Here is a 224453-nt window from a genome sequence, read left to right on the forward strand (position 1 = left end):
CACGCAGCCAGAAGAACGCGATGGCGGTCCAGTAGGTGAGCGCGGTGAAGCCGTCCAGCCGGTCCACCAGCAAGACCAGCACCGCAAAGGGGATACCTTGTTCCAGCAGGTTCATATGTGCCCGATACGCCCGTTGCACCCATGGGCGGTGCAAGGTGGGGTTGGGTGGACGAATGAAACCATCGGGTGCGTCAGCGGGCAGAGAGCCTTCGGGGACGGTGTTCACACCCACGATATATGGGATCCACAATGAGGCTGCGAGGATCATCAGGCAGGTCAGGATGCCCAGTTCTGTCGGGAAAGTTTCCATGGTGTTGCTCCTTACTCCAACCGTTTAACCCGCAGCCTTGAGGCCGGTGCCGGTTTCCAGCCACGACTTGAGCGACGCGGCCAGCCGCGCCCAGCCTTCCGCCACCCCTTCATGGCCTGCGGGCAGATCGTAATGCTCAATCGTCAGTTTGCAGACCTCGCCTTGCGGCTCAATCAGATAGGCCATGCGGGAACCGGGGGCATCGGGGCCAAAGAAATGGGGTTGAAAGGTCGTCTCGATCCTCGATTTGGGGTCGATCTGAATGATCTCCTGCTCCAGCATCTTGCTGCCATCGGGCAGGATAAAGATGGCTTTGTCACCCGCCGCCCCCGCGCGCCCTTCGACCCGGTCACAGGCGAAATGGTAGGCGGCCATGCTGTCTGGATCGCTCAGCGCGTCCCACAGCGCGTCCTGGCTGCAACGGATGAAGGTTTGCATCATGAAATCTGGTTTTGACACGGTGGTTTTCCTTTCGAGGTCTTGTTTGAAGTTCAGTACCGCTCGTGCCGCTGGTTTCTGGCGCATAGGCTCAATCCAGCGGTCAATCGTCTCTTGGAGGGGCAGGGCGTTCAGATAGTGATGTTTGAAACGCCCCTTCTTGTGCGGGATGACGAGGCCTGCCTCTTCCAGCACGGCGAGATGTTTCATCACGCCAAATCGGGTCATGTCGAGCAATTCCGTCAGCTCTTGCAGCGTCTGCCCATCGCGCTGGCGCAAAGCGTCCAGCAAGGTGCGGCGGGCCGGATCGGCAAGGGCTTTGAAAATGACGTCCATGGAAATACTTATAGGTGACAAAATACTCACGTGACAAGATGGTCACTTATAAATTGATCCTTGCCCCCTCAGATGTGCAGGCGCATGATCAGCTTCAAAGCAGGGAGGTGGCATGGCTGATCCGTCATTTTTGCAAACAAAATCAGGGCGTAAGATCGCCTATCATCGCACCGGGGGGCGGGGGCCGTGGATCGTTTTCCTCGGCGGCTTGAAATCCGACATGATGGGCACCAAGGCGGTCTATCTGGAAGAATGGGCCCGCGCGCAGGGGCGAGCTTACCTGCGGTTTGACTATTCCGGCCATGGTGAGTCGTCAGGGGCATTCACCGACGGATGTATTGGCGACTGGGCCGAAGACACCCGCGATGCGGTGGCGGCATTGACCGAAGGCCCGATTGTCCCGGTGGGGTCATCGATGGGCGGCTGGCAGGCACTGCTGCTCAGCCGGGCGCAGCCGGAACGGATTGCCGGTCTGGTCACCATCGCCGCAGCACCGGATTTCACCGAAGACGGCTATTGGGCGACATTCTCGCCTGAGCAGAAGACGCAGCTTGAACGCGACGGGTCGGTTGAACTGCCCTCGGACTATATGGAGCCCTACATCATCACGAAACGCATGATCGAGGACGGGCGCGATCAACTGGTTCTGCGCGCGCCCCTGCCGCTGCCGTTTCCGGTGCGGTTTCTGCAAGGCACGGCCGATACAGCCGTCAGCCTGGATACGGCGGTGCGCCTTCTGGAGCATGCAACGGGGCCAGACATGCAGCTGAGCCTGATCAAGGATGCAGACCATCGATTCTCCGACGGCCCCTGTCTGGGGCTGATCACCGATGCCATTATCGATGCCCTGGGGGAGGGGGCATGAGATCTTTCCTCAAAACACTGCTTTATGTCGTCCTGGCGCTGATGGTGCTGGTTGTGGCGCTGTTCCTTTTCGGTCCTTACGAAAGCAGTGATCTGAGCACCGATTTTGACGACACGGGGATGCAGGCGGGCGTGTCGGCGTATCTCACCACGCAGGAGGCGCGCTTTGATGACATCACGCCGGGGACGGAGAAACGTGTGATCTGGTATGACGTGCCAGACGCGCGGACGGAAATCGCGGTGCTCTACCTACATGGCTTTTCCGCCACCGCGCAGGAAATCCGCCCGGTGCCCGATCTGGTTGCGGATGGGCTGGGGGCCAATCTGGTCTACACCCGGCTTGCAGGTCATGGCCGGACCGGAGAGGCGCTGGCCGAAGCAAGTGTTGCGGACTGGATGAAGGACGTCGCCGAAGGGTTGGCCGCCGCCCGGATGGTGGGGGAGCGGGTTGTGATCATTTCAACCTCCACCGGAGGCACGCTTGCCGCGGCGGTGGCGGTGGATGAAAGCCTCTCTCAGGACGTGGCCGGGATCGTCTTTGTCTCCCCCAATTTCGGGATCAACAACCCGCTTGCCCCGTTGCTGACCTTTCCTGCCGCGCGCTATTGGCTGCCGATGCTGGCGGGCCACGAACGCAGCTTTGAGCCGCACAATGCGCAGCAGGGGGTGTTCTGGACCACGCGCTACCCCAGTGTCGCGACCCTGCCGATGGCAGCCCTTGTGCGCGAAGTGGTCGGGCTGGATCTGAGCGTGACGGAAATCCCGGCGTTGTTCATGTTCTCAAAGGACGATACCGTGGTTTTGCCCCAGAAGACCGCAGAGGTTGCCGCGCGCTGGGGCGGAGAGGCCGTGATCCTGCACCCCGATCTGGGCCCGGAGGATGATCCGGACGCCCATGTGATTGCCGGAGACATCATGTCACCGGGACAAACGGAGAGCGCGGCAGAACGCATGCTTGAATGGATCAGGGGGTTGTGATGGATCAACGGATTTCGCTTGTGACATTGGGGGCAAAGGACGTGCCGGTGCTGGCCGCGTTCTATGACGCTTTGGGCTGGCAGCGGGTTGAAACGCAGGATGGTGTGGTGGCCTATGATCTGATCGGGCAGACGCTTGGCCTCTATCCGCTTGAAAAGCTGGCAGAAGACATCGGTGTGCCGGTCGACACTCTGGGACGGGGTGCGGTGACGCTGGGGTATAATGTGCGCGACAAGGCGGATGTGGCGGCCATTCTCGACCGCGTTGAGGCTGCTGGGGGCCGCGTGCTGAAACCGGCAGCGGATGTGTTCTGGGGCGGGCACCACGGGTATTTCGCCGACCCCGAAGGACATATTTGGGAAGTGGCGCATAACCCGTTCTCTCCGCTGAGCGACGCGGGTGCTTTCCGCTGGAACGGCTACGGCTGATGCGTGCTCCCCGCAGCATGTGGAGCCTTGAGACCTTCGGGCGCATCCGCCTGTCCAGACATTTCTTCATGCGCGACTTCATGTATTCGGAAATCTCGGGCTATCACGGGATACCGAACGTGCCGGAAAATCCTGATCTGGTGATCGAGAACGGTCGCGCGTTTTGCACTGCATTGATGGACCCGTTGGAGGAAACCTTTGGTCGCGTTGCGGTGCGCTCTGGCTATCGCTCTGCCACGTTGAACAGATACGGCAATGACAACCGGCTGAACTGCGCGCGCAATGACCATCCGCTGGAGTGTCACATCTGGGACCGGGGGACCGGCGCGGATGCCATTGCCGGGGCCAGTGTGGTGATCCCGTGGTTTGCCGATCAATACGATCAGGGACGCGACTGGCGCGATCTGGCGTGGTGGGTGCATGACCATCTGCCCTATTCGGAGATGTGGTTTTTCCCCAAACTGGCGGCGTTCAATCTGGTCTGGCGGCCCAATCCGCAGCGCACGATTTCAAGCTATATGGCGCCGCGCGGGATGCTCTTGCGTGCAGGAGAGACCCCGGAGGAGCCGCTGGCGGCGCGCCGGAAACGCTATGCGGACTTCCCGCCGCTAGGTGGCATTGATCTGCCGATGCGGCCTGTTGCAGCGCCCTGATGGCGCAGCTATAGGTGGCCCGATTTCGCACCCGCGGCATGAAGACCAAGGGGTGCCTGAGTGGAGAGCCGGATGATTGAACCGCTGGTATTGCTGCCCGGCATGATGTGTGATGCGCGCCTGTTTGGCCCGCAGATTGCTGAGTTGTCCTCCGAAATGCCAGTGATGGTCGCGCCTGTCTCTCAAGGAGAGCGGATTGAGGAAATCGCGTCAAACCTGCTGGGCGCCTTACCCGCGCGGTTCGCGCTGGCCGGGCTCAGCATGGGCGGGATCGTGGCGATGGAAATCCTGCGCCGCGCGCCCGATCGGGTCAGCCGTCTGGCGTTGATGGACACCAATCCGCTGGCCGAGACACCCGTGGTTGCAGCCAATCGGGAGCCGCAGATCGTCAAGGTGCGTTCGGGTCGGTTGATCGAAGTGATGCGCGATGAAATGAAGCCGAATTATCTGGCGCCGGGGCCGCAGCGCGCGGATGTGCTGGCGCTGGTGATGGACATGGCAGAGGTGTTGGGGCCGGAGGTGTTCATCCGGCAATCGCGCGCTTTGCAGCGGCGGCGCGATCAGCAGGTGACGTTGCGCAAATGCCGCGTGCCTACATTGGTGATGTGCGGCGCGCATGATGCGCTCTGCCCGGTCAAACGCCATAGTTTCATGGCCGAACTCATTCCGGGCGCGGAATTGCGGGTCATCGAAGGGGCGGGCCATCTGCCCACGCTTGAGACACCGGAAGAGGCAACTGCGGCCCTCCGCGACTGGATGCGCCAGCCTTTGGTGCTGCGTTAGGGGCGTGCTCTACTAGGGCAGGGGCACAGCGGCGCGGTCTTCCCGGCTGACCAGCCGGACCTCGCGGGAGGGTTTTCCCGTCTCTACGTCAAAGAACGGTGTCTGCTTCCAACGGCCTGAGATCAGGCAGGGCAACACGCGGGTGACCATTGTCATCAAGAGCTTCCCACCGCCCTTGTGACCCTGTTTGCCATCGGATTTCTTCACGAATGCCTGCGCCACGACGGGGCCAAGCGCGCTGTCATCTTCCAGATGGTCCGTGCGCAGGGAGGCAAAAGGCACCTTGGCCGTGCGCACCGTGTTGAACAACACCGCCCCGCAGCATTTGGCCTGCCAGCGCAGCAACCCTTTGGGAGAGAAGGAAAAGACCGCCAATTGATCTTCGCCCGCATCAATGCGGACCTTGTCAGGGGTGGTCTGATACAATTGCACGGCACCTGGGGCAGGGTCCGGCTGACCCGCATAGACTTCTGCGGCGCGACAATCGGTGCAGAAACATTCAATGCGGGTGCCGTTTGACCTGGAGACGCCGATCAGCCTCCCCCGAAGGGTGTTGCAGGTGCAGGCGAAGGGGAGATCGACGCCCGCCATGGCTTATGCCGCCGCGTTCTTGTTGGCCGGTTTCTTCTTGCGATAGCCGGGAGGTGTCGCCTGTTCATTATCATCGATGAAGTCGAGGACAAGCGGACGGATGTTGTTGCGCCAGCTTTTGCCCGCGAAGATACCATAGTGACCGGCACCTTCCTCAACGTGGCTTGCCTTCATGTTGTCAGGCAGGCCCGTCAGCAGATCAAGCGCTGCTATACACTGGCCGGGCGCGGAGATGTCATCCTTGGACCCTTCGACGGTCTTGACCGCGACATTGGTGATCTTGCCGATGTCGACCGGTTTGCCCTTCACCGTGAAGGCGTTCGAGGCGATCTCTCCGGTTTTGAAGATCCGTTCAACCGTAGACAGGTAGAATTCAGCGGGCATGTCCATCACAGCAAGGTATTCGTCATAGAACTTGTTGTGCTTGTCGTGCTCATGCGCTTCGCCGCGCATCACCCGGCTGATCTGGTTCTGGAAGGCATTTGTGTGGGTTTCGCTGTTCATGGAAATGAACGACGAAAGTTGCAGCAGACCGGGATATACTTTCCGGCCGACGCCTGCATATTTGAAGCCGACCCGCTGGATCATCAGTTCCTGAAGCTGGCCCATGGTCACGGAATGCCCGAAATCAGTCACTTCGGTCGGGGCCGCGTTGGGGTCAATCGGACCGCCGATCAGTGTCAGCGTGCTGGGCTGCGCGTCAGGATCTTCTTCCGCCAGATAGGCCGTTGCCGCCAGTGTCAGCGGGGCAGGTTGGCAGACTGCAATGACATGGGTGTCCGGCCCGAGGTGTTTCATGAAGTCGACAAGGTAGAGGGTATAATCCTCCACATCGAACTTGCCCGCGCTGACAGGAATATCGCGCGCGTTGTGCCAATCTGTAATGTAGACGTCGCAATCAGGCAGCAAACTGATCACCGTAGAGCGGAGCAGTGTGGCATAATGTCCCGACATCGGGGCGACCAGCAGCACTTTGCGTTTGGGAACGGTGCGGCCCTGGACGCGGAAGTGGATCAGATCGCCAAAGTCGCGTTTGATGACATGTTCCACGCTGACCAGACGGTCGGTGCCGTTGCTGCCAACAAATGAGGGGATGTTCCAGTCTGGCTTCATCACCATCCGCGAGAACGTGCGTTCCGTGACCTCCCCCCAAGCTGCCATCCAGCTTAAGGCAGGGTTTGGAAACATCGAAAAAGCGGGGTAAGATGCCATGGCGAGCGCTGACGCGCCGAGCCATTGATTTGTGTTCCTGACGGTTTCCATCAGGTCGTAAGTTACCATATAGCGCACGGGTGGGGTCTCCTTAATGTGGGCCCGAAACTGAGTACTCCGTCGCTCCCCTCCCGGCTCGGACGACGTAATGCTGCACCTGCGAAGATAAGAGGTAATTGTTAAGATGACAACTAGAACCACGGATGCAGAAGTCCCGACTGAGGCTTCTATGGCACGGATGGCTGAGAATCTTAAGAAAGTGGAGCAGCTTACGGAACGTCTCAGTCAGGTGATGGCGCACCGGACGACGCACCAGCCCGCACTTGATGGACCGAATCAACAATTATTCGCGAAAGCAGCGCAGGCCTACATGGCTGAAGCGATCCAGAACCCGGCAAAGCTGATGGAACATCAGATCGGATACTGGAGCCAGACCGTCACGCATTTCATGGAAGCCCAACAGGCACTGGCCAAGGGCAAGTTCGAAGCGCCGGAGGACCGCACCGGCAAAGATCGCCGCTTTGCCAATCCATTGTGGGAGAGCCACCCGTACTTCAATTACGTCAAGCAACAGTACCTCATCAACGCCAAGGCGCTGGAGCAGGCGGTTGACGCTGTCACCGACATGGAACCGCGCGAAAAGCAGCGTTTGGCCTACTTCAGCCGTCAGATCATTGACCTGATGAGCCCGACCAATTTCCTCGCCACCAACCCCGATGCGCTGGAACGCGCGATTGAGACGGAGGGCGAAAGCCTGATCCGGGGGGTCGAGAATCTGATCTCTGATCTGGAAGCGAACAACGGCGAACTCATCGTCCGGCTGGCAGATGAGAGCGCGTTCGAACTGGGCCACAACATCGCGACCACACCGGGCAAGGTGGTGTTTCGCAACCGCATGTTTGAGCTGATCCAGTACAGCCCGACAACCAAGAAAGTGCATGAAACGCCTTTGCTGATCTTCCCGCCGTGGATCAACAAGTTCTACATCCTTGATCTCAAGGCTCAGAATTCATTGGTGAAATGGGTCACGGATCAGGGATACACGCTGTTCATGGTGTCTTGGGTGAACCCCGATTCGTCCTACCGTGAGGTCGGCATGGAAGATTATGTCGACAGCGGCTATCTGACCGCCATCGAAAAGGTGAAAGAGATCTGCGGCGTCAAGCAGATCAATGCGGTTGGGTATTGTATTGCCGGCACGACCCTGTCGCTGACGCTGTCCCTGCTCAAGCAACGCGGCGATAAATCAATCAAATCCGCGACCTTCTTTACCGCACTCACCGATTTTTCTGATCAGGGGGAATTCCAGCCCTTCCTGACCGATGACTTCATTGACGGCATCGAAGCGGAGACGAAAGACAAGGGCATCCTGCCTTCCGTGATCATGGCGCGGACGTTTTCGTTCCTGCGGTCCAACGACCTTGTCTATGGCCCAGCGGTCAAAAGCTACATGTTGGGAGAGACCCCGCCGGCCTTTGATCTGCTTTATTGGAACGGGGACGGGGCCAATCTGCCCGCAAGAATGGCGATGCAGTACCTGCGCGGGCTGTGTCAGCGCAATGAGCTGGCAGAGCAGGGGTTTGATCTGATGGGCCACCATCTGGAACTGGGCGATGTTGATATACCGCTTTGCGCAATTGCCTGTGAGACCGATCATATCGCGCCTTGGAAAGACAGCTATCGCGGGATTCAGAAGATGGGGTCAGAGAACAAGACGTTCATTATGACCCAGTCCGGCCACATTGCCGGCATCGTCAACCCACCCAGCAAAAAGAAGTATGGTCACTATGCCAACACGGATCTGGATCTGGATCACACCGATTGGCTGAATGGGGCGGCCTTCCACGAAGGTTCCTGGTGGCCGCGGTGGGAAAAGTGGCTCAAGAAACGCTCCGGTCCGCAGGTTTCTGCACGTAAACCGGGAGAAAACGGTCAGGAAATTCTCGGCGATGCGCCGGGTACCTACGTCGCTGTGAAGGCAAATCGCTGATAAGAAAGAGCTTTTGGTGCTATCTCTTTTGTTATGCTGCGGTGCAGAAAGTTCTTGAAATGCTGCGATGCAGCATGTAAGTAACGTATCGTCAAGCAAAGCGGGATGGACCGCGAAATGGGCGGGTCTTCCCGCACCGCACTGAAAGGACGATACAATGGCTAAGACACCTGATATGACCGCAATGTTCAAAGACGTTATGGGTTCATTCCCTGTTGATACAGCGGCAATGGAAGACGCATTCAAGACAACCGCGACGCTGAACGAAAAGCTGTCCGGCGTGGCGCTGACCGCTGTTGAGAAATCCACCGAGATTTCCAGCAAGTGGACAAAAGAAACCGTCGCCAAGATGGCTGAGATGTCCAAGGCAAAAGCAGACCCGGCTGATTATGCAAAAGCGATGACCGACTTCGCTTCTGCCTCCGCCGAAACCGCTGCCGAGCATATGGCCGCTTTCGCTGAAATCGCGAAAAAAGTGCAGATGGACACCGTTGAGCTGATGATGGCGGCTGGCAAAGACATGCAGGAAGAAGCAACTGCTGCTGTCAAGAAAGCCACAGACGACGTTCAGACTGCGGCCAAGAAAGCCACAGCGAAGTAATCTGGTCCGGAATTGCTGTCGCCCGGGGGTGACAGCGGTGTAACCAGTGTGATGTTTCCGCCGCCTCTTTGTGGGGCTTCGCGGGGAAGGGCAGGCTGACAAAGCCTGCCCTTTCTTTTTGTGCTGCACTGCCCTAATCTGCACTGCAGCGTGCATTGGGAGGGCAGAAGTGGCCGATACGAAAAAGCCTTTGTTGATCAAACGGTATGCCTCACGGCGTCTCTACAACACGGAGACAAGCGATTATGTGACCCTCGATGATATTGCCGGGTTCATCCGTGATGGGCGCGAGGTGCAGATCGTTGATCTGAAATCGGGTGATGATCTGACCCGCCAGTATCTTCTTCAGATCATTGCAGAACATGAAAGCCGGGGCGAATCCATGCTGCCGGTTGAAGTGCTGAACGATCTCGTGCGCAGCTATATGTCCGGTGACGTTTCGGTGGTGCCGCAGTTCCTGCAAGCCTCCTTTGACATGCTGCGGGACGGGCAGGCGAAGATGATGGAAAACATGTCGTCGATGAACCCGATGAGCAAGATGCCCGGCATGGAAGTAATGCAGGCGCAGCAAGAAGCGTTCCTCAAGGCGATGACAGGCGGATGGCCTGGCGGCAGCACCATGCCAAGCCCGGAGCCCGAAGCCGAGGAGCCGGAACAGGGCGACGATCTGGACGCCATCAAGCAGCAGCTTGCGGACCTTCAGGCGAAGCTTTCCAAGATCAAGTAACGGACTGGATCGGTGGGCCAGACAGGAAGGCCGGGGCAAAACCCCGACCCGACCCGACCTGCGGCTGTTGGTTGACCGCGCTGTCAGGCGGCCTGCGCCGGTGCGACTTCTGACAACGCCGCCATCACCACATCACAGACCGCATCAAGCTGATCTGTCGTGAGCTGCACAGGCAGGCGCACATCACAGGCCCGCATCAGCATGGCGCGCGTCCGGGGCAAATCCGGCAGGTCCTTGATGAACTGCCAGTTCCAGAACGCCCGCGCGTTGTCGCTGCTTTGGCCAAAGACCTGAACTTTCACACCTGCCTGCGATGCAGCATCCGCGAACTGGCGGATCTGGGCGTCAGACAGCCCGCGCAGGTTGAACTGGATCGAATCCGGTGCCCGTGTCTCCCCCGGCAGAGGCGCCGGGACCTCGACCAGCGGAGAGCGGCTGAGCCGATCTGCGACGTAATCGTGATTGCGCAACCCATCTGCAATCCGGCGCGGCAGTTCCGGCAGTTGTGGCCGGATCACCGCCGCAGACAGGTTGGACATCCGCAGATTGTAAAGCGGCAGTTGGTTTTGCCAGCGCGCGCAGGCCGCGTGCAGTGCGGGATGTTTCTTCCAATTGTGCTCATAGGCGCCGGACATGATGACGGCGCGCGCCACCAGATCGGCGTCATCTGTGATCAGGATGCCGCCTTCGCCGGCGTTCACCATCTTGTAGGATTGGAAGGAGAAGCAACCGATCCTGCCAAGGGTGCCGATCTTGCGTCCGTGCCATAGGGTGCCAAGGGAATGGGCCGCGTCTTCCACCACGGGGGTGCCAGCGGCATCGCACATCGCCATGATCGCATCCATGTCGGAGGTATGGCCGCGCATGTGGCTGACAATGACGGCATCCACATCGGGCAGCTTGGCTGAAAAATTATCCAGATCAATGCGGTAGTTCTCTCCTACTTCGCAAAGTATGGGCTGGCAATCGGCGTGGATTACCGCTGACGGCACGGCGGCAAAGGTGAAGCCGGGGATCAACACCTTGGCATCCCGTGGCAAAACCAGCGCTTTGAGCGACAGGAACAACGCCGCAGAACAGCTTGAGACAGCCAGCGCATAGGTGCTGCCCATCATGCGGGCAAAGTCTTGCTCCAGCAGGCTGACGGGTGCGTCTTGCGGTGCCGTGTAGCGAAACAGATCAGCGGAGGTCAGCAGGGCGTCCACCTCGGCACGGGCAGCGGCGGGAATGGCTTCGGCTTGATGCAGGTCTGGTATGGGCATTTTGCAAAATCCAAATAATGGTTTTGCATTTTATAAAACAATTGCGCGCATGGACCAAGGGTTTCGTTCGTGTCACCTGTGAAGTTTTTGTAAAGGCCCCGCCGGGGAAGGTTCTAGATACCCAGCCGGTCGCGGGTGGCATACCAGCTCATCGCGAGGATCAGCAGCGGGTTGCGCAGGGCAGCGCCGCCGGGGAAGGAAGGTGTCGGAATGCGCGCCATCGTGTCAAAGCCATCACCGTCCCCTTGTACGGCCAATGCCATCAGTTTGCCTGCGTGGACCGCATTCCCGACCCCGTGACCGGAATAGCCCGACGCCGACAGCATGTTGGGGGCGACACGGGCCAGATAGGGCAGGCGCTTCATCGTGATGGCCAGCGTGCCGCCCCATGTGTAGTCGAACGTGACATCCGCGAGATGTGGAAAGACCTGCGCCATCGGTTTGCGCACCGTGGCGTCGATGTTGCGGGGAAAACGGTACCCATAGCTTTCGCCCCCCCCAAACAGCAGCCGTTTGTCATGGGACAGGCGGAAATAGTTGACCACAAAGCGGTCGTCGGCCACAGCCACGTCCCGTGGCAGGACATCGGCGACCCGGTCCCCCAAGGGCTCTGTCGCTGCGATGAAGTTGTTGATGGGCATCACGCGGGCAGCGACCTTGCGCTCCAGCCCGCCCAGATAGCCGTTGCAGGCAAGGATCACGTGATCCGCCATCACATGGCCTGCGTCGGTCTGCACCTTGGCCTTGGTGCCCTTGTCGATGTTGTGCACTGCCGCCCCTTCGTGGATCACCACACCGGCCGCGGCCGCCGCCCGCGACAATCCAAGCGCAAGGTTCAGCGGATGCAGATGCGCGGCCCCCATATCAAGAATACCACCCTTGTAGGCGGGTGAGGGGCACACGTCTTGCAACGCCGCCTTGTCCAGCACGTCGACCTGGTCATAGCCATAGGTCCGGGACAGATGATCGGCATAGTGGTGCAGCTCATCCACGTCCGCAGCAGCACGGGCGGTTTCCGCGACCCCCGGTTTCAGATGGCAGTCGATCTCATGTTCCGCGATCAGGGATTTCACCAGATCCTTGGTCTCTTCGGCCATGTCCCACAACTTGCGGGCGTGATCCGGGCCCAGCATCTTTTCCAGCGCCACCTGATCGGCCCGCTGACCGCTGCCCAATTGCCCGCCATTGCGACCTGACGCGCCAAAGCCGACGCGCTGTGCTTCCAGCAGGATCACCTTGCGCCCGGCCTGCGCCAGATGCAGCGCCGCAGACAGCCCCGTGTAGCCGCCGCCGATGACGCAGACGTCCGCCGTCTGCGCGCCTTTCAGCGGGGCAAACCGCTCCAGCGGTGTGGCGGTCGCGGCATACCAGCTTTCAGGGTAGCTGCCGCGTTTGTCGTTGGCATAAAGCAGGTTCATGTGCAGGCCAGCCTTCGCTCAGACGTTCAGCAACAGGTGTTCCCGCTCCCACGGGGAGATCACCTGAAGGAACTCGTCATACTCCGCCCGTTTCACGATGCCGTAGACGCGGGCAAAATCAGCACCCAGAACATCGTGCAATGCGCTGGCTTCTTCAAAGAGGGTCAGGGCCGAGCCGAGCACCTGCGGAATGTCCCCATCGCCGTCATACGCGTCGCCTTTGAATTCCTCGGCAGGCATCTTGCCTTCGGTCAGGCCCAGATATCCGCAGGCCAGTGAGGCGGCGATGCCCAGATAGGGGTTGCAGTCCATCCCGGCCAGACGGTTCTCCACCCGGCGGGCCTTGGGGCTGGACAGCGGCACGCGGATGCCCGTGGTGCGGTTGTCGCGGCCCCATTCGAGGTTGATGGGTGCTGCGTGGTCTTTGACGTAGCGGCGGTAGCTGTTCACATAGGGCGCGATCACCGCCAGTGCTTGTGGCATGTGGTTCTGAAGGCCGGCGATGAAGTGGTAAAACGCCTCCGTCTCTGCGCCGTCTGCGGTGGAGAAGATGTTGTCACCTGTTGTCGTGTCCAGGATCGAATGGTGGATGTGCATCGCGGATCCCGGCTCATCCGCGATAGGTTTCGCCATGAAGGTGGCATAGCAGTCGTGGCGCATCGCCGCTTCGCGGATCAGACGTTTGAAGTAGAACACCTCATCGGCCAGTTTGACCGGATCGCCGTGGCGCAGGTTGATCTCCAACTGGCCAGCGCCGCCTTCCTGGGTGATGCCGTCAATCTCAAACCCCTGAGCCTCGGCAAAATCGTAGATGTCGTCGATCACCGGGCCGAATTCGTCCACGGCGGTCATGGAGTAGGCTTGCCGCGCCGCTGCGGGACGCCCCGAACGGCCGATCATCGGCTTGATCTCATGGCCCGGATCGAGGTTGCGGGCGACCAGATAGAACTCCATCTCCGGGGCCACCACAGGCTCCCACCCTTTGGCACGGTAGAGGTCCACCACACGTTTCAGCACGTTACGCGGGCTGAATGGCACCGGGTTATGGTCGCGGTCATAGGCGTCGTGGATCACTTGCAAGGTCCAGTCGCCCGTCCATGGCGCGGCGGTGGCCGTGTCCATGTCGGGTTTGAGGATCATGTCCTTTTCGATGAACCCGTCAGCGCCCGCCGCTTCGCCCCAGCCGCCCGTGATGGTCTGGTAGAAGATGCTGTCGGGCAGGTGGAAGAAGTCCTGCCGGTTGAACTTGGACGCAGGCACCGCTTTGCCGCGCGCGATGCCGGGCAGGTCAGAGACGATACATTCGACTTCGTCCAGCCGCCGCCCTTCCAGATAGGTCTGTGCAGCCTCGGGGAGTTTTGTCATCCAATCGGCCATCAGGCCCTCTCTTTCTTGAAGAATGCGGTCATTTGTTCAGCAATACGGTCGGAATCGAGCGGCGCTGCAAGGTCTTTGCGCGCAGCCTCCATCAAGTGGTCTGGAACAAGCCCCTTGCCACGTGTGTCCATCAGACCTTCGATGAAGTCCGAGGGGTATTCGGGGTGCGGCTGGAGGGTCCAGAAGATGTCGTCATAGAGAAGGGCCGCATTGGCGCAGAAGTCCGTCGCGCCAATGACCTGCGCGCCTGCGGGCTTTTCCACCACCTGATCCTGGTGCCATGCGTTGATGGCGACCATCTCCCCCTCCAGATCATATTCGACCCGGCCCACGGACCAGCCGCCCTCGAACTTCTCAACCTTGCCGCCCATGGCTTGTGCAATGATCTGGTGGCCAAAGCAGATGCCCACCATTGGGCGGCGCGCGGCGTGGCAGGCGCGGATGAAATCCTCCAGCGGGGGGATCCAATCGTGATCTTCGTAGGCCCCGTGGCGCGACCCGGTGATCAGCCAGCCGTCAGCGTCGGTGACGCTGTCCGGGATCTCTCCATCCACCACGGCCCAACTGGCGTAGGTGAAGGTTTCCTCTCCCAGCAGCCGCTTGAAATAAGCGTCATAGCGCCCGTGCTGGCTGAGCGGTTCAGGCGGGTGGCCCGTGATGAGAATGCCGATTTTCATGCGCCGCTCCTTGGTCGGGTCAAACGGTGTCGAGGTAGATATCGCGTTGCGCCTGCACGGAAAGCTCCGCCATGACGCGCTGTTCCTGCCTTTTGGTCATCACGAAATTACGGATCAATTCGGCATCAAAGATGCGGGCGATCTGACTGTCGGTTTCGAACATGTCGATGGCGGTCTCCCAGCGGTCCGGGATCTTGGGCAGGTCGGATTGATAGGCGTTGCCGGTGATCGGGGCAGGCGGGGCTGTGCGGTCCTCGATCCCGTTCATGGCGGCCCCCAGAATGGCGGCCACGGTCAGATAAGGGTTCACATCACCCCCCGCGACCCGGTGTTCGATCCGGCGCGCTTTGGTGGGCCCTGACGGGATGCGCAGCGCGGAGGTGCGGTTTTCATAGGCCCAGCAGACGCTTGTGGGCGCATGGCTGCTGGGCACCAGACGGTCATAGCTGTTGGCATGGGGCGCAAACACAAGCGTTGAAGCGGGCAGGGCCGCAAGGCATCCGGCAACGGCGTGGTGCAGGGTGTCACTGCCGTCCTCCGCCCCGTTGTCAAAGACGTTTTGGCCCGCCGCATCCAGCACAGAGAAATGCATGTGCAGGCCGGAGCCCGCATAATCATCGTATGGCTTGGCCATGAAGGAAGCCGCAAACCCGTGCCGCCGCGCCATGCCTTTGACCAGCATCTTGAAGAGCCAGGCATCATCCGCCGCACGCAGGGCGTCATCGCCGTGCATCAGATTGATTTCAAACTGGCCCAGCCCGCCTTCGGAGATGGCGGTGTCTGCGGGAATATCCATCGCCTCGCAGGCGTCATAGAGATCGGAAAAGAAGCCATCGAACTGATCCAGTGTGCGCATGCTCAGAATGTCGCTGGCCACGCAGCGTTTGCCGGAACGCGGGGAATGCGGGACCTGAAAGGTCTCCCCGCTGTCATCAATCAGGAAAAATTCCAGCTCCACCGCGCAAACGGGCGTCAGGCCGCGGGCTGCGTATCGCTCCAGCACGGCGCGCAGGGCATGGCGCGGATCGCCCATGTAGGGCGCGCCATCCTCGTCAAACATCCAGATCGGCAGGAGGGCCGCAGGGGTATCCAGCCAGGGGACGGGCATGAACCCGCGTTCGGTCGGGCGCAGCACCGCGTCGCGGTCGCCGCTGGCCAGCACCAAGGGGCTGTCCTCAATATCATTGCCCCAGATGTCGAGGTTCAGCACTGAGAACGGAAAGCGCACGCCGTCGGTCGCCAGCTTGTCCGCCGCATGCACCGGCAGGCGTTTGCCACGGGGCTGCCCATTGAGATCAGGCGCCGCGACACGAATGTTGCGGACGTGAGGGTTGTTGGCAAGCCAGTCCTGCATGAAGCACCTGTGGCAGTCAGCGGCGATGGGTGCCGCGAAATAATTTGATCAAATTACGAATACTACCGGATCAGATTGGGACGCAAGCGCAATTTTGGCCGCTGGCCCTGTGGCAGATGGCGGTTCAGGCGGCGGTTGATCAGGCCGAAAAGGCTGATGACGATCAGCGTCAGCACGATGAAATAGCCCGCAAGGATCGGGTAGGGGATGAAGGGATTGAAGGTTTTATCCGCAAAATACTGCGCATAATAGAGCGCGTCACCCCGTTGTTGCCATGCTGGAAAACCAGTCAGGAAAACCAGTGTGGTGGAGTGGAAGAGGAAAATCGCCTCATTCGTGTAGGCGGGCCATGCAAGGCGCAGCATCGTGGGCCAGATCACCCGTTTGAAGCGTTTCCAGCCTGTCAGCCCGTAGGCATCGGCCGCTTCGGTATCGCCCTTTGGGATGGATTGCAGCGCGCCGTAGAAGATCTCTCCGGCGTAGGCGGAGGTGTTGAGGAACAGCACGATGAGCGCACCAAGCCATGCGGCGGTGAACGGATCAAAGAAGGCGTAGTTCGATTTGAGCGTGAGGAACAGGAAGTAGCCGAAGAAGAACTGGATAAACAACGGTGAGCCGCGAAAGACGAAGATGAACCAGCTGGCAGACTTGCGGATCAGGCGGTTGGAGCTGGCTTTGCCCACGCCCACTGCCGTGGCCAGAAAGAACCCGGCGAGCAGGGCAAAGAAGCCAAAATAGACGTTCCAGATCATGCCGGAGCCGATCAGGGTGAACTGCTCACAGAGGGTGAAATCCTCACGCGGGAGCAGGCGTTCGCCGTAGCCGACGGCGCGCAGGCCGTAGTCCTGGATGGTCTGCCAGCAACTCATGCCGCTTTCCTTTGTGCTTCACCTGCGGCAGTGGCCTGACCATGTGTCAGCCGCGCCATCAGGCGGTCCAGCACAACCTCGGACACCCGCGTGAACGCCAGATAGAACACCAGCAGCGCAAGGAAGTACCACATCCGCCAGTCGCCATGGGGATAGTCGGTGAAGCGCGGCGTTTTGGAGCCACCCAGTTCACGGGCCCAATACACCACGTCTTCCACGCCCAGCAGGAACAGCAGGGGTGTGGCCTTGATCAGCAACATCCACAGGTTCGACAGGCCTGGCAGGGCAAAGACCCACATCTGCGGGACCAGCACGCGCCAGAAGGTCTGGCGGGTGGACATGCCGTAGGCAGCGGCGGTCTCAAGCTGGGCATGGGGGACGGCACGCATGGCCCCGAACAGGACGTTGGCGGCGAAGGCCCCGTAAACAATGGCGAATGTCAGCACGGCGATGGAGAAACCGTAGGTTTCATGCACCCATTGCGGGGCTTCGCCCAAGGGCATCTTGGCGGCCTGGCAGACGACAAAATCGTTGCCCTGACGCACAGGTTCGGACCAGTCGGGACAAAGCGCGCGGTGGCGCAGGTATTCGATGGCCTGGTCCAGCGCGATCACGAAGAACAGGAAAAACGCGATGTCCGGCACGCCGCGCACAATCGCGATGTAGGTCTTGCCGATCCAGCGCAAGGGCGCAAAGGCCGACCGCGCCGCAGAGGCACCCGCAAAGCCGAAGGCCAGCGCGACGGGGGCTGTGATGCCCAGCAGCGTCAGCACCGTCAGCACCGACCAATAGAGGTTCATGTGCTTGCCGGTGGTCAGGTAGCAGGCGAACCAACGGAAGGTTTCAAGCTGCTCGGGATCGGCGCAGAACTGGAAAATGGGGCACCTTTGGGTGGTGAAAAATGTTTGGGATCAAGAAGAAAGGGGAAGGCGTGATGCCTTCCCCTTGTGGTTTGGATCAGAACAAGGCTGAGCCGGGCAGGTGCTGCTCGATCAGTTTGTTCAGGGTGCCATCGTCCTTCATGGACTGGATCGCCGCGTTGAACTTCTCGCGCAGCTCGCCATCGCTTTCGCGGATGCCAAGGCCAACGCCACCGCCCAGCAGGACGTCTTCACCGATGATGCTCAGATCAGGTTCGGCTTCGGCGATGGGCTCAAGGAAGGCCTTGTCGGCCAGAACCGCATCGGCTTCGCCGTTCTTCACAGCGGCGATGGTTTCTTCCGGTGTCGCGAATTCGACCAGTGTCGCGCCGTCCATGGAGGCGATGTGGCTGGCCTGAATGGTGCCGGACTGTGCCGCGATCACGGCAGAAGACATGTCGATGTCACCCATCGCCACAAAGGCCGAAGGGTCAGGCTGCGTGTAAGGGTCAGAGAAATCAATGACTTCGTCACGCTCATCGGTGATGGACATGCCTGCGATGATCACATCGTAGTTGCCGGACACGAGGTTGGGGATGATGCTGTCCCATTCGTTTGTGACCCACTCGCAGGTCAGCTCAGCGCGCGCGCAAAGCTCATCGCCCACGTCCCGCTCAAAGCCTGCAACTTCGCCATCGTCGTTGAGGAAGTTATACGGAGGGTAGGCGCCTTCGGTGCCCATGCGGATGGTCTTGGCGTGGCCGTCAGCCAGTGCGGCGCCGGTCATCAGCGCAAGCGCTGCGGTTGTTGTAAGGATGGATTTCATCTGATGCTCTCCCATACAGATTTTATTATTTACAGGTGATTTACGCTGCGTGTGTTGCCGAAAGGAACCCCCGCAGTCGTGTCGATTTGGGCGCGCCAAAGAGCGTCTCGGGCGGGCCTTCTTCTTCGATCAGCCCCTGATGCAGAAAGACCACGTGGTCGGACACATCATGGGCCAGCTTCATGTCGTGGGTTACGATGATCATGGTCCGGCCCTCGACGGCCAGGTCCTTGATCACCTTCACAACTTCTTGCTCCAACTCTGGATCAAGCGCGGAGGTGGGCTCATCAAACAAGAGCGCCTCCGGCTCCATGCAGAGCGCGCGGGCGATCGCGGCCCGCTGTTGTTGACCACCAGAAAGCTGCGCGGGATAGACGTCGCATTTATCGCCGATCCCCACTTTCTGAAGGTATCCGCGGGCGGCCTTTTCCACCTCCGCGCGGTCCCGGCCCAGTACGGTCAACGGGGCCTCCATTACGTTTTGCAGAATCGTCATATGCGCCCAGAGGTTGAACTGCTGGAACACCATGCTGAGGTTCGTGCGGATGCGCAGCACCTGTTTGGGATCAGCGGGACGGCGGGCGTGCCCGCCGCCTTTCCAGCGCACCGGTTCGCCCTTGAATTCGATCTCTCCCTGCTGGCTGTCTTCGAGCAGGTTGCAGCACCGCAGCAATGTGGATTTGCCGGAACCAGAGGACCCGATGAGCGAGATCACATGGCCTCTTGGTGCCGTGACATCCACGCCCTTGAGGACCTCCAAAGATCCATATGCCTTGTGCAAGCCTTTGATCTGAATGACCGGTGTGTGGTCGGACACTTTTCACCATGCGTTAACGATTCGATGGGTCATATGGCCGCAAAATGGCGGCAATCGCAATAAAAAGCCTGCTTTTTGGGCGGTTTCCAGTGATTGACCTAGGGGAAGCGTCTAGAGTTTCGCCACCCGCTGGCGTGCCATGGCGCTGTCGGTGTCGGTAATCCCCAGGAGGTTCGCGACCAGCCGCAGCAGCGCGTCTTCCTCCTTGGCACGGGTGCCATCGGCAAGCACGATCTTCCACAGGGCTTCAATCACAGCGAGGCGGTTGTCGTAGGGCACGGCGTCCTTGATGGCGCGGGTGAAGCGGACGGTGTCGGGGGCTTCGCTCTCCAATTCTTCGGCCTGCGCGCGCAGGTCGGCGGCCTCAAGGGCGGTCAGCCCGTAGCGGTCGATGGCGATGTCTTCGACCAGCTGCGCCTCTGCGGTGGTGTAGTCGTGGTCGGACCGCGCGACACGGACCAGCAGAGCGGTAAGCGCAAGACGCGCGTCGGCGTCGGGCAGTGGGGCGGGATCAGGCTGGGTCAGCCGTTTGAGGAAATCTGCAAACATATGAGCTATATAGGGGCCTTTGTTGTGCTGTCCAAATCTACAGTTTCCTGAGCGCGTCGGCGCGGGCTTTTTGGATGTCGTCGGTGGTCAGGCCGAGCGCAAGCTCGATGGCTTCAAGCTGGATTTCCTCGTCCTCGTGCCGGTGACCATCGGCCATGGCGACAGACCACATCGCATCGCCCAGTGCCTTGCGGTCTGCATAGTCGACCTCGTCGCGCAGAATGGCGGCAAACTCGGGTGTGCCGGGGGCGTCACGTTCAAGGGCTTCACAGGTGGCGCGCAGCTTGGCAGCCTCGATGGGACCAAGGTCAAAGGTGCGCGCCAGAATACGGTCGATCTGGCCCACTTCCTCGGCGCGGTAGGTGCGGTCGGCGAAGGCCACGCGGACCAGCAGCGCGCCAAGCGCAAGCTGCGCGTCAGGCTGGGGCAGTGGCTTGGGGTCCGGCGTGCGGGAGGGGAAGAGACGTGCAAACATGGAATGCGTTTAGCTGAGATCTGCGGGTTTGCCAAAGCGTAAAGTATCCAGCGCCAGACCTTGCGGATCGGTGTTGGTCATCACAAAGCCGGCGATGTCGCTTGCGCCATCCGAGCGGGTAAAGCCGACGGCGAATTCTCCTGTAGGATCAATGGGTACGCTGTGAATAACGGTGCCGTCGCGGCGGTGGAATGTGACGATGGCAACCCCTGCCTCGCCGCCGCGCAGATCAAAGGCGAGCGCGGACTGATCGTTGTCAAACAGCACCGCAATCGCGCCTTCGCCCTGCGCTTCGCGCTTGGGAAAGCCCGCGGTGCCGTAGCCGTTGATCACCGTATTGCCGGAAAACTGAACCACGGAGAGGTTCTGCCCGGCGTCCCCCGGCATCATGGTGAGCGGTGACAGCGCGTTGCCGGAAATCTGGTCGTGGGTGTCGTTGGTATCGACGAACTGGCCCGCAAAACGCTCTCCGAACACGGCACCGTCGAGGGGTAGGATGTCATCAATCACACGCCCCGGACCATAGCCGCTTTGCACATCCTCAAAGGTGATCACCCGGACCAGAGCGAGGCTGTCGGGATCAACAAGGCAGACCGGCGCGCCACAGGCCAATGCGCCGGTGGGCAGCAGGGTCAGGGCGAGAATGCGCAGCAGCTTCATGACGCCAGCCTAAAACGAGGCAGGCGCATGTGGCAAGAAAACCTTAGCCGTCGTAGCCTTCGATGATGATCAGGTCAGCGTCGGAGACGGGCAGGCGGATGGCTTTGGCGGCCCGGTAGGCGTCGCTTTCGTAGCAGGCTTTTGCGTCGGCGTAGCTGGGAAATTCGATGACCACAGTGCGGCTGCGCCAGTTGCCTTCCTGCACGGTTTGTTCGCCGCCGCGGACCACGAATTTTGCGCCATAGGCGGCAAAGGGTTCGGCGTTGGCAGCGCGGTAGCTGTCATAGGTCTGCGCGTCGCGGACGTCCATTTGGGCGATCCAGTATCCTTTCGGCATCGGGTGTCCTTTCAGAGGGTTTTATACTGCTTTGTCAGATGCTTGGTAGCATCCTCCAGCCCGTAGGGCGGGTTGAGAATGACCATGCCGGAGCCGACCATGCCATGCCCCGGACGGGCAGGCGGGAAGGAGACTTCGTGGCGCAGCGCCGCCGGGTGGGCCTGCATGATGCTGGCCAGCATGGGGGCATGGGCGCGGCTGGTCAGGATGGGATACCACAGGGCAATGATGCCCACGTTCCACGCCCTGTTGAGCTTGGCGATATGGCGGGGGATCTGGACGTAATCGTCCTTTATTTCATAGCTGGGATCAATCAGCAGCAGGCCCCGGCGGGGCATGGGCGGGGTCAGGGCGTGGGCCGTCTCAAACCCGTCGCGCAGGTGGCATTTGACCGGGTAGGGCGACATCGCAAGGGTCAGGGCCGCATGTTCGCGGGGGTGTAATTCGGCAAGGTGGATATGGTCCGTGGGGCGCAGCAGGGTGGCCGCGATCAGGGGGGAGCCGGGATAGCTGTGGGGGCCGTTTTCAGCGCGGGTTTGGGAGAGGACGCGGGCGTAGGGGTGGTCCGGCTCGAACCAATTGAAAACACGCGCAATTCCCTGCGCGGCTTCGGCCGTCTTGAGGGCTGCCGCATCGTTGAGATCATAGAGCGCGCGGCCTGCGTGGGTCTCAATATAGCTGAGCGGTTTGTCCTTGCGGGTCAGGTAGTCGAGCATCACGGCCAAGAGGCTGTGTTTGTGCACATCCGCGAGGTTGCCGGCGTGGTAGCTGTGTTGGTAGCTCAACATGGGGTTGGTGTACCGGATGGGGGGCTGCGCGCAACGGGCAAAATGGCGGTTTGGGCCAAATGCCGGGATATGCGGGTTAACGCCCTTGTTTCATGGGGTTTGCGGCGTGCACGGGGCGTACACAACCTGTACACAACCTGTACACCGTTTTTTTCGGCAGTCTCTGGTTAACAGGGCGTACGGTGGGGTTTGCTGCCAAAGTGTTAACGGAGAAACGGCAGGGCGGATGGCTGCGTCACGGTAGACGCATTCGTAGACGTGAGATTTCTGCGCTTCGTGGCTGGTCCAGATGCTGTGTGGCGGTGAAAGATGCTTCCCGGCGCTGGCTCATGGGGACAAAACGGTTATCGCAAAAACATCGAAAAATTGGAACCGCCGATGCTCAGACCAGAAAGCGGGCATTCTTGATTTCCTGCTCCGCCACCGCTTTTGACGCTTCGATAGAGGCGACCAGTGCATCCGCGCCAATTTCTGAGGCGCGCAGCGCGGCGTAATCCAGCATGGAACAAAGCGCATGAAGCTCGCATAATTTTTCATTCTCTTCCAAGGGCTTCAATAGCATTTATGGCTCCTGACCGATGTGCGCTTTCTGTCTCTTGAAAGTTTAAAGCGACTCGTTAGGTTGGATCAATCGATTAATAAGAGTTAATCCATGAAAAATTTCGATCATTTCCGCATTGACGGACACACCCTGCGGGTGTTCGTGTCTGTCTGTGAAACGGGGTCGGTCAGCCAGACGGCGGCGCTGTTTGCGCTGAACCAGTCCACGATCAGCCATACGTTGGAGAAGATGCGGGCCGCCGTGGGGGATCCGTTGTTCGTGAAATCGGGCCGGGGGATCACGCCCACGGTCAAGGCGATATCACTGCTGCCGCGCGTGCAGCAGATCCTTGTGGACATCGAAGGGTTGATTGCACCAGAGCATTACGAGGCGTCATTGGACAGCAAACCGGTGGTGGTGGCCATACCGACCCCGGCTTTGCTGAATGATATGAAGACCTTGCAGGCCAAGATCAGTGACGAGGCGAAACATGCCAAGCTGGAAATCCGCCGCCTTGCGCCGCGCAACCGGATTGTGGAGATGCTGAGCCATGATGAGGCGGAACTGGCGATAGCGGTGTCCGGGTTCAAGTATCCCGCGACGTTGAATCACTGCATCTATGGCAAGGATGCGTTCGTGGTGTTTTACGATCCCAACCATCGCGGGCCGATCACATCGCCCGAGGAATTTGCCGCAGCGCGCCATGGTTCGGTGAAATTCGGCGGCGGCGTGAAGAGTGAGGTTGAAAAGTCATTGGCCCGGCTGGGGCTGGAACGGGAGGTGACGCTGGTGGCGCCCACCGCGTCCATGCTGGGGGATTTGATCCGCGGCACTGATGTTGTCGCAACCATGCCCCGGCGCTTGATCACCAACGCCTATGCGGGGCTGGCCTATTGCGCCCCGCCGTTTGACTTGTCGCCGATCACCTATGACCTTGTCTGGCACCGGCGGTATGAACATTCCGGGCGGCACATGTGGCTGCGCAGGCTGGTGATGGAGTCGCGCGGGGAGCCGTTAGACGAGGCGTGAGTTCTCTTTGGCGGCGCGGACGAAGTCCTTGAACAGGGGATGGGGCGCGAAGGGTTTCGATTTCAGCTCAGGGTGGAACTGCACACCGATGAACCACGGGTGATCGGGCCATTCGACGATCTCTGGCAGTTTGCCGTCGGGGGACATGCCGGAAAAGGCGAGGCCTGCTTTTTCAAGCTGGTCCTTGTAGGCGATATCAACCTCGTAGCGGTGGCGGTGGCGTTCGTCGATGGTGGTGGTGCCGTAGGCTTCGGCCACGCGGGAGCCGGGCGTGAGGGTGGCGTCATAGGCGCCCAGACGCATGGTGCCGCCTTTGTCGTCGCCTACCTTGCGGGAGACTTTGGCATTGCCCTGCACCCATTCCTTGAGGTGATAGACCACGGGTTCAAAGCGTTTCTTGCCCGCCTCATGGTCGAACTCTTCGGACCCTGCGCTGGTCAGGCCTGCCACGTTGCGGGCGGCTTCGATGACGGCCATTTGCATGCCCAGACAGATGCCCAGATAGGGGACGTTGTGCATCCGCGCATATTGCGCGGCTTTGATCTTGCCTTCGGTGCCGCGTTCGCCAAAGCCGCCGGGCACGAGGATGGCGTGGTAGCCTTCGAGGTGGGGCGCGACGTCGTCGGCCTTGTCGAAGATTTCAGCGTCGACCCATTCCACGCGGACCTTGACGCGGTTGGCCATGCCGCCGTGGGTCAGCGCCTCCGCGATGGATTTGTAGGCGTCTTCAAGCTGGGTGTATTTGCCGACAATGGCCACGCGCACTTCGCCTTCGGGGTTGTGGATGCGGTCGGCCACATCGTGCCAGACGCTGAGGTCGGGACGCGGGGCGGGAGAGATGTCGAAGGCGTCGAGGACGGCCTGATCGAGGCCCTGGGCGTGGTAGGCAAGGGGCGCTTCATAGATGGATTTGAGGTCGTAGGCGGCCACCACGGCTTCCTTGCGGACGTTGCAGAAAAGCGCGATCTTCCCGCGTTCCTTTTCGGGGATCGGGTGTTCGGACCGGCACACAAGGATGTCGGGCGCGATGCCGATGGATTGCAGTTCCTTGACGGAGTGCTGGGTGGGTTTGGTTTTCAGCTCCCCTGAGGCGGCGAGGTAGGGCAGCAGCGTGAGGTGCATGAAGATGCACTGCCCGCGCGGTTTGTCGTGGGAGAACTGGCGGATGGCTTCGAAGAACGGCAGGCCTTCGATGTCACCCACGGTGCCGCCGATTTCACAGAGCATGAAGTCGACCTCATCGTCGCCGACCTTGAGGAATTCCTTGATTTCGTTGGTGACGTGGGGGACGACCTGAATGGTCTTGCCCAGGTAGTCGCCGCGGCGTTCTTTCTCCAGCACGGTGGAATAGATGCGCCCGGAAGAGACGCTGTCGGTCATGCGGGCGGGCACACCGGTGAAGCGTTCGTAGTGGCCCAGATCGAGGTCCGTTTCCGCGCCGTCATCGGTCACGAAGACTTCGCCATGTTCAAAGGGTGACATCGTGCCGGGGTCGACGTTCAGGTAGGGATCGAGTTTGCGCAGGCGGACGGAGAACCCGCGCGCTTGCAGCAATGCACCAAGGGCGGCGGAGGCAAGGCCCTTGCCGAGCGAAGAGACCACACCGCCGGTGATGAAGATGTAACGCGCCATAGATAGAGGTCTCCCGTGCCTTGGTCAGGCTGATGTCAGTGTCGATTTGGTTGGATAACACCCAGCCCAGAGCGCAGCGACATTTCGCTGCCCACGGGATTAAAGGGTATCAGGATTCGGGGGGGCTTGGCAAGGCTGCACCGCAAGATGATGTTGCGTTTTGCGGCCTTGCATCAAGGTCTTGTGTGGTCAGGATTATTCGCCTGCGGGGACAAGCGGTGCGTTGTCATCCGCTGTTGGGGGCAGCAGGCTTTCGCCCGAGGGTGTGCTGCTGTCGCCCACGGGGGCTGTCACAGGTGCGTCGCTGAGCCGGTCGATCACGGAGGCGCCCGCGGTGTTGCGCGCCACGATGATGGTGAGCGAGATGGAGGTGACGATGAACGCCGCACCCAGCAGCCACGTCAGTTTGCCCATTGCACTTTGCGGGGCACGGCCGGCGTTGCCGCCGCCCCCGCCGCCAATGCCCAGACCACCACCTTCAGAGCGCTGCAAGAGCACGGCCAGGATCAGGCCCATGGCCAGAAACAGGTGGATGATCAACAGGACATTTTCCATGGACGGGTGCTCGTGTGGTTGGCTTTGCGGCTATCTATGCGTCTTTGCCGGGTGGGGCAAGGGAGGAATGCGGTGGCTTGGGAGATGGACAAGGGCCGGGGCTTGGGGCAGGGTGCGGGCATGCCCCATGATCACCACGACCACGACGACCCGCACAGCCTTTTGCCCTCTGATCCAGCGTTGCGCGTGAAGGCGCTTGAGACGCTGTTGACCCGCAAGGGGCTGGTTGATCCGGCCGCGCTGGATGAGATCATTGACACCTATGAGAACCGCATCGGGCCGCGGAATGGTGCGCGGGTGGTGGCGCGGGCGTGGATGGACCCTGCGTTTCATGCAGCCTTGATGGAGGATGCCACGGCGGTGGTGTCGGACATGGGGTATTACGGGCGTCAGGGCGAGCATATGGTGGCGGTTCAGAACACCGATGCGGTGCACAACATGGTCGTGTGCACGCTGTGCAGTTGTTATCCGTGGCCGTTATTGGGCATCCCCCCCGGCTGGTACAAATCGGACGCCTACCGCGCGCGGGCGGTGAGGGAGCCGCGCAGGGTGCTGGCGGATTTTGGCGTGACCTTGCCGGAGGAAACGGCGGTGCGGGTGTGGGATTCGACGGCCGAGGTGCGCTATCTGGTGATCCCGAAACGGCCCGAGGGCACGGATGGGATGGAGGAGGCGGCGTTGATGGACCTTGTGAGCCGGGATTCCATGATCGGGACTGCATTGGCGGGGAAACCGTGATGGTGTGCAAAACACAAACGGGGGCCGAACGCGCTTGCGGTGCAAGCGCTGCCTCGGCCGCGCCGCGCCCGGGGGCGCGACGGAGATGACGCGCGTGCACGACATGGGCGGGCGGTTTGGTGACGGCCCGGTGATCCCGGAAGAGGAAGATGTGATCTTTCACGCCGATTGGCATCCGCGCGCCCTGGCGATCACGGTTGCGATGGGGCCGCTGGGGCAATGGAATCTTGATATGTCGCGCCACGCGCGCGAAGGGCTGCCGCCGAAGGATTACGCGCGGTTTTCCTATTACGAGAAGTGGCTGGCGGGGCTGGCCAATCTGCTGGTTGAGACGGGCGTGGTGACGCGCGATGAGTTGACGGGGGAGGTCGACCCCGCGCCGAGCCCGCTGGCCGAACGCGCGATGCCGGCTGAGAAGGTTGCGGGTATCCTTGCCGCCGGAGGGCCTGCGGATCGGCCAAGCAATGTCGACGCGGTCTTTGCGCCCGGTGATGCGGTGGTCACGCGGGCCTTTGCGGAGAATATGGCTGTTCCCGGTGGTCACACGCGCCTGCCTGCCTATGCGGCCGGGGCACGGGGCCGTATCCTGCGCCTGCATGGGGCGCATATCTTGCCCGACAGCAATGCCCACGGGGCAGGCGAAGCGCCCGAGCCGCTCTATGCGGTGGTGTTTGCGGCGTCCGAATTATGGGCGCATCCCGAGCATCCGGGTGACGAGGTGGTGCTGGATCTGTGGCAGAGCTATCTGGCGCCTGCATGAGCGCGCGTCCCGAGCCGGTGTTTGAAGCGCCCTGGCATGCGCAGGTCTTTGCGCTGACGGTGCATCTGAATGAAGCGGGGCATTTTGGCTGGAGCGACTGGGCGGCACGCTTTGGGGCCACGCTGAAGCGGCACGGCGTTGATCGGGACTTGAACGGAGGCGAGGATTATTTCGCCGCCTGGCTGGAGACGCTGGAGGGGTTTCTGGCAGAGATCGGGATGGCGGATGCGGCGGATGTCGAACGGTTGCGCGGGGCCTGGGAGGCGGCGTATCTGCGCACGCCGCATGGGGCGCCGGTGGCTTTGGGGGAGGATGTGTGAGCCTTTGGCGTGGTCGTCTGCGGCGTCTGACGGCATTGAGCAGCAAAGCTGCATTTGATTTAATTTTTTTGATGAGAGGGTTTTACCCTCTCAAACTCTCCCAGGTTTTTTTTGAACCATTTGGAAGGGGCGGCTGGCTTGGGTGGCTATTTTCGGGTGTAGAGGCCTGCTTTGCGAGCGAAGCGTTTCAGCGCGCCTTTGCGGGGGATCCATGAGGTGATTTCACGGGTGGTGCCTGCGAGGCGGTTGAATTCGTGATTGTCGATGATGCGTTCGGCGCAGCCGCAGCCTTCGCCGGTGGCGACTTTGTCGAAGTAGAATTTTTCGAAGTTCTGGGGTTTGGGGGGCTGGCGCATGTTTTATCTCCTAGTCGTCGACATCGTCCATGTCGGATTGGCCGGAAAGGGCGCGGCGTACGTGGCTCCAGCTGAGGCCGACGCCGAGCACGAGGCTGAGCGCGATGAGCGCGAGCCAGACATTGAAGCTGGAATTGTCGAGCCGCAGCACGCCCAGATCATAGAGCACCCAGAGGCCTGCGCCAACCAAGGCGAGCACCAGGAGCATGCCGAACGCGCCGATAGAGCGCAGGGTGGCGCGCAGGTAGATGATGTAGCCGATGAGCAGCAGCAGGCCCAGCAGGACGGCGATGGAGAGGTTCATGCCGCCGTAGTCTGCGGCCCAGTTGATGTAGTTGTACCGGGTGGGGTTGAAAGTGGCTGCCAGGAGCGCGAAGGCGCAGGGCCAGCGGAGGATGAAACCCATCTGTTTGGTCCTTGTTTTTGTGGTTTTGTAGCGGGGGAGCCGTGGCTTTGTCCATGTGGCAGGTGGTGGGCTGCGTTTTTCCAGTTTCGCCCCCGTCCCGGTGCCGCTATACGGACGCGGGTTTGCTCAGATAGGATACAGTCCATGGCCAATGTCGTTGTTGTCGGTGCTCAGTGGGGAGATGAGGGGAAAGGCAAGATCGTGGATTGGCTGTCTGAACGTGCGGATGTGATTGCGCGGTTTCAGGGCGGGCATAACGCGGGCCATACGCTGGTAATTGATGGGGCTGTGTTCAAGCTGCATGCGCTGCCGTCGGGTGTGGTGCGGGGCGGGAAGTTGTCGGTGATTGGCAACGGCGTGGTCTTGGACCCCTGGCATCTGATGAAAGAGATTGCGACCGTGCGCGCGCAGGGGGTGGAGATTTCACCCCAGACGCTGATGATTGCCGAAAACACGCCGCTTATTCTGCCCATTCACGGAGAGTTGGACCGGGCGCGCGAGGAAGCCGCCAGCAAGGGCACCAAGATTGGCACCACCGGGCGGGGCATTGGGCCTGCCTATGAGGATAAAGTGGGGCGTCGGTCTGTGCGGGTCGCTGATCTGGCCGATGACGCCACGCTGGAGGCGCGGGTGGACCGCGCGTTGCAGCACCATGATCCGCTGCGCAAGGGGCTGGGGATTGAACCGGTGGACCGGGATGCGCTGATCACGGCGCTGCGCGAGATCGCGGTGGAGATCCTGCCCTTTGCGGCGCCGGTTTGGAAGGTGCTGAACGAAAAGCGCAAAGCGGGCAAACGCATCCTGTTTGAAGGGGCGCAGGGCGCGCTGCTGGACATTGATTTTGGCACCTATCCCTTTGTGACCTCGTCGAATGTGATTGCGGGGCAGGCGGCGACAGGTACGGGCATTGGACCCGGTGGCATTGATTATGTGCTGGGCATTGTGAAAGCCTATACCACACGCGTGGGCGAAGGGCCGTTTCCAAGCGAATTGCTGGACGCGGATGGCCAGCGCTTGGGCGAGCGGGGGCATGAGTTTGGCACAACCACCGGGCGCAAGCGGCGTTGTGGGTGGTTTGATGCGGCCTTAGTGCGCCAGACCTGTGTGACCTCTGGTGTGACGGGGATTTCGCTGACAAAGCTCGACGTTTTGGACGGGTTTGAGACGCTGAAGATCTGCGTGGGCTACGACTTGGACGGGCAGCAGGTGGATTATCTGCCGACGGCGGCTGACCAGCAGGCGCGCTGCACACCGATTTATGAGGAAATGCCGGGGTGGTCGCAATCGACCGAAGGGGCACGGTCCTGGGCGGATTTGCCAGCCGAAGCAATCAAATATGTGCGCCGGGTGGAGGAGTTGATTGACTGTCCTGTGGCGCTACTTTCCACCTCACCGGAGCGGGAAGACACGATATTGGTGAAAGACCCGTTCTCTGACTAGGAGGAGGCCGTCATGGCGATGAGTTACAAGGCCCGCAGGCGCTGGTCGCTGGTGGTGCTGTTGGTGGCGCTGCCGCTCTATATTGTCGTGGCGCTGAACGTGATCCAGCTGTTTGACCGACCCCCGTTCTGGGTGGAACTGCTGGTCTATGTGGGGCTTGGCGTGATCTGGGTGTTTCCGTTGAAGGCCGTGTTCAAGGGCGTGGGGCAAGCGGACCCGGACGCGGAGGGGTGAGCCGGGCGCTGCTGGATCAGGGGCATTTGCCTGTCTCCGGCGGGCATGAGATTTACTGGGAAATGGCGGGCAATCCGCAGGGGATACCGGCAGTGGTGCTGCATGGCGGGCCGGGGTCGGGGTGCCGGGACGGGCATTATGATCTGTTCGATCTGACGCGCTACCGGGTGGTGCTGATGGACCAGCGCGGGGCCGGGCGGAGCATCCCGTCGGCGGCTGTGGATATCGCCGCGCTGGACATGAATACAACCGATCACTTGTTGAGCGATATCGAGACGTTGCGGGCGCATCTTGGTGTGGACAAGTGGCTGGTGTTTGGCGGCTCCTGGGGGTCTGCTTTGGGCTTGCTCTATGCGCAGGCGTATGGTGCGCATGTGACGGCTTTGGTGCTGGCGGGCGTGGCCACAACCGCGCGGCGGGATCTGGCGTGGTTGTACGACGATATTGGGAACATGTTTCCCGAAGCGCATGACGCCTTTTGCGCCTTTGTGCCGGAGGCGGGGATGTCTGGGCGCGGATTGCGGCCTATGGCGACGCGCTGCGTGATCCTGCGCGGGCGCAGGCGGCGGCGGATGCCTGGTGCACCTGGGAGTTGGCGATTTTCGGTGCGGATTTTGAGAGCGCAGGTGGGAACTGGGCGGATCCGGCGTACCGCGTGGGGTTTGCGCGGGTGTGTACGCATTACTTTCGCAACGGCTGCTTCCGGGAAGACAAGGCGATTGAGCGTGATATGCAGCGGATTGCCGATCTGCCGGGGGTGATGATCCACAGCCGGTTTGATCCGTCCTGCCCGCTGCGCGCACCCTGGGCATTGGCCAAGATGTGGCCTGCGGCACGGCTGGAGGTGCTGGGGGGCACTGCCCATTCGGCGCTGTCTGATGAGATCTCAGCCCGTATTCGCGTGGCGACGGATGGGTTTGCAGGCGCGTAAACAGCAAAAAGGCGACAGTTTCCTGCCGCCTTTTCTGTCGTGATGTGAAGGGCTTAGCCTGCGGCGCGTTCGTCCGGGCGGTAGCCGATGTCCTCTGAGACGGTGAAACGTCCGCCTTTGATTTTCTCAATCTTGCCGGAGCGCAGAAGCTGGCCGAAAGAGCGCAAACCATCTTCGCGGCTGAATTCGCCGCTGGGGCCTGCCTGACGGACTTTGGTCATCAGCTGCGGGCGGGAGAATTCCTCGCGGCCCTCAACGAATGACATGTAGGAGGCCGCGGCTTCGAGAAGCTCGGGCAGCTTGGTCGCACCGAGGTCGGAGGCATAATCGGCAAAGCTGTCGGCATCGCCCGGCTCCGGTGTGGCATCGGCCACGGCAGACACGCGGCGCGGGCGCACGGGGCCTGCATCGCTGGGCTGGTCGATATCAACACGCTGTTCTGCAACCAGTTTCAGAGGTGCCGGGCGGCCTTCGCCGGGGCGTGCGGTGCGGCGGCCATCGCCGGGGGCTTCGGGGCGACGGGGGCGAACCACGTCGGCCAGATCGCTGCGATAGGCGTTGGCGTCTTTCTTGGCGGCGTCATCGGCTTCCATGGTGCCGTCTGCCTTGCGGGCGGCAACGGCCGCGCGCAGATGGGCAAAGGCGTCGCGGCGCGTGGCGCTTTCGGGCTCGTCCATCTGGCTGTCGGTTTCCGCCATCAGGCGGTTCATGTCGCTGTTTTCGCTCTCATCCAGGCTGGGCAGGACGCTGCGAGCAGCGGCAGGCTGGTCTTCTTCTGCGGCCTCAACAGTGGCCTCATCAGCGCTGTCGTCAGGCTCGGCTTCAAGCTCCTGTACCTCTGCGGTGACGGGTTCCTCAAAGGTCGTGTCGACGTCTTCAGCAACCAGATCCTCGGCTTCTGGGATCGCCGCCTCATCTGGGTCTTCGCCTTTGATGTCGGCTTCAAGCTCTGCCAGTTCGCGCACCAGATCGGCTTCTTCCTCGGCAGAGAGGGAGGAGCTTGCGGTTTTCGCGGGGGCCACATCGTCCAGCGCGGGGATCGCGTCTGATGTCGTGTCCTCTTCTGCGCTGTCGGAATCGTATTCTTCCAGATCGCCTTTTTCGATGGCGGCTTCCAGATCGGCGCGTTTGACCTTGATGACGCGGGCACGTGTGCCTTCGGCATCTGCCTCCGGGGCCTCGGCGGTGTCGCCTTCGGCCTCAAAGAGGTTGTCGAGCGCGCTGCTGATTTCCGCATCCGTGGTATCCGCGGCGGCGTCCGCCTCCGTCTCTGCGGTGGTGTCTGCGGCGTCTTCATCGCTGGCGGAGCCGTCGAGGCGGCTCAGCATCGCGGTCAGTTCGTCTTCGGCACCGGCGTCATCCGCGTCGGCCTGTGCCGTTGCGGCGTCATCTGCCTCCAGCGCGTCTTCGATGTCGGCGCGGGCCTGGGCAATCACGCCGTCGTCGGGGTCTTCGCCCTCATCTTCAACCTCTGCGGCGACGGTGTCGTCTGTCAGGACTGCGTCGTCAGCCTCGGCTTCGACCTCGGCATGTTCGTCTTCGAGGTAATCGTCATCCTCCTCCGCATCGCTTTGACGGGCGACAACGGCGCGGATGCGCTCAAGCTTGGCGGCGATGCTGTCGGGTTCCGGCGCAGGCGCTGGTGGCACGTCTTCTGCTACGGGTGCATCGTCTTGCATTGCTTCGTTCGAGGACACGAGGGTCAGCGGGGTGACCGCACCCTCATCCTCATCCAGCATGTCGTTTTCCAGATCAGCGGTCGGGCTTTCGGCAAAGAAGGCCTCAACCTCGGCATCGGGCTGGCCGGGGACGATATCGTTTTCGTCTTCTTCAAAGCTGTCCTGACCGGCAATCGCGGCGGGTGCTTCGGGTGCGGCAGCGGGGGCGTCTTCGGCCACGGCTTCTTCTGCCACGGGCGCGTCCGGCTGGACGGCAGGAGCGGCGGGTTCTTCAGCCACGGTTGCCGGTGCCGCCTCAACAGGGGGTGGTGGGGCAGGGGCTTCAACAACCGGTTGCGCAGCAGCAGTGGTGGTCGCCACGGTCGCGGCCGCAAGGGCTGCTGTCGTGTCGGGCGCCGGGGCTGCTTCTGGGGCTGTGGCGGTCTGGTCTTCCAGCGCGCTCAACACGATTTTTCCATCGTGTTCACGGGCTTCGACACGGCGCGAAATCTCTTTCTGGGCGATCCGCGCCAGCATTTCCGCGTCAGGCTGCGGAGGCTCGGCACCGAAGTAGCGGTCATCCGCAGCCAGATCGCGGAAATACTCCGCAATCGCCTTCATCGTGCCAAAGGAATCGTCGAAACCTTCCAGGGTGCACGAGAAAGTACCGTAGGATACCGTTAAAATTTTATTGTTACTCATCATCGGATGCTCGTCCTCTGCGGTTTTGCAGCCTATCGTTTACCACGATGTCCAAGACCAAAGCGGCCCGAATCTGTGCCAGCTAGCGTATCATTTCAAGGCGAGATTGTGATCTGTTTCCAAAAGTCGAAGAATGCGGGATGATTCCAGTGATTGTTGAACGTGATGCGCCGGTGACCCTGATCGGTGGGGGAGAGGCTACGTCAGAAGACCTGCACAAAGCGTTAATGCTGGCCCCGCATTGCGTTGCAGCGGACGGGGGGGCGGTGCTTGCGCTCGCCGCCGGGCAGATGCCGGAAGCGGTGATTGGCGATTTTGACAGCTTGCCGCCGGAGGTGGCAGCGGCCATTCCGAAGGACCGGCTGCACAGGGTGGCAGAACAGGACAGCACGGATTTTGCCAAGTGCCTCATGCGGATACGGGCGCCGCTGATCCTGGGTGTCGGGTTTCTGGGGCAGCGGATTGATCACCAGTTGGCGGCGCTGAACACCTTGGTGGTGTTTGGGCATCAGCGGTGCGTCTTGCTGGGGGGGGATGAGATTGTTTTTCATGCACCGCCCCGGATGCGGCTGGAGATGGCGGCGGGGGATGTTGTCTCCCTCTTTCCGATGCAGGCGGTGACGGGGCGCAGCACGGGGCTGGAATGGCCGATTGACGGGCTTGATTTTGCGCCGGGTCACAGGGCAGGCACATCAAACCGCGCAACCGGGCCGGTGACGCTGGAGATGGACGGGCCGGGGATGCTGGTGATGCTGCCGCGGCGGCTTATTCAGCAGGTGTCGCGGCTGCCTGCTGACGCTCGGTGGCCCGCTCGCGCAGGATGATGTAGATGCCTGCGGCCATGGTGATCACCATGCCAAGGGCGGCAAGGGTATTGGGCAGGTCATCAAAGATTACCAGTCCCAGCAGGGCGGCAATGGGGATTTCGAGGTATTGCATCGGCGCCAGCGTGGCGGAGGGTGCATAGCGCAGCGACCATGTCATCAACAGATGCGCACCGGTGCCCAGCACGCCGATGGACAAGAGCAGCGCCCATTGCTCCGGGTCGGGAGAGATCATTTCGATCACCGGGATATTGGCGGTGGTGCCCCAGATGAGGAAAGGCGTGATCAGCACAACGGCCATGACACCGCTGACGGCTTGCAGGCTGATCGGGTCGGTTTCCTTGGCGATCTGGCGGGTGATCAGCATAAAGACGGAGAAATTGGCGGCGACAAAGACCGGCAGCAGGGCGGGCCAGCCGACTTCGGCAAAGCTGGGCTGGACCACAAGCAGGGTGCCGCCAAAGCCCGCGATGCAGGCCAGCAGGCGGCGATGGCCGACGGTTTCGTTCAGGATAAAGCGGCCCAGCAGCAGCATGAAGAACGGCATGACAAAGACAATCGCCACGGCATCGGCAAGGGGCAGGTAGCGCAATGCGGTGAACATCGCGCCAATGCCGAGGATGTGGAGGATGGTGCGCAGCAGCGTCAGCCAGAACACGCGCCCCTGCGTCCGCCAGATCCGCCCGGTCGCCCAGACCAGCGGAATGAGGACTATTGCCTGCAAGGCGAAGCGCAGCAGCACCACCTGACCCAGCGGGACGGAGTTGCCCAACAGCTTGGCCACCGCGTCCCCAATTGGCGCGACGATACAAAATCCCAGCATCAGGGCAATGCCAAGCAGAGGTTTGTCTTTGGTCATGGAAAGTGTCTAAAGCCTCGGCTGAGGGGGTGCAACGATAGGTTGCATAAATTGCGCTGGAGTCGCGTTTCCAAGCCGAAAGGCGGGCAGATCGTGGGCATGACGGCGGTTTATCGCCGGTTTTGGGGCGGGTCAAACGCGGGCCAACTCGGTTGGGGGAGGTCAGGGTGGCGGCACGGGGGGAAACCGGGCCGAAGGCGGCGCGAATCGTTTCCCTAGGCGGCGGGACGGCCGAGCGTGACCTGATTGCGCCCGCGTCCCTTGGCGGCATAGAGCGCCTTGTCCGCACGGTCGAGCAGGCTTTCCCCGGTCAGGGGGACGTTGTCGGAGGCCGGATTTGCGGGATCGGCGTAGGCCATGCCGATGCTGATGGTCACGTTGATCGGATCGGGATGGCCGGGCACCCGGATGGGGCGGGCCGCGACCACGTCGCAGATGCGCATCGCGGCACGGCGGGCTTCGTTGAGGGTGGTGGCGGGCATCACGACCATGAATTCCTCCCCCCCGATGCGGGAGACCATGTCGCTGCTGCGCAGCGCGGCGCGCAGCCGGGCCGCGACTTCAACCAGCACCGCATCACCGGAGGCATGACCATAGAGGTCGTTGACCCGTTTGAAGTGATCCAGATCAGCGGCCAGCACGGCAAAGGAGTGCCCGGTGTTGTCGGCGTGTTCGGCCATCTCATTGAGGTGGGGCATCGCATAGCGGCGGTTGTGCAAGCCGGTGAGCGGATCAAAGACCGCCGCCTGTAGCCCTGTGCGGACGGAAGCGCGCAATTGCGCCTGCATGCGTTTGGCCCGCAGCAGGGCCCGAAAACGCAGGGCCAGTTCGGCGGCATCGAAGCCTTCGCTCATCAGATCATCGGCGCCGAGGTCCAGCGCCTGCGCGCCCAGCGCCGGATCGGGCTGGGTTTGCAGCACCAGCACCCCGGCATGCCGGGTGGAGGCATGGGCGCGCAGTTCTGCAATCAGCCGCAGCTGGTTCAGCGCCATGGCGGGATCACGGGGCAGAGCGAGCACAAAAACGTCAACTTCGGATTGCGCGGCGGCATGGCGCGTCGCTTCCGCCGTGGAGACCAGGGTGAGGCGGGCGCGCAGCGTGGGGCGCAGTCTGGCCGCCCATTTCTGCAACAGCGCGCTGTCCTGTCCGACAAGGATGCAGTGGCCCTTGGGTTCAAACGCCTGTTCGGGTTCGGCAAGGCCAAGCACGCGGCTGGCGTCCCCGCGCACCTGCCATTCGGCTGCCGCGTTGTGGGCGCGGATCACGCTGCGGACCCGGCCCAGCAACAGCGTATCGTCCACCGGCTTGTGCAGCACATCCTGCACCCCCCGTTGCAGCGCAGAGAGCCGTGCGGCGTTGTCGGGGTGGGCGGCGATGGCGATGACCGGCACAACTTCGGTATCGGGGGCCGCGCGCAGGGCCGCGCTGAGCTTGCCCGCGCAGCCATCCGGCAGGCAGAGCGCGCTGAGGATCAGATCCGGGGTGCGGTCCCGGGCGATCTCAAGCGCGTCTGCCATCGTGCCGGCTTGCAGCACCTCGTAAAAGGCCGAAGCCAGTTTGACCTTCAGAACAATGCGATTGGTGGCAATCGCGTCGACGATCAGGATTTTGCCCTGCACGATGTTACCTTTCGCTGCTGCGCCCCCGCAGTATCCGCGAAGAAACCGGTGTCTGCCCTGAACCCGCACATCGCTGTGGCATTCGTTTCAGACAGCGCGTCCCTATGCTGAAGTCTGCATGCGCTAATTCTGTTTCCATGCCTCTGTTCTTGTGCGAATTGGTTAACAAAGCGTTTCCAACCTTCTTAAATGTGGACAGAGCAAATGACCTTTACGCAAGAATCCGCCGAGACGCTGGCGCTCAAAGCGCTGGGATGGCTGGCGGCCAATGATGATTTATTGCCTGTTTTCCTGGGCAATACCGGTGCCAGCGAGGCAGATGTGCGCAACCTGGCAGGGGATGCGACGTTTCTGGGGTCGGTTCTGGATTTCTTAATGATGGATGACGCCTGGGTGATCGGGTTCTGCGATGATGCGCAGTTGCCCTATGAGAGCGTAATGGGCGCACGGGCGGCCTTGCCGGGCGGGGAACAGGTGAACTGGACATGAGTGCTTTTCGCGGGATCGTGTTTGACAAGGACGGAACGCTCTTTGATTTCGCCTCGACCTGGGAAGTCTGGGCGCAGGGGTTTCTGGCGCGCTTGTGTGACGGTGACCGCGCGGCGGCAGCGGCGCTGGGGGCCAGCATCGGGTTTGACTATAACGCCCGGAGATTCGCGCCCGACAGCGTGGTGATTGCCGCCACGCCCGGTGACATCGTGAGCGCGATGCTGCCGCAGATGCCGGGCTGGGCGCCTGAGGCCTTGCTGGATGTGATCAACGATGAGGCGGCAAAGGCGGTGCAGGCCCCTGCGGTGCCGCTGGTGCCGTTTCTGCAAGGCTTGCGGGGTGCTGGGTATCATCTGGGCGTGGCGACCAATGATGCAGAGATGCCCGCGCGGGCGCATCTGGATCAGGCCGGGGTGACGGGGCTGTTTGATTTCATCGCAGGATTTGACAGTGGCCATGGGGGCAAACCCGCGCCGGGGCAATTGCTGGCGTTTACCGCCCATACCGGTCTTGCGCCGGAGGTCTGCGTGATGGTGGGTGACAGTGCCCATGACCTGCATGCAGGGCGCGCGGCGGGCATGGCCTGTGTCGGCGTGCTGACCGGGATTGCAGGGCATGATGATCTGGCCCCCCATGCGGATGTGGTCATGCCCGACATCGGCGGTCTGCCGGATTGGCTGGCCGGGCAGGGGGCCTGACCCCGCCAAGGTGCCTGCGCAACAAAAGCGACACAAGTCGTCGCGAATGGAAAGGCCCGCGCGCAGCGGCGCTGTCCTACTGACCGAAGAACCAGAAGGGGATCGGTCATGGCGGATGGAGCAGCACGCAAAACACGCGGCGGTGGGCGCGCAGGCGCACGGGCACGGCGCGGGGCGGCGGTGATTGAGCAGATGCCATGGGCACCGCCCGTGAACATTGATCGTCCGACGGAGCCCTTGAGCGAAGAGGGTGTGGAGGCGATCCACGACGGGGCGATGCGCATCCTCGAAGAGGTGGGGATCGAGATTCTCAATACCGAAGCCCATGCAATCCTGAAAAAGGCAGGCTGCACCGCAGATGGGGACAACATCCGCATGGGCCGTGATTTTGTCATGGAGTGGATCGGCAAGGCCCCTTCGGAGTTCGTGCTGACCCCGCGCAACCCGGACCGGGCGATCACGATTGGCGGGCGCAATCTGGTGTTCGGGAATGTGTCCTCTCCGCCGAACTACTGGGATATGAACCTGGGCAAGAAGGTGCCCGGCACGCGGGAGATGTGCCGCGATCTGCTGCGGCTGACGCAGTATTTCAACTGTATCCACTTTGCGGGGGGGTATCCGGTGGAACCGGTGGATGTGCATGCTTCTGTGCGGCATCTGGATGTGCTGTTCGACAAGCTGACGCTGACCGACAAGGTCATGCACGCCTATAGCCTCGGCACCGAGCGGGTGGAGGACGTGATGGAGATGGTCCGCATTGCAGGCGGGCTGAGCCATGACGAATTCGACGCCAAGCCGCATATGTACACCAACATCAATTCCACCTCGCCGCTGAAACACGATATTCCGATGCTGGACGGCTGGATGCGGCTGGCGCGGCGGGGGCAGGGGTTGGTGGTCACGCCTTTCACGCTGGCCGGCGCCATGGCCCCGGTGACGATGGCGGGCGCTGTCGCGCAGAGCATTGCGGAGGCGCTGATTGCGGTGGTGCTGGCGCAGATCATCCGACCGGGGTGTCCCTGCGCGATTGGCACGTTCACCTCCAACGTCGATATGAAATCCGGCGCGCCGGCCTTTGGCACGCCGGAATATATGCGCGCCACGCAGATGACCGGGCAGATGGCGCGGTATTACAACCTGCCGCTGCGGTCGTCGGGCGTTTGTGCGGCCAATGTGCCGGACGGGCAGGCGATGTGGGAGACGTCAAATTCCCTTTGGGCGGCAGTGCAGTCGGGGACCAACATGGTTTATCACGCGGCGGGATGGCTGGAGGGCGGGCTGATCGCCTCGCCCGAGAAGTTCATCATGGATTGTGAGGTGCTCCAGCAGATCCAGCGCTACATGGATCCGGCGATCTGCGCGACGGGGCCGGATGAAATTGCCTTGGATGCGATTAAATCTGTCGGTAATCAGGGGCATTTCTTTGGCATTGAGCACACGCAGGAACGCTACACCACGGCGTTCTACCAGCCGTTCCTGTCGGACTGGCGCAATTATGAGGGCTGGGAAGTGGCTGGCGGCATTTGGACGGCGGAGCGTGCGCATCATATGTTCAAGGAGATCGTGGCGAGTTTTGAGCCGCCAGAGATGGACATCGCCATCCGCGATGAACTGACGGAGTTTGTGGCGCGCCGCAAAGCCGAAGGCGGCGCGCCGACGGATTTCTGACCGGGGGCGCTGCTTCTGAACAACTTTTCAAAAATTCGAAGGTCAGCGACTTCTTAACTTCTGCGCGCCACAGTCCCCCATTGGGAAAGATGGGAGAGTGCGTTCATGCACGGTCTGATAAACCGCAGCATTCAGAATTTTGTCACGGACAGCTATGGCAGGCAGTCCTGGGTGGATGTTGCGTTGAACGCGCGGCTGGGGTTCATCGATTTCGAAGGCATGCTGATGTACAAGACGCCGCTGACACCGCGCATCGTGGATGCGATGTGCGCGGTGTTGATGCGCCCGCGTGGCGATATGCTGGAGGATCTGGGCACCTATCTGGTGTCCCATCCAAGGCTGGAAAGCGTGCGGCGGTTGCTGCGCTTTGGCGGTGTGGATTTCGAAGACTTCCTGCATTCGCTGGATGATCTGCCGGACCGCGCCCGTCTTGCGCTGCCGGATCTGGTGCTGCCGTCGGTTGAATTGCATGCCGAGGGGGAAGGGCATTTCAATCTGATCTGTGAAGCGTCACTGGTGGGGTACGGGCATGTGATGCTGGGTGTGCTGCGGGCGATGGCCGATGACTATGGCGCGCTGGTGGTGTTGGAGCACTGCGGGCACGCGCAGGGGGTCGAGACGATCACCATCAAGCTGGTCGAAACAGATTTTGCCGAAGGCCGGCAGTTTCAGCTGGGAGCAACCATCGCATGAACGCGCCCAGTGGATCGTCCCTTCACCACAACAAGAGCCGGCATGGCGGGCTGACCTCGCATGTGCTGGATGTGCTGTGTCCAATGCATCTGATCGTGGATGCCGAGGGCGATGTCATCCATCTGGGGCCGACATTGCGCAAGATGTTTGCAGGCCTGGGGGTCGTGGGGGAACCCTTTCTGGAGACATTTGATCTGCAACGCCCGCGCGGCGTCACCGCGATCACGGATCTGCGCCTTGCGGAAGGGACGAAGCTGCATCTTGTTGTGCGCCAGCCCCCGCAGACTGCGCTGAAAGGGGTTGTGGTGCCGATGGACGGTGCGGCGGGAAATCTGGTGGTGAACCTGTCCTTCGGCATTTCGATCATGGATGGCGTGCGGGACTTTGCCCTGTCGAACGCGGATTTCGCCGCAACCGATCTGGCGATCGAAATGCTCTATCTGATGGAGGCGAAAAGTGCTGCGATGGAAGCCTCCCGCAAGCTGAACCTGCGGTTGCAGGGGGCCAAGACGCTGGCGGAAGAGGCGGCGATGACCGACACGCTGACGGGGTTGAAGAACCGCCGGGCGATGGATCAGATCCTGACCGTGCTGGTGGAAGGGCGCACGCCTTTTGCGGTGATGCACATTGATCTGGATTTCTTCAAGGCGGTCAATGACACGCTGGGGCATGCGGCGGGCGATCATGTGTTGCAGGTCGCTGCCGGGATCATGATTGAGGAAACCCGCGAAAGCGATGTGGTTGCACGGGTTGGCGGGGATGAGTTCACCATTCTGCTGCCCAACGTCAGCAACGAAGACACCCTGCGGCGGGTCGGCCAACGGATCATCGACCGATTGTGCGAACCCATCCCGTTTGGCGAAGCCGTCTGCCGGGTATCGGCCAGCATCGGCACGGTCTGGATTGAGCATGGCGAACGGCCCAGCATACCCGACCTGCTGGAGAATGCAGATGTCGCGCTTTACGCTTCCAAACATGCAGGACGGGCGTGCCAGACGCTCTACACGCCGGAACTGCGGTCCAAACCGCATCTGAGACAACCGCCGCCTGGCCGGCGCGGAGGGTGAGGCAGGTTGCGATGGACATGACCCGCAGGCTGCGACCGCGCCCCCACATCCTGCGCGTCTTGCGAAAGGGAGCATCTGTCAAAGCGCTGAATGCACCAGCCTTCCGCGCGCCTGACACCCCAAGGTCGAAAACACCCTGCGCCGTTTCGCAGATGCGCTGACATCAAAGACGTGCCACAAGCGGGCAAGACAGTGGACGGACGTCCGGCACTGTCGTATCAGGCGCGCATGAAACGCCTTTCCCATCTTTGGCAACGTCTGAAATACCGCGTGACGGAACCTGTGAAAGAGGCGCGTTTCAGGCGGTCCATCACGCATATCCATGGGCCGCAGGTATTGGACGTGGCCCCCGATGATGTGGTGTTGCTCGCCCCTGTGCAGAACGGCAGCTATTACCTTGATACCTTCTTTGCCCATTACCGCGCGATGGGGGTGAAGCATTTTGTCTTTCTCGACAACGGTTCAACCGATGACACGCTGGACCGCATCCGGGCAGAGCCGGGCACGGTCATCGACCATTGTCCGCTGCCGCTGGGGGCTTATGAGCACATGATGCGCGGGTATCTGGCGCAGACCTATGGGCAGAACCGCTGGTGTCTCTATGTGGACATGGACGAAATCCTCGATTTCGAGGGGCGCGAAAGGCATGGCATTCAGGCGCTGACCCGGTACATGGCGGCACAGGGCCATACTGCCATGATGGCGCAGATGTTGGAGATGTTCCCCAAGGCGCCGCTGGCGGAGGTCGCTGATCTGGCTTTCGACCGGGTTCAGGAAGAATTCAGCTACTATGATATCAGCACGCTGACGCGCTACGGCTATCATGCGCCGGACAATCCGCTGGCGGATTTGCTGATAGAGAATGAGGTGACAAACCCGGACATCCCCTTCTGTTTTGGCGGGGTGCGGGGCAAGGTGTTTGGGGAGGATTGTTGTCTGACCAAGCATCCGCTGATCTTTAACGGTCCCGGCGTGACGCCGGCACCACATCCGCATCTGTCCAAGGGGGTGCGCTGTTCGGACCTGACGGTTGTTCTCAAGCACTACAAGTTTGCCAATGATCCGCGCGGGCGGGATGCCGCATCGCTGCAAGGGGGGGTATTGGGCCATGGGGAGGATGAGAAACGCGCGTCGCGGATGGGGGCGGATCCGGCGCTGACGCTGTTCTCTCTTGATGCGCGGCCATGGAACCGGGTGGCGTTGCTGCGCCGGGCCGGGTTCTTGCAGGGGTCGGCGGCCTATGACCGCTTTGTGGAGGAGGGCGCGCCGTGAGCATCGCGGCGGTGGTGATTGGCCGCAATGAGGGCGCGCGGCTGGTTGCGTGCCTTGAGGCGCTGGAGGGGCAGGTGGACCGGGTGGTCTATGTCGACAGCGGCTCGGACGATGGATCGGTGGCCCATGCGCGCCAGACCGGGGCAGAAGTGGTTGCGCTGGACATGACGCAGCCCTTTACCGCCGCCCGTGCGCGGAATGCAGGTGTGGCGGCGCTGGGCGCGGATGTGACCTATATCCAGTTTCTGGATGGCGATTGTGCCCTGCGCGCCGGGTGGATCGACGTGGCGCGCGCGCATCTTGATGCGCATCCGGAAGGTGCTGTGGTCTGTGGGCGCAGGCGCGAACGTGCGCCGGAGGCCTCTGTTTATAACGGGTTGATTGATGCGGAGTGGGATACGCCCGTGGGGGAGGCCAAAGCCTGCGGGGGCGATGCGCTGATGCGGGCCGAGGCCGTGCGGCAGGTCGGGGGGTATCGCGACAGCCTGATCGCCGGGGAAGAGCCGGAGCTTTGTGTGCGCCTGCGGCAGGCCGGTTGGCAGATCTGGCGGCTGGATGCGGAGATGACCTGGCATGACGCGGACATCCACCGATTCGGGCAGTGGTGGCGCCGCAGCAAGCGGGCAGGCCATGCCTTTGCCGAAGGGGCGGCCCTGCATGGTGCGCCGCCAGAACGGCATTGGGTGCAAGAAACCCGGCGCGCCGTGATCTGGGGCGGTGTTCTGCCTTTGGCGATCCTGCTGGCCGCACTGCTGACTGGACCTGCCGCCTTGCTTTTGCTGTTGATCTACCCCGCACAGGTGTTGCGGCTGGGGCGGCGCGACGGCTGGCGCCAAGGCCTGTTTTCGGTGGTTGGCAAATTCGCGGAATGCGCGGGGGTGCTGACCTTCCATTGGCGGCGGTTGCGGAACCGCGATGCGCAGCTGATCGAGTACAAGTAGCGTTACCTGCGCCGTTGCAGGGCCTCGAGGAACAATCCCGGCAGGATCGCGAAACACTTGGCATAACGCGGCACCATGCGTCTGGGGCTTTGCGCGGCACGCCACAGCCATTCCAGCGCCAGCATGCGCATCAGGCGCGGTGCGCGGACCTGATGGCCGGAGAGGAAATCCAGCCCCGCCCCGATGGAGGCAAAGCCGACGTTTGGTGCGATCTTGCGGCCTCGGGCGGCAAAGACCTCCTGTTTGGGGGCGCCAAGTGCGATGAAGCACAGGCCTGCACCGCTGTCTGCAAGCTCGGCAAGGATCGCATCCGCCACATCGCCGGAGGGATCAAACCCGTAGGGCGGCGCATGGGTGAACGCCACGCGCAGGTCAGCGACCCGGGCGCAGAGCGCTGTCGCGGCCCCGGCAAGAGCTTCGTCACTGCTGCCGATCAGGGCCACGGGCACGTTTGATCGGGCGGCCAGTTCGCACAAGGGCACGATCATGTCCGAGCCGGGCATCAGTTCCAGCGGCTGATGCGCCAGATGGGACAGCCAGACGATGGGCCGCCCGTCCGCCACCACCAGATCATGGGCTTTGTAGGCGTCGGCAAAGACGGGATCGACGGGCAGTTTGGTCAGGTGATCGAGGTTGAGCGTGGCAAGCGCGAATCCCTCGCCCGCCGTCAGGCGCCGCGTCACTTCGTGAAACAATGCCGCCTGTGTGGCGATATTTACCTCAATGCTGGCACTGCCCTTGCCAAAATTCATATGGCTATCCCCGTGCAGACCCGGCGTAGCCGGACCACATGTCACTAGGCATATTGGCAGAATATGTATTCATATTAATGGCTTGCTAAAAACTTGCTACACAGGAAACCGTTTGCCTGCCCAATCTACCGGGATGACAGGCATGAGGCCAGATGATAAAAACACGTTTTGACGAAAGGACGCCTGAAAGCCCCACCATGCCCAACGGACTTGCATATCTGATGCTGGCAATCTGGCCGTTCGTCTGTTTGTACCTGTTTCGCAGGTTCAAGCTGGAGCGGGCGCTGATCTGGTCGATCCTGGGCGGGTATCTGTTGTTGCCGCCCCTGGCCGAGTTCAACCTGCCGTTGGTGCCGGGGATGGACAAGGTCACCATCCCCAATGTCACCGTGCTGCTGATCCTGATTTTCGCGATGAAGCAAAAGGTGAACCTGTGGCCTGAATCGCGGGTGGCGCAGTGGCTTGTTGTAGGGCTGATCCTGTGTGCGATCCCCACGACGCTGACCAATGGCGATCCGATCATCTTTGAGATCCTGCGCGATGCGGATCCGATCCTGTTTCAGGTCGATGCGCTGCCGGGGCAGGGGGTGCGGGACATCGGATCGGTGCTGATCGGGCAAATCCTGATGATCGTTCCTTTCCTGCTGGCGCGGCAGTTCCTTGCGTCCGAAGAAGGGTTGCGGGAAATCCTGCTGGCGCTGATGGTGGGCGGGCTGATCTATTCGATCCCGTCCCTGATCGAGATCAGGCTCAGCCCGCAGATCAACACCTGGGTCTACGGATTTTTCCAGCACTCCTTTGCGCAGACCATGCGCGGGGGCGGGTTCCGCCCGATTGTGTTTTTGCCGCACAGCCTGTGGCTTGCGCTTTTCGTGTTTTGCGCTCTGGTTGCCACGGCGGCGCTGGCGCGGGTGGCGGATGCGCCGGACAAGAAACGGATGTATCTTTTTGCTGCCTACATCTTTGTGCTGCTGATCCTGTGCAAATCAGCGGCATCCATCCTGTATGGCATTGTCTTGACGCCGCTGGTCTTGTTTGCCTCGTTCCGGACGTTGATCCGGGTGTCGATGGTTTTTGCCGTGATCGCAGTGGTTTATCCGATGTTGCGTAAGTTCGAGCTGGTCCCGATCTGGGAGCTTGTCGACTACGCGGGCGCCTATTCCGCCGACCGCGCGCATTCGCTGGGCTTCCGGTTCTACAATGAGGAGAACCTGCTGGCGCGGGCGGCTGAAAAGCCGTGGTTCGGCTGGGGCGGCTGGGGGCGCAGTTTGATCCGTGATCCTGAAACCGGGGTGATTACCTCAATCCCGGATGGCCGCTGGATCATCGTTTTTGGCACCTTTGGCTGGCTGGGATATGTCTGCGAATTTGGCCTGCTGGCGTTGCCGCTGGTGCTGATGTGGTGGTTTGTGCGCAGAAACGCGGATGCGCCGTTGTCGCCCTATGTGGCACCCTTGTGTGTGATCCTTGGGGTGACGATGATCGATATGCTGCTAAACGCGACGCTCACGCCGATGACGTGGCTCTGCGCGGGCGCGGTGTTGGGCCATGCGGAGAAATGCATGCCACGCCTGGCCCGTCCGCCGCGCCATGACCTTAGAAAAGCGGTCATGGGGCATAAGGACACAGGCCGCGCGGGCGGCAGTGTGCTTTGACCTGAAACACCTGACAAACAGGGGATGTTTGCCGCATTGTCAGGCCGCTCGAAACAGTTCAGGATAAAAATGCGGATATTTGCGAATTTCCTCTAGGAATGGCACATTGTTGCCATGATTGGCCTGTTCAAGAAGGTCGCATACGTATGGTTGAATGAGTGGACGGAGCACACCGCAGGTATTGGCGCGGTTTGACCCGATTTGAGGACGATGGATAGGACAGAACACCACCGGGGCGCGGGTGAGGACATTGCGATTGTCGGCCTGGCCGTCAATGTGCCCGGCGCGCAGGACCTTGAGGCCTATTGGGCCAATCTCAAAGACGGCGTGGAGTCCATTCGGCGGTTGACCGAGGAAGAGCTGCTGGCCGCTGGCGAAAGCCCTGAGAACATCGCCCGCAGGAATTACGTGCCCGCCGCTGCCGTGCTGGACGGGTTTGAGACCTTCGACGCGGAGTTCTTTGGCTTTTCTCCCAAAGATGCCGCGATCCTTGATCCGCAACACCGCAAGTTTCTGGAAACCGCCTGGCAGGCGATGGAGCAGGCCGGGAGGCCGCCTGAGAGCGTTGCGGGGCCGATTGGTGTCTATGCGGGCTGCGGGATGGGCAGCTATTTCTATTTCAATATCTGCTCCAACCCCGATCTGGTGGACGATGTGGGCATGTTCCTGCTGCGCCATACGGGCAACGACAAGGATTTTCTGTCGACGCGGGTGAGCCATGTGTTCGATCTCAAAGGCCCGTCGATCAACATGCAGACGGCCTGTTCGACGTCTCTGGTCGCGATCCACTACGCTTGCGCGGCGCTCCGCGCGGGTGAGGTTGATATGGCGCTGGCGGGGGGCGTGACGATTGAGCTGCCGCAGGGCCGGGGGTATCTGTTCAAGGAGAACGAGATCCTGTCGCCGGATGGCCAATGCCATGCCTTTGATCACCGGGCGCAGGGGACGGTGTTCGGGTCCGGCGCGGGGGCCGTGGCCTTGCGTCGGCTGGAAGATGCGCTGGCGGACGGTGATCCGATCTGGGGCGTGATCAAGGGGTCAGCGGTCAACAACGATGGTGCGGCCAAGGCGGGGTATCTTGCGCCATCCGTGGACGGGCAGACGGCGGCGATTGCGGCGGCGTTGAAAGACGCGGATGTGCCTGCACGCTCCATCGGGATGGTGGAATGCCACGGCACGGGCACCTATCTGGGCGATCCGATTGAAGTGGCCGCGCTGACCGAAGCCTACCGGGCCGAGACGGCGGAGCGCGACTTTTGCCGCATCGGATCGGTGAAGACCAACATCGGGCATCTGGACACGGCCGCTGGCATTGCCGGGTTGGCCAAGGCGACGCTTGCCTTGCATCACAAGCAGATCCCCCCCTCGCTGGGCTATGAAGCGCCCAATCCCGCGATCCCGTTTGAAGGCAGCCCGTTCCGGGTGAATGACAGCCTGCACGATTGGTCAGCGGGCGGCACGCCCCGCCGCGCGGCAGTGAACGCGCTGGGTGTGGGCGGGACAAACGCGCATATGATCCTTGAAGAGGCCCCCGAACGGGCGGCGTCAGAGGAAAGCGATTGGCCGTTTCATGTGCTGTGCCTGTCTGGCCACAGCAAAGCGGCGCTGGATGCCAATGCCGCTGCGCTGGCGGCACATCTGCGCGCGCATCCAGAGCAGCCGCTGGCGGATGTGTCCTTTACGTTGAAGAACGGGCGGCGCGGTTTTGACAAGCGCCGGGTGGTTGTCGCTGAAAGCCACGCGGAAGCGGCGGAGTTGCTGGAGCAGGGCGACACCCGCCGGGTGTTCACCCATGAGGCCTTGGGCGAAAACCCGGAAGTTGTGTTCATGTTCCCCGGCGGCGGCGCGCAATTCGCGGGCATGGCGCGGGACCTTTATGAGACCGAGCCCGAGTTTGCGGAGTGGATGGACAAGGGGCTCGCCCATCTGGAGCCGCAGCTTGACTATGATATCCGTGCGATCTGGCTGCCCGAACCGGAGGCAGAAGCCGCAGCGGATGCGCGGTTGAAGCAACCATCGGTGCAATTGCCGCTGATTGCGATTGTGGAATACGCACTGGCGCGGTTGTGGATGTCATGGGGGGTGAAACCCGCCGCCATGGTCGGTCATTCGATGGGCGAGAACGTCGCTGCCTGTCTGGCCGGCGTGATGACGTTTGAGAACCTGATTGATCTGGTGCTGCTGCGCGGACGTCTGTTTGACGAAGTGCCAGCGGGCGGGATGCTGAGCATCTCTGCGCCGCTCAGCGCGATTGAGCCGCTCTTGGGCGATGATCTGGACATTGCCAGTGTGAACGCACCTGAGTTGATTGCTGTCTCTGGCCCGCAGGACGCGCTGGAAGCGATGGCAGCACGGCTGGACAGGGCAGAGATTGAATACCAGCGGGTGGCGATTGATATTGCCGCCCACAGCCGGATGCTTGCCCCCATTCTGGACAGGTATCGCAGCTTCCTTGCGGGGTTGAACCTGCAAGCGCCGCAGATGCCCTTTGTGTCAAACCGCAGTGGGGAGTTGATCACGGCGGCAGAGGCGACGGACCCGGATTACTGGGTGGGGCAGCTGCGCAATACCGTGCGGTTTGGCGATTGCATGGACACGCTGGCGGCGCCGCGCAAGCGGGTGTTTCTGGAAGTCGGGCCGGGGCGCGCGCTGAGTTCATTGGCGCAGATGGCTGAAGGTGTTGCGGCGGTGCAGGTGATCTCCACCCTGCGGCACCCGGAGCATAATGTGGCTGATGATGCCTATTTCATCGGTGTGATCGGGCGGCTTTGGGCCTGCGGCGTTGAGGCGGACTGGTCCCAGATCTGGGGCGAGGCGCGGCGCAACCGGGTGGTGCTGCCGACCTATGCCTTCCAGCGCAGTGCGTATTTCATCGAGCCGGGCACGCAAAAGGTGGCCACGGCAGAGACGCCCGCGCTGGTCCGGCAGGATGAGATGTCCGATTGGGGCGCGCAGCCGTTCTGGAAACCACGCTATGCGGATGTTGATCTGGACGTTGAGACGGATTTGGATCAGGTGCCGCTGAACTGGCTGGTGTTTGCCGATACGGCCGGCATGGCGGGCGCTGTCATCACGCGGTTGCGGGATGCGGGACACCGGGTTGTTGAAGTCATCGCGGGCGATGCCTTTGGGCAGACGGGGGCGGACAGATTCACCCTTGCGCCGGAACAGGGGCGCAGCGGATATGATCAGCTGATTGCAACACTTGGCGCAGAGGGCAGGGCCTTCCCCGACCGGATCGCGCATTTCTGGCTGACCGATGATGCGGCGGCGCCGCGTCCGGGCAGCAGCACCTTTGACCGCAATCTTGAGCAGGGGTTCTGGAGCCTGACGTGGCTCTCGCAGGCTTTGATCGAAGCGGGCAATGATGCGCCGCTGCACCTGAGCGTGTTCACCACCGGTGCGACGGCAGCGGATGGGGCGGCGCTGGTTCATCCTGAAAAGGCGTTGATCGCGGGGCCTGTGGGTGTTGTGGCGCGGGAATTGCCGGGGATGACGGCAGCGCAGGTTGATCTGGATGTGATTGAGACGCCGGAAGGGACGCAGGGCTGGTTTGCGACACCGCAACCCGAGGTGACGCCTGTGGACCGGACGGCGCTGGTGCTGGAGGAAATCCTTGCTGCACCGTCAAACGCCATTGCCGCGCATCGCGCAGGCAAGCGGTTTGAGCTGACTTATCGCAGCATGCCTTTGCCGCAGGCCGATGCGGCCGCCGGGTTCCGCGCAGGGGGGCGGTATCTGATCACGGGCGGCTTTGGCGGCATTGGACAGACACTGGCGGCGGATCTGATCGCGCAGCATAGGGCGGATGTTGTCTTGCTGAGCCGGAACGCGATGCCACCGCGCGCGCAATGGCAGGCCTATGTCGCGGCCCATGGCACGACGGACAGGATGGCCCGGCGGATGGGGGCAGTAATGCGGCTGGAAGCGGCGGCAAAAAGCGGTGGTGGTTCTGTCACGGTGCTGCATGGCGATGTGGCGAACCTGGCGCAGATGCGCCGGGTTGTGGATGATCTGCAGGCCCGCACGGGCGGGTTGACCGGGGTGATCCATGCGGCGGGCGTGCTGGATGATGCACCGATGCTGGCGAAATCCGACGCGGCGATTGATGCGGTGCTGGCTCCAAAAGTGCAGGGATTGCGGGTGCTGGATCAACTCCTGCCGGACGGGGCGGTTGAGGTGATGGTGCTGTTCTCCTCAACCTCCACCGCGACGCGGGGTGCGGGGCAGGTGGATTATGTGGCGGCAAATGCCTGGCTCAATGCCTTTGCACAGGCGCGGCGGGGCGGTCAGACGCGGGTTGTGGCAGTGAACTGGGGCATCTGGTCGGATGTCGGCATGGCGGCTGCGGCGCTGGGCGCGGCGGCAAGCGATGTGCTGCCGCCACGCAAGCTGGACAGCCCACTGCTGCGCGATATGGCGGGCGATGCGGGGGGCGAGACGGTGTTTTCCGCAGCGCTCAGCACGCAGGACTGGCTGCTGGATCAGCACCGGACCAAAGATGGGCAGGCCGTGATGCCGGGCACCGGGTATATCGAGGCGTTGGCAGAAGCGGCACAGGCGCAGGGGATGACATCCGGGTTCGAAATTGCGGATCTGTATTTCCTGCGGGCGATGCCGGTCGATGAGGGCGACGCGCGCAGCATGCAGGTGACCCTGCGTCCCGAGGGTGCGGGATATAGCGCAGAAATGCGCAGTGATTGCCTGCTGAACGGGGCAGCCGGCTGGCAGTTGCACGCGCAGGCGCAGATTGCGCCGCTGGGCGCTGCGGCACCGGGACCAGTTGATCTGGCTGCTGTTGCGGCGCGTTGTGGTGCAGTTGAAGCGGGGGCCGATGGCGGGCGCCTGAAATCTCCGCAAGAGGCGCATCTGAACTTCGGCCCACGCTGGCACGTATTGCGCGCACAGCAGTTCGGCGCGGGAGAAGGGCTGGCGAAGCTGGCCTTGCCCGCCGCAACACAGGGCGATCTGGACGCGGGGCACCTGTTGCACCCCGGTCTGATGGACCTTGCAACCGGCTGGGCGATTGGATTGGTGCCGGGGTATGAGGCGCGCAACCTCTGGGTGCCGGTGTCATATGGGACGATCCGCGTCCATGCGCCCCTGCCGGCAGAGGTGATGTCCTGGGTGCGATTGACCCCCGGTGACGCAAGCGATGGATTTGCCCAGTTCGAGGTGACCCTGTGCGATGCAGAGGGGCGCGTTCTGGTGGAAGTGCAGAACTTTGCGATGAAACGGCTTGAAGCCGGCTTTGCCGCCATCGCGCCGCTGACCGCGGCAGAAGTGCGGTTTGAGGACGCCCAGGGCGATACGGCCACGATGACACCGGCAGAAGAGCGGCTGGCCTATCTGGTCAGCCAGGGCATCCGGGCCGAGGAAGGGCCGGAGGCGCTCGCCCGCGCGCTGGCGCTGGATGTGCCGCAGGTCATGGTCTCTTCGCTTCCCTTGAAGGGGCTCATCGCGGATGCGGATCAGCCGCTGGTGGCCGCGTCCACGGGGCAGAGCTTTGAGCGGCCCGATCTGGATGGCTCCTTCGTGGCGCCGCGCAACGGGATCGAGGAACGGCTGGCGGCACTGTGGGAAAACCTGCTGGGGGTGCATCCGGTTGGGGTTGAGGACAGTTTCTTTGACCTTGGGGGGCATTCGCTGATTGCGGTGCGGCTCTTTGCCAGTGTGAAACGGGACTTCAAGGTGGAATTCCCGATTTCCGTCCTGTTCGAAGCGCCGACGATTGCGAAATGTGCGGCCTTGATTGCGGCACAGACCGGCGAAGTGGCCGGGCTTGGCGATGGCACTGAAGCGGCGGCGGATCAGCCTGCGCCGTTTGAGTTCCTTGTGCCGCTGAACCAGAGCGATCAGACGCAGGCGCCGCCCCTTTTCATTGTCGCAGGCATGTTTGGCAATGTGCTCAACCTGCGCCATCTGGCACTGCCGTTCAGTGCGGAGCGTCCGGTCTACGGCGTGCAGGCGCGCGGGTTGATCGGGGAGGCCATCCCGCATGAGGATGTGGCGGCAGCGGCAGCGGATTATCTGGTGGAGATCAAGCGGGTGCAGCCGGAAGGGCCATATCTGTTGTCCGGCTATTCCGGGGGCGGGATCACCGCTTATGAGATGGCGCAGCAATTGAAAGCGGCAGGGGAAGAGGTGGCGGTTCTGGCGCTGCTGGACACGCCACTGCCGGTGCGCCCATCGCTGAGTGCACCTGACAAGGCGTTGATCAAGCTGGCAGAGTTCCGCGCCAAGGGGCCGGGGTACCTGCTGGAGTGGTGGCGCGCGCGGCGGGCGTGGAAGACCGGGAATTTCCCCGATGCCATCCGCGCCGCAGAAGCCGCACCGGGGGCGGAATTCAACAACCTCAAGATTCAGGCCGCGTTCCTGAAAGCGGTGGGGGCCTATCAGACACAGGGTTGGGACGGGCCGCTGACGCTGTTCCGGCCACCGCTGGATCGGCACTGGAAAGTGTCCAAAGGCGCGTGGGTCAGTGCAGAGAAGGAATATGTTCTGCCCGACAATGACTGGACGCGCTATGCGCCACAGGTGCAGGTGGTCGAGGTGCCGGGCAACCATGAGAGCATGGTGCTGGCACCAAACGTCACCGTGCTGGCGCAGGAATTGAGTGAGATCATCGCCGCAGCGCTGGGCAGTGGTGATGCCACCCCGTGGTCACAGGCCGCAGAATGACCACGCCACCCCGCTTGTTGGTCATCGTGCTGAATTTCCGCACTGCGCAGATGACGTTGCGCGCCGCTGAAGCGGGGTTGGCGGATATGCCCGAAGGGGCGGAGATGGTGATCATTGACAATGCCTCCGGCGACGGATCGGACGAGGTGCTGGCGCAGGAGATCGCCGCGCGCGGCTGGGACAAGGACAGCCGGGTGCGGTTGATCTGTTCAGAGGTGAACGGCGGTTTTGGGGCTGGCAACAACATCGGGCTGCGCGCCAGGATGTCGGATGGCAGTGATCCTGCGTTCTTTTACCTTTTGAATTCAGACGCTTTTCCGGATCCCGGATGTATTCAGACCTTGCTTGCGCATTTGCAGCAGACGCCTGAAGCCGGGTTTGTTGGCAGCCATGTGCGCGGGGATGATGATGCGCCGCATGTTACGGCCTTTCGCTTCCCCTCTGTTCTGGGGGAATTTGAAGGCGCGGCGCGGACGGGTGTGTTTTCGCGGCTGTTCAGAGACGCAATTGTGGCACCACCACTGCCCACCACCGCCACGCGGATGGATTGGGTTGCAGGCGCAAGCGTGCTGATGCGCGCAGAAATGCTGGATGAGATCGGGCTTTTTGATGAGACGTTCTTTCTGTATTTCGAGGAAACCGATCTGTGCAAACGGGCCGCACGCGCGGGCTGGCAGGGGTGGTATCTGCCGGATGCGAAAGTTGTGCATATCGGGTCGGTGTCCACGGGCATGAAGGAGTGGCAGCGCATGCCGCCCTATTGGTATGCGTCGCGGCGTCATTACTTTGTGAAAAACCACGGACGGCTCTATGCTGCGGCGGCACTGGCAGCGCATGTGGCGGGGGGGATGATCCACCGCCTGCGCTGTGCGCTCAAGGGCCGTGCGCCGGATGATCCAGCGCATTTTCTGCGGGATCTTGTGGCCCATGGTCTGGGCCTGACCCCGCGACGTTCTGTATCGGAGGATACGCCATGACTGCGCCTTTCAACCCTGCTGCGTTCTCTGTCCTGTTGATGGGGCAGGAATCGCTGACGATTGCCTGTGGGGACATGCTGCTGGCGGGTGGCCATTCGATTGCGGCGGTGATCTCGGACGATGCGACGGTGCAGGGCTGGGCTGAAGGGCAGGGGCTGTCGGTGTATGAGACGCCGAAGGCGCTGGTGGCGGCGGGCGCGCAGGCGGATTGGTTCTTGAGCATTGCCAACCTTGCGATGGTGCCGGATGCGGCCTTGGCGCTGGCGGGCAAGGGGGCGGTGAATTTCCACGATGGCCCCCTGCCGCAGATGGCGGGTCTGAACACGCCCGCATGGGCGATCCTGCGCGGCCATCCCACCCACGGCATCAGCTGGCACATGATGGAAGGCGGCGTGGACGAAGGTGATCTGATCGCCACCCGCACCATTGAGATTGCGCAGGATGAGACGGCGTTCAGCCTCAACTCCAAATGTTATGCCGCCGGTATGGAGAGCTTTGCCGACGTGCTGGCTCAGCTTGAGCGCGGCACGGTGGAGCGCAGGCCGCAGGACCTGAACCAACGCAGCTATTTCGCGCGGGACGACCGGCCTGAGCGTGGGGGATTTCTGGATTTCAGCGCGCGGGCGGATGTCGTGTCTGCCACGGTGCGCGGGCTTGATTTCGGCGATTACTGGAACCCGCTGACCACTGCCAAGCTCACGGTGGGGGAGCAGGTTTTGCGCGTGGGCGGGATCACCGCGGCTGAGGGCGCTTTGAACGCGGGACAGGTGGGCGAGGTTGCGGCGGACCGGGTGACCATTGGCACGGGCAGCACGCCCGTGCGGTTGTCGCGGGTGACGGGGCTGGATGGATTGCCCGTTGATTTGTCGGAGGTCTTCACCAGCGGGATGCTCCTGTCCTCCGCCGGGCTTGAGATGCCGCGTGCGGGGGAAGAACCGCGTTGGCGGAAGATGTTGCGCAGCGCCGATCCTGTGCCCTGTCCGTTGATGTCTTCGGGTGATGAGGCGGGCCAGATCCCGTTGGAAAGCGCACCTGCGGCGCAGGACCGGGCTGTGGCGCTGGTCGCGCTGACGGTGTTGCAGGCGGCGGGGATGGATGAAGGGCGGATTGCCTTGGCCCATGAGGGTGCGGGGTTCACAGCGCCTTGGGTGCCTTTGCGTGTTGAAGCGACGGCTGACAAGGCTGTGGCGGCTGTTTGTGCCGCCATTGCCGGGCAACTGACAAAGGCGGCAGAGAGCACGGGGTTTGCGCTGGATCTGATGGTCCGCGATCCGGAAATTGACAATGCTGCACCGGATGTAGCGATCAGTTTGACGGATGCGCCGCTTGGCGGGGCGGCTTTGACTGTGTGTCTGACAGATCAGGGTGCGGTTCTGCATCATGACAGCCGGATGGATGCCGCCAGCGCTGGTTTGATTGCCGCGCGGTTGAATGCGGCGTTTGCAGCGGATGCGCAGACCTGCGGGGCGCTTTGGGCCGTGCCGGAGAACGAAGCTGCACTGATGGCCGGGTGGAACGGGACAGCCCGAGACTATGACCGCACGACCATCCACGCAGCGTTCGAGGCGAAGGTTGCCGCAACCCCGGATGCGGAGGCTTTGGTGTGTGAAGGCGACAGCCTGACCTATGCCGCGCTGAATGCGCGGGCCAACCAGTTGGCTCATGTGCTGCGCGGCAAGGGGGTGACGGCCGGCACGCCTGTGGGCCTCTATACGGCGCGGGGCATTGACCTGCTGATCGGGACGCTGGGCATCCTGAAGGCGGGCGGGGCCTATGTCCCGCTGGACCCGGCCTATCCGGCGGACCGCATTGCGCATTACATCAGCGACAGTACGGCCCCGGTGATTGTGACGCAGCGCGCTCTGGTGGGCGGATTGCCTGTGCATCAGGCACAGGTTGTGGCGCTTGGCAGCGCGGACCAGTCGGGCGCGCCGGACAGCAACCCCGATCCGGTCTCTGGCCCGGATGATCTGGCCTATCTGATCTATACGTCCGGCTCTACCGGGACGCCCAAGGGTGTGATGGTCAGCCACGGCAATGTGGCGAATTTCTTTGGCGGGATGGATGATCGGATTGATCACAAGACCGGTGATGTCTGGTTGGCCGTGACGTCTCTCAGCTTTGATATCTCCGTGCTGGAATTGTTCTGGACGCTGTCACGCGGGTTCAAACTGGTGCTGGCGGGGGATGAAAGCCGCACGCTGGTGTCGAACGGGCCGATTGTCGACAGCGGCAAGCACATGGATTTCAACCTGTTCTATTGGGGCAATGACGATGGGGTTGGTCCGAAGAAATACGAGTTGTTGCTGGAAGGCGCGAAGTTTGCCGATGCCCATGGGTTCAACGCGGTCTGGACGCCGGAGCGGCATTTCCACGCCTTTGGCGGGCCCTATCCGAATCCGTCGGTGACGGGTGCTGCTGTGGCGGCGGTCACGAAGAATCTGGCCGTCCGCGCGGGGTCTTGCGTCGCACCCCTGCATCATCCCGCGCGCATCGCGGAGGAATGGGCGGTCATCGACAATCTGACCAACGGGCGGGTGGGGCTGGCGATTGCCAGCGGCTGGCAGCCTGATGACTTTGTCCTGCGGCCCGAAAACACACCGCCCCACAACAAGCCTGCGATGTATGTAGCGATTGACCAGCTGCGCGCGCTGTGGCGCGGGGAAACGGTTGAATTCCCGCGTGCGGATGGAGAGATGCACGGCGTCGTGACGCAGCCGCGTCCGGTGTCCAAGGAACTGCCGGTCTGGGTCACCACCGCAGGCAACCCGCAGACCTGGAAAGAAGCGGGAGAGATTGGTGCGAATGTGCTGACCCACCTTCTGGGCCAGTCGATTGATGAGGTTGCCGACAAGATAAAGATCTACCGACAGGCCCTGCGGGATGCCGGTCACAACCCCTCGGATTTTACCGTGACGCTGATGCTGCACAGCTATCTGGCGGACACGCGGGCTGAGGCCGAGGAGGTCGCGCGCGGTCCGATGAAGGATTACCTCAACGCTGCCGCCGCGCTGATCAAGCAATATGCCTGGGCGTTTCCGGCGTTCAAACGGCCCGAAGGGACGACAAACGCCTTTGATCTGGACCTCGAAGGGCTGTCGCAGGAGGAATTGGACGCGATCCTTGAGTTCGCCTTCCAGCGGTACTTCAACGACAGCGGTCTCTTTGGCACTGTGGCAGATGGTGTGGCGCGGGTGGAGCAGCTCAAACGCATTGGCGTGGATGAGGTCGCTTGCCTGATTGACTATGGCATTGAACCGTCGGTGGTGTTGGAAGGTCTGAAACCACTGGCCGAAGTGCTGGCGCTGACCAACAAGGCGGGCGGTCTGGCGGAAAACGATCATTCGCTGGCCGCGCAGATTATCCGACATGGGGTGACGCACCTGCAATGCACCCCGTCGATGGCGCAGATGCTGGTGGCCAATGATGAAGCGCGCATGGCGCTTGGCCGGGTCAAACACCTGATGGTGGGGGGCGAAGCGCTGCCGGGGGCGCTGGTGGATGCGCTGCGGGCCTGTCTGGGGGGCGATATCCAGAACATGTATGGCCCGACGGAGACGACGATCTGGTCGACCACGCACAAAGTGCAGGGGGATGCGGGCAACACCGCCCCCATCGGCACAGCGATTGCGAACACGCAGGTTTATGTTCTGGACGCGAAGAAAGCTGTGCAACCCATTGGTGTTGCAGGCGAGTTGTGGATCGGTGGCGATGGCGTCACTCAAGGATACTGGCAGCGCCCCGAGATGACGGCGGAACGGTTCATCGACAATCCGTTTGGTCCGGGAAAACTCTATGGCACCGGAGACATGGTGGCGTTTGATGCGCAGGGGTGTCTGCATTTCCAGGGCCGCGCGGATGCACAGGTCAAGATCCGTGGCCACCGGATCGAGTTGGGAGAGATCGAGGCACGGCTTGCCAGCCTGCCGCAGGTGCGCGAAGCGGTGGTGATCGCGCGCGATGCGCCCGGTGGGGCGCAATTGGTGGGCTATGTCACCACAAGCGCTGCTGTGGCGGAGGCGGATGCCAAAGCGGCATTGGCAGCAGATCTGCCGGAGATCATGGTGCCTTCGGCGATTGTCATGCTGGATGCCATGCCCCTGACGCCCAACAAGAAAATCGACCGCAAGGCCTTGCCCGCGCCCACAGTCCGGGCAGCGGCGCGCAGCGAAGACGCGGCACCCGCCAGCGGCACGCAGGCGGTGATCGCGCAGGTCTGGTCAGGGCTGCTGGGTGTGGGGGATATCCGGGGGGAAGATAACTTCTTTGCCCTTGGCGGGCATTCGTTGCTGGCGGTGCAGGCGCACCGGGACATTCGCACGGCATTGGGCACAGACAGCCTGTCGATCACCGATATCTTCCGGTTTCCGACTCTGGCGGGGCTGGCCGGGCATCTGGACAAGGGCACTGGTGCACCACCACCGCCCGCGCCGGAGGCGGCACCGGATCCCGCGAAGTCCGAGACGATGTCCAAACGCCGGATGATGCGCCGCAGCCGCACAGGCGCGTGAGCGGTGCAGAGGCTCTGCGACACGATCACCGCGCTTTTTGATGCACCGGTCGCTGTGGCGGCGACGGACCCGACAGCACCGCAACCGGCGCCGCTGGCCGAGGAAGCCGCCCATCTGCACCGCGCGATCGAAAAGCGCCAGCGGGAGTTTGCCGCAGGTCGCGCCGCGGCGCGGCAGGCGATGTCGATGCTCACCAACGCGGAGGTGGCGCTGCCCATCCTTGCAGGAGAGGACCGCGCGCCGATCTGGCCGGAGGGCTGGCAGGGCAGCATCAGTCATAAATCAACGCTCTGTCTGGCGGTGGTGGGTCAAAGCGGTGCCCTGCTGGGGCTGGACGTGGAGGAAGACACGCCGCTGGCGCAGAACTTGATCCCGACGATCTGTTCGGACACGGAAATCGCGCGGATTGCGGGGGCGGCGGAAGGGCAATTGGCCAAATTGATCTTCTCGGCCAAGGAAGCGGCGTATAAGGCGCAATATCCGCTGACCCGTGAGGTCTTTGGCTTTCACCGGCTGGAGATGCGGCTGGACCTGCACGAGCAGGCGTTTGAGGCCTCTTTCACGCAGGACACGGGCCCATTTTCCAAGGGGGATACCCTGACTGGTCGGTTCTGCAAAGGGCAGGGTCATCTTGTCACGGGTGTCACGATTGGGCACTCTGAAATGCAGCAGATCTAGGCGGAGCGGACAGATGGCAAACAGACGGTTTCTCCTTGCAGGTCTGGGGCTTGTTGGCCTTTCGGCCCTCGGTGGAGGGATGTGGCTGTGGGCGCGGAATGCCGGCGCGCGGCGGGCGCAGAGCCTTTACGCCACACCGCTGGACGCGCCGGACGGGCCGCTCAGGGTCTATCATCTGGGGCACAGTCTGGTGGGGCAGGACATGCCCGCGATGCTGGCGCAACTGGCGGGCGAGGGGCATGGCTACGAAAGCCAGCTGGGCTGGGGTGCACCGCTCAAGGACCATTGGGAGCCGGACATCGAGGTTAACGGATTTGAGGCCTCCAACGATCACCCCCGCTACCGGGATGCGCGGGAAGCGGTGGGGTCGGGCGATTATGACGCGGTGGTGCTGACAGAGATGGTGGAGATCACCGATGCCATCGCCTATTTCGACAGTGCGGCCTACACGGCCCGGTGGGCGACGCTGGCGGCGGGTGCGCGGGAGGGGACGCGGGTCTACCTTTATGAGACCTGGCATCACACGGATGATCCCAAGGGGTGGCTGCGGCGGATTGATGAGGATCTGGAGGCGCAATGGCTGGGCAAGATCCTCTACCCCGCGCTTGGGTCCGATGGACCGGCGATCCATCTGATCCCGGCAGGGCAGGTCATGGCGGCATTTGTGCGGGCGGTGGAGGAGAGGGGCGGCGTTGATGGCATCTCAGCCGTGCAGGACCTGTTTGCAACGCAAGACGACGGAACCCCGGACACCATACATTTCAACGATATAGGTGCCTATCTCGTGGCGCTGACGCATTATGCGGTGCTCTATCACCGCTCTCCCGAAGGGTTGCCACAGGCGCTGATGCGTGCCGATGGCACGCCCGCAGTTGCGCCGGGGGCCGAGGCGGCCGCAGTGATGCAGCGGGTGGTCTGGGACGTGGTGCGCAGGATGCCGCAGACCGGGGTGGCAGGATGAACGCCGCAGCGCTTGCAACGACCGTGTTGATGGTGGGGCACAGCCTTTTTGGCAGTGACGGCCCGGACATGTTGCAAGAGGCGTTGCGGGCAGGCACGGGGGCCGGCGATGTGCGGGCGCAGATCATCAATGGCGCACCGCTCAAGTTCAATTGGGAGAATTCCGACACCGCCGAAGGTGTCGATGCGCGGGCCGTCCTGCCCGAAGGCGGGGTGGATCATCTGATCCTGACCGAAGCGATTCCGCTGCTGAATCACACGACCTGGTCAGACTCCGAAGTCTATGCGCAGGCGTTTTTCGGGCTGGCTGCTGCCGCCAATCCCGATGTGCAGGTCTATGTGCAGGAAACCTGGCACAGTATGAACAGTGGCACGGGCGTTGCCGTGGCCCATGACGACGGAGCCGATGTGCCCTGGCGCGCCCGGCTTGAGGCCGATTTGCCGGTGTGGGAAGGGATCGTGGCGGCGGTGGCCGCTGGCAATGCGCACAGCACTGCCGGGATCACCCTGATCCCGGCGGGGCAGGCGATGGCGCTTTTGCATGATGAGATCGCTGCGGGATCGGTGCCGGGGTTGAGCGATATCTCGGCGCTGTTCTCGGATGACATTCACCTCAATGACACCGGGCATTATTTTGTCACCATGGTGCAATACGCCGTGATCACCGGGCAGAACCCGCTGGGCCTGCCGCGTGACTTTTCTGATCGGTATGGGAATGGCTTTGATTTGCCGGAGGCTGATCTGGCACGGGACTTGCAGCGCTTGGCTTGGGCCGCCGTGGTGGCGTATCAGGCCCGCGTGCCTCGCGCGCCAGTGACGCCTGCGCGCAAGGCGCAGGCTGACCCTGCCACACCGCGTGCGCCACCGCTTGACATCGCTGCCCTGCCAGCATCGTCGGTGCCGGGGACGAACCGGTTGGCGATTGGTCTGGCCGGTGTCGCGGATTGGAGCGTGCAGCAACCCTTCCTCAACGTGCTCAAGAGTGCGCGTCCCTGGGTCGGGCACACCCCCGGCCAATGGGGCGGGATGGAGGAAGAGGCGTTGCGCGCAGGTGGCTATCTGGATGCCAATGGCGTGCCGGTCAAAAAGCCAACCACGGTGGGCAGCATCGGAACGCTGGTACTGACCGATTTGCCGGAGGCGGCGCAGACGCTCGCCGGGCGCTATGTGCTGCGCTACACGGGCAAGGGCGTGGTCGAGGTCACGGGCCGGGCGACGGCTGTGCGCTACGGTCCCGGCACGGTGACGTTTGATTATACCCCCGGACCGGGCAGCGTGGACATTCGCATCCAGCGCATGCACCAGAGCGATCCCTTGCGGCTGGTGTCGGTTGTGAAGCAGGACCATGAAGCGGCTTTCAACGACGGCGCGGTTTTCAATCCTGACTGGACCGCGCGGTTGCAAGGCTTTGACGGGCTGCGGTTCATGGACTGGATGGCGACCAATGATGCCACCCTTGCCCGCTGGGAGGACAGACCCTTGCCGGCTGACATGACCTATGCGCGCGGTGTGCCTGTGGAGGTGATGGTAGAGCTTGCGAATGAGCTACAGGCGGACCCGTGGTTCACGCTGCCGCATCTGGCCGATGATGCCTTCGTGCGCCGCTTTGCCACCACGGTGCGGGACAGGCTTGATCCGGGGCTGAAAGCGCATGTGGAGTATTCCAATGAGGTCTGGAACTGGCAGTTTGAACAGACCGTCTGGGCCGATGCGCAGGCGACGGCGCGGTGGGGGCGTAAGGACAGCGGGGTGCAGTTCTACGCCCTGCGTGCGGCTGAGGTGGCCCGGATCTGGACGGAGGTGTTCGGGGCGGAGGCAGAGGCGCGGCTGGTCAATGTGATCTCCTCCCAGACCGGCTGGCTGGGGTTGGAGCAGGACATTTTCGACGCGCCGCTGGTTGTGGCCGAGGGTGGCGCCGCGCCGCATACCGCCTTTGATGCCTATGCTATCACCGGATATTTTGGCGGTATTCTGGGCAGCGAGGGGCGCAGGTCGATGGTGGCCAGGTGGTTGGCGGACAGTCTGGCCAAGGCGGAAGAAGCCGCTGTCTCTGAAGGGTTAAGCGGAGAGGCGGCTGCGGCCTATGTGGCCAAGCACCGCTTTGACTATGCCAGTGCGCTTGCGGGGCGCGAGTTGCGCGATGGTGGCGTGACGGGCGATCCGACCGACACGGTTGCGGGGTTGATCACCAAGGTCTGGCCCTACCATGCCGCCAAGGCCGAGGAATACGGCCTTGATCTGATCATGTACGAAGGCGGCAGCCATGTGGTGGGGCTGGGCGCGTTGGTGGATGACGCAGCGCTGACAACCTTCTTTCAGCATTTCAACTACACCCCTGAGATGGGCGCGCTCTATGCGACCATGCTGGAGGGGTGGAAGGCGCAGGGTGGCCAGTTGTTCAACGCCTATCTGGATGTCTATGCCCCGACCAAATGGGGATCCTGGGGCGCGTTGCGGCATCCGGGGGATAAAAACCCGCGCTGGGATGCGCTCAGGGCGTTTCAATGACGGCGATCTCGGTCCTGATCCCTGCGCATGATGAGGCGGCCTATCTGCCTGCTTGCCTGACCGCGCTTTTGGGCTCTGACGATGTGCCGGGCGGGGTCGACGTTGTCGTGATGGCCAATGGGTGCAGCGATGACACTGCCGCAGTTGCCGAAGGGTTCCGGCCAGCGGCGGAGGCGAAGGGTTGGGCGTTGACGGTGCTGGACATCGCCCAAGGCGGGAAACTGAACGCGCTGAACAGGGGGGAGGCCGCAGCCCAAGGGGCGGCGCTGCTCTATCTTGATGCGGATGTGCATGTCAGCCCCCCTTTGGTGGCGCAGATCGCCGGGGTGCTGGCAACGGATGCGCCTGCCTATGCCAGCGGCAGGCCGAATGTCACTGTGGGCCCCGACCCGCTGACCCGCGCCTATACGCGCTTTTGGCTGACGACGCCTTTCATGGTGCATGGCGTGCCGGGTTTTGGCGTTTTTGCGATGAACCGGGCGGGGCGGGCGCGCTGGGGCGCATGGCCGGATATCATTTCCGACGATACCTTTGCGCGGCTGAACTTTGTGCCTGCGGAACGCCATTCCCTTCCGGCGACATATGACTGGCCGATGATCGAAGGCTTTGCCAATCTGGTGCGCGTCCGGCGACGGCAGGACATCGGCGTGGCTGAGGTCGAGACGCTGTTCCCGGCGCTGATGCAGAACGACGATCCGCATGATCAGACAGCGCCGGTGTGGAAACGCGCCCTGCGGGACCCGGTGGCCTTTATGGCTTTCGCGGCGGTGCGCGTGACAATCCGGTTGCCGGTGTTGCGATCCGCGGATCGCTGGGTGCGGGGGCGCTAATCTGCGCCCATGTAGCGGGCGAGTTTCGCGGCTTCGTTTGCCACATCGTGCCGCTCCAGCACCCGCGCGCGGCCTTGTGTGCCCATCTTTTGCAGATCGGCAAGCGGCGCTTGGGCGAGATGATCCATGGCCTGCGCCAGTGCATCGGTGTCGCCTGCCGGGACAAGCCATCCGGTGACGTCCTGCTGCACCAGCTCCGGCGTGCCTGCGATATAGGTCGCGATCACGGGGCGGGCGGCGGCCATGGCTTCCATGACCACCATCGGCAAGCCTTCGGCAAAGCTGGGCATGACCAGCGCATGCGCGCGGGCCAACTCATCGCGGATACGCTCTTCGCCCACCCAGCCGGTGAGGGTGATGCGGTCTTGGAGGCCGTGGGTGGCAATGGCGGCTTCGATCTGGCTGCGCATCTCACCATCCCCGATAAGAGTGAGGTGGATGCCGGACTGCGTCTTTGCCAGCGCCTGGACAAGCGCAAGCTGGCCTTTCTGTTCCACCAAGCGGCCAATGGCGACCACGCGGCGGGGGCCATCTGCAAGCGGGGCGGGGGCGTCGAAACGGGCGGGCTCAATGCCGCAATGCACCACCTTGATACGGTCCCAGTCCGCGCCATCCGCCCAGCGGCACAGCTGGCTGCGGCCAAAGCTGCTGATGGCAACGGTGAAATCCGAGGCCGCAATCTTGGCCCCAAGCGCCAGCGCGCGGGGGGCGTCGAATTCTTCGGGACCGTGTACGGTGAAGCTGAACTTCGGGCCGCCCAGCGTATGGGACATGAGGGCAACGGCGGCGGCGTTGGTGCCGAAATGCGCGTGGACATGGGCCACTCCGGCAGCATGACAGCGCGCGGCAACTTCTGCGGCTTCGGCAAGGTAGATCAGATGGCGCAGACGCCCGACCTCAGACACCTTACCAAGCGCCATGGCTTGCCGGAACGCGGTCCGGAACCGCGAGGGGCTGCTGGCAAACTGTTTCAGGCAGGCGCGCGCCAGTCCCATACCACCTGATTTGAGGATGTATGCAGTTCGCGTCGCTTCGCCCTGATCCAAGGGATCAACCAGCGGCGCATCCCCCGCCCGCATCGCCAGCCGCGTGACCTCATGCCCCTGCGCCTCCAGCGCGTGGATTTCGCGGCGGATGAAGCTCTGCGAGGGTTGGGGGTAGGTGTTGAGAACGTAGGCAATCTTCACGTCTGGTCCGTCCTTGAGCGCCGCAATTTTGGAACTTTTAACTTAGCATAGGCTAATGGTACACGAGATTTGCAGGCTCTACCCCTGGGGCTTGGCAAAAGTGAGGCGTGAACGAGTGCTGGCGCGGGCCAAACATATTTTCAGTGGCGGTGGGCTGATGGCGCGCGTGCTGCGGTCCACATCGTGGATCCTGATGGGATACGGTGCGTCACAGGCGCTGCGGTTGGCGTCGAACCTGATCCTGACGCGGTTGTTGTTTCCCGAGGCTTTTGGCCTGATGGCGTTGATCACAGTTGTGGTGGTCGGGTTGTCGCTGTTTTCCGATGTCGGCATTTCCCCTTCCATCGCGCAGAGCAAACGGGGCGATGACCCGGATTTTCTGAACACCGCCTGGACGATACAGGTCATGCGCGGCTTTATCCTGTGGCTCGTGGCGAGCGTTCTGGCCTATCCACTTGCGGCTTTCTATGACCAGCCTGATCTGGCGGTCTATCTGCCGATTGCAGCACTCTCGCTGCTGGTGGCGGGGTTCAACCCCACGCGGATTGAAACGGCGCACCGGCATTTGCTGATGGGGCGCCTGACGGCGCTGGATTTGCTGAGCCAGGTGCTGGAAATCGCGCTGCTCATTGGGCTGGCGCTGTGGTTGAATTCCGTGATGGCGCTGGTGATTGGCGGGGTGATCGGTGTGACGCTCAAGCTGCTGCTGACATGGCGCTTCCTGCCGGGCGACGCGAACCGCTTTCGCTGGGAATGGGCCGCGGCGCGGGAGCTTGTCACGTTTGGAAAGTGGATATTCCTGTCCACCATTTGCTATTTTTTTGCCAGTCAGGGTGACCGGGCGGTGCTGGGCAAATTCCTGTCGATGGAGACGCTGGGCATCTACAATATCGGTTATTTTCTGGCGAGCTTTCCCTTGCTGCTGGGGCTGAGTGTGACGGCGCGGGTGATGATTCCGGTTTACCGCGAAGGGGCCGCACCGGCGCGGATTTCACGGATGCGCTATGGGTTGTCGACGGGGGTGATCGGGTTGCTGACGCTGGCGGCATTGCTGGGACCCTGGGTGGTCGATCTGCTATATGATGACCGCTACTATGCGTCGGGTGCGATACTGGTGCTGGTGGCGCTGGCGTTGATCCCGCAGGCGGTTGGCATGACCTATGATCAGGCAGCACTCGCAGCCGGAGATTCGCGACGGTTCTTTGTCTATTCAGCCGCGCGCTCTGCCTTGCAGGTGGCACTGCTTTTGCTGGGTGTTACGCAGGCAGGCTTGATCGGCGGGATCATAGGGCTGGGTGTGGCCATGGCGCTGGCGCATCTGGTGCTGATCTGGCTCGCGCGGGCCCATCGGGTCTGGGACCCCGCCCATGACCTCATTTTCATGGTGGCAGGCAGTGCTGCAACTGCGGTGGCGATCCGCCTGCATTGGCCGCGGATCATGGAGCTGATGGCAGCGACCCCGGCGGGTTAAGAGCGATCAGGCTTTGCCAATCTCTGCTTTGCGCGCCATGCGCGCAGCACGGCCGCGTTTGCCTGCATCCCGGCGCCGCTTGCGTGCCACGGATTTGTCACGCCGGGCGTTTGTGCCCGGTGCCTGCGGGACGGAGGCGACAGGCATCAGACCTGTTTCCCGCTCCATCTGCCGCGCGGTGCGGATGATGGGGCGGCGCAGGTCCAGAAGAAAAGCCAGGATCAGCGCAATGCCGACCGAAGCAACACCCCCCATCGCAGCAAGACGCTTGCGACTGGCGGTGACGGGATAGTCGGGGATCTGCGCTTCTTCGAGGGTGATCAGACGCTCACCGCGCGCAGCTGATTCCAGCGTAAAGCCCACTTCGGCTTCATTGCGGCGGGTCGAAATCACATCAAGCTGCCCCTGCAACTGATCCAGCCGACGGTCATAATTGGCCAGCGCACGTTCAACTTCGGGTGTCGTCTTCAGGCTGTCGGCCAGTGTGTTGCGGCGTTCATCCAGCAATCGACGCTGGGTTTGCAGGCTGGTCAGCTCTGTCTCCAGATCTGCTTGCTGGCGCTGGACGGTCGGCGCGCGGTTGGACCGGTCAATCCGGCTGAGCGCCAGTTCCACGTCGATGATCTCCCGGTCAATCGTCAGGAGAGAAGCGTTCAGGCTGCCGATTTCTTCGCGGCGAAACTCAAGGCTGCCTGCGATGGAGAGGTCATTCTCGCCCCGAAATGCCGTCAGTTCTTCCTCAAGTGCAGCGATGTCGCGGATCAGGTTGTCTTCCTGCCGCTGAAAGAACTCCAGCGTTTCGCGGGCCTGTTCCTTGCGGCGGTCGCTTGACAGGGACCGGGTGCGGTCGGCAAATTCGTGGGCGACGGCCTGCGCAAGCTCGGGCGTCTCCATCTCTGCGCTGATGGTCAGCACTGCAATTGTGCCGTCATCTGCAAAGCCTTCGCGCACCGCAGCGACCCCATTGATAAAGACGGACCGCCGCAGCACATCGACCTTTTCCCACATGGCAAGATCAGCGGCATCTGCATAGAGGTCGTATTTCTCAATGATCTCCTGTAGGCTGTTGCGGGCCATCAACTGCTGTTCAATCAGTTGCAAACGGCGTGCGGAAGACCCCGCAACCGTGCTGGGGGCGAGTTCATCGTCAATCTTGGGCTGTTCGATCTGGATGACTTCGGACGCGCTGTACAGATGCGGCGTACTCAGCGCCCAAAGCACCGACGCCAGACAGCCCAGCATGGTGATCATGCTGATCATCCATGCGCGACGGCGTAGCATGTCGACAAAATCAGCGAGGGAATAGATCGTACCCATCGTTCAGGTCTTTCTCACACAGGTCAGGTTGCGGGCAGGCCGCGCGTTCAGGCTGGTCATTAAACAGAGTAATCGGGCAATTATAGGGCGATCACGGGCAAGCGGACAGGGGCCGCATGCGGCAGCCGACGTTCAGCTGTACCGCGTGATGGAATTGGCCCGCGCCCGGTTCAGGACAACACCCAGCAACGGGGCCTTGCCGTCGATCAAACGCTCACATTCCTTCAGCTCACGCCCCATGGTCTGTGTTCCATCAGATACCAGCAGTACCGCATCCAATTGCGGCAGAAAGGCCGTGGCATCATCATAGGTCAACATGCCCGGCAGGTCATAGAGCACCATCTCAGGCCGGATCGCCGCCCGCATCCGTTCCAGCGTGGTCGCGGTTGCTGCATCCTGAAGGATCTCGGCGGGGTTGTCTTCGACTTCGTCGTTCAGCCCCAGCGCCAGCGTTTCGCTGGGCCGCACAAGATGTGCGCCGATGGAGGTCTGACCGCTGAGGAAACCGGCGATCGGCCCGTCGACGGCCACATCGAAGGCATCCCCCAACGCAGGGCTGCGCATGTTCATGTCCATCAGCAGGGTGCGTGAGCCGGGAACCCGCGCAAGGCTGAGCGCGAGGTTCACAGCCGTGAAGGTCGTGCCGCACCCGGAGGTGGGCGCCATCACACCGATATTGGTCCAGCCGTGCTTCAGCGTCGTCTGGCGCAGACGGGTGCGCAGTTGGTCAAACGCGCGCCGGGTCGTCGGATCCCGGTCTGCCTTGGCCAGTGATTTCTGCATCGCCGAGGCTGACCGGCTTTTGGGGCCGGGCAGGGCAAGCGACAGGTCCTGCCAGCGCGGGGTCCGCAAATCGACGCTGAGCATCTGCTTGTCGACGAGGGCCGCATCGTGGGTCAGGCCACGCTGCTTGGCGCGCGCCAGGACCGTGCTGCGGGGGCGGATGCTGTGGCCGAGGATCAGCGACTTGAGGTGCTGTCCCGCGTCCAGACCTGCGTCGAGGTCGCTGTTCTGATATGTATCTCTCATTGCGTCCTCCTTTCAGCAGCGACGGCGTTTATGTGCAATTATGCGGCGGTCCGACAGCGCCGTCACGCGATCAGCAGCCTGTGCGGCGCAATACCACACCAACGGTTTTGACCAGGACCTTTACATCGGTGCCAAGGCTCAACGTGGTGTTGTACGTCGCATCTACTTCGTTGCGGTGGGAAAATCCGTTGCTGTTGCGGGCGGACACCTGCCAGAGGCCGGTGATGCCGGGACGCAATGCAAAGTAGGATACCGGATCGCCATACATCGGCAGTTGATCGGGCATCATGGGGCGGGGACCGACAATGCTCATATCGCCGCGCAGAACGTTGAAAAGCTGTGGCAGTTCATCAAGGGAAGTTGCGCGCAGGATGCGGCCAATGCGCGTGACCCGTGGATCGACCCGCAGTTTTTGCAGATGATCCCACTCTGTGCGGAGCTTGGGATCAGACGCGAGGTAGTTTTCCAGAACTTCATCGGCGTTCCTGACCATCGTGCGGAGCTTCAGGATGGAGAAGCGGCGTCCGCGACGGCCGAGCCGGTCTTGCGTGTAGAATGGTGATCCCCCTTCCAGATAGAGCGCCAGCGCACATAGCCCGATCAGGGGCAGGGCGATGGGCAGGCTCAGGAGGACAAGTGTCATGTCCATCAGGCGCTTGCCTGCATCGCGGTATAGCCGGAACGGCGATTCCCGCTCTGCCCGTGCGGCTTCCCATACGTATTCCCGCGCTTCCGGACCTGTGCCAGACAGATCTTCGTAGGGTACGGCAGCTTTCAGTGTATCACTGGCTACAGGCAAATCGAACAGACCGTAACCCGGCCTATTCGTTGAAAATTTCTTCATCACAACCCCCCAAGGGTCACTTTACATTTAACGCACCATCCCGGCTTGAAATCGCCGGTCCGGTCACTCACATACGCCGCGCAATGAGACCCGCAGCCTTGGCCAATACCCAAGGCTGCGACCCCCAAACGAAACCCACGGCACCCCTTATACCAATCAATTCGTCACAATTTAACCCTATTTCCGCCGCAGGCTGCAGGAGAAGCCCTTGGCATGTCGTGGATTGTGTTCACACCATACCAGTTTTCGGCCATTTTTCGCCTTATTTATGCGAAACACTCTGTTTCCTGGACCTCTGATCCAATGTCAGAATTGCCTTGGGATTGTTTCTGGAAATGGGTGTTTATTGACCACGATTGCGAAACAATCGCTGCATGGGCCGTACATTGTTGAAAAACAAGCCGATGCCACCGATTTCCGGTGGGCGGCAGCTTTCATCAATGAAAATGGAAAATGGCATCCCGTAGGGGAATCGAACCCCTCTTTCCAGGTTGAAAACCTGGCGTCCTAACCGATAGACGAACGGGACACTAAGGTCGTGAGCGGTTCATTAGGCAATCGCACCATGGGGCGCAAGTGAAAATTGCAGCCCCTTTGCCAAAAAGCGCATCAGGTCGTTCTAGGCGGGTGCTGCATCTTCCAACCGCAGCTGAACCCGGCGCCGGCCTTGCCAGTCATTCAGGTCTAGCCGCCCGGCCAGATGGAACCGCGCACCGCCATGCTGCTCAAGGGCGGGACCAAGGGCGGTGTCATAGGCGCCAAAAGCAATCGCATCCATCCGCGCGCCCAGCCCGTCGCCGAAACTGACCTTGAGGTGGTTTTCGCCCACACGCTTGGCAAAGCTGATCTGCATGTCGGCAAACACAAATCGCGGGGCAGGGGCTGCGGCACCGAAGGGGCCTGCGTGTTCGATCTGCTCTGTCAGTTCTACCGTTGCGGCACCGGGCATCAACACACCTGTCACCTGCAGATCTGAAGGCCCTGCCAGATGCGCGCCCTGTTTCTCCAGCAGCTCCTCAAGCCGCGCCATCGCCGCGTCCAGCTTGTCCTCTGCCACGGTCAGCCCGGCGGCCATCTTGTGTCCGCCGCCCTTGATCAACAGCCCCTCTGCGGCAAGCCGTTGAATGGGCGCGCCCAGATCAATGCCGCTCACGGACCGGCCCGACCCCTTGCCGATGCCGTTTTCCAATCCGATCACGATGGAGGGCCGGTTCGAGGCTTCTTTGAGCCGCGACGCAACGATCCCCACAACACCCGGATGCCAACCGGGGCCAGCGGCCCATGCCAATGGCGTGTCAAAGCCGCGCTCTTCGGCCTGTGCCATGGCGGAAGCGCGCACGCTGGCTTCAACCTCCCGCCGTTCGGTGTTGAGTGTATCAAGCCGCTCTGCCAGCGCTGCGGCCTCATGGGGATCTGCGGTTGATAACAGCCGCGCACCCAGATCGGCCTGGCCAATCCGTCCGCCCGCATTGATGCGCGGCCCGAGAACATATCCTAGATGATAGGCGGTTGGCGCTGTCTCCAACCGCGCCACATCTGCCAGTGCCGTCAGCCCCGCGCGGGCGCGCCGGGCCATCACCTTCAGCCCTTGCCGCACAAAGGCGCGGTTCACCCCGGTCAGGGGGGCCACATCCGCGACTGTGGCGAGGGCCACCAGATCCAGCATTGCCATCAGGTCCGGCCCCGTGCTGCCCGCCTCGCGCAACTGCCGTCCGGCTTCCACCAGCATCAGAAACACCACCGCAGCGGCGCAAAGATGCGCAGAGGCGCCATCTTCATCCTGACGGTTGGGGTTCACCACCGCGAGGGCATCAGGCAGCGTTTCCCCGCCAAGGTGATGGTCCAGCACCACCACATCCGCCCCCACGGCTGCTGCAACCGGCCCATGCGACAGCGTCCCGCAATCCACGCAGATGATCAGATCATGATCCCGCGCCAATGCGGCCATCGCTTCATCGTTGGGCCCATAGCCCTCATCAATCCGGTCCGGCACATAGAGCGTCGCCCCATGCCCCATGTCGCGCAACCACGTGAGCAACAATGCGGCAGAAGACCCGCCATCCACATCATAATCCGCAAAGACTGCAATCTTCTGACGCGCCTTCCAGGCCGCCAGAAACCGCGCCGCTGCCGCTGCCATGTCTTTGAGGGATCGTGGATCAGGCAGGAGATCCCGCAGGGCAGGGGCCAGAAACCCCTCTGCCTCCTGCGCTGTCACGCCACGCCGCGCCAGGATCTGACATACCGGTTGCGGCAGGCCAGCGCGCTGCACCAGGACCTCTGTGGCGCGCGCCACGTCAACACCGGGACCAACCCAGCGCCGCCCGGTCAAGGATGCCTCGACATTGAGAAAGCTCACATCCCGCCCCTTCCAAATGGTTCAAAAAACCCCCGCGGCGCGTCCCGTCCCCGCAGCCTGCGCTGTCGTTACTCGGAATCGACCGGGGTGCGGTAGTTGATCCGCCGCACGGACCCCGTCTTGGACCGCATGATCAGCGTCTCTGTCGTCATCCAGCCGGGTTCGCGCTGCACACCGGGCAATAGCGTGCCGCCGGTCACACCGGTGGCGGCAAAGATCACATCCTCAGTGACCATTTCATCGCGGGAATAGATCCGGTTGAGATCCTCAATACCCGCTTTGCGCGCACGGCTCTTCTCATCGTCGTTACGGAACAGGAGCCGCCCGTACATCTGCCCGCCCATGCACTTGAGCGCTGCTGCCGCCAGCACGCCTTCGGGTGCGCCGCCTTCGCCCATATACATGTCGATGCCGGTACCGGGTTCCGCGCAGTGCATGACGCCTGCCACATCGCCATCGGTGATCAGGCGGATGGCAGCGCCCGTCGCGCGCACTTCCGCAATCATCGCCTCATGGCGGGGGCGTTCCAGAATACAGACCGTGATGTCCGCAGGCGCACAGCCGCGCGCCTTGGCCAGCGCGGTCACCCGTTCGCCGGGGGACATGTCCAGCGTCACCACATCAGCTTCAAACCCCGGACCAATCGCCAGCTTGTCCATGTAGACATCCGGCGCATGCAACATGGAGCCGCGTGGGCCCATTGCAATCACCGTGAGCGCATTGGGCATGTCCTTGGCGGTGAGCGTGGTGCCTTCAAGCGGGTCCAGTGCGATGTCCACGCCCGGCCCGTTGCCGGTGCCGACCTCTTCGCCAATGAACAGCATCGGCGCTTCGTCCCGTTCGCCTTCGCCAATCACCACCACGCCTGCAATGTCCAGCATGTTGAGCTGCTCGCGCATGGCGTTGACCGCGACCTGATCTGCGGCTTTCTCATCGCCGTGCCCCACCAGCCGGGCAGAGGCGAGTGCTGCCGCCTCCGACACACGGGCAAGGCCCAGCGACAACATACGATCCTGAAAATCAGCGGTGGCAGTCATGGTTCAACTTCCTTGTTGGTATTTCTAATCAGTGCCTGCAACAGCAGGGCAATCATGGTCCCATTCAGCAGATGCCAAAACAGATGCGTACCATAGGGCCAGACATCGCAGAGCGCCATGTCAGTGGTGCGTAGGGTGAGCGACAGAATAAAGGTTGCGGTTGCCGCAACAAACCACCAGCGCACCCGGTGGCGCATCCACAGGGCAACCGCGCTCCAGATCAGCATGGCGATGACGGCTGGCAGATATTGCTCTGACCCGTTGAAACGGCTGGGGCTGTCGGCAGGTGCGGACGCGGCGGGATCCGCGGCAGGCCAGATGAGCCACAACGCGACACCCAAAGCGATGAGCCCCGCGAGCCCAGCCGCAATGCGCCGGGGCGCAACGCCGCCCAGATGCGCGATGGAGATCAGCGCGTAGCACAGCACAAAGAGCCAGATCGGCACAACATCGGTCAAGGCAGCCCACCGGGTCGCATGGGTGTGAAACAGGAACGATCCAATCCCGATCATCGCGGCAAGGCAGATCAGCAGCCAGATCGACGGCCAGTAGAGCGCGCGTCGCCGCGCCTCCACCCCCGCCCAAAGGGCTGCAAGGATAAAGGACAGGTTGGAGACGGCGTTCAGCGGCTCGGCCCAGAACGACGGGTCGGTGCGTTCGCAATAGATGTCAACGGGCGCGTGCCAGTCCATCGGTGGGGTCAGACCTCTTCGATGCGCAGTGCAACGGGCGCGCCTGCCATGACGCCGGTGCTGTCCATCGCGGCCAATGCGGTGGTCAGGGCAGCCTGCGTGGTTTTATGCGTCACGATCAGCACCGGGGCCGAGGCATCGGCATGTTCATACTGGCGCATGCGGTTGATGCTGACGCCTGCTTCACCCAGCACGGTGGCGATCTTGGCCAATGCGCCGGGTTTGTCGACCAGCGCCATGCGGAGGTAATAGGGCGCGGGCAATTGCGACTGCGCCGCTTTGGACGTTTTCAACGTGGTGGCGGGCTGGCCGAAGACCGGGCCATTCAAACCGCGCGCGATGTCGCAGACATCGGCCATCACGGCACTGGCCGTGGGGCCTTCGCCCGCACCGGCACCGCGCAGCACGATCTGACCCACAGCATCGCCTTCGAGCACGACCATGTTGGTGCCACCCTCAAGCTGGCCGAGTGGGGAGGTCTGCGGCACAAGGCAGGGCTGCATGCGCTGCTCCAGCCCGCGGCCGGTCATCTGGGTGACGCCCAGCAGTTTGATCTTGTAGCCCATGTCGGCGGCGGCGCGGATGTCCTCAATGGTGATATGTTCAATCCCTTCAAGGTCGATCCCGTCGAAATCCACCTTCGTGCCGAAAGCGATCGAACTGATCAGCGCGAGTTTATGCGCCGCATCAATGCCGCCCACGTCCAACTGTGGATCCGCTTCGAGGTATCCCAAACCATCGGCTTCGGCGAAAATCTCCTGATAGGTGGCGCCGGCGTTCTCCATCCGGGTGAGGATGTAGTTGCACGAACCGTTCATCACGCCCATCACGCGGGTGATTTCATTGCCTGCCAGCCCCTCCATGAGGGTCTTGATCACCGGGATACCGCCCGCAACCGCCGCTTCAAACCGCAGCGGGATGCCTTTGGCCTCCGCCGCTTCGGCCAGCGCTTGGCCGTGGATGGCGAGCATCGCCTTGTTGGCGGTGATCACGGCTTTGCCAGCGGCAATCGCGGCTTCGGTCGCGGCTTTGGCGGGGCCGTCTTCACCGCCCATCAATTCGACAAAGACATCCACATCGTCGCGGGTGGCGAGCGCCACAGGATCGTCTTCCCAGGCGTAACTGTCGATGTTCACCCCCCGGTCGCGGCCTCTGGAGCGGGCAGAGACCGCGGAGATGGTGATCTCCCGCCCTGTGCGCGCGCTCAACAGGGCGGCTTGCTGGCGGATGATGCGCACCACGCCCACACCCACGGTGCCCAGACCGGCAATTCCAAGGCGCAGCGGGCCGGTATTCGTCGGTGTCATGGCATCTTCCTTTTGACCTGAGGTGTTGCGCCGCGATGTAGCGGGTTCGGCCCGTTTGCGCAACGCAGCTTTGACGTGGAAACACTGTGTCAGGAACCGGCGGTGCGGTTATTGCAGGCCTTCGGCCAGCCGCTGGCGTTCGCGGCCTGTCAGCACCGATCCCCTGATCTGCGCGGCACGGGCGCGCAGATTGGCAACGCGGGCTTCCAGCACGGCTTGTGTCTGGGTGTTGTCGCGCGTTGCGGTGCGGGTGCCTGCGAGGATCGGGTCAAGCGGTATGAGGGCAGGAAAATCCGCGTTTTCCAGATCAGGCGATACTGTCTGGTCCAGTTCGGGGAACTGGGTGCAGGCGGTGAGTGCGCAGAGCGCAAGGGCTGAAAGGGCAAGCCGCATCATGCTCCCTTCCTGCACCACGATCTGGTTTCGCGCAAGCGGGCTTTGCTTTTGAACAATTGTTCATTAACCACTGTGACATGGCACGAACAACGGGATCCCATTCAGACATTACCGGCCCGCGGGTGCGGGCGGCGGCGCTCAAGCTTTTTGCGCAAGACGGCTATGCGGCGGTGTCGATGCGCGCGATTGCAGCGGAAGTCGGCGTGCAGGCGGGGGCGCTCTATAATTATACGCCGGACAAGCAGACGCTGCTCTTTGATCTGATGCAAGGCCATATGGATGTGCTGCTGGCCCAGATGCCCCAGGGGGATGGGCAGGAACCGCTGGAGGCGCTCAAGGCTTTTGTGACCTTTCACCTGCAATACCATGCCGGGCGTCCCGATGAGGTGTTCATCGCCTATATGGAATTGCGCAATCTGTCGGATGAGAATTTCGCCCGGATCGAGGCGCTGCGCCGGAGCTATGAGGATCGGCTGGAGCATATCCTGCAGGCGGGCAGGGCGGCGGGTCTGTTTCGCATTCACGATACCAAGATCGTGGCGCTGGCGATCATCGCGATGCTGACCGGGGTGAACACCTGGTTCCGCGCGGGCGGGCGGCTGTCGCTGGATGAGGTGGTTGCGCAGTATTGGGATATGGTGCGCAATGCTGTGGGTGCAGGTGAATTGCCGCGCTAAAGCGCGATTTCCATTCCGGGTGTTTGGGGCGGGGGTGAGCCCATCTGTCATTTGCCGGTGGGTGTTGTGAGGATGGTGGCCCGTTTTGCTGAGAGGTGCTTGAGGGATCAGGATGATCCTCAAGTCACCTGTGCGAGGGTGGGTGGCGATTCTCTTCGGCCTCAAGGACAAGCCGCGCAAGCGCGGTGCGTGCCGCATCCTTGACCCCGAAGAGAATCACCGTCTTGTGTCTCAATGCGCGGGTTTGATGAACTGGCCGTTGCGCAGGTCGGCAAAGGCCTGTTGCAGTTCGGCCTGGGTGTTCATCACGATGGGCCCGTGCCAGGCGACGGGTTCCTCGATGGGCGCGCCGGAGATCAGCAGGAAGCGGATGCCGCCCTCGCCTGCCTGAACGGTTACTTCATCCCCGGTGCCGAAACGGATCAGCGTGCGGTCGCCTGACAGGTCGCGGATGTTGAGTTCTTCGCCCGCGACTTCCTTTTCCAGCAGGACACCGGTGGGGTCGGAGGCATCGGCGAAGGCGCCGGCACCCTCAAAGACATAGGCAAAGGCGCGGCGGTAGGTGTCGATGCGGAAGGTCTTTTTCAGGCCAGCGGGCACGAAGATGTCGAGGTATTGCGGATCGGCGGCAATGCCATCGACCGGGCCTGTCTTGCCCCAGAATTCCCCTGTGATGACTTTCACGCGGGTGCCGTCGTCATCGGTGACCACGGGAATGTCGGCGCTGGTCACGTCCTGGTAACGCGGCGCGCACATCTTTTGCGCGGCAGGCAGGTTGCCCCACAATTGGAACCCATGCATCTGGCCACGGGTGTTTCCGGCGGGCATCTCCTGATGCAGAATGCCGGAACCGGCGGTCATCCATTGCACGTCGCCTGCGCCCAATGTTCCGGTGTTGCCCAGGCTGTCGCCATGATCCACCGTGCCTTCCAGCACATAGGTGATCGTCTCAATCCCCCGGTGGGGGTGCCAGGGGAAGCCTTTCTCAAAATCTTCGGGGTGGTCGTTGCGGAAGTCGTCAAACAGCAGGAACGGGTCCAGCTCACTGGGGTCCTGAAAGCCGAAGGCGCGGTGCAGTTTGACGCCGGCGCCTTCCATGGTGGGGGTGGCGCGGCGGGTTTCGAGTGTGGGTCTGAGGGACATCTGTGTTCTCCTTCAATCGGGGTGCCGCTGAGATGGGGCGGAACGTATTGCGCTGCAAGCACCACGCGCGAACGGGGGCTGTGCGTGCATGCGCAGGTCTCAGCCCTGGCGCGCCCACCATGCCGCGGGTTTCACCCGTCCGCCGCGTTTGCGGTCCATCCAGAGGGCGATCTTGCGGGCAGGCGACAGGGCCAGTTTCAGCCACATCCGATGCTGCCATTTGCGAAAGTCGCGGTTGAAGGGGCAGACCCGCATGCAGATCGCGCAGTCAGAGGAGAGTTTGGCCCAGAAGCCGAAGCATTTCGCGGCATCCGATGTCCATTTGCGCACGCCTTTGATTGACGACGGGCTGTCGTTGGTGACCTCCGGTGGGCCAAAGGGCAGGGCTTTGACCGGGCAGGCGTCGGCGCATTTTGTGCAGATGTCGCAAAAGGCGCGCACGCCTTGGGGTTTGGGCGCATCATGGGTCAGGGGCAGATTGGTGAAAATCTTGGAGAACCGCAGGCGGGGTCCGAATTCGGGCGTGATCACCATCTGGTTGCGCGCGTATTCGCCAAGACCTGCCTTGACCGCGAAGGGGATCACAAGGCCGGTGTCGTTCATCGAAGCTGTCGCTTCATAGCCGAGGTTGCGGATATAGGCGGCCAGTTGCATCACCACAGCGGCCTCATGGCTGTATTCGCGGCCTGTGGCGGCACCGGCAAGGGCAGACGGGTAGGTGGCAACCAGATCTTCTTCCATTTCATGGCCCAAGACGATCACATGGGTCAGTCCTTCGGGTAGATCATTGGGGGCGGCGGAGAGGTCGCGGGTGTCCACGCGGGATTCGTAGAGCCAGCGGGTGTCGAGATCGGTGATGCCGCAGAGATCCGCGCCAAAGAATTGCGCGATGCGTTTGACTTCCGCGCTCATGGCGGTCGGATCGTCGACGGGGACCTGTTCGGGGGCCACGGGGGTGTCATTGGCGATGGGGGCCTGAAAACCCTCCCGTTTGCCGTCCTCGGCGCCCCGGTTGGTGATCACATCACTGATCAGCCAGCTGGCGTTGCGCAGGGCAAAGTCGCGCTGGCCGAACCCATCGCCACGGCGGGGGGTGGCCTCCATGCGGTAGGAGGCGAAGAAGGCATCGGTTTTGGCGCTGCGGATGCTGTCGTCCCAGAAAGCGCGGGTGAAAATGTCATTGCGTTGGGTGAAACGCTCAAACTCCGGGGTGACTTCAATGCCTGCGGCGGCATCATCGGGATGGGTGGGATCATTGCGGATATTCATGGGCGTATCTGGCCGCGTCCGCCGTGATTTGTCAAAGGGTCGCAATCAAGCGCGACAGGTCGCAAGCGGGCAGGGCTGATGGGCAAAACGCGAAACAGGAGAGCGGTATGAGAGTTGGGTTCATTGGCTTGGGCAATGTGGGCGGCAAGCTGGCGGGGTCATTGCTGCGCAATGGGGTTGATCTGAGCGTCTATGATCTGAACGCTGGTTTTGTTGCGGATTTCGCAGCACGCGGCGCGCGGGCGGGCGGATCGGCGGCAGAGTTGATGCAAAGCTGTGATGCGGTGATCACCTGCCTGCCCAGCCCTGCGGCCTGTGCGGCGGTGGTGGCCGAGATGTTGCCCCATGTGGGTCCCGGCAAGATCTGGATGGAGATGTCGACGACCGATGCCGACCAGATCAAGAGCCACGCCGAAGCGGTGATTGCCGCGGGCGGGGAAGCGGTGGATTGTCCGGTGTCGGGGGGGTGCCACCGGGCGGATACGGGTAATATATCCATCTACGCAGGCTGCACGCGGCCGACCTTTGAGCGGGTCCTGCCGATCCTGACGCATATGGGGCGGCGGATCCTGCATGTGGGGGAGGTGGGGACATCATCGACGTTGAAGGTGATGACCAACTACTTGGCGACGATCAATCTGCTGTCCCTGTGTGAGGCGCTGACGGTGATGAAAGCGGCAGGTATGGATCTGGGCGTGACCTATGAGGCGATTGCGGCTTCCTCGGGCAATTCCTTTGTGCATGAGACGGAAAGCCAGCTGATCCTGTCAGGCGCGCGGGATGTGAATTTCACGCTTGATCTGGTGCAAAAGGATGTGGGGCTGTTTCAGAAGCTTGCGGATGATCACGGGGTGCCGCTGGAGCTGTCACCCAAGATGATCGAGATGCTGGGTGACGGGCAAGAGCGGTATGGGGTGCGGGCGCAGTCGGACCGGATGATTGAACGGCTGGAGGAGGCCACGGGGTTGAGCATTACGGCGCCGGGATTTCCGACCGAGCTGGTGGATGATGAACCCGAAGAGCGCGGGTATGAGGTGCCTATGCGCAGATAGGGGATGAATGCGTTTGCGTGATCTATCTTGGGCGTCGTGATTGGGGAGATGGCGTGCAGGGATACTTTTGGCCGAAAAGAGGGGCCAGGGCGGTGGTCGGGCAACGGCTGTTGCATGTTGGGGCTGAGACTGCGGGCACCGGTTGAGAAGGGGTGCGCGCGATCTTCGGGCTGAAGATCCGGGTCAGGGCAGGTGGGGCATGACGGCGGCGGATACGTCTGCGGCAACGTCGTTGATGTCGCGCGCGCCATTGATGGTCACGTAGCGGGCAGCGAATTCTTCGGCCAGGTTGAGAAAACCGGTGCGCATGGCGGCTTGCAGGCTCTCGCCAAAATCCTCGAACCGTTCTTCGCTGCCCTGGCGGCCCTTGGCGCGGCTCAGCCCTTCCTTGGGGTCCATGTCGATGAGCACGGTCAGGTCAGGCTCCACCCCGATCATCAGATCATGCAGGGCGTCCACCGTGCCGCGCAGATCGCCGCGCGACAGGCCCTGGTACATGCGGGTGCTGTCGGCGAAACGGTCGCAGATCACCACTTTTCCGGCGTTCAAAGCAGGCTGAATGGTCCGTTCCAGATGATCCCGGCGCGCCGCGGTGAAGAGCAAAATCTCCGTCTCTGCCGACCAGCGGTCAGGGTCGCCCTGCAAGACCAATGCGCGGATTTCCTCGGCCCCCGGTGAACCACCGGGTTCGCGGGTCAGGACCACATCGCGGCCCGCGTCGCGCAGGTGATCGGCCAACAGCCGGGCCTGTGTGGACTTGCCCGACCCGTCAATGCCTTCGAAGCTGATAAAGAGACCTTTGTCGCTCACGAAGCGTCCTGCGGTCCTGCGTTCAGACGCGCGAGCAGATGCGTGGCTGCGGCGGTCAGTTTGACCATGAAACCACCGGGTGCGACGCTGTCGGAGGCGACAAGGGGCACGCGGATTTCGGGCAGTTCATCGCGGTTGATCACCAGTTCGGCCAGTGTCTCTCCCTTGGTGATGGGGGCGTGGAAGGGGCCTTTGTAGATGACCTCTCCCTTTACGCCGCCGTCACCGGTGACAGGGGCGAGAACAGACAGGTCTTCGGCCAGTTCCAGTCCAACGCTCTGGACCATCCCCAAGGCGACGGGCGCTTCTGCCAATTGTTTGCCTGCGCGGCCCAGATCCCGCTGGGTGAACTGGCGAAAGGCCCAGTTGACGATCGATTCCGCTTCCTGCGCGCGGGCAGCGGCTGTTTCGAGCCCGGTGATGACAAAGATCACCCGCCGGTCGCCCTGTTTGGCTGATCCGACAAGGCCGTAGCCCGCCTCTTGTGTGTGCCCGGTCTTGAGGCCATCTGCCCCAATGCCAAGCGTCAGCAGCGGGTTGCGGTTGGACTTGTTCTGGGGCGCGCGGCCATCAAACAGGAATTCAGTCTCCGCAAACAGCGGATAGAATTGCGGATAATCGGAGATGATGCGGCCCGCGATCAATGCCAGATCGCGCACGGACATCAGGTGTCCGGCCTGCGGCCAGCCATTGGAATTGGCGAAGGTGGAATTGGTCATGCCCAATTGTTGCGCGCGTTGGGTCATCATCCGGGCAAAGCCATACTCCGTGCCGTCAGGGCTCAGCGCTTCGGCAATCACCGCGCAGGCGTCATTGCCACTGAGCACGATGATCCCGCGCAGGAGGTCCTCGACCTTGACCCGGTCGGTGGTGTCCAGAAACATGGTGGAGCCGCCGTAGGACATCGCGTGTTTGGAGACGGGCAGTTCCTCCACCAGATCCAACCCGCCAGCGGCCTTGCCGCGCTGCACCGCCTCAAACGCCATATAGAGCGTCATCAGCTTGGACATGGATGCAGGCGGCAGGGGCGTGTCGGCGTCCTTGGCCAGCAGCACCGTGCCGGTGGTCTGGTCAATCACGTAAGCCGCCGTCGCATTGGTCTCAAATGCGGAGGCGGGCACAGCCAGCAGGATCAACGCAAAGCTGGCAGAAAGCAGGCGCATCATCATCTGGGGCAGGCTCCTTTTCACAGGGGCGTGTGTCAGCTGGACACCGCATAGGCGTCGGAAAATCCTTCGCCCTTGATGGTTTTGAGGATCGTGTTCAACTCGGATTTGGTGTTGGCGGGACCGACGACAACGCGCCAGAAAGCCTTGCCGTTGATCTCGGACCGTTTGACGGTTGGCAGCAGGCCCGCGCTCTGCATTTGTTTGGCGGCGCGGTTGGCGTTGGCTTCCACACTGAAAATGCCAATCTGGATGAAGGGTTTGGCCAGACTGGAGGGTTTGGGCGCTGGTTTCGGCGCAGGGGCGGGCGCTGCGGCAGCCGTTTCGGTGGTGGTTGGTTCTGCGGCTTCGATTGCGGCGCCTGCGGAGGCAATGGGGTCGAGGGTGGTTTCAGCCACCTCAGCCGGGGCATCGACACCGGCCACGGTGGTGATGTCCTCAGGCGCTGTTTCGGCAGCAGGCACTTCCGCCTCTTCCCGGCGCAGGGCCGTCACGTTCAACGGGGCAGGTGCACCAGCAAGGATATCAAGAGACGCCGCCGCGTCAGAAGAGATCTGCAACCGTGGGCCGGGCAGATCACGCTCGCGCCGGAACAAAGCGCCGATCACGAATTTACCGTTTGCTTCGTTGCGGATGATCACCCGCTCAGGCTCTTTCACATCCGGGTGCGCGACCCAGACCCCGCCCAGAGAGGGCCGGCCATCCCAAAGCCCCTGATCGGAGACGTTGAAGACATCCGGTGCCTCAACATCACGCTCCACCGTCTGGCCGGAGGGGGCGGCACTGCCTGAGGCGCTTTCGGTGCTGTTGCCGCCGCCGAAACTGGGCATCGACAGGCTGAAGTTGCCCGCATCATCACATCCCGCCAGAAGGGCTGCGGTGGCCAGGCCAAGCGCACAGAGCCTTGCCCGCAGGAAAGGGCGGTGTGTCGCGTCCATGGTGCTGGTCGAGGTGCTGCTCATCTGTGGTTGTCCTTGCCTGCTGGCTCAAAGCAACGCTTTTGCGTCTGTCTGAGCGTGCCTGTTTGTCCCCTGACGAGGATCTTGTCGACAGCATAACCTGTGAAGGAAGGCCTGAAAAGACAAGCCTGCCGAGATAAGCAATTTTCCCCTCCGCGTTTGCCGGTGCGATTTGATGCTGTGATCGGTGCAAAGTGCATTTGCCGAATCGCGATTGGGCCAGTAGGAGGGGCGGGCTGCGGAGGTTTGGCAGAGTGGTCGAATGCACCGGTCTTGAAAACCGGCGGGCGTGAAAGCGTCCCCAGGGTTCGAATCCCTGAGCCTCCGCCAGCCCACCATTTATCTGAGTTCGGACGGATCGCCATTGGTGGCATTTTTCTATTGTTTATTTGGCTATAGCGCGCCGCATCACTTTCCTTGAGTTACTTTCGATGATCCCTATATTCGTTCCTTGAGTGGTATGGAGTGTGGTATTCTCAATGGCCCTAACTGGTAAGCTGACAAAGAATCTGGTCGAGAACCTTGGCGCTGGGCGGCATGGCGATGGGGGTGGGTTGTATCTGGTGGTTGATCCATCGGGAGCGCGGCGATGGATTGTGCGTGTGGTGGTCAAAGGTCAGAAAAATAGAAATGGCGCACCGCTTAGAACTGACTTTGGTTTGGGCGGTGCTGATGTTGTGACGCTCAACCAAGCGCGTGAGCGGGCGTTGGAGTATCGTAGGATGGCCAAGCAAGGTCTGAATCCGCGCTTCAATGCACGTCAAGAGGTGCCAACCTTTGAAGAGGTAGCGCAACAGGTCCACATCGACCGGATGCCTACATGGAAGAACGCCAAACATGGGCAACAGTGGATCAACACCCTGCGCGATTATGCTTTCCCCAAGATTGGGCGAATGCCAGTTGACAGCATAGGTCAGCCGGAAGTGATGATGTGTCTTGCGCCAATCTGGACCGAAAAGCACGAGACAGCCCGCCGTCTCGCCCAACGCATCAAAACGGTTCTGGACGTAGCGCGATCAAAGGGCTTTCGTTCAGGTGAAAACCCCGTAACCGCAATCAAAGACGCTCAGGCCTTGCCTAAGGTCAAAGCAAAGCCGAAGCACCACAAGGCTATGCGATGGCAAGATGTCCCCGATTTCTATGCTAGTTTGCGTGGGCGAAATGCGATGGCGGCAAAGGCATTGATGTTTACCTGCCTTACGGGTTCGAGGACAGGTGAGGTACTTGGTCTGCGTTGGGCAGAGATTGATGTTGAGGCGCGTCTTTGGACATGTCCTGCTGAACGGATGAAGACCGGTGAAGAGCATCGTGTTCCGCTCACGAATGAAATGCTGGGAATCATGGAGCCACTTCGCGCTTTGAATTCGGACTACGTTTTTGAAGGTCAGAAACGAAACAAGCCGCTGTCAAACATGTCGATGCTTATGCTGTTGCGCCGAATGAATGTTGCGGGTGTGACTGTACATGGCTTTCGTTCCACTTTCCGCGACTGGGCTTCTGAGGTAGCGAACGCGCCACGCGAAGTCGCCGAATTGAGCTTGTCACATCAAGTTGGCTCTGATGTTGAGCGCGCCTATGCGCGATCTGACTTGTTGGAAAAGCGGCGGATTTTGATGGATCGCTGGTCGAGGTATGTTTCGGAAGCGAACTGTGACGTGATTGAGTTGGTTCACGGCATAAGAGAGTAAATGCGGAAAGGCCCTTTGAGCGACACCTTTTCAGAAAAGCCGGGTTCGGTTCGGTTTGTTCTGGTTGGTATTGAAATGTGGTAAGGGGTTCGCCATCTCACCCTTTATGACAGACAAATCAACCGACGAATTGATAGAACTGGCTTTGGATGGCCTGATAGGGCAACCAGTAAAGAACGCTCTTGCGCCCGCCTTCTCTGGCGATAGCTTGCCGCGCTTGGATACCTCAAAGCCAAATTTCCATGACAATAAGCGTGAGTTCCAGTTGGAAAAGGACGTTGTTGCGGCTGTCATCCATCACCTGGAGGGCATAATTGACCAGTTTGTGTATGAAAATGATGATCATGAACGGTCGAAGATGCGCGACCGGTTAGAGACGGCTGTAGACGAGGCGGCCATTGTTGCTTCGAGAAGAACGAACGTTCAGACACCGAGGGATTTGGCTGTAAGAAACGTTGCCGAAACGGGTTTCTTCTTGTCGTCAATGTTTGTCATCATTAACACGATGGAATGCTACAAAATAAGGCTTAGAGACCTCGAGGATCAGGAAAAACAGTTCTGGAGTGTGCCTCATCGTCCGCCAAACTATTACGCTAGGACAATCGCGCTTCGTTTGGCGCGGCTATACGCAAAAACACATCAAGCAAAGCCCACGTTTGGGATTGCGAGAGATGGGAATCATCCCTCGACCGAATTTGGTCGTGCGCTGGAACAGATTTTTGCAGCTTTGGAAATCAAAGCGTCTGTCCGCGGGGCCGCGGAGTGGGCGATTGGGCAATTGACAGAGGACGAGATCAATCCGCCTCAGCGCGGGTTGCTGGGGGCTCTGCTGGGTTCTCCGGGCGATCCACCATTGCCAAAAAAGTCTTCGAATAATGCGACGTGTGATATCGTGGAGGCCTTGTTAAAAGGTCAGAGTACTTAGCCCTTTTCAAAGCTGTCATTCCGGCTTTCCCCGCTTGTTCTCAAGGCAAATCAACGGTGCTTAAACGGTTCCAGTCCCAACAAAGAGGATTGGATCAATGAAAGCACTTTTTGAACAAAACCGTAACTATGCTCTGGGCGACCCGGAACTGGACCTCATTGGCGACCGCGACAAGCTGGCGCAATGGCGTCACAAGGGCGTCGGGCCAGCTTTCTACAAGCTTGGTCGTAAGGTTATCTACAGCGGCGCTGATCTCAACGCATGGGCAGACGCACAACGTGTTGAGCCGGGCACCGAGCGCCAGTAATGGCGTCGCGCTTTAAAACGCAGAGCATCAAAGCCAACAAGACCTATGAGGTCGCAGAGCTGGCAGATGCGGCCTGTGTTTCGATTCCAACTGTCCGCAATTGGCTCAAGGCCGGAATGCAGAAAGTTGATGATCAGCGCCCTACTATGATCATGGGCTTTCAAGCACTCGAGTTTCTCAAGACCCGCAAGGTCAAAGGAAAGCGCCCCATGGCCAAAGGCGAGTTCTTTTGCATGCGCTGCAAGGACCGCAGAGAGCCTCTTGGAGCGATGGCCGACTACGAGCAGACAAGTGCGACAGGCGGGCGTTTGAAGGCCTTCTGCGCGGTTTGCGAGTGCCCTTGCAACCGGAACATAAGCGCACGTGATCTGCCCAACATCCTCAAAATTTTGGATGTCGCAATCAGGAGCAGTTCGTGACCCTAAAGGAACCCTTCAACTCCCTCTTAAACTAGCACTTCAGGAAGGACGCTGAGTCATGCGGAGATACAATGCAGCAAATGAGCGCTTGAAGCGCTGTTACGAACAATATCTTAGAGAAGCCAAAGGCCAGGATGACAAGTCAATCGACAAGGTCCGGGCCGCGTTGGTAAAGTTCGAAGAAAGCACCAAGTTCAAGCCCTTTAGAGCATTCCGTATTGATCAGGCGCGGCAATTCAAAGATGCATTGAGCCGTGCCAAAACCACCAAAGGCAAGCCTTTAAGCCTCACTACGACGGACGCTACCCTGCGGTTGGTTAAGGGGTTCTTTCACTGGCTGGCTGGCCAGCAAGGGTTCAAGAAGGTTCTGAGCTATGCGGACGTTGAATACTTCAACAACAACCGCAAAGACGCACGGGCAGCCCATGCCCAACGCCCGGTTCACTTCCCTTCTAAACAGGCGGCCTATCACGCGTTTCAGGCGATGGTTGACAGAACGGAACTGGAACGGCGTGACAAGGCCATGTTCGCCTTCGTGATGATCACAGGCGCGCGCGTTGCCGCTGTGGCTTCTCTGCGATTGAAGCATATCAATCTAGTTGATGGGTTGGTTCATCAGGATGGGCGGGAGGTTCAAACCAAAGGGGGAAAGACAATCACGACTTGGTTTTTTCCTATGCATCCTCAGTATTTGGTCTGCTTCACTAATTGGGTGACCTTTCTGCGGAATGACAAAATGTTTGGGCAGGAAGATGCATTGTTCCCACGACCGGAGCGGCGGCTCGTGAACGGCAAGTTCGCATTCGATACGCTTTCCCGCAGAAACTACGCTAACGGAGCAAAAGTGAATGAGGTGTTTCGGGGAGCCTTTGAGCAGGTCCAGATGCATCCTTACGGCGCACACTCTGCCCGCAAGACGCTGGGGCAAGAACTCAGCGACCGGAACCTTCCTCTAGCAACACAAAAGGCGTGGTCACAGAACTTAGGACATGAGAGATTTACAACGACTGTGTCCAACTACCTGCCGGTTTCTACGCAACAACAGGGTGAGCTAATCAAGGGGCTTGATCAAGGCAAGATTCCTCACAATTAACAGCAGGCTGAGCCTGTTCCTTCCCGACCCGTTCCATGACCGCAGTTCTGTCGGTGTTAATAGAGACTGCCGCAATTTTTGTTTCAGTCCTTGGGGCGCGCCCCGAGACTTCTGGCAAGCTACGACTGACCATGCCTACTAGCGACTTAGTGGTGATCCCAAACGTCGTTCGTACATAAGGTCGCGATAGTTCAGAAGCCCGCTTCGATCACAATGTCTCCGCGCGCACGTGTCGAGTAGTTGACGATCGTGAAGAAGAAACTGGCAGCCAAGTCTGGCAAAACAGCAATTCGACAAAAGGTGACGGATCAAATTCAGATCTGAAAGGTATGCGCGGTCAACAGCATGAAGACCGCAAATTCCAGCAACGGCGCATCACGCGGCCGCAATTGCTGAACCAATGTCCATCTTCCCGAATCTATCCCTTTGCATAGCCCCGCTAGACCAATCGCGCATCCGGTAGCCCTTTGGCCGTCTGTGTTCGACACCCCCTCAATCGTATTCAGGCACCAGAACTTTCAGTGTGAGGACTGTGGTGATGATAAAGAGTATTAGCAAAGCGTTCGCGTTAGTGAGCATCCTGGCGGTGGCAATCGCATTGGCCCCGCTCCCGGCGGATGCAGGCAGCAAGAAGGATAAGCCGCTGAGTGCGCCGTCCGTTTTCAATGCCGAAAAACGCAAATCGACGAGAAACAAATGGGGCCAGCGGCTTTCCTATAGCGGCTATGCGCAGTTCAAAGCACAGGGGGAAACGAACCTGGGCCGGGATGACGCGATCCTGGACAGGCGGGACGAGATGGCGCTCTACCTTGGTTTGGTGGGGCGGGTTGATCTGGGGCGCCGTGCCATTGGCTTTGCGCATGGCCAGTTGAAATGGACGCGCAAACAGTCTCACACCACAGATTATGACCCGACGCTGCAATGGATCACGAAAGAAGCGTTTGTGTCTTTCCAACTGTCTGCAAAGCAGCGGTTAACCGTCGGGCGAATGCGATTTTCAGACCTGACCCGCTGGGTCGTGGATGCATCCGTCGACGGTGTTCATTTTGCCCATCGCAGCCCGGATCAGGTTACCGAAGTTGCAGCCTTTGCCGCGACCGGCGACGACGAGGGTCGTTTTGTGATGGTCCATCATGGCCGGGTGCTGAACAAACTGCGGTACGGTGCAATTGCGCTGTTGGAAGACCTGCCGAATGACCGCCGCCTGAGGGTGTCGGGATATGCGCTTGGCCAAATGTCAAAGCAAACTTCCTTTGAAGCGAATGTCGCCGCCACGATGAGCGATGCGGCGGGCACCGGTTTGGCGTTCGATGTCCGGACCACACATAAATTCGGCGCCAGCCGCCTCAAGCCGCAAGTGTTGCTTGGGTTTGCCGCTGGCACCGCTGATTTTCGCCAATCCGGTGTGCATAGCAACAAGACCTACAATGGCGGGCAAACGCAGGTGCACCGCTATGGCTATGTGTTTCAACCGGACCTGACGAACCTTGCTGTCGGCACTGTTGCGGTGGGGCTGCGGCCCTCCAGAAACTTCTCTGTCGATCTTGGGCTGCATGTCTACGGCCAGGTCCAGAAATCACGGAGTGCGCCTGTGGCACGGTTCTCTGGCGCGATGACGGGGGACAGCCGTTTTGTGGGGACCGAAGTCAGCCTTGTCGGGGCATGGCGGCCCAACAAACGCTCTAAGGTCGATTTTAGGGTGGGGCGTTTCAAACCGGGCCGCGCGTTTGCCGACCGCTCTGACGTCACCCGGGTTTCCATCCGCCTGACTACAACTTTCTGAGGATAATCACATGACACGTTTTAGCTTTCTTACGACCCTGTTTCTTATTGCTGCCCCACAATGTGTTCTGGCTGATACCAGCCTCTATGCTGAGGCAGCGCCGGCGGATGCCAGCTTTGTGCGCTTTATCGGGTTCGATGGTGCCAACGAGGCGGAGTTTGACGGCTTTACTTTTGCGCTAAACGGCGATGTTGGGGAGGCATACATCCCCGTGTCCGCCGCCCTTTTGAAGGGCACAGAGCCGGGCCGCTATGTTTCTGTTTTCCGCCGCGCAGATGGTGAAATCCGGACGATCACCGAAGGGGCGCGCGCAAGTCGGTCCAAAGTGTCTCTGCTGATGGTGAACGCGGGCGATACGCCTGTGCATCTGCGGCTTGCCGATGGCAGCGTTCCAGTGGTCGAAGACGTGGGCCCCAACAGCGCCGCCCAGCGCGATGTCAATCCTGTTGCCATCTCGCTTGGGGTCTTTTCCGACAGTGCAGAGGCGCCTCTGGCGGTTTTCGATGTGGCGCTGCACCGTGGTCAGAACCTCAGCTTCGTCGTGGACGCAGGCAGCGTCCGTCTTATTGAAAATCAATTCGCGCCAGTTGCGAAGTAAGTCCAGACCTCCGGGATCAAGCAGATGATTTTTTCCAGTGTATTCTTCGTCTTCGGGTTTCTGCCTTTGTTTCTGACGCTCTATTATCTGGCGCCGCATCGGGCGCGTTCCTTGATGATCCTGCTGGGCAGCTACGCGTTTTATGGCTGGTGGCGGCTGGATTATCTGGCGGTGGTCTTTGGCATCTCGATGTTCAGCTTTCTCGCAGCGCATGTCGCGGCGAACGTTCAAAGCCAAACGGCGCGGATCTGGGCGGTACGGGTTGGGGTGACCGTCGATCTGCTGGTTTTGGGGTTTTTCAAATACACGATGTTTGTGCTCGGCGGGTTGAGCGATCTGTCGCAGGCTTTTGGCGGTGCTTCTATCGCTGTGCCTGCCATCATCCTGCCGATCGGGATTTCGTTCCACACATTCCAGTCTATCAGTTACATCATCGACGTGGCGCGAAAGGATGCGCCGCCTGCACGAAATCTGATAGATTTTCTGGCCTTCGGTGCGCTATTTCCACAGCTCATTGCGGGTCCGGTGTTGCGCTACAAGGATTTGGCGGAGCAATTCTCAGACCGCAGCCACACAGCCGCGAAATTTGTCGAAGGCATTGGCCGGTTCGCACAAGGCCTGGCGATGAAAGTCCTGATTGCGGACAACGTCGCACCCGTGGTGGACCGCGTGTTCGCAATGACGACCCCGACGGGCGGCGAGGCTTGGCTGGGGGCGCTGGCCTATACGATCCAGCTGTTTTTTGACTTTGCCGGATATTCCGCCATGGCCATTGGTCTGGGGCTGATGATTGGCTTTCGGTTTATCGAGAATTTCGACGCGCCCTACACCAGCCGATCCATCACGGAATTCTGGCGTCGCTGGCATATCAGCCTGTCATTGTGGCTGCGCGACTATCTCTATCTGCCGCTGGGGGGCAACCGGCGGGGGCCGCTGCGGACATATCTGAACCTGTCGCTGACGATGGTGCTGGGCGGGCTGTGGCACGGTGCAAACTGGACCTTCCTTTTGTGGGGGGCATGGCACGGGTTCTGGCTGGCCGTGGAGCGCGCACTGGGGTCAAAAACTAAGGGTACCGTTTGGCCGCATGTGATGGCTTGGCCCTTCACAATGGCACTGGTTGTTGTGGGATGGGTGATGTTCCGTGCCGCGACGGTGCGCGAAGCCTTTGCGCTCTATTCAGGCATGATTGGTCTGAATGGCTGGGTAATCGGCGAAGGTATGGCCTGGCAGTTTCAACCGACTGAGGGTGTTGCACTGTTGATCGGTGGTGTGATCGCCCTTGGCGGCAAACCGATGGCCGTCGCAATCCTACGGATCCCGCGCAGCTTCCGTCTTGCCGGAACTGCAAGCCTGATGGGTTTGGCCTGCACGGCGCTGATGGCGCAATCGCACTCCCCTTTTTTGTATTTCCAGTTTTAGGAGACGGACCATGACACCCGACCAAAACCGCAGTGACCTGATGGTCAGCCTGGGATTTGTCAGCGCCCTGGCCCTCATTGGAGCGTCCGCGCATCTGTCCATGAAGCAGCCTGACCCGAAGGTGGGCTTCACGGATGGGGCGTATCAAACGCTCTACGAAGAACGCTTTACCGACACCAATCCCGTGAACGACCTGGCGATCCATGCTTTCAGCGCGTTAAAACTGGCGGCCCTCGGACAGGTGTCGCAAGGGGCCGTTCGGGGCGTAGACAATTGGCTCTTCACCGCAGAAGAATTCGAGGTGCATGCCGGTTTCGAGGAAAACCTGATGGCGTCCGCGCAGGAGATTGCCCGCGTCAAAGATGTTTTGTCCCAGCGCGGTATCTCCCTGTTGCCTGTCATTGTGCCGGACAAGGCAGAGGTGGCTGCGCAATACGTGCAGACGCCCCGGCATGCCCGCGTCGCGTCCCGGCACAAGACCTTCTTGGCACATCTGGCAGCGCTGGATGTCTCTTATCTGGATGCAACAGCGGCGCTGGAGCAGGTTGGCGTTGCCAGTTTTGTGAAAGACGACACGCATTGGTCGCCAGCAGGCAGTCAAGCGGTGGCAGAGGCCGTGGCCGAACGGACCGGCACCATGCCTCTCAATCTCACGAAGGCGCAGGTCACAACAGAGCCGATGGGCGAAACCTCCTTTGACGGCGACCTCTTGCGATATGTGCCAACCGGCATGTTCCGCCCACTTGTCGGCCCGCCGCAACAGCGCCTAGCAAGATTCGAAACCACGCTCCAGTCAGATACGGGTCTGTTCGGGGATGCGCAGGTCGATGTGGCACTGGTCGGTACCAGTTTCAGCGCCAAAGACGAATGGCATTTCGCCGGTTTTTTGCGCCAAGGCCTTCAAGCCGATCTTCTCAATTTCGCCAGCGAAGGGCAGGGGCCCTTTGCGCCGATGCAGTCTTTTCTGGCGTCCGCCACCCTGCGGGACAAACCCCCCAAACTCGTCATCTGGGAAATCCCGGCCCGCTATACATCAAAGGAATTGTAACCATGACATCTATTCTCAAAACTCTGAGCGTTGCCCTATCTCTTGCAGTCGCCTTGCCGGTTGCGGCAGATCCGTATTGCGCTGCGCTGGGGGATGCAGATCAACTGCCCAAAAAGTACCAGAAAAAGGGACCATTCTATATTGATGCGACAAGTGGCTGGATTGTCGGGCGGGATCAATTGAAAAGCGATTTTGCCGTGACAGCAGAAACTAGCGCCCTGTGGCGGGACATCCGCGAGGCCTTTGCTGAAAGAGGGGCGCAGCTTGTTGTGCTGGCGGCACCACCACGTCCGCTTTTTGCACCTGAGCACATGGCTTTGCCTGCGACCTATGACCGATTGAAACAGCAGCAGGATTTCTCGGACTACATCGCGGCGTTGAATGCTGCGGGGATCGCGACACCCGATCTATCGGGTTTTCACAGCATGGTTGATGAATACTACTTTGCCCGCGACACCCATTGGACGCCCATGGGGGCCTTTCACTCCGTGGTGCACCTCAAACGGGCCATGGGAGAGCAAACAAACCGTGGGGCCGGTGATGATATCGAGGCGGAAGGCACCTACACCGAAAAAGGATCGCTCTCCGCTGTGGTGGAGGCGACATGTGGCGCGCGGCCTGTGGCAGAAACCGTCCCTGCGGCCACCTATGTACAGCAAGGCGGTGCCGCGGCCCTGCTTGGGGATGACATGTCGCAGGACAAAATCGCCCTTGTCGGCACAAGCTTTTCGGACCGCTATCAACGCGATGCCTATCAAGTGGCTGACGCGCTGTCCTTTGTTATGGATCGGCCAGTCGACAATTATGCAGTCACCGGCGGCGGATTGACCGGGGCGTTGGAAGCCTTCCTGAACACCGAAAGCCTTGCGACGGCAGAGTACAAAACCGTCGTCTGGGAGGTTCCCTACACGTCCCCTCTGACACAGGTTGACGGTCTGCGACAGGTGCTGGGCAATTTGCACCGCCCGGTCGGGGCAGCGATGGAAACCAGGACACTCACGTTGGATGACACGTGGACAACTGTGGACCATGAGTTTTCCTTGTCAGAGGTTTCGGTCATAGAAGTCGAGACTCCAGGTGTCGATACGGGTAAATTGGTGATCGAGTTGATTGACCGTGACGGCACCAAGATCCGAAACAGGCTGACAAAGTCGGATCGTATCGACAGCGCGTCAAGATCACCGAATTGGACCATGGCAACCGACCATATGCCGATCAAGGACATCGCGCGGATCAAAGTGCGCCTGACGGGTGTGAAGTCACAAAGCACTGCAACCATTAAGTTTTTCTACGATCAAACAAGCTGACCGAGGGGCGGGCTATACTTTGGTATAGTTCGCTATACCCTTACCCGTTATGTAATTGCGCCACGGCTTGCTAGGAGAAGCCAAACCCTCAAGCCTTGGAGCACATCATGAACGTTCTTACCCCGCTAAGCGCCCTGATCCTCGTCGGACTTTCCTACGGAAGTGCTGTTGCTGAGACGTTGACGGCACCCAAAGGTGAGGTACTGCTCAGCATCTCAGGGGCGATCACGCAGGACAATGGTAATGGCGTTGTCAGCCTCGATCTGGATCAGTTGCAGGCGATGGAGACCATGGAGTTCACAACCTCTACGATCTGGATGGAAGACGAGGTGACCTTCACCGGCGTCAGCCTGAGCGCGCTGCTCGATCTTGCGGGGGCCGAGGGCACGGCGATAAACGCTATTGCCTTGAACGATTATAAAGTTGAGATTCCAGTGGATGAGATCACGGAAGAGGCGCCCATCGTTGCCTACCTGATGAATGGTGAAGAAATGTCACCACGGGGCAAAGGCCCGCTTTGGGTTGTTTATCCATATGACGCGGATCCCGCCTACCGGTCAGAGGTTGTCTTTTCGCGATCCATCTGGCAGCTGGACCGGATCGAAGTAACCGACTGAGGCGCGTGCGGTGCGGCCTCTCGACGTAAGGATTGCGCCACGGGTGTTGGACCGTAGAACAAAGCTTCGCCAGTTTCTACCGCCTGCGGTGATGATCTTGGGCATTTGCCTGCTGGCGGGGCTGGCCTTTGTCATCACACAGCGCATGACCGAGCTGCGCGAAGCGCCCGGTGATAATCTGACCTGGACATTGTCGCAGGTTGAAGTGGACGTGCTGGTCCTGATGGATGAGACCTTGCTTGCCCAACAGCGCAACACGGTCGATCCCGCTGACATCCGGCGGCGGTTTAACAACCTCTACAGCCGGACCAGCACGTTGCGCGAAGCGCCGGTGTTTGCGCAGATGCGGCAGGATCCAACCTTCCTGTCACAGCTTGAAACGCTTGAGAGGTGCCTCGAAAAGCTCGCCGTGATCATCGACAGCCCGGATGATGTCCTTGTCCAGCGGCTGCCCGAGGTGGTGGAGGAGCTGTTGCGCATCCGCGAAGATGCCCATGCCATCGCGCTGACCGGGATCGGGTTACGGTCGCAGTACTCGGATGCCGAACGCGCCTCGCTCGCGGGCTTGTTGCTGACGGCGGCTTTTACCAGTCTGGCGCTGATCCTTTTTCTGGTGTTCGTCCTGCTGGTGATCCGGCGTCAGTATCATGAACACAAGGAAACAACTGAAGAGGTGAACCGAGCAAATGCTCGGATCAAATCCATCTTCGATGTCTCTCTCGACGCCATTGTGGTTGCCAATGATGACGGCGTTATTCTTGAGTTCAATTCTGCCGCCGAACAGGTGTTCGGGTTCACTTCCGAAGAAGCTATCGGGCAGGAGATGTCCGAGCTGATCATCCCCCATCATCTGCGGGATGCGCACAAGGCGGGGATGGAACGGTTCAACCGCACCAAAGAGCCGCATCTTGTAGGCAAGGGCAGGATTGAGGTGACAGCCCTGCGCAAATCGGGTGAGGAATTCCCCGTCGAGATCTCCATCGGCATGTCCACTGATCACCGCGGCACAATCTTTGTGTCCTACCTGCGCGACATCACCAAACGTCTGGCTGCGGAGGATTCCCTAAAAACCGCGCGTGACGAAGCCTTGGCGGCAGAACGGGCCAAATCGAATTTCCTGGCTGTCATGAGCCATGAGATGCGCACCCCGTTGAACGGAATCTTTGGCACGTTAGAGCTGTTGGGGAACTCTGACGTGGATGACAAACAGCGCGGTTATCTCGACATTGCCAAGCGGTCGGGCGACATCCTGTTGCACCACGTAAACGACGTGTTGGATCTGTCCCGGATCGACGCGGGCAAGATGGATCTGGTCGAAGACAGCATTGATCTGGAGGCTTTCTTTCGCGATGCCGTTGCCACCAACGAGGCGACAGCGGACGCCCAAAGCAACGTGCTTGAACTGCAACTGGGGGTCATGCCCGAGTCAAGGGTGATGATGGATGAACAACGTCTGCGCCAGATCGTCTACAACCTGATCAGCAATGCGCTGAAGTTCACCAAGGATGGAAAGGTAACAGTCCGCGCCGCCACCGATCAGACCGACACGGGGGAGAGGTGGTTGCGTTTTGATGTGGAAGACACCGGCGTCGGGATTCATCCAGACGAACAACAGCATGTTTTTGATCGCTTCTACACACAAGAACGCTCGTATGATCGCTTCGCCTCCGGCGCTGGGCTGGGCTTGTCCATTAGCAAACAGTTGGTGGAAATGATGGGGGGGCAAATCACCCTCAAGAGTATCCCGTCCAAGGGCAGCGTCTTTTCGGTTTCCGTTCCCTTCGAACCCGATCTTGCGCCCCATGACAGCCACAGCGTGACAGCGCCAAACCTCGATGCGTCCCCCTTGCGCGATGTTGAGATTTTGCTGGTGGAGGACAATGAGATCAACCGGCTGATCGTGCATGAAATGCTGCGCTCCAACGGGCTGGTGGTACATGAGGCCCACAATGGCCAGCAAGCGGTCGAACTGGCGTCGCAGCAAAGGTATGCGGCGATCTTGATGGATGTCAGCATGCCGGTGATGAACGGTGTGGATGCAACGCACGCCATACGCGGGTCCCAAGGTCCGAACCAGCATACCAGGATCATTGGTCTGACGGCGCATGCCTTGGCGGAGGAGCAGGCGCGTTTCCTTGATGCGGGGATGGACCGGTGCCTGAACAAGCCCGTGTCTCAGGAAATGCTGGTCGATGCCCTTCTAGATGTGGTTCAGGGGGCCGCTGCACCGCAAGCGCCTGATGCAGATGGGGTGCCGGTGGATCTGCTTGCAGAAGAAACGATCTTGGGTCTGGAAGACCTGCTACCGGCAGAGCGGCTGCACCGTGTGGTGGCCGACTACATGCGCGAAGTGGATGCTTTGATCGCGCATCTCCCGGCCTTGCTGGAACAGGACGATCTGGGCGAGGTTGCCGCATGTGTGCACAAATGCATTGGGTCTTCCGGCATGATCGGAGCGGAGATGTTTCAAAAGGACCTGCGCAATCTGGAAACGGCTGCAAAATCAGGACAGAAGCCGCAGTTGCCCGGGCTGGTGGCCGCCGTAGAAACCGCATGGCCACAGACGCAGGCCGCCTTGCGCGCAAGGGTGCTGACCCCCAGAAGCTGACCTATGCTTCCGCATAGGGTGCTCTATGCACAATAGCGCTGTTCTGCGCTGTCGCGCACCCGACAGAAAACACCATCCCAGATAGAAAACCCAGGTGAGAGTCGCCGATTTTCGGTAAAAAAATCTGGAGTATGTAATGAACATTCGTCACGAATGTCCGTTGCCCGATCTGTCTTTTTCAGTGACGGCACCGCTGTCCGTTACCAAAGCCAATGGGCGCAAGTTTGTTGCGCAGCGTTGGTCTTTGGCAGGGCTGTGGTGCGATGAAGACGCGGGCGACATGACAGGCGACGTTTTTCTGTCTGTGCCATTCCAAGGCGTTGATGTCTCTTTTCAGGTCACCCTCACATCCACCGATATGCCCGGATTTTTTGCTTTCCAAGACCTGACTGTGCGCCAGCGGGAGACATTGGGCCTTTTCCATCAAAGCCTGCTGGCCGGTCGCATGGTCTCTGCAGGGGAGATGATCACGGCACTGGACACGCCTGTGGATCTTGTTCCCATGGGAGAGACCGAAGAAGAGCAAATCGTAGGCGAGGCCAAGGCCAAACCACGCGGCGCACGCATCTTGTGGAACGCAGTCAGCTATGTGTTGATCGCCCTGTTTCTGGTGACCTTTCTTGGCACGCAAATCTGGCAGCGGCTATCCTATATCGCACTCGATCATGGCAGGTTCATCGCCCCCGTTGTGGCCTATGAGGCACCGCAGGCAGGGTATGTGGGCAAAGTCGCCGTCGCGGTTGGGGATCAGGTCAAAGCAGGCGATATCCTTGTGCGACTGGAAGACCCGGACCGGCAAAGCGACGTCGAAGAAGTCCGGGCCGAGATTTTGCTGGCCGAACAACAGTTGCGCATGGCACAGGACCGTTTGGCCCGCCACATCGCCCGCCGGGCCGCCGAAAAGGCGGCTTTGCAGCGCGCCTTTGATGTCCTGTGGGGGCCGTGGCAGCACAATGATCCGCATCTGCAGACCTATCCGGCTGAGATCGAAGCGGCACGCCTGACGCTCTACAACTTTGACCGAGGACGCGATGCGGAGGCGCTGATGCATCTCGACATGGTGCAGACCCTGCAGGATGCCGCGCACCAGCGCGAATTGGAACTGCGCCGCTGGAAACGCGAGCTGCGCCACCGCAAGGCCGCCGCGGATGAGCTGGTGGTGCGGGCAAAGTCCAACGGCACCGTGCATCATCTGCATACGGTCAAAGGCAGCTACGTTGCCCGCGGCGCTTTGGTTGTTGAAGTCGAAGACAATGCGCCGCGACTTGCCATGGGGTGGGTCGATGATGATTTGGCCGCATCGGTCTTTGTTGGCATGCAGGCTGAGGTTGCCTTTATGCATCGCGGCCAATCTAAACGCATGCTGGGCGTCGTGAGTGATCTTCAGGCGGGCACACATACCGCCCAGCCGGACCGGTTTGGCTTGGTTGTCACGATCAAGGCCCAGGACACGGGCGTTAAAAACAGCCGCAAGTGGTTCCGTCGCAATGCCCCGGCGCAGCTGCGCCTGAAACGCGACATGTTCGCGGGATGGTTTGGGGGCGCAGATGAAAGCCCCTGATACGGTCTACGGCTTTGAAAAACATCTGGACGGTTGGCTGTCTGATCTTGCTGGCCCCGCGCCAAAGGGGCTACAGAAATGGCGACCACACTTCATTGCACAAGCTGTAATCCTGTTTGCCCTTCTGGCTGCGGCCATGGTGTTCCTGCCCAACACCTTCTTTCATCCCGACTTGATGTTCATCACGTTCTCGCTGGGCGCATTGGGCTTCTGGCGCTTTGGCTGGTGGTTCACCCATGCAGTCCGAGCCGAGATTTTCGCCCGCGCTGTCTTTCCCAAGATGCGCCGCGAGGCCGATGCGGTCTGGCGAGCGGGCTGGCGTCCGGGGCGTTTGCACATCCAGATGACCACCTATTATGAAGAACCTGCCATCACCCGGCGGGTGATCGGCTCCATCCTTGGGCAGATCCGGCGCGAAGGCATTCCGACCACGCTGTGGATTGGGACAGGGTCGTCTTATGACGAGGAGATCATTACCGAATTCGTGCGCACCCATGGCGCGGATGTGGACGCGGATCTGGTGTTTTTGCGCCAGAACCAACCCGGCAAACGCATGGCCATTGGGATGATCCTGCGTGCGATGAACCGCGCAGGCGTGCGGCCGGATGATCTGGTGATCTTTATGGATGGCGATGCGGTTTACGGCATCGACGTGCTGGAAAAAACCTGTTCGATGTTTGGCGCAGATCCAGATCTGCATGCGCTAACCACCAATGAAGAGGTCATCTGCTATGGCCCTGATTGGATCCAAAGCTGGCTGTCCATGCGGTTCGCCCAGCGGCGGTTGGCGATGCAAAGCCACGCTTTGTCCAAGCGGGTGCTGACGCTAACCGGGCGCATGTCCGTCTTCCGAGCGCGTTTTATCACCGATGAGAAGTTCATCCGCACCATTGAAGCCGACCATCTGGATCACTGGCTCTGGGGGCGGTTCCGATTTCTGTCCGGCGATGACAAAAGCACCTGGTATTACCTTTTGTCCAAACGCGCCAAGATGACCTACGTGCCAGATGCCTGCGTCTATACGATTGAGCAGATCGAAGGCTCTGGCACGGGCCGGATGGTACAGAACTTCCGCCGCTGGTCTGGTAACATGCTGCGCAACGGATCGCGCGCCATCGCGCTTGGCCCTCGGGTCGCTGTTCCTTTCATTTGGTGGTGTTTGGTCGATCAGCGCATTGCGATGTGGACCATGCTGGTCAGCCCGACACTGGCCGTGCTGTCGGTCTTTGTAGCTCCGATCTATCTGCTGAATTGCCTGATCTGGATCGTGCTCAGCCGATTGATCCTGTGCCTGTTTCTGTTCCGCTATGCCCGAAAGCCGGACATGACATGGCCGTTCATTCTGTATTTCAACCAGATCATCAACGCGAGCGTGAAGGTCTATATGATCTTTCACCTGAGCAAGCAGAAATGGTCCAACCGGGGCAATCAAAGCGCGGGGGGCGGCACTGCGTTGATTGACCGGGTAAAAAACGCGGTGGCCCTGTCGCAGATGATCACTACGGTTGTGGCCTTTGTCACCGGCTTGGCTGTCTACATCGGTGTGCTGCATCTGCCTGCACCTCTTTTCTGATATTCACTCGAAAACAGCATCTTATGAGGTTTTCGCCCATCCTATCCTTCCGGATAGCCCCGCTCTGCGGATGCGCGATCTTCTGTCCTTGCGAGGCCGCGCAATTGAATCGGGCAGGGCGTACCACACTCCCATCAAGCGGGATTGGCCCGCGCTCTCTAAGTGTGTGAGTAAGAGGAGACGAACAATGATTTACCCAGTTATCCTATGCGGTGGGAGCGGCAGCCGGTTGTGGCCACTGTCGCGCAAAAGCTACCCAAAGCAGTTTGTGGCTTTGGACGCTGACCGCAGCCTGTTTCAACAAACCGTTGCGCGTGTTCAGCACGCAAACTTTGGCAAGCCGGTGATCGTCACCAATGCGGATTACCGCTTTATCGTGGCCGAACAATTGGGCGCTGAGGGCGTCGAGGGCGCGCGCATCATGATCGAACCCGAAGGTCGGAACACCGCGCCTGCCGTTCTGGTCGCGGCCCTGAGCCTGCAGCAGGAGCCGGACGCGATGATGCTGGTCATGCCATCAGATCATGCGATTGACGACACCGAAGCTTTCCTTGCCGCCGTTGCCACCGGCCAGCAGGCTGCGCAGGCGGGTGATCTGGTGACCTTTGGCATCACACCGACCCGCGCCGAAACGGGATATGGCTATCTCGAAACCGAAGTTAAGGTGGTGGCGCAGACAGATGGCGTGGTGCCGCTCAAAGCCTTCGTTGAAAAGCCAAACGCCGATCTGGCCTCTGTCTTTGCCCAGTCAGGTCACCATCTATGGAACGCAGGCATCTTCATGTTCCGCGTCAAGGACATCATCGCCGCATTTGAGGCCCATTGCCCAGGTCTGATGATGCCCTGTCGCCGTGCAGTTGATGGCGCACGCCACGATCTCGATTTCATCCGTCTCGATGAAACACCGTATCAGACGGCCCAGGACATCTCGATTGATTTTGCGGTGATGGAAAACAGCAGAAACCTCAGCGTCGTGCCGCTGGCCTGCGGCTGGTCTGACATGGGCAGCTGGTCTTCGGTCTGGGAGCGGGGCGAGGCGGACGCGCATGGCGTTGTTCAGACTGGAAACACCACGGCGATCGGGTGTGAAAACACGTTGCTGCGGTCTGACAGTGATGGTGTTGAACTGGTGGGTATTGGGCTGAACGGGATCAGCGCGATTGCGATGGGGGATGCGGTGCTCGTGGCGGATATGTCCTGCAGTGAGACGGTCAAAACTGCGGTGAAAACCCTCAAGGCGCGAGAGGTCAAACAGGCCGAGCAGTTCCCCAAAGATCACCGCCCGTGGGGGCATTTCGAAACGCTCTCTCTGGGCAAACGGTTTCAGGTAAAACAGATCGTGGTCCACCCCGGCGCGGCCCTGTCCCTGCAAAGCCACGTGCACCGCTCAGAGCATTGGGTCGTGGTGGCGGGTTCGGCCAGTGTGACTGTGGGCGAAGACGTGAAACTCTTGGGGGAGAACCAGTCTGTCTACATTCCCCTTGGTGAAATCCACCGTTTGGAAAATCCGGGCAAAGTGCCACTGCATCTCATTGAAGTGCAGACCGGCGCGTACCTCGGGGAAGACGATATCGTGCGCTACGAAGACATCTACGCGCGCGATGAAGCTGCATAAACCAAAAACAATAAGCACTCTCACACCACCTCAAACGGCGTCCCCCCCGGCGCCGTTTTTTTTTGTCTCCGATCAATTCTTTTTGGGCCGCTATCCCAAAGCATAGGCGGGGCATACCCAAGATGCTTCAAGTAGTCTTTGGCGAAATATATTTATATAAAACAGGTGGATACGGTGTCTTCAGAGATTGATTAGGAGACTGTAAATGTTTGATATCCACCCCCAATACGCCGCCCTTGCCACCGCAGTACCTTTGCGGGTGATCCAAGAGAAACCCTCCATCTCTGTTGTCGGGCTGGGCTATGTCGGCGCGGTGTCCACGGCTTGTTTGTCCAGCCTGGGACATCGCGTCATCGGGGTAGATATTGATCCCGCGAAGGTCGCCTGTATCGGGGAGGGGCGCTCGCCCATCCATGAACAGGATCTCGAAGAGATGCTGCAAGCGGGCGTCGCCGATGGCTTTGTCACGGCGTCAACGGATCTTGAGCAAGCGGTCGTGGACACCGATGTGACCTTCGTCTCCGTTGGCACCCCCACCAGCGCGGATGGCGGCTGTGATCATTCCTATATTGATGCAGCGGCACGCGCGATTGGGGCAGGGCTCCGGCGCAAGAACGCCTACCATGTGGTGGTGATGCGGTGCTCCATCCCGCCCGGGGTGACCATGGGGTTCATGGCCCCGATCATTGAAGAAGTCAGCGGCCTGAAACTGGGCGAGGACTTTGGTGTCTGTTTCAATCCTGAATTCCTGCGCGAAGGCGTGGCGATTGAAGACTTCTATGCGCCGCCCAAGACGGTTATTGGCGCCAATGATCAACGCAGTGCTGCCATCCTGACGCGCATCTTCGAAGCCGTTGATCCCACGCCCATCGTCACCTCCATTGAGACGGCTGAGATGGTCAAATACGTCGACAACATTTGGCACGCGACAAAAGTGTGTTTTGCCAATGAAGTGGGGCGTTTGTGCAAGCCATTGGGGGTCGACAGCCATGATGTGATGGATGTCTTTGTGCAAGACACCAAGCTCAACCTGTCACCCTATTACCTCAAACCCGGCTTTGCCTTTGGCGGCTCCTGCCTGCCCAAGGAAGTCCGTGCGGTGGCGCATATCGCCAAGGAACAAGGCGTCAGCCTGCCGCTGATCGAAAGCCTCACCACCTCCAATGAGACCCATGTCGAAGAGGCGATCCGCATGGTGCGGGCAACCGGAGCAAAGACCGTTGGCGTCTTTGGTCTGGCCTTCAAACCCGGCACGGATGATTTGCGCGAAAGCCCGATTCTGGAGGTGATTGCCGTCCTCAACGCAGAGGGCGTGAAGGTTGTGGTCCATGATCCGGCCATCACCGCCCAGACCCCGCTGGAGGGGCAGCTGGCCTATGTGCGCCACGGCAGCAGCGGGCTGCAGGCTTTGGCCGCTGATCTGCCCGGCATGTTGCGGTCGACCCCTGCGGAAGTGGCCAAAGATGCGGAGGCGTTGATCGTGACGCACGCCAACCCGCTCTACCTACAGGCCATTGCCGATGCTGGCCCGGTGCCAGTGATCGATTTGGTGCGCATCCAAGATGATGCGGCGGCCGCCCCCAACATCAATGGCATCGGCTGGTAGCCGGATGCCACAGCACTCCACCCCAACCCTGTATTTGAAAGAGTAAACACATGCCTACATCTACACAAAACCCAACTGTGCTTGGCACAGATTTTGCCGACACGCTCACCGGCTCTGACGGTAGTGACGCGATCTTTGGCCTGACCGGGGATGATACGATCACCTCCGGCGACGGTGATGACCGCACCTATGGTGACTTCTCGAATGAGAACTTGCTGGACGGCACACAGAACGCCACCAGCTTTGCCCAATATGGTGAAACCGGCGCTTGGGCGATTGACGCGCAAGGCGACGGCCACACCAGCATGACCCAATCCATTGAGACGCTGGCCGGGGAGACCTATGGCATTAGCTTTGATCTGGCCGCGAACTACGGCGCGCAATCGGTCAGCGGCGCGGTAGAGGTGCTGTGGAACGGCGTTGTCATCGACAGTTTTGACACCAACAGCGCTGAGTTCTCTGCCCATAGCGTGAATTTCACCGGCACCGGCGGCCCCGGCGCGCTGACCTTCCGGTCCATCGACAGCACGGCGGATCAGGGGCCGGTCATCGATACCGATGGCCCGATTTATCACTACGACCAAGACATGCAGATCGGCGGCGCTGATGTGACCGTTAAGGCCTTCGCCGAAGGGCAGTCCAACATCTATCAGGTCATCAACGGCACCCTGCAGGTCTTTGACCCGGTGGAGGGCACCTATACCCAGGCGGGCAGCGACGCGACCGTGACTGTTAACGCCATTGGCTTCAATGTTGAAGACAACCTGATCTACGGTCTGGCCGTCTCCAATGGGGTCGACAGTCAGGGCAATGCCGTCAGCAGCAGCGATCTGGTCATGCTGGATGCTGCAGGCGACAGCTATCTGGTGGGCCATACGCCCTATCGCTCATGGACGGGTGACTTTGATGCAGATGGCAATCTCTGGGCGTTCCAGTCCAGCATGGATCAGATCACAATGATTGATGTCGATGCCGTGGACGCCAATGGCAATATGGCTACCCAGACGTTCAAGTTCCCCAAGTCGATGATCACCGATCAGCTGTGGGATGTTGCTTACGACGCTGAAACGGAGTCCTTCTACGGCGTCACGCGGCCTTCCAGCGAAGGTGCGCCAAGCACGCTTTACCAGATCGATGTTTCTGCGGTGCCGTCCGGCGGCGCGCCTGTGTTTGAGACCTTCACCGTGACCGGAACGCTGATCGACGGCGTGATGCAGGCCGGAGTGCCCGCCATCACTTTCGGCGCGGCAATCCATGACGCGGATGGCAACCTCTATGTAGCGGGTAACAGCGGCGATCATGACATGAATGACGCCACGGGAAGCGCGGGCGGTATCTACAAGGTTGTGCGCGATCCTGACGTGGGCACTGTGACGCTTGAGTTGATGGCCTCCAGCCCGCGCTCTTACTCCAATGATGGCACCGCCGATCCGCGCGCGATGGACCCCTTTACAGAGGTGGACACGTCAGCCTCCGTGCTGATCCGCAACCTTGGTGTGGTGCAGACTGCAGACGCCGACCGCAGCTATGATGATGACATTGGCAACGGCGCAGGCGCGGATTTCGCGGACGGTGGCCTCGGGCAAGACACGCTGGCAGGACAAAGCGGCAATGACACGCTGATGGGCGGCAGCGGTGACGATGCGCTTTTCGGCGGCAACGCCAATCCAACCGGTCCCGTGGTGATCTACACATATGATGCCGACGGCAACCGCTACGATCCACTGGGCAATCTGATGCCCGAAGAGAACGACCGCCTTGAGGGTGGCGAAGGAAATGACAGTCTGCATGGCGGTTCAGGCCATGACTATCTTGACGGAGGCACAGGACATGACGATCTCAATGGCGGTTCGGGTTTTGACACGTTGGACGGTGGACAGGGCAATGATGTTCTGGCTTCTGGCGCTGGCGATGATGTTCTGTTTGGCGGGGACGGGGACGACCATCTTGTCGGCGGAACAGGCGATGATGACCTTGCAGGTGGAGATGGCGCAGACGCACTCCGCGGCGGCGAAGGGGCGGACCTTTTGCAAGGGGGGCAGGGCAACGATCTGCTGAACGGCGGGATCGGGGACGATACGCTGGAAGGCGGGACGGGCGACGACCTACTTGAAGGAAGCACCGGCAATGACACGCTCACCGACCTTTTTGGGGAAAACACGCTTGATGGCGGGTCCGGGGACGATGTCCTGACCGGCGGGGCCGATGTGGATCAGCTGATTGGCGGATCCGGGAACGACTGGCTGTCCGGCGGCGGCCAACGCGACATCCTCAAAGGCGGCACGGGGGATGACCACCTTCACGGCGGCGCGGACAAGGACAAGCTTTACGGCGGTGATGGGAATGACCTCATCGACGGTGGATCAGGCAGCGACTACATCAATGCGGGTCGGGGCGATGATACGATCATGGCGGGCGACGGCCGCGACAAGATCCTGATGGGCACAGGCGCGGATGAGGTCTGGGGCGGGGCGGATACCGACTGGTTCGTGTTCCGAACGTCTGACGTGGATGGCACCACCGACACGATCCGCGATTACACCCATTCCGGTGGTGAGAACGACCGTCTGGATCTGCGGGCCTTCGATGTGCTGAGCAACGGCGAGAGCCGCGAGACTTGGTTAGAGATGCACGTCACCCAGAACGCGGATTTCAGCGTGCGGATTGATCTGGGAAACCACTGGATTGATCTGGACGACCATTCCGGCCTGCAATCACAGTTCTACTATGACGTGCTGGATGGGATCGCCCTCTGACCCTGCGCAGGGGCCGGTCAGAACAGACCGGCCTCTTTCGCGATCATCGCCGCATGGGTGCGGTTCTTGGCGTCCAGCTTGCGACACAGCGTTTTGACATGCAGCTTGATCGTCACTTCCTGCAGGTCGATCTCGCGCGCGATCTCCTTGTTGGCCAAGCCACGGGTCAGGCAGGACAAGACCTGAAGCTCCCGGGCGGTCAGCAGCTCTTTCAACGGATGCGCCGTTTCTTCATCTTCCTTGGTCATAAAGTCGATTGGGGCGAACTGTTCACCCATGGCCATGAACTTGATGGCATTGACTAAAGACTTGGCGGCCATGGTTTTGGGCAGAAAGCCGCCCGCACCACGTTCCAACACTTCTTCGGCAATCGCCTTATTGGCAGAGCCAGAGATCAGGGCGACAGGTCTGGGGCGCGTGGCCTCCAGAATTTTGTCCAGCCCTTCAAGCCCGTTCATACCCGGCATCTCGTAATCGAGAAGGACCAGATCAAAGGGATCATGGGCAACCAATGCCTTTTCAACGCTCATCAAGTCGGCGCATTGCACAACCTTGAAACTGCCGTCGCTTTCCAGAAACGCCGCGATGGTTTCGCGCACAAGTTCATGGTCGTCCGCTATCAGAATTCTCACAACGCCCTCGTTTCAATCATTTGCCTACCCTAGCAGCTTGAAGCTGGCCGTTGAACCCGTGTCTGGCCTTTGATGGTTAGAATACCTTTGACGGTCTGTTTTCTACATACAGTTGTTCTGACGGTTGAGGAGCTCAGAATAGGGCAATGGGAACAACACTTTGAAACTACTGATTGAGTTTCCGCATTTCTTGATTTCAATTGCGTCGTTTGAAAGAAGCTGCGCAAATCTGGCTCGTCATCTCATCAGTGATCATCTAGGTTTCATAGCCCTTTAACAGGGTGATCGATTGTGCTGTCGTGCTCAAAACTCAAAGATTTGGACAAATCGAGCTCGACTGATGTGCCTGAGTTTGCTGATGTGCTGAGGTATTATTTGTGGTACATATAATAGATGCTTTTTCAGATATATTTAGATTTAGTAGCTTATGCAAATTATTCGGCGGACTGAGCCTCCGCCAGCAAGCTTTCCTTCCAATCAAGCGGCCTGCCACGTGTTTCGGGCAATGGGGGATCGCAATGCTGTTCCGGTGTGAAGAGGGCTACCACATCTGAGTTTTAACCCTTCGGGGAACCCGCTGAGACATCCGGCAGGATACGACCGACGACGCCGACCAGCAGCGCCGTGCTGATCCCGAACGTCAGCAGACCGTTGATCGCGCAAAACGTGGCGACAATACGGGAGTCGGCATCCAGAACAATGTCGCCGTAGCCAAGTGTCGTATAGGTAACGGTTGCAAAGTAGAAACTGGCCGCCAAGTCAGGCAAATCGGTGATCCAGAGGAAGGCGACCGACCAGGTCCAAACCTGTACCGTATGCGCAGATACCAGCACAAAAACGGCAAACGTCAGCAACAGGGCGGAACGCAATCTGGGGTGTCGGGCCATGTCAAGGAATTGCGCCAGCGTTGAGAAGTACGGGATGCTCCACGCAATCGCGCCGACATGGAACACTGCGCCGAAGGTCAGAAACGCGGTGCCAAGGAGAATTTGCTGAATGGCACCCATGGTGTGTCTTCCGCTTTGTGTTTAGGCTTTTGGTCATTGGGATAGAGACACAGAGAATAGTCAGGAGCAACCGCGATGGGTCGATGCAGCATTCTAGGTATCGTTGGGTTAATTGGTGTGTTGAGCGCTGCTGGAGCGACCGCGCAAGAGGGCACGCCGCGCCCGGCCAAGGTAACGCAGGTCACAGCGAGTGAGGAGACTGTGTCACGCCGGTATCCGGCTGTCGTTCTGCCATCCCGCGAGATTGAGCTGTCGTTCAAGGTTTCCGGTCAGGTCATTGACCTGCCCGTACGTGCCGCATCCGAAGTTGTCGCAGGCGATACGATTGCCCAGATTGATACCCGCGATTTTGAGAACCAGATCACCCAGCTTCAGAGCAGTCGGGAACAGGCGGTTGCCCAGCTTGACGCGTTGCGCGCAGGGGCACGGCCCGAAGAGATTGCAGCGTTGGAAGCGGCGGTGCAATCAGCTCAGGCACAGGTTGAGCAGGCCGATGAAGCACTTGTGCGGGCGGAGGCCCTGCTGGAGCGCGGCGTCGCGACCAGAGCGCAGGTCGAAAGCGCGCAGGCCAATGCCCGTGTCGCACAGGCCAATCTGCGCGCACAGGAAGAGCAGTTGCGGATCGGTGAGATCGGTGGCCGCCCGGAAGAGATTGCGGGCGCCGAGGCTGCGCTCAGGGGGATCGATGCGCAGATCAAGGTCGCGCAAGACAGCCTGTCGGATGCCACCCTAAAGGCCCCCTTCGATGGCATCATCGCGCGCCGCGACATTGAGAATTTCTCCAACGTCTCGGCGGGCCAGAGCATCGTCTTGCTACAGGCGCTCGACGTGGTCCATCTTGCCTTCGACATCCCCAGTCTTGATGTCACGGAACTGACCCGCAATGGTCGAGGCACGATAAAGAACCTTGCGTTTTTTGACTCCTTACCGGGGCAGGAATTCGAAACGGAATTGGTTGAATTCTCTGTGCAGGCCGACAGGGCGACGCAGACATACCGGGGCCGGGTCTCCGTGACAGTGCCGGAAGACGCCTTCATCTTGCCCGGAATGGTGGCAAGCGTGGTTTCCTCGGCGCCAGGAGCCGCGGTGCAGGTTACCGCACCGCTGTCCGCAATCGCATCGGAGGCTGATGGGTCCCCCTTTGTCTGGGTGGTTGATGATGCAGGCGTGGTCTCCGCTGCGATGGTGTCACTTGGCGAGGCGCGTGGCACAATGGTCGTGATCGAAGACGGGCTTTCCGATGGTGATACAATCGTCTCTGCCGGGGTCAGCGAAATCATCGAGGGCATGACCATACGTCCGATCACGCAAGTCGGGAACTAAACAATGGATCTGGCTCGTTTCGCGCTTGAAAAGCGCCTCATCTCCGCTGTTGCGACGGTTCTGATCCTTTTGGCGGGATACTTCGCCTACACGGCGTTGCCGCGTTTTGAAGACCCTGAATTCGTCATCCGCCAAGCGCAGATTGTAACACCCTATCCAGGTGCCTCAGCCGAAGAAGTAGCCGAGGAAGTCACCGACGTGGTGGAGAATGCCCTGCAACAGCTGCCGGGCATTGATGAGGTAAGATCGGTTTCGGCACCGGGATTAAGCACGGTCACGGTCGAATTCACCATTGCCGAGACGCCCACATATACCGAACTTGATCAGACGTTTTCCAAGATGCGGGCGAAGGTTTCTGACGCGCAGTCGCAGTTGCCGCCCAACGCGCTTGGGTCCCGGGTCTTTGACGATTTTGGTGACGTCTATGCGCAATACTACGCGATCACGGGGGAGGGGTTCACGATCTCCGACCTCTATGAATATGCCAAAGATCTGCAACGCGAACTGGTGACCGTCGATGGGGTGTCAAAGGTCGTTCTGAACGGTGTGCAGGAAGAGGTGATCTACGTCGAATACGCCCCTGCGCGCTTGACCGAACTGGGGCTGTCGCCGCAACAGATCCAGCAACTTCTTGAAGGTCAGAACCTTGTGACACCTGCGGGGTCTGTGGTGGCAGGCATGTCGCGTCTGACAGTGAGGCCGGAAACTGCGGTCGGGTCTATTGACGCGATCAAGAACCTGTTGATCAGCAATGGGCAGTCGGGAACATCCTTCCGGCTGGGTGACATCGCTACGGTCTCAAGAGGGCTCAAGGAACCTGCAAGCACGCTGCTTTTCCGCAATGGGGAGCCCGCCATCGGGCTGGGCATTTCCAACACGCGTGGCGGCAATGTGGTGAACATGAGCAACGCGGTCAAAGAACGGATCGCGGAACTGCTGGATGAACGACCCATTGGGATCAACGTGCTGCCGATTTCGGATCAGGGGGCGGCCGTGAAGGTTTCCGTGGATGATTTCGTCGTGAATGTCGGGCTGGCTTTGGCCATTGTTGTGGGGACCCTGCTGATCTTCATGGGATTGCGCTCCGGGATTCTGATGGGGGGCATTCTACTGGTCACGATCGCCGGGACGCTCTTTGGGATGTACATGTACGGTTTGGACATGCAACGCATTTCTCTTGGGGCATTGATCATCGCGCTGGGGATGTTGGTGGACAACGCCATTGTCGTCGTCGAAGGCACTCTGGTGCGTGTTCAACGCGGAGAGGATGCGGGCAAAGCGTCACGCGCCGTGGTCAAGCAAACCATGTGGCCCTTGTTGGGCGGGACGGTTGTGGGCATCCTTGCGTTTTCTCCCATCGGCTTTTCACCCGACAACACGGGTGAATACGCAGGCAGCCTTTTCTGGACCATCGGCATTGCGCTCTTGTTCTCATGGCTCGTCGCGATCTGGCTGACGCCATACTACTGCACGGTTCTGCTCAAGCAGGGCAAGACGGATGGTAAGGCCGGGGAGAACCCGGTCCTCAAAGCATATCGATCCTTGCTGTCGCTTGCGATCCGGGTCCGCTGGATCACAGTTGGGATTACTGTGGCGCTTTTCGTATCCGCCGTTGCGATGTTCAGCGCTGTGCCGCCGGGCTTCTTCCCGTCTTCGACTCGCGATCAATTCGTGATCGACTATTTCCTGCCGCAAGGCGCAGACATCACCCGCACCGAAGCGGACCTCAAAGAGATCGCAGAGTACGCGCGTGGTCTTGAGGGTGTGACAGGGACAAATACGGTTGTCGGCGGCGGTCACCTGCGTTTCATGCTGATCTACGAGGCTGAAAACGGCAATGCAGCCTACGGGCAGGTTCTGGTCGATGTGGAAGATTATTCCATCATCGATGACCTGCGTACGGATCTGCAAACGCATATCGATGAGACATATCCGGAATCCAACACCAAGGTATGGAAGTTCGTGCTTGGGCCGGGCGGCGGGTCGAAGGTTGAGGCGCGTTTCTTCGGCGCTGACCCCGCCGTTCTGCGCGGTCTTGCTGGGCAGGCCAAAACGATCATGTCTGAGGCCGGTGCGGTCGCCGTGAAAGACGACTGGCGCGAACAGGTGCAGGTGGTGCGTCCGGTGATTGATACCGAAAACGCCCGCCGTCTGGGGCTGACACAGGGTGAGATTTCCAACGCCATCTACAGTCATCTCACAGGCACAACACTGGGCGTGTATCGCGAACAGGATGAATTGCGCGATATCGTGATGCGCCCCGTGGAAGAGGCCAGAGACGACATTGCTCAGCTGCGCGACATCCAAGTGTATAGTTCCGCGATCGGCGGCTACATCCCGATTTCTCAGGTTGTGGACAGCTTCGACATTGTTTTCGAAGCAGGCAACCTGCGCCGCATTGACCGTGCTTTGGCCATCACCGCGCAGTCGGACAATGCGCCGGGTGTCCTGTCAGGTGATCTGTTCGACAAGGTCAAGGAACCGATTGAGAACATTACACTGCCGCCCGGCTACAGCCTTGAATGGAAAGGTGAGTACGGCAGCAGTCAGGAAGCCAACGCCGGGCTTGCATCCACCATGCCGCTGGGATTTGGGGCGATGTTCATCGTGGTTCTGTTCCTGTTCAACGCATGGCGGCAGACGATCATCATCTGTCTGGTGGTGCCATTGGCGTTGATCGGGGTGATCTACGGTCTGGCCGGGACACAGACGCCGCTGGAGTTTATGGCCATCCTCGGCATTCTGTCGCTGACGGGGATGCTGATCAAGAACGCCATCGTTCTGATTGATGAGACAGATTCCCAGATCAAGGATGGGAAGGCACGCATGTCCGCCGTGGTGGATGCGGCCGTGAGCCGTGTGCGCCCTGTCTCTTTGGGTGTCTTGACCACGGTGCTTGGCGTTGTGCCGCTGCTTTGGGACCCGTTCTTCAAATCCCTTGCTGTGGTGATCATCTGCGGGCTGAGCTTTGCAACCATCCTGACCCTGATCGTTGTACCCGCGCTCTACACGATGTTCTTCAAAGTGAACCAGTCGGAAACGGCGGAAGGGTAGACCCTATGGATCGAGGCTGAGGGAGAGGCGTCATGCCGGAGATCATCGTACCCGCATTTGTCTCGGTCACACTTGGTTTCGTCGTGTTCTTTCTTGGGGTCTTCCTGACCCGCAAGATTGCGTTTTTGGGAGACTATAACATCCCCGAGCCTGTCTCAGGGGGTCTTGCCGTTGCGGTTCTGACTTGGGTGTTCTTTGCAGTCACAGGCCGGCAGATCACCTTTGATCTTGAAGTGCGGGATTATCTTCTGGTGGTGTTCTTTGCCACCATCGGGTTGAACGCGCGCATATCTGATCTGTTCAGAGGCGGGCGTCTGTTGGTGCTCCTGCTGGCATTGACGCTCACGTTCATGGTGTTGCAAAACGTCATTGGTCTGGTTGGGGTGAGCCTCTTTGGATTGCCGGCGGCCACATCCGTTTTGGCCGGCTCTGCGTCGCTGATCGGCGGGCATGGCACGGCGATCGCGTGGGGTCCGCAGATCGAAGAGCTGACCGGGTTCGGTGCCGCACCCGAGATGGGGGTTGCCGCTGCCACGCTGGGGCTGATCCTTGCAGCGGTGCTGGGCGGCCCGACTGCGAAACGGCTGATCGGCCGCAATGACCTCAAGGCCGAACAGATGGAGGCACCGATTGTCGGGCTTGAGTTTGAGGACAAGGAAAACCCTGACGACCTGATCAACCACGTCAGTCTGATGCGCGGGATGCTTGCGGTCCATGTGGCGATCTAATTGGGGTACATGCTGCATCTTTGGATCATCGCGGCGGGTGTGAAACTGCCGCTGTTTGTGCCCTGTCTGTTGGTGGGGATCGCGATGTCCAATACGGTGCCCTTCCTGCTCCCCAGGATCACATGGCCTGCGCGCACCAAATCGCTCGCGGTCATCTCGGACTATTGCCTCTCGGTCTTTCTCGCGATGTCGTTGATGAGCCTTCAACTCTGGACGTTGGTCGAACTGGGCGGGCCAATTCTGGCCGTCCTTGTGCTGCAAATGGTGATGACCGTTGCCTTCATTCTGGTGATCTTTTTCCGCCTCATGGGGCGCAACTATCAAGGGGCCGTCCTCAGCGCGGGTTTCGCTGGTTTCACGCTTGGGGCGACCCCCACGGCAATCGCCAACATGTCCTCGGTCACAAAGCGCTATGGCCCGGCACCGCTGGCATTCATTCTCCTGCCGCTCGTTTCAGCGTTTTCGTCGATCTTGCAAATGCGGTCATAATTCAGTTCTTCGTCAGTCTCTGATTGCCCTGTGCTTGAAGGACTGACGGGTCGAGTTGAGCGTTCTTCGATGTTGAGGTGGTATGAAGGTTCTGCTTTCGGAATTTATACAGCAGAAACAGAATGCTGCGCGGGAAATTTTGCGCATTGAGCCTCCGCCAGTATCGACCATCCTAACCGTATGATCCCGCAGCTCAAAATGGTCCTGCTTTTCAAGTCCCATCGTGATCGGCCTTGTCGGACTAGCGCTGCCATCGCCGGGATCACTTTGACCCCTCCAACCGCTTCGCTTAAGAGTTGAACGCGCCCTGGCCGGATGAGGGGCCTCATCTGACGATCCCGAAAGCGGAGCGGAATGGCACCAATGGATGACAGCGATCTGATAAGGGACGTGGCGTCGGGCGACAAACGTGCCATGCGGGCGCTCTATCTTCGCTATAACAACGCGGTCTATGCCTTTGCCGTGTCGCGCTGCGGAAATGAGGAACTGGCGTCCGATTGTGTGCATGACACCATGCTGGATGTGTGGCGCACAGCGGACCGTTTTGCGGGAAAATCCAGTGTCAAAACCTGGCTCTTCTCGATTGCGCGGAACAAGCTGGTTGATGCGATTCGCAGGCGGAGCAAGGTGTCTTATGTGGAGAAGGTCCCGGAAGTGGAGGATTCCGCACCCAACCCCGAAGCCGCGGCTATTGCGGCGGCCGAGAAGGCGCAACTGCACGCCTGCCTTCAGAAGTTGAGCGAAACGCATCTTTCTGCGGTGCGTCTGGCCTTTCTGGAGGACATGACCTACCCGGAGATCGCGGAAGTCGAGGCGGTTCCCCTAGGCACCATCAAGACCCGGATTTTCCACGCGAAACAGGCATTGATGCGCTGTCTGGAAAATAGTCTGAGACGCTGAATTACTGCGCCTGAACCAGTTCGACCAACTCCGGGCGGGTGCGCAGCAGTGCCAGCGCTTCCTGCATAAGCTGCGCGTCGGGAAAGGACACCTGCACCAACCCCAATGCGCTTGGACCATCGGTAATCCTGCCGTCCAACGAAGTCAGCAGAGCCGTGATGTCGCCCAGTGTTGCCGTATCGACAAAGCGGATTTGAAGGGCCGGGAGGGCGGATTGCTCACTCGCGGCCTCGAACTCACCGGGTTGATCGGTGATCTGGGGAACGATGGCGAAATGCCAACCCATCACCGCGACAAGGGCAACGGCTGCGTATTGCAGAACCTGTCGCCAGGGGCTGCGGTTGTCGTTGGCGGGCAGGGGGGCTGCTTCCATCGCGGAGGACAACCGATCCCAGACCGCATCAGCCTTCTTGTGAACGGGCCCGTTTTCAAGGTCCATACGCACCGCGCGCATCAGCTCGACTTCAGCAGCCAGCGCCGGTTCCTTTGCCATGGATTGCTCAAACTGCGCCCGCTCCGCAGGAGAGAGGCGGTTCTGCATGTAGTCCATTATCCTGTCGTCGCGGTCCATGATTGCCTGCCTTCGGTTTGCAAGGTCCTGACCTTTGTCGCATACTTCGGGCAGAAGGTTCAAAATGATTGCGGACACGCTATTTTGACTGCGTTCTCCTGATCTGAAAATTTGTACAAACGAATGGGGTACCGCGTGCCTCTGCCTTATCCGCGCCAATCCTGACAGGAGACCTCTTGTGCCCGACGTTGCCCGTTTTTTGCGCAGTTTTTTCGTGATCAGCCTTTCGCTGGCGGTGCTGAGTTGCGCGCCGGTGTCGCACACGGCTTTGACAGGAGGGAGCAGGGCTGCTGATGTTGTGGGCCCGCGCAAGGTTATTGCGTTGCTGCCGGATGCGCGCAGCGTGACGCAGATCCGTGCGGCAGCGCGGGCGGAAGGGTACCGGGAGCTTGATGTGACCCGTTTGCGCGCCCTTGATCTGACAATGGTGACCTTTCGGATGGCCGATGGGGTGACAGGGCCAGAGGCAATTGCCGCGCTGGAGGGTGCTGTGCCGGCCTCAACAGTGGGTATCAACCATGCCTACCGGTTCCAGCAACAGGCCAGCGCGGCCAGATCGCTGGACTATGCCGCCGAGATGATGAGTTGGACACCGGGCGGCTGCCGGGCTCTGGCGCCCATCGGGGTGATTGATGCGGCCATTGATGCGTCGTCGCCTGCATTGGCGGGCGCTCAGATCCGGACACGCAGCTTTTTTGACGGGCCTGCTGCCGCCACGTCACATGGTACGGACGTCGCGCACATCCTTGTGGGTCCGGACCGGCTGCGGGATGCGCGGATTTATGGCGCGAACGTCTTTGGGCAAAGCGACGGACGTGGCCCGAAGGCAGGTGCCGACGCGCTTGTGCGTGCGCTGGACTGGTTGGCCGAGGAGGATGTGCATTTTGTAAACCTCGCGCTTGCGGGGCCTTACAACAAGCTGCTCGATCTGGCGGTGGAGCGCGCGACGTCCCGTGGGCTGATCCTTGTGGCGGCAGTCGGCAATGAGGGGCCGGAGGTCGATCCGCTCTATCCCGCGGGGTTCGAGCGGGTCATTGCGGTGACGGCTGTGGATGTCAGCGGGCGTCTTTACCGGAATGCGGTGCGGGGTCCGCATGTGGACGTTGCGGCCCCCGGTGTGGAGGTCCTTGTGCCGTCAGGCAGCGGCGCGCGGTTTGTGACAGGCACGTCCATCGCGACACCCTTTGTCACGGCACGCCTGGCGGCTGATCCATCGCTGCGCAATACCCGCGATGTTGCCGCCGTGCGCAGGCAGCTTTCCCGCACCAGTGCAGAGCTTGGGCCAGCAGGCCGCGATCCAATGTTCGGATATGGTCTGGCGCTGGCGGACGGGTTGTGCGGGGATTGAGAGCTGAATTTGGCCGCTGGGTCCTCTGCGCAGCGCCATGACGGCAAAGTACAGGCCGCATCACCCCGGATCAAACGGACTGACCCCGCCAGCCACATGCAGGCGGGGCCCAACGCCTTTGCTAAAATGCAGATTACATGATCAGAAAATCATCGGCGCTGAAATCGGCAATCGACGTGTTTTCGAAGGTGACCACCTTGTTGTTCAGGGTCATATCCACGTGGTCCCCGTTTTGGGTCATGTTGCCCAACAGGTTCTCTGTGGTGACGTCCGGGTCAGTTGTGAAGAAGGCGAGGCTGTCGACCCCCAACTCGAAATCGAGGATGACATCGACGCCCTGGTCTTCTTCAAAGAACACGAAGGTATCGGCCCCTTCGCCGCCCTGCATCACGTCGTTTCCAGCACCGCCGCGGATGACGTTATCCTGATCGTCACCGGTGATGGTATCGTCAAATGCAGTGCCTTCGATGTTCTCGAAATTGACGGCGGTTGAGGTTTTTGTGCCGCCCGCGCTGGCCATCGTGCCCGCAGCCAGATCGACCTCCACGGCGGAGGACAGCTGACTGAAGTCCAGCGTATCAATGCCGGCACCGCCATCCAGATCCAGAACGATCTTGTCGAGAATGTTATCCACCAGCACGGCCGTGTCCTCACCGCCGCCAAAGTTGGTCTCCAGCGTCTCGGTGTTGCGCACATCCAGGTTGAACAGCCCGCGCTCAGTCTGGTCGTTGACCTCGATGCGGGCAAATGCCACGCCTTTGTCGGTGACGGAGAATTCAGCGACGTCCTTGTTTTGCAGATCATCATTCACAAGGTCCGTGTCAAAGTTCACCTGAACCAGATCGTTGCCCTTGCCACCATCCATCAGGTCAGAGCCATCGCCGTTGTTCCAGACAAGGTCATCATCGCCCTGTCCGCCTTTGACAATGTCATCGCCTTTGCCGCCCACAAGAGTGTCATCGCCCGAGCGACCAAAGATCTTGTCCGCGCCATCAAGACCGGAGATTTCGTTGTCCTGATTGTCCCCCTTGATGGTGTCATCATACGCGGTGCCGATGACGTTCTCGAAGTTCTGCGCGGTGGAACCGTCCAGCTTGCCGGCCTTGAGGTTGACGTTAACACCGTCTGCAACCTGCGATAGGTCCAGCGTGTCCACACCTTTGCCGCCATCCAGATCCAGATAGATGTCGTTCAGCACATCCCCTTTGAGAACGGCCGTATCATCGCCACCGCCGAAATTCGTCTCCAGCGTTTCGGTGTTGCGGATGTCGAGCTGGAAGAGGCCACGTTCGGTCTGGTCGTTCACTTCAATGCGCGCGAACTGCACGCCGTATTCCGTGGACGAGAATTCCGCGACGTCCTTGTTCTGCAAATCGTCGTTCACAAGGTCCGTGTTGAAATTGACCTGAACCGCATCATAGCCCTTGCCGCCGTCCATCAGGTCTGACCCGTCGCCGTTGTTCCACACCAGCAGGTCGTTGCCGTGCCCGCCAAACATCTTGTCGTTGCCCTTGTTGCCGACAATGACGTCGTTGCCGGAGCCACCATCAAGATGATCTTCGCCGTCACCACCTGAAATCTTGTCATCGCCGAACAGACCAAAGATCAGGTCGTCGCCTCCGTTCCCGTTGAGGTGATCCTTGCCGAAGGTGCCGATGATCAGATCGCTCTTGTCTGAGCCATTGACGTTGTTGCCGAAGAGGAAATTGTAAAAGTTGAAAAAAGGCATTTGGTTTCTCCAGTTGTAACTTGATTTCACTCGTTTTCTCCCCGCTGCCCGGTTGGCGATTGCCGTGGCTTTCAAAGCACCCGGCACCCGCACCTTTGATCAACGAGATGCCCTTGGTCGCACCCGGTTCGAAAACGGTTCAAAAAAAGATTCTGGCGTGGACAGGCGGGCAAAGAGCCGTCTCTGCCCGTGCTCAATCAGTGTGCATCGCACGGCTGCGGGGACCGCAGCACGCGGGCGTCAAAGCTCTGGTTTGGGCAGGGTGTCACGGAGGGGCGTCCCGCAGGACGGCGGCTCTATTCGGCCAGATGACAGGCCACGCGGGACGCATTCAGTTTGCGCATCACGGGCCGTTCCATCTTGCAGATGTCGGTCGCAATCGGGCAACGCGGATGGAAGGCGCAGCCGGTCGGTGGATTGATGGGATCGGGGATCTCCCCCTCCGGCAATTCCGCTTCGCGGCCAAACCCGTCCATGCGCGGGGCGGCTTCCAGCAGCATCTTGGTGTAGGGGTGTTTGGTGTTGGCAAACAGATCCTCGGGGCTGGCTTCTTCAACCAACCGGCCCAGATAGAGAACGCCAATGCGGTCCGCCATATGCTGTACGACGGTCAGGTCATGGCTGATCAACACATAGGTCAGGCCGAAGTTGTCCTTCAGGTCGCTCATCAGGTTAAGCACCTGCGCCTGTACCGATACGTCGAGCGCCGATGTCGGCTCATCGCAGACAATCAGCTTTGGCTCCGACGACAGCGCGCGGGCGATACAAATCCGCTGACGCTGCCCGCCTGAGAACTCATGCGGGAACTTGCCTGCATCAAGGGCGGACAGGCCGACCTGTTCCAGCAGTTTTTCCGCCAGACCCGTGGCATCCCCACCCCGCGCGACAACGGGTTCGACGATGATATCCCGCACCCGCCAGCGCGGGTTGAGAGAGGCAAAGGGGTCCTGAAAGATCATCTGGATGTCAGAGCGGATCAGATCCACCTTGCTGGCGTCTGTTTCACTGGCAAGGTTCACGCCGTTGATCTCAACCGTGCCGGATGTCGGTGTCAGCAACCCGACCAGCATGCGCCCGATGGTGGATTTGCCGGAACCGCTTTCCCCCACAAGCGCGTAGGTGCTGCGTTCCTCCACCTCGAAATCCACATCTGACACCGCTGTCAGGAATGCCTTCGCCCGCCGCTCGATCACGCGGTTCAGCCAGGGTTTGGACACGTCAAAGACGCGGGTGAGAGATTTGACGGAAATCAGAGTCATTACGATGCCTTTGCTGCGACCATCGGGAACCAGCAGGCGGCATGGCCTTCCGCGATTTGCGGGGCAGGGGCGCCCTTGCACTTGGCCTGCGCGTAGGCGCAGCGGGGGTGGAAAGCGCAGCCTTCGGGCACCTTGTTGAGCCGGGGCATCGCACCTTCGATCTGGTGGAGCCGTTCCTTGCCCTGGGACGCCAGCGGGGTAGAGGCCATCAGACCGTGTGTATAGGGATGGCGTGGCGCAGTCAGCACATCGCGCACCGCGCCCAGTTCTGCCAGTCGTCCCGCGTACATCACCGCCACGCGGTCCGCCGCTTCGGCAATCACGCCCATGTCGTGGGTGATCAGCATCACTGCCGTGCCCCGGTCGCGGCAGAGCCGCTTCAGCAGCGCAATGATCTGCGCCTGAACGGAGACATCCAGCGCCGTCGTGGGTTCATCCGCGATGATCAGCGAGGGTTCAGCGCAGAGGGCAAGGGCGATCACCACACGCTGCCGCATGCCGCCGCTGAACTCATGCGGGTAGCTGTCGATCCGTTCGGCCGCACCCGGAATGCCAACTTCTTCGAGGGCTGCGATAGCGCGTTTGTCCGCCTCCGCGCGGCTGATGTCGAGGTGGGTCAGCATCGTTTCGGTCAGTTGATCTCCGACGGTCAGCAGCGGGTTGAGCGAAGTCAGCGGGTCCTGAAACACCATCCCGATGTGCTTGCCACGCAAGCGGCGCATGTCTTCGCCCTTGAGCGCGTCGATGCGCGCGCCATTGAGCCAGATTTCCCCCGCCGCAATATGGGCGGGCGGGCTGAGCAGGCCGATCACGGCATTGCCCGCCATGGATTTGCCCGCGCCGCTTTCGCCCACAACGCCCAGAATTTCGCCCGCGCGGATGTCATAGCTCACCCCGTCGACGGGTTTGACAATGCCCGCACGGGTGGGGATTTCGACGGACAGCCCGCGGATCGACAGAACAACCTCAGACATCAGCGCAACCTCGGGTTCAGCGCATCGCGCAGCCAGTCGCCCAGCAGGTTGACGCTGAGCGCCAGCAGCAAAAGCGTGCAGGCGGGGAAAAGCAGGATCCACCATTCGCCGGAGAACAGGAACCCTTGCCCGATGCGGATCAAAGTGCCAAGCGACGGCTGCGTGGCCGGCGCCCCCACGCCCAGAAAGCTGAGCGTGGCTTCGGCAATGATCGCCAGCGCGAGCGAGATTGTCGCGATCACCAGCACCGGGGAAAGCACGTTGGGCAGGATGTGGCGCAGCATGATCGCATAAGGCGTGCGGCCAATCAGGCGGGCCGCTTCGACGTATTCCTTGCGTTTCTCAACCAGTGTGGCCCCGCGCACGACACGCGCGAACTGCACCCAATCGCTGAGGCCAATGGCGAGGATCAGCACCCAGATCGCCATCTGGTCGCGGTATTCAACGGGGGTAAACCCTTTGGCGACGCCAAAGATCAACATCGCCACAAGGATCGAAGGGAAAGTCAGCTGCACGTCTGCCGTGCGCATGATGATCGTTTCCGTCCAGCCCCCCACATAGCCGGAGATCAGCCCCAGCGTGATGCCCAGTACCATCGCAAAGAGCACCGCCGCCACCCCGACAAAGAGCGAGACCCGCATGCCGTAGAGGATGGTCGAATAGACATCGCGTCCCTGATCATCGGTGCCCAGCCAGAAGCTGTCTCCGGTAAAGGCGTTGGGTGCCATGGGTGGCGTGAAGCCGTTCATCAGGTTCAGCGACGCGGGATCGAACGGATTGGTTGGGGCAATCAGCGGGGCAAAGACCGCAGACAGCACAAGGATCAGCACCACGACGGTCGAGGCGACCGCCACAGGCGAGCGTTTGAACATGTAGAAGATGTCACTGTCGAGAAACACGCGCAGGCGTGATTGCTCCACCGGTTTTGCAGGCATTTCTTTTGCAGGCATATCGGTCATCAGTGCCCTCCCGCACGGTCAACGCGCAGACGCGGGTCGATGAAGAAGTAAAGAATATCAACGATCAGGTTGATGCCCACGAACATCACCGAAATCAGCATCAGATAGGCGGCCATCACCGGGATATCGACAAATTGCACTGCGTTGATGAACAGCAATCCAACGCCCGGCCATTGGAACACCGTCTCTGTGATGATCGCGAAGGCGATGATCGCGCCCAGTTGCAGGCCAATGACGGTGATCACCGGCACCATCGTGTTCTTGAGCGCATGGCGGAAGTTGATCGCGCGCTCCTGCAAGCCGCGCGCGCGGGCGAAGCGGATGTAGTCCTGCCGGAGCACCTCCAGCATCTCGGACCGGACCAGCCGCATGATCAGGGTCATCTGGTACAGGCCCAGCGTGATGGACGGCAGGATCAGCGCCTTGAGGCCGGATGCCGTCAGCAATCCCGTCGACCAATTGCCCACCTGCACCGTATCGCCGCGCCCGAAACTGGGCAGCCAGCCCAGCTCAACCGAGAAGATGTAGATCAACAGGATCCCGATCAGGAAGGTCGGCAGCGATACGCCAATGAGAGAGGCGGACATGATGAAATTCGCCACAAAACCGTCGCGCCGGATCGCGGTAAAGACGCCAAAGGCGATGCCAAACACAATGGCGAGGATGCCTGAGACAGCAGCCAGTTCCAGTGTCGCGGGGGCACGTTCCAGCAGGATTTCCGCCACAGGACGTCCCTGCCGGTAACTGACCCCGAAGTTGCCCTGCACGGCTTCCTGCAGGAACTTGTAGTATTGCACAGGGAAAGACCGGTCGAGGCCAAGCTGCGCGCGCAACCGGTCGATGTCCTCCTGCGTGCGTTCCTGCCCCAGCATATTGTCGATGGGATCGCCGACAAAATGGAACATCGCAAAGGCCACCAGCCCGACAATCAGCAGGACAAGTGCTGACTGCACAATGCGACGAATGATATAGGCCAGCATGATGGTGAACTTCCCAAGGGTCGGCGGGCTGACGCGCCCTCCGGATGGACTTAGTTAACAGTGACCCAGCGCAGGATAAAGAAGTTATCCGGGCGTTGTACCAAATCAATATTGGCGCGTGTCCCCCAGACCAGTGGCTGGACGTATAGCGGCACGTAGGCCGTCTCATCCTGCAAGGTCTGTGCGACCTCATCCAGCATCGCCTGACGTTTGGGTTCATCAATTTCCGACTGGATCATGGGCAGCAGCTCATCCACGCGCGCGTTTGAATAGCCACCGAAGTTCCAGCTGCCCAGACGTTTTTCCTCATTCGGGGTCGAGGCGAGGAAACGGATGGGGTGTTCGGCGTCAAAGGTGCCGGGGGACCAGCCCAGAAGATACATGTCGAAGTTGTCAGCCCGCAGTTCCGGCCAGTAGTTCTGCACCGGCATCGCATCCAGCGTGGCGCGTATGCCGACCTGTGCCAGCATCCCGGTGATCGCCTGACAGACCGCCTCGTCGTTGAGGTAACGATCGTTGGGGCATTTGAGGCCGAAGGAGAACCCATCAGCATACCCAGCTTCGGCCAGCAGGGCGCGGGCGGCGTCCGGATCATAGGCGGCATCATTGCTGAGCGCCTTGGAATAGCCGCGCATCGCAGGGCTGACCAATTGGTTCACCGCTTTGGCATTGCCGCGCATCGTGGTTTGCAGGATCGCGGGCACGTTGATGGCATGGGCCACCGCGCGGCGCACGCGCGCATCGGCAAAGGGATTGGCATCCGTGGTTTCGGCAGAATACTTCAGCGCATCCACTTCATGCGGGAAGCCCAGCATGATCACGCGCGCCTCGATCCCCTGAATGACCTTCACGTTCGCGTCGCTTTTCAGGCGTGCGACGTCCTGTACCGGCACGGGGTTGATGAAATCCACATCCCCCGACAGCAATGCGGCCAAAGCGGTCGCCGGATTCTGGATCGGCGTCAGTTCGGCGCGGGTAATGTTATGTGTGGCGTCCCCCCACCATCCTGCATGTGGCTCCAGCACGGTGCGCAGGCCCGGTTCCCGGTTGGTGATGGCAAAAGCGCCCGTGCCGTTGGTGTTCAGCGTCGCGTAATTGCCGCTTTCCTTGTTCGGGCGCGTGGCATCGTTGGCCGCCGCCCAATCACTGTCCATGATCATCCAGTTCGCAATGCTGTCCGGGAAGATCGGGTTGGGGGAGGTGGTCATGATATCAACGGTGTAGTCATCCACCACGATCACGTCCGACACCGGAGAGAACCAGCTGCGGGTATCGGCTTCCTCGCTTGAGGCGCGCTGATACGAAAACAGAACGTCGGCGGCGGTGAAGGCCGCACCGTCTTGAAAGGTCACCCCCTCGCGCAGTTTGAAACGCCAGCCTGCGCCGGCACCTATCGGTTCCCAGCTTGTGGCAAGCGCGGGTTCAATTGCCATGTCCTGCCCGCGTCGGACCAACCCTTCGTAGACGTTGTTGAGAAAGCCCAGAACCGGGGCGGAGTTCACGGCATGGGGGTCCATCGTCTGCGGATCGGTCGTGACCGCCCATGTGAAGTCCGCTGCCTGCACGGCAGGGGCCATCGCGGCAATGAGGGCTGCATAGCTGAGGGTGCGTAACATCTGAGGTCCTTCCCTGGGCCCAGGCCCATGGCTTTGCGGGTGCGTGAAACAGAGAGCGGCGCGCCGGGATGTCCGGCGCGCCGCGTCTGAGGTTACTTCATGGTGAAGTATTTGACCTTTGGCTGATCCTCGGGATCAACTTCGATGCCGACTTTTTCCGACATGCCCCAGTTCAGAACCTGGTGGTGGATCGGGATGTACAGCTGCTCATCCTGCACGACCCGCCAGATCTTGGCGATGTCGGCATTGCGCGCCTCCAGATCGGTGTTGGAGGCCAGTGATTTGATCATGCCATCCACGTCGTCATTGTCAAAACCGGTACCGTTCCATGTGCCGATATCGGATTCACGGCCGTGCACGAGGAAGTTGAAGATATACTCGGAATCGTAGGTCGGCACGCCCCAGCCCAGCATGTAGAAGTCGGTCTTGCCATCGGTGATCTTGGGGAAGTGCTGCGCCTTGGGGATCGCATCAAGGTTCACGGTGATGCCGATCTGGCCCAGCATGCCAACGGCCGCCTGACAGATGCCTTCGTCGTTGATGTAACGATCGTTCGGGCAATCCAGCCGGATGGAGAACCCATCGCCGTAGCCCGCTTCGGCCATCAGCGCCTTGGCACCTTCGATGTCCGTGGAGGATTCACCGTCCATCGCAGCCGTCCATCCGTTGACGAAAGGCGGTGCGATCATGCCCGCAGGCTCACTTTGGCCGCGCATCACAACCTGACGGATCGCATCGCGGTTGATCGCCATGGACATCGCCTTGCGCACGCGCACGTCTGCCAATGGGTTTTTCCCATCGACGTTGTCGGCTTCGATGTCATCGGCCCCCTGGTTCATCCCAAAGAAGATCACCCGGTTCTGCGGGGCCTGTTTGACCACCAGACCGTCAGCGGCATTCACGCGCTCAAGGTCCTGCACCGGCATGTCCTGAAGGAAGTCGATCTCACCTGACAGCATCGCGGCCACGCGGGTCGCAGCGTTCTGAATGGGGGTGTAGACAATCTCGCTCACTTCCAGCGGGAACTGATCACGGCCCCAGTAGTTTTCATTCCGCGCCATGACGGTTTTGACGTCGGGCTCGCGGCTGACCAGCGTGTAAGGGCCGGTGCCGTTTACATTGGTGGTGGCAAAAGTGATCTCACCGCCTTCGAAATCCTGCACGTTGACGGTGTTGTTCGCCTCCGTCCAACCTTTGTCCATCATGTAGAGGTTTGTCAGGTTCGAGGGCAGGATCGGGTTCGGACCATCGGTCACGATCTCAACAGTATAATCGCCCACCGCGCGCACTTCGGCGATGGAGCCGATGAGCTCTTTCATATCCGAGTTGGGCTGCTTGGCGCGCTCAAAGCTGAACACCACGTCTTCGGCATTGAAATCCGCACCGTCGTGGAATTTCACGCCCTGACGCAGGTTGAACACCCAGACGTTCGGATCGTCGGCTTTTGGTGCCCAATCGGTCGCCAGTGCAGGTTCAAACGCGCCAGTCACGTCGCGGATGATCAGCGGCTCATACATCTGGTGCCGGATCGTGTGCGTCGGTCCTTCGTTCTGCGAATGCGGGTCAAGCGTCAGCGCGTCGCCAGAGCGCGCCCAGCGTAGCGTTTCCGCGCTCAGCGGTGCGGCTGTGGTCAGCAGCATCGCCGCGACTGTCAGTGCCGTTGTCGATTTCATTTTCAGATCCCCTGTGTTGTTGTTTTTTTACAGCCTGTAAACTTCGCTGATTTTCCGCCAATGGCAAGGGCTATGGGGCGTCTGCCTGACGGATTTCCCGATTTTTTTTGGCGCGGCCGAGGCTGATCTCTTCTGAAATCCGAAGGAGATGCCCTGCCGTGCAAAGGGGCTGGTCAAGGTGTGGCGGTTCTCACTACTGTGCGGAGCATGTCCGCATTCCCAATAGCATGGCTGGTCAGCGTCTCATTGTGTGTCGCTGCCTATGTGCTTGCTTGGAATACACGCATACCACGCCGGTCGCGGGTCTTTTTCTGCCTGTTCCTGCTGTGTCTGACCTGTGTCACGGTGTTTCTGGGCATGCGGGTTACGTTCGACTGGAACTGGCCTGCGCGGATGCAGCCCTATGCTGCGATCTTGGCGGCGCCTTTTGCCTATCTTGGGTTTGCGGGACTGATGGAGGACACGGCCGCAGGCTGGCGCCGGACGTTGGTGCGCCATGGTGGGGTTGTTCTGGTTGGGCTGGCAGGGCTGGCGGCACCGTTTCAGGTCTCCGCCGATGTGTTCATCCTTGCCATCAACTGCATCTATCTCGTCTGTCTTGCCCGGCTGCTGGGATATCGACCTGATGCGTTCATATCGGTGCCGCAGCATGCCGTTGGTCTGTGGCGCATGGCCATCTACGTGACCATTGCGCTGCTGGGTCTGATGGTGGCCGCAGATGCGCTGGTGTTTGCGATCAGCCTTGTGGCGCGGGATGCGCAGTTGATGACGCTGCTCACCGGAGTGTCGGGGCTTTTTGCCGGGTTTGTCCTTGTTGTGGCCTTGGCGGGTGTGCCGCTGATCTGGCAGACCGCGCAGGGTGTTGGCGCAGGTGTTGCCGCGCCGTCCGATGGGGACAAAGCTCTGGTGCAGGCCTTTGACGCGATCCTGAAGGACAAGGCCTTGTTCCGCGACAGCAACCTGACACTGGCCCGGAGCGCAAAGCGTCTGTCGGTCCCGGCGCGGGACCTTTCAGGTGCGATCAATCGGGTCACGTCACAGAATTTCTCGCGGTTTATCAACGGCTACCGTATCGAATACGCGACCTGCGCCTTGCGCGACACCGATCTGCCCGTCACGGAAATCATGTTCGAAGCCGGTTTTCTGTCGAAATCCAACTTCAACACAGAGTTTCGCCGCGTGACGGGGCAGACCCCCTCGGCCTTTCGAAAACAGACCGCAACCGAATAGGTCACCTGCGGTCTGCTTTCACGGCCAATCAAACGCTGTGGCAGGAAACGCGGTGGGTTCTGACGCCGAAGATGTCTCCCAGGATATTGCGACCGGGGTTGATGACAAACCCAAAGCTCTCCTCCAATCCGGACTGCATGAGGATATCGGTGTGCGGGGTCATCCGCGTGCTGACGTCGAAACTGTCGCTTACCACATCGCGGCCATGGGCCAGCGCCCGTGCGGCACGTCGGCTTTTGATCACCAGATGGATCGGCTCGGACAGATGGCCTGAAATCTGATCCCCGCTGAGATCGCCGGCAACAAAACGGACGGGAAAAGTCAGGCAAATGCCCGGCGCATCCGTGCGCAGGACAGCCCTGCCGCTGCCTGCGATGCCGCGCAGCTGCAACAGCGTGACTTCGCGGGGGCGCGGCACAATGAGAAAGCCGAACGCGCCGACCGGAATGCTATGCCCGGCGCTCGTCTGAACGGCATGCCGGGTCGCAATGGCGTCTGTCGGGTGGGGCACATCGGCTGTTGCCGGGCTGTTTGTTGATGCGCAAAAGGCAAAAACGGCGAGGGTTCGATTGATGAAGTTTGGGAAAGACATGGTGTAATCCTGTGTTGGTGTCATATCGGCCTCCCGGACGGGGCGGCGACCTCCAACAAAGCGGTCCGGCGCGCAATCTTCGCCCGGAGACGCGATTCAGAACGTCCTGAATCGCGATTCAGACATGTCTAGTCAGAAGCGGATGAACGGCTCAGCAGCAAGAGCCGTCCATAGTGTATGGCAAAACCCAGAAAGGCCGTGACCCAGAGAACCGCAGCGGCCCAGTAAAAAGGGGTCGCAAGGCCGGGCCAGACGCCCGCAAAGACGCGCAGGACAACGGCAAGGATCAGCGCGCCGTAGATCATGACCGTCCCGCCGGTCGCGGTGAGCGGCTGTCCAGTGTGACCCAGCGTTGCACGGGTCATAATCGCAAGTGTCATCAACCCAATCGCGCCCGCCATCCACAGGTGCTGCACCGTTCCACGACCTGCCGTGCCGGGGATCAGGATTTCCAAAGCAAGGGCCATCGCGCCGAGCGGGACAAAGGCATAGGCAACATGCAGCACCGCGATCAGCGGTTCGGCAAGCGTCCATCTGCCGGCCCAGCGCGCCAGCCGCAGGATATGCAGCACACCGGCCACCGCCAGCAGCGCAGCCACCCAACGGGCATCCGGCATCGCGACCCAACCGGTCAAAGCCACTAGCATCGCCAGCAAGGCGATCTTGTCGAAGCGCTGCATCGGCGGAACCGGCAGGGTTGTCGCGTTCTGCTTGGCCAGCCAGTTGCGTGTGAAGGAGGGGACGACCCGCCCGCCGATGACGCTGATCATCAAAATACCCGCGCCAAGGCCGATGCGCAGGCCATAGCCCTGAGCGGGATATGCGCCTGAGGCGGCTTCCCAGTGAAAGACTGCGTCGCCGATCATGATGAGCACCAGCATGCCCAGCACCATCAGGTTGCGCCAGTTGCGGCCCGCGATGATCTCTCGGGCGATGACTGCGGTCAGGGCCACGGGCATGGCCAGATCAATCAGGGCAGTGGCAAAGGGGGGCAGGTAAGATGACAGGGCAACCGCCGCGCGTCCGGCGATCCAGAGCGCAAACAGCAGCGCAAGCGGCCAGCCGACAATCGGCAGGCGCCCGGTCCAGTTGGGGACCGCTGTCAGCAAAAAGCCTGCCACGACAGCCAGCAGGTATCCAAACAAGAAGGCATGTGCGTGCCAGGACACCGGGTCAAACGCCGTGGGCAGGGTCACGCCACCGGTCATCATCGGCACCCACAAAAGCATCGCAATCACCGCCCACAGGGCCGCCCCAAGAAAGAAGGGTCGAAAGCCGTAGCTGAGCAATGCCGGACCATGCCAGTGGCGCATTTGTTCGACCGTGCGGGCCATATGTTGTCCTACCATTCCTGTACGCCCCAAGCATCCGGGCGCACCACACACTGCTTTATCCACCGAAGGGTCAGGGCAAGGCTTTGATCTCACTCAAATCGCGGCCCCTTTCTGTCCAGAGCTTCCGACGGTTTCGCGCCCGCGTTGCCTTGACTTTGGTTAAGGATAAAGACGCCCATTCCCTGAATAGTCGCGCGGAGGAGCCTCCGCATGTTTCCATTCAGGGTTGTTGTCGCAGTGTGCTGCGTTTTTCTGGTGAGCCTTTTGGCCACAGCGCGCAGCAGTGCTGCCGACACATTGGCAACCTTCCTGCCGAACCTCAGCGCGGCCGACTTCGCCGAGGGCGCTGATGGGTTCGGCGCGATTGACCCCGACACAAAAGTCGCCGCTGTTCTCAAGGGTGGCGCGACGGTTGGCTACGTTTTCCTGACCTCTGACTTCGTCGGCACAACGGGGTATTCCGGCAAGCCCATCCACGTGGTGGCGGGCATCGACCCGGATGCCAACCTGATGGCGGCGCATCTGGTCAAACACTCCGAACCCATCGTGCTGATCGGCATCCCGGATCGCAAGATCAAGGCGCTTACCGAAGGGTATCGGGGCCTCGACCTGAAAGTTGAGGCTGAGACGGGGGGCGCAGGGCATGAGCTGGACATCATCTCTGGTGCCACGGTCACGATCATGGTGATCGACGACAGCATCGTGCGCGCAGGCATCAAGGTGGCGCGGATGCTGGCACTTGGGGGCCTTGCCCCGTCAGTGGCCGTCCCCCGTCGGGAGATTGACCGCACCAGTGATGCAACGGCGGACTGGATGACGCTGACGGGCGATGGATCAGTGCGGCAGCTGGCCCTGGACATCGGTCAGGTCAACCGCGCGTTTGAACAGGGCGGGGATGAAAAAGCCATCGCGCGCCCCGAACCCGGCGCGGCAGAGGACACCTTTATCGAGATGACGGCAGCGATTGTCAGCATCCCCGAGATTGGCCGCACCCTGCTGGGCGAAGCGGAATACGCCAACCTGACGGAGTGGCTGGAGGAGGGCGAAGAAGCGATCCTTGTCACCGGGCGGGGCACGTATTCCTTCAAGGGCTCGGGTTACGTGCGGGGCGGCATCTTTGACCGTATTCAGCTTATTCAAGGCGACCGCGCCGTGCGGTTCTTTGACCGCGATCACAAGCGGCTGGGCCGTCTGGCCCCCGAAGATGCGCCTGCCTTTGTCGAACTGGACCTTTTCAAGATCCCTGCCGATGCCGAGTTTGATCCGGCGGCGCCGTGGCGGCTGCAACTGCTGGTCCAGCGCGCCACCGGCGCGGTCAGCAAGGCGTTTGTGACATCTGATCTGGGCTACCAATTGCCGGAACGTTTCATCAAGGCGGCACCTGTCACCCATCCCGTGGTAGAGGATGAGGCCGCCGCCAAAGCCGCGCTCTGGCAGCGGGTGTGGCGCGACAAACAGGTTGAGATCGGCATTCTGGCTGCCATGCTGGGCGTGCTGACCGGCATCTTCTTTTTCCAGAAACAGATCACCCGCAACGCCCGGTTTTTCTACTGGCTGCGGGTTGGCTATCTGACCGTGACGCTGGTGTTCCTTGGCTGGATGATGAACGCGCAATTGTCGGTGGTGAACCTGCTGGCGCTGGGTGGCGCGATGCGGTCGGGGTTCTCATGGGATGCTTTCCTGCTGGACCCGCTGGTGTTCATCCAGTGGTTCGCGATTGCAGCCGCATTGCTGTTCTGGGGCAGGGGGGCCTATTGCGGCTGGCTGTGTCCTTTCGGCGCCTTGCAGGAGTTGTCCAACAAGATCGCGCGGGCGGTGAAAATCCCGCAATTCGATCTGCCATGGGGCCTGCATGAGCGGTTATGGCCTGCCAAGTACATGATCTTCCTCGGCCTCTTTGCCGTTTCGCTCACCTCATTGCCCCGCGCCGAAGCGCTGGCAGAGGTGGAGCCGTTCAAGACCGCGATCATCCTGAAATTCGCCCGCGACTGGCCTTTCGTGGTTTTTGCGCTGGGGATGCTGGCGATTGGGCTGTTCGTGGAGCGTTTCTATTGCCGCTACGTCTGCCCGCTGGGGGCGGCGCTGGCGATCCCTGCGCGCATCCGCATGTTCGACTGGCTCAAACGCTACCGCGACTGCGGCAACCCTTGCCACACCTGCGCCAATGAATGCCCCGTTCAGGCGATCCACCCAACCGGAGAGATCAACCCGAACGAATGTGTGAACTGCCTGCATTGTCAGGTGCTCTACCAGTCCGAGGCCAAATGCCCGGTGATCATCAAACAAGTCAGACGCCGCGCCAAAAGTGCGGCCAGCACGGAGGCACTGGAGGCCTTCACCAAGAAACCACCTGTTTTGGAAACGCAATAAAGAAGGAGACGCACCATGTCTGAAGAAGAACGCAAGTCAAAGATGCGATTGAACCGCCGCCAATTGATGGGGGCAACTGCCGGAGGGGCTGCATTGGCTGCTGCGGGCGGGGCAGGATTGCTGGGCAGTGCAACGCCCGCCCATGCGGCGGAAGGCAACTTCAACCTCGCGCCCGGTGAGCTGGATGAATACTACGGCTTCTGGTCGTCTGGTCAGACGGGCGAAGTGCGTATCCTGGGCTTTCCGTCCATGCGCGAGTTGATGCGCATTCCGGTCTTCAACCGGTGCTCCGCCACCGGCTGGGGTCAGACCAACGAGAGCCTTCAGGTCCTGACCGAAGGCCTGCTGCCAGAGACCAAGGAAATGCTCGCCAAGCGCGGCATGAAAACCTACGACAATGGCGATCTGCACCACCCGCATATGTCGTTCACCGACGGCACCTATGATGGTCGTTACATCTTCGCCAATGACAAGGCGAACACGCGGGTCGCGCGTATCCGTTGTGACATCATGAAATGCGACAAGATCATTGAGATCCCCAATGCCCAGGACATCCACGGCATGCGGCCGCAAAAGTATCCGCGCACCGGATATATCTTTGCCAATGGCGAACACGAAGTGCCCTTGGTGAACGATGGCAAAGTGCTCGACAAGCCAGAGGAATACGTGAACATCTTCACCGCCATTGATGGCGATGAGATGAAAGTCGCCTGGCAGGTGATCGTCAGCGGCAACCTTGATAACTGCGATGCGGATTATCAGGGCAAATACGCTTTTGCGACCTCCTATAACTCTGAGATGGGGATGAACCTTGCCGAAATGACGGCGAATGAGACGGATCACTGCGTGGTCTTCAACATCAAGGCCATCGAAGCAGCGGTCGCCGCTGGCGAAGGTCAGATGCTGAACGGCGTGCGGGTGCTCGACGGGCGCAAGACGGCGGGCAGCCAGCTCACCCGCTACATCCCGATCCCGAACAGCCCGCACGGCTGTAACGCGGCCCCCGACAAGCAGCATATCGTGATCAACGGCAAACTGTCGCCCACGGTATCGGTGATCGATGTCACAAAGGTCGATGCGGTGTTTGAAGGCGCGGACCCACGGTCTGCCATCGTGGCGGAGCCTGAGCTGGGTCTGGGCCCGCTTCACACGGCGTTTGACGGCAAAGGCAACTGCTTTACCACGCTGTTCCTTGATAGCCAGGTGGTCAAGTGGAACATGGCGAAAGCCATTGAGGCCTACGGTGGGGCGGATGTGGATCCGATCATTTCCAAAGTCGATGTGCATTACCAGCCGGGCCACAACTCCACCTCTATGGGGGAGACGGCGGAAGCCGACGGCAAATGGCTGATCTCGATGAACAAGTTTTCCAAGGACCGGTTCCTGAACACAGGGCCGCTGAAGCCGGAGAACGAGCAGTTGATCGACATCTCAAGCGATCAGATGAAGGTGGTGCATGACGGCCCGACTTTTGCCGAACCGCATGACAGTATCATCGTACATGCCTCAAAGGTGAACCCGGTCAACATCTACAGCCGCGATGATCCGGGCTGGGAAGCCGCGCGTCGGCAGGCGGCAGCGGATGGTGTGGATCTTGAGGACGGGCATCCCGAACCCATCCGGGATGGCAACAAGGTGCGGGTCTACATGTACTCCATCGCGCCTGAGTTCAGCCTTGAGAAGTTCACTGTGCAGCAGGGGGATGAGGTGACGATCTATGTCACCAATCTGGATGACATCGACGATGTGACCCATGGTTTCTGCCTGTCCAACCACGGGATCGCGATGGAAGTGGGACCGCAGCAGACGTCTTCGGTCACGTTCACAGCGGACCGTCCGGGCGTGCATTGGTACTACTGCCAGTGGTTCTGCCATGCCCTCCACATGGAGATGCGCGGCCGGATGTTCGTCGAACCCCGGTCGGCTTGAAGCGATGGGTCTGTTGAGGGTGATCCTGTTGGTATTGATCGGCGCTGTCCCTGCGCTGGCCGGTACCGGCACGCCCTTGCAGCCCATGGTGGACGCCGCTCCACCGGGTGCGGTGTTGCGGCTGGCGCCGGGCCTTTACGAAGGCCCGGTGCATATCTCACGTGGCATAAAGCTGATCGGCGGGGACGGGGTCCGGGTTACCGGGACCGGGCAAGGCTCGGTCGTGACGGTGGATGCGCCGGGTGTCGTCGTCGAGGGGTTGCTGATCAGCGGATCGGGTGATGATCACGAAACGAAGGACGCTGGCATCACCCTGACGAAAGCCGCCATGGGCGCGGTGATTGCGGGGAATGTCCTGCACGGGAACCTCTACGGCATTGATGTGCACGGCGCGCGGGATGCGGTGATCCGCGGCAATGTCATCGAAGGCCGCCAAGGCCACCGGATGAACCAGCGCGGCAACGGCATCTACGTCTGGAATGCGCCGGGTACGATTGTCGAAGGCAACGATGTGCGCTGGGGCCGGGATGGCATCTTCGTCAATACCTCCAAGCGCAACATCTTTCGCGGCAACCGGTTCCGCGACCTGCGGTTTGCGGTGCACTACATGTATGCCAACGAAAGCGAGGTCAGCGGAAACCTCTCGATGGGCAACCACCTCGGCTTTGCAGTGATGTATTCCAAACGGGTCAAGGTGCTGGACAATGTCTCTATCAATGACCGGGACCACGGGGTGATGCTGAACTTCACCAACCGGTCCGAGGTGCGCGGCAACTACGTGCAGGACGGCGCGAAGAAGTGCCTCTTCGTCTACAACGCCCACAAGAACACGATTGAAGACAACCGGTTCGAACGCTGCGGCATCGGCATCCATTTCACCGCCGGGTCCGAGCGGAACACAGTGACCGGCAACGCCTTTGTCGGCAACCGGACGCAGGTCAAATACGTCTCCACCAAATGGCTCGACTGGGCGACAGAGGGTCGGGGGAACTACTGGTCCGATTTCGTGGCAACCGATCTGGATGGCAACGGGATCGCCGACGGCACCTACCGGCCCAATGACAGCATTGATCAGGTCTTGTGGAGCCAACCCGCCGCCCGGCTTTTGCTGGGATCGCCAGCGGTGCAACTGGTGCAATGGGCGCAGTCGGCGTTTCCCGCGCTGACCCCCGGCGGGGTGATGGACAGCGCACCTTTGATGCGCCCGGTGGAGATTTCCGTGCCGGACTGGGGGGCAGGCTATGGTGGATAGATCCGTTCTTGAGGTGGCGAACCTCACCCGGCGCTTCAAAGGCGATGGCGGTGTGTCAGATGTGTCGCTTACTGTTCAGGCAGGAGAGCGCGTTGCGCTCCTGGGGCACAACGGCGCGGGCAAATCGACCTTGATGAAAGGCATCCTCGGCCTGCTGCCGATTGACCGTGGCCGCGTGCTGATTGCAGGGCACGCGATCGGCAGTGCAGCGGCGCGGGCGGCGGTGGCCTATCTGCCCGAAGCGGTGGCGTTTCATCCCGCGCTGACGGGACGCGAGCAATTGCGGCTTTTTGCCAAGCTGGCCAGAGTACACCGCAAGGAAGCGGATGATTTGCTGGATCACGTGGGGCTGGGCCACGCCGCCGACCGGCGCATCGGCACCTACTCCAAGGGCATGCGCCAGCGCCTTGGCATGGCGCAGGTGTTTCTGGGCAAACCCGCACTGGCGCTGCTGGATGAGCCGACTAGCGGGCTGGACCCGATTGCGCGGCATGATCTTTACACGCTGATCGACGGGTTGGCCGCGCAGGGCACTGGCGTCATGATCGCCTCCCATGCCCTGACAGAGATTGAAGCCCGCACCGACCGCATTGCCATCCTGCGCAGGGGTGCGCTGGTGGCGGATGCGCCCTTGCCCACGCTTTTTGCGCGCGCCGGGTTGCCCATCCGTATCCGGGTTGAGGCGCCGGGTGATGCAGGCGCGCTCTTTGCCCGGTTTGGCGGGCAGCGGATCAATGGGGCGCGGGTGGAATTTGCTGTGACCCCGGATAAAAAGATGGCGCGGCTGGCTGAAGTAACGGCGCTGGGCGCGGAAGTCGCGGATATGGAAATCATTCCGCCCTCGCTCGAAGACCTCTACCGCCACTATTCGCAACAGGAGAGCAGCGCATGAGCATGATCCTTGCCATCGCCGGGGTGGAGTTCCGCATCCTGCGCCGCAACCGCTGGCTGGTGATCGCCACGGCATTGCTGGCGGTCTTTGCGCTTGCCCTGACTCTGGCCGGGGCCACGACGTCTGGTGCGCTGGGCGTTGATCTGCTGACGGTGTCGGTCGCGTCGATGACAACGCTTGCGGTCTATCTGGTGCCCTTGGTGGCGCTGTTGATGTCGTTTGAAGCCATCGCGGGGGACGCTGAACGGGGATCGCTGGCGCTGGTGCTGACCTATCCGGTGTCGCGGGGAACGCTGTTGCTGGGCAAGTTCAGCGCGCATCTGGCGGGTTTGGCCATTGCGGTGGTGATGGGGTTTGGCGTGGCGGGTGTGCTGGCCTTCGCCCTTGGGGGGGCGGGCGTGGACAGCGGGCTGGCGCTGGTGCGGCTGATGGCGGGTTCGGTCCTGTTGGGGGCGGCGTTTCTGGCTTTCGGCTACGTTGTGTCCAGTTTCAGCAGATCAGTTGCTGCGGCCGCAGGCGGCGCCGGGTTCGTCTGGCTGATCCTTGTGGTGCTCTATGATCTGGTGCTGCTGGCGTTGGTGGTCTGGGACAATGGCGGCACGTTCAGCCGACAGGTGTTCCCCTGGGTGCTGGCCGCCAACCCCGCCGATGCGCTGCGGCTCTTCAGTGTGACGGCATCCGCCGATCAGGCCTTGGTCAGTGGCATGGGCTCGGCAGTTGCGGCTTTGCCGCAGGGGGCCGCACTGGTGTCGCTGTTTGCATGGCCTTTGGTCGGCTTGATGCTGGCGCGGCTGGTTTTTGGACGGAGGGTTCCATGAGAGTGCTTTTGGTATTGTCGCTGGCCCTGCTTGCGGCCTGCAAGGATGAGGTCGCGGAAGCCCCCGATCCCTTACCGCTGACCGCTGAAAACGTGGCGTATTACTGCATGATGGACATCTCCGAACATCCCGGTCCCAAGGCGCAGATCTTTCTCGATGGCATGCCCGATCCGATCTTCTTTGCGCAGGTTCGTGATGCCTTCACCTATGTCGCCAGCGCAGAGCAGGAAGGCTATATCGCGGCCATCTACGTGAATGACATGGCGCAAGCCCCCTGGGAGACGCCCGGTGCGGACAACTGGATGCACGCCAATGACGCCCATTTCGTGATCGGGTCCGGCAAGGTCGGTGGCATGGGCGCGCCGGAACTGGTGCCCTTCTCTGATCCCGCCGCAGCGCAGAGCTTTGCGGCGCGCCATGGCGGCACAATCTACCGCATGGATGCGGTCCCCGATGAAGCCTTTCTGGCACCCGTAGAACTGGTGTTTCGGCAGGAGGAGTCCCAATGACACAGGCAACCGTAACCCGGCGCAGGCTGCTCCAGATATCAGCCGCCGTCCCCTTGGCAGGGCTGAGCGCTCAGGCCGCCGCAGCAGCGCCAGCCGCACATTGGCAAGGTGTGGCGCTTGGGGCGCCCGCGCAGATCGTGCTGGCCGGGATGACGCAGGATGAAGCAGGGCCGGTCTTTGCCATGGTCCGCGATGAGATTGCCCGCCTTGAGGCGATTTTCAGCCTCTATCAGACCGGGTCCGCGCTCTCAAAACTGAACGCCGCAGGCCGTCTGACGCAGCCACCGCCCGAACTGCTGGAAGTGCTGAGCCTGTCTGCGGCTGTCTGGTCGGCCTCGGAAGGGGCCTTTGATCCAAGCATACAGAGGCTGTGGCAGGCGCGCGCGATGGGGGTGCCGGACCCGAAGGTTCAGGGTGGTTTCGGCGATCTGCGGCTTGCTGCGGATGAGATCGTGTTGCGGCCCAGGACCGCGTTGACACTCAATGGCATCGCACAGGGGTACATCACGGACCGTGTCGCCGCTGTGCTGCGCGGGCAGGGGCTGCGCGATCTGGTTGTCGACGCGGGGGAGCAACGCGCGCTGGGCATGCGGCCGGGTGACGGCGGCTGGCGGATCGGCATTGCCGCGCCGACAGGAGCGGTTCTGGCACAGGTTTCCCTGCGGGACCGGGCGCTTGCCACATCTTCGCCGGAAGGCACCGTTCTGCCAGACGGACAGGGACATATCCTTGACCCGCGCACCGGGCGTTCAACGGCGCGCTGGGGGACGGTCAGTGTCCTGCACGACAGTGCCGCCGTTGCCGATGCGCTTTCAACGGCGGCCTGCTGTCTGAATGCCCAGGACACGCAAATGATGCTCCGCCATTTTGACGGTGCCGCGCTTGCCTACCGGGGATGAGTCAGTCTTTTTGTAACATCTCGCGCAGACGGTCTTTGTCCGCGATCTGCGCCACTTGTCCGTCGATCTGAACGCCGAATTTCTGCAATTCGGAAAAGGTCCGGGACAACTGCTGTGGGCTGGTGCCCAGCTTGGCCGCGATGAGGGATTTGCTGAAAGGCAGAGTGAAGGTTGACGGCTTGTCGTTGCCCTTGGCTTGTTCCAGCAGGAATTTCGCCAGCCGCTCCCGAAGGGTGCGCGACTTGAGCCATTCGACATTGTCGACCAGCTCATGCAGCTTGCCGTAGACCGACGCCAGCGTCTGAGCGAGCACATCGCGGTTACCCTGTATGAGAGTGAGCATCATTTCGCCGTTGATGGCGAGGACCCGCAGCGGTGTCATTGCCTGGGCAGAGACAGGGTAAGGTCTTCCCAGAAAGGCAGGCGCTTCAGCGAGGCTCTCTCCGGTCCGAAAAGTTGCAATCAGCGTTTGACTCCCATCCCGTTCCTCTCTGGTGATCTGCGCCCAGCCGTCAAGGATCAGAAACAGGTTTTTGGCGCGGGTGCCGCGCTCAAACAGGTATTCCGAGCGTTCAAGAGTGATGATGGAACCTCTGGTGACAAGACTGGACATCTCCTCATCGGTCATGGCGGCGCACAGTACGGATTTTTTCAGGATGTGACGATCCTGACCATTCAGTAATGGCGCGTCCATAGTGGTGCTCCCTTGAGGCATCATAAGCTGTCGTAGCATGGGGCCCCTGTTGGAAGAACTCAAACCTGATCTGGAGCGCAGGCACTTTTTTCAGCCCCGAACTCCATATTTGAGATTCCTCAAGGACAGTTTGCCCCGCCGCAGCCATCGTGGAGCACAGGATGGATATTCCATCCATGCGGGAAAAACCCGCCGACGTGGTGCAGCCATACCGCGACAGGGACATAGAAAGAACCGACATGGAAACCATGATCGAGACGGCCAGAGAGGCCGCGATTTTCAATCGTGTGCCGCCAGCAAGAGTGGATGATCTGTTAAAACGCGCGGCCCTGCGCAGACTTGACCGCGGGTCGTCGATCTATCTGCAGGGGGAGTGGGCGCATAGTCTTTTCATCATCCTTGACGGATGGGTCAAAACCTATCGCATGACACCCTGCGGCAACGAAGCTGTTGTGGGGATTCACACCAAGTCAGATACCTTCGGAGAAGAGGCCGCACTGGCCGATCAGGACTTTGTCGCCGGTGCCGAAGCGGTGTCAGATGCCATGGTCGTGCAGATTGATGCGCATGTCCTGGCGCAGGCTCTCGCGGATGATCTGGCACTCTGCCAATCCGTTCTCTCTGGCGCGATGGAACACAACCGGTGCCTTGTCCAGCATCTCGAACAGCTCAAGTCTCACACCGGCGGCCAGCGGATCGCGGATTTTCTGCTGTCCCTTTGCAAGGGGAAACATGGCGATTGCACTGTTGTTCTGCCCTACGACAAAGTGCTGATTGCCGCATGGCTCGGCATGAAGCCGGAATCGCTCAGCCGTGCCTTTCGGCGCCTCAGAAGCTATGGTGTGACCATCAAGAAGGACCACGCCGTCATCGCCTCGGTGGAGCGTCTGGCCCAATACGCGGATGAAGACCCCGCAGAAGCATGGAGCGCACGCTGATGACCAGCAAGCTGAACACCGTCCTTGCCGCCATTGATGCCGCAAACCGTGCTGATCCGAAGGTGGCGCAGGATGACGACGGCGCAGACCAGCCTGAGGCTTATCTCTACGGGCTGCGCATGACTGCGGAACTCGACCGGCTTTTTGGGGCGCAGGCCAGCGACGTCCTGCGCATTGCCGCACGGGGGCAGCACATCGAACGCTGGCTGCTCAAACGGGCGAACTACCCCGAAGGGCGCACAGGCTATCTGACCTGGCGCCGCGATCAGGGGCGTGCGCACGGTGCGCGGTTGGCGGGTTTGATGGCCGACGCAGGCTATGACGCGCAGGAGTGTGAGCGGGTGGGTGTGTTGCTGCGCAAGGAAGGGATCAAACGGGATGCCGAGGTGCAGCAGCTTGAGGATGTGATCTGTTTCACCTTTCTGAAGTGGTACTTCGGGCCCTTTGCCGCCAAACATCCGCAGGAAAAGGTGCTCGATATCGTTGCCAAGACGGCGCGCAAGATGTCTGCCGACGCCCGAACACGGGTGCTGGCGGAGTTTGATCTGCCGGGTGAGCTTGCAGTCGCGGTCAAGGCCGCCGCGTAACACGCCGTCACGCAGCCAGCAGCAGGACCAGCATCACAGAGATCAACGCGGCAAGGCCGGCAAGGATACCCCCTTGCCAACCCATAACGCCTCTCAGCTCCAGATAGTCCAGCAGAATAAGACGCGCCTTCGCCCCGGCGATGATCAGGATCATCACCCCCATCAACGCGGCAGGCAGATCGCTGAAATGCAGCAGTGTGCTCACAACGGTCAGCGCTGCCAAAAGAACCCATGCCCGCGCAAGATTGTGTTTCGTCATAGCAGATACACCACCGGGAAGAGCAGAACCCACACCAGATCAACCATATGCCAGAACGCAGCCCCGGTCTGGACCACGCGCGGCACAGCCGACCAACCGACAAGGGCAAGGATCACGATGCCCGCGACCACATGGGCGGCATGAAACCCGGTCAGCAGGTAGTAGAACATGAAAAAACTATGCGTCTCAAAGGTGATGCCCGCCGCAGATTTACTGCTGTATTCCACCGCTTTGAGGATCAGGAACACGACACCCAGAAGGCTGGCCAATGCCAGCCACAGCCGCGTGGCCGTCACGGTCTGCGCGATCACCGCACGGGCGGCAGCATAGCCAGAGGTGACAAGGATGATCGTGTTGACGCCTGCCAGACCCACCATCAGATGCGCCTGCGCGGCTGCAAAACCCGCAGGGTCGGTCAGGCGCATCGCCATGAAGGCCAGCAATCCCGCCCCGAAGACCGCCAGTTCGGAGAAAATCAGGACCCACATCATCACCTCACCCGGCAGTCCCCGGCGGGTGACGCTCATCCGCCGTCTCCGACCAGTTGGCGGTAGAGGGCGGGCAGGGTGGTGGTCAGATGCTCGGGCTGCGCAATCACGGCATAGCCGCCGGGCCCAAACAGGCGCGGAAACCAGCTTTGTCCTTTCGGATCGACCGTGATGCCGAACACGGACTGGCCCTGCCTGCGCGCCTCAAGCACCGCTTTGCGGGTGTCTTCAATACCGTGCCGCCCTTCATAATGGTCGATGTCATTGGGTTTGCCATCGGTCAGGACCAGCAGCAGTTTGGAGGTCTGCGGCGTCCCGGACAGGTCAGCAGAGACATGGCGGATCGCGGCCCCCAGCCGGGTGTAGAACCCCGGCCGCAGGGCTGCCAGCTTGCATTCGATGGCTTCGCTCATGGGGTCGCTGAAGTCCTTGCACCGCTCCACATAGACCCGGTCCCGCCGCAGGGAGGAGAACCCATGAATGGCCAGCGGATCGCCGCAGGCATGCAGCCCCCAGGCCAGCGCCGTCAGCGCCTCGCGCTCAATGTCGATGACCGCACGGCCCGTCACAGCACTTTCAGTGCTGCGGGAGGTGTCAATCAGGATGGAAACCGCCAGATCACGCGCCGTCGGGCGGGTCTGGCACCACAACCGGTCCTGTGCGGACCCGGTGGCGGCCAGATCGGCACGGGCGCGAATGACCGATGACAGGTCCAGTGTGTCGCTGTCAGGCTGCGATTTCAACGTGACGGGGCGCGGCCGGAACGCCTCAAACTGGCGGCGCACGGTGCGGATGCGGCGCGCGGCGCGGGCATCTTGCGGGGCGGGGGCCTCCGCCGGGTCGATGTCGGAGGCATACACACAGCAATGATCCTTGAGGTAGCTGTGCGATTTCACGTCCCACTCATCATAGGTATGTCGGCCCGCAATCGCTTCGCGGTTCACGTCAGCGGCAGACAGATCAAGGTTCAGTTTGAACTTGGTTGCAGGCGCTTTGGAGATGTCTGTCAGGGACAGTTCATCCAGATCATCCATCGCTTTCTTGGCGGCATCCAGATCATCATCATCGGTGCGCCGGTTGAGGTTCAGAAAGTCTGCGAAGCTCAAGATCGCCTCGAACTTGTGCAGGATCAGACTGTCCCGCCGCTCCGTCTGATCGGCGGCTTTGCGTGTGCCCTTCTTGGTCGTGTCCAGCGTTTCCTGCTCTGTGTTTTCTTCGGCTTCCGGGGGCGTATCACTGGCCTGAAAGGGGCTTGCGTCGGCCGGGATCAACCGTAGCCACAGCGGCACGGGGCGCACTGGGCGGTAGTGGCGCGGCGCAGTATCGGGCAGGGCAGGCGGCGCGTCCCCTTCGCCAAGGGTGTAGCGGGTGAGCGCCTCAAGCGCGGCTTCGGTACGCGGCAGGGTGTTGCGGGGGCGCGCGGCAAGATGGGCGTTTTTCAAAGCCGTGTGGAGGGGTCTGAGGCCGGGACAATGTGTCAGCGTGTGCAGGGTGAGGGCTTGTGCGGATTGGATATAGGTCAGGTCGCCCGCAAGCGGATCGTCTGAGTAAGCCGGGATCTTCTCTACCCCGGCAGCACAGGCGGTCAGCCATGTGTAAAGGTTGCGGTTCAGAGGGGCGTCATCAAACAGATCAAGCGTCACGGGCAGGCGCAGGATGCCGCCGTCAAAGCTGGCTTGCGGCACGGTTTCGGCCCATGTGCCCAGCTTGCGGCGAAAGCTCAACCGGTGGTGGCTCGTCTCCGCCGCGACGGGGCGCAGTTCCACCGATGCGGGGCCGCCAAGGCCACGGAAGAGGACGGCAAGCCGCGCGGTTTCGTTCTCCAGATGCACGGCTGCTTCGGGGTATTGCGCCTCCGGCGCGTCAAAATGGCTGGCCCAGCGGTGCCAGAGCTTGCCGATGGTTTCTTCCGGCTCCCAGGGTTCGATGGCGTCTGACATCGCCTCAGCCGAAGATGGCGGTGACGATGTCGGTCAGGCCCTGTTGCACGTCCGCGTCATCCGACAAAGGCTCAATCATCGCGGCATGGATCGCCTGCGGCATCGGCATGCCCTTGGCAATCAGCGTCGCGGTATAGATCACCAACCGGGTGGAGACGCCTTCCTCAAGGTCTTGTCCCTTTAACGCCCGGAACTTTCCCGCAAGCCGCACAAGGTTGTTGCACTTTGCCGGGTCCAGCCCGCTCTCCTGTGCGACAATCTTCGTCTCCTGATCGGGAGGCGGAAAATCGAAGGTGGCGGACAGGAACCGCTGCCGGGTTGAGGGTTTCAAGGTCTTGAGAATGTTCTGATAGCCGGGGTTGTAGGAGGCCACCAACATGAAGCCGGGTGCTGCTTCCAGCGTCTCTCCGGTCCGGTCGATGGGCAGGATGCGGCGGTCATCGGTCAGCGGGTGCAGCACCACGGTCACATCCTTGCGCGCCTCCACCACCTCATCCAGATAACAGATCGCCCCCTCGCGCACCGCGCGGGTCAGCGGCCCATCGGCCCAGACCGTGTCCCCGCCTTTCAGCAGATAACGCCCGATCAGATCAGAAGCCGACAGATCATCGTGACACGCCACCGTATAGAGCGGCCGCCCCAGGCGCGCGGCCATGTGGGTCACAAACCGCGTCTTGCCGCAGCCCGTGGGCCCTTTGAGCAGAAGCGGCATTTCATTGCGAAACGCCGCTTCAAAGAGGTCACATTCGGACCCTTGTGCCATGTAAAAGGGGGCGTCTGCCACGCCCCCTGACGTTGGTGTCCGGGCAAGGTTCATTCCGCCGCCACCGGTTGCTTGTCAGCGGGGCTGATGATCTCCTTGCGGGGCAGGGCCACCGCATAGATGAACAAGAGCGCCCCAATCACCACGGCCACGCCGGAGCCGAAGCGCATCCAGTAGAACACGGTCAGCGCATCCTGCACGTCCATGAAATACTCCCCCTGTACCCGCTGCGCGTGGGTTTGCACCGTGCCCGCAAAGGTCAGCACAAAGGTCATGAAGGTCATGCCACCGGCCATCAGCCAGAAGGACGCCATGTTCAGCACCTGATTGTAGGGATCACGCTGGCGCAGGATCGGGAAGGCGTAGCTGAAGATCGCAAGGTTCAGCGACACATAGGCGCCAAAGAACGCCAGATGCCCGTGGGCGGCGGTGATCTGCGTGCCGTGGGTGTAGTAGTTGATCCCGTGCAGCGTATGCAGGAACCCCCAGACACCCGCGCCAAAGAACGCCAGCGTCGCACAGCCCAATGACCACAGCAGTGCCGCCTTGTTCGGGTGATCCTTGCGGCCTTTCCACACCATGACAAAGGCAAAGGCCATCATGCCGAAGAACGGGATCACTTCGAGGCTGGAGAATATTGACCCGATCCACTGCCAGTACCCCGGCGTGCCGATCCAATAGTAGTGGTGACCCGTCCCAAGGATGCCGGAGAAAAGGGCGGTGGCCACGATCAGATAGAGCCACTTTTCCACGATCTCCCGGTCCACGCCCGTCAGCTTGAGCATCAGAAAGGCGAGGATGGAGGCCATGATCAGCTCCCATGTGCCTTCCACCCAAAGGTGCACGACATACCACCAGTACTGCTTGTCCAGTGCGAGGTTGGAGGGGTTGTAGAAGGCAAAGAGAAACAGCAGCACCAGACCCCAAAGGCCCAGCAACAACACGTTGGAGATGGCTGTCTTGCGCCCCTTGAGGGCGGTCATGGTGACGTTGAACATGAAGATGAGCGCGGCCACCACGATGCCCAGCTTGACCCACAAGGGTTGCTCCAGGAACTCGCGCCCCTCTTTGCCCAGCAGCCAGTTGCCTTCAAACAGGTTGAACACATAGGTCACCACAACGCCCAATGTGCCAAGCACCAGGATCAGCAGCTGGATATAGGCCAGCGTGGGGGAGTGGATCTCGCATTCGCATTCCTCGGGCAGGACGAAGTACGCAGCACCCATGAACCCCAGCAAAAGCCAGACGATCAGCGAATTGGTGTGCAGCATCCGCACGATGTTGAAGGGCAGCAGTTCCGACAGAAAATTCGGGCTGACATAGATCCAACCGGCCAGCAGTCCCCCCAGAACCTGAATGGCAAAAAGCGCGAGGGCTGCGGAAAAATAGACCAGCGCGATGGATTGAGATTGATACTTCATGGCTGTGTCCCCTTACCCTGCATCATTCGGCGGCCAGTCCTGATTTCTGATCCGGTTGGTCCAGAGCAGAAACTCACTGAGCGCGCGGTATTCTTCATCGGTGAGATCGAAATTCGGCATCTGCCGCCGCCCCTCGATGCCGGTGGGCATCGCGTCCATCCACGCCTTGAGCGTCTCGAACGCCGCTTCGGGATCGTCTTCGACGCCCCAACGCTTCATCACGTTGCCCACTTCAGGGGCGAAATACGCGCCTTCTCCCAGGATGGTGTGACAGTTGATACAGGCGTTGTGTTCCCAGACACGTTTGCCATGGGCGACCTCTTCGGTCAGGCCCGCGGTGTCCGTGGACGTGGTGACGATATAGCGGTGGGAATGGACAGACAGTCCGATGAAGATGAGTATGAAAAACAGTGACCCGCCATAGAAAATGTTGCGGGCCATGGAAGTCGTGAGAACATCACGCATCCTATCCTCCTTGTTCTAGGGGCCGGATTTGGGGGCCCTGAAGATAGAATGGTTAAGGCCGCGCGCGGCGGCCTTAACGAAAGTCAAGAAAGCTCACTCGAAGGTGGCGAGATAGGCAATGACGTTGTCGATATCCGCCTCCTTGCGCAGGCCGGGGAAGGACATCTTGGTGCCATCCATGAAATCCTTCGGCTTGGTCAGATAGGCGGTGAGGCTGGCTTCGTCCCAGACCAACCCATCGGCGGCCATGGCTTTCAGCGCGTCGGAGTATTTGAAACCCGCGTTTGCGCCAGCGGCGGCATCAACGATCCCATTGAGCATCGGCCCCACCTTGTTCTTGGCACCATCCCCAACCGCATGGCAGGCTTTGCACTTGCGAAACACCTTTTCGCCCTTGGCGGCATCGCCTTCTGCAAGGGCCGGCGCGGCGAGGGCCAGCGTGAGCAGGCCGATGGAAAGTTTTTTCAACATGGGATTTCCTTTCGTTGACGTCAGGCCGCGCGGTTGCGGCGTTTGAGAACCGTACAGGTGTGCGGCTCGTGGAAGATCATCTGACAGCGAAGACAGAGGATACATTCGTTCGGGTTGATGCGGCCCAGCGGGTCGATGGCGCCCACCGTGCAGTTTTGCTCACACAAGCGGCATTCGCGCCCGCATTGCGGACGGCGGCGCAGCCAGTCGAAGATCTTGAGCTTGGCCGGGATCGCAAGCGCCGCCCCCAGCGGACAGAGATAGCGGCAATAGGCACGCTCCACATAAAGACCGACGGTCAGGATCAGACCGACAAACAGCAAGAAGGGCCAGGCGCGGACAAACCGCAACGAAATGGCGGTTTTGAACGGCTCCGCTTCGGCAAGGATCAGCGCGTCTTTCATCGCATAGAAAGACAGCGCCAGAATGGCAAGGAACAGCGTATACTTGATCACCCACAGGCGTTCATGCACCGCATTGGGGACCGCGATCTGCTTGATGCCCAGCTTCTGCGCGGCCTGATTGGTCAGCTCCTGCAACGCGCCAAAGGGGCAAAGCCATCCGCAGAAAACCCCGCGCCCCCAGAACAGCAGGCCAAGGGCGGTAAAGCCCCACAGGCAGAAGATCAGCGGCTCCAGCAGGAACACTTCCCACCGAAAGCCGCTGAGCAACGCATGGAAAAACGCGACCACCTGCACCACCGAAAGCTGCGCCCCAAGGCCCATGCCGAGCCACAGGAACGTGGTGAGCAGAAATGCCGTGCGCCCCCACAGCCACAGGCGCGGGCGTTTGACGAAGGCATCCTGAAAGAACAGGATCACAAAGAGCGTGCCCAGCATGATCCCGAGTGTGATGAGCGGGACAGTCTTGGCCTCCCAGGCTGCGCGCCACGCGGGCGGCGGCGCGGGTGGTGGGGCTGCGGGGTGCAGGAATGTCTCTCCAAGGGCGAAGGGCAGGGGGATCGGCAGGGTGACTGCATCGCGGGTTGCCGTGATGGTCACAGTGAAAGGGCGCGCGATGTCGATCCGGTCGCGGGGGATGGCGAAAAGGCTGGCTTCTTTCACCTGCGGCGCGCCCTCGGCGTCGAACTGGCCCAGCCGCTGATACCCCTCAGCCAGTGGAACAAAGGACACAGCGTCCTGCGCCAGCGTGACCCGGTCAAACACACCCGACCTGCGCCATGCAGTGCCGCGGTGGGAGTGTAATCCACGGCTGGCAATCAGCAGTGCGTCATGGTCGGCGGGCAGGGCGGCAATGGCGCGGCGGAAGGTGGCTGGACCCAGCAGGTTCTGGCCAATGGTCGCGGGATCAAGAACACTGATCCAGACCTCCAGAAAGGTGCCGTCCTTGTCCGGGATCGGTGGTCTGGCGTCGGGCAGGGCGACGGCGGCTGCGCGCAGGCTGACGCGGGTATGGGCAAAGGCGCCCATCCGCTCCAACCCGGCCCAGCTTGCGGGCGTGTAGCTGACCCGGTCCAAACCGCCATGATCCGGCGTGGCCAGCAGCCGCGCGGTATGCAGGATCGCATCACGGATCACGCCGGTGGAGACGGTCGCACGGCTGATGATGTCGGGCACCTGGGATTGCGTGTCTTCGCCTGCGCGGAGCCCTGCAAATCCGTCCACATAAGCCGCGATGTCCTGATCAGAGATGCCCAGCGTCAGGATCGGCTCTGCATGCGCAATCAGCTCGGCTCCGGTGATGGTCCCCGAGGGGTCGACCGCGACCAGAATGTCCAGCGGCTTGCCGGAATAGCCTGTCGCGTGCAGCATCTCCCAGGTGGATCCGATCTGACCGATGACATCGCGGCTTTCGGGGTCCAGCACCTGCCATTCACCCGGCGTATCGACGTCCTGTTGCAACAGCACGTCTGTACCGCTGACCCCCAGCAATCGCGCGGCCTGTGCCGCATCAGGTGCGCCCTGCGCCCACGCCAATGACGCGCCCCAAAGGGACGCGATAACGGTCAGTATCGCCAAGGTTTTCAAGCGCATCACCACCTCTGATCCGACCTTGCCGCGCACCGGGTTTGCGCGTCTTGACCAAAGTCAAGGCTGAGGGTGGCCAGTGTCGCCCAGCCTTAAGGGCATCGGATTTCATGCAGCTGGAGCCACGCCTATGTCCCTTTCTTCCCTTACCCGTTCCGTCGCCGCCGGGGCTTTGTTGTCCCTCTCTGCCAGCCTGTCATATGCGCAGGACAAACCCGCCGATCACGGCGATGACGCCTCTGCTTCGTATCAGCCGTCGCTGACCACGCTGGGGCAGATCCAGGTGGAAATTCCCGGTCGTAAACCCGGCGATCCGGTGATGACACCCAGCGAATACCAATCCTCCAACCAGATCTACTTTCAGCGCTGTGCGGGCTGTCATGGCGTGTTGCGCGCCGGTGCCACGGGCAAGGCGCTGACCACCGACATCACCCGCGAAAACGGCTATGAATACCTGCGTGACTTCATCACCTACGGCTCCCCGGCAGGCATGCCCAACTGGGGCACCTCGGGTGAGATGACCGAAGAGCAGGTCGACGCCATGGCGCGGTACCTCTTGCTTGACCCCGCCGCGCCGCCCGAATGGGGCATGGCTGAGATGCGCAACAGTTGGAAAGTCGTCGTCGCCCCCGAGGATCGCCCGACCGAGAAGATGAACGACATCGACATCGACAACCTCTTCTCCGTCACCTTGCGGGACGCGGGCCAGATCGCGCTGATTGATGGCGCCAGCTATGAGATCAAGTCGATCATCGACACCGGTTATGCCGTGCACATCAGCCGGATCTCGGCTTCTGGCCGGTATCTGTTCGTGATTGGCCGGGACGCCAAGGTGGTGATGATTGATCTGTGGATGAAGGAACCCGGTGCCGTGGCCGAGATCAAGGTCGGCTCCGAAGCGCGCTCTGTCGAGACGTCGAAATTCGAAGGATACGAGGACAAATACGCCATCGCCGGCGCCTACTGGCCGCCGCAGTTCGTGATCATGGACGGTGACACGCTGGAGCCGCTGCGGATCAAATCCACACGCGGCATGACCTATGACGAGCAGGAATTCCACCCCGAACCCCGCGTCGCGGCGATCCTGGGCTCGCACTACAAGCCTGAGTTTCTGGTCAACGTCAAAGAGACCGGCAAGATCCTGATGGTGGATTACTCCGACATCGACGCCCTGAAGGTGACCGAGATCAACGCCGAACGCTTCCTGCACGACGGCGGGCTGGACAGCACCCGGCGGTATTTCCTGACGGCGGCGAATGCGCGGGGCAAGATCGTGGTGATCGACACCAAGGAAAGCACCAAGGTTGCGGTTATCGAATCCGAAGGGGAGACCCCGCACCCCGGTCGCGGGGCCAACATCATGCACCCGACCTACGGTCCGGTCTGGGCCACGTCCCACCTTGGCGATGACACGGTTGCGCTTATCGGGACAGACCCCGAAGGCAACCCCGATCACGCCTGGAAAATGGTGCAGCAGCTCTATTCGCTGGGCGGCGGGTCGCTCTTTGTCAAATCGCACCCCACGTCGAACCACCTTTATGTGGATGCGCCGCTGAACCCGGATGCGGAAATTTCGGGTTCTGTCGCGGTCTTCAAGATCGATGAACTCAGCCAGGAGGAGCCGGAATACACCGTGCTGCCGATTGTTGAATGGGCAGGCATCGCCGAAGGGCAACCGCGTGTGGTTCAGGGTGAGTTCAACAAGGAAGGCAACGAAATCTGGTTCTCCGTCTGGAACGCCGCCAGCCTTGAGAGCGCGATTGTGGTGGTCAACGACAAGACGCTTGAGATGAAGCACGTCATCAAGGACGAGCGGCTGATCACTCCTACGGGCAAGTTCAACGTCTTCAACACACGCGCGGACGTCTACTGAGGCAGGCCGCACAACAGGCGCGGCAGGTCACTCCCTCCGGTCGCGCCTGACTTTTTGCATCCGTTCCTTCGGGGACATGAATTCAAGGACGCGATATGTTGAATGGTTCGATTACCGGTGAAGTGTTTTTGATCGGCACAGGGCCGGGCGATCCTGAGTTGCTGACGCTCAAGGCGCTGCGGATGATCCAGGGGGCTGATGTGGTCGTGCATGACCGCCTTGTCTCCCAACCGATCCTTGATCTGATCCCCGACGGGGTTGAGCGGATCGATGTCGGCAAAAAGCCCAATCATCATCCGGTGCCGCAGGCGGAGATCAACGCGCTGTTGCTGCGGTTGGCGCAAAGCGGACAGCGGGTGGCGCGGGTCAAAGGGGGCGATCCGATGATTTTCGGCCGCGGCTCGGAAGAGGCGGCAGTGCTGCGCGCGGCAGGCATCCCGGTCTCTTTCGCCCCCGGCATCACGGCAGCGCAGGGTGTGTCGGCCGCCACGGGGGTGCCACTGACCCATCGCGGTTTGGCCACAGGCGTGCGCTTCGTGACGGGCCATTGTCAGGCCAACAGGCCGCTTGATCTGGATTGGGCGGGGCTGGCCAATCCCGACACCACGCTGGTGGTCTACATGGGCCACGCCAATATGCAGCAGATCGCGGGCGCGTTGTTGGCACACGGCTTGCCTGCGGACCATCCTGTGTTGGTGGTCATGAACGGCACGCGCCCGAATGAAACCCGTCTGGTCACGCATCTGGGCGCGTTGCAGACCAAACGCGCGACAATTGCCGTGCCCGGTCCTGTGCTGTTCATTGTCGGGCGGGTGGTCCGCTTGCTGGATGAAATGGCGGGTCCTGAGACCGACGCCATCTTGCAATCACCAGAATTGCAGCGGGTGCTGCATGGGTAAAACCGCGTTCATATCAGCAGTGCTTTTGACCTCTCCCGCCTTGGGAGAGGTGGCTTTGTCTGACGCGGATCAATCCCGGCTGGAACATTTGGTCGTACAGGATTGCGGATCTTGCCACGGTTTGCGGCTGACCGGTGGATTGGGTCGGCCAATCACGCGTGAGGCGTTGGAAGGTCACACCCTCGAAGGGCTTCAGGCGATCATTCTGGACGGTATTCCGGGCACGGCGATGCCCCCCTGGCGGCCGTTGCTGACCGAAGACGAAGCGGCATGGATCGCCGCCTATTTGCTGGAGGTGCGCGGATGAGACAGATCTTTGCGGCATTGATGACCCTTGCGGCCCTTGCCGGTGCTGCGCTGGCAGAGCCGAAGGTGCACGCCACGGGGGACATGGGGATCGTGATCGAACGGGCCAGCGGATCGGTGCTGATCGTTGACCAATCTGATATGGACATGCTGGCGCGGGTGGAAGGGTTTGGCGATCTGTCCCACGCCAGTGCGGTTTTCTCGCCCGATCAGCGCTACGCCTATGTCTTTGGCCGTGATGGTGGTCTTACCAAGCTTGATCTGGTCACGCAGCAGATCACAGGCCGTATCATTCAGGCGGGCAATGCCATTGGCGGGGCGATCTCGGACGACGGGCGACTTGTGGCTGTGTCCAATTATGAACCGGGCGGCGTGCGGGTCTTTGATGCCGACACGCTGGCACTGGTTGCCGATTTTCCCACAGGTTCCAAAACCATCGGGCTGGTGGATGCCCCCGGCAGGCGGTTCGTCTTTTCGCTGTGGGACGATGGAGAGACATGGATCGCCGATTTGTCCGATGAGACGCCTGTACTGACCAAGATCACCGGCATGGGCGCGAACCCCTATGATGCGCTGATCACCGGTGATGGCCGCCGCTATATCGTGGGGTTGTTCGGCGAAGACGGCCTCAGCACCATTGATCTGTGGGCCAACGTCCCGACAGTGCAGCGCATCCTGCCGAACTATGGCCGTGGTGAAGACCCGCTGCCCGTCTATAAAATGCCCCACCTTGAAGGCTGGGCGCTGGCGGGGGACCGCTTTGCGCTGCCCGCCGTGGGGCGTCACGAAGTCCTGTGGCTGGACGCTCAAAAGCTGACTGAGCTGGGACGCACCAAAACCCATGGCCAGCCGATCTTTGCCGTGGCGCGCCCCGATGGACGCCATGTCTGGGTGAATTACGCCCATCCGAACAATGACACGATCGAAGTGATCGACACCCGATCAGGCGAAGTGCTGCGCAGCCTCAAACCCGGCCCCGCCGTGCTGCATATGGAGTTCACCGCACGTGGGCATCAGGTCTGGGTCTCTGTCCGCGATGCCAACCGCATCGACATCTACGACACGCAGACATTCGAAAAACTGGGGGAGATTCCGGCGCAAACGCCGTCAGGCATCTTCTTTACGGCACGGGCCCACCGCATTGGGCTTTGAAAGGAACGACATGACGCTGGATGCGCTGGATTGGCGGCTGATGAACGACTGGCAGCGGGCGCTGCCGCTGGTGTCGCGCCCCTTTCAGGTGATCGCGGATCAGTTGGACACTTCAGAAGCCTGCATCATTGAGCGGCTGAAAGGCCTGTTGAACAGTGGCGCGATCAGCCGTGTCGGCGCGACTTGCAGGCCCAACACGTTGGCAGCCAGCACCTTGGCTGCAGTGGCTGCGCCAGAAGACCAGATCGAGGCGGTGGCACAGATTATCAACGCGCAGGAAGGGGTCAACCACTCCTACCTGCGTGAAAATGACTGGAACATCTGGTTTGTCGCGACTGGGCCGGATCGCGCGTTTGTGGACGACATCCTGCGGCGGATCAGTGATCAGACCGGCTTGCGTGTGCTCGACCTGCGCCTGCGCCGTCCCTTCAACGTCGATCTGGGGTTTGCGCTGGATGGGTCCAACGCGCTGCCCGCACCGCGCAGGGTGGTGGAGGACATCGACGTCGGGGAGAAAGACCGCGCCGTCATGCAGGTCTTGTCCGAAGGCCTGCCGCCGACGATCTGCCCCTTCGCAGAGGTCGCCGATCAACTGGGCCTGTCCGAAGCCGAGGTGCTCGACCGGATCAAGGCACTGGCAGAGGCGGGCATCCTGTCGCGCATCGGCCTGATTGTGCGGCACCGCGCGCTGGGCTGGCGGGCCAATGCGATGTGTGTCTTCGTCGTGCCCCCCGAAGAGATCGAGGCCTGCGGTGCGGCGCTCACCAAGGTGCAGGGGGTGACGCTGTGTTATGAGCGCAGGCCCGAAGCGGACGTCTGGCCCTACACGCTCTATTGTATGATCCACGGCCGCAGCCGGTCGGAAACGCTCGATGTGCTCAGTCAGGCGCGGGTGGCGGCTGGGCTGGTGCCTTACGAATACCGCGTTCTGTTCAGCACCAAATGCTTCCGCCAGCGCGGTGCCCTCATCGACATAGCGAAGAAAGAGACCGGATGGACCTAGACGCCACAGACCGCGCGATCATCAACGCCCTGCAATCGGGCTTTCCGGTTGCACAGCGCCCCTTCGCCGTTGCCGCCGACCGTCTGGGTTTGAGCGAGGATGACCTGATCCGCCGCCTGTCCGCAATGAAACAGGGCGGGGTGATCACCCGTTTTGGCCCGTTTCTGGACGCAGCTGCCATGGGCGGGGCGTTCTGCCTCTGTGCGATGGAAATCCCGGCGGCGGACTTTGAAGCCATGACCCGGAAGGTGAACGCCTTTGACGAGGTCGCCCACAACTACGCCCGCGACCATCGCCTGAACATGTGGTTCGTTCTGGCCACTGAGACCCCTGAAGGTATCGCAGAAACCGCCGCCCGCATCGAAACCGCAACAGGCCTGCCTGTCTACCAGTTCCCCAAACTCAAGGAGTTCTTCGTGGGCTTCCGGGTGGCGGCATGAGCATCTCAACCGAAGACCGCGCGCTGATCAAAGCCTGTCAGGCCGGGCTGCCCTTCGTGGCTGAACCCTATGCCCAGATCGCCGACGCGCTGGGCATGGAAGAGGCCCAGGTGATGTCCCGCCTTGAGGCGTTGATGGGACAAGGCATCATCCGCCGCATCGGCATCGCGCCCAATCACTACAAACTGGGCATGGTCGCCAACGGCATGACCGTCTGGGACATCGACGACGATCAGGCCGAGGAACTGGGCGCGCTGGTCGGCGCGATGGAGGACGTCACCCATTGCTACCTGCGCCCCCGCGCGCGGCCGGTCTGGCCCTACAACCTTTTTGCCATGCTGCACGGATCGGATCGGGAGGAGGTCGAAGCCAAGCGCCAGCGCCTCAAGGGGTTTCTGGGTGACGCGGTGCGCAGTTGCGACGTGCTCTATTCCACTGAAATCCTGAAGAAAACCGGCCTACGGCTGGCCGCGAAGAGGGGGAACTGATGTTTCGACTGACGCAATACATGGAACAACTGGTGACACCCACACCGCCGCGCAAACGGCGCGGTGACGTGCGGCCCGTGGTGATCTGGAACCTGACCCGGCGCTGCAACCTGAAGTGTCGCCATTGCTATACCACCTCGTCGGACAACATCTTTCCCGGTGAGTTGTCGACCGAACAGGCGCTGGGGGTGATCGACGATCTGGCAGGCTTCAACATCCCCGCATTGATCCTGTCTGGGGGTGAACCCCTGTCCCGACCTGACCTGTTTGAACTGGCCCAATACGCCCGCAGCAAAGTGCGCTATCTGGCACTGTCCACGAATGGCACGCGGATCGACGATGCGGCGGTGCAAAAGATCGCGGACATCGGCTTCAACTACGTGGGCATCAGCATCGACGGGGTCGGGGCCACGAATGATTGGTTCCGGGGGCAGGAAGGGGCCTTTGACGAAGCGCTCGCAGGGGCCAAACTCTGCAAGGCCCATGGCATCAAGGTCGGCCTGCGTTTCACGCCGACTGAAGATAACGCCGAACAGCTCCCCGAAATCCTTGACCTGTGCGAAGCAGAAGGTATCGACAAATTCTATATGTCCCATCTGGTCTACGCCGGGCGCGGCAACAAGAACCGGGGCGAAGACGCAGGCCACGCGCGGGCCCGCACTTGTGTTGATCTGCTGATAGATTGCGCATGGCGCGCCTTGCAGGACGGGCGGCATTTCGAAGTGGTCACCGGCAACAACGACGCCGACGCAGTGCGGTTTCTGAATTGGGCGTCGGAGCGGTTTCCCGAAGAGAAAATCGCGCATCTGACCGAACACCTTGAGGCTTGGGGCGGCAATTCATCAGGCGTAGGGGTCGCCAACATCGACCCCACTGGCAAGGTGCACCCCGATACTTATTGGTCCGACTACACCATCGGCAATGTCAAACAGACGCCCTTTACCGACCTCTGGACCGGCCAGGACGAAATGCTGGCGCTTCTGCGTACCCGTCCGCGTCCGCTGAAAGGGCGCTGCGGGGCCTGCGCGCATCAGGCCGTCTGTGGCGGCAATACCCGCATCCGCGCCCTGCAACTCACGGGTGATCCCTGGGAGGAAGACCCCGCCTGCTACCTCAACGACGCAGAGATTGGCGTGGACGCAGACGCGCCCCGCGTTGCCTTGCGCAAATTCACCGGGAGGCGCCATGATCCGGCACATTCTTTCGGCTAGCCTGCTGGCGCTTCTGCCGGGGGCCGCAATGGCCGACCCTGCCGTCACCTACGCCACCCATTGCGCGGTTTGCCATGGCGACGACCGTCTGGGCAGCCTTGGTCCCGCGTTGATCCCCGAAAGCCTGCGCCGCTTGAAAGGCGACAAGCTGGCCGCCGTCATCGGGCAGGGGCGTGTCAGCACCCAGATGCCCGGTTTCGCGGGTCAAATCACGCCCGCCGAGATTGCCGAACTCGCCACGTTCCTCCACACGCCTTTGCCCGCAATCCCCGTCTGGGACACCGCGCGCATTGCCAGCACGCTGGAGGTAAATCCCGACTACACCGCCCCGGACGCGCCGCAACATGACGCCGATCCACTGAATATCTTCGTCGTGGTCGAAACCGGCGATCACCACATCAGCATCGTCGATGGCGACCGTTTCAAAGTGCTGGCGCGTCTGCCCACACCGCTGGCCGTGCATGGCGGGCCAAAGTTCACCCCCGACGGGCGCTTCGTCTTTGTGATGTCGCGCGACGGCTGGGTGCAGAAGATTGATCTCTGGGCGATGCAAGAGGTTGCCCGCCTGCGCGCCGGCGTGAACGCCCGCAACATCGCGATCTCCAAGGACGGCAAACATCTGGCCGTGGCCAACTACCTGCCTCATACGCTGACCATCCTGTCCACGGCAGACCTATCGGTGGAGAAAATCTTTGACTTGGCTGACAAGGACGGCGTCACATCGCGCGTCTCTGCCGTCTATCAGGCCCCGCAACGCGACAGTTTCATTCTGGCGCTCAAGGACATTCCCGAGATATGGGAGGTTGCCACCGATCCCAACGCCGATCCTGTCTATGAGGGTTTCGTGCACAGCCGTGAGAAGGGAATGGTTGAGGGCATCCCTTCTTCCCAAGGACTCTTTGCACGCAAACGCATCGAAGTGTCCGAGCCGCTGGATGATTTCTTCTTCACGCCGGACTACCGCTTCCTCATCGGGGCGGCGCGCGAGAGCGACCGGGGGGTGGTGGTGAACCTCAACGTAGGCCGTGAAACCCATGAGCTGCCGCTGTCTGGCCTGCCGCACCTCGGTTCGGGCATCTCGTGGATGTACGAGGGTCGCCGGGTGATGGCGACACCGCATCTGCGCGAAGCAAAGCTGTCAGTCATCGACATCGAGAATTGGGAGGTCATCTCCCAGATCGACACGATGGGGCCGGGGTTCTTCCTGCGCAGCCATGAGAACTCCCAATACCTCTGGGCCGATGTGTTCTTCGGCCCCAACCGCGACGTGATGCACGTCATCGACAAGGACACGCTGGAGATCGTCAAGACCCTGCGTCCTGCGCCGGGTCAAACCGCGGCCCACGTGGAATTCGACCGCGCGGGGCGTCACGCGCTGGTCAGCCTGTGGGAACAGGACGGCGCGGTCATCGTCTACGACGCGCAGACGCTGGAAGAAGTCAAACGCCTGCCCATGAGCAAACCATCAGGGAAATACAATGTTTTTAACAAGATCACCTTTTCCGATGGCACCAGCCATTGACCGCGACATCCTTGTCGTCACCCATGGCGCGCCCTCCGTGCCGATTGTGCAGGAGATCGCGGTGCGGGATCTGGCGTGTCGGCTCAATGCGCTGATGCCCGACGCCCAAGTGCGCGGGGCCAGCCTTGCGGCCAAGGGGGCCTTGGCGCGGGCGGTGGACGGGTTGAAAAACCCCATCCTGTGCCCGTGGTTCATGTCGGACGGTTGGTTTGTCGGCACCCATCTGCCCAAACGCCTGCGCGCGGCGGGGTTGGCGCGGTGGGAGGCCACGCCGCCCATGGGCCTGATGCCCGGCATGGGCCGGCTGCTGCGTGACCGCATTCAGGCGCGGCTGGCTGCGACAGGCTGGCGGGCTGAAGACACAACCGTGATCTTCGCCGCCCATGGCTCCCCCTCCAGCGACCGGCCCCGCCGCGCGACGCAGGGCGCAGCCGAAGCGCTGGCCCGGCACATGCCGTTCAAATCCATCCGGCCCTGTTATGTCGATGAACCCCCAGCGATCCGCGATGCGGCGCGGGTGGAGGGGCCGGCCATCGTGCTGCCATTCTTCGCCGCGCGCGCTGGCCACGTCACCCAAGACCTGCCTGCGGAGCTTGAAGCGGCAGGCTTCACCGGTCCGGTCCTCGATCCTGTGGGCCTCTGGCCCGAAGCGCCGGTTCTGGCGATGACCTGCATCAGCAACATGCTCGCCACCCAGGCCGCATGAGCGACGCGCGCCCCTGGCCGGTGTGGAAACTGGCGCTGCTGCTTTATCCCTTCGCGGCAGGGGCGGTGGCGATCAACCTCTTTCTGGCCGGTCTGGTGCTGCCCGTCATCGGGTTCGACCCGATCAGCCCGGTTGCGGCGCTCAAATGGTCCATCCCGCTGGGCATTCCGGCCACATGGGCCTGCGGCCGCTGGGTGCGCCGGCTGATGGATCAGGCCGAGGGGCGGACTTGACCAAGGTCAAGGCCGGGCGGGTCAGCGCCTTGTTTGATGGCTGAAATCCTGGGGGAGAGACCTGCATGAACTACGACGCATTTTTCGCCGATCAACTGGATCAATTGCGCGCGGAAGGGAATTACCGCGTCTTTGCCGAACTGGAGCGGGACGCAGGCGATGCCCCGAATGCGCGCCTTCACAGTGCCGCAGGCGCGCGCCCGGTCACGGTCTGGTGTTCCAATGACTATCTGGGGATGGGCAAGGCGGATTTCGTCCGTCAGGCGGTTGCAGACGCGGCTTTGCAGGACGGCGCCGGGGCAGGGGGCACCCGCAACATCTCCGGCACCGCGACCCAGCATGTGGCCCTCGAACGCGAACTCGCGGATCTGCATGGCAAGGAAGCGGCATTGCTCTTCACCTCCGGTTATGTGTCCAACTGGGCCAGCCTCAGCACGCTGGGGGCGCGGCTGCCCAATTGCACGATCCTGTCAGACGAGATGAACCACGCCAGCATGATCGAAGGTATCCGGCACGGGCGCGGCCGCAAGGTGATCTGGAAACACAATGACCCCGAAGACCTCAACCGCAAGCTGTCCGAACTGCCGCGCAACGGGGCCAAGGTGGTTGCCTTTGAATCGGTCTATTCGATGGACGGTGACATCGCGCCGATCCGCGAAATCCTCGATGTGGCAGAAGCGCACAATGCCATGACCTACCTTGATGAAGTCCACGCGGTGGGCCTTTATGGCCCGCAGGGCGGCGGGATCGCAGAACGGGAGGGGCTGGCGCATCGGGTGTCCCTGATCGAAGGCACGTTGGGCAAGGCCTTTGGGGTGATGGGGGGATATGTCTCCGGGTCCGCTGTGATGTGCGACTTCATCCGGTCCTTTGCCAGTGGCTTCATCTTTACCACCGCCTTGCCGCCGGCCCTAGCTGCCGGGGCGCTGACCTCCATCCGTCACCTGCGCCGCAGCGATCTGGAACGCCGCCGCCAGCAGGCCAATGTGGCCGCCCTGCGCGCGCGGCTGGATGCCCTGCGCATCCCCCATCACGCCAATCCCAGCCATATCGTGCCGGTCATGGTGGGCGATCCGTTCAAGGCCAAGTTCCTCAGCGACACGCTGCTGGAAAACCACGGCATCTGTGTCCAGCCGATCAACTATCCGACCGTTCCCAAAGGCACCGAACGGCTGCGCATCACGCCGTCGCCGCTGCACAGCGCCCAGGACATCGCACATCTTGTGGAGGCGCTGTCGGGTCTGTGGTCGCAATGCGCGCTCAGCCGCGCTGTCGCCTGATCCCTTGAGGGGCGGAGTGGGCTGGCCCCCTCCACATTTGCGGCCCTGAAACCCTATTCCCAATTGCCAATTGCGGGTCATCTGGTGTTCAGTTGCCGTATCGTCAGCTGGACAAGGCCCCTTTTGAGACTTGGATAAATCAGATCGCTCCTCTTCGCCGTCCGGACCTGATCCGATGCAGGACGTGAACCTCAGCCGGTCTGATGTTCAGGCGCAGCTTGCGGCGATGTCTGATATCATGCAGGCGATCAATGCCTCGCGCCATGATGAGGGGCCGGTCTTCACCGCAATCCTCGAACATGCAAAAGCGCTCTGCAATGCGCCGATGGCAGGGCTGATCCTGGCCACGGCGCAGGATGATCACCAGACGCTCGCCGCGCATATCGGCATCTATCCCAAAGCGGTGGAGATGTTTGAAACCGGGCAGATGAAAGTCGACCCGACACTGTCCTACGCGGCCAAGTGCATCGTGGACGCCACGTTGATTGCCTGGCCCGATATGGGGGAAAGTGATCTCTACCATGCGGGCAGCCCCGTTGTCCGCTCCATGGTGGATGACAGCGGCATCCACAGCGTTCTGTTCGTGCCTCTGGTCAAGGAAGGCGGTGCGATCGGCCTGATCACGCTCTTCCGGCAAGACGTTGATCCCTTCAATGACCGGGAGATCGCGCTTGTCCGCACCTTTGCCGCGCAGGCGGTGATTGCCATCGACAACACGCAGCAATTCGTCGAAACGCAGGATGCGCTCGCCCGCCAGACAGCGACCTCTCACATCCTGCGGGGCATCAGCAGCACCCCCGGTGAATTGCAGCCGGTCTTTGACCGCATCGTCACCTCGTCGCTGGAACTGTGCGGTGCGCGGTTCTGCATGATGTGGCGCTACGGCGATGGCATGGTGCATCACTGCGCCAATTCCGGGTTTGAGCCTGCGTTTATGGCCGACTACGTCAAGCAATGGCCCAAACCACCAGTGCCGGGGTCTTTGACCAGGGCGGTGCTTGACAGCGGTCAGATCGAACATGTCCGGGATGGGCAGGACCCATCGTATTCCGATCACGCCACCGCGCGGGAATTCGGGTTCAGAGAGCTTGTTGGCTTCCCCATCTCCGTTGGGGGTGCCACATGGGGGAGCATCATCCTGGCCTGGCCCGATGGGGAGGCGCCGACGGACGGTCATATCGAACTGGTCGAAACCTTTGCCGATCAGGCCAGCATCGCAATTGAGAACGCGCGGCTGTTTCGGGAAACGCAGGAAGCGCTGGAATACCAGACCGCGACGTCTGAGGTGCTCGATGTCATCTCCCGCTCTCCCAATCAGCTGGACCCGGTGCTGGACGCGATCTTGCAGGTCGCCTCGCGCATCTGCACGCCGGAGTATGCGTTTTTTGCGATGCTGGACCCGGTGGATGGCCTTTACAGGGTTGCGTCAGCGCTCAACACCACCTCGACGTTTCTGGATTATCTCAGGGAAAACCCGATCACGCCGGAGGAAGGCAGCTGCATCGGGCGCACCGCGCTGCATGGCAAAACGGTCTATATCGAGGACACCCGCAACGATCCGTCCTACACGTGGAAAGAGGCTGCGGAAATTGGCGAATACCTGACCACGCTGGGCGTGCCCTTGGTGCGCAATGGCGTGACGGTCGGGGTGATCGTCATGGCTCATAGTGAGGCTGCCGCGTTCAAGGACAAGCAGATCGCCTTGCTGGAGACCTTTGCCGCGCAAGCCGTGATTGCGATCAGCAACGCGCGGCTTTTTGATGAAGTGCAGCAGCGCACCGCAGAGGTAGAAGAGGCGTTGCAATACCAGATTGCCACGTCCGAGGTGTTGGACGTCATCTCCCGCTCTCCTAATCAACTGCAACCTGTCCTTGAGGCGGTCTTGCAGGTTTTGAAACGCCTTTGTGCCCCGCAATACAGCTATGTGGCGCTTCTGAACCCGGATGATGGGCTTTATCATGTCACTGCGGTCAATTCTGTCGCCGATGACTTCGAAGTTTACCTGAGAGACAACCCGATCCGCCCCGTCCATGGCAGCAGTACGGGGCGGGCCGCCCTACTGGGAAAGACGGTCTACATCGAAGACGCCGAAAACGACGACAGCTATGAATGGAAGGAAGCCGCGCGTCGCGGCGGGTACCTGACGACGTTGGCTGTGCCGATGATCAAGAACGATGTGGTGCTGGGCGTCATTGCGCTGGCCGACGAAAAGCGGTCTGCCTATTCGTCGAAACAGGTCATGCTTGTGGAGACCTTTGCCGCACAAGCGGTCATCGCGCTGAGCAATACGCGGCTGTTTGAGGAAGTACAGCAGCGCACGGCAGAGGTGGAAGAGGCGCTGGCGCGCCAGACAGCGAGTGCGGATATCCTGCGCGTCATCAGCGGTGCGCAGGATGATGCCCTGCCGGTGTTCTGCGCCATTGCCGAAGCGGGCATTCGACTGCTCGATTGTGGCAATGTGTCGGTCATGGTGCGGGACGGTGATTGTTTCACCCCTGTTGCCGGATCTACGCCTGATGGGCCGCTTGACGGTCTGCGCAGCGATCCGGTCCGGATTGACGCCACCCAGAACCTTCCCTCCAAGGCGATTTTGTCGAAATCCATGGTCCATATCACGGATGTGGCAGAGGGCGGCGCATTGCCAGGGGATGTGCAGGTGCTGGAGCGGTATGACATCAGAACCATCCTGTTCCTGCCGCTGATGCGGGACAACGAATGTGTCGGCGTGCTGTCCTTCTCGCGGGTGCACGAGCCTCGGGCGTTCTCCGCCGAAGAGATCGAACTGGCGAATTCCTTTTGCGATCAGGCCGTCATCGCGATTGAGAACGTGCGCCTGTTCAACGAAACGCAGACAGCACTTGCCCGCCAGACCGCAAGTGCGGACATCCTGCGCGTGATCAGCCAATCGCCCAACGACACTACGCCGGTGTTTGAGGCCATCATCACCGCCGCCACCCGGCTGGTGTCCTGCGATCTGGCCGTGGCGACCCGGTCCGACAGTGAAAACTGGTGGCAGATGGCGCTTGCCGATCCCGACGGCCTGATCAAGACGTTCAGCGACGCGCGGCACCCGATGGACCCGGACATGAACCTGCAATCACGCGTGCTCATGACGGGCAAGACAATGCACCTGCCCGATTGGAGCGCGGACGGCTTGCCGCCCTATACCTACAAGATGCGCGATGAGCGGGGGTATCACGCCTCTCTCGGCGTGCCGATGATGCGCGGCAAGGTCTGCGTGGGGGCTTTCACCTTCCTGCGCAAGGAGAAGAAGGGTTTCACCGAAGATGAGATCAAGCTGGCGGAATCCTTTGCCGATCAGGCGGTGATCGCCATTGAAAACGTGCGGCTCTTCAATGAGACGCAGACAGCGCTCGCCCGGCAAACGGCCAGTGCGGACATCCTGCGGGTGATCAGCCAGTCGCCAACAGATACCGCGCCGGTCTTTGAGACGATTGTTCAGGCCGCCACCAAGCTGGTGGATTGCGACGTCGCCTCTGCCACGCGCAGCGATGATGCGGTGTGGTGGCAGGTGGCGGTGGCCACGCAAAACGGTCTGGAGGCAGAGATCGTGGGCACCCGGCACCCGATTGATCCGGACAAGAATTTCATGAGCCGCATGTTGCAGAGCAAACAAACCATGCACGTGCCGGACTGGACAGCGCTGGACATGCCGCCGCACTCAAAAGCGCTGCATGACAAGCATGGCTATTGCGCCTCCCTCCTGGTGCCGATGATGCGCGGGAACGAATGCCTGGGGGCTTTCACCTTCCTGCGCAAGGAAAAGAAGGGTTTCACCGAAGATGAAATCAAGCTGGCGGAATCCTTTGCCGATCAGGCGGTGATCGCCATTGAAAACGTGCGCCTGTTTCAGGAAGCGCAGGACGCCCGCGAAGAGGCCGAAAAGGCCAATGAGGCCAAAAGCGCCTTCCTTGCCACCATGAGCCACGAGATCCGCACGCCGATGAACGCCGTCATCGGGATGAGCGGGCTGATGATGGACACAGAGCTGAACCCCGAGCAGCATGATTATGCCCGCACCATCCGCGACAGCGGCGATGCGCTTCTGGGGATCATCAATGAAATCCTCGACTTCTCCAAGATCGAAGCGGGGCAGATGGACATCGAACACCACCCCTTCGATCTGCGCGACTGTATCGAATCCGCTTTGGATCTGGTCGGCGGACGCGCCGCAGAGAAACATCTGGATGTGGCCTACCTGATCGACGACGCGGTGCCGCCGGGGATCAGTGCGGATCTGACCCGGATGCGGCAGATCCTGCTGAACCTTCTGTCCAATGCGGTCAAATTCACCGACGCGGGGGAGGTGGTGTTGTCCGTCACCTCAGAACCTGCCGAACGCGGTCACGTCACGCTCACCTTCACCGTGCGCGACACCGGTATCGGGTTGACCGACGACGGGATGAGCCGCCTCTTTCAATCCTTCAGCCAGGCTGACAGTTCCACCACCCGCAAATACGGCGGCACCGGGCTGGGGCTGGCGATTTCCAAACGGCTGGCCGAATTGATGGGGGGCACCATGTGGGCCACCAGTGACGGGGCAGGGACGGGGTCGACCTTCCATTTCACCATCCTCGCCCAGCCTGCCAAGCTGCCCAAAACCAAAGCCCGCAGCCTGATTGGGGAGCAATCCGAACTGATGGGCAAGCGCCTGCTGGTGGTGGATGACAACGACACCAATCTGAAAATCCTGTCCCTCCAGACCCAGAAATGGGGGACGGAGACAACGGCCTTCGACAATCCTCTCAAGGCGCTGGAGGCGTTGAAGAACGGCGATGCCTTCGATCTGGCGATCCTTGATATGCACATGCCCCAGATGGACGGCGTGACCCTGGCCAGGGCCATCGGGCAGATCAATCCGGCTTTGCCGATGATCCTGTTCAGTTCGCTGGGGATCCGCGATCTTGAGGCGGAGAAGGATCTGTTCAAAGCCTATCTCGCCAAACCCCTGCGCCAGTCGCAACTCTTTGACACGCTGGTCACGCTCTTTGCGCCTGCCGCACCGGTGAAGACCAGAAAACGCGCCGCGAAACCCAAGACCGATCCCGAAATGGCCAAACGCCACCCGCTGCGCATCCTGCTGGCAGAAGATAATCTGGTGAACCAGAAGCTCGCCATCCGTCTGCTGGAGCAAATGGGCTACCGCGCGGATCTGGCCAGCAACGGGGTGGAGGCCGTGGAAAGCGTCGCGCGCCAATCCTACGATGTGGTGCTGATGGACGTGCAGATGCCTGAGATGGACGGGCTTGAGGCTTCCCGCAGGATCAACGCCGACCAGTCTGACGACCTCCCCCGGATCATCGCCATGACCGCCAACGCCATGCAGGGGGACCGGGAGATGTGTCTTGCGGCCGGCATGGATGACTACATCGCCAAACCCATCCGCGTGGACCGCCTGATCGAGGCGCTTTTGAACGCACCGTCCCGCCGTAAGGAACAGCCATGACCGACAGCCTGATTGACCAAGCCGTGCTCGATGACCTCTGCGATGCCATGGGGGACGACTTCGCCGCCGAACTGGTCACCACCTTTCTGGGGGACGCGCCGAACATGTTTGCCGACCTCAGGACCGCCGCGGCTGATCAGGACGCCGACGGCTATCGCCGCGCGGCCCATTCGATCAAATCGAACGCGCAGGTCTTTGGTGCAAAGGCGCTCGCCGATCAGGCGCGGGACATGGAGTTGGGCAGCCTGTCTGACGCCGCCGTGCAGGTCCCGGCGCTGGAAGCAACGTTTGAGCAGACCGCCGCCGCGCTGAGGAGCCTTCTGGATGAGTGACCACAAAGGCCACCTGCTGGTTGTCGATGACAACAAGGTCAACCGCCTGCTGATGTCGCGCAGCGTGGAATTGCTGGGCTACCGCGCGTCCGTGGCGGAGAACGGCAAGGTCGCGATGGAGATGCTGCGCGCGGAAACCTTCGATGTCCTGCTGCTCGATATCGAAATGCCGGAGATGGACGGCTTCGAAGTGCTCGAAGCGCTCAAGAGCGATCCGAACCTGCGCGACGTCCCGGTGATCGTGACGTCCTCCGTCGAAGGTCTGGACAACATCGTGCGCTGCATTGAACTGGGGGCCGAGGATTACATCCCCAAACCGGTCAACAAGACGCTGCTGAACGCGCGGGTCAGTTCCAGCCTTGAGAAAAAGCGTCTGCTGGATGAACAAAAACGCCTGCTGAAACGCTTCGCCACCGATGAAGTGGCACAGGATTTACAGGATTCAGGCTTTGCCATCGGCGGCAGGCGGATTACGGCGACAGTCCTGTTCTGCGACATCCGCGATTTCACCAGCCTGTCTGAGGACATGCCGCCCGAAGCCACCATTGAACTGCTGAACACCTTCTATGCCCTGATGTTTGACGCGGTGAACAGCCATGGCGGCATGGTCAGCCTGATGGTGGGGGATGGCCTGATGGCGCTTTTTGGTGCCCCGCAACCGATTGAGAATTCCGCACAATCTGCGGTCTCCGCCGCACAGGACATGCGCAGCATGATGGCCGTCTTCAACGCGGAACGCACCGCCATGGGAGAGCCAGCCCTGAAGATCGGTTTCGGCATCGCCACGGGCGAGGTTGTGGCGGGCTATGCAGGCACCGACGCCCGCGCGACCTATACCTGCATCGGCAAGACCGTGAACCTCGCCGCGCGGCTGGAAGCGCATACAAAGGAAGCCGCCTGCGACATCCTGTTTGACGCTGAAACCCGCCGCAATCTGGAAGAGGGGCAGGCCTGCACCACCGTGCCCGATGTGCAGTTCAAAGGGTTTTCTGAGGCCTTGAACGTCTACGGCGTGTGACCGTCAGGGCCGCGCCAGAATGTAATCCGGCATGATCCCGGCGCTATCGATGCGCGGTGCCACGTCATGGCCTGCAAAGAACCCATACCCTGAAATCAGCGCGGTCTTCACGCCGGCCGCCTGTCCGCCCAGAATATCGGTATGGAGGCTGTCGCCCACCATCACCGTGCGCGCGGGGTCGAATGTGCCCAGATGCGCGAAGGCCAGATCAAAGATATTCCCGAAGGGTTTGCCGTAAAACTGCGGTGCCACCCCGGTGGCATCCGCCAACCTGTGCGCATAGCTGCCCGGTTCGGTTGAGAAATCCTGCTCACGCGGGGCGACGATATCGGGGTTGCCCACGAATACCGGGCGCGCATGACCCTGCACCGCGCGTTCCAGCAGGGCCTGTCTGTCCTCGGTCCAAACCGCACTGCCCATCATCACAAACCCATCCACGTCAGCATAGGCCGCGGGATCATCCTCCAGAAAGGTGATGTTCAGCCCGTCCAGATCCGCCCGCCCCAGCGCCGGATTGGCCATCAGCCCCCAGTGCCTGTCTGGCTGCGCCGCAAGCCCCGCCAGCACCGCCTTGCGGCTGGTGATCACATCCTCCGGCGCGAAGGCGTACCCAAGCCGCGCGTATTTCTCCATCAGTCTGGCGTGGGGAAAGCCTGCGGCATTGGACACCACCAGCACCCGCTTGCCCGCCGCCTGAAGCCCTGCAACCCGCTCCGGCACGCCCTCAATCGCCGTCTCTCCGATGTTGAGCACACCGAAAGCGTCCAGCAGGAAGGTGTCCACCTCATCCGCAATCGCATCCAGATCGGGCAGGGCGCGGCAGGGGGCATCCCGCGTGACAGCCGGCAGGCGCGCGCGCACGGCTTCATAGGCCGCAAAAGCCTCTGGCATCTTCAAATGATGGCACCCCGGACTTTGGCCGACACCCATTCGGAAATCACCACAGCCGCCAGGATCACCAGCAGGATCAGCGACACCTGCGGCCACGCCAGCACATTGAGCGAGGAGGACAATTGCAACCCGATGCCGCCCGCACCGACCAGCCCCAGCACCGTGCTTTCGCGAATGTTGATGTCCCAACGGAAAACCGCAATGCCCGCAAAGGCAGGCAGGATCTGCGGCACGATGCCGTAAGCCATCACCTGCCAGCGCGACGCGCCCGTGGCGGTGATCGCCTCCACCTGCGTGGTGTCGATTTCCTCAATCGCCTCATAGAGCAGCTTGGCACAAAACCCGATGGAGCGGATGGCGATGGCAATCACGCCCGCAAATACGCCCGGCCCGATGATCGCGATCAACAACAGCGCCCAGATCAATGAGTTGATCGACCGGGTGGAGACGATGATCAACAGCGCAATGGGCCGGATGAGATAGGCCGACGGCGTGGTGTTGCGCGCTGCCAGAAACGCCACCGGCACCGCGAGGATCAGCGCAAAGATCGTGCCCAGCGTCGCGATGTTCAGCGTGTCCCAGATCGGCTTGCCCAGCTGCGTGATATACTCCCAGCGCGGCGGGGTGGCGCGGGTCCATATGTCATTGGCGATGCGCGGCGCGTCCCAGACGAAGAACCACGTGGTCGATTCAGAGATCCGTTGCCAGCAATAGGCAAAAATCGCGATGCCGATCAGCCACAACACCCAGTGAAACAGGCTCTCCCGACCGGTCCGGCGCTGCCACTCCTTGACGCTTCCCGTCTCGCGCACCGGCATTACTGGACCCTCGCGCGGACAATGCCGGAGATATATTCCAGCGCCATGACAATCACGATGATCAGGATCAGGATCGCCGCCGCCGTGTCGTATTCATAGCGATCAAACGCGGTGTTCAGCGTGGCCCCAATACCGCCAGCCCCCACAAGCCCCAGAATGGCGCTTTCGCGGAAGTTGATATCAATACGGTAAATACTCAGCCCAATCAGGCGCGGCATGACCTGCGGCTGGACGCCGTAGTTGATCCACTGGGTCCAGCTTGCACCCGACGCCTTGATCGCCTCAGCCTGCACGCGGTCCATGCTTTCGATGTCCTCGGCCAGCAGCTTGGACAAAAAGCCAATCGTCGCAAAGCTCAGCGTCAGGAAGCCTGCCAGCGGGCCAAAGCCAAAGATCGCCACCAGCAGGATCGCCACGATGATTTCCTGCAACGCGCGGCTGATGGCGATGATGCCCCGGCAAATCAGGTAGATGGGCAGGGGGGCCACGTTGCGCGCAGCCCCCAGCGCAATCGGGATGGAAACCGCGATGCCCACAACGGAGGCCGCAACGGTCATGATGATACTCTCCAGCATCCCGTCATAAATGTCGCCCGAGCGGGAGGTGAAATCCGGACTGGTGAAGGCCAGCACAAACTGTTTGCCCCGCTCCAACCCTTCGTAGACGCGGGCCCAATTGACGTCGATGGTCATATAGGCCGCGATCAGGTAGGCGATGAACCCGGCCAGCAATCCCCAACGCAGCAAGGGGTTCTGGACAAAGGGCGGCTTCTTCCACGGTTTGCCGATCTGTGTGGTCACGTCAAAGGCGGGCGCGCTCATTGTGCGGCCACCTCTTCGTCTTCATCGTCGCCGATGGCTTCGATGGTCGCTTCCCAGTCTTCCTCGCCGTAGATCTCCGTCAGCTTGTCCGGTGTCAGCCCGTCGGGTGGTCCGTCATAGACCACCGCGCCAAAGCGCAGCCCGATGACGCGCTGCACAAACATCTGCGCGAGTGCGACGTCGTGAATGTTGATGATCGCCGCCAGACCGCGCTCTTTGCACAGCTCGCAAATCAGCCGCATGATCTGGCGCGATGTCTTGGGATCAAGCGAGGCCGTCGGCTCATCCACCAGCAACAAGGCCGGGTTCTGAATGAGCGCGCGGCAGATGCCGACCCGCTGGCGCTGCCCGCCAGACAGTTCATCCGCACGTTTGTCCGCCATATGCGCCAGACCCACTCGGTCCAGCAGGCGAAACGCCTCGTCGACGTCCGATTGCGGAAACCGCCGCAGGAAGCTGCGCCAGAAGCCGACATAACCCAACCGCCCCGACAGGACGTTTTCCATCACTGTCAGACGCTCGACCAGCGCATATTCCTGAAAGATCATCCCGATCCGACGCCGCTCGCGGCGCAGACCGCTGGAGGACAGCGTGGTCAATTCCACATCGCCCAGCTGCACCTTGCCCGATGTTGGCTCCACCAAGCGGTTGATGCAGCGAATGAGCGTGGATTTACCCGCACCGGATGGCCCGATCAGCGCCAGCACCTGACCTTCGGGCACCTCAAGCTCCACCGCTTTCAGGGCCTGATCCCCGGTCTTGTAGGTCTTCACCAGCTTATCAAGCCGCAGCATACATATCCCCCCGTGCGGCCCTGTCACCGCCCGTCTTGCCCAAACGAAAGGGCAGGTCCGAAAACCTGCCCGCCCGTGTTACTCGCAGCTGTAGCTGACGCCGTTGGCTGCATCAATCTTGCGGATCACGTCCCAGTACTCCTGGTAGGTCATCTCAAGGAACTGGCCTTCGTTGGACTTCTCGAATTCCTTCTCAAGCGACGTGCCTTCCCACTCGAAGTTGAAGAACGCATTGCGGATTTTTTCCTTCAACTCAGGCTTGAGGTTATGTGCCGTGCCGTAGCCCGTGGTGGGGAAAGTCTGCGAGGTATAGATCGTCACCACGTCGTCCTCGGCGATCACATCGCGGCTGATCATACGAAATTTGACCGAATTGGCGATGGAGGCTGCCGGATAATCCTTGTTGGCCACGCCCAGGATCGAGTTGTCGTGCTTGCCGGAAAAAACCGCTTCAAAATCGCGTTCCGGGACCATGTCGAAATCCGATTTCAGGATAGCGCTGGGTGCCTTGAAGCCCGAATTCGAGGTGGGCGAGGTGAAAGCCATTTGCTTGCCCTTGATGTCCTCGACCTTTTCGATGCCCGAGCCGGGGTAGGTGATGATCTCCATCTCATAGCCGAAACTGCCGTCGGTGGAGGCCATGATGGTGAAGGGGTTGAAGCCCGCGCAGTTCACTGCCAGCGGGTTGGACCCGGTGTTGAAACCCGCAATATGCAACCGGCCTGAGCGCATCGCCTCGATCTGGGCGGCGTTGCTCTGGACGGGGAAGAAAACGATCGACTTGCCGGTCTCGGCTTCCAGGTGGGTCAGGAAGTCCGACCAGGCGTCTTTGTAGACGGCAGGGTCTTCCACCGGCGTAAAGGCAAAGATCAGCGTGTCCGGATCCACCAGATCCGCAGGATCAGTGGGCGTGTCCGCGATCAGATCGCCGTCCACATCGCAAAACCGCTCATCCAGATCGCCGCGCGGGCAGTCTTGGGCCGCAGCCGGTCCGGCAAAAGCCAGCGCCAGCGCAAAGGCGGCACCACTTAGTAATGTTGATTTCAATGTCATATTCTCGCTCCCTTTGGACATTTGTTTTTGGATCACGCTAGCGTGTAGTCCAGGGGACATAAAGGGAATTGTTTGCGCTCGCAGGAACGGCTGTCTCAGCCGGTCGTGATGCCGTGCTCCACCCAGCGTTCAAACCGGTCGGAGGGGGCAAGATCAGGCAAGGGATGGTTCAGATACCCGCCGCCAAACAGCCGAAACGGCACGCCCGCGTTCTGCGCGGTGTCATGGTCAACCTTGCTGTCGCCAACATATAGCGTCGTTTCAGGAGCCGCACCCATCCGTTCGATACAGGCCAGCAAGGGGGCCGCATCGGGCTTGCGCGGCTGGCCGTCCTGCGCGCCTGCGATCACCTCGAAATAACCTGTCAGATCCAGCGCCGCGCAAAGATCCTGTGCAGGCTGATCCGGTTTGTTGGTGCAGATCCCCATCGGGATGCCGCGGGCCTGAAAGGCCTCCAATGCCGCGATGACGCCCTCATAAGGGTGGGTCAGCGTCGTCATGTCGCGCTGATAGGCCTCCAGCAAATGGGCCAGCGTGGTTTCATATGTCTCGGGATCGCTGCCGCCGGTGGCGTTCAGACAATGCTCCGTCAGCACCCCGATGCCGTTGCCGATAAAGGAGATGATGGTGGGCAGATCCAGCGTCTGCCGCCCCATCTTTTGCAAGGCGACGTTGGCGGCGGCGTGAATGTCCGGCGCGCTGTGGATGAGCGTGCCATCAAGGTCGAAGACAAGAGCGGAAAATGGGGTCATGGCGCATGACTTAACTCGAAGCGGCGCGAAGGACCACGGGCGAATTGCACAGGTGGATCAGGCGACCATCGCCTCGATCTCGTCCTCCCCGGTGTCGTCGTCCGGTTGCGCGGAGGGAAGCGGCAACGACAGGATAAAGCTGCTGCCCTGACCTTCGACACTGGTGGCAATCAGATCCCCACCATGCGCCCGCGCAATATCGCGCGAAATCGCCAGACCCAGACCGGTGCCGCCATATTTGCGGCCCGAAGAATTGTCGACCTGATGGAAGGCTTCAAAGACGCGGCCCAGATGCTCTTCCGGGATGCCGATGCCGCTGTCGGTGACGCGGAAAAGGACACTCTCCTCGGTCTGGGAGACATCCAGCGTGATCTTGCCCTCATCGGTGAACTTCGTGGCATTGCCAATCAGGTTGATCAGGATCTGCTGGATCCGCTTGTCATCCGCGTTCAGCGCAAGATCCGGCGTGCTGACTTCAAGGGTAAGGCCCTTTTCCTCAATCATCGGACGCATCTGGTCAATGACCGGCTCGGCGATCCGGGCGGCATTGGTGTCGGCCATGTCCATCGACAACGTGCCTGAATCCACCTTGGCAAAATCCAGAATCTCGCTGATCAGGGTGAACAGGTGGTTGCCCGAACGTTCCAGCGTTTCCATCATCTTGGCGACCTGATCGGTCATGACATCCAGCTTCGGCTGGATGTCGTCCTTGAGGTCCGGATGTTCCTCGATCTCGGCCATCAGCTTGCGATAGCTGGGCAGGCTGCGCATGTTCTTGGCCAGCTTGGCATGGCCCAGAATGACCGTCAGCGGTGTGCGCAATTCGTGGCTGAGCACGCCCATAAAGTCGGTCTTGGCCTTGTTGGCCGCTTCCGCCGCAATCTGCGCTTTCTTCAGATCGGTGATGTCGATGCGCAGACCCACGACGCTGCCGTCTTCCATGGGGCGGTCATAGGCGCGGATCAAGCGGCCATCGGCCAGGATCTGTTCCTTGTCGGAGGATTTGATATGCAGCCGCTTGGACCATTCCTCATACCATTCTTCCTCGCGCCCGATGGCGTCCGGGATCAGCTTCTTGCGCAGGTTGGCTTTGACGATGTCCTCATACCGCGCGCCGACGCGCACCATGCCGGAGCCGCCGGCCAGTTGCTTGTACTTGTTGTTGAAGGCGACCAGACGGCGGTCCGCGTCAAACATGACAAAGCCATGATCCAGTGCCTCGATCCCCACTGACAGCTGCTTTTCCGCGCGGCGGCGGGTGTCAAACAACCGCATCACATACCACAGCGCCAACAGGCACGCGCCCATCGCGAGGGACCGGAGGGCCCAGCGGGTGATGTGATTGGGGCGGTGCAGGGGCCAGCCGCCTTCGGGCGTGGCCGCCAGTTGCCACTGGCCAAACGGCAGGTTGAGGCTCAGCCGGATGGGGTTTTGATCCAGAACGGCAATGTCGCCAAACAGCACCTGCTGACTGAACGGGCCGGTGGGCTGCACCTGGCTGATCAGCATGTTGAATTTGGTCTCGAACTCCGGAAAACCCACCTTGTTCATCAGCTTGTCGTAATCCAGCACGACCGACAGCATTCCCCAGGGATGACCGGGGCCGGGGCTGGTCTTGTCATAGACCGGTTTGGACAGGATCAGGCCGCGCCCACCGGTGGCCAGGTTGACCGGCCCATTGATCAGCCCCTCGTCCGCGCGCAGCGCGGCTTCGATCTGGTTGTTCAACGCCCGGCGCACCCGATAATCCACGCCCAGAATACCTTTCTGTTCGGATCTGGGGAAAACCATGGTGGCGATCTGGTTCGGGGCCGCGACAAGGCTGCGGACCTCCGGGTTCTCCAGCATGAAATCAACCGCCTTGAGGTTGAATTCGGTCTGGTTGATTTGCGGGTTCTCACCGATGACGGCGGCCAGTTCGTTCAGATCCATGATCCGTTCGAACAAGGTCGATTGCAGCCGCTCGCGCACTTCGATCAGGCGCACGGTTGAGGTCAGCTTCACATCGCGGACGTAGTTCTGATAGGTCAGCGTCTCAATGCGGTGGGTCAGAACAAACATGACAGCCGCAATGAACGCAAACAGGGCAATCCTGATCACGACCTGCCGTTGACGGGACGACGTCAAAGACGGTGTTTTTGTCTGGTCCGCAGTGTTTGTTTCTTCGTTTTGCATGCTGCCTGTCACCGAGTTTTCTTCGGATGCCTGTTATGGTCAGAATGTGCCAAAGAAATTGGCGCATTTTAGGGCAGAAACCCCTGTTTCTTCGAAACCTTCAGGCAAAGTGCATCCCACCGCCAACGGATCGGGAAGGATCAAGAAAATAGGGGGTTTCCCCGGTATTCCGGCATTCAGGGCCAGGTGGGAAACGCGCGCGCGGATGGAAATGGGCGGAATTGTGGCGCAGATCTCGGACAATTCCGCTGTACGATCCCCGCAAGCCGACGGCGACCGCGGCCTTACCCCGACAGCCGTTCCGCACGCCGCAGGCGGCCTGCGTCAGACGTCGATGAAGCCCAGCTTTTCAAGGGCGATCCGTGCCGCTTTGCGCTGTTCTGCGGGCCCGTTCAGCAGCGTTGTGTTAAGCTGCTTGACCAAGACGGTCAGCGCGCGGTTTTTCTGCCGATCCGCGATGAACCCTGCGACTTGGTCGGAAGCAAGGCCGTGGATGAACTGGATGGCGTGAGAAGAGGTTTGTGCGGTGTCAGTCATGTCGTGCGATGCCCCCCAAGAGCGCGTTCCGTCAGAATCGGCGTGACTGTCCCTCGACCGCCGATGCCCCAGCAGAACCCCATTTGCCGCGTGGAGTCCATGATTAATCAGGCGCTGTGGCCGGGGGCAGTTTGCCGGTCCGTCAGGTCAGTACAACAGTGCCGTTCGGCGTGGCAAAGGTGCCGACAAATCCCGTCGTCGCCCCCGCCTGCACCGGAATCGGGCAACCAATCGTGTCATAGACCGCCTGCAATCCCGCCGCATCCGGGTCGAGCGCCACAAAACGCTCCAGCGTCGTGCCCCCCGGCGTGGTGCCCGCCGGATGGGGGGAGCCTTCCCAGTCGATGAAGAACGGCAGACGTCCGGGCCAGCGCGGGTCAGCAAGGCGCATGATCGTCCAGTTCAACTGCACCCCCTCAGGCGTCTTGCGCGACATCGGGATGGGGTCCTCGACCGTGATGCCGCCGTCCTCGGCACGGCGGCGGACCGCTGCCAGATCGTCACAGGCCAGCGCAAAGGTCAGCATCTGCGGCTGCGGCAGTGCGGCAATGCCCGCGCCCATGGTGCCCGCCAGATCCTGTTCGGGGTCGGGGGCAATGATCTCAACATAGGTGGTGGCGGTCAGCCCGCTCAGCGCATTGCGCGTGCCAAAACCGGGATGCCTGCCGCCAATGATGGGGGCCACACCCGTCAGCCGTTCAAACAGCGCTGACCCCGCGTCCAGATCGGGCACCGCCCACAGCACATGATCCAATGCAATTGCCATATCCGCCGCTCCCTTTATCCGCTGGTCGCAGGTAACGACAGGCAGGCCCGAAGGGCAAGCGGTTCAGGCGATATGCTGGATCGCCGAGAACCCTTCGAACTGCGGCGTGCCTTCATGCAGCTTCTGATCGGGATTGCCCGCGTTCCTGTGCGCCGCGCGAAAGGCATCCGACCGGGTCCAGCCGCGAAAGGCCTCCTCATCCCGCCAGACCGTGTGGGAGGCATACAGGATCAGACCATCGGTCTCTGGGCCCTTGAGCATGTGGAATTCCACAAACCCCTCCATCCCTTTGAGGTGGCTGTCGCGGCCCAGCCAAAGCGCCTCGAAAGCGTCGGCATTGGCGGTGGGCACATGGAAACGGTTCATGGCAAGATACATGCGCAGGGGTCCTTCAGTTGGAAAAGGCGGCACAGGGGTCGCCGCGTGTGGGGGCAGGGGTGGTCAGGGTGCCGTCAAAGGCGGTGCCGTTCTGCGGCCCTTCGACAAAGGCAAAAGCATAGCTGGTCACATCCGGGGCCGCGCGGGCAAGATAGACGGGCATCCCCCACCCGGTGTGCACATGGCCATTGCCGACGATCACCACAACCGGCGCACCGTGATCGTTTAGCGCCTGCAAGGCCACCCGTGCAAAATGCGAATCGCGCAGGCGCTGCGCCTCGACCATGCCGGACATCATCTCAAGCGGCATCGCTTCGCAATGGGCCTCAAACTGCATCTGTTCCCGCGCGGTCTGCTCCGCCTCCGGCAGCGGCTCGGTCAACCCATAGGCTGCGGCGCGCGCGCCAAAGATCGCCGCCGCACCATCGGTAAAGGCTGCGCGCACGCGGTCGCGGGTCAGGGCCATGCCGATCACCTCCGCGTCCCCCAAAGCCTCAAAGATCGGCAGGTAGAGCGCGAAATCCGGCCAGCCTGCCGCTTCCCAGCCGATCCGTTCGCCAAGGCCCGCCGCATCGCCATCCGCTGCATTCACCAGCGCCGCCTGCGCCGGGCTGAGCATCTCAAACACAACCGCAGTGGGGGAAAGCGCTGCAATTACAGCCGCTTGCCCCCGGTGGTGCATCTCGTTGTCGTGGATCTCTCCCAACAGCACCACATCGGCCTGCGCCATCGCGGCCAGCGTGTCGGCATCAGGCACCGGCGTTTCAGCAAATGCAGGCAGGGCGCAGGCAAGGCCGAAGCAGAACGCATATCGTGTCATCATGCCCTCAAGGTAGGGCCGTAGGGCCCAAGGGCGAGGGGTCGCATCACCCGCAGACCACTTCGATCAACGCTGGTCCGTCGCTCTCCAGCCCCGCCCGCAGGGAGGCAGCAAAGAAATCCGCATCCTCGACCCGCGTGGCAGGCACGCCATGCCCCTTGGCAAGCGCCACCCAATCCAGCACCGGCTGCTCAATATCAAACATCGCCTGCGCATTGGCACCGTAGCTGTTGACGCCGACGTTCTTCAGCTCATCGCGCAGGATCTGATAGCCGCGGTTGGCGAAGATGATCACCGTCAAGTCCAGCCCTTCGCGGGCCATGGTCCACAGGGATTGCAGCGTGTACATCGCCGTGCCATCGCCGATCAGCGCAATGACCTTGCGGTCCGGGCAGGCAATCGCCGCCCCCACCGCGCAAGGCAGGCCAAGGCCAATCGCGCCGCCTGTGCCCCCCAGCACCTCATGCGGGCGTGCTTGGGTGGTCAGCGGCAACACCTGATGGCCGGAAGTGATCGCCTCATTGCAGACAATCGCATCCTCCGGGATCAGCGCGGCCAGCGTCTGGCCCACTTTGGCCAATGACATCTCTCCCGTGGCGACCGCTGGCAGGTCCAGCTGGAAACGTGCAGGCGCGTCCGCGTCGGAGGCTCCCACCGCGTCCGCCAAAGCCTGTAGCGACCACCCAATATCCTCCTCCGGCCCGCACAGCGTCGTGACGGCGCAGCCGGCTGGTTCGGGCAGGCTCGGCTTGTCGGGGTAGGCAAAGAACGCCACGGGCCGTTCCGTGCCCAGCAAGATCAGGGTGGAGATCCCCGCCATCTGCGCAATCTTCGGCGTGACGGGATAGACCAGTTGTTCCACCTTCGTGGTGCCCGCCCCCTTGGCAATGCGCGCCAGCAGCGTGTCGCAGATCAACCGGCATCCGGTTCTGGCCGCGATCCGGCCCGCCAGCTCCCGCTCTGCGCCAAACAGCGCGGTGCCCCCGATCATCAGTGCCGCGCCGGGTTGGCGCAACTGCTGCGCGATGGCTTCGACCAATGCGTCATCGGGCCGTCGCAGGGCAGGCGGGGCGGCTGCGGTGACCGGGCCATCCGCTGTGTCCCATGCGGTATCGGCAGGCAGGATCAGCGTCGCGATTTGCCCGTTGCGGCTTCGTGCAGCTCGGATCGCGTCGGCCCCGTCGGGGGCGACGCTGGCGGCATCCGGTGACATCCGGGTCCAATGGCTGACGGTCTGGCTGATGCCGACCGTGTCGCCCTTCAGCGGGCTTTCATATTGCAGATGGTGGATCGCATGATCCCCCATCACATTGACCATGCCGCTGCCCGCCTTGCGGGCGTTGTGGATGTTGGCAAAAGCATTGCCAAAGCCGGGTGCCAAATGCAGCAGCGTGCCTGCCACATCGCGCTTCATGCGGAAGTATCCGTCCGCCGCGCCGCTGGTGCCGCCCTCAAACAGGCACAGCACACAGCGCATTTCGGGATGGGCGTCCAACGCGGCGACAAAGTGCATCTCAGACGTGCCGGGATTGGCAAAAACCGTATCCACGCCACTGTCGAGCATGGTTTTCACAAGGCTGGTCGCGCCGTTCATGGGGATTCTCCGCTGGTTTGCGCGCAGCGTACTGCCCGCAGCACCCAGGCAAAAGAGCCATTCCGGCGCGCCCGGCCCACCGGAATAGCTGTTGCATCGCAAGACCGAATGGCATTTTCTTAACGACGCAAATTCAAGCATCCCAAAGGGAGACACCTCACATGAAAAAACTGCTCGCCACTACGGCGCTCGCTCTCACAGTCGGCAGCGCGGCCATGGCCAATTGCGACAAGGTCACGTTCTCGGACGTGGGCTGGACCGACATCACCGCCACCACCGCCGCAGCGACCGTGGTGCTGGACGCGCTGGGATATGAAACAGAGATCAAGATCCTCTCGGTGCCGGTCACCTATACCTCCATGGCCGCAGGCGACATTGACGTGTTCCTGGGCAACTGGATGCCGACAATGGAAGCTGACATCGCCCCCTATCGTGAGGCTGGCACCGTCGACACCGTGCGCGCCAATCTTCAAGGGGCGAAGTACACGCTGGCCGTCAACAAGGCCGCGGCCGATCTGGGCATCACCTCCTTCGGGGCGATTGCCGCCAATGCCGATGCGCTGGATGGCAAGATCTACGGCATTGAGCCCGGCAATGACGGCAACCGCCTGATCCAGTCGATGATTGATGACAATGCCTTTGATCTCAAGGGCTTCGAAGTTGTTGAAAGCTCCGAGCAAGGCATGCTGGCGCAGGTCCAGCGCCTGTCGCGCAAGGGTGATCCGATTGTCTTCCTCGGCTGGGAGCCGCATCCGATGAATGCCAATTTCGAGCTGACCTATCTGGAAGGCGGCGATGATTTCTTCGGCCCCGATCTGGGCGGGGCGACGGTCTATACCAACACCCGCGCAGGCTATGTGGGGGAATGTCCGAACGTTGGCAAACTGCTGAGCAACATGGAGTTCACGCTGGCCATGGAGAATGAGATCATGGGCGCGATCCTGGACGATGGCGAAGACCCGGCAGATGCCGCGCGCGCGTGGCTCTCGGCCAACACCGATGCGGCGGCGGGCTGGCTCGATGGTGTGACCACCAAAGACGGCGGTGACGCAAAGGCGGCTGTGATGGGCGCAATCGGCGGGTAAACCTGCCCGTCTTGTCGATACACACAGCGGGCGGCTTTTGACACAAAGGCCGCCCGCACTCAATGACGACGCCGCGCGCGCCACGAAGGACCCCACCCATGGAATGGCTGACAGAGAACAAGATCCCCATCGACGATTGGGCCGAAGGCGCCTTCGACTTTCTACAAATCAAGGGAGAGTGGTTCTTTGACGGTCTCGCCCTGGTGATGGAGCAGCTGATTGATGCGATCCTGTGGCTGCTGCAAACACCGCATCCGTTTATTATCATTGCATTATTCGCGGCCCTCACATGGCTGATCCAGCGCAACTGGAAAACCGTGGGTTTCGTGGTGCTGGGGTTCCTGTTCATCCTCAATCAGGACTACTGGGAGGAAACGACCGAGAGCCTGACGCTGGTGCTGTCGGCCTGTGTGGTCTGTATGGGGCTGGGTGTGCCGATTGGCATCGCGGCGGCGCACCGTCCGAAACTCTACCGTTTCATGCGGCCTGTGTTGGATCTGATGCAGACGCTGCCCACCTTTGTCTACCTGATCCCCGCCATTGTGTTCTTCGGCATCGGCATGGTGCCGGGCCTCATCGCAACGGTGATCTTCGTGCTGCCCGCGCCGATCCGCCTGACGCAACTTGGGATTTCCTCCACCCCGCGCGCGCTGACCGAAGCGGCAGAAGCCTTTGGCGCGACGCCCAGCCAGACTTTGTGGAAGATCGAATTGCCCTATGCGCTGCCGCAGATCATGACCGGGCTGAACCAGACAATCATGCTGTCGCTGTCGATGGTGGTGATTGCGGCCCTTGTGGGCGCGGATGGTCTGGGCGTGCCGGTGGTGCGGGCGCTCAATCAGGTGAACACGGGGCTGGGCTTTGAAAGCGGTCTGATCATTGTGGTCGTGGCGATCATGCTCGACCGGATGCTGCGGGTGGGTGAGAAATGAGCAACGAGACTGAAGAAATTGTAGGCAGACTAAATCGAGCTTTGGAATTAGCAGAGACTGGGCCAAAGGCCGAACTGAAGCCGGTGATAGCTTCGATCATTCTTAGTTCGCATCACTTTCCCGATCACAGGGGGCATCTCATTCGCGAAGCCTGCGCGACTATTAAACAAGTTCCCAAGGCTGTTGATCGAAAGAGAGAAAAATCTCTTGCGCGTGCGGACATCCAGAAATTCCATCGAGTTGCTAAGAATTGGATGGGTGAGAAATGAGCACAGCTGTCAAATTTGATAACGTCTCCATTGTCTTCGGCGACAAACCCGCCAAGGCGCTGCCGCTGATGGATGAGGGGCAGAGCCGCTCTGAAATCGAATCCGAGACCGGGCAGGTGCTGGGCGTGCACAATTGCTCGCTTGAAGTGGAGACGGGGGAGATCCTTGTGCTGATGGGCCTCTCGGGCTCGGGCAAATCCACGCTTTTGCGCGCGGTCAACGGGTTGAACCCGGTGGTGCGCGGGGCGGTCACGGTGAACGATGGTAGCTGGTCCGCCACCACGCCGGGCTGTTCCGCCGCGTCCCTGCGCCAGATCCGGCGCGAATGTGTGTCGATGGTGTTTCAGCAGTTCGGCCTGCTGCCCTGGCGCACGGTGCGCGACAACGTCGCGATGGCGCTGGAATTTGCCAATATTCCCAAAGCGCAAAGGTTAACGCGGGCGGATAAACAGCTGGCATTGGTCGGCCTGTCCGATTGGGCGGACCGTAAGGTGGGCGAGCTTTCAGGCGGCATGCAGCAGCGGGTGGGGCTGGCACGGGCCTTTGTGACCGAGGCGCCGATCCTGTTGATGGATGAGCCGTTCTCCGCCCTTGATCCGCTCATACGCTCGCGGCTTCAGGACGAACTGCTGGACCTGCAACGCGATCTGAAACGCACGATCATTTTCGTGAGTCACGATCTGGACGAGGCGTTCAAACTGGGCGGGCGGATCGCCATCATGGAAGGCGGGCGGATTGTGCAACTGGGCACGCCGCGCGAAATCTTCTCCAACCCGGCATCTGACTATGTGGCTGATTTTGTGGCGAATATGAACCCGCTGGGAGTGCTGACGGCGCGCGATGTGATGATGCCGCAGGACAAATATGCGACCGACGGATCGGTGGCGGTGGAAACCCCTGTGGCGGAGATCATTGAGCGGTTGAGCGATGAGGTGGCATCGCTGGAAGTGGTGGAGGATGGGGCGGCTGTCGGGACGATCACCGCGCAGTCGATTGTGGATCGCCTGAAGGTCTGACGTTGCTCTCTGCGGCCTGGGTGGTGCAGAGATTTTAGCCCTCCGGGGGGGTATTTTTAACCATTTGGAAGGGGCGGTGAGGGCAATGCGCCATGGTTAAGATGGCGTAAATCTTGACGGTGAGATGTGACTCTGTCCCCGCGGGGACAAGGTTAATGGCGGCCGTTTCAGGTGATCAGGGGCAGGCGCGTGGCGGCATAGGACAGGGTGATTTCCCGGTCCATCTTCGCATCATAGAGCCGCGCGCGGAACTGGGCGGAGGGGCGCACGCCGCCGATGGCGGGCAGGGTGCCGCACATCATCGCGGTGCCGTCTTTCATGCCTGCGGCTTCAATCAGTTTCTCCAGCGGGCGGATCTTGGCCAGCGCGCCTTTCTGGTAGGTCACCCATGCGCCGTTCTCGAATATCTCCGAGCTGAGCACCAGATCGTCCAGCCGGTCCGCGACGCTGGACCAGGACCACAGCTGCGTCCCCACGGGTTTGGGGCACATCTGCTTGGAGGCGGCAACGGAGGTCTTTTCAAACTCCCGATCGGTGTGGTCCGAGCCGAGGCCGAGCCAGAGTTTGCCCTGCGCCTGCACGACCAGCGGTTCAGCTTCGCCGGAACTGCCATTGCCCAGCACTTCGATCCGGTCGGATTGGGTGAGAAGGCTGGCCCCGTTTCGGTAGTAAAGCGGTGTCTTTGAGGGGGCGGGAATGCCAAGTGCGACCAGTTCGTTGATGTGATGCTGCACGGCAGCCGCATCCCGCCCGGTCCAGCCTGCGATGATCAGGTTGGTGATGGGCGCGTCCAGAGGGCCGGTGTCGGTGTCGAAGTGCATCTGTATTCCTTGAAGACTGGCAATGCCTTACCAAAGCGGTAAGCTGGGCGGATTGCAAGAAGGGATGGGATGCCACGTGACGCTGGATCAGATCAAGACGTTCTTCTGGGTGGCCAAGCTGGGGGGCTTTCGGCGCGCGGCGGGGCAGTTGAACCTGTCGCAGCCTGCGGTGTCAAACCGGGTGGCGACATTGGAGGACACCTTGCGGGTGAGCCTGTTTGAGCGGGGAGACAAGGCGCTGACCCTGACCCGCGAGGGCATGCGTCTGATGGCCTATGCCGAGCAGATGTTGTTTGTGCAGGAGGAGATCCGGCGGCGGGTCAGCAATACCGCGGAGATGGAGGGGCTGTTTCGCATTGGCGCCTCGGAGACGGTGGCGCAAAGCTGGTTGCCGGAGTTCTTGCGGGTGTTCTCGGCCGCCTATCCGCGGATTGATGTGGATCTGACCGTCGATATCTCCTGTGATCTGCGGGAGGGGCTGGTGGGGCGGCAGTTGGATGTGGCGTTCCTGATGGGGCCGGTGTCGGATTTTACCATCGGCAATGTGGCGCTGCCGCAGTTTCCGCTGACCTGGTACAAAGCAGCGGGTGTGGGGGAGGTGGATCTGGGCCGGGTGCCGGTGATTTCCTTTTCGGCCAATACGCGGCCTTACCGGGAGTTGATGGCAGCCCTGCGCCGCCGGTTGGGGCCGGGGGTGCGGATGTTTTCGTCAGCCTCTTTGTCGGCGTCGCTCAGGATGATTGCGGCGGGGGTGGCCGTGGGGCCCTATCCGCGCGCGCTGGCCGGGCCTTTGATTGCGGCGGGGCAGATTGAGGCCTTTGATCCGGGGCTGACGCCCAATCCACTGGAGTTTACCGCCTCCTATCTGGCGGAGCCCTATGATGCCTTGTCAGAACAGGCCGCCCAGATGGCGCGGGACGTGGCGCTGGAATGGGACGCGGCACAGGGCGAGCGATAGCCTATGGTTATCGCTTGTGATCGGAAATAATAATTTGAACTGTGGTGGCCTCCGTGTGACCTTTGCCGCAAAGGGGAAGGCTGCGCGTCAATGCTGGATCATGAGACACCATATGCGACCCTGCGGGAGGTGAGCGCAGCCGAGGTGCGGGCGGAGATACGCGCGGGCCGGTACAGGCGGCATACGGCGGGGCTCGCGCCGGGGAAGTTGCAGTGCAATCTGGCGATTGTGCCCGAAGAGGTGGCGCTGGACTTCATGCGGTTTTGTCAGCGCAACCCCAAACCCTGTCCGGTGGTCGGCGTGGGCGATACGGGCGATCCGATCCTGCGCACGCTGGGCTCCAACATCGACATTCGCACCGACGTGCCGCAGTACCGGGTCTACAGGCAGGGCAATCTGGCGGCAGAAGTCAGTGATATCAAGGACCTGTGGCGCGATGATCTGGTGACAGTCGCCCTGGGCTGTTCGTTCACCTTTGAAAATGCCTTGATCGAGGCAGGGATTCCCGTGCGCCACATTGATGAGGACAAGACGGTGCCGATGTATTCCTCCTCGCTTGAGCTCACGCCTGCGGGGCCGTTTGGCGGCACGATGGTGATCACCATGCGGCCCATTCACAAGTCGCGGGTGTCAGATGCCGTGCGCATCTCTGCGGCGTTTCCGCAAGCGCATGGCGCGCCCGTGGCGATTGGCGATCCGGGCGAAGTGGGGATTGCGGATTTGAACCAGCCTGACTGGGGCGAGCCTGTGGAGGTGCGCGACGACGAAGTGCCCGTCTTCTGGGCCTGCGGGGTGACCCCTCAGAATGTCTTGTTGCAGGCGCAATTGCCGCTGTGCATCACTCATAAACCCGGCTGTATGCTGATCGCGGATGCCGGGGAAAGGGCGGACACCAACGTGCTGTCCCGCTATCCAACTCAAGATAAAACCAACTAGGAGAGTATCAAAATGCGTAACCTTATCATAGCTTTGGGCGTCACGACCGCGATGGTCGCACCGGCGGCGGCGGAAAATCTGTCGGTGGTGGGATCATGGTCCGGCCTGCCGTTGCACAAGCAGTACGAAGCGCCCTTCTGGAGCGAGACGCTGCCGGGCAAGGCGGATGTGACGGTGGAATTGACCACGCACAACCAGATGGGTCTGGGGCTGGGCGATATCTATCCGCTGCTGGGGCAGGGGGTTTATGACGTGGCGATGACGGTGGCGGATTATGCCGTGTCTGATGCACCCGAACTGGAAGGGCTGGACGTGCCAATGATGGCGGCCACAGCCGATGAGGCGCGCGTGATGGTCGATGCGGCGCGGGGCATGGTGGATGACATCTACGCCAACCGTTTCAACGCCAAGGTGCTGGCGATTGCGCCCTATCCGCCGCAGGTCGTGTTTTGCAATGCGGAGATTGCGGGGCTGGATGATCTGAAAGGTCTGAAGGTGCGTGCGTCGGGTCGGATGACGGCGAAATTCCTTGAGGCCCTGGGCGCGGAAGGGATCAACGTGTCCTTCTCCGAAGTGCCGGGCGCGCTTCAGAAGGGTGTTGTGGATTGTGCTGTGACCGGGGCTGGTTCGGGATACTCGGCGGGTTGGTGGGAAGTGTCCACGCACCTGCTGCCGATCCCGCTGGGTGGTTGGGACCATGTGGTGACAGCGATGAACATGGACAAGTGGAACGGTCTGGACGGGGGCACGCAGGAGGCGATCATGGCTTCCATTAAGGCGGATTTTGAGGATCCGGCCTGGGCTTCGGCGCAGGGTGCGTTGGTCAATGACATCGCGTGTTTGACAGGCAACGGGGAGTGCCCAGCGGGTGACGCGCGGGGCATGACATTGGTCGAAGCCTCCGAGACTGACATCGCGCGTGCCAGCGAAATCCTGAAAGCCGAAGTGCTGCCCGAATGGGCGGAGCGCGCAGGCCCCGAATGGACTGCCCGGTGGAACGACACGGTCGGCAAAGCCGTGGGTGTGACCATCGAGTAATCTCCCTGCGGGGCGCGGTCGGTGTTGGGCCGCGCCCTGCGTTTTCTTGTGAAGGACGTTTGCCATGGCCGAGCGCTTGATTGACCTGTTGCGGCGCATCAACCGGGGCGTTGCCTATCTGGTGGGGGTGCTGCTGTTTGCCTGTGCGGGTTTTGTGCTGGCCGACATCGTGCTGCGGCAGATGGGGTCCAGCTTTGGCGGCACGGATGAGATTTCCGGCTATGTCATGGCGATCGCCACGTCCTGGGGCATGGCGTACACGATGCTGGAGCTGGGCCATGTGCGGATAGATCTGGTGCGGCGGCGGCCGGGGCCGCGCGGGCGGGCGTTGTTCGATCTGGGGGCGCTGGTGGTGACCTCCGGGGTGATTGTGTTGATTGCGGTGAAATGCTGGCCGGTGCTGGCGCGGTCGATCAAGAACGGCTCGACCGCGAATACGCCGTTGGAGACGCCGTTGGTCTTGGTCCAATGGCCGTGGTTTCTGGGATGGGTGTGGTTTGCGGTGATGGCGTGTTTGCTGTCGCTGGCGGCGTTGAGCCTGATCCTGAAGGGGCAATTTGACAGGTCGGAACAGGCGATTGGCGCCTTTGGCGAGCAGGATTCAGCAATATGATTACCTATGTAGCCATTGGCCTGTTGGGTCTGTTGAGCCTGTCGATCCCGGTGGGGATTGTGTTGTTCCTGCTTGGCATCGGGATTGACCAGTTTTTCAGCTCGTTTCCTTTGTTGAAGGGGTTGGGGAACATGGTCTGGTCGTCGTCCAATTCGGCGACGCTGGTGGCGATCCCGTTCTTTGTGTTGCTGGGTGAGATACTGGTGCGCAGCGGCGTGGCCGCGCGGACCTATTCGGCGTTGGACAAATGGGTGTCGTGGCTGCCCGGTGGATTGGTACATGCCAATGTGGCAACCGCGACGATGTTTTCGGCGACCTCGGGTTCGTCTGTGGCGACGGCGGCGACCGTGGCCACGGTTGCGATGCCACAGGCGGAGCGGTTGGGGTATGATCCGAAGCTGTTTTCCGGCGCAATTGCCGCTGGTGGCACCTTGGGGATCATGATCCCGCCGTCGATCAACCTGATCGTCTATGGCTTCCTCACGCAGTCTTCCATTCCGCAGTTGTTTCTGGCCGGGTTGATACCGGGGCTGGGGTTGGCGCTCGCCTTCATCATCATGACGGCGCTCATCTGCATGGTGCGGCCGTCACTGGGGGGCGAACGGCGGGTGTTTCCGTTGAAGGAGATGGTCGGGGCCTTGGCGCATTTGTTGCCGATCATTCTGCTGTTCACGGTCATCATCGGCTCGATCTACAACGGCTGGGCCACCCCGACGGAAGCTGCCGCCGTGGGCGTTGGTGGCGCGCTGGTGATTGCGATGTTCTTTGGCGGTGTGTCGGTGTCGATGCTGGGGGAGAGTATTCTGGGCACGGTGAAGGTCACGTCGATGATCATGCTGATCGTGATTGGCGCGTCGTTTCTGAATTTCACGCTGGCCTCTGCCGGGTTGGGGCGTGAGTTGGATGCGTTTTTGACCGGGCTTGGGTTGTCGCCCTTGGGGATGATCATGGTGATTGTGCTGATCTACATCGTGCTGGGGTTCTTTATTGAAACCCTGTCGCTGATGGTGGTCACGATCCCGATCATCGTGCCGATTGTGGTGGAGTTGGGATACGACCCGATCTGGTTCGGGATCCTGATGATTGTGCTGATCGAGATGGCCTTGATCACGCCGCCGGTGGGGCTGAACCTCTATGTGGTGCAAGGGGCGCGGAAGTCGGGGCATCTGAATGAGGTGATGCTGGGCTCGGTGCCGTATTGTCTGATGATGCTGGCGATGGCGATGGCGTTGATCGCGTTTCCGCAGATTGCTTTGTTTTTGCCGGAGTTTTTGCGGTAGCGCGTCTTAGCTCCTGCTGTAGAATTCAAATGCCGTGGCAGCCAAGACCACGATAACAAATAGGAGGGAAATCAAACCCGCATACCAATTCGTGCGATCAGTGCCCTTCGCTTCTTCTTTGGTTAAAACGAAGAACCGTTCCAATCCACGTGGATCCTGATCTCCGCGACGTCTCATGCGGACAATCACAATTGCTGCAGCGATGAAGATGGAAAGCAAATAAAGAACAAAAACCATGGGTGATTGTAGAGCTGGATTGACGCAGGTTGCAACTGAGCGTGGGTGTAGGGTGCGCATTTACTGCGCACCGCTGGTTTGTTTGGCTGGGGTGGGTGGTGCGCAGTAAATGCGCACCCTACGGGGTTACTTCCAGCCGACCTGGTTGAAGATTTTCTGCGCCTCGGGGACGTTTTTCGCCACGACCGACAGATCCACGTCATCTGCCTTGAACGCACCCAGCTTCGCCACACTCTCGCTCAGGGCAGCCCCTTCAACGGCCGGAAACTCATCATTGCCTGCGGAGAAATACTGCTGCGCTTGGTCAGACGCCAGATACTCCAGAAACGCGATGGCATTCTCGCGGTTGGGGGCATTTGCGGCCACACCGCCACCGGAGAGGTTCATATGCGCGCCCTCGGCGTCCTGCGCGGGGAAGATCCAGCCGATGCTGTCGATCTCGGCGCTCAACCCGCTGACGTCTTTGCGCAAAGCCCGCGCGAAGTAGTAGGTGTTGGCGATGGAGATGTCGCATTGGCCGGATACGATGCCGCGCAGCTGGTCGGTGTCCCCGCCTTCGGGCTCACGCGCGAAGTTGTCGGCCACGCCTTGCGCCCATGCGGTTGCTGCTTCAACGCCGTGGTTTTCGATGACAGCGGCCAGCAGGGTCTGGCTGTAGACGTTGGAGGAGGAGCGGTGGCAGACCATGCCTTTGTACGCCGGATCCGCGAGGGAGACATAGTCCATCGGCGGGTTGGGCACGTCGGCCTTGTCATAGAAGATGATCCGCGCGCGTTGGGAGAAGCCGAACCACTGGTTGTCGCTGTCTTGCAGGTTGGCGGGGATTTTCTCCTCCAGCACGGCGCTGTCGATGGATTGCAGCACACCGGCGTTCTTTGCGCGTTCCAGACGTGAGGTGTCGACGGTCAGCAGGATGTCAGCGGGGGAGTTCGCGCCTTCGGCCTGCATCCGCGCGATCAGCTCATCGGCTTTGCCTTCGATGCGGTTGATGGTGATGCCGGTGGCGTCGGTGAAGTCGGAATACAGGCGCTCATCGGTGTCGTAGTGGCGGGAGGAATAGAGGTTCAATTCGCCTTCGGCCATGGCCATGCCAGCCGCTGTCAGCGCGGTTGTGGCGGCCAGCGTGAAGGCGGTGATGCGGGGGGATTTTGTCATCGGACTCTCCGGAGGTTAATTCCTTACTGATTAAGTCAGATAACAGATTTTCGAAACATGTCCACATCTCCGATTAAAATAGTCGGAAATTTTCTGTCGGCCTAAACCGCCCCCGGAGAGAGGAAGGATTCGCGGAAGTAATCCGCAATCTTGATGGTGGATTGCGGCAGGTCCGCGCCTTTGCGCCAGGCAAGGCCGACGTCCATCGACGGGATCTCCTGATCGGTGGCGGCGGTGCCGATGCGTTTGCCCTCCAGCGACCAGGGGCGGTAGACCATGTCGGAGAGGATCGTGATGCCCTGACCGTTGGCCACCATGGAGCGGACGGCCTCCACAGAGGCGGTGCGCAGGGTGACGTTGGGCTGGTAGGTGTTGAGGTTCCAATACCGCATGGTGGTGTGGGCGGCTTCATCCACGGTCAGCATGATGTAGTCCTCGCGGGAGATTTCCTCGAACGTGGCGGTGCCCTGGCGGATGAACCTGTGCCCGTTGGCGGCCCAGAGCCTGCGGGGGGAGCGCAGGAGGGTCTGGGTCTCAATCTCCGGATTGTTGAGGTTGGAGGTCAGGACCACGGCCAGATCAAAGCGGTTGGACAGCAGGCCCTCTTCGATGCTTTCTCGGTTCAGCTCGCTCAGCCGGATTTCGAGGTTGGGGTAGAGCTGTTTGAGGCGGTTGAGGTGGTAGGGCAGGAAGTAGCCGATCACCGTATAGGTGGCGGCGATGGAGATGGTGCCCTTGACCGGGGATTGTTTCTGCGCGACGCGCCGGGCCTGATCAAGCTTTTCGAGGATCTCACGGGAGGAGGCGAGAAAGTCGCGGCCTGCTTCGGTCATCTCCATCCCTTGCGCGGAGCGGGTGAAGAGCGGCGCGCCGAGTTCGGCTTCGAGTTCCTTGATCGCGGAGGTCACGGCGGATTGGGAGATCGACAGCTCATTCGCGGCGCGGCTGACCTGTCCGGATTCGGCGGTGGCGACGAAGAATTTGAGGTGACGGAAGTTCATGCGCCCAAGTTATTCCGAAAACTGTGCGTGGTATATAGAAAAATCAGATAATGCTGCGCGCCATTCCGCCGTGGTCTTTCCAATATTTCCGGAAGATGGGGCGAATGCCTACCATAGGTGGTATCTGATTTTCCGATAATGGTGTTTCTGAAATGCGTATTTTACATGTTTGCCGATTGCCCCAAGTCTTTACCCAACATACGAGGGGGCGCGAAGATGACCGCATTGATCGACCTGAACTGCGACATGGGCGAAGGATTTGGCCAATGGGTGTTGGGCGAAGCGCCGGATGAAGAGATCATGTCGCTGATCTCTTCTGCCAATATCGCGGCGGGTTTTCATGCGGGTGATCCGAACTCCATGGACCGGGTGGTCAAGCTGGCGCAGGCGTACGGTGTCGGGCTGGGGGCGCATCCGGGGTATAATGACCTGCAAGGGTTCGGGCGGCGGTATATCAAGACGTCCTCGGAAGAGTTGGTCAATGACATCGTCTATCAGGTGGGCGCGATCCGGGAGTTCGGGCGGCGGCACGGCATTCCGCTGCAACATGTGAAGCCGCATGGCGCGCTTTATATGGAAGCGGCCGTGAACGAAGAGTTGAGCCAGATGATTGTCGATATGCTGGTGAAGACCAGCGGGGAGACGATCCTGTTCTGCATGGAAAGCTCGCTCACCTATGGGATTGCCAAGCAATCGGGCTTGCCGGTGGTGCGGGAGTTCTATGCGGACCGCGACTATGACAATTCCGGCTCCATCGTGTTTGCGCGACAGGTCGGGCGGCCTGATCCGGCGGCGATTGCAGCCAAATGTGTGAAGGCCTGTCAGACCGGGATGGTCACGACCGTGGAGGGGGATGAGATCAAGATCGGGTTTGAATCCATCTGCTTTCATTCCGACACGCCGGGCGCGCTGGACATCGGCAAAGCCATCCGCAACGGGCTGACAGAGGCGGGCATCACCATCGCCTCCGCCAAGACGGTTCTGGAACAAAACAGCTAAAGCAAAGGGTTAAGAGACATGGCAGACATTCAATCCCCCCTTCCGGGCACGTTCTATCACAAACCTTCGCCTGAAGAGCCTGCGTTCAAATCGGCAGGCGACGCGGTTGCCGTGGGCGATGTGATCGGGCTGGTGGAAGTGATGAAGACCTTCATCGAAGTGAAATCGGAAATCGCGGGCAGCTTTTCGGGCTACAGCGTGGATGATGCCTCTCCCGTGACGGCGGGCCAAGTGCTGGCGACGCTGGACTGATGGCCATCAAACGTCTTTTCATTGCCAACCGGGGCGAGATTGCGGTGCGGATCATCCGTGCGGCAAAGGGCTTGGGCATTCACACCATTCAGGCGCATTCAGAAGCGGATGCGGATATGCTGGCGGTGAAGCTGGCGGATGAGGCGGTCTGCGTGGGGGCGGCACCTGCGAAGGAGAGCTATCTGAACATCGACGCGCTGATGGCGGCGATTGCTCAGACGGGTGCCGATGCGGTGCATCCGGGCTATGGGTTTCTGTCCGAAAGCCCCGCGTTTGTGCGGGCGGTGGAAGCGGCAGGCGTGACCTTTGTGGGGCCGTCTGCGGCGACGATTGAGCGGATGGGCGACAAGGTTGAAGCGCGCAAGGCGGCGGAAGCGGCGGGCGTGCCTGTTGTGCCGGGCTCGAAAGGTCGGGTGGATTCGGTGGATGACGCAGCAGCCGTGGCGGCTGAGGTGGGCTATCCGGTGATGATCAAGGCGGCTGCCGGTGGCGGCGGGCGCGGGATCAGAGTGGCGGATACAGAAGAGGAATTGCGCAAGCTGGCGCCGCAGGCGCAGCAGGAAGCGGCGGCAGCGTTCGGAGATGGCGGGCTGTATCTGGAGCGTGCTGTCCGGTCGCCCCGGCACATTGAAGTGCAGATATTGGGCGATGGCACAGATGCGGTGCATTGCTTTGAACGGGAGTGTTCGTTGCAGCGGCGGCGGCAGAAGGTCTGGGAGGAAGCAGGCGCGGATTGTCTGGATGATGAGACACGCGCGACCCTGTGCGCCTCAGCCGTGGCATTGGCGAAGGCCACAAACTATCGCGGGGCGGGGACGTTGGAATATCTCTACGATTCCGCGACGAATGAGTTTTTCTTTATCGAGATGAACACGCGCATTCAGGTGGAGCATCCGGTGTCAGAGATGATCACCGGTGTCGATCTGGTGCAGGAGATGATCCGGGTCTGTGGCGGGGAAGCGTTGAGCGTCCGCCAGGATGAGATCGTGCGGAACGGCCATTCGATTGAAGTGCGGATCAACGCCGAAGACCCCGCGATGCAGTTCATGCCCTGGCCGGGGAAGCTGGAGGCGATGACGGTGCCCGAAGGGGACGGCATCCGGTTCGATCATTTCCTCTATGAGGGATACCAGATCCCGCCGTTCTACGATTCGCTTCTGGGCAAGGTGATTGTCCATGCGCCGACGCGCAATGAGGCGATTGAGAAGATGAAGACAGCCCTGCAAGGCATTGAGCTTAAAGGGCTAAAGACAACCATCCCGCTGCATCTGGCTTTGGCCGATGACCCGGACGTGCGTGCCGGGAATTTCCACACGCAATGGCTGGAGCCATGGCTGGACGCGGGCAATTTACCCACAGGAGGTGCATCTTGAAGACACGTTATACCTTTGGCGGAGATGAGCACATCTACGTGGAGATGGATGAGGAGATGTCGCTGGACGCCTTCTTCAAATCGCTCTCCATGTCGAACGCGGTGCGTGAGGCGGATATTCCCGGCGTGACGGAGATTTGCCCGGCGAATGCGTCGTTTCAGGTCAAGTTCGACCCGGATGTGACCCACCCTGACGAGATGCTGCGCCGTGTGCAGGAGTTGGAGCACAAGGCAGAGAGTGCCGAGAAGCGGATGACCACGCGGATCATCGAGATTCCGGTCTATTATCAAGACCCCTGGACCCATGACTGCGTGATGCGGTTCCGTGAGCGGCATCAGGACCCGGAGGGGACGGACCTGTCCTATGCGGCGCGGATCAATGGCTATGACAGCGTTGAGGCGTTTATCGAAGCGCATCATTCGCAGCCGTGGTTTGTGTCGATGGTGGGCTTTGTGGCGGGTCTGCCGTTTCTCTATCAGCTGGTGGATCGCGACAAGCAGTTGGAAGTGCCGAAGTACCTCAGCCCACGGACGGATACGCCCAAGCACACGGTTGGCTATGGCGGCTGTTTCTCCTGCATCTATTCGGTGCGCGGGGCGGGCGGGTATCAGATGTTCGGGATCACCCCGATGCCGATCTACGATCCTGAGCAGAAGACCAGTTACCTCAAGGATTTCATGGTGTTCTTCCGGCCCGGTGACATCGTGAAATGGAAACCGATTGACCGCGCGGAATACGACCGCATCGAAGCGGCGGTTGCTGATGGCAGCTATGCCCCGCGCATCGCGGAGGTGGATTTCGATCTGGAAGCCTTCAACGCCGATATGGAAGGCACCAACGCCAAATTGATGGAGGCGCTCAATGCCGCTTAAAATCATCAAACCCGGACTTTCGACGTCAGTTCAAGACCTTGGCCGCCCCGGATATTTCCATCTGGGCATTCCGATTGGCGGTGCGATGGACCGCTATGCGCTGCGCGCCGCGAATATGCTGGTGGGCAATGACGAGGGGGCTGCGGGCCTTGAAGCTGTGTTCATGGGGCCCGAGATCGAGTTTACCGAAGACGCCACCGTGGCTGTCTGCGGTGCAGATATGCCGATGATGGTGGACGGGGAGGCGGTTGAGCCGTGGACCTCGTTTGACGTGAAATCTGGCCAGACGCTGAGCTTTGGGTTCCTCAAGACCGGGGCGCGGATCTATATCGCGGTGTCGGGCGGCATTGCCACGCCGCCTGATCTGGGCAGCCGGTCGACCTATCCGATTGGATCGCTGGGCGGTGTCGAAGGACGCCCCATTGCCGAAGGGGATGTGATCCCGATTGGCGGCGGCGCGGGCAAGGCGGGGCGGTCTGTGCCAGCCGAGTTGCGGCGCGGGCCGGGCAATCCGGCGCAATTGCGGGTGTTGCCGGGGCTCTATTGGAACCGTCTGACGGAGGCTGCGGGCAAGGGGTTCTTTGAGGATACCTGGACCGTGGCACCAGAAGCGGACCGGATGGGATACCGTTTCCGGGGCGGGCGGCATCTGGAGTTTGTCGACCGTGAGCAGCCGTTTGGGGCGGGTGCGGATCCGTCGAACATCGTGGATGGGTGCTATTCCTATGGCTCCATTCAGGTGCCGGGCGGGACAGAGCCGATTGTGCTGCACCGCGATGCGGTGTCGGGGGGCGGGTATTTCACCCTCGGCGCGATCATCTCGGCTGATATGGATTTGATTGGCCAGTTGCAGCCCAACACGCCTGTCAACTTCGTGAAAGTTGATATGGAACAATCCCTTGCGGCGCGCGCAGAGCGCAAAGCAGGTTTGCAGAAAATCCGAGACGCGCTCGCTTAAGAGCCGCTCAACCTGACGCGGGAAACCGCATTTCAACACCTGACAAGGAGGTCAGAACGATGAACTATGTCCTGAAGACAGCAACAGCGCTGGCGCTGGCGACAGCGATCCCGGCAATCGCCATGGCGGCGGACGCGTGGTATCCCTATGAAGCGGAGGAAGTGACGCCCGCGTTTGCAGCGGATGGTGCGGTGAACCCGGTGACCTATACGCCGCTGGAGAAGGCGGAGAAAGCGTGGAACATCTGCGTGTCCTTCCCGCATATGAAAGACGCCTATTGGCTGGGTGTGAACTACGGCGTGGCGGAAGAAGCCAAGCGGTTGGGCGTGAAGATGAACAACGTCGAAGCGGGCGGCTATACTGAGCTTGCCAACCAGATCAGCCAGATCGAGGATTGTGTGGCCGGCGGTGCGGAAGCCGTTGTTATTGGAGCGATTTCCTTTGACGGGTTGAACAACGTGATCTCCGAGATTGCAGGCAAGGGCATTCCGGTCATTGACGTGATCAACGGTGTGTCCTCAACGGATATTTCTGCCAAATCGCTTGTGTCTTTTGCAACGATGGGTGCCGAAACGGGCCGCTATCTGGCGGAGAAACATCCGGCGGGCAGCGATCCGGTGAAAGTGGGCTGGTTCCCCGGTCCGGCTGGCGCTGGCTGGGTCGAAGCGGCGCATTCCGGGTTCCTGGCGGCTGTCGAAGGCTCTGCCGTTGAAGTGCTGGAGCCGCGCTTTGGCGATACGGGCAAGGAAACGCAGCTCAAGCTGGTCGAAGACGTGCTACAGGCGAACCCCGATGTGCGCTATCTTGCGGGTACGGCTGTGACGGCGGAAGCGGCACAGGGCCTGATCCGGGAACGTGGTTTGCAGGGCGAAGTTGACCTGCTGGCGTTCTATATGACGCCGGGTGTCTATACCGGCATCAAGCGCGGTTTCATTCTGGCGGCACCGGCGGATTCCATGGTGGTGCAGGGCCGGATCGCGATTGATCAGGCGGTGCGCATTCTGGAAGGCAAGGACTACATCAAACATGTGGGCCCGAAGATCTTTGTCGTGGACCCTGACAACATCAATGATGTGCCACAGACAGATATCCTGCCTGCGGATGGGTATAAGCCGGTCTTTTCGGTCAACTAAAGACAAGTGGGCCGGGGGATCTCTCCCGGCCCAACCTTGGAGCAGACATGACATCCCCCCTGATCAAAACCACTGGTCTTTCCAAACAATACCCCGGTGTGCTGGCGCTGGACGCGGTCGATTTCGACCTCGTGCCGGGTGAAGTGCATGTGTTGTTTGGTGAGAATGGTGCGGGCAAATCCACGCTGATTTCGATGCTGGCGGGGGCGAATACGCCCAGCAGCGGGACGATTGAAGTTGAGGGGGAAGCGGTGCGTTTTGGCTCTGTCGCGGATGCGCAGGGCAAGGGGATCTACACCGTCTTTCAGGAGTTTTCGCTGATCCCGACGCTGACGGTGGCGCAGAATATCTTTCTGGGCTGGGAGCCGACGAAGGGGCCCTTCATTGACCATCGTGCGATGCGGCGGCGTGCGGCGGAGATGTTTGAGGAGCTGGATTTCCCGATTGATCCCTCAGCGGTGACCGCAACGCTGAGCCGGGCACAACAGCAGATGGTGGAGATCACCAAGGCCTTTCACGGCGACATGAAGGTGTTGATCCTCGATGAGCCAACCGCCTCGCTGACGGACCGGGAAGTGGATCATCTATTTGATTTCATTGAGACCTTGAAAGCCAAAGGGGTGGGGATCGTCTACATCTCTCACCGGATGCAGGAGTTTTCGCGGATCGCGGACCGGATCACGGTACTGCGCGACGGGGCGTTGATCGGGACCGTGGCGATGGCGGAGACGGATGATGCAGCCCTTGTTGAGATGATGACGGGCCGCGCGATTTCGGAGATCTATCCGCGCATCGAACGGCAGGACGGCGGGGTTGTTCTGGACGTCGCAGAGGTGCGGACGGCGGGGACGCTGCCGTGCAGCTTTGAAGTGCGCGCAGGCGAAGTGCTGGGTGTTGCGGGTTTGGTTGGATCGGGCAAGTCACGGTTGTTTCGGTCGGTGATGGGGTTGAACCCTCGGCTGGCGGGAACGGTCACGCTGGGGGACCGGGACATCAGCCAAGCCCATACGCGCGAGATCATTCAGGCGGGGGTGTACTACCTGTCGCCGGACCGCAAGAGCGAGGGGTTGGATCTGGCCAAGTCGTCGAATGCCAACCTTGGGGTGAATCCGATGATGGCACGGCTGGAGGAAAAGCTGCGTGGCTTTGTGAACTGGCGGGCGATTGGGGATAAGACCGAAAGCATCGCGGATCGGGTGGAACTGTCCACAGGATACCGCACCAAGCTGGTCTCTCAACTGTCTGGGGGTAACCAGCAAAAGGTGTTGTTTGGCAAGGCCTTCGGACAGGACATTGATGTGTATATCTTTGATGAACCCACAGTGGGTGTGGATATGGGCACCCGCGCGGCGCTCTATCTGTTGATCAAGGAATTGGCGGAGGCGGGCAAGGCGGTGGTGATGATCTCATCCGACCTGCCGGAGGTGCTGAACCTGTCGCACCGGATGCTGGTCTTTGCCCATGGCAAGATCACCGCAGAATTGAGCGGCGACGAGATGAACGAAGACACCGTCCTGAAATACTTCTTTGACGAAAGTGGAGCGACCGCATGAGTGACGCGACAACATCCAACCCCGTGTTCGGTGCCATCCGCAACCTGTTTGTGCGGGTGGGTGTGCTGCCGTTCTTCCTTGGGATTGCTTTGGTGCTGTTCACCATCCTGTCGGACAAGTTCCTGACGATGCAGAATCTGATGAACGTCGCACGGCAGTCGGTCTATCTGGTGCTGGTGTCGATGGGGCAGATGATTGTGCTGATCTCCGGCGGGTTCGACCTGTCCGTGGGCACGGCGATTGCGGTGACATCGGTGGTGTCGGCGCTTGGCATGGTCTGGGCCGTGGGCGTGTTCCCCGATGCGGTCTGGCTGGCGATTGCGCTGGGGGCGCTGATGGGATTTGGCGCGGCGTTGCTGATTGGTGCGGTGAACGGTTTGGGCGTGGCGTATTTCGAAGTATCGCCGTTTATCATGACGTTAGGCGTGTCGTCGGTCGCGGCGGGTCTGGCGCTGTTCCTGACGGGTGGCGTGCCGGTGAGCGGGATGCCCTTTGCCTTTGCGGACACGTTTGGCTTCGGCAGATGGTGGGGCGTGCCGGTGCCGGTGGTGGTGGCGGTGATCTGTATCGTGCTGATGTGGGTCTTCATGTCCCGCACGCGGGTCGGCACGCAGATCTATGCGGTGGGCGGTAACATCAAGGCGGCACATCTGTCGGCGATAGATACCAAGAAAACGCTGATGACGGCTTACATCGTCTGCGCGCTGATCGCCTCGCTGACGGGTCTGCTGCTGACGGCGCGGGTGGAATCGGGGGAGGCCAATCTGGGCGGCACGATCGCGCTGGAATCCATTGCGGCCTGCGTGATTGCGGGGGTCTCGCTCCGTGGCGGCATTGGCCGGGTGGAGAATGTGGTGCTGGGGGCGTTCTTTATCGTGCTGGTGCAGAACGGCATGAACCTGGCGCAGGTCAGTTCCTACATGCAGATGGTGCTGCTGGGGGCGCTGCTGATCCTTGCGGTGATCTTTGACCAGATGCGCTACCGGATGATCATGAGCGGTGGCTGAGGCGCGATTGTTCGATAAAATTTGAAAGTGTTGATCGGAGGGCTGGTCCATTTTGCCCTGACATGCCTATCTGCGTCTGGCGTAGCATCGCCGCAGAAATTGCATCATCAGGACCGCCTTGTTCCTTAAGGCGGGGAAAGTCGGGACGGACCATGGCCATCACAGCAGCACAACAGTATATCGACAGATCGGCCATCAAGGTGGACCGCGTTTTTGCGCAGTTCATCGAAGAGCAGGCCCTGCCGGGCACGGGCGTGGATGCGGCGGTGTTCTGGGACGGGCTCTCAACGCTGGCGAATGACTTTGGCCCCCGCAACCGGGCGCTGCTGGACAAGCGCGCGGCCTTGCAGGCGCAGATCGACGTCTGGCACCGGTGCCACAAAGAAAGCCCGCACAACCCCGCTGCCTACAAGGCGTGTTTGCAGGAGATCGGCTATCTGTTGCCGGAGGGCGGAGATTTCGCGGTTGAGACGGAGAATGTGGACCCTGAGATCGCCAGTATCGCGGGGCCGCAACTGGTTGTGCCGGTCACCAACGCGCGGTTTGTGCTGAACGCCGCCAATGCGCGCTGGGGCAGCCTGTATGATGGGTTTTATGGCACCGATGCGATGGGCACGGCGGCCCCGGCGGGGCCATTCGATACGGGGCGCGGGGCGCGGGTGGTGTCGCGCGCGGCGGTGTTTCTGGATGAAGCCTTTACCGTGGCGGGGACGAGCCACGGCAAGGCGGCGTCTTACACGGTGGTGGATGGCGCGCTGATGGTGGATGGCAGCGGGCTGGTGCAGCCGGAGAAATTCGTGGGCTATGCCGGGACACCGGATGCGCCGACGGCCATTGTGTTGCAGAACAACGGGTTGCATGTGGTTTTGGTGTTTGACCGGGATCATCCGATTGGCAAGACATCGCCCTCCGGCCTTGCGGATGTGGTGCTGGAATCCGCGGTCTCTGCCATTGTCGATTGTGAGGATTCCGTGGCCTGTGTGGATGCCGAGGACAAGGTGCTGGCCTACACCAACTGGCTGGGCCTGATGAAAGGCGATCTGGCGGAGACCTTTGAGAAGGGCGGCCAGACCGTCACCCGCAGCCTGCATGCGGACCGCAGCTATGTCGCGCCGGATGGATCCACGCTGAGCCTCAAGGGCCGGGCGCTGTTGCTGGTGCGCAATGTGGGGCATCTGATGACCACGCCCACGGCCCTGGACCGCGAGGGAAATGAGATTTTCGAAGGGCTGATGGATGCGCTCGTCACCACGGTGATTGCGATGCACGATCTGCAAAAGACCGCTGGCATGCGCAATTCCACCACCGGGTCGGTCTATGTGGTCAAACCCAAGATGCACGGGCCGGAGGAAGTGGCGTTCTCGGACGAGATTTTCAGCCATGTGGAGCAGGTTCTGGGCCTGCCGCGACACACGGTGAAGCTGGGGATCATGGATGAGGAGCGGCGCACGTCGGTCAATCTCAAGGAGTGTATCCGGGCCGCGAAACACCGGGTGTGTTTCATCAATACCGGTTTTCTGGACCGCACGGGGGATGAGATCCACACCTCGATGGAGGCGGGACCGTTCAGCCGCAAGGATTTCATCAAACGCAAGGGCTGGATCACGGCCTATGAGAACCAGAACGTCGATATCGGTCTGGAATGCGGCCTGTCGGGCCGCGCGCAGATCGGCAAGGGCATGTGGGCGGTGCCCGACAACATGGCGGCGATGCTGGAGGCGAAGATCGAGCATCCCAAGGCGGGTGCCAATTGCGCCTGGGTGCCCAGCCCGACGGCGGCGACGCTGCATGCGCTGCATTACCACCGGGTGGATGTGTTCGCTGTGCAGGCGGGCTTGGCCAAGGGCGGGCGGCGCGCCTATGTGGATGCGCTGCTGGAGATCCCCACGGCGACCTATCGCAAGTGGACCAAGGCGCAGATCCGCCGCGAGGTGGAGAACAACGCCCAGGGCATTCTGGGCTATGTCGTGCGGTGGATTGATCAGGGCGTGGGGTGTTCCAAAGTGCCGGACGTCAATGACGTCGGGTTGATGGAGGACCGCGCGACCTGCCGGATCTCCGCGCAGCACATCGCCAACTGGCTGCATCACGGTGTCGTCTCCGAGGCGGAGGTGATGGAGGTGTTCCAGCAGATGGCACAAGTTGTGGACCGGCAGAATGCCGATGATCCGGCGTATCGTCCGATGGCGCCGGGGTATGACGGGATTGCGTTCAAAGCGGCCTGTGATCTGGTGCTGGAGGGGACGCGGCAGCCGTCGGGGTACACCGAGCCTGTGCTGCATGCGCGACGGTTGGCGCTGAAGGCGGCTGGGTGATTGGGGGGTTATGGCACTTGTTTTGAGTGAGGCCATTGCACCCCACCACCTGCGCGACGTGCGCTGGGATATCGTCTGCCCCGGGGAGGCGATCTGACCTTCTTTCTCTGCCACTTTATGGTGCGGTGTATGCGTGCCCTCTCAATGACCCACCCAGCCTATCGAAATCGCCTGCCCAAGCGGGGGGCAGACGATGGCCCGGCGGCTACGCCTTGTTCCGGGCTGGGTGGTATTCGGGGAGGGTTGGTTTGAGCCCACACCAGACCTTTTGATTTTGTGCTGCGTGCGCTCGCAGCGTGGAGAATGCTGCGCCGGTGTTAAATTCGGTCCTGCCGCTCAGCGGGAAAACCAGCCATTCATGCAGAGTGCAGCAAGGATCAGAGGCCGAATTTTCAGAGTGCGGGACAAACCTGCCTTTGGGTCTCCGAGGATCACCGACGCAGCCAAATTTATTAACTGCAGCGATTATGTCGCTGTAATATAACCCAAATCATCGAATCGGCAGCTCGCAGAAAAAAGGCTTTAACCACAAAATTTTGGTTGGATTTGCCTTTTGTCTTGGTGGGTCGTTTAATTCGCAGTTGGAAAAGGACACTGGTCGGATAGTCATGCTTCCCTGACCTCCATGTGTCGCCTAAGGATCAATTATGTTTCGGAGGGCGAGACATGATGATCAGACGTGATTACCTGCCGATCAACGACACAGGGTTGACTAATGGCAGTCTTTGCCGCGCAAGACCCGGCGGTCATCGCGAAGATCATGGACGCCTTTAGCTAACGTGGTAAGCCAGCCGTTTTCAGATGACACACCCAATTTCCCCGCAAATTGCCCGGTGCCCATTTGGCTTTCTGGATTCGGCATTCTCACGCAAGCTTCCCTTCAGGGTTCGGATCCAGAAACGGAATTAGTGTATCGCGCGTGGCTTGCGTTTGCCCTGGTTCAAGCCGCACTACCGCTTCCAGTTTGCGATCTTCGATGGTTAAGCTGGGAAATGCCAGCAACGTATCCGCGAAGTTCTCGAATGCAGATTAAGGACGGCACGGTCATGACCTGCACAGACATGAGTTAGCATCAGCTCGGTTGAATTGGCCTATGTGCCGATCGACTGATATTTGCTCGGTTATCGAATGGGCCTTGATATCAAGGCACCGCCAAAGGCCGCTCCGGAACAACCACGGGACGTCAGGTCAGCCAACACAATCGCCGTCTTTCGCTGTAACACGCCGAAACACTTCGAAAGCTGCAATCAGGTCCTGAACGATCAGCCCATGCGACTTGTATGCGGTGATTTGTTCGGGTACGCCGCGTCCTTCTTTCGTTTGGTCCAGAACATTGCCGATCTCGGTCACGGGATAGTCGCCGCCGATGGCACCTGCCTGCTTCGCGCCGATGATTTCGCCGGACTCGCGGTCCGAGCTTTCCAGCGCATCGGTAAACATCGACACCTGCGCAACGGCGGCATCATCGATTTCACGGCTGTCCGCGAGGCTTGCCCCCACGAGATTGAGATGCTGCCCCTCTTGCAACATCCCACCTTGCAGGTAGGGGGTGCGCGCGGCGGTCGTGGTGTGGATGACGTCAGCGCCCTTCAACGCATCGGCAAGGCTGTGCATTGCAGTAACGTCGCATTGGGCTTTCTCAAAGGATCTGCACAAAGCCTCTGCCGCCGCAAAGCGGCGCGCCCAAACGCGCACTTTTGCAGAAGGAAAGCACGCCAGTGACGCGCGCAGGTGCCATTCTGCCTGCTCTCCTGCACCGCAAATTGTGATGATTTCAGGATCCGGACGGGCAAGCGTCTGTGTCGCGAGCATCGACATCGCCGCCGTACGCATGGCGGTGATTCCGTCCGCGTCGAAACTTGCCAACGGCCGCCCATCGCGGCTGTCGAACAGCAAGACAAAGCCTTGGTGACTGGACAGGCCATTTGCCGCGGCATCGGGGTACAGGCTAAGAAACTTTGCGCCGTGGATCGGGGGCGTCGTCAGCCCGCCATACATGACACCGACGCGCCCTTTATCATTCACAGGGGCCGCAAACCGGGGTGGGTGGGATGCCTGCCCCCTTGATACCGAGATCATGGCGGCTTTGAGCGGATCGATCAGATCAGTCGTCGAAATTGTATCGCGAATATCCGCCGCAGAGAAGAAGGGGGGAGGGGTCATGGTTTGTGTTCCTTGGTAAAGAGCATTGCACTCAGATGCAGCAGGATGACCGAACAACACAGGGGCACAACCGCACCTACCAGCGCCATGTTCAGCCCCAAGCCCGGCGAGGTGCGGTTGCTGCTGCGCCATAGAAATCCCCGTTGGATATTCATGTCAGGGCCCACGATTGCATAATAAATGATGGGTGCAAGAAAGACGATGACGGTCAGAAACAACAAAGCCATGGCGGCTATCCTGCGCGGTCGACCGGCGTTTTCAGAAATGGTCACGACCGTCGGGTCAAGCCGTCGCTTGAACGCGCAGGTCGCGCCCAGCAATCCGGCCCAGACCATCAGATAGCGCGCCAGTTCTTCGGTCCAGGTAAAGGGGTGGTCAAACCCGTAGCGTGCCCAGATTTGCAAAAGCACGATCAGGACCATACCCACCAAGGCGGATTTTGCGAGGAAAAGGCAAGCACGGTCCACGCCCACGCTTGCCAGTGTGATTGCGTTCACTTGCGCGTCGCCTCGGCCAATTCGCGAAAGGCATCAACGGCGGTGGCGGGCATCAGAACGTCCCATGCGGCCCGGCTGCGCGTCTTGAAGTCTTCCAGAGCCGCGCTGTCCAGGGTCGAAACCGTTACGCCGTTTTTCTTCAGCCCTTCGATTTCAGTGCTGGCTGCCTTTGTGGTCCACGCGCGGTTGTTGGTGTTGGCGGTGGACACGGCCGCGTCGACGATCGCTTTGGTTGCGTCGTCCAGACCTGCGTACCAATCAGCCGACATCAAGGCCGAGCGGAACGGCGTGCCCGCACCAAGATCGGTGTAATGGGTCAGAAACTCGGTATGGCGAAAGATCAGCGCCACGACTGGCGGGTTGAAATAGCCGTCCACGATGCCCTGCTGCACAGCGCCTGCAAACTCGGGCATGTCCACGACGACACCCTGCACGCCCCACTGCTTGAAAAGTTCGATCTGGCTGGCATCAATGGCACGCAGCCGCACGCCGTCCAAATCAGCCACGTTTGCCACGGGCTTGCCAGAGTTGAAAACACCCATCGTGCCGCCCAGTCCGGTCAGCGCTGCGATGCGGATGCCCTGGGCCTCCATTGATGCGCGGATCCCGTTCATCAGGTCACTTTCGGTGTCCTGCGTCGCGCGAAAGAAGTGCTCCATGTCATCAAACATATAAGGGGCCAGGAAGCCCAGAACCGTTTCGTCCACCTCCTTGATCATCACGAAATTGGTAAGCCCGAATTGCAGTAGTCCCTGGCTTAGCTGATCGACGATTTCGGGGTCCTTTCCCAGCGCACCACCGGTGAACACTGTGGCCTCCAGGCCTGCATCGCGGAGACCGGCAGCAAGGTCTTCGGCATAGACCCAATCGGCGCAGGCATCTACCGGTGGGCACCCCACCGCGATCTTGATTTCATCTGCCCATGCCGGTGCTGCCGTAAGCATCCCTATGGCCATTGCATATAACATATTCTTCATCGTCGTTCTCCCAGGTTGAAAAAGTTATCGGATAAGGCCTAATACGCGCGGCAGGGCGAGGGTAATTTCGGGCAGTAGGATCAGCAGGATCAACAAGGTGAGTTGCACGATCAGAAACGGCAGAATGGCAAGGCTGAGGCGCAGGTAATTGACACCACTGGCCGCAGAAATGACCATCAGGCAGCCACCGAAGGGGGGTGAGATCAGGCCCAGCGTCAGGTTCAGACAGCTTACCACGCCCACATGCACCGGATCCGCGCCGCCCGCGATGGCCGCCGGGATCAGCACCGGCACCAGCAGCACAAGCGCCATGGACACATCCATCACCATGCCTGCCAGAAACATGATGCCACTGGCCAGCAGGAAGTAAGACGTGCTGTTCAATCCTGCTGACTGCACCCATGAGGCGATCTGCTCGGGCACCTGCAAAAGCCCCATCAGGTAGCCGAACACCGCCGCTGCAAAGAGGATCATAAAGATCGACCCGGTCAGCATGACCGTGCGCTCAACCGATGCGGAGGTCAGGCTTGCCGTGATGCGCACTGCGTCACCGGGGCTGTTGCGGTCCAGAAGGGCATAGGCAAAGACCAGCAGCAGCGTGATCGCAACCGCGATGCCTGCCGCCTCTGTCGGGGTGACAAGGCCGAAAACGATGCCCGCCACGATGGTGATCGGGATCAACAGGGCGGGCAGCGCGCGCAGGATGGTTGCGGCGACGGGAGGCAGGCTTTCTGCCGTGCCGCCAGGGTGGTTCTCGCGGCGGGCGATCCAGAAGTTGTAGCCGCCCAGAAATACCGCCATCAGCAGCCCCGGCACGATGCCACCCGCAAAAAGGGCCGCGACCGAGACATTCATCAACGCGCCATAAAAGATCATTACGATGCTGGGCGGGATGATCGGCCCGATGACGCAACTGGCCGCCGTCAACGCTGCGGCAAAGTCGCGGCGATACCCTTTTTCCGCCATCGCGGGCACTAATGTGTTGGTCGTCGCCGCCGCATCAGCCACCGCAGAGCCCGAGATCCCCGCCAGAAAGACGCTGGAGGCGATGTTGACGTAGCCCAAACCGCCTTTCAGCCGTCCCACGATCAGCATGGCCAGATCGATCAACACCCGCGTGACGCCGCCCTTTGTCATGGTCTCGCCCGCCAGAATGAACAGCGGCATTGCCAGAAAGGTAAAGACGTCGATCTGGCTGAAGATGCGCTGCGGCAGGATGCCCAGATAAGCGGCATGATCGCTGAAAACAAAGGCCAGCACGGCGGCGGCGCCCGCGACATAACTGATCGCGACCCCTGACAGGATCGCCGCCAACGCAAACGCAAAGAGAAGCAGCCAGATCATGAAAAAAACTCCTTGAGGTCAGCATAGTTTTCCGATAGGAAAAATGTCAACGAATTTTATTATCGGAAAAATGTGAAGCCAAAATGGTCAAGAAAGAAATGGCGGGCCTTGCGGAAAATCATCGCGCAGCCTTTGGGGAGCGCGTTCAGAAGCTACGCAAGGCGCAAAACCTCACGTTGCAGCAGGTCTCGAAGGCCAGTGAGCTTGCGGTATCCACAGTTTCCAAAATTGAAAACTCCCACCTTTCACCCACCTATGACGTGATGCTGAAGCTTAGTGCGGGTCTGGGCACTGACTTGGTTTCCCTATTGGAAAATTCGCCAACGCTTACGCCGAAGCCCACGAGTTCAGGGCGGCTGGCTGTTTCACGCGGAAACGAACTGTCAAAACTGAACGCGGGCCCATATGTCTATGAACCCATTGGAACGCAGCTCAAGAACACGCTGATCGATGCAACCTTTGTGACCGTCACAGCCCGCGATGTGGAGGCGTTCAAGGACCCCATTCGCCACGCCGGCGAGGAACTGGTGGTGGTCATCAGCGGTGCGGTGGAACTGCACACTGATCTCTACGAGCCCATCCGCCTGAATGCCGGCGACAGCGTCTATTACGACGCGGGCATGTCACACGCCTATATCTCGGTCAGCGATGACGATGCCCGCATTCTCAACATTGTGTCCGGCGCCTCCATGAAAGGGTTGCTGCATGCTGAGCAGGGATGAATGGGTCCGCCATGACCTTGTCGGAATGGCCGAATTGGCAGCCTCGGGCGCGGTGTCGCGGCGGGACATCCTGCTGACGGCAATCCGCGAGATCGAGCGTCTGAACCCTGCGCTGAATGCGGTCAATGTCACACAATTCGAACAGGCGCTCGACGCTCTGGACAAGGCACCAGAGGATGCGCGCTTTGCCGGGCTGCCCTATCTGATCAAAGACTTGCACGCACCGGTCAAGGGCATGCCGCTGTCCAATGGCAGTGTTCGGTTCAAAGGCACCGTTTTCGATTTCGATTCGACCACAGTGTCCCGCCTGCGTGGCAGTGGCCTTGCGTTTCTGGGCCGGACGGCATCGCCCGAGTTTGGCCTGTCGCTGGCGACCGAAAGTGAGGCCTGGGGCATCAGCCGCAATCCGTGGAACCTTGAACGTGGTGCCGGGGGGTCCAGCGGCGGGTCTGCGGCGGCTGTTGCCTCTGGCATGTTGCCCGCCGCACATGCGACGGATAGCGCCGGGTCAATTCGCATCCCTGCGGCGTTTAACGGTCTGGTCGGGTTGAAGCCTACCCGCGCCATCAATGCCTTTGGCCCGCACAGGGGGGATCCGAATTTTGGCATGAGCCATGAGCATGCAGTCACCCGCACGGTCCGCGACACTGCCGCCTTGCTCGATATCACTGCTGGCCCTGATGCGGGCTGCCCCTATTTTACCGCCAAGCCGGATACAGCGTTTGAGGCGTTGATCGAAACGCCACCGGCGCGGTTGAAGATCGGCTTTGTCACGACACAGTTTCACGGGGACGTGGTCGACGGGCAGAGCAAATTGGCGGTCGAGCGGACGGCAAAATTGCTTGAGGATCTTGGGCATACAGTGACGCCCGCCATGCCGCAATTCGACAGCGCCCTGCTGACGGACACGATGATCCGGCTGTTGATGGGGTCGCTTGCGGGACTGTTTGTCGGCACCCCGATGGCGGAAGATACCGACCTAGAGGGATTTCAAGACATCACCAGACAAGCGATCCGGTTCTCCCAAAGCACATCTCTTGGCGAACACCTGCAACGCGCAGGCATCATCAACCAACAGGTGCGCGCGCTTGCCCGGTACTTTGAGACCTTTGACGTGCTGCTGACGCCCGCCACCAACGGGCCTGCGCCCGCGCATGGCGTGCTGCGCATGGATCAAGGCGATCTGGATGGCTTTCTGGAGCGTCTTTTCACAATCAGCCCGTTCAGCGCCGCCTTCAACGCCTCCGGCCAGCCCGCCATCAGCCTGCCGGTGCACGAAACCCCGGATGGCCTGCCCATTGGCATCCAGCTGGTGGCCGGATTTGCGCGTGATGCGACGCTGTTGCGGCTTGCGGCGCAGCTTGAGGCGGCCAGCACATGGAACACAACTGCACCTGATCAGGGTGCTTTGACAGCGTAAGGAAAACAAATGTCGACTGCAAAAGATGCCCTGCAGGGCCTGTTCACCGCCCTTGAGGAACGCAACCACGCCGCGGCAATGGACTGTTTCACGGATGACGCCGTGTTATTCGATCCGCACTACCCGACCCCAAAAATGGAGGGTCGTGCGGCGATCGCCAAGGGGCTGACTTGGGGGCTCAAGTCGATGAAGCAGTTCGGCTTTACCATCGAAAAGACCTATCAGGGTGAAAACGGCACATCCTGCGCTGTTGAGATCGACACCCATCATTTTCTTTCAGGCGGGCAAGAATTACGCTTCCCACAGGCGTTCTTTGTCGAAACGACAGACGGCAAGATATCCGCGTTTCGTGCCTATGAGCCTTATGGGCCGAATGGTTTCATGGGCTTCATGCTGAGGTTGTCTCACAAGTTCGCCAAGTGAGGCGCTGCTGACCGCAAAAGCAAATGCGCCCAAGCGTGAGTGCAGGACAGGTATCAGCCCAGGCAGATACGGCGCGAGCGGTGACCCTCTACGCCCGTAAGTGGGTCACGGGCCACCCTGGTTTGGGTACATTCTCAAAACATCTGATTGGAGATTCCCAGTGACAGGAGCATACGACCCGCAAAGCGACGGGGCCAAAATGTCATTTGCCCAAGACATGAGCTATTCTGACTATCTGGCGCTTGACCCGATCCTGGGGGCGCAGAAACGCCTGTCCCCTGCGCACGACGAGATGTTGTTCATCATCCAGCATCAGACATCCGAACTTTGGATGCGGCTGGTCTTGCACGAGTTATCGACAGCGCGAGAGGCTTTGGCACAGGGCGACTTTCCATCCGCTCTCAAAATGCTGAGCCGGGTCGCACGGATATTTGAGCAACTCAACAACGCCTGGGACGTGTTGCGCACCATGACACCCAGCGAATACACCCAGTTCCGCGATGACCTTGGGGCCTCCTCCGGTTTCCAGTCACACCAATACCGTCTGATCGAGTTCATTCTTGGCAACCGCAACCGCGCCATGATGAAGGTCCATGAACACCGCCCCGAACTCCATCATATGTTGGGGCAGGAACTGACAACGCGCTCGGTCTATCATGTTGCGTTGGATCAGCTGGCGCAGGCGCTGAATGTTGAGTTTGAGACGTCGATCTTTCGAATGGATACGCCCCACGTGGCGGACCCGAAGGTGATGGAGGCTTGGGCAACGATCTACAAGGACCTGGGCAAACACTGGGCCCTCTACGAACTGGCTGAAAAGCTTGTCGATCTAGAAGACTACTTTCGCCGCTGGCGTTTCAATCACGTCACCACCGTGGAGCGGATCATTGGTTTCAAACGTGGGACTGGCGGCACTTCGGGTGTGAGGTATCTGCGCAAAATGCTCGAAGTGGAACTGTTCCCGGAGCTTTGGAACGTGAGGGGACAGCTATGAAAGATCAGCGGGTGAACTTGCCTGTCAAAGACCGCTTTGTCCTGCCCGAAGGCATGATTTACCTTGACGGAAATTCGCTTGGGCCGCTACCCTGCGGTGTGGAGCAGGCGGTTTCAAACGCGGTCACCGCACAGTGGGGCGGCCATTTGATCAAGGCCTGGAACGTTGATGGCTGGATGAACCAGCCCATGCGTGTGGGTAACAAGATCAGCCGTCTTCTGGGCGCAGCCAAAGACAGCATTACGATGGGCGATACGCTGTCAGTCAAAGTGTTTCAGGCGCTGGCATCGTCTTTGAAACTGCGCCCCGACCGCAAGGTCATTTTGTCTGACAGTGGCAATTTCCCCTCCGATCTGTACATGGCGCAAGGGTTGATCCAACACTTGGATCAAGGCCACGAATTGCGGATTGTGCCGCCAGAAGATGTCGCCGCAGCCCTCACGGATGAGGTCGCGGTTGCCATGATCACGCAGGTTGATTACCGCACTGGCCGCATGCACGACATGCAACACGTCACACAGGCCGCCCACGCTTGCGGGGCCGTCATGCTGTGGGATCTGGCCCATAGCGCGGGGGCGGTCCCGGTTGATCTGACAAAGTCACAATGTGAGTTTGCTGTGGGGTGCACCTATAAGTACCTTAATGGCGGACCAGGGGCCCCCGCCTTCATTTATGTCCGTCCTGACCTGATTGGGCAAATTTCTCCCGCCCTTAGCGGCTGGTTGGGACATGATGCACCTTTTGCGTTTGAGTCAAATTACCGGCCGGCGCCTGATATCGAGCGGATGCGTGTCGGCACACCGCCAGTTCTCCAACTGACGACGCTGGAAACCGCGTTAGACGCATGGGACGGGGTCGATATGCAGGACCTCCGCAAGGCAAGCCTGCACTTGTCAGACGTGTTCATTTCTCAGGTTGAGGCCAAATGCCCATCTTTGACTCTAATCAGTCCGAGAAATGGCGCAGAGCGAGGCAGCCAAGTGTCCTTCGCGTTTGATCACGGATATGCGATGGTTCAGGCGCTGATTGCGCGCGATGTGATTGGTGATTTTCGCGCACCAAATGTGATGCGCTTTGGATTTACACCGCTTTACCTGGACGAAACCGACGTCCGCCGGGCAGTCGATATTCTTGCCGACGTTCTGGATAACCGACTTTGGGACAGGCCGGAATTCCAGTCCGTCAATCACGTGACCTGACAGGAACTAAATCGGGTATGCGGCAGTTGCCTTGTCAGCGAGGGGCACAGCCCTGCCATCCTGAACATGCAGCCTTTTACCCCTTTCAGCTATGCGGGTTCCGAGCTGAATGCGGTGCCGTTGTCTAACCGATTGACCGCCCATGACGCTCTCAGTTGGATACGGCAAACTAGGTCCGCATCGCTTGGCCCAAGACTTCATTGAAGGATGCGAAAAACCAATTCTCACAACCAAGGATATGGGAGTGCCTCGTAGAGTACTGCCAAAATTGTGACCGAACTTTGAAGGCAACAACTCCGATGACGGCTTTGTCTCGGTCCTTCGCGTTGAGATTGCCTGCGATGTAAGTATGGTTTCGGAACTGGACCAAATCGATGTTTTCAATGACCGCTTTGCAAAAATACTTGGCAATAGAGCGCTTGCCGTGTTGCACATTCCACCGAATGCTGTGTCAGCGAAGAAGCAAATATGAGCGTCTGGAAAGTCCGCGTCTGGTTAGTTGGAACGACGTGCGGCGAAGGGGCGGTCTGGGTTTAGGCAAATTTGGTGCCTGTGAATGACCGCTTTGACGACGCTGCCGCATTACAAAAGAAACGGTGCTGCGGGTGCGAACGAATGCTGCGTCAGCAATAGCCGTGACTGCGCAAGGCCGCTTTGTCCCGCGTCTGTTGTGTCCGACCTGGCTGCAGCGAACGTACGGTCTCGGTTCCCGTCAAAACCATGCCTGCGAATGACCGGTCTGACGGCAGTTGCTGAAACGCCGAGTATCACCTGCCGCGAGTGCAAACGAATGCTGCGTCAGCAACATGCCCAAACTTCAATGTCGGGAAAGTCCGCACAGCCGACCTTGCCATTTAACACGATGACCGTCCGGGCCGGATCAGAAATGCCTCAGGGTTCGGCCAGGTTTGCTTGGGAGCGTCCTTCGAAGCGCCTCGAGAGATCGGCCAGCACCGACGCAAGCGGCCGCGCCCTTCCAAGAGCATCCAAAGCCCCCGCGCCATTTTCAAATCATCCCGGAAAGTCCTGTTTCATGTTTACGGCTGGTCTTGGCCGCCTGAAGCGCGCATGATTTCCGCGACTTACGCGCCATCAAAAGGACGCCTCGCATGTCTGCCAAATACTACGCCCCAACCGGGGGGCATCCGCCGCAAGATCAGCTTCTGACCGACCGGGCCATTTTCACCGAAGGCTATGCCGTCATTCCCAAAGGCACGATGCGTGACATCGTCACCAGCTTTCTGCCGTTTTGGCAGGACACGCGCCTGTGGGTGATTGCACGGCCCCTGAGCGGCTTTGCGGAGACGTTTTCGCAATACATCATGGAAGTCGCACCCGGCGGTGGCTCTGATCAGCCGGAGACGGATGCGGGGGCGGAAGCGGTGCTGTTTGTGGTGGGCGGCACGGCGACGCTGACGGTGGGCGGGCAGGTGCATGTGTTGGAAGAAGGCAGCTATGCCTTTCTGCCCCCCGGTGCGGCGTGGACGCTGCACAATCGCAGCGAAGAAGTGTTGCGGTTTCACTGGATCCGCAAGGCCTATGAGGCGGTCCCGGGGCTGGAGGCGCCGGAGGTGATCATAGCAAATGAGAACGACATCGCGCCCACCATCATGCCGGATACGGATGGCAAATGGGGCACCACACGGTTCGTCGATCCAGGCGATCTGCGCCACGACATGCACGTGACGATTGTCACCTTTGAACCCGGCGCGGTGATCCCGTTTCTGGAGACCCATGTGATGGAGCATGGGCTTTATGTGCTGGAGGGCAAAGCGGTCTACCGGCTCAACAACGATTGGGTTGAGGTGGAGGCGGGGGATTACATGTGGCTGCGCGCGTTCTGTCCGCAGGCCTGTTATGCGGGCGGGCCGGGGCGGTTTCGGTATCTGCTTTATAAGGACGTGAACCGGCATATGCCGCTGCGGCTGCGCTAACAGTTGACGCACCAAAAAAGGCCCGGTCAATGTGACCGGGCCTTTTCTGTTTGGGAATATGGGAGGGCTATCCCTTGAGTGACCCTTCACCGTGGCCCGACAGGCCGCCCGAGACTTCCTCGGTCGCGGCCTCGGACAGGTCTTGTGGCAGGATCAGGTTCAGCACAATCGCGATGACAGCGGCGGGCAAGAGGCCCGATGTCATCAGGATGCGCAGGGTGTCGGGCAGGTATTGCACCGCTTTGGGATCAAGTTGCAGGCCCAGCCCGATGCTGAGGGCAATGGCGAAGATCACCATGTTGCGGCGGTTCCAGTTCACATCCGACAGCATGGAGATGCCAGCCGCCACGACCATGCCGAACATCACGATCACCCCGCCGCCCAGCACTTCGATGGGGATGGTGCGGATCACCGCGCCCACTTTGGGGATCAATCCGCAGACGATCAGGAAGAGCGCGCCGATGGTCACCACATGGCGGCTCATCACACCTGTCATGGCGATGAGGCCGACGTTCTGGCTGAAGGAGGTGTTGGGAAAGCCGCCGAAGATGCCCGCCACGGCGGAACCGACACCATCTGCATAGGTGGCACCTTCGATCTCCTTGTCGGTGGCTTCACGGCCCGCGCCGCCTTTGGTGATGCCGGACACGTCACCCACGGTTTCCACGGCGGAGACGAAAGCCATCAGGCAAAAGCCGATGATGGCGGCCATGCTCATCTCAAACCCGTATTTGAACGGGACGGGGAAGGCCACGGGTGCGGCACGGCCCCAGCTGGTGGCGATGCCGTCGAGGGTGACCATGCCCATGGCCAGCGCATAGAGGTAGCCCACGATGATGCCGATCACCACGGCGGAGACGGCGAGCATGCCTTTGGCGTAGAATTTCAGCCCCAGCGTGACGAGGATCACCACAAGCGCGGCGGACCAGTTCAGCAGGCTGCCGTATTCGGGTTTGTCGATGGCGGGCACACCGCCGGCCGCATATTGAATGCCGACCTTGACCAGTGCCAGACCGATCATGGTGACAACCAGCCCGGTGACGAGCGGCGGCAGGGCAAAGCGGATCTTGCCGATGAAGGTGGCAATGAAGGTATGGAACAGCCCGCCGATGACCACGCCGCCAAACAAGGCGGGCAGGGCTTCGACGCCTTTGCCCGCCACAAGCGGGATCATGATCGGGATAAAGGCAAAGCTGGTGCCTTGTACGATGGGCAGGCGCGCGCCCACGGGGCCAAGGCCGATGGTCTGAAACAGCGTCGCGATCCCGGCAAAGAGCATGGACATCTGGATGAGATACGTCATGTCCGGGAACCCCTGCGCGCCCGCGTCAGAGCCGAAGCCAAACCCCGCAGCACCCGCGATGATGATCGCAGGTGTGACGTTCGAGACAAACATTGCCAGCACATGCTGGATGCCCAGCGGCACCGCGCGGTGAAGCGCTGGCGTGTAGTTGGGATCGCGGAGCTGCTCCGGCGTCCCGATTGAGGTATCGGTCATGGTTGTCGTCTCCCTTTGGTCGGTGGTCAGCCTTTGGCTGTATTATTGTCGTCGTGGGTGATCATGTAGGCGGTGTCGAACCAGTGTTCTTCGAGATTTGCGCCGGGGCCGATCCGGTCCACCACGGCAAAGAGGCCGGGGGCGGAGAGCGGTGTGAGCACCCCGTGCCAGGTGCCACGGTGAAAGTTGATCGCTTGTCCGGGGCTGGTCAGGAAGGCCTGTGGCAGGCCCGGTGTGCCGCTTGCGTCCGGTGCGACGATAACCAGAAAGCCCTGTTCGGACATCGGGATGAAGAGTTGGGAGCCATCGGGATGCCGCTCCATCATCTCAAGCGCCAGGGGCAGGCTGCGCGGTTCGGCCTGAAACAGGCTGACGCCTGCGCGGCCATCCGCGAAATCGAGTGTTGCGCGGTCATGATAGCGCCCGCAGAGCCCTTGGTTGATGAGTTTGTCGGGCGCGCCTGAGGTGTCGATCAGATCCCCGAAGGGGGCAAAGGCCGCTTGGGTGATCGGCGCGATTTGCAGGGTTGTGGTCATGTGCCGAACTTCTCTGACAGGCGCAGTTCGGCGATGCGTTCGACTTGGCGGCAGGCCTCGGCGAATTCCGTCTCTCCGTCATTTTCGATGCGGCGCTGGAAGGCCTCCATGATGCTGGTCTTGGTGTGGTCACGCACGGCGATGATGAAGGGAAAGCCGTGCTTTTCGACGTAGCGGGCGTTGAGCGCCTGAAAGGTGGCGCGTTCATCATCGGTCAGCAGATCGAGGCCCGCACCGGCCTGTTCGGCGGTGCTTTCAGCCGTCAGTTTGCCCGCAGCGGCCAGTTTGCCGGCAAGGTCGGGGTGGGCGCGCAGCACAGCAAGGCGCTGATCGGCAGAGGCGGTGCGGAAGATGCGGCAAAGCAGTTGGTGCACGCCTGCGGCGCAATCATGAGTGGGCCCGCGTTCCAGCGCGCAAGCGCCTTTGGCGATCCAGGGGCTGTGCTCAAAAATGCCGCCGTATTCGGCGACGAAGGCTTCTGTCGACATCGCGGACGGGGACGGGGCGGAAGCGGGTGCGGGATGTTCGCGCGCCCAGTGCTGCGCGATGTGCCGGCGTGTGGCGAACCAGACGCCATCATGGGCCTGCATGTGCTTGAGCGCGCGGGCGAGGGCCGCAGCACGTCCCGGACGGCCAATCAGGCGGCAGTGCAGCCCGATGGAGAGCATCTTGGGCGCGCCAGCTTCACCTTCGGCATAGAGCACGTCAAAGCTGTCCTTGAGATAGCTTTCGAACTGATCGCCATTGGTGAACCCGGCTTGGATGGCAAAGCGCATGTCGTTGCAATCCATGGTGTAGGGCACGATCAGCTGATCACGGTCGCCAAAGCGCATCCAATAGGGCAGGTCATCGGCGTAGCTGTCCGCGACATAGTCGAACTGGCCCGTCTCCGCCGCCAGCCGGACGGTGTTGGTGGAGCAGCGCCCGGTGTACCAGCCGCGTGGGGCGTCGCCGGTGACTTCGGTGTGCAGGCGGATGGCCTGCGCGATCTGGGCGCGCTCTTCGTCTTCTGCCATGTCCTTGTGTTCGATCCACTTCAACCCGTGGCTCGCGATCTCCCACCCGGCGGCTTTCATCGCGGCCACTTGCTGCGGTGCGCGGGCGAGGGCGGTGGCGACCCCGTAGACGGTGATCGGCAGGTCTTGCAGCAGACGGTGCACCCGCCAGAAGCCTGCGCGGGAGCCATATTCGTACAAGGTCTCCATGTTCCAATGCCGCTGATCGGGCCAGGCCTGCGCGCCGGTGATTTCGGACAGGAAAGCCTCGGATGCGGGGTCCCCGTGGAGGATGTTGTTCTCTCCGCCTTCCTCATAGTTCAGGACGATCTGCACGGCGATCCGTGCCCCGTTTGGCCAATTGGCGTGGGGTGGTGTGGCACCATAGCCTGTCATGTCACGTGGATAGGGGGTCACGGGGGGTCTCCTTTTGGTATCGCCTGTGTATTGCACTTAATCGGGTTTGGTTTTCAAAAAAAATGCGAAAGACCATAGTGTGGACTGGCTTTGCCATGTGCGGTGTGGGCAGATTAGGCATAGTGCACACGTTTTGGAGATAAATGATGTCCGGATACCTCACGACACATGTGCTGGATACAGCGCGCGGTTGCCCTGCGCAGGGTTTGCAGATCGACCTTTACCGGCTGGAGGGGGAGGTGCGGACGCACCTCAAGACGCTGAGCACCAATGCAGACGGGCGCACGGATGAGCAGATCCTGCCTGCCGATGTGTTTGAGGTCGGCACCTATGAGCTGGTCTTTCACGCCGGTGCCTATCTGGATGCCAGCGGCGTGCCTGCGGAAAGCCCGCGCTTTCTGGACGTGATCCCGCTGCGCTTTGGCATGTCGGAGGCGTCGCATTATCACGTGCCGCTGCTGCTGTCGCCGTTCGGGTATTCGACGTATCGCGGCAGTTAGGGGCGCGTCTGTGCGCGGACGGTCTTGCTGATGCGCTCAATCACAAACTCCATGAACAGACGGGCCTTGGGGTCTTGCCGTTTGCGGTGGGTAAAGAGGCAGGCCATCTGAATGGGTTCGGGTGGTGTCTGCGTGGCGACAGGGACAAGGCGACCGGCTGCCATGTGGTCGGCCACTTCAAAGCCGGGTTTCATTGCGATGCCGTGCCCGGCCAGTGCCCAATCGGTCAGCACATCGCCGTCATCACATTCGTACCGGCCTGCAACGGGATATTTGCGTGGGCCGTCTGGTGTGGTCAGGGGCCATTGGAACTCAACCGCGCCGGGATAGCGCAGGTTCAGGCATTCGTGCCTGTCCGCGACCAGATCATCGCCCGACACAGGCATGCCACGGGCCGCGATATATGCGGGTGCGGCGCAGAGCACGCGGGCCACATCAGCGATCTTGCGCATGCGCAGGGTGCTGTCTTCGGGCTGGCCCAGAAAAAACGCGAGGTCCAGCCCCTCGGTGGTCAGGTCCACCCTGCGGTCGGTGAGGCGCAGACGGATTTGTACTTCGGGGTATTTCTCCAGAAAGTCAGGTACTTGTGGCGCGATCAGGCGTCGGCCCACGCCCAGCGGCGCGGCGACAAACAGCGATCCTTTGGGGTTGTCGGTGATCTTGACCACCTGTGCCTCCGCGCTTTCCACGGAATCGAGCACGGCACAGGCTCCGCCGTAGAACGCCTTGCCCTGTTCAGTGGGCGTCAGCGACCGGGTGGTGCGTTGGAACAGGCGCACGCTGAGGTGATCCTCCAGCTGGGAAATCCGCGAGGAGGTCACAGCCGGGGAGATGCGCAGATCCCGCCCGGCGGCGGACATGCTGCCAAGCTCATAGACACGGACAAATGTGCGGATATTCTCAAAGTAGGACATTGTTCTGATTTTTTTGATGCTGCTTGGCGTTTTGCGACAATACCAGAAGAGTTGCGGATCGCATAGGGTGCACGAAACACAACCCGTCGGAGTGCGTAGATGTATGATTTGGCAGTCGTTTGGGACTGGATCGCCTTTTCGGTGCGCTGGTTGCATGTGGTTACGGCAATGGCGTGGATTGGCGCGTCGTTCTTTTTCATCGCGCTGGATCTGGGGCTGAAGAAAGCTCCCAACATGCCCGCTGGCGTCAGCGGAGAAGAATGGCAGGTACACGGTGGCGGCTTTTACCACATTCAGAAATACATGGTCGCACCGCCCAACATGCCGGAGCATCTAATCTGGCACAAATGGCAGAGTTACATCACCTGGGTGTCGGGCGCGGCGCTGTTGATGATTGTCTATTGGGTTGGGGGAGAGTTGTTCCTGCTGGATCCGACCAAGGCGGAACTGGCGTTGTGGCAGGGGATTGTGATCTCTGGCGGGTCGTTGACGATTGGCTGGCTTGCCTATGATCTCATGTGCAAATCCAGATTAAGTGAGCGGCCTACGGTATTGATGTTGCTGCTGTTTGTCATTCTGGTGGCGATGTCCTGGGGGTATAATCAGATCTTCACGGGCCGCGCAGCGCTGCTGCATCTGGGGGCGTTCACGGCGACGATCATGACCGCGAATGTGTTTTTCCAGATCATGCCGAACCAGCGCATCGTGGTGGCGGACCTCAAGGCCGGGCGCACGCCGGATGCGAAATACGGCAAGATCGCCAAGGTGCGGTCGACCCACAACAACTATCTGACGCTGCCGGTGGTGTTTTTGATGCTGGCAAATCACTACCCGCTGTCGTTCGGGACGGAATACGCCTGGATCATCGCCAGTCTGATTTTCCTCACCGGGGTGACGATCCGTCATTACTTCAACACGTTGCATGCTACAGGGGCGGGGCCGCATTGGACCTGGGCGGTGACGGTCTTGTTGATGCTGGTGATTGCGTGGCTGTCGTCGGTTCGGCCAACGGAGACATGGGAAGACGCGGAGGCGCGACCGCTGACGGCCTATGAGCAGAAGTTCGCATCCGCCGCCGGGTTCGAGGAGGCCTATGACGCGGTCATTGGCAATTGTTCGATGTGTCATGCGCGGGAACCGGTATGGGAGGGGATCAGGTGGGCCCCCAAGGGCGTGCATCTGGAAACCCCCGGCGATGTGGCACGGCAGGCCAGCCAGATTTATCTGCAAGCCGGGATCAGCCATGCGATGCCACCGCCCAACGCAATTGCCATGGATGCGGAGGCACGGGCGGTGATTGTGGCCTGGGTGCAGGAAGTACGCCAGAGCAACTGAGGCGGGAGCAGGGCGATGGGGTCGATTGGCCGCCCTTGGCGCTGTGTTGGCCATCAGACGGCTTGGGCAGGGCGGGCGTGATGCGGCAAGGCCGGTCGGTTCACGCCGTGTGATGCCATTGGTAAGATGTCACATTTCAAACAATTAGGCGCATGCAGGCTTTGAGGGTGGCAAGCGCTGATGAGGCGTTTTTAGCTGGAACGGGCAGATATCCAGAGCGAAAAAACCTTTATAGACACCTGTAAATAAGACATAAATCTGGCGGCATATTTCTGCCTCTCGGCGGGAAGCTGCTGTGTTTGGTGGTCCAGGCCCCGCGTTTCCGACGGTTGCCGCGTATTATGTTATCCTGACAATGCCTTATCTGCCTCGGCTATTTTGCCGGTCTTTGTGGTGGGTCAGGTGGCTGACTTGTCTGCGGCTTTTTTGACGAAGGATTTTGGTGATGAAACGCATGTACGGCCGCTCCGCGGCACTGAAGATTTCCCTTTTCCGGAACCTGTGTGTCGGCTTTCTTCGACGCTGCCGAAGGGGAGGTGCGCAATCGGAGCGCAGGCTGCTTGCGGTACCTGCTGTTGCGCTGAGCGTGCTTGTCACAGCGCAACCGGTTTGGGCACAGGCGTTTTCCGCTGAAGACGTGCGGCGTTACAATGTCGGGCCGGTGAATGCGCCTGCCTATCTTGCGGGGTTCGATTCCGCGACCCTCAAGACCCGGCCCCGCTGCGTGCGCGCACGGGCGGGCCTTGTGGATGGACCAGCCGTGCCCGCCAATTCCGAGTTTCGATACATCTCCAGCGTTGATGAGATTTTCAGCCAGCAGCAGCTTGCTGTGGGCGCGCGGGTTGCGGTCAAATACATGGGGGTCGGGGCCAGCGTAGACACGCGCTACAGCCAGATCGAGACGTCGTCCCGACGGTTTGAGAATGGTGCGATCTATGGCTATTTCGAACGGGTGGAGCCTATTCGTTTCCGCTCCGCACCGCGTATTCGGTTCACGCCGGAAGGGCGGCGTTTGCATGATGAGGCGGTTCTGTCCCGCAATATGGCTGCGTTCTATGCGGCTTGCGGGGATGAGATCATCGTCGGGCGGCAACGGGCCAGCTATGCGCAGGTGATCGGGACCCTCCGGTTTGAGGAGGGCATGGACGAGTCTCAAAAGTCGCTTGCGGTTGAGGCTTCCGTCAAAGTGGCGACCGGTGTGCTGAATGTCTCTGCCTCTGCCAGTGTAGAGCAGGACCAGCATCTGCGGGAGGCGTTCTCAAGGACCGAAGTGCGCACGCAGACGACCTTTACCGGGAACCCGGTGGGGTGTGAGGCACCCAGCCAGACGCTGGAATCCGCAGGTGCGTTCTTTGCCTGTTTCACTGCGCAGGATGATCGGCTGACGTCTGATCTGCATGCCATCTATACGGTGCGCTATCAGGATGTGATCAACGGGTTTGGCACATTGCCGGATCTGGATGTGGCGGAGGACCGTGAGGAGGATGTGCGGCGCATTCTGAATGCGCTGTCGCTGCATGAGTTGGCCTTGCTGGAGATTGATGGCCGCAACGACGGGCAGGAAGCCATTCTGCGGAAGGATTACCGGCAGTTGGTTGCCCGGTTTGTGGCCGAAGGCGGGTGTCTGGCCCGGTTTGGTCCCTATTGCGAGAACATGGTGACGCGGTTGCGGACGCATCCCGTGGCCTCCCGCCAGAATGCACGGGCGCTGGTTGATCAGATGCTGACCCTGAACCGCAGGTGCAATGAGCCAACGGCCGCTGACATCACCGCCTGGCCGATGGTCAGCGGTCGTGGGTTTCTGGGGTGCAGGCGGTGTGGCATCGGCTTGCAGCCGGTCTTCCTTGACGGACGCAACGGCCAATGTGGCCTGCCGATCGATCCGCCGGAGGCGAATGTGGTGCGGTTCTATGCAAGCGACCTGACCCGGCGGGCGCTGGTTGCAGGGGGATCGGATTCCGGCGGCCCGAGCGAGCGCGACGTCTATATGTCCCATTGTCGCGCAAGGGGGGAAGGCTGTGGCACGCCTGCGGCCAATGCGGTGTGTGAAGCGCGCGGGTTTGACAAGATGCGCCGTTTTTTCACCGCGCGCTATCCGCAGACGATCCACATGGATGGCACGTTTTGCTCTCAACAGCATGAAAACACGCAGCTTATCCCCAAGACCTGCCGGGTGTTCGCGATGCTGGATTGCGCCTGTCCGCCGCAGCATCAGGCGGTGGGGCGCGCCTGTGTGTTTGTGCCGGATGCGGTCGTGGGCGTTGCGATCGAGTTTCAGCACGATCCGAACCCCAGTGAAGAGGAAAGCGGCACGCTGGGTCTGAGGGCGGTGCCCGGAGCGGCACAGACCCGACCTTTGATGATTTTCGAGGGCATTCGTCTGCCCGCCCAGAATGACAATTGAAGAAGGAAATGTGTGATGATCCGACCTCTTGTTTTTGCGGGCCTTGCCATATGCTGGGCCGCCACAGCGCAGGCCGAATGTGACATCGGCGAATGCAATCCGCGCACCTGTGAGGAGTACCCCATTCAGGCAACGCTGCCGGGTTTTCCGGCCCATGCCACGGACACGACCCCTGAACAACGCGAGCGGTTGGCCAGGATCGCGCTTGGTGTGGGAGCGAGCCGCAGCCAGAATGGCGGGTACAATTGCGCTATGATTGTCGGGCATTCCTCATCCTGGCGGGATATTTCCGCCGATGAATATGACCGCCGCGCGCTGGAACGTGCTGAAGTTGTTGCAGATTTGATGGCCAGCACGATGGAGACGATGGGCCTTGTGCCCATGGTGATCTCAAAGGAGGACCTGGACGGCGAAGCGTTCTGCGAGGCGACGGGGGAGGAAGGCTTTGTGCTGATCTATGATGAGCGCGGGAATGCCTGCCCCAAGGTCGACAACCGGACCGACAGTTTCAGCCGCGCCGCCCGCGAAGCGCGTTTCATCAACCGCCGGGTTGATATGTATTTCATCCCTGGCGGCAAGCGCATCGAGAGGCAGATAGACTGGGACAAGCCCTGTTCTGACGTGATTTCCAGCGGGATGGTCTGCGTGGAGGTGTTGGACGGCATTTATCAGGGCACCCGGTGCTCGTCCGACAGTTTTGTCGATTTCTTCTCCAACTCCCGCGCGGATCTGCTGGAGATGGTGGAGAACGGAGAGGCCCGACTGATCTGCAAGCCGGATGACTGAAGGGCCCCGGCTCGGGTTGGGGGGGCTTTGACCTTGGCGTTTGCCCGCATGCGGCGTGCGTGACCCAGATAGCGGTCTGTGGCCACGCCAACCCTATCCGGTCAGTTTTCGACTTCGAAGGTGAGCCCTGCATTTGCCTGCAAGCGGTCGATGATGTTCTGACCAAAGGCGGAGGCAGGGGTCAGGACGCCGCCGGGCGTGCCCTGAGCCTCTTCCAAAAGACAGATGGCGCATTCGGTGATCATCTTGCAGGTCGATCCGTAGCCCGGATCACGGTCTCCTTTGACACCGACCAGCAGGCGTTGGCCGTCCTGTGACACGCCTGTGAACATCAGATCATAGCTGCCCTGTTCACGCTCTTCGCGTGACGGCCCATCGCCGGGCTTGAGGGTGGCGGACATGGCGGCAATGTCGGTCTTGGCCACACGCTCTGCCATGGCGGCCCCTTTGTCGCCTGCGCCGGTGAACATCATTTCCTCGTAGGTGAAGTCTTGCCCGTAGGGGTGACCCATCAGCATATTCGAGCGGTGCACGTTCTTTGTGTTGATCGTCGCCATGAAGAAGGGCGCGACCCAGACGCCGAAATCGGTGTCCTCATAGGGTTTGTGTCCGGTGGGCTGGGCTGCCCCTTCGAAACCTGGGGTCAGCGCGAAGGAAGACATCAACCGCTTCATCACCTGCGGGTCGGATTTGGCACGTTCCATTGTTGCCGCACCAGAAGCGGCCGTGCCCCCGGACGCCGTGCCCGCCATGCCCCGCACCCGGCATTTGACGTCCCTAAGCGGGGCGCCAAAGCGGTCGTTGGCAGCGGCCTGAAGGAAGAAGACCCCCATGTCGAAGGGCACTGAATCAAAGCCGCAGGAGTGCACGATCCGCGCGCCTGTTTTCTTGGCCTGCGCGTCATATCGTTCGATCATGTCCCACATGAAGGGCGGCTCCCCCGACAGGTCGACATAATCTGTGCCGTGTTTGGCGCAGGCGGCGACAAGGGCCTCTCCATAATGCTGGTAGGGCCCGACGGTCGTGATGATGACACGTCCCCGCTGGATCATGGCATCAATGCTGCCGGGATCGGCGGCATCTGCCGTGATCAGCGGCGTATCGGCAGGCAGGGACAGTTCATCCCGCACCGATACCAGTTTATCCGCGCTGCGCCCCGCCATCGCCCAGGGCCGATCGGGATAGGTGGCGTGGATGTACTCAGCGATCAGCTTGCCGGTGAAACCGGTTGCGCCGTAGACGATCAGATCAAATTCGGCCATGGGAGGATCCTTTCTGGGGGAGGGGGTGCCCGTCTGTGATACCGCCTTTTGAGGGCGGGAGACAATGGCCGGAACGGGCGCTGACCTGACGTCGGGTGTTCGATGGGGTGTGGCGTCTGTGCAATTGACGGCGGTGCCGGTTACAGGAGCAGCAGTGGCAGCAGGCATGGCGCCCACCGTCAAAGGCATGCGCCAGTGCACGTTCTCAAGGAGATTCCGCAAGCAGGTCGAGATGCTTTTCGCTCACCTCAAACGCATTTTGGGTCTCGGAAGTCTCCGATTGCGAGGCCCATGTGGGGCTGACGAGGAATGCCTCCTCGTCGGCACCGTCCAGATACTCCGGAAACTCGCCAAGGTTTTCCCGCACCAAAGCAAACGTCAAGAGCCTGACCAGAAGGGGGGAGTACCGGTGAACACCATGATACTGTGAGAGGTTTTTTCTCAGGTTGTATTTTGACTTCATTTGATTCAAATCGACCAAGTACATTCATCTTTATGCCAAAACAGAAACCTTTGCCCCCATTTGGCGGCAGTCGAATTGTGGTCTAAATGCAACCTAAGCGGGCCGAAAAAATGACGTCGCACATCCATTGGGGTAGCGAAATCGGTGGTGTTTGTGTTTGAGTGGGAGCAGAAGAATGGCTGATTCAAATGATCCAACCCGGGTTGGTTGGTGGGATCCAGCGACCTTTGCAGGCGAGAATGCGGAAGGGGCCGAAGGCAGCCGATATCCGGAATTCCAGGACGATGATCCGACAGCTCCCAACTACAATGACGGCGCAACCGAGCGTGGTGGTCAGGGCGGTGAGATCATTGATCTCAATCAGAACAACGCAGGAGACAATGCGGCCGGCAGTGCCGGAGACGATGCGGTTTATGGCAACCAGCGCAACAACCGGCTGGATGCTGAGGAAGGTCAGGATTTCGTTGAGGGGCGGCTTGGTGATGACCTGATCAGCGGCGGCACCGGCGATGACGCCTTGTTTGGCGGCAATGCGGAGCGCAACACAGCGGATGGCAACGATTGGATCACTGGCGATGCGGGTTGCGATCTGATCGATGGTGAAAACGGGGACGACAACCTTTTTGGTGGCAGCGATGCGGACATCGTTTTCGGGGGCGCTGGCAATGATGTGATCTTTGGCAACGCGGCAGACGCCATTGATGCGCCCGATGATGGCGGCGACATCCTGCTGGGCGAGGGCGGCAATGACAGCATAAGCGGGGACGCTGGGGACGATCTGATCTTCGGTGGCGCGCAGGATGACCATCTATTTGGTCAGGCGGGCGACGACAGCGTTGACGGCGGCACGGGTGACGACCGCATTGCGGGCGGACGCGGTGCGGATCTGTTGCTGGGTGGTCGCGGTGACGACGAGATTTTTGGCGATGACCGGGATGACGGGCCTGCCAGCGGTGATGGCACACCAAAGGGCGGTTTGCTGGATGACGATGCGGACGGGGATTGCATTCTGGGCGGGACCGGCGACGACTTTTTGAATGGCGGGAGCGGGAATGACACGCTCGAAGGACAGGCCGGTCAGGATAGCCTGACGGGCGGGATCGGCGACGATCTGTTGCTGGGCGGGACCGAGGACGACCATCTTTACGGCGGGAATGGCTGCGACACGCTCGAAGGCGGGGACGGCAACGATTTTCTTGGCGGCAACAACGGTGCCGATCTGCTGCTGGGTGGATTGGGTGAAGATTCCCTCAAAGGCGGCAGCGGCAATGACTTGCTCTTTGGTGGGGCTGACAGTGACCAGCTTTGGGGCGGGTTCAATGCCGACTTCCTGTCCGGCGAAGGGGCGGCGGATACGCTGCGTGGCGGATCGGGCAATGACGCGCTTTTGGGTGGTCAGTCGGCAGATTTGTTGCGCGGCAACAATGGCGCGGACAACCTGTTTGGCCAACAAGGTGCGGACCGCATCCACGGTGACAATGGCGCGGATTGGCTGTTGGGCGCCGAAGGCAACGACTGGATGTACGGTGGGGGCGCCAATGACGTCCTGATCGGTGGCGAAGGGGCTGACCGCCAATGGGGCGGCAAGGGGAAAGACGTTTTCGTTTTCGATCTGCTGTGGGATGGCGTCACCTTCACGTCGCAAGACGGCGATGACCGGATTCGTGATTTTGACATGTCGCAGGACAATGATGGCATTGTGTTCCGCGTGACAAACTGCGGCCCCGCAATCGGGACAAGCGCGGGACAGGTGTTCGCAGCACTCAACGCGGCGGCTTCGGTCAATGACAATGGCACCAACACGACGATTGCGGTTGGCGGCATATCTGTGAGGATTGACGGGCTGACGGGCGCGCAGGCACGGTTCAGCTCGCTGGGTCAGGATGCCTCGCCAATTGGCGGCGTTGGCATCAACGCGGCATCCACCGGCGCGATCGGCAGTTATGAAGCCATTGGCGTTTCCGTGCAGGATCTCTTGTTCGACGCCCGTCTGGAAGAAAACGCCGATCCCTTCTCCTTAGATCTGCGCGATTTGCCGGGCTTTGATGCGCTGAGCGTCTTTGACGTGGTGGATGCGCCGGTTCAAGGGAGTGTTGAGATTGATGGTCAAACCCTGACATTTACAACCGGGACGGATTTTGACGGTCTCGCGCAGGGCGAGTTCCAGAAAGTCAGCTTCAGTGTCTTTGGTTTTGGCGCAAAGGCGCAAGGTGTCACGGATTTTGACGATGGCGCATCTGGGCTGCGCACGCTGTGGTTCGAAATCGAAGGTGTGAATGACGCGCCCACCCTCGCAGCTGGTTTTGCGGCGGCAGTGGAAGATGGCCCGACGGTGGATTTGGACCTCGCAGCGCTTGGCGCTGACGTGGACAGTGACGACGACGGCGCTTCGCTGACCTACACAGTCAGTGGCGATCCGTCGGAAGGCTCGGCGGACATCGAAGGGACGACGCTGACGTTTGATCCCGGCAGCGCCTTCCAGGACCTTGCGCTGGATGAGACGCGTGACGTGACGGTTGAGGTCACGGCGACGGACCGGCACGGCGCGACAGCGGTGAACGATGTTGTTGTGACGGTGACGGGGACGAATGATGATCCGGATGCGACGGACAGTTTGGCTGCAACCAATCCTGAAACTGAAATCACGGGTCAGTTGGGGGCTGAAGACCCTGATACAGCAGATACGCTGACCTACACGCTGCTCACCGGCCCAGACAGAGGGGTGGTTGATGTGACTGTCGGCGGGGCGTTCAGCTACACGCCGGATGAGGGTTTCAGCGGCGAGGATACGTTTGAATTCGAAGTCTCTGATGGCAAAAGGGGCACGGACACGGGGACGGTGACCATCACTGTTGCTGCGGGTCAGGGGAATGTCCGCCCGATCCGGGATTTCGATCTTGATGAAACAGTGAGCCAGACCGTTGCAAACCCGGACGGTTTTGTGGAAGTTGCTGCGACAGCGGATGGTGGGCATCTGGTTTTGAGCAGCGGCAATCCGGACACGTCCGGCTGGGGCGTTTATCTGCAGCGCTATGACGACACCGGGGCGCGGGTCGGGGACGAGGAGTTGGTCAATACGACGACCAATTCAACGCAGCTCTATCCCTCAGTTGCGGTGCTTTCGGATGGGTCCTGGGTTGTGGTGTGGCAGGGTAACGGACCGGGTGACAGCTCTGGTATCCACGGTCAGCGCTACAATGCAGACGGCACAAAACTGGGCGCAGAGTTCCGGGTGAATGCGACCAGCCTCGGATCAGAGCAAAACGCCACTGTTTCCGAACTCTCGAACGGCGATTTTGCCGTCAGTTGGGAGGTCAATACTGGCAGTACCATTCTGCATGATGTCTACACGCGTGTGTTCAGTGATGCCCTTGATGGCACAACGAACCAACCCATTGCGGTGACTGCAGATATCCTGACCAACACTACCACCGCAGGGGATCAATACACGCGTGGGTTTGTGGCCGAGACTGTCGCCGGGCTGACCGGCGGACGGTTCGTGTCTGTCTGGTTTGACGACAACAGCACCGATGGTAGCGGCAGGGGGGTATTCGGACGCCTGTTCGAAGCGGACGGGACGCCCGTCAGCGTCGGTGGCAGCGCAAATGAATTCCAGATCAACACGGTGACCAGCGGTACGCAGGAGTATGTCTCTGTTGGAGCGCTCTCCTCGGGTGGGTTTGTCGCGGTCTGGCATGACTATTCGGGTCAGGGCGATGACAACAGTTCTTCGCGCATCGTAGGCCAGCGGTACGATGCAAATGGCGCGCGGGTTGGCGGGGAGTTCGAGATCAACACATTCACGCCGAACAATCAGCTTCACCCGAAAGTACAGGGATTCTCCGACGGCGGGTTTGCCGTGGTCTGGATGAGCTACGGAGTGGACGGGTCCAACAGCTACAGCATCTCTGGTCAACGCTACGATGCGGCGGGTGACAAGGTTGGCACTGAGTTTTTGGTGGAGAGCGCGGAGTTCTTTGGCAGTGATCTCTATCCTTCGCTTGCGGTCCGCGATGATGACAGTCTTGTGGTGGTCTGGTACGACCAGACAACTGATGAGATTGATCAGAAGATCATTGAAAGCGACGACGATGTCCGCCCGATTGCGGATTTCGATCTTGATGAAACGGTAAGCCAGACCGTCGAAAACGTGGACAACTACGCGGAAGTTGCGGCCACAGCGGACGGGGGGCATGTTGTTGTCTTCTCAGCCTCGAACAGCGGCAATCCGGATGCGTCCGGCTGGGGCGTTTACCTGCAGCGCTATGACGACACCGGGGCGCGGGTCGGGGATAAAGAACTGGTCAATACGACGACCAATTCAACGCAGCTTCGCCCCTCTGTTGCTGTGCTTTCTGATGGGTCCTGGGTTGTGGTCTGGGAAGGCAGCGGTCCCGGTGATACCTACGGCATCCACGGTCAGCGCTACAATGCGGATGGCACGAAGCTGGGTGCGGAATTCCGGGTGAATGCGACCAGTCTCGGATCGGAGCAACAAGCCACTGTTTCCGAGCTTGCGAACGGTGATTTTGCCGTCAGCTGGGAAGTCTGGACTGCCAACGTTGGCAATCGGAATGGCCTGCTGCTGGTTTCGTAGACGGCAACTTAAGCTTTCATAGCTCGCTCCTCGAATGTGATAGGGCTTAGGTACC

General features: G+C 60.8%; 197 protein-coding genes, 2 tRNA genes and 2 pseudogenes (1 of these 201 only partly in view). 113 read left to right on the forward strand and 88 right to left on the reverse strand.

All coding sequences use genetic code 11. The annotated features are described in order from the left end of the window. On the reverse strand, positions 1–310 hold the 5' portion of the coding sequence (locus Q1A91_RS16675; protein WP_299880007.1) for an MAPEG family protein. 128 nt of this gene lie to the left of the window's left edge; the window shows 310 of its 438 coding nt (coding positions 1–310); the start codon lies at positions 308–310; the stop codon falls past the left edge of the window. Positions 311–334: 24 nt separating this feature from the next. After that, positions 335–1084 (reverse strand): metalloregulator ArsR/SmtB family transcription factor, encoded by a 750-nt coding sequence (locus Q1A91_RS16680; RefSeq protein WP_299880010.1) that lies wholly within the window; start codon positions 1082–1084, stop codon positions 335–337. Between the two features lie 112 nt (positions 1085–1196). Between Q1A91_RS16680 and Q1A91_RS16685 the strand changes: the two genes are divergently transcribed. The 5 genes from Q1A91_RS16685 to Q1A91_RS16705 all read left to right on the forward strand — a co-directional run bounded on the left by Q1A91_RS16685 (position 1197) and on the right by Q1A91_RS16705 (position 4790). After that, positions 1197–1949, forward strand: coding sequence for an alpha/beta hydrolase (locus tag Q1A91_RS16685; protein WP_299880013.1), 753 nt, complete (start codon positions 1197–1199; stop codon positions 1947–1949). Next, a complete protein-coding gene (locus Q1A91_RS16690; RefSeq protein WP_299880016.1) occupies positions 1946–2926 on the forward strand; it encodes an alpha/beta fold hydrolase in 981 nt (326 codons plus the stop codon). Before Q1A91_RS16685 ends, Q1A91_RS16690 begins: the two co-directional genes overlap by 4 nt. Further along, positions 2926–3354, forward strand: a complete 429-nt coding sequence (locus Q1A91_RS16695; RefSeq protein WP_299880019.1) for a VOC family protein — start codon at positions 2926–2928, stop codon at positions 3352–3354. Before Q1A91_RS16690 ends, Q1A91_RS16695 begins: the two co-directional genes overlap by 1 nt. A gap of 17 nt (positions 3355–3371) precedes the next feature. After that, on the forward strand, positions 3372–4007 hold the full coding sequence (locus Q1A91_RS16700; protein ID WP_299880540.1) for a hypothetical protein: 636 nt from the start codon (positions 3372–3374) through the stop codon (positions 4005–4007). A 72-nt stretch (positions 4008–4079) separates the two neighbouring features. Further along, the gene (locus Q1A91_RS16705; RefSeq protein ID WP_299880022.1) at positions 4080–4790 is read left to right on the forward strand and encodes an alpha/beta fold hydrolase; all 711 of its coding nucleotides are present in this window, start codon (positions 4080–4082) and stop codon (positions 4788–4790) included. 12 nt (positions 4791–4802) lie between these two features. On the opposite strand, the gene Q1A91_RS16710 is transcribed toward Q1A91_RS16705, so the two are convergent. After that, on the reverse strand, positions 4803–5381 hold the full coding sequence (locus Q1A91_RS16710) for a DUF6151 family protein (protein WP_299880025.1): 579 nt from the start codon (positions 5379–5381) through the stop codon (positions 4803–4805). Positions 5382–5384: 3 nt separating this feature from the next. Continuing rightward, positions 5385–6671: a polyhydroxyalkanoate depolymerase gene (gene phaZ / locus Q1A91_RS16715; protein WP_299880028.1), complete on the reverse strand. Its 1287-nt coding sequence runs from the start codon at positions 6669–6671 to the stop codon at positions 5385–5387. A gap of 106 nt (positions 6672–6777) precedes the next feature. Between phaZ and Q1A91_RS16720 the strand changes: the two genes are divergently transcribed. The 3 genes from Q1A91_RS16720 to phaR all read left to right on the forward strand — a co-directional run bounded on the left by Q1A91_RS16720 (position 6778) and on the right by phaR (position 9911). After that, positions 6778–8583 carry a class I poly(R)-hydroxyalkanoic acid synthase gene (locus Q1A91_RS16720; protein ID WP_299880030.1) on the forward strand — a complete coding sequence of 602 codons (1806 nt, stop codon included), beginning with the start codon at positions 6778–6780 and terminating at the stop codon, positions 8581–8583. A 157-nt stretch (positions 8584–8740) separates the two neighbouring features. Next, positions 8741–9184, forward strand: a complete 444-nt coding sequence (locus tag Q1A91_RS16725) for a phasin family protein (RefSeq protein ID WP_299880033.1) — start codon at positions 8741–8743, stop codon at positions 9182–9184. A 169-nt stretch (positions 9185–9353) separates the two neighbouring features. Continuing rightward, positions 9354–9911 (forward strand): polyhydroxyalkanoate synthesis repressor PhaR, encoded by a 558-nt coding sequence (gene phaR / locus Q1A91_RS16730; RefSeq protein ID WP_299880035.1) that lies wholly within the window; start codon positions 9354–9356, stop codon positions 9909–9911. Positions 9912–9994: 83 nt separating this feature from the next. On the opposite strand, the gene Q1A91_RS16735 is transcribed toward phaR, so the two are convergent. The 15 genes from Q1A91_RS16735 to Q1A91_RS16805 form a co-directional block, all read right to left on the reverse strand. Beyond that, positions 9995–11173: an aminotransferase class I/II-fold pyridoxal phosphate-dependent enzyme gene (locus Q1A91_RS16735; protein ID WP_299880038.1), complete on the reverse strand. Its 1179-nt coding sequence runs from the start codon at positions 11171–11173 to the stop codon at positions 9995–9997. 113 nt (positions 11174–11286) lie between these two features. Continuing rightward, complete coding sequence (locus tag Q1A91_RS16740) at positions 11287–12591, reverse strand: FAD-binding oxidoreductase (protein ID WP_299880041.1); 1305 nt, start codon at positions 12589–12591, stop codon at positions 11287–11289. A gap of 18 nt (positions 12592–12609) precedes the next feature. Then, the gene (locus tag Q1A91_RS16745) at positions 12610–13968 is read right to left on the reverse strand and encodes a glutamine synthetase family protein (protein ID WP_299880045.1); all 1359 of its coding nucleotides are present in this window, start codon (positions 13966–13968) and stop codon (positions 12610–12612) included. Beyond that, entirely contained in the window at positions 13968–14645 is a 678-nt protein-coding gene (locus Q1A91_RS16750) for a type 1 glutamine amidotransferase (RefSeq protein WP_299880047.1), read from the reverse strand. The genes Q1A91_RS16745 and Q1A91_RS16750 overlap by 1 nt, the downstream gene beginning before the upstream one ends. A 19-nt stretch (positions 14646–14664) precedes the next feature. Then, positions 14665–15999: a glutamine synthetase family protein gene (locus Q1A91_RS16755; protein WP_299880049.1), complete on the reverse strand. Its 1335-nt coding sequence runs from the start codon at positions 15997–15999 to the stop codon at positions 14665–14667. Between the two features lie 62 nt (positions 16000–16061). Further along, on the reverse strand, positions 16062–16868 hold the full coding sequence (locus Q1A91_RS16760; RefSeq protein WP_299880053.1) for an ABC transporter permease subunit: 807 nt from the start codon (positions 16866–16868) through the stop codon (positions 16062–16064). Continuing rightward, complete coding sequence (locus Q1A91_RS16765; protein WP_299880543.1) at positions 16865–17746, reverse strand: ABC transporter permease; 882 nt, start codon at positions 17744–17746, stop codon at positions 16865–16867. Before Q1A91_RS16765 ends, Q1A91_RS16760 begins: the two co-directional genes overlap by 4 nt. A 79-nt stretch (positions 17747–17825) precedes the next feature. Beyond that, complete coding sequence (locus Q1A91_RS16770; protein WP_299880056.1) at positions 17826–18554, reverse strand: transporter substrate-binding domain-containing protein; 729 nt, start codon at positions 18552–18554, stop codon at positions 17826–17828. A gap of 40 nt (positions 18555–18594) precedes the next feature. Then, positions 18595–19371, reverse strand: coding sequence for an ABC transporter ATP-binding protein (locus tag Q1A91_RS16775; protein ID WP_299880059.1), 777 nt, complete (start codon positions 19369–19371; stop codon positions 18595–18597). Positions 19372–19482: 111 nt separating this feature from the next. Beyond that, on the reverse strand, positions 19483–19920 hold the full coding sequence (locus Q1A91_RS16780) for a TerB family tellurite resistance protein (RefSeq protein ID WP_299880062.1): 438 nt from the start codon (positions 19918–19920) through the stop codon (positions 19483–19485). 37 nt (positions 19921–19957) lie between these two features. Next, positions 19958–20395, reverse strand: a complete 438-nt coding sequence (locus Q1A91_RS16785; protein WP_299880065.1) for a TerB family tellurite resistance protein — start codon at positions 20393–20395, stop codon at positions 19958–19960. A 9-nt stretch (positions 20396–20404) separates the two neighbouring features. Continuing rightward, positions 20405–21055: a hypothetical protein gene (locus tag Q1A91_RS16790; protein ID WP_299880068.1), complete on the reverse strand. Its 651-nt coding sequence runs from the start codon at positions 21053–21055 to the stop codon at positions 20405–20407. Positions 21056–21098: 43 nt separating this feature from the next. After that, complete coding sequence (locus Q1A91_RS16795) at positions 21099–21392, reverse strand: DUF1330 domain-containing protein (protein WP_299880071.1); 294 nt, start codon at positions 21390–21392, stop codon at positions 21099–21101. Between the two features lie 11 nt (positions 21393–21403). Continuing rightward, a complete protein-coding gene (rlmJ, locus tag Q1A91_RS16800) occupies positions 21404–22180 on the reverse strand; it encodes a 23S rRNA (adenine(2030)-N(6))-methyltransferase RlmJ (protein ID WP_299880074.1) in 777 nt (258 codons plus the stop codon). A gap of 382 nt (positions 22181–22562) precedes the next feature. Then, positions 22563–22742: a hypothetical protein gene (locus Q1A91_RS16805; RefSeq protein WP_299880077.1), complete on the reverse strand. Its 180-nt coding sequence runs from the start codon at positions 22740–22742 to the stop codon at positions 22563–22565. A gap of 90 nt (positions 22743–22832) precedes the next feature. Here Q1A91_RS16805 and Q1A91_RS16810 point away from each other — a divergent pair, with 90 nt between their 5' ends. Continuing rightward, on the forward strand, positions 22833–23750 hold the full coding sequence (locus tag Q1A91_RS16810) for a LysR family transcriptional regulator (protein WP_299880080.1): 918 nt from the start codon (positions 22833–22835) through the stop codon (positions 23748–23750). On the opposite strand, the gene Q1A91_RS16815 is transcribed toward Q1A91_RS16810, so the two are convergent. Beyond that, on the reverse strand, positions 23736–25382 hold the full coding sequence (locus Q1A91_RS16815; RefSeq protein ID WP_299880083.1) for a CTP synthase: 1647 nt from the start codon (positions 25380–25382) through the stop codon (positions 23736–23738). The genes Q1A91_RS16810 and Q1A91_RS16815 overlap by 15 nt on opposite strands. Positions 25383–25577: 195 nt before the next feature. Beyond that, positions 25578–25937, reverse strand: a complete 360-nt coding sequence (gene secG, locus Q1A91_RS16820) for a preprotein translocase subunit SecG (RefSeq protein WP_299880086.1) — start codon at positions 25935–25937, stop codon at positions 25578–25580. Positions 25938–26057: 120 nt separating this feature from the next. Between secG and nthA the strand changes: the two genes are divergently transcribed. The 3 genes from nthA to Q1A91_RS16835 all read left to right on the forward strand — a co-directional run bounded on the left by nthA (position 26058) and on the right by Q1A91_RS16835 (position 27755). After that, positions 26058–26675, forward strand: coding sequence for a nitrile hydratase subunit alpha (nthA, locus tag Q1A91_RS16825; protein WP_299880547.1), 618 nt, complete (start codon positions 26058–26060; stop codon positions 26673–26675). Positions 26676–26760: 85 nt separating this feature from the next. Continuing rightward, on the forward strand, positions 26761–27435 hold the full coding sequence (nthB, locus tag Q1A91_RS16830) for a nitrile hydratase subunit beta (RefSeq protein WP_299880089.1): 675 nt from the start codon (positions 26761–26763) through the stop codon (positions 27433–27435). Continuing rightward, complete coding sequence (locus Q1A91_RS16835; RefSeq protein WP_299880092.1) at positions 27432–27755, forward strand: nitrile hydratase accessory protein; 324 nt, start codon at positions 27432–27434, stop codon at positions 27753–27755. The genes nthB and Q1A91_RS16835 overlap by 4 nt, the downstream gene beginning before the upstream one ends. Positions 27756–27901: 146 nt before the next feature. Here the strand turns inward: Q1A91_RS16835 and Q1A91_RS16840 are convergent, their stop codons facing one another. Together Q1A91_RS16840 and Q1A91_RS16845 are read right to left on the reverse strand one after the other, a co-directional pair. Beyond that, positions 27902–28111 (reverse strand): hypothetical protein, encoded by a 210-nt coding sequence (locus Q1A91_RS16840; protein WP_299880095.1) that lies wholly within the window; start codon positions 28109–28111, stop codon positions 27902–27904. Positions 28112–28121: 10 nt separating this feature from the next. After that, positions 28122–28517 (reverse strand): DUF6524 family protein, encoded by a 396-nt coding sequence (locus Q1A91_RS16845; RefSeq protein ID WP_299880098.1) that lies wholly within the window; start codon positions 28515–28517, stop codon positions 28122–28124. A 144-nt stretch (positions 28518–28661) separates the two neighbouring features. Here Q1A91_RS16845 and Q1A91_RS16850 point away from each other — a divergent pair, with 144 nt between their 5' ends. Genes Q1A91_RS16850 through Q1A91_RS16865 form a run of 4 tightly spaced genes read left to right on the forward strand, consistent with a single transcriptional unit; the run spans position 28662 to position 31122 of the window. Next, positions 28662–29957 (forward strand): adenylosuccinate synthase, encoded by a 1296-nt coding sequence (locus tag Q1A91_RS16850; protein ID WP_299880100.1) that lies wholly within the window; start codon positions 28662–28664, stop codon positions 29955–29957. Positions 29958–29969: 12 nt separating this feature from the next. Further along, positions 29970–30191, forward strand: a complete 222-nt coding sequence (locus Q1A91_RS16855; RefSeq protein ID WP_299880103.1) for a DUF2842 domain-containing protein — start codon at positions 29970–29972, stop codon at positions 30189–30191. Further along, complete coding sequence (locus Q1A91_RS16860; protein WP_299880106.1) at positions 30188–30952, forward strand: alpha/beta fold hydrolase; 765 nt, start codon at positions 30188–30190, stop codon at positions 30950–30952. Before Q1A91_RS16855 ends, Q1A91_RS16860 begins: the two co-directional genes overlap by 4 nt. Then, positions 30922–31122: a hypothetical protein gene (locus tag Q1A91_RS16865; RefSeq protein ID WP_299880109.1), complete on the forward strand. Its 201-nt coding sequence runs from the start codon at positions 30922–30924 to the stop codon at positions 31120–31122. The genes Q1A91_RS16860 and Q1A91_RS16865 overlap by 31 nt, the downstream gene beginning before the upstream one ends. Positions 31123–31175: 53 nt before the next feature. On the opposite strand, the gene Q1A91_RS16870 is transcribed toward Q1A91_RS16865, so the two are convergent. Then, positions 31176–33482, reverse strand: a complete 2307-nt coding sequence (locus Q1A91_RS16870) for a hypothetical protein (RefSeq protein WP_299880112.1) — start codon at positions 33480–33482, stop codon at positions 31176–31178. Between the two features lie 140 nt (positions 33483–33622). Here Q1A91_RS16870 and Q1A91_RS16875 point away from each other — a divergent pair, with 140 nt between their 5' ends. After that, positions 33623–34306 carry a thiamine diphosphokinase gene (locus tag Q1A91_RS16875; protein ID WP_299880114.1) on the forward strand — a complete coding sequence of 228 codons (684 nt, stop codon included), beginning with the start codon at positions 33623–33625 and terminating at the stop codon, positions 34304–34306. On the opposite strand, the gene Q1A91_RS16880 is transcribed toward Q1A91_RS16875, so the two are convergent. Both Q1A91_RS16880 and Q1A91_RS16885 read right to left on the reverse strand, forming a co-directional pair. After that, the gene (locus tag Q1A91_RS16880; protein ID WP_299880115.1) at positions 34248–35165 is read right to left on the reverse strand and encodes a DMT family transporter; all 918 of its coding nucleotides are present in this window, start codon (positions 35163–35165) and stop codon (positions 34248–34250) included. The two genes, Q1A91_RS16875 and Q1A91_RS16880, sit on opposite strands and share 59 nt — an antisense overlap. Before the next feature lie 215 nt (positions 35166–35380). Further along, positions 35381–36784, reverse strand: coding sequence for a diguanylate cyclase (locus tag Q1A91_RS16885; RefSeq protein ID WP_299880116.1), 1404 nt, complete (start codon positions 36782–36784; stop codon positions 35381–35383). A gap of 204 nt (positions 36785–36988) precedes the next feature. On the opposite strand from Q1A91_RS16885, the gene Q1A91_RS16890 reads away from it, so the two are divergent. The 7 genes from Q1A91_RS16890 to Q1A91_RS16920 all read left to right on the forward strand — a co-directional run bounded on the left by Q1A91_RS16890 (position 36989) and on the right by Q1A91_RS16920 (position 43612). Beyond that, on the forward strand, positions 36989–37273 hold the full coding sequence (locus Q1A91_RS16890) for a DUF3572 domain-containing protein (RefSeq protein ID WP_299880117.1): 285 nt from the start codon (positions 36989–36991) through the stop codon (positions 37271–37273). After that, positions 37270–37971, forward strand: a complete 702-nt coding sequence (locus tag Q1A91_RS16895; protein WP_299880118.1) for an HAD family hydrolase — start codon at positions 37270–37272, stop codon at positions 37969–37971. The genes Q1A91_RS16890 and Q1A91_RS16895 overlap by 4 nt, the downstream gene beginning before the upstream one ends. Positions 37972–38079: 108 nt before the next feature. After that, a complete protein-coding gene (locus Q1A91_RS16900; protein WP_299880119.1) occupies positions 38080–39639 on the forward strand; it encodes a trimethylamine methyltransferase family protein in 1560 nt (519 codons plus the stop codon). A gap of 105 nt (positions 39640–39744) precedes the next feature. Further along, positions 39745–40332 carry a heme NO-binding domain-containing protein gene (locus tag Q1A91_RS16905; RefSeq protein ID WP_299880120.1) on the forward strand — a complete coding sequence of 196 codons (588 nt, stop codon included), beginning with the start codon at positions 39745–39747 and terminating at the stop codon, positions 40330–40332. Then, a complete protein-coding gene (locus tag Q1A91_RS16910; RefSeq protein ID WP_299880121.1) occupies positions 40329–41399 on the forward strand; it encodes a diguanylate cyclase in 1071 nt (356 codons plus the stop codon). Before Q1A91_RS16905 ends, Q1A91_RS16910 begins: the two co-directional genes overlap by 4 nt. Positions 41400–41627: 228 nt before the next feature. Beyond that, complete coding sequence (locus Q1A91_RS16915; RefSeq protein ID WP_299880122.1) at positions 41628–42671, forward strand: glycosyltransferase family 2 protein; 1044 nt, start codon at positions 41628–41630, stop codon at positions 42669–42671. Beyond that, positions 42668–43612, forward strand: a complete 945-nt coding sequence (locus Q1A91_RS16920; RefSeq protein ID WP_299880123.1) for a glycosyltransferase — start codon at positions 42668–42670, stop codon at positions 43610–43612. Before Q1A91_RS16915 ends, Q1A91_RS16920 begins: the two co-directional genes overlap by 4 nt. 2 nt (positions 43613–43614) lie before the next feature. On the opposite strand, the gene Q1A91_RS16925 is transcribed toward Q1A91_RS16920, so the two are convergent. Further along, entirely contained in the window at positions 43615–44364 is a 750-nt protein-coding gene (locus tag Q1A91_RS16925; protein WP_299880124.1) for a WecB/TagA/CpsF family glycosyltransferase, read from the reverse strand. Between the two features lie 197 nt (positions 44365–44561). Between Q1A91_RS16925 and Q1A91_RS16930 the strand changes: the two genes are divergently transcribed. The 8 genes from Q1A91_RS16930 (at position 44562) to Q1A91_RS16965 (ending at position 63164) form a co-directional block, all read left to right on the forward strand. Continuing rightward, positions 44562–46019 carry a hypothetical protein gene (locus Q1A91_RS16930; RefSeq protein ID WP_299880125.1) on the forward strand — a complete coding sequence of 486 codons (1458 nt, stop codon included), beginning with the start codon at positions 44562–44564 and terminating at the stop codon, positions 46017–46019. A 210-nt stretch (positions 46020–46229) separates the two neighbouring features. Then, positions 46230–52700: a type I polyketide synthase gene (locus Q1A91_RS16935; protein WP_299880126.1), complete on the forward strand. Its 6471-nt coding sequence runs from the start codon at positions 46230–46232 to the stop codon at positions 52698–52700. Next, the gene (locus Q1A91_RS16940) at positions 52697–53677 is read left to right on the forward strand and encodes a glycosyltransferase family 2 protein (RefSeq protein ID WP_299880127.1); all 981 of its coding nucleotides are present in this window, start codon (positions 52697–52699) and stop codon (positions 53675–53677) included. Before Q1A91_RS16935 ends, Q1A91_RS16940 begins: the two co-directional genes overlap by 4 nt. Continuing rightward, positions 53674–58188: a MupA/Atu3671 family FMN-dependent luciferase-like monooxygenase gene (locus tag Q1A91_RS16945; RefSeq protein ID WP_299880129.1), complete on the forward strand. Its 4515-nt coding sequence runs from the start codon at positions 53674–53676 to the stop codon at positions 58186–58188. The genes Q1A91_RS16940 and Q1A91_RS16945 overlap by 4 nt, the downstream gene beginning before the upstream one ends. Before the next feature lie 3 nt (positions 58189–58191). Beyond that, a complete protein-coding gene (locus Q1A91_RS16950; RefSeq protein WP_299880131.1) occupies positions 58192–58866 on the forward strand; it encodes a 4'-phosphopantetheinyl transferase in 675 nt (224 codons plus the stop codon). Between the two features lie 13 nt (positions 58867–58879). Further along, positions 58880–59827: a hypothetical protein gene (locus Q1A91_RS16955; protein ID WP_299880135.1), complete on the forward strand. Its 948-nt coding sequence runs from the start codon at positions 58880–58882 to the stop codon at positions 59825–59827. Beyond that, a complete protein-coding gene (locus Q1A91_RS16960; RefSeq protein ID WP_299880137.1) occupies positions 59824–62334 on the forward strand; it encodes a hypothetical protein in 2511 nt (836 codons plus the stop codon). Before Q1A91_RS16955 ends, Q1A91_RS16960 begins: the two co-directional genes overlap by 4 nt. Further along, a complete protein-coding gene (locus Q1A91_RS16965) occupies positions 62331–63164 on the forward strand; it encodes a glycosyltransferase (protein WP_299880139.1) in 834 nt (277 codons plus the stop codon). Before Q1A91_RS16960 ends, Q1A91_RS16965 begins: the two co-directional genes overlap by 4 nt. Here Q1A91_RS16965 and Q1A91_RS16970 read toward each other — a convergent pair. Beyond that, positions 63161–64351, reverse strand: coding sequence for a glycosyltransferase family 4 protein (locus tag Q1A91_RS16970; protein WP_299880141.1), 1191 nt, complete (start codon positions 64349–64351; stop codon positions 63161–63163). The two genes, Q1A91_RS16965 and Q1A91_RS16970, sit on opposite strands and share 4 nt — an antisense overlap. A 157-nt stretch (positions 64352–64508) precedes the next feature. Here Q1A91_RS16970 and Q1A91_RS16975 point away from each other — a divergent pair, with 157 nt between their 5' ends. Beyond that, positions 64509–65822 (forward strand): oligosaccharide flippase family protein, encoded by a 1314-nt coding sequence (locus tag Q1A91_RS16975; protein ID WP_299880550.1) that lies wholly within the window; start codon positions 64509–64511, stop codon positions 65820–65822. 6 nt (positions 65823–65828) lie between these two features. On the opposite strand, the gene Q1A91_RS16980 is transcribed toward Q1A91_RS16975, so the two are convergent. The 9 genes from Q1A91_RS16980 to Q1A91_RS17020 form a co-directional block, all read right to left on the reverse strand. Next, on the reverse strand, positions 65829–67139 hold the full coding sequence (locus Q1A91_RS16980; RefSeq protein ID WP_299880143.1) for a DUF874 domain-containing protein: 1311 nt from the start codon (positions 67137–67139) through the stop codon (positions 65829–65831). 132 nt (positions 67140–67271) lie between these two features. Beyond that, positions 67272–68168 (reverse strand): CpsD/CapB family tyrosine-protein kinase, encoded by an 897-nt coding sequence (locus Q1A91_RS16985; protein ID WP_299880145.1) that lies wholly within the window; start codon positions 68166–68168, stop codon positions 67272–67274. Between the two features lie 70 nt (positions 68169–68238). After that, positions 68239–69012, reverse strand: a complete 774-nt coding sequence (locus Q1A91_RS16990) for a sugar transferase (protein ID WP_299880147.1) — start codon at positions 69010–69012, stop codon at positions 68239–68241. Between the two features lie 454 nt (positions 69013–69466). Further along, positions 69467–69541, reverse strand: a tRNA-Glu gene (locus Q1A91_RS16995). A 90-nt stretch (positions 69542–69631) separates the two neighbouring features. Then, positions 69632–71371: a single-stranded-DNA-specific exonuclease RecJ gene (gene recJ / locus Q1A91_RS17000; protein WP_299880149.1), complete on the reverse strand. Its 1740-nt coding sequence runs from the start codon at positions 71369–71371 to the stop codon at positions 69632–69634. A gap of 68 nt (positions 71372–71439) precedes the next feature. Beyond that, positions 71440–72408, reverse strand: a complete 969-nt coding sequence (gene glpX / locus Q1A91_RS17005; protein ID WP_299880151.1) for a class II fructose-bisphosphatase — start codon at positions 72406–72408, stop codon at positions 71440–71442. Then, complete coding sequence (locus tag Q1A91_RS17010) at positions 72405–73100, reverse strand: ceramidase domain-containing protein (protein WP_299880153.1); 696 nt, start codon at positions 73098–73100, stop codon at positions 72405–72407. The genes glpX and Q1A91_RS17010 overlap by 4 nt, the downstream gene beginning before the upstream one ends. Before the next feature lie 8 nt (positions 73101–73108). Continuing rightward, positions 73109–74407, reverse strand: a complete 1299-nt coding sequence (locus tag Q1A91_RS17015; RefSeq protein WP_299880155.1) for a homoserine dehydrogenase — start codon at positions 74405–74407, stop codon at positions 73109–73111. A gap of 108 nt (positions 74408–74515) precedes the next feature. Next, entirely contained in the window at positions 74516–74803 is a 288-nt protein-coding gene (locus tag Q1A91_RS17020) for a hypothetical protein (protein ID WP_299880157.1), read from the reverse strand. Positions 74804–74880: 77 nt separating this feature from the next. On the opposite strand from Q1A91_RS17020, the gene Q1A91_RS17025 reads away from it, so the two are divergent. After that, positions 74881–75480, forward strand: a complete 600-nt coding sequence (locus Q1A91_RS17025) for a TetR/AcrR family transcriptional regulator (RefSeq protein WP_299880159.1) — start codon at positions 74881–74883, stop codon at positions 75478–75480. 231 nt (positions 75481–75711) lie between these two features. Here the strand turns inward: Q1A91_RS17025 and Q1A91_RS17030 are convergent, their stop codons facing one another. Next, a complete protein-coding gene (locus Q1A91_RS17030) occupies positions 75712–76623 on the reverse strand; it encodes a pirin family protein (RefSeq protein ID WP_299880162.1) in 912 nt (303 codons plus the stop codon). A gap of 99 nt (positions 76624–76722) precedes the next feature. After that, on the reverse strand, positions 76723–77892 hold the full coding sequence (locus Q1A91_RS17035) for a reductive dehalogenase (RefSeq protein ID WP_299880165.1): 1170 nt from the start codon (positions 77890–77892) through the stop codon (positions 76723–76725). A gap of 44 nt (positions 77893–77936) precedes the next feature. Here Q1A91_RS17035 and Q1A91_RS17040 point away from each other — a divergent pair, with 44 nt between their 5' ends. Continuing rightward, a complete protein-coding gene (locus Q1A91_RS17040; protein WP_299880553.1) occupies positions 77937–78944 on the forward strand; it encodes an NAD(P)-dependent oxidoreductase in 1008 nt (335 codons plus the stop codon). Between the two features lie 183 nt (positions 78945–79127). Here Q1A91_RS17040 and tmk read toward each other — a convergent pair whose 3' ends face one another. The 3 genes from tmk to Q1A91_RS17055 are packed head-to-tail and all read right to left on the reverse strand — an operon-like array spanning position 79128 to position 81882. Next, positions 79128–79754, reverse strand: coding sequence for a dTMP kinase (gene tmk / locus Q1A91_RS17045; protein ID WP_299880168.1), 627 nt, complete (start codon positions 79752–79754; stop codon positions 79128–79130). Then, the gene (locus tag Q1A91_RS17050; protein ID WP_299880556.1) at positions 79751–80920 is read right to left on the reverse strand and encodes a D-alanyl-D-alanine carboxypeptidase family protein; all 1170 of its coding nucleotides are present in this window, start codon (positions 80918–80920) and stop codon (positions 79751–79753) included. The genes tmk and Q1A91_RS17050 overlap by 4 nt, the downstream gene beginning before the upstream one ends. 35 nt (positions 80921–80955) lie before the next feature. Then, on the reverse strand, positions 80956–81882 hold the full coding sequence (locus tag Q1A91_RS17055; protein WP_299880171.1) for an SPOR domain-containing protein: 927 nt from the start codon (positions 81880–81882) through the stop codon (positions 80956–80958). Positions 81883–82119: 237 nt separating this feature from the next. Between Q1A91_RS17055 and Q1A91_RS17060 the strand changes: the two genes are divergently transcribed. The 18 genes from Q1A91_RS17060 to Q1A91_RS17145 all read left to right on the forward strand — a co-directional run bounded on the left by Q1A91_RS17060 (position 82120) and on the right by Q1A91_RS17145 (position 104805). After that, positions 82120–82209: transfer RNA gene (locus tag Q1A91_RS17060), tRNA-Ser, on the forward strand. 149 nt (positions 82210–82358) lie between these two features. Then, positions 82359–83567 carry a site-specific integrase gene (locus Q1A91_RS17065; protein WP_299880174.1) on the forward strand — a complete coding sequence of 403 codons (1209 nt, stop codon included), beginning with the start codon at positions 82359–82361 and terminating at the stop codon, positions 83565–83567. 106 nt (positions 83568–83673) lie between these two features. Continuing rightward, positions 83674–84492 carry a hypothetical protein gene (locus Q1A91_RS17070; RefSeq protein WP_299880177.1) on the forward strand — a complete coding sequence of 273 codons (819 nt, stop codon included), beginning with the start codon at positions 83674–83676 and terminating at the stop codon, positions 84490–84492. A gap of 97 nt (positions 84493–84589) precedes the next feature. Next, on the forward strand, positions 84590–84799 hold the full coding sequence (locus Q1A91_RS17075) for a MerR family transcriptional regulator (RefSeq protein ID WP_299880179.1): 210 nt from the start codon (positions 84590–84592) through the stop codon (positions 84797–84799). After that, complete coding sequence (locus Q1A91_RS17080) at positions 84799–85218, forward strand: hypothetical protein (protein WP_299880181.1); 420 nt, start codon at positions 84799–84801, stop codon at positions 85216–85218. The genes Q1A91_RS17075 and Q1A91_RS17080 overlap by 1 nt, the downstream gene beginning before the upstream one ends. A 58-nt stretch (positions 85219–85276) precedes the next feature. Further along, positions 85277–86311: a tyrosine-type recombinase/integrase gene (gene xerC, locus Q1A91_RS17085; RefSeq protein WP_299880184.1), complete on the forward strand. Its 1035-nt coding sequence runs from the start codon at positions 85277–85279 to the stop codon at positions 86309–86311. A gap of 538 nt (positions 86312–86849) precedes the next feature. Further along, positions 86850–88094: an alginate export family protein gene (locus Q1A91_RS17090; RefSeq protein ID WP_299880187.1), complete on the forward strand. Its 1245-nt coding sequence runs from the start codon at positions 86850–86852 to the stop codon at positions 88092–88094. Between the two features lie 10 nt (positions 88095–88104). Continuing rightward, positions 88105–88692, forward strand: coding sequence for an alginate O-acetyltransferase AlgF (locus Q1A91_RS17095; protein ID WP_299880190.1), 588 nt, complete (start codon positions 88105–88107; stop codon positions 88690–88692). A gap of 24 nt (positions 88693–88716) precedes the next feature. Beyond that, the gene (locus tag Q1A91_RS17100) at positions 88717–90114 is read left to right on the forward strand and encodes an MBOAT family protein (protein WP_299880193.1); all 1398 of its coding nucleotides are present in this window, start codon (positions 88717–88719) and stop codon (positions 90112–90114) included. 10 nt (positions 90115–90124) lie between these two features. Next, a complete protein-coding gene (locus Q1A91_RS17105; protein WP_299880196.1) occupies positions 90125–91162 on the forward strand; it encodes a hypothetical protein in 1038 nt (345 codons plus the stop codon). A 2-nt stretch (positions 91163–91164) separates the two neighbouring features. Further along, complete coding sequence (locus Q1A91_RS17110; RefSeq protein WP_299880199.1) at positions 91165–92469, forward strand: hypothetical protein; 1305 nt, start codon at positions 91165–91167, stop codon at positions 92467–92469. A gap of 107 nt (positions 92470–92576) precedes the next feature. Next, a complete protein-coding gene (locus Q1A91_RS17115; protein WP_299880202.1) occupies positions 92577–93086 on the forward strand; it encodes a molybdopterin-dependent oxidoreductase in 510 nt (169 codons plus the stop codon). A 46-nt stretch (positions 93087–93132) separates the two neighbouring features. After that, entirely contained in the window at positions 93133–95694 is a 2562-nt protein-coding gene (locus Q1A91_RS17120) for a PAS domain-containing hybrid sensor histidine kinase/response regulator (protein WP_299880205.1), read from the forward strand. A 136-nt stretch (positions 95695–95830) separates the two neighbouring features. Then, positions 95831–97255 carry an HlyD family efflux transporter periplasmic adaptor subunit gene (locus Q1A91_RS17125; RefSeq protein WP_299880208.1) on the forward strand — a complete coding sequence of 475 codons (1425 nt, stop codon included), beginning with the start codon at positions 95831–95833 and terminating at the stop codon, positions 97253–97255. Next, a complete protein-coding gene (locus Q1A91_RS17130) occupies positions 97242–98828 on the forward strand; it encodes a glycosyltransferase (RefSeq protein ID WP_299880211.1) in 1587 nt (528 codons plus the stop codon). The genes Q1A91_RS17125 and Q1A91_RS17130 overlap by 14 nt, the downstream gene beginning before the upstream one ends. 187 nt (positions 98829–99015) lie before the next feature. After that, positions 99016–100443, forward strand: a complete 1428-nt coding sequence (locus tag Q1A91_RS17135; protein WP_299880214.1) for a mannose-1-phosphate guanylyltransferase/mannose-6-phosphate isomerase — start codon at positions 99016–99018, stop codon at positions 100441–100443. 205 nt (positions 100444–100648) lie between these two features. Further along, the gene (locus Q1A91_RS17140) at positions 100649–102049 is read left to right on the forward strand and encodes a nucleotide sugar dehydrogenase (RefSeq protein ID WP_299880218.1); all 1401 of its coding nucleotides are present in this window, start codon (positions 100649–100651) and stop codon (positions 102047–102049) included. Positions 102050–102099: 50 nt separating this feature from the next. After that, entirely contained in the window at positions 102100–104805 is a 2706-nt protein-coding gene (locus tag Q1A91_RS17145; RefSeq protein ID WP_299880221.1) for a calcium-binding protein, read from the forward strand. A gap of 17 nt (positions 104806–104822) precedes the next feature. On the opposite strand, the gene Q1A91_RS17150 is transcribed toward Q1A91_RS17145, so the two are convergent. Both Q1A91_RS17150 and Q1A91_RS17155 read right to left on the reverse strand, forming a co-directional pair. Further along, positions 104823–105437 carry a response regulator transcription factor gene (locus Q1A91_RS17150; protein WP_299880226.1) on the reverse strand — a complete coding sequence of 205 codons (615 nt, stop codon included), beginning with the start codon at positions 105435–105437 and terminating at the stop codon, positions 104823–104825. A gap of 557 nt (positions 105438–105994) precedes the next feature. Further along, positions 105995–106444, reverse strand: coding sequence for an ion channel (locus tag Q1A91_RS17155; protein ID WP_299880229.1), 450 nt, complete (start codon positions 106442–106444; stop codon positions 105995–105997). Positions 106445–106519: 75 nt separating this feature from the next. On the opposite strand from Q1A91_RS17155, the gene Q1A91_RS17160 reads away from it, so the two are divergent. From Q1A91_RS17160 to Q1A91_RS17175, 4 genes and pseudogenes are all read left to right on the forward strand, one after another. After that, positions 106520–107767: an efflux RND transporter periplasmic adaptor subunit gene (locus Q1A91_RS17160; RefSeq protein WP_299880231.1), complete on the forward strand. Its 1248-nt coding sequence runs from the start codon at positions 106520–106522 to the stop codon at positions 107765–107767. Between the two features lie 3 nt (positions 107768–107770). Beyond that, the gene (locus Q1A91_RS17165; RefSeq protein WP_299880234.1) at positions 107771–110821 is read left to right on the forward strand and encodes an efflux RND transporter permease subunit; all 3051 of its coding nucleotides are present in this window, start codon (positions 107771–107773) and stop codon (positions 110819–110821) included. 32 nt (positions 110822–110853) lie between these two features. After that, positions 110854–112038 (forward strand): annotated as a pseudogene (gene gltS, locus Q1A91_RS17170) (sodium/glutamate symporter). Between the two features lie 354 nt (positions 112039–112392). Further along, positions 112393–112938 (forward strand): sigma-70 family RNA polymerase sigma factor, encoded by a 546-nt coding sequence (locus Q1A91_RS17175; protein WP_299880237.1) that lies wholly within the window; start codon positions 112393–112395, stop codon positions 112936–112938. A gap of 1 nt (position 112939) precedes the next feature. On the opposite strand, the gene Q1A91_RS17180 is transcribed toward Q1A91_RS17175, so the two are convergent. Continuing rightward, positions 112940–113509 carry a hypothetical protein gene (locus Q1A91_RS17180; RefSeq protein ID WP_299880239.1) on the reverse strand — a complete coding sequence of 190 codons (570 nt, stop codon included), beginning with the start codon at positions 113507–113509 and terminating at the stop codon, positions 112940–112942. Positions 113510–113687: 178 nt separating this feature from the next. Between Q1A91_RS17180 and Q1A91_RS17185 the strand changes: the two genes are divergently transcribed. Next, a complete protein-coding gene (locus Q1A91_RS17185; protein ID WP_299880241.1) occupies positions 113688–114857 on the forward strand; it encodes a S8 family serine peptidase in 1170 nt (389 codons plus the stop codon). A gap of 133 nt (positions 114858–114990) precedes the next feature. Here Q1A91_RS17185 and Q1A91_RS17190 read toward each other — a convergent pair whose 3' ends face one another. The 7 genes from Q1A91_RS17190 to Q1A91_RS17220 form a co-directional block, all read right to left on the reverse strand. After that, positions 114991–116586: a calcium-binding protein gene (locus Q1A91_RS17190; protein WP_299880244.1), complete on the reverse strand. Its 1596-nt coding sequence runs from the start codon at positions 116584–116586 to the stop codon at positions 114991–114993. A gap of 296 nt (positions 116587–116882) precedes the next feature. Next, positions 116883–117845, reverse strand: a complete 963-nt coding sequence (locus tag Q1A91_RS17195; RefSeq protein ID WP_299880247.1) for an ABC transporter ATP-binding protein — start codon at positions 117843–117845, stop codon at positions 116883–116885. Next, positions 117845–118819 carry an ABC transporter ATP-binding protein gene (locus Q1A91_RS17200; protein WP_299880250.1) on the reverse strand — a complete coding sequence of 325 codons (975 nt, stop codon included), beginning with the start codon at positions 118817–118819 and terminating at the stop codon, positions 117845–117847. Before Q1A91_RS17200 ends, Q1A91_RS17195 begins: the two co-directional genes overlap by 1 nt. After that, positions 118819–119778, reverse strand: a complete 960-nt coding sequence (locus tag Q1A91_RS17205; protein ID WP_299880253.1) for an ABC transporter permease — start codon at positions 119776–119778, stop codon at positions 118819–118821. Before Q1A91_RS17205 ends, Q1A91_RS17200 begins: the two co-directional genes overlap by 1 nt. Next, on the reverse strand, positions 119778–120758 hold the full coding sequence (locus Q1A91_RS17210; protein ID WP_299880256.1) for an ABC transporter permease: 981 nt from the start codon (positions 120756–120758) through the stop codon (positions 119778–119780). The genes Q1A91_RS17205 and Q1A91_RS17210 overlap by 1 nt, the downstream gene beginning before the upstream one ends. Before the next feature lie 50 nt (positions 120759–120808). Then, positions 120809–122374, reverse strand: a complete 1566-nt coding sequence (locus Q1A91_RS17215; RefSeq protein ID WP_299880259.1) for an ABC transporter substrate-binding protein — start codon at positions 122372–122374, stop codon at positions 120809–120811. 92 nt (positions 122375–122466) lie between these two features. Next, positions 122467–124047, reverse strand: coding sequence for an ABC transporter substrate-binding protein (locus Q1A91_RS17220; protein WP_299880262.1), 1581 nt, complete (start codon positions 124045–124047; stop codon positions 122467–122469). A 207-nt stretch (positions 124048–124254) separates the two neighbouring features. Here Q1A91_RS17220 and Q1A91_RS17225 point away from each other — a divergent pair, with 207 nt between their 5' ends. Beyond that, positions 124255–125277: an AraC family transcriptional regulator gene (locus tag Q1A91_RS17225; protein ID WP_299880265.1), complete on the forward strand. Its 1023-nt coding sequence runs from the start codon at positions 124255–124257 to the stop codon at positions 125275–125277. A gap of 28 nt (positions 125278–125305) precedes the next feature. On the opposite strand, the gene Q1A91_RS17230 is transcribed toward Q1A91_RS17225, so the two are convergent. Both Q1A91_RS17230 and Q1A91_RS17235 read right to left on the reverse strand, forming a co-directional pair. Further along, positions 125306–125893 (reverse strand): hypothetical protein, encoded by a 588-nt coding sequence (locus Q1A91_RS17230; protein ID WP_299880268.1) that lies wholly within the window; start codon positions 125891–125893, stop codon positions 125306–125308. A gap of 104 nt (positions 125894–125997) precedes the next feature. Next, positions 125998–127203 carry an NnrS family protein gene (locus tag Q1A91_RS17235; RefSeq protein ID WP_299880271.1) on the reverse strand — a complete coding sequence of 402 codons (1206 nt, stop codon included), beginning with the start codon at positions 127201–127203 and terminating at the stop codon, positions 125998–126000. Between the two features lie 210 nt (positions 127204–127413). Here Q1A91_RS17235 and Q1A91_RS17240 point away from each other — a divergent pair, with 210 nt between their 5' ends. From Q1A91_RS17240 to Q1A91_RS17270, 7 genes are read left to right on the forward strand one after another with little or no spacing between them, the layout of a single operon-like run. Then, complete coding sequence (locus Q1A91_RS17240; RefSeq protein WP_299880274.1) at positions 127414–129573, forward strand: NosR/NirI family protein; 2160 nt, start codon at positions 127414–127416, stop codon at positions 129571–129573. A gap of 15 nt (positions 129574–129588) precedes the next feature. Then, positions 129589–131502: a TAT-dependent nitrous-oxide reductase gene (gene nosZ / locus Q1A91_RS17245; protein ID WP_299880277.1), complete on the forward strand. Its 1914-nt coding sequence runs from the start codon at positions 129589–129591 to the stop codon at positions 131500–131502. Positions 131503–131506: 4 nt separating this feature from the next. Continuing rightward, positions 131507–132754 carry a nitrous oxide reductase family maturation protein NosD gene (locus Q1A91_RS17250; RefSeq protein ID WP_299880559.1) on the forward strand — a complete coding sequence of 416 codons (1248 nt, stop codon included), beginning with the start codon at positions 131507–131509 and terminating at the stop codon, positions 132752–132754. Continuing rightward, positions 132744–133646 (forward strand): ABC transporter ATP-binding protein, encoded by a 903-nt coding sequence (locus tag Q1A91_RS17255; RefSeq protein ID WP_299880282.1) that lies wholly within the window; start codon positions 132744–132746, stop codon positions 133644–133646. The genes Q1A91_RS17250 and Q1A91_RS17255 overlap by 11 nt, the downstream gene beginning before the upstream one ends. After that, complete coding sequence (locus Q1A91_RS17260; protein WP_299880285.1) at positions 133643–134464, forward strand: ABC transporter permease subunit; 822 nt, start codon at positions 133643–133645, stop codon at positions 134462–134464. Before Q1A91_RS17255 ends, Q1A91_RS17260 begins: the two co-directional genes overlap by 4 nt. Beyond that, positions 134461–134973 (forward strand): nitrous oxide reductase accessory protein NosL, encoded by a 513-nt coding sequence (locus tag Q1A91_RS17265; protein WP_299880287.1) that lies wholly within the window; start codon positions 134461–134463, stop codon positions 134971–134973. The genes Q1A91_RS17260 and Q1A91_RS17265 overlap by 4 nt, the downstream gene beginning before the upstream one ends. After that, positions 134970–135872: an FAD:protein FMN transferase gene (locus tag Q1A91_RS17270; protein ID WP_299880290.1), complete on the forward strand. Its 903-nt coding sequence runs from the start codon at positions 134970–134972 to the stop codon at positions 135870–135872. Before Q1A91_RS17265 ends, Q1A91_RS17270 begins: the two co-directional genes overlap by 4 nt. 1 nt (position 135873) lies before the next feature. Here Q1A91_RS17270 and Q1A91_RS17275 read toward each other — a convergent pair whose 3' ends face one another. Continuing rightward, positions 135874–136566, reverse strand: a complete 693-nt coding sequence (locus tag Q1A91_RS17275; protein ID WP_299880293.1) for a Crp/Fnr family transcriptional regulator — start codon at positions 136564–136566, stop codon at positions 135874–135876. 161 nt (positions 136567–136727) lie between these two features. Here Q1A91_RS17275 and Q1A91_RS17280 point away from each other — a divergent pair, with 161 nt between their 5' ends. Further along, positions 136728–137504, forward strand: a complete 777-nt coding sequence (locus Q1A91_RS17280; RefSeq protein WP_299880297.1) for a Crp/Fnr family transcriptional regulator — start codon at positions 136728–136730, stop codon at positions 137502–137504. Continuing rightward, positions 137504–138091, forward strand: coding sequence for a DUF4202 domain-containing protein (locus Q1A91_RS17285; protein WP_299880299.1), 588 nt, complete (start codon positions 137504–137506; stop codon positions 138089–138091). Before Q1A91_RS17280 ends, Q1A91_RS17285 begins: the two co-directional genes overlap by 1 nt. Positions 138092–138098: 7 nt before the next feature. On the opposite strand, the gene Q1A91_RS17290 is transcribed toward Q1A91_RS17285, so the two are convergent. From Q1A91_RS17290 to Q1A91_RS17325, 8 genes are all read right to left on the reverse strand, one after another. Beyond that, complete coding sequence (locus Q1A91_RS17290) at positions 138099–138350, reverse strand: cytochrome C oxidase subunit IV family protein (protein ID WP_299880302.1); 252 nt, start codon at positions 138348–138350, stop codon at positions 138099–138101. Then, positions 138347–138877 (reverse strand): cytochrome c oxidase subunit 3, encoded by a 531-nt coding sequence (locus Q1A91_RS17295; protein ID WP_299880305.1) that lies wholly within the window; start codon positions 138875–138877, stop codon positions 138347–138349. The genes Q1A91_RS17290 and Q1A91_RS17295 overlap by 4 nt, the downstream gene beginning before the upstream one ends. Further along, on the reverse strand, positions 138874–140778 hold the full coding sequence (locus Q1A91_RS17300) for a nitric oxide reductase D protein (protein ID WP_299880307.1): 1905 nt from the start codon (positions 140776–140778) through the stop codon (positions 138874–138876). The genes Q1A91_RS17295 and Q1A91_RS17300 overlap by 4 nt, the downstream gene beginning before the upstream one ends. A 4-nt stretch (positions 140779–140782) precedes the next feature. After that, positions 140783–141595, reverse strand: coding sequence for a CbbQ/NirQ/NorQ/GpvN family protein (locus tag Q1A91_RS17305; protein WP_299880308.1), 813 nt, complete (start codon positions 141593–141595; stop codon positions 140783–140785). Then, complete coding sequence (locus Q1A91_RS17310) at positions 141592–142962, reverse strand: cbb3-type cytochrome c oxidase subunit I (RefSeq protein WP_299880310.1); 1371 nt, start codon at positions 142960–142962, stop codon at positions 141592–141594. Before Q1A91_RS17310 ends, Q1A91_RS17305 begins: the two co-directional genes overlap by 4 nt. Before the next feature lie 12 nt (positions 142963–142974). Further along, positions 142975–143427, reverse strand: a complete 453-nt coding sequence (locus Q1A91_RS17315; RefSeq protein WP_299880312.1) for a cytochrome c — start codon at positions 143425–143427, stop codon at positions 142975–142977. Between the two features lie 93 nt (positions 143428–143520). Then, a complete protein-coding gene (locus tag Q1A91_RS17320) occupies positions 143521–143898 on the reverse strand; it encodes a cytochrome c family protein (protein WP_299880316.1) in 378 nt (125 codons plus the stop codon). Positions 143899–143918: 20 nt separating this feature from the next. Next, positions 143919–145892: a NosR/NirI family protein gene (locus Q1A91_RS17325; protein WP_299880319.1), complete on the reverse strand. Its 1974-nt coding sequence runs from the start codon at positions 145890–145892 to the stop codon at positions 143919–143921. A 124-nt stretch (positions 145893–146016) separates the two neighbouring features. Here Q1A91_RS17325 and Q1A91_RS17330 point away from each other — a divergent pair, with 124 nt between their 5' ends. The 15 genes from Q1A91_RS17330 (at position 146017) to Q1A91_RS17400 (ending at position 163816) form a co-directional block, all read left to right on the forward strand. Then, positions 146017–147759, forward strand: coding sequence for a cytochrome D1 domain-containing protein (locus tag Q1A91_RS17330; RefSeq protein ID WP_299880322.1), 1743 nt, complete (start codon positions 146017–146019; stop codon positions 147757–147759). Positions 147760–147854: 95 nt separating this feature from the next. After that, positions 147855–148658, forward strand: a complete 804-nt coding sequence (gene cobA, locus Q1A91_RS17335; protein WP_299880325.1) for a uroporphyrinogen-III C-methyltransferase — start codon at positions 147855–147857, stop codon at positions 148656–148658. Next, complete coding sequence (locus Q1A91_RS17340; protein ID WP_299880327.1) at positions 148651–148965, forward strand: cytochrome c; 315 nt, start codon at positions 148651–148653, stop codon at positions 148963–148965. Before cobA ends, Q1A91_RS17340 begins: the two co-directional genes overlap by 8 nt. After that, complete coding sequence (locus tag Q1A91_RS17345; RefSeq protein ID WP_299880330.1) at positions 148962–150116, forward strand: cytochrome D1 domain-containing protein; 1155 nt, start codon at positions 148962–148964, stop codon at positions 150114–150116. The genes Q1A91_RS17340 and Q1A91_RS17345 overlap by 4 nt, the downstream gene beginning before the upstream one ends. 10 nt (positions 150117–150126) lie before the next feature. Beyond that, positions 150127–151119 (forward strand): Lrp/AsnC family transcriptional regulator, encoded by a 993-nt coding sequence (locus Q1A91_RS17350; RefSeq protein ID WP_299880333.1) that lies wholly within the window; start codon positions 150127–150129, stop codon positions 151117–151119. Beyond that, on the forward strand, positions 151110–151559 hold the full coding sequence (locus tag Q1A91_RS17355; protein ID WP_299880336.1) for an Lrp/AsnC family transcriptional regulator: 450 nt from the start codon (positions 151110–151112) through the stop codon (positions 151557–151559). The genes Q1A91_RS17350 and Q1A91_RS17355 overlap by 10 nt, the downstream gene beginning before the upstream one ends. Then, positions 151556–152047, forward strand: a complete 492-nt coding sequence (locus Q1A91_RS17360) for an Lrp/AsnC family transcriptional regulator (protein ID WP_299880338.1) — start codon at positions 151556–151558, stop codon at positions 152045–152047. Before Q1A91_RS17355 ends, Q1A91_RS17360 begins: the two co-directional genes overlap by 4 nt. Further along, complete coding sequence (gene nirJ / locus Q1A91_RS17365) at positions 152047–153258, forward strand: heme d1 biosynthesis radical SAM protein NirJ (protein ID WP_299880341.1); 1212 nt, start codon at positions 152047–152049, stop codon at positions 153256–153258. Before Q1A91_RS17360 ends, nirJ begins: the two co-directional genes overlap by 1 nt. Then, positions 153233–154780 (forward strand): nitrite reductase, encoded by a 1548-nt coding sequence (locus tag Q1A91_RS17370; RefSeq protein ID WP_299880344.1) that lies wholly within the window; start codon positions 153233–153235, stop codon positions 154778–154780. The genes nirJ and Q1A91_RS17370 overlap by 26 nt, the downstream gene beginning before the upstream one ends. After that, positions 154764–155486, forward strand: coding sequence for a sirohydrochlorin chelatase (locus Q1A91_RS17375; RefSeq protein WP_299880347.1), 723 nt, complete (start codon positions 154764–154766; stop codon positions 155484–155486). Before Q1A91_RS17370 ends, Q1A91_RS17375 begins: the two co-directional genes overlap by 17 nt. Further along, positions 155483–155719 (forward strand): hypothetical protein, encoded by a 237-nt coding sequence (locus Q1A91_RS17380; protein ID WP_299880351.1) that lies wholly within the window; start codon positions 155483–155485, stop codon positions 155717–155719. Before Q1A91_RS17375 ends, Q1A91_RS17380 begins: the two co-directional genes overlap by 4 nt. Before the next feature lie 65 nt (positions 155720–155784). Next, positions 155785–156999, forward strand: coding sequence for a 5-aminolevulinate synthase (hemA, locus tag Q1A91_RS17385; RefSeq protein ID WP_299880354.1), 1215 nt, complete (start codon positions 155785–155787; stop codon positions 156997–156999). A 130-nt stretch (positions 157000–157129) separates the two neighbouring features. Further along, the gene (locus tag Q1A91_RS17390; RefSeq protein WP_299880357.1) at positions 157130–162466 is read left to right on the forward strand and encodes a GAF domain-containing protein; all 5337 of its coding nucleotides are present in this window, start codon (positions 157130–157132) and stop codon (positions 162464–162466) included. After that, entirely contained in the window at positions 162463–162798 is a 336-nt protein-coding gene (locus tag Q1A91_RS17395) for an Hpt domain-containing protein (RefSeq protein WP_299880361.1), read from the forward strand. Before Q1A91_RS17390 ends, Q1A91_RS17395 begins: the two co-directional genes overlap by 4 nt. Then, the gene (locus Q1A91_RS17400) at positions 162791–163816 is read left to right on the forward strand and encodes an adenylate/guanylate cyclase domain-containing protein (RefSeq protein WP_299880364.1); all 1026 of its coding nucleotides are present in this window, start codon (positions 162791–162793) and stop codon (positions 163814–163816) included. Before Q1A91_RS17395 ends, Q1A91_RS17400 begins: the two co-directional genes overlap by 8 nt. Before the next feature lie 3 nt (positions 163817–163819). On the opposite strand, the gene Q1A91_RS17405 is transcribed toward Q1A91_RS17400, so the two are convergent. The 12 genes from Q1A91_RS17405 to Q1A91_RS17460 all read right to left on the reverse strand — a co-directional run bounded on the left by Q1A91_RS17405 (position 163820) and on the right by Q1A91_RS17460 (position 175215). Continuing rightward, on the reverse strand, positions 163820–164707 hold the full coding sequence (locus Q1A91_RS17405; RefSeq protein ID WP_299880367.1) for an HAD-IIA family hydrolase: 888 nt from the start codon (positions 164705–164707) through the stop codon (positions 163820–163822). A gap of 2 nt (positions 164708–164709) precedes the next feature. Then, positions 164710–165525, reverse strand: coding sequence for a phosphonate ABC transporter, permease protein PhnE (gene phnE, locus Q1A91_RS17410; RefSeq protein WP_299880370.1), 816 nt, complete (start codon positions 165523–165525; stop codon positions 164710–164712). Continuing rightward, on the reverse strand, positions 165525–166346 hold the full coding sequence (gene phnE / locus Q1A91_RS17415) for a phosphonate ABC transporter, permease protein PhnE (RefSeq protein WP_299880373.1): 822 nt from the start codon (positions 166344–166346) through the stop codon (positions 165525–165527). Before phnE (Q1A91_RS17415) ends, phnE (Q1A91_RS17410) begins: the two co-directional genes overlap by 1 nt. Then, complete coding sequence (gene phnC / locus Q1A91_RS17420; RefSeq protein WP_299880376.1) at positions 166343–167140, reverse strand: phosphonate ABC transporter ATP-binding protein; 798 nt, start codon at positions 167138–167140, stop codon at positions 166343–166345. The genes phnE (Q1A91_RS17415) and phnC overlap by 4 nt, the downstream gene beginning before the upstream one ends. A 78-nt stretch (positions 167141–167218) precedes the next feature. Then, positions 167219–168193, reverse strand: a complete 975-nt coding sequence (gene phnD, locus Q1A91_RS17425; protein WP_299880379.1) for a phosphate/phosphite/phosphonate ABC transporter substrate-binding protein — start codon at positions 168191–168193, stop codon at positions 167219–167221. A gap of 95 nt (positions 168194–168288) precedes the next feature. Then, the gene (gene gph / locus Q1A91_RS17430; RefSeq protein WP_299880382.1) at positions 168289–168945 is read right to left on the reverse strand and encodes a phosphoglycolate phosphatase; all 657 of its coding nucleotides are present in this window, start codon (positions 168943–168945) and stop codon (positions 168289–168291) included. Between the two features lie 57 nt (positions 168946–169002). Further along, positions 169003–171045 (reverse strand): ATP-binding protein, encoded by a 2043-nt coding sequence (locus tag Q1A91_RS17435; protein ID WP_299880385.1) that lies wholly within the window; start codon positions 171043–171045, stop codon positions 169003–169005. A gap of 399 nt (positions 171046–171444) precedes the next feature. Beyond that, a complete protein-coding gene (locus Q1A91_RS17440; protein WP_299880387.1) occupies positions 171445–171657 on the reverse strand; it encodes a hypothetical protein in 213 nt (70 codons plus the stop codon). A 142-nt stretch (positions 171658–171799) separates the two neighbouring features. After that, entirely contained in the window at positions 171800–172423 is a 624-nt protein-coding gene (locus tag Q1A91_RS17445; protein ID WP_299880390.1) for a VOC family protein, read from the reverse strand. Positions 172424–172486: 63 nt separating this feature from the next. Beyond that, a complete protein-coding gene (locus tag Q1A91_RS17450; RefSeq protein ID WP_299880393.1) occupies positions 172487–172801 on the reverse strand; it encodes an antibiotic biosynthesis monooxygenase in 315 nt (104 codons plus the stop codon). Positions 172802–172814: 13 nt separating this feature from the next. Further along, a complete protein-coding gene (locus Q1A91_RS17455) occupies positions 172815–173621 on the reverse strand; it encodes a ChaN family lipoprotein (protein ID WP_299880396.1) in 807 nt (268 codons plus the stop codon). A 46-nt stretch (positions 173622–173667) separates the two neighbouring features. Then, positions 173668–175215 carry an acetolactate synthase large subunit gene (locus tag Q1A91_RS17460; protein WP_299880399.1) on the reverse strand — a complete coding sequence of 516 codons (1548 nt, stop codon included), beginning with the start codon at positions 175213–175215 and terminating at the stop codon, positions 173668–173670. A gap of 161 nt (positions 175216–175376) precedes the next feature. Between Q1A91_RS17460 and choX the strand changes: the two genes are divergently transcribed. From choX to choV, 4 genes are all read left to right on the forward strand, one after another. Beyond that, positions 175377–176300, forward strand: a complete 924-nt coding sequence (gene choX, locus Q1A91_RS17465) for a choline ABC transporter substrate-binding protein (RefSeq protein WP_299880401.1) — start codon at positions 175377–175379, stop codon at positions 176298–176300. Positions 176301–176398: 98 nt separating this feature from the next. Further along, a complete protein-coding gene (gene choW, locus Q1A91_RS17470) occupies positions 176399–177232 on the forward strand; it encodes a choline ABC transporter permease subunit (RefSeq protein WP_299880404.1) in 834 nt (277 codons plus the stop codon). Next, positions 177229–177501 (forward strand): hypothetical protein, encoded by a 273-nt coding sequence (locus Q1A91_RS17475; RefSeq protein ID WP_299880406.1) that lies wholly within the window; start codon positions 177229–177231, stop codon positions 177499–177501. The genes choW and Q1A91_RS17475 overlap by 4 nt, the downstream gene beginning before the upstream one ends. Next, positions 177498–178517 carry a choline ABC transporter ATP-binding protein gene (gene choV, locus Q1A91_RS17480; protein ID WP_299880409.1) on the forward strand — a complete coding sequence of 340 codons (1020 nt, stop codon included), beginning with the start codon at positions 177498–177500 and terminating at the stop codon, positions 178515–178517. The genes Q1A91_RS17475 and choV overlap by 4 nt, the downstream gene beginning before the upstream one ends. Positions 178518–178684: 167 nt before the next feature. Here choV and Q1A91_RS17485 read toward each other — a convergent pair whose 3' ends face one another. Beyond that, on the reverse strand, positions 178685–179338 hold the full coding sequence (locus Q1A91_RS17485; RefSeq protein WP_299880412.1) for a DUF2848 domain-containing protein: 654 nt from the start codon (positions 179336–179338) through the stop codon (positions 178685–178687). Positions 179339–179360: 22 nt separating this feature from the next. Here Q1A91_RS17485 and Q1A91_RS17490 point away from each other — a divergent pair, with 22 nt between their 5' ends. The 5 genes from Q1A91_RS17490 to Q1A91_RS17510 all read left to right on the forward strand — a co-directional run bounded on the left by Q1A91_RS17490 (position 179361) and on the right by Q1A91_RS17510 (position 184163). Continuing rightward, on the forward strand, positions 179361–180296 hold the full coding sequence (locus Q1A91_RS17490; protein WP_367278687.1) for a LysR family transcriptional regulator: 936 nt from the start codon (positions 179361–179363) through the stop codon (positions 180294–180296). Positions 180297–180386: 90 nt separating this feature from the next. Then, positions 180387–181232, forward strand: a complete 846-nt coding sequence (locus Q1A91_RS17495) for a putative hydro-lyase (RefSeq protein ID WP_299880415.1) — start codon at positions 180387–180389, stop codon at positions 181230–181232. 12 nt (positions 181233–181244) lie between these two features. Continuing rightward, entirely contained in the window at positions 181245–182270 is a 1026-nt protein-coding gene (locus tag Q1A91_RS17500; RefSeq protein WP_299880417.1) for a TRAP transporter substrate-binding protein, read from the forward strand. 64 nt (positions 182271–182334) lie between these two features. Further along, positions 182335–182883 carry a TRAP transporter small permease subunit gene (locus Q1A91_RS17505; RefSeq protein WP_299880420.1) on the forward strand — a complete coding sequence of 183 codons (549 nt, stop codon included), beginning with the start codon at positions 182335–182337 and terminating at the stop codon, positions 182881–182883. After that, positions 182880–184163 (forward strand): TRAP transporter large permease, encoded by a 1284-nt coding sequence (locus Q1A91_RS17510; RefSeq protein WP_299880422.1) that lies wholly within the window; start codon positions 182880–182882, stop codon positions 184161–184163. Before Q1A91_RS17505 ends, Q1A91_RS17510 begins: the two co-directional genes overlap by 4 nt. Positions 184164–184169: 6 nt before the next feature. On the opposite strand, the gene Q1A91_RS17515 is transcribed toward Q1A91_RS17510, so the two are convergent. The 3 genes from Q1A91_RS17515 to Q1A91_RS17525 form a co-directional block, all read right to left on the reverse strand. Then, positions 184170–184400, reverse strand: a complete 231-nt coding sequence (locus Q1A91_RS17515) for a hypothetical protein (protein ID WP_299880424.1) — start codon at positions 184398–184400, stop codon at positions 184170–184172. A 126-nt stretch (positions 184401–184526) separates the two neighbouring features. After that, complete coding sequence (locus Q1A91_RS17520) at positions 184527–185555, reverse strand: extracellular solute-binding protein (protein WP_299880426.1); 1029 nt, start codon at positions 185553–185555, stop codon at positions 184527–184529. A gap of 101 nt (positions 185556–185656) precedes the next feature. Next, on the reverse strand, positions 185657–186556 hold the full coding sequence (locus Q1A91_RS17525) for a LysR substrate-binding domain-containing protein (RefSeq protein ID WP_299880429.1): 900 nt from the start codon (positions 186554–186556) through the stop codon (positions 185657–185659). 216 nt (positions 186557–186772) lie between these two features. Between Q1A91_RS17525 and Q1A91_RS17530 the strand changes: the two genes are divergently transcribed. The 9 genes from Q1A91_RS17530 (at position 186773) to Q1A91_RS17570 (ending at position 197018) form a co-directional block, all read left to right on the forward strand. After that, on the forward strand, positions 186773–187555 hold the full coding sequence (locus tag Q1A91_RS17530) for a 5-oxoprolinase subunit PxpA (RefSeq protein ID WP_299880432.1): 783 nt from the start codon (positions 186773–186775) through the stop codon (positions 187553–187555). An 18-nt stretch (positions 187556–187573) separates the two neighbouring features. Beyond that, the gene (locus Q1A91_RS17535) at positions 187574–187807 is read left to right on the forward strand and encodes an acetyl-CoA carboxylase (protein ID WP_299880434.1); all 234 of its coding nucleotides are present in this window, start codon (positions 187574–187576) and stop codon (positions 187805–187807) included. After that, the gene (locus Q1A91_RS17540) at positions 187807–189180 is read left to right on the forward strand and encodes an acetyl-CoA carboxylase biotin carboxylase subunit (RefSeq protein ID WP_299880437.1); all 1374 of its coding nucleotides are present in this window, start codon (positions 187807–187809) and stop codon (positions 189178–189180) included. Before Q1A91_RS17535 ends, Q1A91_RS17540 begins: the two co-directional genes overlap by 1 nt. Continuing rightward, positions 189177–190052: an allophanate hydrolase subunit 1 gene (locus tag Q1A91_RS17545; RefSeq protein WP_299880440.1), complete on the forward strand. Its 876-nt coding sequence runs from the start codon at positions 189177–189179 to the stop codon at positions 190050–190052. Before Q1A91_RS17540 ends, Q1A91_RS17545 begins: the two co-directional genes overlap by 4 nt. Next, positions 190042–191010, forward strand: a complete 969-nt coding sequence (locus Q1A91_RS17550) for a biotin-dependent carboxyltransferase family protein (protein WP_299880443.1) — start codon at positions 190042–190044, stop codon at positions 191008–191010. The genes Q1A91_RS17545 and Q1A91_RS17550 overlap by 11 nt, the downstream gene beginning before the upstream one ends. Positions 191011–191069: 59 nt before the next feature. Next, on the forward strand, positions 191070–192143 hold the full coding sequence (gene torT / locus Q1A91_RS17555; protein WP_299880446.1) for a TMAO reductase system periplasmic protein TorT: 1074 nt from the start codon (positions 191070–191072) through the stop codon (positions 192141–192143). A gap of 47 nt (positions 192144–192190) precedes the next feature. Further along, entirely contained in the window at positions 192191–193696 is a 1506-nt protein-coding gene (locus Q1A91_RS17560; RefSeq protein WP_299880449.1) for a sugar ABC transporter ATP-binding protein, read from the forward strand. Then, positions 193693–194703, forward strand: a complete 1011-nt coding sequence (locus Q1A91_RS17565; protein WP_299880452.1) for an ABC transporter permease — start codon at positions 193693–193695, stop codon at positions 194701–194703. The genes Q1A91_RS17560 and Q1A91_RS17565 overlap by 4 nt, the downstream gene beginning before the upstream one ends. Positions 194704–194855: 152 nt before the next feature. Beyond that, positions 194856–197018, forward strand: a complete 2163-nt coding sequence (locus Q1A91_RS17570) for a malate synthase G (RefSeq protein ID WP_299880455.1) — start codon at positions 194856–194858, stop codon at positions 197016–197018. A 1188-nt stretch (positions 197019–198206) separates the two neighbouring features. Here the strand turns inward: Q1A91_RS17570 and Q1A91_RS17575 are convergent. Genes Q1A91_RS17575 through Q1A91_RS17590 form a run of 4 tightly spaced genes read right to left on the reverse strand, consistent with a single transcriptional unit; the run spans position 198207 to position 201999 of the window. Next, positions 198207–199181: an ornithine cyclodeaminase family protein gene (locus tag Q1A91_RS17575; RefSeq protein WP_299880458.1), complete on the reverse strand. Its 975-nt coding sequence runs from the start codon at positions 199179–199181 to the stop codon at positions 198207–198209. Beyond that, entirely contained in the window at positions 199178–199678 is a 501-nt protein-coding gene (locus tag Q1A91_RS17580) for a TRAP transporter small permease (RefSeq protein WP_299880461.1), read from the reverse strand. Before Q1A91_RS17580 ends, Q1A91_RS17575 begins: the two co-directional genes overlap by 4 nt. After that, a complete protein-coding gene (locus Q1A91_RS17585) occupies positions 199675–200655 on the reverse strand; it encodes a TRAP transporter substrate-binding protein (RefSeq protein WP_299880464.1) in 981 nt (326 codons plus the stop codon). The genes Q1A91_RS17580 and Q1A91_RS17585 overlap by 4 nt, the downstream gene beginning before the upstream one ends. Before the next feature lie 24 nt (positions 200656–200679). Next, positions 200680–201999, reverse strand: a complete 1320-nt coding sequence (locus Q1A91_RS17590) for a TRAP transporter large permease (protein ID WP_299880469.1) — start codon at positions 201997–201999, stop codon at positions 200680–200682. Between the two features lie 83 nt (positions 202000–202082). Between Q1A91_RS17590 and Q1A91_RS17595 the strand changes: the two genes are divergently transcribed. The 6 genes from Q1A91_RS17595 (at position 202083) to Q1A91_RS17620 (ending at position 208691) form a co-directional block, all read left to right on the forward strand. After that, a complete protein-coding gene (locus tag Q1A91_RS17595) occupies positions 202083–202721 on the forward strand; it encodes a helix-turn-helix domain-containing protein (RefSeq protein ID WP_299880472.1) in 639 nt (212 codons plus the stop codon). Then, complete coding sequence (locus Q1A91_RS17600; protein ID WP_299880475.1) at positions 202705–204141, forward strand: amidase; 1437 nt, start codon at positions 202705–202707, stop codon at positions 204139–204141. The genes Q1A91_RS17595 and Q1A91_RS17600 overlap by 17 nt, the downstream gene beginning before the upstream one ends. 9 nt (positions 204142–204150) lie before the next feature. Continuing rightward, complete coding sequence (locus Q1A91_RS17605; protein ID WP_299880479.1) at positions 204151–204564, forward strand: nuclear transport factor 2 family protein; 414 nt, start codon at positions 204151–204153, stop codon at positions 204562–204564. A gap of 199 nt (positions 204565–204763) precedes the next feature. Then, positions 204764–205558, forward strand: coding sequence for a tryptophan 2,3-dioxygenase family protein (locus tag Q1A91_RS17610; protein WP_299880482.1), 795 nt, complete (start codon positions 204764–204766; stop codon positions 205556–205558). Further along, the gene (gene kynU, locus Q1A91_RS17615; protein WP_299880485.1) at positions 205555–206757 is read left to right on the forward strand and encodes a kynureninase; all 1203 of its coding nucleotides are present in this window, start codon (positions 205555–205557) and stop codon (positions 206755–206757) included. Before Q1A91_RS17610 ends, kynU begins: the two co-directional genes overlap by 4 nt. A gap of 1109 nt (positions 206758–207866) precedes the next feature. Next, complete coding sequence (locus Q1A91_RS17620) at positions 207867–208691, forward strand: bifunctional allantoicase/(S)-ureidoglycine aminohydrolase (protein WP_299880488.1); 825 nt, start codon at positions 207867–207869, stop codon at positions 208689–208691. Between the two features lie 67 nt (positions 208692–208758). Here Q1A91_RS17620 and Q1A91_RS17625 read toward each other — a convergent pair whose 3' ends face one another. Genes Q1A91_RS17625 through puuE form a run of 3 tightly spaced genes read right to left on the reverse strand, consistent with a single transcriptional unit; the run spans position 208759 to position 212137 of the window. Continuing rightward, positions 208759–210189, reverse strand: coding sequence for a nucleobase:cation symporter-2 family protein (locus tag Q1A91_RS17625; RefSeq protein ID WP_299880491.1), 1431 nt, complete (start codon positions 210187–210189; stop codon positions 208759–208761). Between the two features lie 26 nt (positions 210190–210215). Then, positions 210216–210725, reverse strand: coding sequence for an ureidoglycolate lyase (locus Q1A91_RS17630; protein WP_299880494.1), 510 nt, complete (start codon positions 210723–210725; stop codon positions 210216–210218). Beyond that, positions 210722–212137 carry an allantoinase PuuE gene (gene puuE / locus Q1A91_RS17635; protein ID WP_299880497.1) on the reverse strand — a complete coding sequence of 472 codons (1416 nt, stop codon included), beginning with the start codon at positions 212135–212137 and terminating at the stop codon, positions 210722–210724. The genes Q1A91_RS17630 and puuE overlap by 4 nt, the downstream gene beginning before the upstream one ends. Before the next feature lie 146 nt (positions 212138–212283). Between puuE and uraH the strand changes: the two genes are divergently transcribed. After that, positions 212284–212637 carry a hydroxyisourate hydrolase gene (gene uraH, locus Q1A91_RS17640; protein WP_299880500.1) on the forward strand — a complete coding sequence of 118 codons (354 nt, stop codon included), beginning with the start codon at positions 212284–212286 and terminating at the stop codon, positions 212635–212637. Here uraH and Q1A91_RS17645 read toward each other — a convergent pair. Next, on the reverse strand, positions 212634–213551 hold the full coding sequence (locus tag Q1A91_RS17645) for a LysR family transcriptional regulator (RefSeq protein ID WP_299880503.1): 918 nt from the start codon (positions 213549–213551) through the stop codon (positions 212634–212636). The genes uraH and Q1A91_RS17645 overlap by 4 nt on opposite strands. Positions 213552–213650: 99 nt before the next feature. Between Q1A91_RS17645 and Q1A91_RS17650 the strand changes: the two genes are divergently transcribed. The 3 genes from Q1A91_RS17650 (at position 213651) to Q1A91_RS17660 (ending at position 218076) form a co-directional block, all read left to right on the forward strand. Next, positions 213651–214886, forward strand: coding sequence for a urate hydroxylase PuuD (locus Q1A91_RS17650; protein WP_299880506.1), 1236 nt, complete (start codon positions 213651–213653; stop codon positions 214884–214886). A 586-nt stretch (positions 214887–215472) separates the two neighbouring features. Further along, positions 215473–217290 carry a hypothetical protein gene (locus tag Q1A91_RS17655; protein ID WP_299880509.1) on the forward strand — a complete coding sequence of 606 codons (1818 nt, stop codon included), beginning with the start codon at positions 215473–215475 and terminating at the stop codon, positions 217288–217290. 15 nt (positions 217291–217305) lie between these two features. Further along, complete coding sequence (locus Q1A91_RS17660; RefSeq protein WP_299880512.1) at positions 217306–218076, forward strand: hypothetical protein; 771 nt, start codon at positions 217306–217308, stop codon at positions 218074–218076. A 101-nt stretch (positions 218077–218177) separates the two neighbouring features. Here the strand turns inward: Q1A91_RS17660 and Q1A91_RS17665 are convergent, their stop codons facing one another. After that, a complete protein-coding gene (locus Q1A91_RS17665) occupies positions 218178–219338 on the reverse strand; it encodes a trans-acting enoyl reductase family protein (RefSeq protein ID WP_299880515.1) in 1161 nt (386 codons plus the stop codon). Positions 219339–219543: 205 nt separating this feature from the next. Between Q1A91_RS17665 and Q1A91_RS17670 the strand changes: the two are divergent. Together Q1A91_RS17670 and Q1A91_RS17675 are read left to right on the forward strand one after the other, a co-directional pair. Continuing rightward, a pseudogene (locus Q1A91_RS17670) lies at positions 219544–219768 on the forward strand (hypothetical protein); the annotation flags it as partial. Between the two features lie 208 nt (positions 219769–219976). Further along, positions 219977–224398, forward strand: a complete 4422-nt coding sequence (locus Q1A91_RS17675; protein WP_299880518.1) for an Ig-like domain-containing protein — start codon at positions 219977–219979, stop codon at positions 224396–224398. Positions 224399–224453 lie beyond the last annotated feature (55 nt).

It is taken from the genome of uncultured Sulfitobacter sp. (assembly GCF_947500075.1).
Classification (GTDB): Bacteria; Pseudomonadota; Alphaproteobacteria; order Rhodobacterales; family Rhodobacteraceae; genus Sulfitobacter.

Coding starts and splice junctions, on each gene's coding strand:
- Q1A91_RS16680 (WP_299880010.1), bottom strand. CDS start 1,084: ATGGACGTCATTTTCAAAGCCCTTGCCGATCCGGCCCGCCGCACCTTG.
- Q1A91_RS16685 (WP_299880013.1), top strand. CDS start 1,197: ATGGCTGATCCGTCATTTTTGCAAACAAAATCAGGGCGTAAGATCGCC.
- Q1A91_RS16690 (WP_299880016.1), top strand. CDS start 1,946: ATGAGATCTTTCCTCAAAACACTGCTTTATGTCGTCCTGGCGCTGATG.
- Q1A91_RS16695 (WP_299880019.1), top strand. CDS start 2,926: ATGGATCAACGGATTTCGCTTGTGACATTGGGGGCAAAGGACGTGCCG.
- Q1A91_RS16700 (WP_299880540.1), top strand. CDS start 3,372: ATGTGGAGCCTTGAGACCTTCGGGCGCATCCGCCTGTCCAGACATTTC.
- Q1A91_RS16705 (WP_299880022.1), top strand. CDS start 4,080: ATGATTGAACCGCTGGTATTGCTGCCCGGCATGATGTGTGATGCGCGC.
- Q1A91_RS16710 (WP_299880025.1), bottom strand. CDS start 5,381: ATGGCGGGCGTCGATCTCCCCTTCGCCTGCACCTGCAACACCCTTCGG.
- Q1A91_RS16720 (WP_299880030.1), top strand. CDS start 6,778: ATGACAACTAGAACCACGGATGCAGAAGTCCCGACTGAGGCTTCTATG.
- Q1A91_RS16725 (WP_299880033.1), top strand. CDS start 8,741: ATGGCTAAGACACCTGATATGACCGCAATGTTCAAAGACGTTATGGGT.
- Q1A91_RS16735 (WP_299880038.1), bottom strand. CDS start 11,173: ATGCCCATACCAGACCTGCATCAAGCCGAAGCCATTCCCGCCGCTGCC.
- Q1A91_RS16740 (WP_299880041.1), bottom strand. CDS start 12,591: ATGAACCTGCTTTATGCCAACGACAAACGCGGCAGCTACCCTGAAAGC.
- Q1A91_RS16745 (WP_299880045.1), bottom strand. CDS start 13,968: ATGGCCGATTGGATGACAAAACTCCCCGAGGCTGCACAGACCTATCTG.
- Q1A91_RS16750 (WP_299880047.1), bottom strand. CDS start 14,645: ATGAAAATCGGCATTCTCATCACGGGCCACCCGCCTGAACCGCTCAGC.
- Q1A91_RS16755 (WP_299880049.1), bottom strand. CDS start 15,999: ATGCAGGACTGGCTTGCCAACAACCCTCACGTCCGCAACATTCGTGTC.
- Q1A91_RS16760 (WP_299880053.1), bottom strand. CDS start 16,868: ATGAGTTGCTGGCAGACCATCCAGGACTACGGCCTGCGCGCCGTCGGC.
- Q1A91_RS16770 (WP_299880056.1), bottom strand. CDS start 18,554: ATGAAATCCATCCTTACAACAACCGCAGCGCTTGCGCTGATGACCGGC.
- Q1A91_RS16780 (WP_299880062.1), bottom strand. CDS start 19,920: ATGTTTGCAGATTTCCTCAAACGGCTGACCCAGCCTGATCCCGCCCCA.
- Q1A91_RS16785 (WP_299880065.1), bottom strand. CDS start 20,395: ATGTTTGCACGTCTCTTCCCCTCCCGCACGCCGGACCCCAAGCCACTG.
- Q1A91_RS16790 (WP_299880068.1), bottom strand. CDS start 21,055: ATGAAGCTGCTGCGCATTCTCGCCCTGACCCTGCTGCCCACCGGCGCA.
- Q1A91_RS16795 (WP_299880071.1), bottom strand. CDS start 21,392: ATGCCGAAAGGATACTGGATCGCCCAAATGGACGTCCGCGACGCGCAG.
- rlmJ (WP_299880074.1), bottom strand. CDS start 22,180: ATGTTGAGCTACCAACACAGCTACCACGCCGGCAACCTCGCGGATGTG.
- Q1A91_RS16805 (WP_299880077.1), bottom strand. CDS start 22,742: ATGCTATTGAAGCCCTTGGAAGAGAATGAAAAATTATGCGAGCTTCAT.
- Q1A91_RS16810 (WP_299880080.1), top strand. CDS start 22,833: ATGAAAAATTTCGATCATTTCCGCATTGACGGACACACCCTGCGGGTG.
- Q1A91_RS16815 (WP_299880083.1), bottom strand. CDS start 25,382: ATGGCGCGTTACATCTTCATCACCGGCGGTGTGGTCTCTTCGCTCGGC.
- secG (WP_299880086.1), bottom strand. CDS start 25,937: ATGGAAAATGTCCTGTTGATCATCCACCTGTTTCTGGCCATGGGCCTG.
- nthA (WP_299880547.1), top strand. CDS start 26,058: ATGCCCCATGATCACCACGACCACGACGACCCGCACAGCCTTTTGCCC.
- nthB (WP_299880089.1), top strand. CDS start 26,761: ATGACGCGCGTGCACGACATGGGCGGGCGGTTTGGTGACGGCCCGGTG.
- Q1A91_RS16835 (WP_299880092.1), top strand. CDS start 27,432: ATGAGCGCGCGTCCCGAGCCGGTGTTTGAAGCGCCCTGGCATGCGCAG.
- Q1A91_RS16840 (WP_299880095.1), bottom strand. CDS start 28,111: ATGCGCCAGCCCCCCAAACCCCAGAACTTCGAAAAATTCTACTTCGAC.
- Q1A91_RS16845 (WP_299880098.1), bottom strand. CDS start 28,517: ATGGGTTTCATCCTCCGCTGGCCCTGCGCCTTCGCGCTCCTGGCAGCC.
- Q1A91_RS16850 (WP_299880100.1), top strand. CDS start 28,662: ATGGCCAATGTCGTTGTTGTCGGTGCTCAGTGGGGAGATGAGGGGAAA.
- Q1A91_RS16855 (WP_299880103.1), top strand. CDS start 29,970: ATGGCGATGAGTTACAAGGCCCGCAGGCGCTGGTCGCTGGTGGTGCTG.
- Q1A91_RS16865 (WP_299880109.1), top strand. CDS start 30,922: ATGCAGCGGATTGCCGATCTGCCGGGGGTGATGATCCACAGCCGGTTT.
- Q1A91_RS16870 (WP_299880112.1), bottom strand. CDS start 33,482: ATGAGTAACAATAAAATTTTAACGGTATCCTACGGTACTTTCTCGTGC.
- Q1A91_RS16875 (WP_299880114.1), top strand. CDS start 33,623: ATGATTCCAGTGATTGTTGAACGTGATGCGCCGGTGACCCTGATCGGT.
- Q1A91_RS16880 (WP_299880115.1), bottom strand. CDS start 35,165: ATGACCAAAGACAAACCTCTGCTTGGCATTGCCCTGATGCTGGGATTT.
- Q1A91_RS16890 (WP_299880117.1), top strand. CDS start 36,989: ATGACCTTTACGCAAGAATCCGCCGAGACGCTGGCGCTCAAAGCGCTG.
- Q1A91_RS16895 (WP_299880118.1), top strand. CDS start 37,270: ATGAGTGCTTTTCGCGGGATCGTGTTTGACAAGGACGGAACGCTCTTT.
- Q1A91_RS16900 (WP_299880119.1), top strand. CDS start 38,080: ATGGCGGATGGAGCAGCACGCAAAACACGCGGCGGTGGGCGCGCAGGC.
- Q1A91_RS16905 (WP_299880120.1), top strand. CDS start 39,745: ATGCACGGTCTGATAAACCGCAGCATTCAGAATTTTGTCACGGACAGC.
- Q1A91_RS16910 (WP_299880121.1), top strand. CDS start 40,329: ATGAACGCGCCCAGTGGATCGTCCCTTCACCACAACAAGAGCCGGCAT.
- Q1A91_RS16915 (WP_299880122.1), top strand. CDS start 41,628: ATGAAACGCCTTTCCCATCTTTGGCAACGTCTGAAATACCGCGTGACG.
- Q1A91_RS16925 (WP_299880124.1), bottom strand. CDS start 44,364: ATGAATTTTGGCAAGGGCAGTGCCAGCATTGAGGTAAATATCGCCACA.
- Q1A91_RS16930 (WP_299880125.1), top strand. CDS start 44,562: ATGCCCAACGGACTTGCATATCTGATGCTGGCAATCTGGCCGTTCGTC.
- Q1A91_RS16935 (WP_299880126.1), top strand. CDS start 46,230: ATGGATAGGACAGAACACCACCGGGGCGCGGGTGAGGACATTGCGATT.
- Q1A91_RS16940 (WP_299880127.1), top strand. CDS start 52,697: ATGACCACGCCACCCCGCTTGTTGGTCATCGTGCTGAATTTCCGCACT.
- Q1A91_RS16945 (WP_299880129.1), top strand. CDS start 53,674: ATGACTGCGCCTTTCAACCCTGCTGCGTTCTCTGTCCTGTTGATGGGG.
- Q1A91_RS16955 (WP_299880135.1), top strand. CDS start 58,880: ATGGCAAACAGACGGTTTCTCCTTGCAGGTCTGGGGCTTGTTGGCCTT.
- Q1A91_RS16960 (WP_299880137.1), top strand. CDS start 59,824: ATGAACGCCGCAGCGCTTGCAACGACCGTGTTGATGGTGGGGCACAGC.
- Q1A91_RS16965 (WP_299880139.1), top strand. CDS start 62,331: ATGACGGCGATCTCGGTCCTGATCCCTGCGCATGATGAGGCGGCCTAT.
- Q1A91_RS16975 (WP_299880550.1), top strand. CDS start 64,509: ATGGCGCGCGTGCTGCGGTCCACATCGTGGATCCTGATGGGATACGGT.
- Q1A91_RS16980 (WP_299880143.1), bottom strand. CDS start 67,139: ATGGGTACGATCTATTCCCTCGCTGATTTTGTCGACATGCTACGCCGT.
- Q1A91_RS16985 (WP_299880145.1), bottom strand. CDS start 68,168: ATGAGAGATACATATCAGAACAGCGACCTCGACGCAGGTCTGGACGCG.
- Q1A91_RS16990 (WP_299880147.1), bottom strand. CDS start 69,012: ATGAAGAAATTTTCAACGAATAGGCCGGGTTACGGTCTGTTCGATTTG.
- glpX (WP_299880151.1), bottom strand. CDS start 72,408: ATGACTGCCACCGCTGATTTTCAGGATCGTATGTTGTCGCTGGGCCTT.
- Q1A91_RS17010 (WP_299880153.1), bottom strand. CDS start 73,100: ATGGACTGGCACGCGCCCGTTGACATCTATTGCGAACGCACCGACCCG.
- Q1A91_RS17015 (WP_299880155.1), bottom strand. CDS start 74,407: ATGACACCGACGAATACCGGCCCGCTGCGCCTTGGAATTGCCGGTCTG.
- Q1A91_RS17020 (WP_299880157.1), bottom strand. CDS start 74,803: ATGATGCGGCTTGCCCTTTCAGCCCTTGCGCTCTGCGCACTCACCGCC.
- Q1A91_RS17025 (WP_299880159.1), top strand. CDS start 74,881: ATGGCACGAACAACGGGATCCCATTCAGACATTACCGGCCCGCGGGTG.
- Q1A91_RS17030 (WP_299880162.1), bottom strand. CDS start 76,623: ATGTCCCTCAGACCCACACTCGAAACCCGCCGCGCCACCCCCACCATG.
- Q1A91_RS17035 (WP_299880165.1), bottom strand. CDS start 77,892: ATGAATATCCGCAATGATCCCACCCATCCCGATGATGCCGCCGCAGGC.
- Q1A91_RS17050 (WP_299880556.1), bottom strand. CDS start 80,920: ATGATGCGCCTGCTTTCTGCCAGCTTTGCGTTGATCCTGCTGGCTGTG.
- Q1A91_RS17055 (WP_299880171.1), bottom strand. CDS start 81,882: ATGAGCAGCACCTCGACCAGCACCATGGACGCGACACACCGCCCTTTC.
- Q1A91_RS17065 (WP_299880174.1), top strand. CDS start 82,359: ATGGCCCTAACTGGTAAGCTGACAAAGAATCTGGTCGAGAACCTTGGC.
- Q1A91_RS17070 (WP_299880177.1), top strand. CDS start 83,674: ATGACAGACAAATCAACCGACGAATTGATAGAACTGGCTTTGGATGGC.
- Q1A91_RS17075 (WP_299880179.1), top strand. CDS start 84,590: ATGAAAGCACTTTTTGAACAAAACCGTAACTATGCTCTGGGCGACCCG.
- Q1A91_RS17080 (WP_299880181.1), top strand. CDS start 84,799: ATGGCGTCGCGCTTTAAAACGCAGAGCATCAAAGCCAACAAGACCTAT.
- xerC (WP_299880184.1), top strand. CDS start 85,277: ATGCGGAGATACAATGCAGCAAATGAGCGCTTGAAGCGCTGTTACGAA.
- Q1A91_RS17090 (WP_299880187.1), top strand. CDS start 86,850: ATGATAAAGAGTATTAGCAAAGCGTTCGCGTTAGTGAGCATCCTGGCG.
- Q1A91_RS17095 (WP_299880190.1), top strand. CDS start 88,105: ATGACACGTTTTAGCTTTCTTACGACCCTGTTTCTTATTGCTGCCCCA.
- Q1A91_RS17100 (WP_299880193.1), top strand. CDS start 88,717: ATGATTTTTTCCAGTGTATTCTTCGTCTTCGGGTTTCTGCCTTTGTTT.
- Q1A91_RS17105 (WP_299880196.1), top strand. CDS start 90,125: ATGACACCCGACCAAAACCGCAGTGACCTGATGGTCAGCCTGGGATTT.
- Q1A91_RS17110 (WP_299880199.1), top strand. CDS start 91,165: ATGACATCTATTCTCAAAACTCTGAGCGTTGCCCTATCTCTTGCAGTC.
- Q1A91_RS17115 (WP_299880202.1), top strand. CDS start 92,577: ATGAACGTTCTTACCCCGCTAAGCGCCCTGATCCTCGTCGGACTTTCC.
- Q1A91_RS17125 (WP_299880208.1), top strand. CDS start 95,831: ATGAACATTCGTCACGAATGTCCGTTGCCCGATCTGTCTTTTTCAGTG.
- Q1A91_RS17130 (WP_299880211.1), top strand. CDS start 97,242: ATGAAAGCCCCTGATACGGTCTACGGCTTTGAAAAACATCTGGACGGT.
- Q1A91_RS17135 (WP_299880214.1), top strand. CDS start 99,016: ATGATTTACCCAGTTATCCTATGCGGTGGGAGCGGCAGCCGGTTGTGG.
- Q1A91_RS17140 (WP_299880218.1), top strand. CDS start 100,649: ATGTTTGATATCCACCCCCAATACGCCGCCCTTGCCACCGCAGTACCT.
- Q1A91_RS17145 (WP_299880221.1), top strand. CDS start 102,100: ATGCCTACATCTACACAAAACCCAACTGTGCTTGGCACAGATTTTGCC.
- Q1A91_RS17155 (WP_299880229.1), bottom strand. CDS start 106,444: ATGGGTGCCATTCAGCAAATTCTCCTTGGCACCGCGTTTCTGACCTTC.
- Q1A91_RS17160 (WP_299880231.1), top strand. CDS start 106,520: ATGGGTCGATGCAGCATTCTAGGTATCGTTGGGTTAATTGGTGTGTTG.
- Q1A91_RS17165 (WP_299880234.1), top strand. CDS start 107,771: ATGGATCTGGCTCGTTTCGCGCTTGAAAAGCGCCTCATCTCCGCTGTT.
- Q1A91_RS17175 (WP_299880237.1), top strand. CDS start 112,393: ATGGCACCAATGGATGACAGCGATCTGATAAGGGACGTGGCGTCGGGC.
- Q1A91_RS17180 (WP_299880239.1), bottom strand. CDS start 113,509: ATGGACCGCGACGACAGGATAATGGACTACATGCAGAACCGCCTCTCT.
- Q1A91_RS17190 (WP_299880244.1), bottom strand. CDS start 116,586: ATGCCTTTTTTCAACTTTTACAATTTCCTCTTCGGCAACAACGTCAAT.
- Q1A91_RS17195 (WP_299880247.1), bottom strand. CDS start 117,845: ATGACTCTGATTTCCGTCAAATCTCTCACCCGCGTCTTTGACGTGTCC.
- Q1A91_RS17200 (WP_299880250.1), bottom strand. CDS start 118,819: ATGTCTGAGGTTGTTCTGTCGATCCGCGGGCTGTCCGTCGAAATCCCC.
- Q1A91_RS17205 (WP_299880253.1), bottom strand. CDS start 119,778: ATGACCGATATGCCTGCAAAAGAAATGCCTGCAAAACCGGTGGAGCAA.
- Q1A91_RS17210 (WP_299880256.1), bottom strand. CDS start 120,758: ATGCTGGCCTATATCATTCGTCGCATTGTGCAGTCAGCACTTGTCCTG.
- Q1A91_RS17215 (WP_299880259.1), bottom strand. CDS start 122,374: ATGTTACGCACCCTCAGCTATGCAGCCCTCATTGCCGCGATGGCCCCT.
- Q1A91_RS17220 (WP_299880262.1), bottom strand. CDS start 124,047: ATGAAATCGACAACGGCACTGACAGTCGCGGCGATGCTGCTGACCACA.
- Q1A91_RS17225 (WP_299880265.1), top strand. CDS start 124,255: ATGTCCGCATTCCCAATAGCATGGCTGGTCAGCGTCTCATTGTGTGTC.
- Q1A91_RS17230 (WP_299880268.1), bottom strand. CDS start 125,893: ATGACACCAACACAGGATTACACCATGTCTTTCCCAAACTTCATCAAT.
- Q1A91_RS17235 (WP_299880271.1), bottom strand. CDS start 127,203: ATGGCCCGCACGGTCGAACAAATGCGCCACTGGCATGGTCCGGCATTG.
- Q1A91_RS17240 (WP_299880274.1), top strand. CDS start 127,414: ATGTTTCCATTCAGGGTTGTTGTCGCAGTGTGCTGCGTTTTTCTGGTG.
- nosZ (WP_299880277.1), top strand. CDS start 129,589: ATGTCTGAAGAAGAACGCAAGTCAAAGATGCGATTGAACCGCCGCCAA.
- Q1A91_RS17250 (WP_299880559.1), top strand. CDS start 131,507: ATGGGTCTGTTGAGGGTGATCCTGTTGGTATTGATCGGCGCTGTCCCT.
- Q1A91_RS17255 (WP_299880282.1), top strand. CDS start 132,744: ATGGTGGATAGATCCGTTCTTGAGGTGGCGAACCTCACCCGGCGCTTC.
- Q1A91_RS17260 (WP_299880285.1), top strand. CDS start 133,643: ATGAGCATGATCCTTGCCATCGCCGGGGTGGAGTTCCGCATCCTGCGC.
- Q1A91_RS17265 (WP_299880287.1), top strand. CDS start 134,461: ATGAGAGTGCTTTTGGTATTGTCGCTGGCCCTGCTTGCGGCCTGCAAG.
- Q1A91_RS17270 (WP_299880290.1), top strand. CDS start 134,970: ATGACACAGGCAACCGTAACCCGGCGCAGGCTGCTCCAGATATCAGCC.
- Q1A91_RS17275 (WP_299880293.1), bottom strand. CDS start 136,566: ATGGACGCGCCATTACTGAATGGTCAGGATCGTCACATCCTGAAAAAA.
- Q1A91_RS17280 (WP_299880297.1), top strand. CDS start 136,728: ATGGATATTCCATCCATGCGGGAAAAACCCGCCGACGTGGTGCAGCCA.
- Q1A91_RS17285 (WP_299880299.1), top strand. CDS start 137,504: ATGACCAGCAAGCTGAACACCGTCCTTGCCGCCATTGATGCCGCAAAC.
- Q1A91_RS17290 (WP_299880302.1), bottom strand. CDS start 138,350: ATGACGAAACACAATCTTGCGCGGGCATGGGTTCTTTTGGCAGCGCTG.
- Q1A91_RS17295 (WP_299880305.1), bottom strand. CDS start 138,877: ATGAGCGTCACCCGCCGGGGACTGCCGGGTGAGGTGATGATGTGGGTC.
- Q1A91_RS17300 (WP_299880307.1), bottom strand. CDS start 140,778: ATGTCAGACGCCATCGAACCCTGGGAGCCGGAAGAAACCATCGGCAAG.
- Q1A91_RS17305 (WP_299880308.1), bottom strand. CDS start 141,595: ATGAACCTTGCCCGGACACCAACGTCAGGGGGCGTGGCAGACGCCCCC.
- Q1A91_RS17310 (WP_299880310.1), bottom strand. CDS start 142,962: ATGAAGTATCAATCTCAATCCATCGCGCTGGTCTATTTTTCCGCAGCC.
- Q1A91_RS17315 (WP_299880312.1), bottom strand. CDS start 143,427: ATGCGTGATGTTCTCACGACTTCCATGGCCCGCAACATTTTCTATGGC.
- Q1A91_RS17320 (WP_299880316.1), bottom strand. CDS start 143,898: ATGTTGAAAAAACTTTCCATCGGCCTGCTCACGCTGGCCCTCGCCGCG.
- Q1A91_RS17325 (WP_299880319.1), bottom strand. CDS start 145,892: ATGCGCTTGAAAACCTTGGCGATACTGACCGTTATCGCGTCCCTTTGG.
- Q1A91_RS17330 (WP_299880322.1), top strand. CDS start 146,017: ATGTCCCTTTCTTCCCTTACCCGTTCCGTCGCCGCCGGGGCTTTGTTG.
- cobA (WP_299880325.1), top strand. CDS start 147,855: ATGTTGAATGGTTCGATTACCGGTGAAGTGTTTTTGATCGGCACAGGG.
- Q1A91_RS17340 (WP_299880327.1), top strand. CDS start 148,651: ATGGGTAAAACCGCGTTCATATCAGCAGTGCTTTTGACCTCTCCCGCC.
- Q1A91_RS17345 (WP_299880330.1), top strand. CDS start 148,962: ATGAGACAGATCTTTGCGGCATTGATGACCCTTGCGGCCCTTGCCGGT.
- Q1A91_RS17350 (WP_299880333.1), top strand. CDS start 150,127: ATGACGCTGGATGCGCTGGATTGGCGGCTGATGAACGACTGGCAGCGG.
- Q1A91_RS17355 (WP_299880336.1), top strand. CDS start 151,110: ATGGACCTAGACGCCACAGACCGCGCGATCATCAACGCCCTGCAATCG.
- Q1A91_RS17360 (WP_299880338.1), top strand. CDS start 151,556: ATGAGCATCTCAACCGAAGACCGCGCGCTGATCAAAGCCTGTCAGGCC.
- nirJ (WP_299880341.1), top strand. CDS start 152,047: ATGTTTCGACTGACGCAATACATGGAACAACTGGTGACACCCACACCG.
- Q1A91_RS17370 (WP_299880344.1), top strand. CDS start 153,233: ATGATCCGGCACATTCTTTCGGCTAGCCTGCTGGCGCTTCTGCCGGGG.
- Q1A91_RS17375 (WP_299880347.1), top strand. CDS start 154,764: ATGGCACCAGCCATTGACCGCGACATCCTTGTCGTCACCCATGGCGCG.
- Q1A91_RS17380 (WP_299880351.1), top strand. CDS start 155,483: ATGAGCGACGCGCGCCCCTGGCCGGTGTGGAAACTGGCGCTGCTGCTT.
- hemA (WP_299880354.1), top strand. CDS start 155,785: ATGAACTACGACGCATTTTTCGCCGATCAACTGGATCAATTGCGCGCG.
- Q1A91_RS17395 (WP_299880361.1), top strand. CDS start 162,463: ATGACCGACAGCCTGATTGACCAAGCCGTGCTCGATGACCTCTGCGAT.
- Q1A91_RS17400 (WP_299880364.1), top strand. CDS start 162,791: ATGAGTGACCACAAAGGCCACCTGCTGGTTGTCGATGACAACAAGGTC.
- Q1A91_RS17405 (WP_299880367.1), bottom strand. CDS start 164,707: ATGCCAGAGGCTTTTGCGGCCTATGAAGCCGTGCGCGCGCGCCTGCCG.
- phnE (WP_299880370.1), bottom strand. CDS start 165,525: ATGCCGGTGCGCGAGACGGGAAGCGTCAAGGAGTGGCAGCGCCGGACC.
- phnE (WP_299880373.1), bottom strand. CDS start 166,346: ATGAGCGCGCCCGCCTTTGACGTGACCACACAGATCGGCAAACCGTGG.
- phnC (WP_299880376.1), bottom strand. CDS start 167,140: ATGCTGCGGCTTGATAAGCTGGTGAAGACCTACAAGACCGGGGATCAG.
- phnD (WP_299880379.1), bottom strand. CDS start 168,193: ATGACATTGAAATCAACATTACTAAGTGGTGCCGCCTTTGCGCTGGCG.
- gph (WP_299880382.1), bottom strand. CDS start 168,945: ATGACCCCATTTTCCGCTCTTGTCTTCGACCTTGATGGCACGCTCATC.
- Q1A91_RS17440 (WP_299880387.1), bottom strand. CDS start 171,657: ATGACTGACACCGCACAAACCTCTTCTCACGCCATCCAGTTCATCCAC.
- Q1A91_RS17445 (WP_299880390.1), bottom strand. CDS start 172,423: ATGGCAATTGCATTGGATCATGTGCTGTGGGCGGTGCCCGATCTGGAC.
- Q1A91_RS17450 (WP_299880393.1), bottom strand. CDS start 172,801: ATGTATCTTGCCATGAACCGTTTCCATGTGCCCACCGCCAATGCCGAC.
- Q1A91_RS17455 (WP_299880396.1), bottom strand. CDS start 173,621: ATGACACGATATGCGTTCTGCTTCGGCCTTGCCTGCGCCCTGCCTGCA.
- Q1A91_RS17460 (WP_299880399.1), bottom strand. CDS start 175,215: ATGAACGGCGCGACCAGCCTTGTGAAAACCATGCTCGACAGTGGCGTG.
- choX (WP_299880401.1), top strand. CDS start 175,377: ATGAAAAAACTGCTCGCCACTACGGCGCTCGCTCTCACAGTCGGCAGC.
- choW (WP_299880404.1), top strand. CDS start 176,399: ATGGAATGGCTGACAGAGAACAAGATCCCCATCGACGATTGGGCCGAA.
- Q1A91_RS17475 (WP_299880406.1), top strand. CDS start 177,229: ATGAGCAACGAGACTGAAGAAATTGTAGGCAGACTAAATCGAGCTTTG.
- choV (WP_299880409.1), top strand. CDS start 177,498: ATGAGCACAGCTGTCAAATTTGATAACGTCTCCATTGTCTTCGGCGAC.
- Q1A91_RS17485 (WP_299880412.1), bottom strand. CDS start 179,338: ATGCACTTCGACACCGACACCGGCCCTCTGGACGCGCCCATCACCAAC.
- Q1A91_RS17490 (WP_367278687.1), top strand. CDS start 179,361: ATGCCTTACCAAAGCGGTAAGCTGGGCGGATTGCAAGAAGGGATGGGA.
- Q1A91_RS17495 (WP_299880415.1), top strand. CDS start 180,387: ATGCTGGATCATGAGACACCATATGCGACCCTGCGGGAGGTGAGCGCA.
- Q1A91_RS17500 (WP_299880417.1), top strand. CDS start 181,245: ATGCGTAACCTTATCATAGCTTTGGGCGTCACGACCGCGATGGTCGCA.
- Q1A91_RS17505 (WP_299880420.1), top strand. CDS start 182,335: ATGGCCGAGCGCTTGATTGACCTGTTGCGGCGCATCAACCGGGGCGTT.
- Q1A91_RS17510 (WP_299880422.1), top strand. CDS start 182,880: ATGATTACCTATGTAGCCATTGGCCTGTTGGGTCTGTTGAGCCTGTCG.
- Q1A91_RS17515 (WP_299880424.1), bottom strand. CDS start 184,400: ATGGTTTTTGTTCTTTATTTGCTTTCCATCTTCATCGCTGCAGCAATT.
- Q1A91_RS17520 (WP_299880426.1), bottom strand. CDS start 185,555: ATGACAAAATCCCCCCGCATCACCGCCTTCACGCTGGCCGCCACAACC.
- Q1A91_RS17525 (WP_299880429.1), bottom strand. CDS start 186,556: ATGAACTTCCGTCACCTCAAATTCTTCGTCGCCACCGCCGAATCCGGA.
- Q1A91_RS17530 (WP_299880432.1), top strand. CDS start 186,773: ATGACCGCATTGATCGACCTGAACTGCGACATGGGCGAAGGATTTGGC.
- Q1A91_RS17535 (WP_299880434.1), top strand. CDS start 187,574: ATGGCAGACATTCAATCCCCCCTTCCGGGCACGTTCTATCACAAACCT.
- Q1A91_RS17540 (WP_299880437.1), top strand. CDS start 187,807: ATGGCCATCAAACGTCTTTTCATTGCCAACCGGGGCGAGATTGCGGTG.
- Q1A91_RS17550 (WP_299880443.1), top strand. CDS start 190,042: ATGCCGCTTAAAATCATCAAACCCGGACTTTCGACGTCAGTTCAAGAC.
- torT (WP_299880446.1), top strand. CDS start 191,070: ATGAACTATGTCCTGAAGACAGCAACAGCGCTGGCGCTGGCGACAGCG.
- Q1A91_RS17560 (WP_299880449.1), top strand. CDS start 192,191: ATGACATCCCCCCTGATCAAAACCACTGGTCTTTCCAAACAATACCCC.
- Q1A91_RS17565 (WP_299880452.1), top strand. CDS start 193,693: ATGAGTGACGCGACAACATCCAACCCCGTGTTCGGTGCCATCCGCAAC.
- Q1A91_RS17570 (WP_299880455.1), top strand. CDS start 194,856: ATGGCCATCACAGCAGCACAACAGTATATCGACAGATCGGCCATCAAG.
- Q1A91_RS17575 (WP_299880458.1), bottom strand. CDS start 199,181: ATGACCCCTCCCCCCTTCTTCTCTGCGGCGGATATTCGCGATACAATT.
- Q1A91_RS17585 (WP_299880464.1), bottom strand. CDS start 200,655: ATGAAGAATATGTTATATGCAATGGCCATAGGGATGCTTACGGCAGCA.
- Q1A91_RS17590 (WP_299880469.1), bottom strand. CDS start 201,999: ATGATCTGGCTGCTTCTCTTTGCGTTTGCGTTGGCGGCGATCCTGTCA.
- Q1A91_RS17595 (WP_299880472.1), top strand. CDS start 202,083: ATGGTCAAGAAAGAAATGGCGGGCCTTGCGGAAAATCATCGCGCAGCC.
- Q1A91_RS17600 (WP_299880475.1), top strand. CDS start 202,705: ATGCTGAGCAGGGATGAATGGGTCCGCCATGACCTTGTCGGAATGGCC.
- Q1A91_RS17605 (WP_299880479.1), top strand. CDS start 204,151: ATGTCGACTGCAAAAGATGCCCTGCAGGGCCTGTTCACCGCCCTTGAG.
- Q1A91_RS17610 (WP_299880482.1), top strand. CDS start 204,764: ATGTCATTTGCCCAAGACATGAGCTATTCTGACTATCTGGCGCTTGAC.
- kynU (WP_299880485.1), top strand. CDS start 205,555: ATGAAAGATCAGCGGGTGAACTTGCCTGTCAAAGACCGCTTTGTCCTG.
- Q1A91_RS17620 (WP_299880488.1), top strand. CDS start 207,867: ATGTCTGCCAAATACTACGCCCCAACCGGGGGGCATCCGCCGCAAGAT.
- Q1A91_RS17625 (WP_299880491.1), bottom strand. CDS start 210,189: ATGACCGATACCTCAATCGGGACGCCGGAGCAGCTCCGCGATCCCAAC.
- Q1A91_RS17630 (WP_299880494.1), bottom strand. CDS start 210,725: ATGACCACAACCCTGCAAATCGCGCCGATCACCCAAGCGGCCTTTGCC.
- uraH (WP_299880500.1), top strand. CDS start 212,284: ATGTCCGGATACCTCACGACACATGTGCTGGATACAGCGCGCGGTTGC.
- Q1A91_RS17645 (WP_299880503.1), bottom strand. CDS start 213,551: ATGTCCTACTTTGAGAATATCCGCACATTTGTCCGTGTCTATGAGCTT.
- Q1A91_RS17650 (WP_299880506.1), top strand. CDS start 213,651: ATGTATGATTTGGCAGTCGTTTGGGACTGGATCGCCTTTTCGGTGCGC.
- Q1A91_RS17660 (WP_299880512.1), top strand. CDS start 217,306: ATGATCCGACCTCTTGTTTTTGCGGGCCTTGCCATATGCTGGGCCGCC.
- Q1A91_RS17665 (WP_299880515.1), bottom strand. CDS start 219,338: ATGGCCGAATTTGATCTGATCGTCTACGGCGCAACCGGTTTCACCGGC.
- Q1A91_RS17675 (WP_299880518.1), top strand. CDS start 219,977: ATGGCTGATTCAAATGATCCAACCCGGGTTGGTTGGTGGGATCCAGCG.